209 protein-coding genes, 1 pseudogene and 1 riboswitch (2 of these 211 only partly in view) are annotated in these 224937 nt (G+C 67.5%); of the genes and pseudogenes, 105 read left to right on the forward strand and 105 right to left on the reverse strand.

Annotation, left to right across the window (positions count from 1 at the left end):
- From M6E97_RS00770 to M6E97_RS00790, 5 genes are all read right to left on the reverse strand, one after another.
- On the reverse strand, nt 1-329 hold the 5' portion of the coding sequence (locus M6E97_RS00770; RefSeq protein WP_003093450.1) for a 5-carboxymethyl-2-hydroxymuconate Delta-isomerase. Its footprint begins 64 nt before the window's first position; the window shows 329 of its 393 coding nt (coding positions 1-329); it begins with the start codon at nt 327-329; its stop codon lies off the left edge, out of view.
- A 10-nt stretch (nt 330-339) separates the two neighbouring features.
- Entirely contained in the window at nt 340-1263 is a 924-nt protein-coding gene (hpaD, locus tag M6E97_RS00775) for a 3,4-dihydroxyphenylacetate 2,3-dioxygenase (RefSeq protein ID WP_003093449.1), read from the reverse strand.
- Between the two features lie 131 nt (nt 1264-1394).
- A complete protein-coding gene (gene hpaE, locus M6E97_RS00780; RefSeq protein WP_003093448.1) occupies nt 1395-2855 on the reverse strand; it encodes a 5-carboxymethyl-2-hydroxymuconate semialdehyde dehydrogenase in 1461 nt (486 codons plus the stop codon).
- Nucleotides 2852-3631 (reverse strand): fumarylacetoacetate hydrolase family protein, encoded by a 780-nt coding sequence (locus M6E97_RS00785; RefSeq protein ID WP_003110132.1) that lies wholly within the window; start codon nt 3629-3631, stop codon nt 2852-2854. The genes hpaE and M6E97_RS00785 overlap by 4 nt, the downstream gene beginning before the upstream one ends.
- A 10-nt stretch (nt 3632-3641) precedes the next feature.
- On the reverse strand, nt 3642-4301 hold the full coding sequence (locus tag M6E97_RS00790) for a fumarylacetoacetate hydrolase family protein (RefSeq protein ID WP_003110133.1): 660 nt from the start codon (nt 4299-4301) through the stop codon (nt 3642-3644).
- 219 nt (nt 4302-4520) lie between these two features.
- On the opposite strand from M6E97_RS00790, the gene hpaA reads away from it, so the two are divergent.
- Nucleotides 4521-5432, forward strand: coding sequence for a 4-hydroxyphenylacetate catabolism regulatory protein HpaA (gene hpaA / locus M6E97_RS00795; protein ID WP_003093443.1), 912 nt, complete (start codon nt 4521-4523; stop codon nt 5430-5432).
- A 51-nt stretch (nt 5433-5483) separates the two neighbouring features.
- Nucleotides 5484-6290 carry an aminoglycoside O-phosphotransferase APH(3')-IIb gene (locus tag M6E97_RS00800; RefSeq protein ID WP_003113011.1) on the forward strand — a complete coding sequence of 269 codons (807 nt, stop codon included), beginning with the start codon at nt 5484-5486 and terminating at the stop codon, nt 6288-6290.
- A 110-nt stretch (nt 6291-6400) separates the two neighbouring features.
- Here the strand turns inward: M6E97_RS00800 and M6E97_RS00805 are convergent, their stop codons facing one another.
- From M6E97_RS00805 to ppnN, 4 genes are all read right to left on the reverse strand, one after another.
- Nucleotides 6401-6970 carry a hypothetical protein gene (locus tag M6E97_RS00805; protein WP_003093439.1) on the reverse strand — a complete coding sequence of 190 codons (570 nt, stop codon included), beginning with the start codon at nt 6968-6970 and terminating at the stop codon, nt 6401-6403.
- Between the two features lie 77 nt (nt 6971-7047).
- Nucleotides 7048-9234 (reverse strand): bacteriophytochrome BphP, encoded by a 2187-nt coding sequence (gene bphP / locus M6E97_RS00810; protein WP_003093437.1) that lies wholly within the window; start codon nt 9232-9234, stop codon nt 7048-7050.
- A gap of 27 nt (nt 9235-9261) precedes the next feature.
- Nucleotides 9262-9849, reverse strand: a complete 588-nt coding sequence (locus tag M6E97_RS00815) for a biliverdin-producing heme oxygenase (RefSeq protein WP_003132314.1) — start codon at nt 9847-9849, stop codon at nt 9262-9264.
- A gap of 117 nt (nt 9850-9966) precedes the next feature.
- Complete coding sequence (gene ppnN, locus M6E97_RS00820; RefSeq protein WP_003093432.1) at nt 9967-11352, reverse strand: nucleotide 5'-monophosphate nucleosidase PpnN; 1386 nt, start codon at nt 11350-11352, stop codon at nt 9967-9969.
- A gap of 419 nt (nt 11353-11771) precedes the next feature.
- Between ppnN and M6E97_RS00825 the strand changes: the two genes are divergently transcribed.
- From M6E97_RS00825 to M6E97_RS00835, 3 genes are all read left to right on the forward strand, one after another.
- Nucleotides 11772-12281, forward strand: coding sequence for a GNAT family N-acetyltransferase (locus tag M6E97_RS00825; protein WP_023097210.1), 510 nt, complete (start codon nt 11772-11774; stop codon nt 12279-12281).
- 153 nt (nt 12282-12434) lie between these two features.
- Nucleotides 12435-13625, forward strand: coding sequence for a sugar transporter (locus M6E97_RS00830; RefSeq protein WP_003093428.1), 1191 nt, complete (start codon nt 12435-12437; stop codon nt 13623-13625).
- A gap of 127 nt (nt 13626-13752) precedes the next feature.
- Nucleotides 13753-18006 carry a CHASE domain-containing protein gene (locus tag M6E97_RS00835; protein ID WP_034005653.1) on the forward strand — a complete coding sequence of 1418 codons (4254 nt, stop codon included), beginning with the start codon at nt 13753-13755 and terminating at the stop codon, nt 18004-18006.
- Nucleotides 18007-18169: 163 nt separating this feature from the next.
- Here M6E97_RS00835 and M6E97_RS00840 read toward each other — a convergent pair whose 3' ends face one another.
- Nucleotides 18170-18568, reverse strand: a complete 399-nt coding sequence (locus tag M6E97_RS00840; RefSeq protein ID WP_003093424.1) for a hypothetical protein — start codon at nt 18566-18568, stop codon at nt 18170-18172.
- A 64-nt stretch (nt 18569-18632) separates the two neighbouring features.
- Entirely contained in the window at nt 18633-19826 is a 1194-nt protein-coding gene (locus M6E97_RS00845) for a class C beta-lactamase PDC-59 (RefSeq protein ID WP_034005655.1), read from the reverse strand.
- A gap of 148 nt (nt 19827-19974) precedes the next feature.
- Here M6E97_RS00845 and ampR point away from each other — a divergent pair, with 148 nt between their 5' ends.
- On the forward strand, nt 19975-20865 hold the full coding sequence (gene ampR, locus M6E97_RS00850; RefSeq protein WP_003137572.1) for a LysR family transcriptional regulator AmpR: 891 nt from the start codon (nt 19975-19977) through the stop codon (nt 20863-20865).
- A 16-nt stretch (nt 20866-20881) separates the two neighbouring features.
- On the opposite strand, the gene M6E97_RS00855 is transcribed toward ampR, so the two are convergent.
- From M6E97_RS00855 to M6E97_RS00865, 3 genes are all read right to left on the reverse strand, one after another.
- Nucleotides 20882-21103, reverse strand: a complete 222-nt coding sequence (locus tag M6E97_RS00855) for a hypothetical protein (RefSeq protein WP_021265286.1) — start codon at nt 21101-21103, stop codon at nt 20882-20884.
- 320 nt (nt 21104-21423) lie between these two features.
- Nucleotides 21424-22668 (reverse strand): cyclic di-GMP phosphodiesterase, encoded by a 1245-nt coding sequence (locus M6E97_RS00860; protein ID WP_003137575.1) that lies wholly within the window; start codon nt 22666-22668, stop codon nt 21424-21426.
- A gap of 282 nt (nt 22669-22950) precedes the next feature.
- Nucleotides 22951-23826 carry a LysR family transcriptional regulator gene (locus tag M6E97_RS00865; protein ID WP_003093413.1) on the reverse strand — a complete coding sequence of 292 codons (876 nt, stop codon included), beginning with the start codon at nt 23824-23826 and terminating at the stop codon, nt 22951-22953.
- Nucleotides 23827-23984: 158 nt separating this feature from the next.
- Here M6E97_RS00865 and M6E97_RS00870 point away from each other — a divergent pair, with 158 nt between their 5' ends.
- Nucleotides 23985-24737, forward strand: coding sequence for an SDR family NAD(P)-dependent oxidoreductase (locus M6E97_RS00870; RefSeq protein ID WP_003093411.1), 753 nt, complete (start codon nt 23985-23987; stop codon nt 24735-24737).
- Between the two features lie 16 nt (nt 24738-24753).
- Here the strand turns inward: M6E97_RS00870 and M6E97_RS00875 are convergent, their stop codons facing one another.
- The 6 genes from M6E97_RS00875 to M6E97_RS00900 all read right to left on the reverse strand — a co-directional run bounded on the left by M6E97_RS00875 (nt 24754) and on the right by M6E97_RS00900 (nt 31635).
- On the reverse strand, nt 24754-26433 hold the full coding sequence (locus tag M6E97_RS00875) for a GMC family oxidoreductase (RefSeq protein WP_003110144.1): 1680 nt from the start codon (nt 26431-26433) through the stop codon (nt 24754-24756).
- 154 nt (nt 26434-26587) lie between these two features.
- The gene (locus M6E97_RS00880; protein WP_034005656.1) at nt 26588-27892 is read right to left on the reverse strand and encodes a carbohydrate porin; all 1305 of its coding nucleotides are present in this window, start codon (nt 27890-27892) and stop codon (nt 26588-26590) included.
- A gap of 84 nt (nt 27893-27976) precedes the next feature.
- Nucleotides 27977-28702, reverse strand: a complete 726-nt coding sequence (locus tag M6E97_RS00885) for an SDR family NAD(P)-dependent oxidoreductase (RefSeq protein ID WP_023874926.1) — start codon at nt 28700-28702, stop codon at nt 27977-27979.
- A gap of 14 nt (nt 28703-28716) precedes the next feature.
- A complete protein-coding gene (locus M6E97_RS00890) occupies nt 28717-29775 on the reverse strand; it encodes a 2,3-butanediol dehydrogenase (protein ID WP_023874927.1) in 1059 nt (352 codons plus the stop codon).
- A complete protein-coding gene (locus M6E97_RS00895; RefSeq protein WP_019484724.1) occupies nt 29772-31031 on the reverse strand; it encodes an MFS transporter in 1260 nt (419 codons plus the stop codon). Before M6E97_RS00895 ends, M6E97_RS00890 begins: the two co-directional genes overlap by 4 nt.
- A 70-nt stretch (nt 31032-31101) precedes the next feature.
- Nucleotides 31102-31635: a 2,4'-dihydroxyacetophenone dioxygenase family protein gene (locus M6E97_RS00900; RefSeq protein WP_003093399.1), complete on the reverse strand. Its 534-nt coding sequence runs from the start codon at nt 31633-31635 to the stop codon at nt 31102-31104.
- 318 nt (nt 31636-31953) lie between these two features.
- On the opposite strand from M6E97_RS00900, the gene M6E97_RS00905 reads away from it, so the two are divergent.
- Both M6E97_RS00905 and M6E97_RS00910 read left to right on the forward strand, forming a co-directional pair.
- On the forward strand, nt 31954-32913 hold the full coding sequence (locus M6E97_RS00905) for a helix-turn-helix domain-containing protein (RefSeq protein ID WP_003093398.1): 960 nt from the start codon (nt 31954-31956) through the stop codon (nt 32911-32913).
- A gap of 47 nt (nt 32914-32960) precedes the next feature.
- Nucleotides 32961-33377 carry a PaaI family thioesterase gene (locus M6E97_RS00910; protein ID WP_003104529.1) on the forward strand — a complete coding sequence of 139 codons (417 nt, stop codon included), beginning with the start codon at nt 32961-32963 and terminating at the stop codon, nt 33375-33377.
- 63 nt (nt 33378-33440) lie between these two features.
- On the opposite strand, the gene hpaC is transcribed toward M6E97_RS00910, so the two are convergent.
- From hpaC to M6E97_RS00940, 6 genes are all read right to left on the reverse strand, one after another.
- Nucleotides 33441-33953: a 4-hydroxyphenylacetate 3-monooxygenase, reductase component gene (gene hpaC, locus M6E97_RS00915; RefSeq protein ID WP_003104531.1), complete on the reverse strand. Its 513-nt coding sequence runs from the start codon at nt 33951-33953 to the stop codon at nt 33441-33443.
- Nucleotides 33954-33982: 29 nt separating this feature from the next.
- Nucleotides 33983-35545 carry a 4-hydroxyphenylacetate 3-monooxygenase, oxygenase component gene (gene hpaB / locus M6E97_RS00920; protein WP_023111358.1) on the reverse strand — a complete coding sequence of 521 codons (1563 nt, stop codon included), beginning with the start codon at nt 35543-35545 and terminating at the stop codon, nt 33983-33985.
- Nucleotides 35546-35710: 165 nt separating this feature from the next.
- On the reverse strand, nt 35711-36001 hold the full coding sequence (locus M6E97_RS00925) for a DUF2218 domain-containing protein (protein WP_003093387.1): 291 nt from the start codon (nt 35999-36001) through the stop codon (nt 35711-35713).
- 212 nt (nt 36002-36213) lie between these two features.
- On the reverse strand, nt 36214-36975 hold the full coding sequence (locus tag M6E97_RS00930; protein ID WP_003104535.1) for an SDR family oxidoreductase: 762 nt from the start codon (nt 36973-36975) through the stop codon (nt 36214-36216).
- On the reverse strand, nt 36972-38357 hold the full coding sequence (locus tag M6E97_RS00935; RefSeq protein WP_034005657.1) for an aspartate aminotransferase family protein: 1386 nt from the start codon (nt 38355-38357) through the stop codon (nt 36972-36974). The genes M6E97_RS00930 and M6E97_RS00935 overlap by 4 nt, the downstream gene beginning before the upstream one ends.
- A gap of 8 nt (nt 38358-38365) precedes the next feature.
- Nucleotides 38366-39190, reverse strand: a complete 825-nt coding sequence (locus M6E97_RS00940; RefSeq protein ID WP_003111033.1) for a molybdenum cofactor biosynthesis F family protein — start codon at nt 39188-39190, stop codon at nt 38366-38368.
- A gap of 469 nt (nt 39191-39659) precedes the next feature.
- On the opposite strand from M6E97_RS00940, the gene M6E97_RS00945 reads away from it, so the two are divergent.
- The 7 genes from M6E97_RS00945 (at nt 39660) to M6E97_RS00975 (ending at nt 50277) form a co-directional block, all read left to right on the forward strand.
- Nucleotides 39660-40229, forward strand: coding sequence for a fimbrial protein (locus M6E97_RS00945; protein WP_003111034.1), 570 nt, complete (start codon nt 39660-39662; stop codon nt 40227-40229).
- 30 nt (nt 40230-40259) lie between these two features.
- On the forward strand, nt 40260-41006 hold the full coding sequence (gene cupB2 / locus M6E97_RS00950) for a molecular chaperone CupB2 (protein WP_003093375.1): 747 nt from the start codon (nt 40260-40262) through the stop codon (nt 41004-41006).
- Nucleotides 41007-41327: 321 nt separating this feature from the next.
- Nucleotides 41328-43862 carry a fimbrial biogenesis outer membrane usher protein CupB3 gene (gene cupB3 / locus M6E97_RS00955; protein ID WP_034005658.1) on the forward strand — a complete coding sequence of 845 codons (2535 nt, stop codon included), beginning with the start codon at nt 41328-41330 and terminating at the stop codon, nt 43860-43862.
- Entirely contained in the window at nt 43859-44599 is a 741-nt protein-coding gene (locus M6E97_RS00960) for a molecular chaperone (RefSeq protein ID WP_003132349.1), read from the forward strand. Before cupB3 ends, M6E97_RS00960 begins: the two co-directional genes overlap by 4 nt.
- 87 nt (nt 44600-44686) lie before the next feature.
- Nucleotides 44687-47743 (forward strand): GLUG motif-containing protein, encoded by a 3057-nt coding sequence (locus M6E97_RS00965; RefSeq protein WP_034064663.1) that lies wholly within the window; start codon nt 44687-44689, stop codon nt 47741-47743.
- Nucleotides 47744-47842: 99 nt separating this feature from the next.
- Nucleotides 47843-48988 carry a fimbrial protein gene (locus M6E97_RS00970; RefSeq protein WP_033957037.1) on the forward strand — a complete coding sequence of 382 codons (1146 nt, stop codon included), beginning with the start codon at nt 47843-47845 and terminating at the stop codon, nt 48986-48988.
- 644 nt (nt 48989-49632) lie between these two features.
- On the forward strand, nt 49633-50277 hold the full coding sequence (locus M6E97_RS00975) for a response regulator transcription factor (protein WP_003093364.1): 645 nt from the start codon (nt 49633-49635) through the stop codon (nt 50275-50277).
- Nucleotides 50278-50291: 14 nt separating this feature from the next.
- Here the strand turns inward: M6E97_RS00975 and M6E97_RS00980 are convergent, their stop codons facing one another.
- From M6E97_RS00980 to M6E97_RS00995, 4 genes are all read right to left on the reverse strand, one after another.
- Entirely contained in the window at nt 50292-50981 is a 690-nt protein-coding gene (locus M6E97_RS00980) for an SDR family oxidoreductase (protein ID WP_003113039.1), read from the reverse strand.
- A gap of 89 nt (nt 50982-51070) precedes the next feature.
- Nucleotides 51071-54046, reverse strand: coding sequence for a non-ribosomal peptide synthetase (locus M6E97_RS00985; protein WP_034005661.1), 2976 nt, complete (start codon nt 54044-54046; stop codon nt 51071-51073).
- 210 nt (nt 54047-54256) lie between these two features.
- Complete coding sequence (locus tag M6E97_RS00990) at nt 54257-54463, reverse strand: helix-turn-helix transcriptional regulator (RefSeq protein ID WP_003093358.1); 207 nt, start codon at nt 54461-54463, stop codon at nt 54257-54259.
- The gene (locus M6E97_RS00995; RefSeq protein WP_009313341.1) at nt 54460-54834 is read right to left on the reverse strand and encodes a hypothetical protein; all 375 of its coding nucleotides are present in this window, start codon (nt 54832-54834) and stop codon (nt 54460-54462) included. Before M6E97_RS00995 ends, M6E97_RS00990 begins: the two co-directional genes overlap by 4 nt.
- Before the next feature lie 106 nt (nt 54835-54940).
- Here M6E97_RS00995 and M6E97_RS01000 point away from each other — a divergent pair, with 106 nt between their 5' ends.
- Nucleotides 54941-55777, forward strand: a complete 837-nt coding sequence (locus M6E97_RS01000; RefSeq protein ID WP_003093354.1) for a class I SAM-dependent methyltransferase — start codon at nt 54941-54943, stop codon at nt 55775-55777.
- On the opposite strand, the gene M6E97_RS01005 is transcribed toward M6E97_RS01000, so the two are convergent.
- A complete protein-coding gene (locus M6E97_RS01005; RefSeq protein WP_003113042.1) occupies nt 55774-56442 on the reverse strand; it encodes a helix-turn-helix transcriptional regulator in 669 nt (222 codons plus the stop codon). The genes M6E97_RS01000 and M6E97_RS01005 overlap by 4 nt on opposite strands.
- Nucleotides 56443-56670: 228 nt before the next feature.
- Here M6E97_RS01005 and M6E97_RS01010 point away from each other — a divergent pair, with 228 nt between their 5' ends.
- The 6 genes and pseudogenes from M6E97_RS01010 to M6E97_RS01035 all read left to right on the forward strand — a co-directional run bounded on the left by M6E97_RS01010 (nt 56671) and on the right by M6E97_RS01035 (nt 63579).
- On the forward strand, nt 56671-58158 hold the full coding sequence (locus tag M6E97_RS01010; protein ID WP_019484730.1) for an aldehyde dehydrogenase family protein: 1488 nt from the start codon (nt 56671-56673) through the stop codon (nt 58156-58158).
- A gap of 190 nt (nt 58159-58348) precedes the next feature.
- Nucleotides 58349-59839 carry an APC family permease gene (locus M6E97_RS01015; RefSeq protein ID WP_003093348.1) on the forward strand — a complete coding sequence of 497 codons (1491 nt, stop codon included), beginning with the start codon at nt 58349-58351 and terminating at the stop codon, nt 59837-59839.
- The gene (locus tag M6E97_RS01020) at nt 59814-60392 is read left to right on the forward strand and encodes a DUF3156 family protein (RefSeq protein WP_003132379.1); all 579 of its coding nucleotides are present in this window, start codon (nt 59814-59816) and stop codon (nt 60390-60392) included. Before M6E97_RS01015 ends, M6E97_RS01020 begins: the two co-directional genes overlap by 26 nt.
- Before the next feature lie 160 nt (nt 60393-60552).
- Nucleotides 60553-61504 (forward strand): annotated as a pseudogene (gene feaR / locus M6E97_RS01025) (transcriptional regulator FeaR).
- 268 nt (nt 61505-61772) lie between these two features.
- Entirely contained in the window at nt 61773-62657 is an 885-nt protein-coding gene (locus M6E97_RS01030) for a dTDP-4-dehydrorhamnose reductase (protein WP_003113045.1), read from the forward strand.
- Entirely contained in the window at nt 62650-63579 is a 930-nt protein-coding gene (locus M6E97_RS01035; protein ID WP_034005664.1) for an NAD-dependent epimerase/dehydratase family protein, read from the forward strand. Before M6E97_RS01030 ends, M6E97_RS01035 begins: the two co-directional genes overlap by 8 nt.
- Here M6E97_RS01035 and M6E97_RS01040 read toward each other — a convergent pair whose 3' ends face one another.
- The 6 genes from M6E97_RS01040 to M6E97_RS01065 all read right to left on the reverse strand — a co-directional run bounded on the left by M6E97_RS01040 (nt 63580) and on the right by M6E97_RS01065 (nt 68053).
- Nucleotides 63580-63936: a SirB2 family protein gene (locus tag M6E97_RS01040; protein ID WP_003159320.1), complete on the reverse strand. Its 357-nt coding sequence runs from the start codon at nt 63934-63936 to the stop codon at nt 63580-63582.
- An 83-nt stretch (nt 63937-64019) separates the two neighbouring features.
- Nucleotides 64020-64718: an outer membrane protein OprG gene (oprG, locus tag M6E97_RS01045; protein WP_174217696.1), complete on the reverse strand. Its 699-nt coding sequence runs from the start codon at nt 64716-64718 to the stop codon at nt 64020-64022.
- Nucleotides 64719-64865: 147 nt separating this feature from the next.
- The gene (locus M6E97_RS01050; RefSeq protein ID WP_003137628.1) at nt 64866-65384 is read right to left on the reverse strand and encodes a DUF3299 domain-containing protein; all 519 of its coding nucleotides are present in this window, start codon (nt 65382-65384) and stop codon (nt 64866-64868) included.
- A 17-nt stretch (nt 65385-65401) separates the two neighbouring features.
- A complete protein-coding gene (locus tag M6E97_RS01055; RefSeq protein WP_003118230.1) occupies nt 65402-66667 on the reverse strand; it encodes an ABC transporter permease in 1266 nt (421 codons plus the stop codon).
- Between the two features lie 2 nt (nt 66668-66669).
- Complete coding sequence (locus M6E97_RS01060) at nt 66670-67374, reverse strand: ABC transporter ATP-binding protein (RefSeq protein ID WP_003093325.1); 705 nt, start codon at nt 67372-67374, stop codon at nt 66670-66672.
- An 88-nt stretch (nt 67375-67462) separates the two neighbouring features.
- Nucleotides 67463-68053 carry a DUF2796 domain-containing protein gene (locus tag M6E97_RS01065; RefSeq protein WP_019484731.1) on the reverse strand — a complete coding sequence of 197 codons (591 nt, stop codon included), beginning with the start codon at nt 68051-68053 and terminating at the stop codon, nt 67463-67465.
- Between the two features lie 132 nt (nt 68054-68185).
- Between M6E97_RS01065 and M6E97_RS01070 the strand changes: the two genes are divergently transcribed.
- Nucleotides 68186-68542, forward strand: a complete 357-nt coding sequence (locus M6E97_RS01070; RefSeq protein WP_009877044.1) for a hypothetical protein — start codon at nt 68186-68188, stop codon at nt 68540-68542.
- A gap of 24 nt (nt 68543-68566) precedes the next feature.
- Here M6E97_RS01070 and trxA read toward each other — a convergent pair whose 3' ends face one another.
- From trxA to M6E97_RS01085, 3 genes are all read right to left on the reverse strand, one after another.
- Nucleotides 68567-69436: a thioredoxin gene (gene trxA, locus M6E97_RS01075; protein ID WP_023092435.1), complete on the reverse strand. Its 870-nt coding sequence runs from the start codon at nt 69434-69436 to the stop codon at nt 68567-68569.
- 71 nt (nt 69437-69507) lie between these two features.
- A complete protein-coding gene (locus tag M6E97_RS01080) occupies nt 69508-70170 on the reverse strand; it encodes a class I SAM-dependent methyltransferase (RefSeq protein WP_003119123.1) in 663 nt (220 codons plus the stop codon).
- Nucleotides 70167-70637: a YbaY family lipoprotein gene (locus M6E97_RS01085; protein ID WP_003132387.1), complete on the reverse strand. Its 471-nt coding sequence runs from the start codon at nt 70635-70637 to the stop codon at nt 70167-70169. Before M6E97_RS01085 ends, M6E97_RS01080 begins: the two co-directional genes overlap by 4 nt.
- 185 nt (nt 70638-70822) lie before the next feature.
- On the opposite strand from M6E97_RS01085, the gene nrdR reads away from it, so the two are divergent.
- The 13 genes from nrdR to M6E97_RS01150 all read left to right on the forward strand — a co-directional run bounded on the left by nrdR (nt 70823) and on the right by M6E97_RS01150 (nt 80544).
- Nucleotides 70823-71287, forward strand: a complete 465-nt coding sequence (gene nrdR, locus M6E97_RS01090; RefSeq protein ID WP_003107181.1) for a transcriptional regulator NrdR — start codon at nt 70823-70825, stop codon at nt 71285-71287.
- Nucleotides 71284-72405 (forward strand): bifunctional diaminohydroxyphosphoribosylaminopyrimidine deaminase/5-amino-6-(5-phosphoribosylamino)uracil reductase RibD, encoded by a 1122-nt coding sequence (ribD, locus tag M6E97_RS01095; RefSeq protein WP_009877465.1) that lies wholly within the window; start codon nt 71284-71286, stop codon nt 72403-72405. Before nrdR ends, ribD begins: the two co-directional genes overlap by 4 nt.
- 81 nt (nt 72406-72486) lie before the next feature.
- Nucleotides 72487-72649, forward strand: a riboswitch (FMN riboswitch).
- Nucleotides 72650-72832: 183 nt separating this feature from the next.
- A complete protein-coding gene (locus M6E97_RS01100; RefSeq protein WP_003093316.1) occupies nt 72833-73492 on the forward strand; it encodes a riboflavin synthase in 660 nt (219 codons plus the stop codon).
- Between the two features lie 26 nt (nt 73493-73518).
- The gene (gene ribBA / locus M6E97_RS01105) at nt 73519-74616 is read left to right on the forward strand and encodes a bifunctional 3,4-dihydroxy-2-butanone-4-phosphate synthase/GTP cyclohydrolase II (protein ID WP_003093313.1); all 1098 of its coding nucleotides are present in this window, start codon (nt 73519-73521) and stop codon (nt 74614-74616) included.
- Between the two features lie 117 nt (nt 74617-74733).
- A complete protein-coding gene (gene ribE / locus M6E97_RS01110; RefSeq protein ID WP_003093311.1) occupies nt 74734-75210 on the forward strand; it encodes a 6,7-dimethyl-8-ribityllumazine synthase in 477 nt (158 codons plus the stop codon).
- Nucleotides 75207-75686, forward strand: a complete 480-nt coding sequence (nusB, locus tag M6E97_RS01115) for a transcription antitermination factor NusB (protein ID WP_003093308.1) — start codon at nt 75207-75209, stop codon at nt 75684-75686. Before ribE ends, nusB begins: the two co-directional genes overlap by 4 nt.
- Before the next feature lie 18 nt (nt 75687-75704).
- The gene (thiL, locus tag M6E97_RS01120) at nt 75705-76673 is read left to right on the forward strand and encodes a thiamine-phosphate kinase (protein WP_023092438.1); all 969 of its coding nucleotides are present in this window, start codon (nt 75705-75707) and stop codon (nt 76671-76673) included.
- Nucleotides 76666-77181, forward strand: a complete 516-nt coding sequence (locus tag M6E97_RS01125) for a phosphatidylglycerophosphatase A (protein WP_034005667.1) — start codon at nt 76666-76668, stop codon at nt 77179-77181. The genes thiL and M6E97_RS01125 overlap by 8 nt, the downstream gene beginning before the upstream one ends.
- 8 nt (nt 77182-77189) lie before the next feature.
- The gene (locus M6E97_RS01130; RefSeq protein ID WP_003093303.1) at nt 77190-77936 is read left to right on the forward strand and encodes a substrate-binding periplasmic protein; all 747 of its coding nucleotides are present in this window, start codon (nt 77190-77192) and stop codon (nt 77934-77936) included.
- Between the two features lie 2 nt (nt 77937-77938).
- A complete protein-coding gene (locus M6E97_RS01135; protein WP_003093301.1) occupies nt 77939-78583 on the forward strand; it encodes a TIGR02281 family clan AA aspartic protease in 645 nt (214 codons plus the stop codon).
- Nucleotides 78584-78713: 130 nt separating this feature from the next.
- A complete protein-coding gene (gene ribA, locus M6E97_RS01140; RefSeq protein ID WP_003110510.1) occupies nt 78714-79331 on the forward strand; it encodes a GTP cyclohydrolase II in 618 nt (205 codons plus the stop codon).
- Nucleotides 79328-79747 carry a hypothetical protein gene (locus M6E97_RS01145; protein WP_003102818.1) on the forward strand — a complete coding sequence of 140 codons (420 nt, stop codon included), beginning with the start codon at nt 79328-79330 and terminating at the stop codon, nt 79745-79747. Before ribA ends, M6E97_RS01145 begins: the two co-directional genes overlap by 4 nt.
- Entirely contained in the window at nt 79747-80544 is a 798-nt protein-coding gene (locus tag M6E97_RS01150; RefSeq protein WP_003102817.1) for a cobalamin-binding protein, read from the forward strand. The genes M6E97_RS01145 and M6E97_RS01150 overlap by 1 nt, the downstream gene beginning before the upstream one ends.
- A 123-nt stretch (nt 80545-80667) precedes the next feature.
- Here the strand turns inward: M6E97_RS01150 and dxs are convergent, their stop codons facing one another.
- The 3 genes from dxs to M6E97_RS01165 all read right to left on the reverse strand — a co-directional run bounded on the left by dxs (nt 80668) and on the right by M6E97_RS01165 (nt 83786).
- The gene (gene dxs / locus M6E97_RS01155; protein ID WP_003102816.1) at nt 80668-82551 is read right to left on the reverse strand and encodes a 1-deoxy-D-xylulose-5-phosphate synthase; all 1884 of its coding nucleotides are present in this window, start codon (nt 82549-82551) and stop codon (nt 80668-80670) included.
- Nucleotides 82552-82659: 108 nt separating this feature from the next.
- A complete protein-coding gene (ispA, locus tag M6E97_RS01160; RefSeq protein WP_034005669.1) occupies nt 82660-83547 on the reverse strand; it encodes a (2E,6E)-farnesyl diphosphate synthase in 888 nt (295 codons plus the stop codon).
- Entirely contained in the window at nt 83544-83786 is a 243-nt protein-coding gene (locus tag M6E97_RS01165) for an exodeoxyribonuclease VII small subunit (protein ID WP_003093283.1), read from the reverse strand. The genes ispA and M6E97_RS01165 overlap by 4 nt, the downstream gene beginning before the upstream one ends.
- A 157-nt stretch (nt 83787-83943) precedes the next feature.
- On the opposite strand from M6E97_RS01165, the gene M6E97_RS01170 reads away from it, so the two are divergent.
- Complete coding sequence (locus M6E97_RS01170) at nt 83944-85113, forward strand: mandelate racemase/muconate lactonizing enzyme family protein (protein WP_003137638.1); 1170 nt, start codon at nt 83944-83946, stop codon at nt 85111-85113.
- Nucleotides 85114-85344: 231 nt separating this feature from the next.
- On the opposite strand, the gene M6E97_RS01175 is transcribed toward M6E97_RS01170, so the two are convergent.
- The 8 genes from M6E97_RS01175 to mucE form a co-directional block, all read right to left on the reverse strand.
- Complete coding sequence (locus M6E97_RS01175; RefSeq protein WP_019486000.1) at nt 85345-86352, reverse strand: DUF4340 domain-containing protein; 1008 nt, start codon at nt 86350-86352, stop codon at nt 85345-85347.
- 1 nt (nt 86353) lies between these two features.
- Nucleotides 86354-88156: a GldG family protein gene (locus M6E97_RS01180; protein ID WP_034005670.1), complete on the reverse strand. Its 1803-nt coding sequence runs from the start codon at nt 88154-88156 to the stop codon at nt 86354-86356.
- A 9-nt stretch (nt 88157-88165) separates the two neighbouring features.
- Nucleotides 88166-88900, reverse strand: a complete 735-nt coding sequence (locus tag M6E97_RS01185) for an ABC transporter permease subunit (protein ID WP_019485998.1) — start codon at nt 88898-88900, stop codon at nt 88166-88168.
- Nucleotides 88897-89823: an ABC transporter ATP-binding protein gene (locus M6E97_RS01190; RefSeq protein WP_003093264.1), complete on the reverse strand. Its 927-nt coding sequence runs from the start codon at nt 89821-89823 to the stop codon at nt 88897-88899. The genes M6E97_RS01185 and M6E97_RS01190 overlap by 4 nt, the downstream gene beginning before the upstream one ends.
- Nucleotides 89824-90213: 390 nt before the next feature.
- Nucleotides 90214-92514, reverse strand: coding sequence for a CHASE2 domain-containing protein (locus M6E97_RS01195; protein ID WP_033989950.1), 2301 nt, complete (start codon nt 92512-92514; stop codon nt 90214-90216).
- 18 nt (nt 92515-92532) lie between these two features.
- Entirely contained in the window at nt 92533-93534 is a 1002-nt protein-coding gene (locus M6E97_RS01200) for a FecR family protein (RefSeq protein ID WP_003110517.1), read from the reverse strand.
- A 165-nt stretch (nt 93535-93699) separates the two neighbouring features.
- Nucleotides 93700-94389 (reverse strand): aquaporin Z, encoded by a 690-nt coding sequence (aqpZ, locus tag M6E97_RS01205; RefSeq protein WP_003102790.1) that lies wholly within the window; start codon nt 94387-94389, stop codon nt 93700-93702.
- Nucleotides 94390-94735: 346 nt separating this feature from the next.
- Nucleotides 94736-95005 carry a mucoid induction factor MucE gene (gene mucE, locus M6E97_RS01210; protein WP_003110519.1) on the reverse strand — a complete coding sequence of 90 codons (270 nt, stop codon included), beginning with the start codon at nt 95003-95005 and terminating at the stop codon, nt 94736-94738.
- Nucleotides 95006-95199: 194 nt separating this feature from the next.
- Between mucE and M6E97_RS01215 the strand changes: the two genes are divergently transcribed.
- Nucleotides 95200-95916, forward strand: coding sequence for a response regulator transcription factor (locus M6E97_RS01215; RefSeq protein ID WP_003093250.1), 717 nt, complete (start codon nt 95200-95202; stop codon nt 95914-95916).
- A gap of 91 nt (nt 95917-96007) precedes the next feature.
- Here the strand turns inward: M6E97_RS01215 and ppa are convergent, their stop codons facing one another.
- The 3 genes from ppa to M6E97_RS01230 all read right to left on the reverse strand — a co-directional run bounded on the left by ppa (nt 96008) and on the right by M6E97_RS01230 (nt 98113).
- Entirely contained in the window at nt 96008-96535 is a 528-nt protein-coding gene (ppa, locus tag M6E97_RS01220; RefSeq protein WP_003093248.1) for an inorganic diphosphatase, read from the reverse strand.
- A 79-nt stretch (nt 96536-96614) separates the two neighbouring features.
- The gene (locus M6E97_RS01225) at nt 96615-97445 is read right to left on the reverse strand and encodes a zinc-dependent peptidase (protein ID WP_003093244.1); all 831 of its coding nucleotides are present in this window, start codon (nt 97443-97445) and stop codon (nt 96615-96617) included.
- 2 nt (nt 97446-97447) lie between these two features.
- Nucleotides 97448-98113: a DedA family protein gene (locus M6E97_RS01230; protein ID WP_003093241.1), complete on the reverse strand. Its 666-nt coding sequence runs from the start codon at nt 98111-98113 to the stop codon at nt 97448-97450.
- A gap of 193 nt (nt 98114-98306) precedes the next feature.
- Here M6E97_RS01230 and M6E97_RS01235 point away from each other — a divergent pair, with 193 nt between their 5' ends.
- Nucleotides 98307-99890, forward strand: a complete 1584-nt coding sequence (locus M6E97_RS01235) for a protein kinase (protein WP_033937789.1) — start codon at nt 98307-98309, stop codon at nt 99888-99890.
- On the opposite strand, the gene M6E97_RS01240 is transcribed toward M6E97_RS01235, so the two are convergent.
- The 6 genes from M6E97_RS01240 to M6E97_RS01265 all read right to left on the reverse strand — a co-directional run bounded on the left by M6E97_RS01240 (nt 99783) and on the right by M6E97_RS01265 (nt 106813).
- A complete protein-coding gene (locus M6E97_RS01240; protein WP_003093237.1) occupies nt 99783-100676 on the reverse strand; it encodes a substrate-binding periplasmic protein in 894 nt (297 codons plus the stop codon). The genes M6E97_RS01235 and M6E97_RS01240 overlap by 108 nt on opposite strands.
- Before the next feature lie 49 nt (nt 100677-100725).
- The gene (locus tag M6E97_RS01245) at nt 100726-101187 is read right to left on the reverse strand and encodes a GNAT family N-acetyltransferase (RefSeq protein ID WP_003093235.1); all 462 of its coding nucleotides are present in this window, start codon (nt 101185-101187) and stop codon (nt 100726-100728) included.
- Between the two features lie 162 nt (nt 101188-101349).
- On the reverse strand, nt 101350-102171 hold the full coding sequence (gene eutC / locus M6E97_RS01250; protein ID WP_003110520.1) for an ethanolamine ammonia-lyase subunit EutC: 822 nt from the start codon (nt 102169-102171) through the stop codon (nt 101350-101352).
- A 10-nt stretch (nt 102172-102181) separates the two neighbouring features.
- Complete coding sequence (locus M6E97_RS01255) at nt 102182-103576, reverse strand: ethanolamine ammonia-lyase subunit EutB (RefSeq protein WP_003093232.1); 1395 nt, start codon at nt 103574-103576, stop codon at nt 102182-102184.
- A 58-nt stretch (nt 103577-103634) separates the two neighbouring features.
- A complete protein-coding gene (gene eat, locus M6E97_RS01260; RefSeq protein WP_003093230.1) occupies nt 103635-105083 on the reverse strand; it encodes an ethanolamine permease in 1449 nt (482 codons plus the stop codon).
- Between the two features lie 209 nt (nt 105084-105292).
- Entirely contained in the window at nt 105293-106813 is a 1521-nt protein-coding gene (locus M6E97_RS01265) for an aldehyde dehydrogenase family protein (RefSeq protein ID WP_023124874.1), read from the reverse strand.
- 338 nt (nt 106814-107151) lie between these two features.
- Between M6E97_RS01265 and eatR the strand changes: the two genes are divergently transcribed.
- From eatR to M6E97_RS01285, 4 genes are all read left to right on the forward strand, one after another.
- Nucleotides 107152-109083, forward strand: coding sequence for a sigma-54-dependent transcriptional regulator EatR (eatR, locus tag M6E97_RS01270; protein WP_009877475.1), 1932 nt, complete (start codon nt 107152-107154; stop codon nt 109081-109083).
- A gap of 157 nt (nt 109084-109240) precedes the next feature.
- Nucleotides 109241-110596 (forward strand): UDP-N-acetylmuramate:L-alanyl-gamma-D-glutamyl-meso-diaminopimelate ligase, encoded by a 1356-nt coding sequence (gene mpl / locus M6E97_RS01275; RefSeq protein WP_003124067.1) that lies wholly within the window; start codon nt 109241-109243, stop codon nt 110594-110596.
- Nucleotides 110597-110604: 8 nt separating this feature from the next.
- Nucleotides 110605-111234 carry a flavin prenyltransferase UbiX gene (gene ubiX / locus M6E97_RS01280; protein ID WP_003093227.1) on the forward strand — a complete coding sequence of 210 codons (630 nt, stop codon included), beginning with the start codon at nt 110605-110607 and terminating at the stop codon, nt 111232-111234.
- Nucleotides 111218-111511 carry a YceK/YidQ family lipoprotein gene (locus tag M6E97_RS01285; RefSeq protein WP_023094415.1) on the forward strand — a complete coding sequence of 98 codons (294 nt, stop codon included), beginning with the start codon at nt 111218-111220 and terminating at the stop codon, nt 111509-111511. The genes ubiX and M6E97_RS01285 overlap by 17 nt, the downstream gene beginning before the upstream one ends.
- Before the next feature lie 19 nt (nt 111512-111530).
- Here the strand turns inward: M6E97_RS01285 and M6E97_RS01290 are convergent, their stop codons facing one another.
- The 3 genes from M6E97_RS01290 to M6E97_RS01300 form a co-directional block, all read right to left on the reverse strand.
- Entirely contained in the window at nt 111531-112172 is a 642-nt protein-coding gene (locus M6E97_RS01290) for an oxidoreductase (protein ID WP_003093223.1), read from the reverse strand.
- A gap of 46 nt (nt 112173-112218) precedes the next feature.
- The gene (locus tag M6E97_RS01295) at nt 112219-113958 is read right to left on the reverse strand and encodes a C13 family peptidase (RefSeq protein WP_003118249.1); all 1740 of its coding nucleotides are present in this window, start codon (nt 113956-113958) and stop codon (nt 112219-112221) included.
- A gap of 190 nt (nt 113959-114148) precedes the next feature.
- Nucleotides 114149-114604: a MaoC family dehydratase gene (locus M6E97_RS01300; protein ID WP_003093220.1), complete on the reverse strand. Its 456-nt coding sequence runs from the start codon at nt 114602-114604 to the stop codon at nt 114149-114151.
- 193 nt (nt 114605-114797) lie between these two features.
- Between M6E97_RS01300 and M6E97_RS01305 the strand changes: the two genes are divergently transcribed.
- From M6E97_RS01305 to M6E97_RS01315, 3 genes are read left to right on the forward strand one after another with little or no spacing between them, the layout of a single operon-like run.
- A complete protein-coding gene (locus M6E97_RS01305; RefSeq protein ID WP_003093216.1) occupies nt 114798-115160 on the forward strand; it encodes a CidA/LrgA family protein in 363 nt (120 codons plus the stop codon).
- Nucleotides 115160-115870, forward strand: a complete 711-nt coding sequence (locus M6E97_RS01310) for an LrgB family protein (RefSeq protein ID WP_003093214.1) — start codon at nt 115160-115162, stop codon at nt 115868-115870. The genes M6E97_RS01305 and M6E97_RS01310 overlap by 1 nt, the downstream gene beginning before the upstream one ends.
- 19 nt (nt 115871-115889) lie before the next feature.
- Nucleotides 115890-116483 carry an LON peptidase substrate-binding domain-containing protein gene (locus M6E97_RS01315; RefSeq protein WP_034005674.1) on the forward strand — a complete coding sequence of 198 codons (594 nt, stop codon included), beginning with the start codon at nt 115890-115892 and terminating at the stop codon, nt 116481-116483.
- Nucleotides 116484-116493: 10 nt separating this feature from the next.
- Here the strand turns inward: M6E97_RS01315 and M6E97_RS01320 are convergent, their stop codons facing one another.
- Together M6E97_RS01320 and M6E97_RS01325 are read right to left on the reverse strand one after the other, a co-directional pair.
- On the reverse strand, nt 116494-117807 hold the full coding sequence (locus tag M6E97_RS01320; RefSeq protein ID WP_019486571.1) for a bifunctional DedA family/phosphatase PAP2 family protein: 1314 nt from the start codon (nt 117805-117807) through the stop codon (nt 116494-116496).
- Entirely contained in the window at nt 117804-118523 is a 720-nt protein-coding gene (locus M6E97_RS01325; protein ID WP_003110373.1) for a DNA-3-methyladenine glycosylase, read from the reverse strand. Before M6E97_RS01325 ends, M6E97_RS01320 begins: the two co-directional genes overlap by 4 nt.
- A 63-nt stretch (nt 118524-118586) precedes the next feature.
- On the opposite strand from M6E97_RS01325, the gene M6E97_RS01330 reads away from it, so the two are divergent.
- Nucleotides 118587-119444 (forward strand): class I SAM-dependent methyltransferase, encoded by an 858-nt coding sequence (locus tag M6E97_RS01330; protein ID WP_003093206.1) that lies wholly within the window; start codon nt 118587-118589, stop codon nt 119442-119444.
- 7 nt (nt 119445-119451) lie between these two features.
- On the opposite strand, the gene M6E97_RS01335 is transcribed toward M6E97_RS01330, so the two are convergent.
- Nucleotides 119452-120675, reverse strand: a complete 1224-nt coding sequence (locus M6E97_RS01335; protein WP_023099216.1) for an alpha/beta fold hydrolase — start codon at nt 120673-120675, stop codon at nt 119452-119454.
- A 297-nt stretch (nt 120676-120972) separates the two neighbouring features.
- On the opposite strand from M6E97_RS01335, the gene M6E97_RS01340 reads away from it, so the two are divergent.
- The 12 genes from M6E97_RS01340 (at nt 120973) to lipA (ending at nt 132088) form a co-directional block, all read left to right on the forward strand.
- Nucleotides 120973-122238 carry a glutamate-5-semialdehyde dehydrogenase gene (locus tag M6E97_RS01340; protein WP_003119194.1) on the forward strand — a complete coding sequence of 422 codons (1266 nt, stop codon included), beginning with the start codon at nt 120973-120975 and terminating at the stop codon, nt 122236-122238.
- On the forward strand, nt 122238-122882 hold the full coding sequence (gene nadD, locus M6E97_RS01345; protein WP_003110376.1) for a nicotinate-nucleotide adenylyltransferase: 645 nt from the start codon (nt 122238-122240) through the stop codon (nt 122880-122882). Before M6E97_RS01340 ends, nadD begins: the two co-directional genes overlap by 1 nt.
- A gap of 22 nt (nt 122883-122904) precedes the next feature.
- Nucleotides 122905-123261, forward strand: coding sequence for a ribosome silencing factor (gene rsfS, locus M6E97_RS01350; RefSeq protein ID WP_003100305.1), 357 nt, complete (start codon nt 122905-122907; stop codon nt 123259-123261).
- 7 nt (nt 123262-123268) lie between these two features.
- Nucleotides 123269-123736: a 23S rRNA (pseudouridine(1915)-N(3))-methyltransferase RlmH gene (gene rlmH / locus M6E97_RS01355; protein ID WP_003093193.1), complete on the forward strand. Its 468-nt coding sequence runs from the start codon at nt 123269-123271 to the stop codon at nt 123734-123736.
- Between the two features lie 12 nt (nt 123737-123748).
- Entirely contained in the window at nt 123749-125689 is a 1941-nt protein-coding gene (gene mrdA / locus M6E97_RS01360) for a penicillin-binding protein 2 (protein ID WP_003093191.1), read from the forward strand.
- Nucleotides 125690-125720: 31 nt separating this feature from the next.
- Nucleotides 125721-126824, forward strand: a complete 1104-nt coding sequence (rodA, locus tag M6E97_RS01365) for a rod shape-determining protein RodA (RefSeq protein ID WP_003114090.1) — start codon at nt 125721-125723, stop codon at nt 126822-126824.
- 8 nt (nt 126825-126832) lie between these two features.
- A complete protein-coding gene (mltB, locus tag M6E97_RS01370) occupies nt 126833-127855 on the forward strand; it encodes a lytic murein transglycosylase B (RefSeq protein ID WP_003132500.1) in 1023 nt (340 codons plus the stop codon).
- Entirely contained in the window at nt 127852-128877 is a 1026-nt protein-coding gene (rlpA, locus tag M6E97_RS01375; RefSeq protein WP_003093184.1) for a septal ring lytic transglycosylase RlpA, read from the forward strand. Before mltB ends, rlpA begins: the two co-directional genes overlap by 4 nt.
- Nucleotides 128878-128942: 65 nt before the next feature.
- Nucleotides 128943-130103, forward strand: coding sequence for a D-alanyl-D-alanine carboxypeptidase family protein (locus M6E97_RS01380; protein ID WP_003093182.1), 1161 nt, complete (start codon nt 128943-128945; stop codon nt 130101-130103).
- A gap of 70 nt (nt 130104-130173) precedes the next feature.
- Nucleotides 130174-130455: a DUF493 domain-containing protein gene (locus tag M6E97_RS01385; protein WP_003093179.1), complete on the forward strand. Its 282-nt coding sequence runs from the start codon at nt 130174-130176 to the stop codon at nt 130453-130455.
- Complete coding sequence (gene lipB / locus M6E97_RS01390; RefSeq protein WP_003093177.1) at nt 130455-131108, forward strand: lipoyl(octanoyl) transferase LipB; 654 nt, start codon at nt 130455-130457, stop codon at nt 131106-131108. The genes M6E97_RS01385 and lipB overlap by 1 nt, the downstream gene beginning before the upstream one ends.
- Nucleotides 131105-132088 (forward strand): lipoyl synthase, encoded by a 984-nt coding sequence (gene lipA, locus M6E97_RS01395; RefSeq protein ID WP_003119196.1) that lies wholly within the window; start codon nt 131105-131107, stop codon nt 132086-132088. The genes lipB and lipA overlap by 4 nt, the downstream gene beginning before the upstream one ends.
- Nucleotides 132089-132232: 144 nt before the next feature.
- Here the strand turns inward: lipA and M6E97_RS01400 are convergent, their stop codons facing one another.
- Nucleotides 132233-133126 carry a LysR family transcriptional regulator gene (locus tag M6E97_RS01400; protein ID WP_003132503.1) on the reverse strand — a complete coding sequence of 298 codons (894 nt, stop codon included), beginning with the start codon at nt 133124-133126 and terminating at the stop codon, nt 132233-132235.
- 107 nt (nt 133127-133233) lie between these two features.
- Here M6E97_RS01400 and M6E97_RS01405 point away from each other — a divergent pair, with 107 nt between their 5' ends.
- Nucleotides 133234-134124, forward strand: a complete 891-nt coding sequence (locus M6E97_RS01405; protein WP_015502373.1) for an alpha/beta fold hydrolase — start codon at nt 133234-133236, stop codon at nt 134122-134124.
- Nucleotides 134125-134233: 109 nt separating this feature from the next.
- On the opposite strand, the gene M6E97_RS01410 is transcribed toward M6E97_RS01405, so the two are convergent.
- The 5 genes from M6E97_RS01410 to leuS all read right to left on the reverse strand — a co-directional run bounded on the left by M6E97_RS01410 (nt 134234) and on the right by leuS (nt 140784).
- A complete protein-coding gene (locus M6E97_RS01410; RefSeq protein ID WP_003093171.1) occupies nt 134234-135580 on the reverse strand; it encodes a lytic murein transglycosylase in 1347 nt (448 codons plus the stop codon).
- A 573-nt stretch (nt 135581-136153) separates the two neighbouring features.
- Nucleotides 136154-136306, reverse strand: a complete 153-nt coding sequence (arfA, locus tag M6E97_RS01415) for an alternative ribosome-rescue factor A (RefSeq protein WP_003093169.1) — start codon at nt 136304-136306, stop codon at nt 136154-136156.
- A 91-nt stretch (nt 136307-136397) separates the two neighbouring features.
- Nucleotides 136398-137435 (reverse strand): DNA polymerase III subunit delta, encoded by a 1038-nt coding sequence (holA, locus tag M6E97_RS01420; protein WP_003093168.1) that lies wholly within the window; start codon nt 137433-137435, stop codon nt 136398-136400.
- Nucleotides 137436-137472: 37 nt separating this feature from the next.
- Nucleotides 137473-138096 carry an LPS assembly lipoprotein LptE gene (lptE, locus tag M6E97_RS01425; RefSeq protein ID WP_003100322.1) on the reverse strand — a complete coding sequence of 208 codons (624 nt, stop codon included), beginning with the start codon at nt 138094-138096 and terminating at the stop codon, nt 137473-137475.
- A 66-nt stretch (nt 138097-138162) separates the two neighbouring features.
- Nucleotides 138163-140784 carry a leucine--tRNA ligase gene (gene leuS, locus M6E97_RS01430; RefSeq protein WP_019486576.1) on the reverse strand — a complete coding sequence of 874 codons (2622 nt, stop codon included), beginning with the start codon at nt 140782-140784 and terminating at the stop codon, nt 138163-138165.
- Between the two features lie 170 nt (nt 140785-140954).
- On the opposite strand from leuS, the gene M6E97_RS01435 reads away from it, so the two are divergent.
- Together M6E97_RS01435 and M6E97_RS01440 are read left to right on the forward strand one after the other, a co-directional pair.
- Entirely contained in the window at nt 140955-141386 is a 432-nt protein-coding gene (locus M6E97_RS01435; protein WP_003114329.1) for a hypothetical protein, read from the forward strand.
- A gap of 72 nt (nt 141387-141458) precedes the next feature.
- Nucleotides 141459-142220, forward strand: a complete 762-nt coding sequence (locus M6E97_RS01440) for a YdcF family protein (RefSeq protein ID WP_003093163.1) — start codon at nt 141459-141461, stop codon at nt 142218-142220.
- Nucleotides 142221-142269: 49 nt separating this feature from the next.
- Here M6E97_RS01440 and lnt read toward each other — a convergent pair whose 3' ends face one another.
- The 5 genes from lnt to miaB all read right to left on the reverse strand — a co-directional run bounded on the left by lnt (nt 142270) and on the right by miaB (nt 147830).
- Nucleotides 142270-143805: an apolipoprotein N-acyltransferase gene (gene lnt / locus M6E97_RS01445; RefSeq protein WP_023095215.1), complete on the reverse strand. Its 1536-nt coding sequence runs from the start codon at nt 143803-143805 to the stop codon at nt 142270-142272.
- Nucleotides 143806-143990: 185 nt separating this feature from the next.
- Entirely contained in the window at nt 143991-144830 is an 840-nt protein-coding gene (locus M6E97_RS01450; protein ID WP_003093161.1) for an HlyC/CorC family transporter, read from the reverse strand.
- Nucleotides 144827-145309, reverse strand: coding sequence for an rRNA maturation RNase YbeY (gene ybeY, locus M6E97_RS01455; protein ID WP_003093160.1), 483 nt, complete (start codon nt 145307-145309; stop codon nt 144827-144829). Before ybeY ends, M6E97_RS01450 begins: the two co-directional genes overlap by 4 nt.
- Nucleotides 145299-146321, reverse strand: a complete 1023-nt coding sequence (locus tag M6E97_RS01460) for a PhoH family protein (RefSeq protein ID WP_003111486.1) — start codon at nt 146319-146321, stop codon at nt 145299-145301. Before M6E97_RS01460 ends, ybeY begins: the two co-directional genes overlap by 11 nt.
- Nucleotides 146322-146489: 168 nt before the next feature.
- Entirely contained in the window at nt 146490-147830 is a 1341-nt protein-coding gene (gene miaB / locus M6E97_RS01465) for a tRNA (N6-isopentenyl adenosine(37)-C2)-methylthiotransferase MiaB (RefSeq protein ID WP_003093158.1), read from the reverse strand.
- 128 nt (nt 147831-147958) lie between these two features.
- On the opposite strand from miaB, the gene M6E97_RS01470 reads away from it, so the two are divergent.
- Entirely contained in the window at nt 147959-148291 is a 333-nt protein-coding gene (locus M6E97_RS01470) for a DUF1820 family protein (protein WP_003093157.1), read from the forward strand.
- A 15-nt stretch (nt 148292-148306) separates the two neighbouring features.
- Here M6E97_RS01470 and M6E97_RS01475 read toward each other — a convergent pair whose 3' ends face one another.
- The 4 genes from M6E97_RS01475 to M6E97_RS01490 all read right to left on the reverse strand — a co-directional run bounded on the left by M6E97_RS01475 (nt 148307) and on the right by M6E97_RS01490 (nt 151822).
- Entirely contained in the window at nt 148307-148855 is a 549-nt protein-coding gene (locus tag M6E97_RS01475; RefSeq protein ID WP_003093155.1) for a tetratricopeptide repeat protein, read from the reverse strand.
- A 208-nt stretch (nt 148856-149063) separates the two neighbouring features.
- On the reverse strand, nt 149064-150347 hold the full coding sequence (gene hemL, locus M6E97_RS01480; protein ID WP_003093150.1) for a glutamate-1-semialdehyde 2,1-aminomutase: 1284 nt from the start codon (nt 150345-150347) through the stop codon (nt 149064-149066).
- Nucleotides 150348-150384: 37 nt separating this feature from the next.
- Nucleotides 150385-151014, reverse strand: a complete 630-nt coding sequence (gene thiE, locus M6E97_RS01485; RefSeq protein WP_003132524.1) for a thiamine phosphate synthase — start codon at nt 151012-151014, stop codon at nt 150385-150387.
- Nucleotides 151015-151024: 10 nt separating this feature from the next.
- A complete protein-coding gene (locus M6E97_RS01490) occupies nt 151025-151822 on the reverse strand; it encodes a hydroxymethylpyrimidine/phosphomethylpyrimidine kinase (protein ID WP_023095217.1) in 798 nt (265 codons plus the stop codon).
- Nucleotides 151823-152032: 210 nt separating this feature from the next.
- Between M6E97_RS01490 and ladS the strand changes: the two genes are divergently transcribed.
- From ladS to M6E97_RS01520, 6 genes are all read left to right on the forward strand, one after another.
- A complete protein-coding gene (gene ladS, locus M6E97_RS01495; RefSeq protein WP_003093145.1) occupies nt 152033-154420 on the forward strand; it encodes a hybrid sensor histidine kinase/response regulator LadS in 2388 nt (795 codons plus the stop codon).
- A 105-nt stretch (nt 154421-154525) separates the two neighbouring features.
- Complete coding sequence (locus M6E97_RS01500) at nt 154526-155173, forward strand: TetR/AcrR family transcriptional regulator (protein WP_003093144.1); 648 nt, start codon at nt 154526-154528, stop codon at nt 155171-155173.
- The gene (locus tag M6E97_RS01505) at nt 155170-156819 is read left to right on the forward strand and encodes an acyl-CoA dehydrogenase family protein (protein ID WP_034005676.1); all 1650 of its coding nucleotides are present in this window, start codon (nt 155170-155172) and stop codon (nt 156817-156819) included. The genes M6E97_RS01500 and M6E97_RS01505 overlap by 4 nt, the downstream gene beginning before the upstream one ends.
- 11 nt (nt 156820-156830) lie before the next feature.
- Nucleotides 156831-157262 carry a PaaI family thioesterase gene (locus M6E97_RS01510; RefSeq protein WP_003118262.1) on the forward strand — a complete coding sequence of 144 codons (432 nt, stop codon included), beginning with the start codon at nt 156831-156833 and terminating at the stop codon, nt 157260-157262.
- Between the two features lie 54 nt (nt 157263-157316).
- Entirely contained in the window at nt 157317-158816 is a 1500-nt protein-coding gene (gene amn, locus M6E97_RS01515) for an AMP nucleosidase (RefSeq protein ID WP_003119204.1), read from the forward strand.
- Between the two features lie 150 nt (nt 158817-158966).
- A complete protein-coding gene (locus M6E97_RS01520) occupies nt 158967-159533 on the forward strand; it encodes an SEC-C metal-binding domain-containing protein (protein WP_016254302.1) in 567 nt (188 codons plus the stop codon).
- On the opposite strand, the gene M6E97_RS01525 is transcribed toward M6E97_RS01520, so the two are convergent.
- Entirely contained in the window at nt 159491-160576 is a 1086-nt protein-coding gene (locus M6E97_RS01525; RefSeq protein WP_003119208.1) for an MBL fold metallo-hydrolase, read from the reverse strand. The two genes, M6E97_RS01520 and M6E97_RS01525, sit on opposite strands and share 43 nt — an antisense overlap.
- A 138-nt stretch (nt 160577-160714) precedes the next feature.
- Between M6E97_RS01525 and M6E97_RS01530 the strand changes: the two genes are divergently transcribed.
- Entirely contained in the window at nt 160715-161284 is a 570-nt protein-coding gene (locus tag M6E97_RS01530; RefSeq protein WP_003114324.1) for a pseudouridine synthase, read from the forward strand.
- A 33-nt stretch (nt 161285-161317) separates the two neighbouring features.
- On the opposite strand, the gene M6E97_RS01535 is transcribed toward M6E97_RS01530, so the two are convergent.
- From M6E97_RS01535 to M6E97_RS01545, 3 genes are all read right to left on the reverse strand, one after another.
- Entirely contained in the window at nt 161318-161710 is a 393-nt protein-coding gene (locus M6E97_RS01535) for a globin (protein ID WP_003093127.1), read from the reverse strand.
- 100 nt (nt 161711-161810) lie between these two features.
- Entirely contained in the window at nt 161811-162020 is a 210-nt protein-coding gene (locus M6E97_RS01540; protein WP_003093125.1) for a DUF2788 domain-containing protein, read from the reverse strand.
- 201 nt (nt 162021-162221) lie between these two features.
- Nucleotides 162222-162731: an Lrp/AsnC family transcriptional regulator gene (locus tag M6E97_RS01545; RefSeq protein WP_003119210.1), complete on the reverse strand. Its 510-nt coding sequence runs from the start codon at nt 162729-162731 to the stop codon at nt 162222-162224.
- Between the two features lie 446 nt (nt 162732-163177).
- On the opposite strand from M6E97_RS01545, the gene M6E97_RS01550 reads away from it, so the two are divergent.
- Nucleotides 163178-163861 carry a DUF6515 family protein gene (locus M6E97_RS01550; protein WP_031656852.1) on the forward strand — a complete coding sequence of 228 codons (684 nt, stop codon included), beginning with the start codon at nt 163178-163180 and terminating at the stop codon, nt 163859-163861.
- Here M6E97_RS01550 and fieF read toward each other — a convergent pair.
- Nucleotides 163854-164750, reverse strand: coding sequence for a CDF family cation-efflux transporter FieF (gene fieF / locus M6E97_RS01555; RefSeq protein ID WP_003093118.1), 897 nt, complete (start codon nt 164748-164750; stop codon nt 163854-163856). The genes M6E97_RS01550 and fieF overlap by 8 nt on opposite strands.
- An 88-nt stretch (nt 164751-164838) precedes the next feature.
- A complete protein-coding gene (locus tag M6E97_RS01560) occupies nt 164839-165255 on the reverse strand; it encodes a hypothetical protein (RefSeq protein ID WP_003093116.1) in 417 nt (138 codons plus the stop codon).
- 141 nt (nt 165256-165396) lie between these two features.
- On the opposite strand from M6E97_RS01560, the gene hrpB reads away from it, so the two are divergent.
- Nucleotides 165397-167913, forward strand: a complete 2517-nt coding sequence (gene hrpB / locus M6E97_RS01565; protein ID WP_033938991.1) for an ATP-dependent helicase HrpB — start codon at nt 165397-165399, stop codon at nt 167911-167913.
- Between the two features lie 10 nt (nt 167914-167923).
- Here hrpB and M6E97_RS01570 read toward each other — a convergent pair whose 3' ends face one another.
- The 3 genes from M6E97_RS01570 to M6E97_RS01580 form a co-directional block, all read right to left on the reverse strand.
- Nucleotides 167924-168331 (reverse strand): hypothetical protein, encoded by a 408-nt coding sequence (locus M6E97_RS01570; protein ID WP_003093113.1) that lies wholly within the window; start codon nt 168329-168331, stop codon nt 167924-167926.
- Between the two features lie 23 nt (nt 168332-168354).
- Nucleotides 168355-169089: a substrate-binding periplasmic protein gene (locus M6E97_RS01575; RefSeq protein WP_033938990.1), complete on the reverse strand. Its 735-nt coding sequence runs from the start codon at nt 169087-169089 to the stop codon at nt 168355-168357.
- Nucleotides 169090-169178: 89 nt separating this feature from the next.
- A complete protein-coding gene (locus M6E97_RS01580; protein ID WP_009313390.1) occupies nt 169179-170318 on the reverse strand; it encodes an endonuclease/exonuclease/phosphatase family protein in 1140 nt (379 codons plus the stop codon).
- A gap of 61 nt (nt 170319-170379) precedes the next feature.
- On the opposite strand from M6E97_RS01580, the gene M6E97_RS01585 reads away from it, so the two are divergent.
- Nucleotides 170380-171216 carry an SDR family oxidoreductase gene (locus M6E97_RS01585; protein ID WP_003106828.1) on the forward strand — a complete coding sequence of 279 codons (837 nt, stop codon included), beginning with the start codon at nt 170380-170382 and terminating at the stop codon, nt 171214-171216.
- Nucleotides 171217-171222: 6 nt separating this feature from the next.
- Here the strand turns inward: M6E97_RS01585 and M6E97_RS01590 are convergent, their stop codons facing one another.
- The 4 genes from M6E97_RS01590 to M6E97_RS01605 all read right to left on the reverse strand — a co-directional run bounded on the left by M6E97_RS01590 (nt 171223) and on the right by M6E97_RS01605 (nt 174297).
- Complete coding sequence (locus tag M6E97_RS01590) at nt 171223-171657, reverse strand: VOC family protein (protein WP_033938989.1); 435 nt, start codon at nt 171655-171657, stop codon at nt 171223-171225.
- A 66-nt stretch (nt 171658-171723) separates the two neighbouring features.
- Nucleotides 171724-172380 carry a membrane protein gene (locus tag M6E97_RS01595; RefSeq protein WP_033938988.1) on the reverse strand — a complete coding sequence of 219 codons (657 nt, stop codon included), beginning with the start codon at nt 172378-172380 and terminating at the stop codon, nt 171724-171726.
- An 83-nt stretch (nt 172381-172463) separates the two neighbouring features.
- On the reverse strand, nt 172464-173558 hold the full coding sequence (gene sfnG, locus M6E97_RS01600; RefSeq protein ID WP_003093107.1) for a dimethylsulfone monooxygenase SfnG: 1095 nt from the start codon (nt 173556-173558) through the stop codon (nt 172464-172466).
- Between the two features lie 157 nt (nt 173559-173715).
- The gene (locus M6E97_RS01605; RefSeq protein ID WP_003110389.1) at nt 173716-174297 is read right to left on the reverse strand and encodes a cysteine hydrolase family protein; all 582 of its coding nucleotides are present in this window, start codon (nt 174295-174297) and stop codon (nt 173716-173718) included.
- Nucleotides 174298-174396: 99 nt separating this feature from the next.
- Here M6E97_RS01605 and M6E97_RS01610 point away from each other — a divergent pair, with 99 nt between their 5' ends.
- From M6E97_RS01610 to M6E97_RS01620, 3 genes are all read left to right on the forward strand, one after another.
- A complete protein-coding gene (locus tag M6E97_RS01610) occupies nt 174397-175113 on the forward strand; it encodes a DUF2076 domain-containing protein (RefSeq protein ID WP_023100826.1) in 717 nt (238 codons plus the stop codon).
- Between the two features lie 65 nt (nt 175114-175178).
- Complete coding sequence (locus M6E97_RS01615; protein ID WP_003093104.1) at nt 175179-175682, forward strand: NYN domain-containing protein; 504 nt, start codon at nt 175179-175181, stop codon at nt 175680-175682.
- A gap of 77 nt (nt 175683-175759) precedes the next feature.
- Entirely contained in the window at nt 175760-177109 is a 1350-nt protein-coding gene (locus tag M6E97_RS01620; protein ID WP_023099229.1) for a DEAD/DEAH box helicase, read from the forward strand.
- Nucleotides 177110-177131: 22 nt separating this feature from the next.
- On the opposite strand, the gene M6E97_RS01625 is transcribed toward M6E97_RS01620, so the two are convergent.
- Together M6E97_RS01625 and M6E97_RS01630 are read right to left on the reverse strand one after the other, a co-directional pair.
- On the reverse strand, nt 177132-178373 hold the full coding sequence (locus M6E97_RS01625; RefSeq protein ID WP_003110392.1) for a TIGR03862 family flavoprotein: 1242 nt from the start codon (nt 178371-178373) through the stop codon (nt 177132-177134).
- Nucleotides 178374-178666: 293 nt separating this feature from the next.
- Nucleotides 178667-179296: a response regulator transcription factor gene (locus M6E97_RS01630; protein ID WP_003093094.1), complete on the reverse strand. Its 630-nt coding sequence runs from the start codon at nt 179294-179296 to the stop codon at nt 178667-178669.
- Nucleotides 179297-179577: 281 nt separating this feature from the next.
- Here M6E97_RS01630 and rocR point away from each other — a divergent pair, with 281 nt between their 5' ends.
- The 7 genes from rocR (at nt 179578) to M6E97_RS01665 (ending at nt 189000) form a co-directional block, all read left to right on the forward strand.
- On the forward strand, nt 179578-180756 hold the full coding sequence (gene rocR / locus M6E97_RS01635; RefSeq protein WP_003106013.1) for a two-component system response regulator cyclic di-GMP-specific phosphodiesterase RocR: 1179 nt from the start codon (nt 179578-179580) through the stop codon (nt 180754-180756).
- Between the two features lie 101 nt (nt 180757-180857).
- On the forward strand, nt 180858-184496 hold the full coding sequence (locus tag M6E97_RS01640; protein WP_019485123.1) for a transporter substrate-binding domain-containing protein: 3639 nt from the start codon (nt 180858-180860) through the stop codon (nt 184494-184496).
- A 214-nt stretch (nt 184497-184710) separates the two neighbouring features.
- A complete protein-coding gene (locus M6E97_RS01645) occupies nt 184711-185301 on the forward strand; it encodes a GNAT family N-acetyltransferase (protein WP_003110394.1) in 591 nt (196 codons plus the stop codon).
- Between the two features lie 26 nt (nt 185302-185327).
- Nucleotides 185328-185906, forward strand: coding sequence for a GNAT family N-acetyltransferase (locus M6E97_RS01650; protein ID WP_003110395.1), 579 nt, complete (start codon nt 185328-185330; stop codon nt 185904-185906).
- Between the two features lie 2 nt (nt 185907-185908).
- A complete protein-coding gene (locus M6E97_RS01655; RefSeq protein WP_034005677.1) occupies nt 185909-187504 on the forward strand; it encodes a SagB/ThcOx family dehydrogenase in 1596 nt (531 codons plus the stop codon).
- Between the two features lie 33 nt (nt 187505-187537).
- On the forward strand, nt 187538-188407 hold the full coding sequence (gene tesB / locus M6E97_RS01660) for an acyl-CoA thioesterase II (RefSeq protein WP_003093084.1): 870 nt from the start codon (nt 187538-187540) through the stop codon (nt 188405-188407).
- Nucleotides 188404-189000 carry an HAD family hydrolase gene (locus M6E97_RS01665; RefSeq protein WP_003107576.1) on the forward strand — a complete coding sequence of 199 codons (597 nt, stop codon included), beginning with the start codon at nt 188404-188406 and terminating at the stop codon, nt 188998-189000. Before tesB ends, M6E97_RS01665 begins: the two co-directional genes overlap by 4 nt.
- Before the next feature lie 123 nt (nt 189001-189123).
- Here the strand turns inward: M6E97_RS01665 and M6E97_RS01670 are convergent, their stop codons facing one another.
- The gene (locus tag M6E97_RS01670; protein ID WP_223198316.1) at nt 189124-189450 is read right to left on the reverse strand and encodes an HU family DNA-binding protein; all 327 of its coding nucleotides are present in this window, start codon (nt 189448-189450) and stop codon (nt 189124-189126) included.
- Nucleotides 189451-189774: 324 nt separating this feature from the next.
- Between M6E97_RS01670 and M6E97_RS01675 the strand changes: the two genes are divergently transcribed.
- The 6 genes from M6E97_RS01675 to M6E97_RS01700 all read left to right on the forward strand — a co-directional run bounded on the left by M6E97_RS01675 (nt 189775) and on the right by M6E97_RS01700 (nt 196718).
- Nucleotides 189775-190695: an acyl-CoA dehydrogenase gene (locus M6E97_RS01675; RefSeq protein WP_079380882.1), complete on the forward strand. Its 921-nt coding sequence runs from the start codon at nt 189775-189777 to the stop codon at nt 190693-190695.
- A gap of 206 nt (nt 190696-190901) precedes the next feature.
- Nucleotides 190902-191915, forward strand: coding sequence for a taurine ABC transporter substrate-binding protein (tauA, locus tag M6E97_RS01680; RefSeq protein ID WP_003114314.1), 1014 nt, complete (start codon nt 190902-190904; stop codon nt 191913-191915).
- 64 nt (nt 191916-191979) lie between these two features.
- The gene (locus tag M6E97_RS01685; RefSeq protein ID WP_003093072.1) at nt 191980-192771 is read left to right on the forward strand and encodes a taurine ABC transporter ATP-binding protein; all 792 of its coding nucleotides are present in this window, start codon (nt 191980-191982) and stop codon (nt 192769-192771) included.
- The gene (locus M6E97_RS01690; RefSeq protein ID WP_003110400.1) at nt 192761-193579 is read left to right on the forward strand and encodes an ABC transporter permease subunit; all 819 of its coding nucleotides are present in this window, start codon (nt 192761-192763) and stop codon (nt 193577-193579) included. Before M6E97_RS01685 ends, M6E97_RS01690 begins: the two co-directional genes overlap by 11 nt.
- Before the next feature lie 106 nt (nt 193580-193685).
- Nucleotides 193686-194519: a taurine dioxygenase gene (gene tauD, locus M6E97_RS01695; RefSeq protein WP_003093068.1), complete on the forward strand. Its 834-nt coding sequence runs from the start codon at nt 193686-193688 to the stop codon at nt 194517-194519.
- 162 nt (nt 194520-194681) lie between these two features.
- The gene (locus M6E97_RS01700; protein WP_034005679.1) at nt 194682-196718 is read left to right on the forward strand and encodes an OPT family oligopeptide transporter; all 2037 of its coding nucleotides are present in this window, start codon (nt 194682-194684) and stop codon (nt 196716-196718) included.
- 107 nt (nt 196719-196825) lie between these two features.
- On the opposite strand, the gene betT is transcribed toward M6E97_RS01700, so the two are convergent.
- The 3 genes from betT to M6E97_RS01715 form a co-directional block, all read right to left on the reverse strand.
- Nucleotides 196826-198787, reverse strand: coding sequence for a choline BCCT transporter BetT (gene betT, locus M6E97_RS01705; RefSeq protein ID WP_003119234.1), 1962 nt, complete (start codon nt 198785-198787; stop codon nt 196826-196828).
- Nucleotides 198788-198976: 189 nt separating this feature from the next.
- Nucleotides 198977-199951, reverse strand: a complete 975-nt coding sequence (locus M6E97_RS01710; protein ID WP_034064885.1) for a sigma 54-interacting transcriptional regulator — start codon at nt 199949-199951, stop codon at nt 198977-198979.
- A gap of 175 nt (nt 199952-200126) precedes the next feature.
- Nucleotides 200127-200906 carry a MetQ/NlpA family ABC transporter substrate-binding protein gene (locus tag M6E97_RS01715; RefSeq protein ID WP_003093057.1) on the reverse strand — a complete coding sequence of 260 codons (780 nt, stop codon included), beginning with the start codon at nt 200904-200906 and terminating at the stop codon, nt 200127-200129.
- Between the two features lie 437 nt (nt 200907-201343).
- Between M6E97_RS01715 and cioA the strand changes: the two genes are divergently transcribed.
- From cioA to M6E97_RS01730, 3 genes are read left to right on the forward strand one after another with little or no spacing between them, the layout of a single operon-like run.
- A complete protein-coding gene (gene cioA, locus M6E97_RS01720; RefSeq protein WP_003093054.1) occupies nt 201344-202810 on the forward strand; it encodes a cyanide-insensitive cytochrome bd quinol oxidase subunit I in 1467 nt (488 codons plus the stop codon).
- Nucleotides 202811-202813: 3 nt separating this feature from the next.
- Nucleotides 202814-203821 (forward strand): cyanide-insensitive cytochrome bd quinol oxidase subunit II, encoded by a 1008-nt coding sequence (gene cioB, locus M6E97_RS01725; RefSeq protein ID WP_003093053.1) that lies wholly within the window; start codon nt 202814-202816, stop codon nt 203819-203821.
- 13 nt (nt 203822-203834) lie between these two features.
- Nucleotides 203835-204005, forward strand: a complete 171-nt coding sequence (locus tag M6E97_RS01730) for a DUF2474 domain-containing protein (RefSeq protein WP_003093052.1) — start codon at nt 203835-203837, stop codon at nt 204003-204005.
- Between the two features lie 274 nt (nt 204006-204279).
- On the opposite strand, the gene M6E97_RS01735 is transcribed toward M6E97_RS01730, so the two are convergent.
- Complete coding sequence (locus M6E97_RS01735; RefSeq protein WP_003137733.1) at nt 204280-205068, reverse strand: AraC family transcriptional regulator; 789 nt, start codon at nt 205066-205068, stop codon at nt 204280-204282.
- 101 nt (nt 205069-205169) lie between these two features.
- Between M6E97_RS01735 and M6E97_RS01740 the strand changes: the two genes are divergently transcribed.
- Nucleotides 205170-206351 carry an MFS transporter gene (locus M6E97_RS01740; protein ID WP_034004991.1) on the forward strand — a complete coding sequence of 394 codons (1182 nt, stop codon included), beginning with the start codon at nt 205170-205172 and terminating at the stop codon, nt 206349-206351.
- A gap of 56 nt (nt 206352-206407) precedes the next feature.
- On the opposite strand, the gene M6E97_RS01745 is transcribed toward M6E97_RS01740, so the two are convergent.
- Nucleotides 206408-207583: an acetyl-CoA C-acyltransferase gene (locus tag M6E97_RS01745; RefSeq protein WP_003118278.1), complete on the reverse strand. Its 1176-nt coding sequence runs from the start codon at nt 207581-207583 to the stop codon at nt 206408-206410.
- Between the two features lie 181 nt (nt 207584-207764).
- Between M6E97_RS01745 and M6E97_RS01750 the strand changes: the two genes are divergently transcribed.
- The 4 genes from M6E97_RS01750 (at nt 207765) to M6E97_RS01765 (ending at nt 216065) form a co-directional block, all read left to right on the forward strand.
- Complete coding sequence (locus tag M6E97_RS01750) at nt 207765-209447, forward strand: fatty acid--CoA ligase (protein WP_034004993.1); 1683 nt, start codon at nt 207765-207767, stop codon at nt 209445-209447.
- Nucleotides 209448-209658: 211 nt separating this feature from the next.
- Nucleotides 209659-211584, forward strand: coding sequence for a DUF1302 domain-containing protein (locus tag M6E97_RS01755; protein ID WP_015649519.1), 1926 nt, complete (start codon nt 209659-209661; stop codon nt 211582-211584).
- A gap of 60 nt (nt 211585-211644) precedes the next feature.
- Entirely contained in the window at nt 211645-213012 is a 1368-nt protein-coding gene (locus M6E97_RS01760; protein WP_003103009.1) for a DUF1329 domain-containing protein, read from the forward strand.
- Nucleotides 213013-213344: 332 nt separating this feature from the next.
- Nucleotides 213345-216065, forward strand: a complete 2721-nt coding sequence (locus tag M6E97_RS01765; protein ID WP_033938981.1) for a helix-turn-helix transcriptional regulator — start codon at nt 213345-213347, stop codon at nt 216063-216065.
- Nucleotides 216066-216096: 31 nt separating this feature from the next.
- Here the strand turns inward: M6E97_RS01765 and copA1 are convergent, their stop codons facing one another.
- Nucleotides 216097-218475: a copper-translocating P-type ATPase CopA1 gene (gene copA1, locus M6E97_RS01770; protein WP_003132619.1), complete on the reverse strand. Its 2379-nt coding sequence runs from the start codon at nt 218473-218475 to the stop codon at nt 216097-216099.
- Between the two features lie 503 nt (nt 218476-218978).
- Here copA1 and M6E97_RS01775 point away from each other — a divergent pair.
- Both M6E97_RS01775 and M6E97_RS01780 read left to right on the forward strand, forming a co-directional pair.
- Entirely contained in the window at nt 218979-220370 is a 1392-nt protein-coding gene (locus M6E97_RS01775) for a PhoH family protein (RefSeq protein WP_003093038.1), read from the forward strand.
- Between the two features lie 115 nt (nt 220371-220485).
- On the forward strand, nt 220486-221262 hold the full coding sequence (locus tag M6E97_RS01780) for a CHAD domain-containing protein (RefSeq protein WP_267262508.1): 777 nt from the start codon (nt 220486-220488) through the stop codon (nt 221260-221262).
- 9 nt (nt 221263-221271) lie between these two features.
- Here M6E97_RS01780 and M6E97_RS01785 read toward each other — a convergent pair whose 3' ends face one another.
- Both M6E97_RS01785 and M6E97_RS01790 read right to left on the reverse strand, forming a co-directional pair.
- The gene (locus tag M6E97_RS01785) at nt 221272-221454 is read right to left on the reverse strand and encodes a hypothetical protein (protein WP_003159363.1); all 183 of its coding nucleotides are present in this window, start codon (nt 221452-221454) and stop codon (nt 221272-221274) included.
- A gap of 162 nt (nt 221455-221616) precedes the next feature.
- Complete coding sequence (locus tag M6E97_RS01790) at nt 221617-222045, reverse strand: arsenate reductase ArsC (protein WP_003093032.1); 429 nt, start codon at nt 222043-222045, stop codon at nt 221617-221619.
- A 217-nt stretch (nt 222046-222262) separates the two neighbouring features.
- Between M6E97_RS01790 and moaC the strand changes: the two genes are divergently transcribed.
- From moaC to glp, 5 genes are all read left to right on the forward strand, one after another.
- Nucleotides 222263-222745: a cyclic pyranopterin monophosphate synthase MoaC gene (gene moaC / locus M6E97_RS01795; protein WP_003093030.1), complete on the forward strand. Its 483-nt coding sequence runs from the start codon at nt 222263-222265 to the stop codon at nt 222743-222745.
- Complete coding sequence (gene moaD, locus M6E97_RS01800; protein WP_003093027.1) at nt 222742-222993, forward strand: molybdopterin converting factor subunit 1; 252 nt, start codon at nt 222742-222744, stop codon at nt 222991-222993. Before moaC ends, moaD begins: the two co-directional genes overlap by 4 nt.
- A gap of 4 nt (nt 222994-222997) precedes the next feature.
- The gene (moaE, locus tag M6E97_RS01805) at nt 222998-223450 is read left to right on the forward strand and encodes a molybdopterin synthase catalytic subunit MoaE (RefSeq protein WP_003093025.1); all 453 of its coding nucleotides are present in this window, start codon (nt 222998-223000) and stop codon (nt 223448-223450) included.
- A 100-nt stretch (nt 223451-223550) separates the two neighbouring features.
- Nucleotides 223551-224108 carry a molybdenum cofactor biosynthesis protein B gene (gene moaB, locus M6E97_RS01810; protein ID WP_015502392.1) on the forward strand — a complete coding sequence of 186 codons (558 nt, stop codon included), beginning with the start codon at nt 223551-223553 and terminating at the stop codon, nt 224106-224108.
- Nucleotides 224105-224937 carry the 5' portion of a gephyrin-like molybdotransferase Glp gene (gene glp, locus M6E97_RS01815; RefSeq protein ID WP_003114306.1) on the forward strand. Its footprint extends 391 nt past the window's final position, so 833 of the gene's 1224 nt are visible here — the first part of the coding sequence; it begins with the start codon at nt 224105-224107; the stop codon falls past the right edge of the window. The genes moaB and glp overlap by 4 nt, the downstream gene beginning before the upstream one ends.

A 224937-nucleotide genomic window follows, 5' to 3' on the forward strand; every position in this document is an offset into this window, starting at 1 on the left:
AGTTCGGTGAGTTCGAAGGACAGCGCCAGCAGGCGTCGCGCCTGGAGCTCGGCGAAGTGCGCGGTGATCACCTCGAAAAGTGCCTCGGCGACTTGCCGGCGAGTCTCCAGGTCGCGACCGGCGCCGACTTTCAGGGTCATGTGGACGAAGGCGTAGTCGTGCTTGCCGTCGGCCATGCGCCAGGTGTCCAGGCGCACGCCGCGGCTGCGGATGCCGCCGAGCGGGAAAACGCCGCTGGCGCCAAGGCAGGCGTGGACCTTCTCGAACAGGCCGGGCAGGTCGGCTTCGGCTTCGATGTTGTCGGTGTATTCGGCGATGAAGTGCGGCATGGTGGCGTCCTCAGAGGCGGCTGGCGCAACTGGCGCCGGCCGGGTTGCCGGCTTGGGCGGCGGGGATCGCCGAGCCGTCCTGGGCGGTGACCGGGAATACCGCGTTGATCTGCCCGGTGCCGGAGGAGCCGAAGTAGGGCGTCACCACCTCCGCCTTGCCGTCGTAGGCCGACCAGCCGAGGGCGCCGAGGAGCATCGCGGTGTCGTGCATGAAGCCTTCGCCATGGCCCTTGGAGGCGTACTCCGGGAGCATCCCGCAGAATTCCGCCCAGCGGCCTTCCTGCCACATCTGCACGACTTCATGGTCGAGGACCTCGAGGAACGGGCTCCAGATGCGGTCGGAGAAGTCCGGCGCCTGGCCGTTCTGGGCGAAGCGGTGGGACAGCGAGCCGCTGGCGAGGAACGCCACCGTGCCGTCGTAGTGCTCTTCCACCGCCTTGCGCATGGCCCAGCCCAGGCGCGCGCTGTCGTTCAGGTAATGCACGGTGCACAGGGCGGAGACCGAGACCACCTTGAAGTGGCGGTCCTGGTTCATGTAGCGCATCGGTACCAGGGTGCCGTACTCCGGGCCGAGGGTGGTGGCGTCGTGGGCCAGGGTCTCCACGCCGAGCGCGTTGCAGCCCTCGGCGAGGATGCGGCCCAGCTCCGGGTTGCCGGGGAAGCCGTACTCCATGTTGGCGATGAAGTGCGGCAGCTCGTTGCTGGTGTAGAGCCCCTCGAAGTGCGGCGCGCAGTTGATGTGGTAGCCGGCGTTGACCAGCCAGTGGGTGTCGAACACCACGATGGTGTCGACCCCCAGTTCGCGGCAGCGCCGGCCGATCTCGCGGTGCCCGTCGATCGCCGGCTGGCGGCAGCCGTGGCGCGGGCCGGGCAGCTCGGACAGGTACAGCGAGGGTACGTGGGTGATCTTGGCAGCCAGAGCGACTTTGCCCATGACGATTCTCCTGGTGGCCCGTTGGGCCTGGCAGCGGGCGCGGCCGTTGGCGGCTGGCCCGGATTCTTCTGATTGTGTCTGCACGCCGGCGCTGCTGGCGGCCTCGGGCGGCCGCTCTGCACGAGCGCGCCCTACACGCCCCAGCGGGGGATGTGATGGCTGCCCATGGATATACACACGTTCTTGATCTCGGCGAATACCTCGAAGCTGTATTCCCCGCCTTCGCGTCCGGTGCCCGAGGCCTTCACCCCGCCGAACGGCTGGCGCAGGTCACGCACGTTCTGGCTGTTGATGAAGACCATCCCGGCCTCGATGCCGCGTGCCAGGCGATGGGCCTTGCCGATGTCCTGGGTCCAGATGTAGGAGGCCAGGCCGTATTCCACGTCGTTGGCCAGGCGCAGCGCCTCGGCTTCGTCCTTGAACGGGATCAGGCAGACCACCGGGCCGAAGATCTCCTCCTGGGCGATGCGCATGCGGTTGTCCACGTCGGCGAACACCGTGGGCTGGATGAACTGCCCCTTGCTCAGGTGCGCCGGCAGGCCGGTCGGACGCTCCAGGCCGCCGGCCACCAGGGTGGCGCCTTCCTCGAGGCCGATGCGGATGTAGCCGGTGACCTTGTCGTAGTGGGCCTGGGTGATCATCGAGCCGACCTGGGTCTTCGGGTCCTGCGGATCGCCGACGATCAGGCGCCTGGCGCGCGCGGCGAACTCGGCGACGAACTGCGGGTAGACGCTTTCCTGGACGAAGATGCGACTGCCGGCGGTGCAGCGCTCGCCGTTCAGCGAGAAGATGGTGAACAGCGCGGCGTCCAGCGCCCGCTCGAGGTCGGCGTCTTCGAAGACCAGCACCGGCGACTTGCCGCCCAGTTCCATCGAGTACTTCTTGATCCCGGCCGCCTCCATGATTCGTCGCCCCGTGGCGGTGCCGCCGGTGAAGGACACCGCGCGCACGTCGCGGTGGCGGACCAGCGCGTCACCGGCGCTGGCGCCGTAGCCCTGGACCACGTTGAACACCCCCGGCGGAATGCCCGCCTCGTGCACCAGGCGGCCCAGCTCGTTGGCGGTCAGCGGCGACAGCTCGGACATCTTCAGCACCGCCGTGTTGCCCAGCGCCAGGCACGGCGCGGTCTTCCAGGTGGCGGTCATGAACGGTACGTTCCACGGCGAGACCAGGCCACAGACGCCCACCGGCTGGTACAGGGTGTAGTTGAGCATCTGGTCGTCGACCGGATAGCTGTGCCCGTTCATCCGCGTGCAGACTTCGGCGAAGAACTCGAAGTTGTGCGAGGCGCGCGGGATCAGCACGTTCTTCGTCTGGTGGATCGGCAGGCCGGTGTCGAGGGTCTCAAGTTCCGCCAGGTGCGGCACGTTCCGGTCGATCAGCTCGCCGAGCCGGCGCATCAGGCGCGCGCGCTCCTTGGCCGGGGTATTGGCCCATTTCGGGAAGGCTTCCCGGGCCGCCGCCACCGCCGCGTCGATTTCCGCCGCGCCGCCGCTGGCGACCTCGCCGATCAGCTCGCCGGTGGCCGGGTTGTAGTTCTCGAAGACGTCCTTGCTTTCGACCTCGCGGCCATTGATCCAGTGTTTGATCATTCTGCGTGCTCCTGTGCGCGGGCGCGGAAGAATTCGGCCTCGCTGACGATTCGGTTGACCAGGCGACCGACGCCTTCCACCTCCACCACCACTTCGTCGCCGGGGACCACGTCGGACAGGCCTTCCGGGGTGCCGGTGGCGATCATGTCGCCCGGCTGCAGGGTCATGAAGCTGGAGAAGTATTCGATCAGGTAGGGGATGTCGAAGATCATGTCCGCGGTGCTGCCTTCCTGGCGCAGCTCGCCGTTGACCCAGGTGCGCAGGGTCAGCCGGTTCGGCTCGGGAACCTCGGCCGCGTCGACGATCCACGGCCCCACCGGGGTGGTGGCGTCGCGGTTCTTCACCCGCAGGTTGGGCCGGTAGTAGTTCTCCAGGTAGTCGCGGATCGCGTAGTCGTTGCACACCGTGTAGCCGGCCAGGTAGCCGAGGGCGTCCTCGCGGCGGACGTTGCGCGCCGGCTTGCCGATCACTGCCACCAGTTCGCACTCGTAGTGCATGTAGTCGACGTTGTCCGGACGCCAGCTGACCTGGCGGTGGCCGGTGTAGGTGCCCGGCGACTTGATGAACGCCAGCGGTTCGCTGGGCGCCTTGAACGACAGTTCGGCGGCATGGTCGGCGTAGTTCAGGCCGAGGGCGAACATGCTCCCGGTGGCCGGCGGCAGCCACTCCACCCGGTCCTCGGCGAGCAGGGTGCCGTCGGCCAGGCGGACGGCGTTGGCGTCTTCCACGGTGACCTGGTGAACCCGGCCCTGGTAGCGGATGCGTGCGTGTTTCATGGTCGGTTCCTCATTCCGCGACGATGCTGTTGGCGAGGCGGCCGAGGCCGTCGATCTCGACCTCGACGCGGTCGCCGGGATGCACGTCGACGCGCCCTTCGGGGGTGCCGGTGATCAGCACGTCGCCGGCGTGCAGGGTCATGAACTCGCTGATCTCGGCGATCAGCCGCGGGATGTCGCGCACCAGGTTGGCGGTGTTGTTGCGCTGGCGCAGTTCGCCGTTGACGTACAGCTTCAGCTCCAGCGCATGGGGATCGGCGATCTCCTGCGTCGGCACCAGTTGCGGACCGAACGGGCAGAAGCCGTCGCGGCACTTGGCTTTCACCGCCGGGCGGTAGTAGCTGTCTTCCGGCAGGCTGAACTCGTTGACGATCACGTAGCCGGCGACATGCGCCATGGCCTCTTCCTCCTTCACCCGGCTGGCGTCGCGAGCGATCACCACGCCCAGCGCCGGACCCGGTTGCAGGCGCTCGACGCCGCGCGGGAAGAGCACCGGGGCGTCGTGCTCGTTGCGGGTATTCGGTGTCTTGATGAACAACACCGGCTTCACCGGCGGCTTCTGGTAGGGCGGCTGCTGGAACTCCGGCAGGCGGCTGTCGAGCAGGCCCTTGTAGTTCAGCGCGACGCCGAACAGGGTGCCGGCGGCGACGTCATTCAGTGCGCGGCTCATTGTGGTGGTGTCTCCTGGCGCGATAAGCGAACGGCGAGGGGGCCGTCCTGGCGAAAACTCGTTAATGTGTTAACGTTATATTTAACATGTTAATGATCGTCAACCCCGGCTGCTGCGCCATTCGTCCCGGGGAGGTGGCAAGAGGCGCCGTCTGCGGTATACGGATGCCCGCGACGGCTTGCGTGCGCAGCCGGGAAGAACAACAAAGAGAAGATCGCCATGCCAGAGCGCCAGCCGATCCCCAACATCAACATTGGGCAGGTCTACGACCAGCGCTATGCCGACGCCGAGGTGCACTACGATGCGCTGGGCAACCTGGCCGGATTCTTCGGCCGTAACATGCCGGCGCACCGGCACGACCGTTTCTTCCAGGTGCACTACGTGAAGAACGGCGCGGTGCGGGTCTATCTCGACGAGCGCCAGTACCTGGAGTCGGGGCCGATGTTCTTCCTCACCCCGCCGACCGTGCCGCACGCCTTCGTCACCGAGGCGGACGCCGATGGCCATGTGCTGACCGTGCGCCAGCAACTGGTGTGGAGCCTCACCGAGGCCGAGCCGGGCCTGGCGCCCGGCCCGCAGGTGGCGCCGGCCTGCGTGGCGCTGGGCAACCTGGAGGGCGGCGCGGCCGAGGAGGCGGCGCGCCTGGCGCTGCTCTTCGAGCAGTTGCGCAGCGAGTCGATGGCCAGCCGTCCCGGCCGCCAGCAGACGCTGCTGGCGCTGACCCGCCTGGTCATGATCAGCCTGCTGCGTCTCTCGGCCAATTCGGTGGCTGCGCGGCCGATGCGCCACGAAGACCTGCAGATCTTCCAGCGCTTCAACGCGCTGATCGAGGAGCGCTATGCCGAGCACTGGCCGCTGTCGCTCTACGCCAGCCGGATCGGCGTCACCGAGGCGCGCCTCAACGACGTCTGCCGGCGCATCGCCGACCTGCCGTCGAAGCGCCTGGTGTACGAACGGCTTATGCAGGAGTCCAAGCGCCTGCTGCTGTTCACCGGCGGCTCGGTGAACGAGATCTGCTACCAGCTCGGCTTCAAGGACCCGGCCTACTTCAGTCGTTTCTTCGTGCGTTACGCGGGGCTCACCCCCAGCGCTTACCGCCAGCGACAGGCCGACGGGGAGTCCCGTCGCTGAGCGGGTGGGCGGGTATACTCGCGCTCCCACTCGAACAGGAAGCGTTTCTCCATGCATGATGCAGCCACCTCCATGCCGCCGCAGGCTCCCTCAACCTGGGCCGACTACCTTGCCGGCTACCGCTGGCGAGGGCAGGGCGAAGGATGTTCCGCGGCCACGGTCCACCGCCTGGAGGCTGCGCGGCGGCCGACCCTGTTCGTCAAGCAGGAAGTGCTGTCCGCACATGCCGAGCTGCCCGCCGAAATCGCCCGCCTGCGCTGGCTGCACGGTGCCGGCATCGATTGCCCGCAGGTGCTGAACGAAACCCAGAGCGACGGCCGGCAATGGCTGCTGATGAGCGCAGTGCCGGGGGACACGCTGTCCGCGCTGGCGCAGCGCGGCGAGCTGGAGCCCGAGCGCCTGGTGCGCCTGGTGGCCGCCGCCCTGCGCCGGCTGCACGATCTCGATCCGGCCGCCTGTCCCTTCGACCATCGCCTGGAACGGCGTCTGGACACCGTGCGCCAGCGGGTCGAGGCCGGGCTGGTGGACGAGGCGGACTTCGACGACGACCATCGCGGTCGCAGCGCCACGGAGCTGTACCGCCTGCTGCTCGACCGGCGTCCGGCGGTCGAAGACCTGGTGGTCGCCCATGGCGACGCCTGCCTGCCAAATCTGCTGGCGGAGGGGCGGCGCTTCAGCGGCTTCATCGATTGCGGGCGGCTCGGCGTCGCCGACCGGCACCAGGACCTGGCCCTGGCCGCGCGGGACATCGAGGCCGAACTCGGCGCGGCCTGGGCCGAGGCCTTCCTCGTCGAATACGGCGGCGATATCGACGGCGAACGGCTGGCGTACTTCAGGCTATTGGACGAGTTCTTCTAGAGTAGGGCCGGTTCGGATCCGGTGCGGATTCGGCCTGTCTTTGCACGGAAACGGGGTACGACGGCACCCGCCATCGCGTCTTTTCTTGACTGCTCCGTAGAGTCGCCGGCTCAGTTCAGCCGGTACTGCGCCAGTTCCTTCGCCGAAAGCACGCGCATCCGTTTGGGATCGGTGCTTTGCATGGCCTGTACCAAGGTGCTGGGGATATCCATTTCGCGGAAGTAGGCGGCGGAGTCGTAGCGCATGCCGTTGGCCGAGCGCGAGTGCAGCGAGTCGCCGTGGGCGTAGTAGGGACGGTGCAGGCCGACGTAGCCGCGTACGGTCTTGCGCTTGCCGGCCGCCAGCAGGTAGACGCAGGTGCCCTGGCAGACGCTGCTCGACGGCACCAGCGCGTCGAAGCCGGATTCGCGCAGCAGGCGGCCCATGCGGATCGCCTCCGGCACGCTGCCGCCGATGCTGTTCAGCAGGAGCAGCTTACGCGAATAGGTTCCCGGATTGTTGCGCAAACCCTTGAGCAGCGTCTCGTAGTCGCCCGGCGCGATCTCCTCCGAGACGCGGACCGTCAGCACCCGCCCCATGCTCTTGTGTTGCAGCGAATGCACTTCGACCCTGGCCAGTGCGGGAGTCGCGCAGAACACGGCGAGGCAGGCGAGGACGGTCCGGAGGCGGAGGCGGGGCATGGAACGGGGCGATCCTGTCAGACGGCGATGGCTGCCGAAGATACCTGCAAGCGTTGCATTGTGCACGGTCCTCGTCGTCAGGACGAGGAGCCGGTCTCCGCCTGGCGCACCGGCAGGCGCAGGCAGAAGGTGATGACGTCGTCGCGGCAGTCCACGTCGATACGTCCCTGGTGGGCCTGGGCGATGGCCTGGGAGATGTACAGGCCGATACCGAGGCCGTTGCGGTTGCGCTGGTTGTCCGCCGACTCGCGCTTGAACGGTTCGAACAGGTTGGCCAGCTGCGCTTCGGAGAGGCCGCTGGTTTCGTTGAGCACGCTCAGGCACACCTCGTCGCCCTGGCGGGTCAGGGTGACCAGCACCGGCCGGCCGGGCAGGCCGTGATGACGGGCGTTGCTCAGCAGGTTGGCGGCGACCTGGGCGTAGCGGTCCGGGTCGACCACGGCACGAACCTGCGGGTCGATGGCGATCTCGATCACCAGGCCGGGATAGGCGACGTCGGTTTCGCAGACGATCTGCTGCACCAGTTGCGAGACGTCGGTGTCGACCGGGTTCACGGTGAGGCCGATGCCCGATTGCAGGCGGCTCATGTCGAGGATCTGGCTGACCAGCCGTTCCATGCGGCTGCTGGACGCGGAAATGTGTTGGCGCAGTTCGGTGGTGCGGGTGTCGCTGGAGGACAGCAGGGCCGCCGCCATGGAGATCGACTGCAACGGGTTGCGCAGGTCGTGGCCGAGCACCGCGATCAGGCGCTGGCGCATGCGGTCGACCTCGGCCGCATGGTTGAGGCACAGTTCCATCAGGTCCAGGCGCAGCTTTTCGGCGATCGCCAGGTCGGTTTCGCTCCAGGGCGTGGAGTGGCCGCGGACCACTTCCTCCCAGGCCTCGAACGAGCCGCGCGGGGTCAGCCGCGGGCCGGAGGGGCCGATGGTCAACAGCTTTTCCGGCTTGCCGCCCCAGCGGATGCGGTGCACTTCCTCGTGGCGGAACCAGAAGATCCAGCCCGATTCCTGGCGGTGGAAACGGATCGCCAGCACACCGCAGCAGTCGCCGCCGTCCGGTGAGTCCTCGCTGGGCTGCGGCCAGTTGTCGGTGTGGTAGATGTCCCGTTCCGGGTCGCGCTGCAGGCGTTGCAGGACATTCCCGGCCTGGCGCTCGAAGTCGCCGCGGATGCTCAGGGTGCGGCCGCCGAGCATGACCAGGGCGCCGTCGCAGGGAATCAGTGCGGCGATGCCATCGTCCGGGTGGGCCAGTGCGCCGAACAGGTCGTCGGCGTCCCGCGCGCGGCGAGCCAGGGCCAGCCTGCGCTCGGTGGACACGCGCAGCAGTTCGGCGATACGCCCCTGCTCCAGGCGCTCGACGATGGCGCTGCAGACCTGGGAGAAGATCTGGAACGACATGCGCACCGGGTAGGGAATCAGTTTGGGCGACATGTGATGGCAGGAGAACAGTCCCCAGAGCTTGCCGCCGACCACGATGGAGATGCTCATCGAGGCGCGCACGCCCATGTTGGTCAGGTATTCGCAGTGGATCGGCGAAACGCTGCGCAGCACGCTGTAGCTGAGATCGAACGATTCGTTGGTCTCCGGGTTCAGCGCGGGAAACACGCGCATCGGCGTATAGGCCACGTCGGCGATCAGCCTGATCGGGTTCTGGATGTACAGGCGACGCGCCTGGGCCGGGATGTCCGAGGCCGGGTAGCGTTGCCCCAGGTAGCTTTCGAGGTCTTCGCGACGGCTCTCGGCGACCACCTCGCCGGAGTCGTCATGACGGAAACGGTAGGCCATCACCCGGTCGTAGCCGGTCATCCGGCGCAGTTCGTCGGTGACGTTGCTGAGCAGGCTGGCGGTGTCGTTGTGCAACTGGACCTGGGCGATGATGCGCTGGGCGTTGAGGGTGAAGGAGGTGATCGACAGCGTGTCCGCGGTGCGGATCTCGAACTCCAGGTAGAACACTTCCTTGTAGCTGTGGCCGATCACGTCGAACAGGTGTTCGCCGATCCGCGTCTCGACGCTGTTCGACCATGGGCCGTTGCCGGTCAGTCCCTCTTCGAGCATGCGCAGGACCTCCGGCCCCACCTGCTCCTGCGTCAGGTAGGAACCCGGCGAGGCGACGAAACCCAGTAGCGCCTGGATGTTCTCGCTTGCCGCGAGGACCATGCCGTCCGCGCGCAGGGCGATCAGCGCCCCGTGCGGCTGGATCGCGCCAGGCACGTGGATGGGTTCGTCCTCGCAGTTCGCCAGGGTAACCGGGGTGATGCTCGTCATCTATCGTCCAGCCTGGTCTCCAGGCAGTCAGGCTTCGTCGAGAACCCATCGACGAAACGAAAGGAATGTAGCCTGTGCCGCATCCTGCGCAAGGCCGATGGCTTCGGGGCTGTCGATCTGCCGGGCGAGCTGTTCGAGAAACTCCTGCCAGCGCACCCCGGTTGCCTGGCCGTAGCCCCGCAACCACTGTAGCGGCAGACCGGGCAGGCGTGGAGCTAGTCGTTTGTAGAGATACGCGCCGCCCAGCGTCGCGCCTTCCATCACGTAGGCCACCCCGAAGACCTCCGCGGCCCGTGTCGCATTCGGCAGGTCGGCGCAGCGCGGTAGCGCCTCCACCTGCGCGCGGCTCATGCCGCCGGCCAGCAGGTCGCTTTCCAGCCAGGCGCTCTTGACCAGCCGCGCGTCGGCCCGCAGCGCCGCCGGCCAGCCGCTGCGGTTGTCGCGCAGCGCGCGCTCCAGAGGCTCCAGCCAGCCAAGGATGCGTCCGGCATGGTCGAGGTAGGCGCGGTCGTCGAGATCGTCGTCGCCCAACGGCGAACGGCGGTCCAGTTCTGCGTGCAGGTCACGGGTGGCGTCGCGGAGTGCGGCGAGGGCTGGCGATGGAGATGGGGACATGAGGTCAGGGCCAGCGATTCGAGGCATGAACGGAAAAGAGTAGCAGGAAGCCGTACGCCCGGCTCGGAATAAATGGGCATCCCCGCGCGCGGCGCAGGGATGCCGGAGCGGGCGCGCTCAGGCCGCCTCGGTCTGCACCACCCGGTAGCAGGGGACGTAGGCCGCGCCGCCGGGCAGCTTCATCCGGTGCTGCTTGACGAAGGCCTGCAGCAGGCGGTCCAGCGGCAGCATCACCGCCGGGTCGCCGTGGATCTCGTAGGGCCCGTATTGCTCGATCATGCGGATGCCGTTGTCCTTGACGTTGCCGGCGACGATCCCGGAAAACGCGCGGCGCAGGTTGGCCGCCAACTCGTGGGGCGGCAGGCTGCGGCTGAGCTGGAGGCTGGCCATGTTCTCGTGGGTCGGCTCGAACGGGCGCTGGAAGCTTTCATCGATCTTCAGCATCCAGTTGAAGTGGAAGGCGTCGTTGCGCTCGCGGCGGAACTGCTTCACTTCCTTCAGGCCCTGGGCCATCTGCTTGGCCACCTCGGCCGGGTCGTCGATGACGATCCGGTAGTGGCGCTGCGCCGCATGGCCGAGGGTCGCCCCGACGAATTCATGGAGCTGCTGCAGGTAGGCTTCGGCGCTGCGGGGACCGGTGAGGATGACCGGGAAGGGCAGGTCCTGGTTGTCCGGGTGCATGAGGATGCCCAGCAGGTAGAGGAACTCCTCCGCGGTCCCGGCGCCGCCGGGGAAGATGATGACCCCGTGGCCGACGCGGACGAAGGCTTCCAGGCGCTTCTCGATGTCCGGCAGGATCACTAGTTCGTTGACGATCGGGTTCGGCGCCTCGGCGGCGATGATCCCCGGCTCGGTCAGGCCCAGGTAGCGGCCGCCGACGATGCGCTGCTTGGCGTGGCTGATGGTGGCGCCCTTCATCGGCCCCTTCATCACCCCCGGTCCGCAGCCGGTGCAGACATCCAGGCTGCGCAGGCCGAGTTCGTGGCCGACCCTCTTGGTGTACTTGTATTCCTCGCTGCTGATCGAGTGGCCGCCCCAGCACACGACGATCTTCGGCTCGACGCCGGGGCGCAGCGTACGGGCGTTGCGCAGCAGCTGGAAGACGTAGTCGGTGAGGCCCTGGGAGCTGTCCAGGTCGACGTGCTGGCTGTCCAGCCCGCTCTGGGTGTAGACGATGTCGCGCAGGGCGCTGAACAGCATCTCGCGGGTGCTGGCGATCATCTCGCCATCGACGAAGGCGTCGGCCGGCGCGTTGATCAGTTCCAGGCGCACGCCGCGGTCCTGCTGGTGGATACGCACCTCGAAGTCCTTGTAGGCGTCGAGGATGGTCTTGGCGTTGTCGCTGTGGGCGCCGGTATTGAGGATCGCCAGGGCGCACTGGCGGAACAGTTGGTAGGTCTTGCCGTTGGCGGTTTCGCTCAGTTGTTGCACTTCGCGTTGGGAGAGGGTTTCCAGCGTGCCTTTCGGACTGACCGAGGCGTTGATCACAGGGCGATGGGACATGTGCGATTCCATGCAGGGGACGCGGCGGCGTAGAAGAACCGCCGCATCCGGATAAGGGAGCGCCGGGCAGGTTGCGTGCCGGGGGAGAGGGCGATCAGCCGTCGGAGTGGGGCGACGAGGCAACCGTGCGCTGGGGCTTGGCTCCAGGGTCTTGGTTAAATGTAATAGCGAGAACCTGACTGATCTGACAAGGAAAATCTCGAATTTATCTGTCGCCGGCCTGGCACCGGGGAAATCCTGCCACTAGCCATGGGCGAAAAAATCCGGCATCGGCTGGGATAATCGACTCTTCTCCTGATATCGTTGCGTTTCCGCCGGATGCTCGGCCAGTCGAAGGGAGGAACGAAGCATGTCGTATGAACAGTCCAGCAGCGTACCTAGCGACTTTCTTTCCTCCTTTTTCCAAGAGCCTGTCATCCATGATCGAACTCAGAACCATCACCCGCGACGACTGGGAAACCTGCATTGACCTGAAGGTCGCCCGCCACCAGGCGCACTTCGTCGCTTCCAACCTCTATTCGCTGGCCCAGAGCCGCTTCCTGCCGGGGTTCCGCGCGGTCGGCATCCACCACGGCGGGCGCATGGTCGGCTTCGCCCTCTACGGCCCCGACGCCGACGACGGCCACTACTGGCTCTACCGCCTGATGATCGACCGCCGCTACCAGGGCAAGGGGCATGGCCGCGCCGCCCTGCAACGGATCATCGCCAGCGTGCGCCGGACGAGGCGGCGCAGCGATCGCCTGATGGTCGCCTACGCCGTCGACAACGACGTGGCTCGCCAGCTTTATCGGGACGCCGGCTTCGTCGAACAGGGCCTCGCGCCCTGGGGCGAGATGATGGCCTGCCTGATGCTGCCGGAGCCGTCCCATCGCTCCGGGAAGGTCGCCGGAGCGCCGGGCGGGCGTGCAGCGCACGGCGTCCCGGCGTAGAATCGCGGGATTCGGCAGTTCCCTCCAATACCTATAACGACCATCCAACGCACATCGCCGCCCCGGACCCTTGCGTCCGGGGCGTTTTCCGTCGTGCGTGGCGAGGGTCGCGGGACCTGCCCGTCCGCCCCCTGCTCCGGAACCGAACGCCCCATGGACAGCACCTCCGAAACCCGCAGCGGCAGCTGGCTGAGCGTGATCGCCCTGGCCCTGGCCGCCTTCATCTTCAACACCACGGAGTTTGTCCCGGTCGGCCTGCTCAGCGACATCGGCCACAGCTTCGAGATGCCCACCTCGCAGGTCGGCCTGATGTTGACCATCTATGCCTGGGTGGTGTCGCTGGCCTCGTTGCCGATGATGCTGCTGACCCGCAATATCGAGCGGCGCAAGCTGCTGGTCGGGGTATTCCTGCTGTTCATCGCTAGTCACGTGCTGTCCGGGCTGGCCTGGAGCTTCCAGGTGCTGATGCTCAGCCGGATCGGCATTGCCTTCGCCCACGCGGTGTTCTGGGCCATCACCGCTTCGCTGGCGGTGCGCGTGGCGCCGCCGGGACAGCAGGCCAAGGCGCTAGGGCTGCTGGCCACCGGCACCACCCTGGCGATGGTCCTGGGCATCCCGCTGGGGCGGGTGGTCGGCGAGGCCCTGGGCTGGCGTACCACCTTCATGGCCATCGCCGGACTCTCGGTGCTGACCCTGCTCTACCTGGCGCGCTCCCTGCCGCTGCTGCCAAGCCAGAACTCCGGTTCCCTGCGCAGCCTGCCGATGCTGTTCCGACGCCCGGCGCTGGTTTGCCTGTACGTGCTGACCGTGGTGGTGATCAGCGCCCAGTTCACCGCCTACAGCTACATCGAGCCCTTCGCCAAGCAGGTGGCGCAGATGAGCGGCGAGGCGACCACCCTGCTGCTGCTGTTGTTCGGCGGCGCCGGGATCTTCGGTTCGATCCTCTTCAGCCGCTACAGCGAGGCTTTCCCGCGAGGCTTCCTGCTGGCCGCGATCCTCGCCTTGGGCAGCAGCCTGGCGCTGCTGTTGCCGCTGTCCGCGCAGCCGACCTGGCTGATGGCGCTCAGCCTGCTCTGGGGCATGTCGATCATGTGCTTCGGCCTGGCCCAGCAGTCCCGCGTCCTGCGCCTCGCCTCGGACGCCACCGACGTGGCCATGGCGCTGTTCTCCGGCCTGTACAACGTCGGCATCGGCGCCGGCGCGCTGCTCGGCAGCGTGGTCAGCGAACGCATGGGCCTGGCCTCGATCGGCAACGTCGGCGCCGCGCTGGCGCTGGCCGGCCTGCTGCTCGCCCTGTTCGCCGCACTGCGCTACGCGGAGGCGCTGAAAAGCACGTCGTTGTGAGCGGTCATACCTGGGGTCGGATGATTCGGCGGAGGAATCCGCCCGCTTGATCTAGTCTTCTGTGACGAAAAGGCGCAGGGAGTGCGGGATTGCCCCGCGCCGGGCCGGCGCAGGGACGGAATATCGGGTGAACGTACAACAGAGCAAGTTCAGGCTGAGCCGCTGGGCGGGCGCGACACTGGCGCTCGGACTGCTGCTGTCCGGGCTGGGCGCCTGGGGGCTGGCGCTGGTCAACGAGCAACAGGCGCGGATGGCGCTGGAACGCGAGGCGGAACTGCTGGCCGAGGCGGTGACCCGCCGCGTGGAACTCTACCAGTATGGCTTGCGTGGGGTGCGCGGTGCCTTGCTGACGGCGGGCGAGGCGCACATCGACCGCGAACTGTTCCGCCGCTACAGCCTGACCCGCGACATCGATCGCGAGTTTCCCGGCGCCCGCGGCTTCGGCTTCATCCGCCGGGTGGCGGCCGCCGACGAGGCCGGGTTCCTGCGCCAGGCGCGGGCCGACGGCCAGCCGGAGTTCCGCATCCAGCAACTGACTCCGCACGATGGCGAGCGCTACGTCATTCAGTACATCGAGCCGGTGGCGCGCAACGGCCAGGCGCTGGGCCTGGACATCGCCTCGGAAGCCAATCGCCGGGAGGCCGCCCGCGCCGCCCTGGAGACCGGGCAGGTGCGCCTGACGGGGCCGATCACCCTGGTCCAGGCCAGCGGCTTGCGCCAGCAATCGTTCCTCATCCTGATGCCGATCTACCGCAGCGGCATCACTCCACCGCCGGGGCCCCAGCGCGAACTCGAAGGCTTCGGCTGGAGCTATGCGCCGCTGCTGACCGGCGAGGTGCTGGCCGGGTTGCCCATCGACAACGCGGCGATCCACCTCGAACTCAGCGACGTCACCGGCGACGGCGCTGCCGTGCCCTTCTTCGTCAACGGCGCCGCGGCGCCGGCTCAACGCCTGTTCGGCCACATGCTGCGGCGGGAGATCTACGGTCGGCACTGGCAGATGGCGTTCAGCGCACTGCCGCTGTTCGTCCAGCGCCTGCACCAGCCTTCGCCGCGCATCCTGTTCCTGGCCGGCAGCCTGGTCAGCCTGTTGCTGGCGGCGCTGGTCAACGCCAGCGCCCTCGGCCGCCAGCGCCGGCATCGGGAGGCGGCGACCCAGGCGCGGCTGGCGGCGATCGTCGGCAATTCGGCGGACGGCATCATCGGCGTCGGCCTCGACGGCGTCATCAGCGACTGGAATCGCGGGGCCGAGGCGTTGTTCGGCTACCGCGAGGAGCAGGCGGTCGGGCGGCGGGTGGTGGACCTGCTGGTGCCGCCATCCAAGGAGAACGAGGAACTCGACATCCTCGCCCGCATCGCCCGTAAAGAACAGGTGGTCAGCTTCGATACCGTGCGCCGGCACCAGGACGGCCACCTGCTCGACGTGGCGGTGACCGTCTCGCCGATCCTCGGTCCGGACGGCGGCGTGGTCGGCGCCTCGAAGACGGTACGCGACATCTCCGCGAAGAAGGCCGCCGAGGCCCGCATCCGCGAACTCAATACCGGCCTGGAGCACCAGATCGCCGAGCGTACCGCCGAACTGCGTCGGTTGAACGTACTGCTCGGCAGCGTGCTGCAGGCGGCGTCCGAGGTGTCGATCATCACCCTCGACCGCGACGGCATCATCAGCGGCTTCAATCTCGGTGCCGAGCGGATGCTCGGCTACCGCGCCGACGAGGTGGTCGGCAAGGCCTCGCCGACCCTGCTGCACAGCGAGCGGGAGTTGCTCGCCCGCGGCCAGGAGCTGGGCGAGGAGGGTTTCCGCGTGCTGGTGGCGCGGGCCGAGCAGGAGGGCGCCGAGACCCGCGAATGGACCTATCTGCGCAAGGACGGCTCGCCGCTCAGCGTGACGCTTTCGGTTACCGTCCTGCGCGACGAGGCTGGGGCGATCAACGGCTACCTGGGCATCGCCGTCGATGTCACCGAATGGCGCAACGCCGAGCGCGAGATGGCCGCGGCGCGCGACCAGTTGCAAATGGCCGCCGACGTGGCGCGCCTGGGCATCTGGCGCTGGAACCTGGCCGACGACAGCCTGCAGTGGAACGAGCGCATGTGCGAGCTGTATGGCCAGCCGCTGGCGTTGCGCGACGGCGGCCTGGTCTACGAGCATTGGCGCAGCCGCCTGCATCCGGAAGACCTCGAGCGCACCGAGGCCAGCCTGCGCGCGGCGGTGGAGGGGCGCGGCAACTACGATGTGATCTTCCGCGTGGTGCTGCCCGACGGCGGCATCCGCTTCATCCAGGCCGGCGCGCAGGTCGAGCGCGACGCCGACGGCAACCCGCTGCAGGTCACCGGGATCAATATCGATATCACCAGCGACCAGCAACTGCAGGCGCGCCTGCGCGAGGCCAAGGAGCAGGCGGACGCCGCCAGCGCGGCGAAGTCGTCGTTCCTGGCGAACATGAGCCACGAGATCCGCACGCCGATGAATGCCGTGCTGGGCATGCTGCAACTGGCCCGGCAGACCGATCTCAACGAACGCCAGCGCGACTACCTGGACAAGGCCAGCTCGGCGGCCACCTCGTTACTCGGCCTGCTCAACGACATCCTCGACTACTCGAAGATCGAGGCCGGCAAGCTGGTCCTGGAAATGCTCCCCTTCGAGCTGGAGCCGCTGATGCAGGACCTGGCCGTGGTGCTCTCCGGCAACCAGGGCGACAAGGACGTCGAGGTGATCTTCGACATCGATCCCGAGCTGCCCAGCGCGGTGGTCGGCGACCGCCTGCGCCTGCAGCAGATCCTCATCAACCTGGCCGGCAACGCACTGAAGTTCACCGCCCGCGGGCACGTCCTGGTGAGCTTGCGGCGTCTGGCGCACGACGCCCACCTGGTGCGCCTGCGGGTGCTGGTGGCGGACACCGGCATCGGCATCAGCGCGGAACAGCAGCAGCGCATCTTCGAAGGTTTCACCCAGGCCGAGGCGTCCACCTCGCGACGCTTCGGCGGCACCGGCCTCGGCCTGTTCATCTGCAAGCGCCTGGTCGACCTGATGGGCGGCGAGTTGCGGGTCGAGAGCGCGCCGGGCAGCGGTAGCCGGTTCTGGTTCGACCTGGACCTCGACGTCGCCCACGACCAACCGCTGCGTGCGGCCTGCCCCGGGGCCGGCGAACCGCTGCGGCTGCTGGTGGCGGACGACAACCTGGTGGCCGGCGAGCTGCTCGAACGCACGGTCGGCGCCCTCGGCTGGCGCGCCGACTGCGTCGGCAGCGGCAGCGAGGCGGTGGCACGGGTCCAGGCGGCGATGGCCGAAGGCCGTCGCTACGACGTGGTGCTGATGGATTGGCGCATGCCCGATCTCGACGGCCTCAGCGCGGCGCAACTGATCCGCCAGTTGCAGGGCGACCTGCCGCCGCCCATGGTGATCATGATCACCGCCTATGGCCGCGAGGTGCTGGCCGATGCGCGCGACCACAGCGCGCCGCCCTTCGTCGATTTTCTCACCAAGCCGGTCACGCCCAAGCAACTGGCCGACTCGGTGCTGCATGCCCTGCACGGTGAACAGGGCGCCCCGGCCAACCCGCCGCCGCGCCCGGTGGAGCGCACCCAGCGCTTGCGGGGCGTGCGTCTGCTGGTAGTGGAGGACAACGCGCTGAACCGCCAGGTCGCCGCCGAGCTGTTGAGCAGCGAGGGCGCCCGGGTGGCCCTCGCCGACGGTGGGCTGGCGGGCGTTCAGCAGGTGCTGGAGGCGAGCGTGCCGTTCGACGCGGTGCTGATGGACATGCAGATGCCGGATATCGATGGTCTCGAGGCGACCCGGCGAATCCGCGCCGACGGGCGCTTCGCCGGGCTGCCGATCCTGGCCATGACCGCCAACGCCTCGCTGGCCGACCGCGAAGCCTGCCTGGCGGCGGGCATGAACGACCATGTGGCGAAGCCGATCGACAAGGAGCGCCTGGTGCTTTGTCTGCTCGGTCATCTCGGCAGGAGCGGCGACAGGGGCGCGCCGGCAACGACAGCGGACGCGGGCGAACTGGTCGAGGCGCGGGGCGATATCGTCGGGCGTTTCGGCGGCAGCCTGGAGCTGATCGTCCAGGTGTTGCGGCGCTTCGTTCCGGATATGCAGGACCTCTTCGCCCAGCTCGAACGCCAGCTCGGCGAGGGCGATGTTCAGGGCAGCGCCGCGACCCTGCATACCATCAAGGGCAGCGCGTCCACCGTTGGCGCCAGCGCCCTGGCCGGCCGTGCCAGCGAGCTGGAGCAGGCCCTGCGCCGCGCCGATCCGCTGCGTGGCATGGAAATCCTCGCCGGCATCCGCCTCGACGAACTGCGCACCCTGTGCGATGCCTGCCTGCTCCGCCTGCAGGCGATGTTCGGCGACGTGCAGGCGGAGTCGGCGAGCTGAACCCCGGCGCGGTGGCCTGTCCCGCCAAGAATTCAGGCGGACCCGGGGCTCGCCTGCATCCGCTGCGGCCTGTAGGGCGAATAGCGCCATGGGCGTTATCCGCCGATACTCCTGAGGCCCGCCCAGGTCTTGAGCGACATCCTCTTCCTGTCGTTCAGTGCCTTCAGGCGTCGCGCAGCAGGTCGTGGGCGTTGAGCAGGGCGTAGGCGACTTCCGGGCGCTTCTCCAGGCCGCGGCGGATGGCGGCGGGAATCGCCTGGCGGGTCTTGCGGCAGAGCCCCGGCTGCTCCTCGAAGCGCATGCGGATGCCGCGCATGCTGCGCACCTCGCCGAAGGCCGGGGCGATCCGCAGGCGGATGCCCAGTTGTTCCTCCATGCGCCGCAGCAGGTGTTCCAGGTCTTCCAGGCTGCGCAGGGCTTCCAGGCGAGCGGCCAGGCGCTGCTCTTCCTGGCGGGTCAGGAGGAGGATGCGACGGTCCGCGCCGGGCGCCTCCAGGCGCTCGCGTTCGCAGACGCAGGCGCCGGGCGGGCAGGGCTGGCGGAGGGGCGGGGAAGCGCTCATGGCACCATCATAGCCAGGACCGGCGTCCCGCGCCGCTACGCTCCGTCGCCCTCGCGAGCGCGCCTCAGCGCTTCAGCGGCACCTTGGCCTGCTGCTCCAGGCCGCTGAGGATGGCGTAGGCGATCTTCACCCGCTCGGCATTGGGATAGTTGCGGTTGGCCAGGATCACCAGGCCCAGGTCGCGGCCCGGGACGAACGCCACGTAGGCGCCGAAGCCGTTGGTGGAGCCGGTCTTGTTCAGCAGGCGCTGGCCCTCCAGCGCCTGTGGCGCGGGCAGCCTGGCGATCCTGTGTGGTTGCAGCGCCATCGGCGTCGAGTTGCCGGCCTGCAGGCGCTTCAGGGTGATCGGCCAGTCGTAGGCTTCCCAGCCCAGGCCCTGGGTCATGTCGCCGACCTTGTAGTAACCGCGATGGGTGGCATCGAGCGCCTGCGCCCAGGGCCTGTCCAGGCGCTCCGGATGCAGGTTGGCATCGACGAAGCGCAGCAGGTCGGCGGCGCTGGTCTTCACCCCGTAGCCTTCGGCATCCAGCGGGCCGGGACCGACCCGTAGCGGGCGGTCGTCCTTGCCGTAGCCCTGGGCGTACTGCGCCAGCGCCGCCTCGGGCACGTCGAGGTGGGTCTGTTCGAGGCCCAGTGCCGGGAACAATTGCTGCTCCATAAGCCGTTCGAACGGCTGGCCCAGGCTGCGCGCGGCGAGATAGCCGAACAGGCCGATGCTCGGGTTGGAATAGAGGCGCTGACTGCCCGGCGCGTAGGTCGGCTGCCACTGGCGGTAGTAGTCGCGGATCTGTGCCTGGTCCTTCTGCACCGAGTCGGGGAACTGCAGCGGCAAGCCGCCGGCGGTATAGGTCGCGAGGTCGAGCAGGCTGATGCCGTCGAAGCGGCTGCCCTGCAGCGCCGGCCAGTGCTGGCTGGCGCGGTCGTCGAGGCGCATCTTGTCCTGGGCCAGGGCATAGCCGGCGAGGGTGGCGGTGAAGGTCTTGCTCACCGAGCCGATCTCGAACAGGGTCTCCGGCGTCACCCGGCGGCCGTCCTCTTTCGAGGCCAGCCCATAGCTGAAGTAATGCGGTTCTCCTTTCAGGCTGATGGCTACGGCCAGGCCCGGAATGTCATTGGCCTTCATCACCGGTTGTACGGCGGCGTCGACCAGTGCCTTCAGGCGATCCGCCGGGGCCTCATCGGCAATGGCCGGGGTGGTGGCGAACAGCAGTGTGGAAGCGGCGATGCCGCACAGGCAGGGGAATCTGGTATCGCGCATGAGGATTGGCGTCCTTTGTCGTTGGCTGCATGAGAAACCGCCCCGGGAGCGCTCCTTGATCGGCGGGCGGGGAAAATCTAGGCTTGCGCAGGATTTGCGGCAAACGACGAATACTCGCGGCAGCCATTAGAAAAATTTGGAGCAGAGATTGGTTCGACCCCATTTGCCGCTGAACGCCCTGCGCGCCTTCGAAGCTTCGGCCCGGCACCTGAGCTTCACCCGCGCGGCCATCGAGCTGTGCGTGACCCAGGCGGCGGTCAGCCACCAGGTGAAGAGCCTCGAGGAGCGTCTCGGCGTGGCCCTGTTCAAGCGTCTGCCGCGCGGCCTGATGCTGACCCACGAGGGCGAGAGCCTGCTGCCGGTGCTGTGTGACTCCTTCGACCGCATCGCCGGCCTGCTGGAACGCTTCGAGGGTGGCCACTACCGGGACGTGCTCACCGTCGGCGCGGTCGGAACCTTCACGGTCGGTTGGCTGCTGCCGCGGCTGGCGGACTTCCAGGCGCGCCATCCCTTCATCGACCTGCGCCTGTCCACCCACAACAACCGCGTCGACATCGCCGCCGAGGGGCTCGACTACGCGATCCGCTTCGGCGGCGGCGCCTGGCACGGCACCGAGGCGCTGGCGTTGTTCGAGGCGCCGCTGACGGTGCTCTGCTGCCCGGAGGTCGCCGCCCAGTTGCACAGTCCCGCCGACCTGCTGCAGCACACCCTGCTGCGCTCCTACCGCGCCGACGAGTGGCCGCTGTGGTTCCAGGCGGCCGGACTGCCGGCGCACGCGCCGCTGACCCGGAGCATCGTCTTCGACACCTCGCTGGCCATGCTCGAGGCGGCCCGCCAGGGTGTCGGCGTGGCCCTGGCGCCGGCGGCGATGTTCGCCCGGCAACTGGCCAGCGAGAGCATCCGGCGTCCGTTCGCCACCGAAGTGAGTACCGGCAGCTACTGGCTGACGCGCTTGCAGTCGCGGGGGGAGACCAGCGCGATGCTGGCGTTCAGGGAGTGGTTGCTGGAGAGGGCTGCCGTTGAGGCGCGGGGGAGATAACGGTTATGCAGGCGATTCAAGTGTCGATGAAGAAGTAATCACCTTCCTCGCGCCTTTCTTTATACGCTCGGGCTCTCCCAAGGTTGATACGGTTTGAGGCGTTGGGGTTGTGATTGGAATTGCTGACGGCGTGGTGGATATGGACCGGCTCGTCGGTGTTGCTGATCGCTCCGCTAAGCGTCACTCCCAGGCTGGCGGCATAGGCCCGGCGTGCCGCAACGATCTCGCTCTCGAGCATGCCTGCTTTCCCTGCTGCGGCAACGACGGCAAGTTCGCATAGGCGGCCAGCCTTCCTCGGGGAAACCCTCAGGTCGGCGCCTGCGGACCACAGGGCAAGCAGCGCTTTGGATGGAGCACAGCCATTTCTGCTGCGCTCTTCGATTGTCTCCAGGAGCGGACTCATATGGCCTCTTGAAAACTGTCGGTGGATTGCCAGCAGTATCGACGATGGTGCGCTTAAAGCAACCTGGAGCAGGTGCCGGTTGCGGCGAAACGGCGGATAACGCTTCGCGTTATGCGCCCTACGGGAGCGGTGCTCGGCTCGTCGGCGGAAGGCGTCTACGGCTTTCCGGTTCCCGCGTCGAAATACGATCCGCCGTTGCTCGGCAGTCCCGTCCACATCTCGTCGAGATTGCGGAAGTTCCAGGCCTCCGCCGGCTCGAAGCCGACGATTCGGTCGGTCTGTCCGGCCCTACCCAGGTCTATCACCTGCTGCGGGATCGGCACTTTCGAGCGGGCCGAGAAGAATACCTTGACCCGTGGCGTCAGCAGCGAGCGGCCGTGTTGCTCGAGGACCACGCCGAGGCGCCCGCTTTCCAGCCTGACCAGCGCGCCGACCGGGTAGATGCCCACTGCCTTGACGAAGGCGCGGAACACCTGCGGGTCGAAGTGCCCGTTCCATTCGGCCATGCGCCGGATCGCCTCGGCGGCGTTCCAGCCCTTCTTGTAGGGACGGTCGGAGGTGATCGCGTCGTAGACGTCGCACACCGTGCCCATCCGCGCCAGCAGGCTGATCTGCTCCTGCGCCAGGCCGAAGGGGTAGCCGGTGCCGTCGATGCGCTCGTGATGGTGCAGGCAGACATCCACCACCAGGGCGCTGACCTGGCGGCAATCGAGCAGCATCCGCGCGCCGTTCTGCGGATGCCGGCGGACCAGGCCGAATTCCTGCTCGGTGAGCTTGCCGGGCTTGTTCAGGATCGGATCGGGTACCGCCATCTTGCCGATGTCGTGCAGCAGTCCCGCCAACCCCGCCTCGTGCACCAGCGGGTCGGACAGTTCGAGCTGGCGGGCGAGGGCGATCATCAGCGCGCAGACCGCCACCGAATGCATGTAGGTGTATTCATCCGAGGTCTTCAGCCGTACCAGGCTGACCAGCGCGTTGGGATGGCGCAGCACCGAGGCGGAGATTTCGTCCACCAGGTCCGATGCATGCGCGGTGTCGATGGCCTGGCCCATGCGCGCGTCGTGGAACATGCTGACCACGGCGGCCTTGGCGCGGCCGCAGAGCAGGGCGGCGTGGCGGATTTCCTCCTCCAGGGCGACCCGCGCCGGCGAAGGGTCGGCCGGCATGGTGACCGGCAGGACCGCAGCGGCCGAGACCGCCGCTTCCTCCGGGAGGTCGAGGCCCTTGCCGGCGTCGATCCAGACCTCCTTCACGGCGCTTTCGCGCAGGCGCTGCAGGTCGGACTGGTTGTCGAGCAGGAAGCCGCCTCTTTTCCAGAACGGGTGGTCCAGCCACGAGCCGCAAAGGCTCTGGACGAACATACCGAGGCGAAGCTGGGTTACCGGAATGCGTTTCAGCACGATGGGCTCGACCTCGAGACTGGGCCAGGTGGCTGTCTCCTAACGGTAGCCGAGATGGGCCGGCGGGAGTGAGAGATGCCCGTCAGTTCGTCGGCGTGACCTTCGCTTGGCTGCGTATCGTTCTGTATCCGCGTACTCCCGGCATACAAATCCCTCCGCCGACGGTACAGCCCCGATACATCGCCCTGGCGAAGTGGCCCTATCCAAACCGGCGCCAGCCAGGTCCTCGCGCTGGCGGAGACGGCGGTGGAAACCTACGGCGGCGATAGCACGGGCCAAATCTCAGTCGCGGCGCTCGACGAGCGCGTCCTGGTGTACAGCCATCAAGCGTTGCGCGTTGGGCGTGAGATGGCCGCTGTGCCAGATGAAATGGATCTCGGTGGTGCCATAGTCGCGCAACGGATGCGCGCGGACCTGGTGGTTGCCAGGTAGCGTCGCAAGCACGGAGCGCAGCACCCAGGCGGCACCCATGCCTGCGCTGACGCAGGCGAGCATGGTGTGGTAGGACTCGATTTCCAGCACTGGCAGTTGTTGCAGGCAGTCGGCTTCCTCCAGCCAGCGATCCATGCGGAAGCGGAACGAGCAGTCGTGACGGAACCCATACAGTTCGGCGCAACGCAGGTCGCGCGGACTGGTGATCGGTGGATGATCCAGCTCGGTAACCAGCACCATTTCGTCGACGAAGGCCAGGCTACTTTCCAGGGTCTGAGAGCGCACGGGACCATCGCTCAGGGCCAGGTCTAGCACTCCATCCGAGACCTGCTGCACCAAGGCTTCCGAGGCTTCGCTGCGGATGTCCAGTTCGATCGCGCGGTGGCGTTGGCGGAACCGCCCGATCAGGCATGGCATGAAGGCGACCAGAACCACGTCGAGGGCACCTACCACCAGGCGGCCGCCGCTCTCTTCGTTGCGCATCATGGCCCGGGTACTGTCGCTGAGATCGAGGATTCGCCGGGCATGCTCCAGCAGACGCCGACCGTCCGGCGACAGGCGCAGACGCTGGTGCTCGCGCAGGAACAGCTGGCAGCCGAGGTCTTCCTCAAGCTGGCGGATGCGTACGGAGAGACTCGACGGGACACGGTTCAGCGCCTTCGCCGCGGCGTTGATCGAGCCGGTGTGGGCCACGGCGCAGAAGGCGCGGAGCTGAGACAATTGCACCTGGGTATTCTCGCTTTGCGAATCGTTGGCTGAATATTTTTCGATTTCCAGAATACCTTGTCGTTCGCTACCGTTCGCCCGTCCTTACGTCCGGTGATCGGATCCCGGCGTTCCTTCCCGGCTTGCGGGCCTATCGCGTCCGCTCATGGAGAGATTACATGGATCTGCAACTCGCACAGCGCAGGGTGCTGGTTAGTGGCGGTTCGCGCGGTATCGGCCGCGCCATCGTCGAACATTTTCTCGCCGAAGGGGCCGAGGTGGCCTTCTGCGCCCGTGGTGAGGCGGGCGTGGCCGAAGCAGCGGATTGCTTCGGCGAGCGTGCCTTTGGCATGTCTGTGGACATCACCGACCCGCAGCAGGTGCGCGGTTGGGTAACGCGCTCGGCGCTGCACTTGGGCGGCATCGACATCGTTGTGCCCAACGTCAGCGCGCTGGCCGGTGGCGGAGACCTGGACACCTGGCGGCGCGCTTTCGAGACCGACCTGCTGGGCAGCGTGGGCATGGTCGCTGCCGCCCTGCCGTGGTTGAAACGCTCCGAGGCTGCCTCGGTGGTGCTGATCTCCAGTGTTTCCGGCCGCGAGGTGGACATGTTCGCCGAGCCCTATGGCGTGCTCAAGGCGGCCCTGGTCCACTACGGGAAGACGCTTGCCAGCCGCCATGCGGAGGACGGCATTCGGGTCAATACGGTGTCGCCGGGCAACGTCTATTTCGAAGATGGCGTATGGGGCGCGATCGAACGGGATAGCCCGGAAACCTTCGCCCGTTGTCTCGCCGCCAATCCCATGGGGCGCATGGCGCGACCCGACGAGGTGGCGCGGGCGGTGCTGTTCCTGGCCAGCCCGGCGGCCAGCTTCACCACCGGAACCAACCTGCTGGTGGACGGCGGGTTGACCCGGGGCGTGCAGTTCTGAGCAGAGTGCCGGAGGCTCAGGCCTCTACCAGCTCCGGCGCATCCCGCCGCTGTTCCGTCGGCGCATGGGGCGCCGGCTTGCCGAGGATCAGGTCGGCGGCCTTCTCGCCGATCATGATCGCCGGGGCGTTGGTATTGCCGGTGATCAGCGTCGGCATGATCGACGCATCGGCCACCCGCAGGCCTTGCAGGCCGTGCACGCGCAACTGGTCGTCGACCACCGCGAGCTGGTCGTGGCCCATCTTGCAGGTGCCCACCGGATGGAACACGGTGCCCAGGTTGGCGCGGATCCAGGCCTCGATCTGGCCGCGGCTGGAAACCTGCGGGCCCGGTACCAGCTCGCCCTTGAGGTGACGGGCGAAGCTGCGGCTGGCGGCCAGTTTGCGGACCAGTTGGAAACCCTGGACCAGGGTATCGAGGTCGGCAGGGTGGCTGAGGAAGTTGGCTTCGATCAGCGGCCGGTCGTGCGGGTCCGGCGAGTTCAGGCGGACCCGCCCGCGGCTCTGCGGGTGCATCACCGCGACGTGCAGGCTGACCCCGTGGCCGAAGGGGACCAGGCGCTGCGGCTGGTTCTTCAGCGCGGGGGCGACGATCAGACCCAGCTCCGGGGTCTCTGCCTGCGGGTCGAGGCGGAGGAAGCCACCGGACTCGACGGTGTTCGAGGTCAGCGCCCCGCGCCGGCCGAACAGGTACTGCCAGGGCGAGCGCAGCAGCGGCAGCCAGCCCTTCGGCGAGAAACCCAGGCCGTAGCCGAGCTTAGCCTCGGTGCGGTACATCAGCACGATGTCCTGGTGGTCCTGCAGGTTCTCGCCGACCCCAGGCAACTCATGGCGCTGGACGATGCCGTGGCGCGCCAGTTCCGCCGCCGGGCCGATGCCGGAGAGCAACAGGAGCTGCGGCGAGTTGATCGAGCCGGCGCTGAGGATCACTTCGCGGCGTGCCTGCAATTGCACGACCTCGCCAGCCTGGCTGATCTCCACGCCGGTGGCGCGGGTACCTTCCAGCAGCACGCGCAGGGTCAGCGCCGAGCTGAGCACGGTGAGGTTGGGCCGCGCCAGGGCCGGGTGCAGGAAGGCGCGCGCCGCGCTACAGCGTTCGCCGTTGACCTGGGTGACGTGGAACGGGCCGATGCCTTCCTGGCGCTCGCCGTTGAAGTCGGCGTTGTACGGCCAGCCCATTTCCTCGGCGGCCTGGAAGAACACCTGGTTGATCGGCCCCGGGCTGCGCTGCGCGGCGACGTTCAACTCGCCGCCGCGGCCGTGCCAGGGCGATTCGCCCGGCTCGAAATGTTCCGAGCGGCGAAAGTAGGGGAGCAGCTCGTCGTAGCTCCAGCCACGGTTGCCGAGGGATGCCCAGCGGTCGTAGTCGTGGCGGTCGCCGCGGATGTAGATCATCCCGTTGATCGCGCTGGAGCCGCCCCAGACCTTGCCGCGCGGGCAGGCGATCGGCTGGTTGGCGGTGCCGGGCTGGGCGGCGAAGCGATGCATCCAGTTCCACTTCGGGTTGGCGATCAGGCGGATGATCCCGGCCGGCGTGCGGATGTAGGCGGCGGGGAGCGGCGTGCGGTCGCTGGGGCCGGCCTCGACCAGGCAGACCGAGACGGCGGGATCGGCGGAAAGACGGTTGGCCAGGACGCAACCGGCGGAGCCGGCGCCGACCACGATGTAGTCGAACGAGCGGCGGGCAGTGGAAGTCATGTCGGCACCTTTCTGGGTGTGCTGCCGGGCCTCGCCCGGCGTTCTTTTTCGCCCCGCGCCTATGGGCGCGACGCTACTCCATTGGACGGGGAAGCGCGCCCGGCCGCTTGTACCAGCCTGCCGGCGGGGTTGACCGAGGCTGCCAGGTGGCGCGCTAAAGCCCCAGCAGCGAGCCCATGTCGACCATCAGTTGCAGGCCGACGACGAAACCGTCTCCACTCAGTTCGCGAGCGCCGGGGTTGTAGTAGTTGTCCGGGTTGAAGATGTACTGCACCGACGGCTCCAGCGCGATGTGCGGGGTCAGTGCGATGTGCGCATTGGTTTCCAGGGCGTACACGTCGCGCTGGCCGAGTTTCGCATCGCCGCCAGCGGCGATCCGCGCCTGGCGCTGGAACTCCAACTGGTGATCGTTCAGGCGCAGGTAGCTGGCCTTGAGGTTGAGCTTGTCCCGCGTGCGGTCGAAGGGCGCATGGTAGGTCAGGCCCAGCTCGGCGAAATGACGGAACGGCTGCTTGTCGTCGGCCGAGACCGACAGCGAGCCGAACAGCCCCAGCGCCCTCGGCGAATCGAGGCGGCCGCCGTCGGCGCGCCAGAACAGCTGCTGGAACTTGAAGAAGCCGCCGGCGCTGCCGTGGTCGCTGGCGCCGGTGAGCGGGTCGACCTGGTTAGCGGTGTTCAGGTAGGCGTTGAGTTCATAGTGCGAGCGGTAGGGATCGAGGCTTTCCTCGCGCTTGTCGCCGATCCCCAGCAGCAGGCTGGTGCCGCTGGCGTCGTCGGTGCCGAAATCGAGGCCATGGCGCTTCTTCAGGTAATCCACCGGGTTGGACTCGAAGGCCCCGGCGTGCAGGTACAGGGTCGGGGTCGCCCGGTACTTCAGGTAGCCGCCCCAGGCGCCGTAGGGCGGCGGCAGGATGCCGGTGGAGGCGTCGATGATCGGGTCATTGCAGGTGACCACGGTCTCGCAGTTGTAGATCAGGAAATAGCGCCGCGCATTGGTGCGTCCGAGATGGCTGTCGAGGCGTCCGCCCAGCCACTGCTGCTGCCAGGTGAGCAGGCTCAGCTGGTTGGCGCCGATGTCGTTGTGCAGCGGCGCGCCGCCGAAGTAGCTGCCCACCGCGCCCTGCCAGCTCGGCCCGGTGGGCTGACCGGTGCCGCGGTCGAGGATGAACAGGGTTTCCTCGATGTGCAGCGAGGCGCCGTCCAGGCCGGCGAGGGTGGCGAGGTCGAGGTCGGCGCCGAGGAACAGGTCGCCGCTGTTGCCGAAGCTGTGCTGGCGCGGGCCGGTGTCGAGGTTCTTCAGCGACAGGCTCCAGAACTGCGCGTGGGTCTTCACGCCGTGGCGCTGGAGTCGTTCGCCGAACCCGGCCAGCGGGCCGCTGCGGCTGTCTTCGGCGGCCTGCGCGGAGAGACCGAGGAAACCGGCGCAGAGCATCGCCGGCAAGGTGCGGAGGGTTTTCATGGCAAGGCACTCGTCTTGTTGTTGTTCTGTCGTGCGAATCGCTGTCCGCCCCAAGCGGACAGGTGCATCCGGAGCGAAGGCGGCTCAGGCGCAGAGATAGCCGCCGTCCACCGCCAGCACGGCGCCGGTGACGAAGCTGGCGCCGGGACCGCAGAGGAAGGCCGCGGCGCTGGCCACCTCGGGCGCCTCGCCCCAGCGCGCCAGCGGCGTGCGCTGCATGATCCGGCGGGAGGCCTCGACGTCGGCCTTGAGCCCGGCGCCCAGCGGCGTGTCGATCCAGCCGGGGGCGATGGCGTTGACCCGGATGCGCTCGGCGGCATACTCGCAGGCCAGGGAACGGGTGAGCTGGACGATGGCGCCCTTGCTGGCGCTGTAGGCCGGGCGGTCGGCGGAACCGAAGGTGCTGTACATCGAGGCGATGTTGAGGATGCTGCCGCCGCGCTGCGCCAGCAGCGGACGGGCCAGTTGGCTGGCGAGCATGGCGGCGCTCAGGTTGAGGCGCAGCACCCGTTCGAAGGTCGCCAGGTCGTATTCCTCGCGGTCGCGGCTGATGCCGGCGTTGTTCACCAGCACATCCAGGCGCGGCAGCGCTTCGAACAGCCGTTGCAGGCGCTGGCTGTCGGTGATGTCCAGTTCTTCCCGGCGAATCCGCGGATGACGCGGTGCGTGCACGCCGTCGGCGTCCAGGCCGAGGGCGACGACTTCGGCGCCGAGTTCGGCGAACTGCATGGCGATGGCCGCGCCGATGCCGGAGCTGCCGCCAGTGACCAGTACCTGCTGGCCGGCGTAGATATCGTGTTGGAAAACCATCGGTGATCGTTCCTTCAGGCGTCGGCCAGGGCCGGGTTTGGATTGACCAGCACCTTGAGCTGCGACTTGTCGCGCAGCAGGGCCTCGAAACCGTGCTCGACGGCCTGCTCCAGGGGCACGCTGCGGGTCACTGCGCGGGCCAGGTCGAGGCGGCCATCGGCGAGCAGGGCAATCAGCTCTGGGAAGGCGTCGCGGTAGCCGACGCTGCCGAGCAGGCGCAGTTCGCGGTTGACCAGGTCGAAGGCGTCCAGCCTGACCTCGCCCATCAGGCTCACCAGCACCAGCTCGCCACCCTTGCGCAGGCTGGCCAGGGCGGCGTCGAGGCTGGCCTGGCTGCCGGCGGCCTCGAAGGCGCAATCGAGCGCGCCGCCTTCGCGCAGGCGCGCCGCCGTGTCGCCGTCACGGGCGTCGAGCGCCCGGCTGGCGCCGAATTCGCCGGCCAGGGCGAGGCGCTCGGGACTGACGTCGATCGCGACGATGTCCTCGATTCCGCGCAGGCGGGCGAGCATCACCAGCAGCAGGCCGATCGGGCCGAGCCCGAACACCGCGCAGCGCTGGCCCGGCGCCAGGCTGCTGCGGCGCAGCGCGTGCAGGGCCACGGCGGCCGGTTCGAGCACGGCGGCCTGGCGGAAGCCCACCGCGTCCGGCAGGCGGTGCAGCATGTAGGCCGGCACCCGCGCGCGCTCGGCGAAGCCGCCGTCGCCCATCAGGCCGATGAAGCCCATCGACTCGCAGAGGTTGTAGCGGCCTTCCCGGCAGTAGCGGCATTCGCCGCAGCGGTATTCCGGCTCCACCGCGACGCGGTCGCCGATGCGCAGTCCCTCCACGCCAGGGCCGAGCGCGGCGACCACGCCGCAGAACTCATGGCCGAGGGTCAGCGGCGCGCGGCAACCGGACAGCGGGTGCGCCTCGGCCTGGGGAATCGAGTGCGGGCCGCTCTGGTATTCGTGCAGGTCGCTGCCGCAGATGCCGCAGTAGGCGACTTCCAGTTCGACTTCGCCGGGCCGCGGCGCCTGGCGTTCCAGTTCGCTCAGGCGGAGGTCGCGGGCGGCGTGCCAGCGCAGTGCTTTCATGGTTGGTTTCCTTGCAGGACGGAAGTAGGCGCGCTGCGCTGGCGCGCCAGCACGGCGGGCGCGGTTTCGCGCAGGAACAACGAGAGGAACGCGGCGAGCAGGGCGCCGCCGCAGGACATCCACATGACGATGGACAGGCCGAAGCGGTCGGCGGCGAAGCCGGCCACGGTCGGCGCGAGGAAACCGCCGACCAGTTCGCCGAGGCCCATGATCAGGCCGAGGGCGGTGGCGATGACGCTGCGCGAGACGGTCTCCGCCGGGATGGTCGCCATGAACAGGGTGAAGCAGCCGAGCCCGGTGTAGGTCAGCAGCAACAGCAGGCCGAGGCTGGTCGCGTTCGGCGCATAGAGCAGCGCCAGCGGGCAACACGCGGCGAGCAGGGAGAACGCCACCAGGGTCGGCCGACGGCCGATGCGATCGGATATCGCCGGTACGGCGAAGCCCCAGACCACCCAGGCGACGCCCAGGCAGCTCATCAGCCTGCCCATGGTCGCCGGGCTGAAGCCGCGGGCGTTGACCAGGAAGGTCGGGGTAAAGGAAATCAGCACGATGAACCAGGTGACGAATACGCAACTGATCAGGGTGCAGAGCAGGATGTTGCGGCTCTTCAGCAGTGCCAGGCGCTTGCCTTTCGCTTCTTCTGCGCGCGGCGCCGGGCGCTGCGCGCGGGGCGGGTCGGGACGCACATGGCGCCAGATCAACCAGGCGATCAGCAGGCCCGGCAGCAACGAGACGATGAAGGCGTGACGCCAGCCGAGGGCTTCGGCCAGGGCCACCAGCAGCGGCGGGCCGACCACCGCGCCGAGCAGGCCGGCCGCCGAGCCCTGTAGCAGGCCCATGTTGAGGCCGCGGCGATGCGGCGAGGAGGCCTCGACCATCAGCGATTGCGAGAGCGGCAGGATCGGCCCCTCGGCCAGGCCCATGATGCCGCGGAACAGCAGCAGGCTGAGGAAGCCGCCGACCAGCCCGGACAGCGCCGAGCACAGCGAGAACAGGATCACCGCCACGATCAGCAGCGGCTTGCGCTGCCCGCGGCGGTCGGACCAGGCGCCGACCAGCGCGCCGGATACCGCCCAGGCCAGGGCCAGCACCGAGGAGAGCATGCCCAGGTGGCTGTTGCTCAGTTGCAGCTCCTGTTCCATGAAGGGAAACAGGAAGGACAGCGCCAGGCGGTCGAAGAAGACGAAGCCGAAGGTCAGGAACAGCACGCAGAGCAGGACGTTTTCGTAACTGGCGGAATTGTTGTTATGCGCCATGTCGGTCTCCAGGCCGGGCGGGCCGGCCGGCGGGGAGGCGCGCATCCGCCAGGGCGGCGCGCGCCCGGGGTCAGCGGAACAGGGAGTCGATGTAGGCGGCGCCGACGCCGATCTTGTCGTAGTGCGCGCGGCACATCGCGATGTAGTCGTGGACGTCGAAGATGCCGTCCGCGTTGCCCTTCTCGTCGAGCCAGACCAGCGGCCCCTTGACGATGAAGAACGCACGCATCGGCTGCTCGTGCTCGTAGGCCACCAGGGTGTGGCCCTCGCCGGGCGTCTCGTAGACGAAGTCGCCGGCGGTGGCGGTCCAGTCGTGTTCCAGGTAGCCCCACTTGCCGCTGATGGTGTAGGCGAACACCTCGTGCGGGTGGTAGTGGCGGTTGACCAGGCCGGCGCTCGTCGCCATCAGGATGTCGCACCAGCGGTTTTCGCTTGGCGAGATCCACAGCGGACGCGACTTCACGGTCTCGGTGAAGGGCACGTAGAGGCGCTCGTCCTCGGTCGGCGCGTTGCGCAGGTAGACCTCGGGCTTGGCGTCCGGCTTGAAGCAGTCGGGAATCGGTTGCAGGTCTTTCCAGAATTCACGGGTGGCGAGTTCGGGCATGGGGCGGCCTCTGTCGTTGTTATCGTCGGGCCGACTCTAGCCATGGGCGGGCCTCCGGGTTTGACCCTGGCGGCCAGGAAACTTGCGCTTTTCGGACATGGCCTGGCGTGACCCGCGGCGCGCCGCCAAGCTGGCCTGCCCAGCGTCGGAGCCGGCTGGGGGGCGATTGACGGAGGAAAGGATTCAGATGTTAATGACGGGGTGCCAGGCGCCTCGCCGACCGACCGCGACAGGTTGGCGGAGCGGCCCGGCGCCTGGCCCCGGAGGCCTTGCCTGAGGTCCGGGAGGTCCACGCAGCGTTCGACGAGAAGAATAAAAATGCCCGCACATGCCTTGCTCGAAACCCGGCGGGCCAGCACCCAGGACATTCCCCTGGAGCAGCGGCTGGCGTTCTGGGAGGACTACAACGCTTCCATCCTGGTTGGCCTGAAATGTTCGTCGTATTCCCAGGCCGGCTTCGCCGCGACCCAGGACAACCTCTGCCTCGAACGCCTGCGGCTGGCCCGCATCGGCGGCAACGAGCACGTGGTGGAGCGCGACCGCTCGATGATCCGCGCAGTGCCCAAGGAGTCGATCTTCGTCTCCCTGGTGCAGGGCAGCCAGTCGTTCTTCTACCAGGACAACGGCTGCAACCTCCTGCAACCGGGCGAGCTGGTGATCTACCGGACCGACAAGCCCTACCTGTTCGGTTTTTCCGGACCGATGCGGCAGTTCATCTTCGACATTCCCCAGGACGATTTCGCCGAGCGCTGCCTGCGCGACTTCAAGGGACCGCTGAAGATCGGCGCGGAAAGCCCGGTGCAGCGCCTGCTGGTGCGGACCCTCGGCGAGCGTACCCGGGATTTCCTCGACAGCCCCCATGGCGAGGATGCCGAGCGCTACCAGGAGGAAGCCTACGACCTGCTGGCGAGCATCATCAGCGACCATGCCGGCGAGCACCGTGCCAGCGCCCTGGGCGCGTCCTACCTGCTGGCGGCCAAGCAGTACATCCAGCAGCACCTCGACGAACCCGCCCTGAGCTGCGAGCGGGTGGCCGCCGCCACTGGCGTCTCCAGCCGGCACCTGGCGCGGCTGTTCGCCCAGGAAGGCAGCTCGCCCGGGCGCTACCTGCAGGAGCGGCGCCTGGAGCGGGCCCGCCAGTTGCTCGCTTCGCCCCAGGGCCGGCGCCTGGATGTCGCCGAGGTCGCCTATCGCCACGGCTTCTCCAGCCAGGCGCATTTCGCCCGGGCCTTCAAGGCGCGCTACGGGATGACGCCGAGCGAGGCGCGTGGCCGTTAGACCCGACTACCGTACCTTTCCTCCTCCTACTGCCAAGGACCCGTTCCGTGACCGACAAGAAAGAGCAGATCGCCCGTTTCATCCAGCGCGAATTTCCCCAGACCCGGGTCGTGGTCGAAGCCGTCGGCGAGCGTAGCGCCACGGTCTGGCAGGCGGTCGACGCCAGCGACCTGCGCCCCGGCGGCACGGTCTCCGGGCCGACCCTGATGGCCATCGCCGATGTCGCGCTGTACGTGGCGGTACTGGGCGAGATCGGCATCGTCCCGCTGGCGGTGACCACCAGCCTGACCATCAACTTCCTGCGGCGTCCGGCGGCGGACCGCCGGGTGGTCGCCGAGTGCCGCCTGATGAAGGTCGGCAAGACCCTGGCGATGGGCGAGGTCTCGCTGTTCTCCGAAGGCGACGCGGAACCGGTCGCCCATGTGGTCGGCACCTACTCGATCCCACCGGCGCACCGCCGCTGAGGGCCTGGCCGGGTTCTCGGCGGCGGCTGCGAAACGCTGGCGGAGGATTCCTGGAGGCGCCGTTCAGGCCGCCCGCCGGGGGCATTGCAGGCGATGGAAGCTGCGGCTGAAGTAGACCAGGCCGTCGCCCTGTTCGAGGACCTGGATGTCCTCCAGTTCCAGCAACAGCACCGAGTGGGTGCCGATCTCCTGGACCTCGGCGATGCGTCCCTGCAGGTTGGCCAGGGCGCCGTGCAGCACCGGCAACCCGGCGAGGCCCTCGCGCCAGTCATGGAGGGCGAAGCGGCGCTCCATCGGGACCTCGGTCATGCCGGCGAAGTGGCGGGCCACCTCTTCGTGCTCGCCGCTGAGGACGTTCACGCAGAGTCGACCGTTGGCCTTGAACACCGTGTTCATCTCGCTGTTGCGGTTGATGCAGAGCATCAGCGTCGGCGGGCTGTCGGTGACCGAGCAGACCGCGGTGGCGGTGATCCCGCAGCGTCCGGCCGGGCCGTTGCTGGTGATCACGTTGACCGCCGCCGAAAGATGCGCCATGGCGTTGCGGAAGGCTTGCTGCCTGGGTTCGAGCTGGGACATGGGAATAACCTCCGGACGCGACGCGGGCGTCATTGGCGGATGCGATCGAGTACGTTGATGTCGTCCGGGTTGTGCAGGTGCGGCACGGTCCAGCCGTTCTCGTCGTAGTCGCCCATGCACCGCTCGACCATGCCGAGCATGCCCTTCATCGCCCCGCTGCCAATCGCCTGGCGCAGGGCCTGCATGCGGATCTCGTCCTGGCTGCCGGCGTAGTTGATCTCGTACAGCTCGTGGCGGCCGCCGAACTCGCTGCCGATGGCGTCCCAGAGCAGCTTGAGGATCTTGATCCGCTCCCGGTGGCCCATGCCGCCGGAGCCGCGGCAATAGGTGGAGAGGTACTTGTCGAGTTGCGGATTGTGCAGGTCGCGAACGCCGGAGGGCAGGTAGATCAGGCCGCTGGCGACCACCTGCTCGATGGTCTTCTTGATCTCCGGGTAGGCCTGCGGCGCCAGCACACGGTAGGCCTGCAGGGCCTCGGCGCTGGGCAGGAAGGCGCCGCCGTGCCATTCGCTGGCGTTGCCGTACATGGCGTCGGTCAGCGACCAGAACAGGTTGCGCCAGGCCACCACTTCGCCGACCTGCGCCTGCACGCCGCGGAACTCCAGGGAGCCGGTGCATTGCAGGGCCTTGTAGAGGGCGCCGGTGATGAAGTCGAGCTTGACCGCCAGGCGGGTGCAGCCCTGCATCGGGAACAGCCGGCCGAAGCCACCCTGGGGGAACCACTGCTTGCAGCGCTCGAAGTCGCGGTAGATCAGTACGTTCTCCCAGGGGATGAACACCTTGTCCATCACCAGGATCGCGTCGTTCTCGTCGAAACGGCTGGACAGCGGGTAGTCGAACGGCGATCCGGCGATACCCGCCACCAGTTCGTAGGAGGGGCGGCAGATCAGCTTCATGCCGGGGGTGTTCATCGGCGCGATGAACATCAGGGCGAAGTCGGTGTTGTCGCCGAGCAGTTGCGCCGAACCCTGGCCGACGAAGTTGTAGTGGGTCAGCGCGGAATTCGTGGCGACCACCTTGGCGCCGCTGACGACGATGCCGCCGTCGACTTCCTCGTCCACCGAGATGAACACGTCCTTGACCTGGTCCACCGGCTTGTCGCGGTCGATCGGCGGGTTGACGATGGCATGGTTGAGGTACAGGCAGGCTTCCTGGATGCGCTTGTACCAGGTTTTCGCGTTGTCCTCGAAACGCCCGTAGAAGCCCGGGTTGGCGCCGAGGGCGCTGCCGAAGGCGGCCTTGTAGTCCGGGGTGCGGCCCATCCAGCCGTAGGTCAGCCGCGACCACTCGGCGATGGCGTCGCGCTGCTGGCGCAGTTCGTCGGCGCTGCGCGCGTAGCGGAAGAACTTGTGGGTATAGCCGCCGTTGCCGGTATCGGTCTCCCAGCAGAGCTTTTCCTTGCTCTGCGGATCGTGCAGGGCGTCGTAGAGCCGGGCCATGGAGGCAGCCGCGTTGCGGAAGGCGGGGTGGCTGGTGACGTCCTTGACGCGGTCGCCGTAGATGTAGATCTCACGGTCGTCGCGCAGGCTGGCGAGGTACTCCTCGCCGGTGAACGGACGGGTGGCAGAGGCACGGAAATCTTCGGGTTTCATCATCGTCTCCAGTCATTGTTGTTATCTGCGCGAGAGCGCCTGGAGGGGATGATGGGACGGGGGCGGAGCGAGCTGAATGGCTTTTCCGGGGAATGAATTGCACTTTCCATGGCCCCGCGTGACGCCCGGCGCCCGGCCGCGAAGGGCGGCCGGGTGGCGGCGCGTTCAGCTTTCGGCGGGCTGCCAGGCAATCTCCAGGCTTTCGCTGTTGGCCATGCGTTGCAGGTGATCGGCGACCACGTTCTGCATGTGGGCGAGGCTGTCCTCGTCGGGGCTGTTGAGAATCATCAGGACATGGTCGGGGTGGGCGAGCAGCTCGCAGTTGGAGTCGCCGAAGTCGATGAAGCCGCGCTCGGGAGTGAGTTCGACTTCGAACTTGTGGCCCCAGTGCTTGCACAGGCGATTGACGTAGCGTGCGGCCGATTCGGTACGGACATGGGAGGTGGAGCGGAACATGAAGCGAATCCTCTCGGTTGGGGATTTCCGATACTAACCTGCTGAGAGTCATTCTTATTCATCCATTTTGCAGGGGCTTTCGATAATCGCCCGGCAAATGGCCGGCCCTTGTCCGTGGGACAGGGCGAGCGCCCTACCGGAGCCGGCGGAAGGGTTTGCCGGATACGTCGGAAGGCGCTCTCTCTGGAGGGAGAGGGCGAACGCCAGCGGCTTCAGGCCAGCCCGCCGTTCTCCGGCAGCAACGCGCCGCCATCCACAACCAGGGTCTGCCCGGTGATGTAGCTCGCCTCGTCGGATGCGAGGAAGAGCATGGCGTGGGCGATGTCCAGCGGCTGGCCGACACGCCCGAGGGGGATGTGCGCGGCCAGCGCGGCGGCGTCGCCGAGGCTGCCCAGCGCCGGAGTCGCGACCAGGCCGGGCTCGACGCCGTTGACGGTGATGCCGTCGCCGGCCAGCTCCAGCGCGGCGGCGCGGATGAAACCGTTGACCCCGGCCTTGCTTGCCGCATAGTGCGAGAGTCCAGGGATCGCCGTGCGCGGGCCGGTCACCGAGGAGGTCACCAGGACGCGCCCGGCCACGCTGCGGCGCAGGGCGGGAAGGGCGGCCTGGGTCAGCCTGAAGCAGCTTTTCAGGTTCACCGCCAGGGTCCGTTCCAGGGTGCCTTCGTCCAGTTCCGCGAGGGCGCACTGGGGAAAGGCAGCGGCGTTGTGCAGGAGGATGTCCAACTGGCCGAAGCGCTCCAGGGTCGCGCTCACCGCTCGTCTCGCGGCGTCGTGCTCGCTCAGGTCGACGGCCAGCAGTTCGGCCGTGCCTCCGCCCAGGCGGATCGCCTCCAGGACGGCCTGGCCGCGGCTGGCGGTACGCGTCGCCAGCAGAACCCTGGCGCCTTCGGCGGCGAAGCATTCGGCGATGGCCCGGCCGATGCCCTGGCCGGCGCCGGTGACCAGTGCGACGCGGTTCTCCAAGCGCCTCACGATGGGCGCTCCAGCAGTTCGCCCAGGCAATCGCGGAGCAGGCGGTCGTGCAGTTCGACGTCCTCCGCGCGGGTCGCCGGGCAGGTCAGCGCCATGCTGTGGAATGGCGTCAAGAGCACGCCGCGGTTGAGCAGGTAGAGGTGCAGGCAGGCCTCGACCAGGCCGTTGCGTGCGTGGTGGGCCTCGCCGCCGTTGCGCGGGGCGTGGGTCATGAACAGGTACTCGACGCGCGCGCCGATGCGCGTCACGTGCCAGGGCAGGCGCAGTTCCTCTAGCGTCGCGCGGACGCCCGCCTCGAGCTGCGCGGCGAGCTGGAACATGTGCCGATAGGCGTCCTCCGTCATCACTTCGGCGAAGGTCGCGCGCATCGCCGCCAGTTGCAGCGCGTTGCCGGCCAGGGTGCCGCCAAAGCCGAAATGGTTGATCGCCTGCCCCGGTCGGAAGTGCGGCAGTACCGCCCAGATCCGCTCCGCCTGCGCCTGGCTGCATCCCCAGACGGCGCTGGGAATGCCGCCGGCGATGCATTTGCCGAGGACGAAGAAGTCCGGCTCGAGGCCATGCGCGCCGCTATAGCCGGCGGGACCGCAGGAGATGGTGTGGGTCTCGTCGATGATCAGCGCCACGTCGTGGCGGCGGGTCAGTTCGCGCAGGCCGGCGTGGAAGCCTTCGGCCGGCGGGACCATGCCGACGTTGGTCATGAAGGGTTCGGTGAGCACCGCGGCGACGTCGCCATGGGCGAGGGCGGCCTCCAGCGCGTCGAGGTCGTTGAACTCCACCAGGCGGGTGGTGGCGTCGTGGCGTACGCCATTGGGGTGAACGCCCGCGCGCGGAACCATGCGCCCGGCGGCGTCGAATTCCACCTGCGATTCGTCGACGCTGCCGTGGTAGTTGCAGTTGAACACCACCACCTTGTCACGTCCGCTGAGCATCCGGCACAGGCGCAGGACGAAACGGTTGGCGTCGGTGGCCGAGGTGGTCACCTGCCAATAGGGCAGGCCGAAGCGCCGCGCCAGTTCGGCGCCGACCCACAGGCTGTCCTCGGTCGGCAGCATCAGGGTCGAGCCGCGCCGCGCCTGGCGGGCGATGGCGTCGGCCACCGCCGGTTGGGCGTGGCCGAACATGGCGCCGCTATCGCCGAGGGCGAAGTCGACGTACTGCTGGCCGTCGATGTCGGTGACGCGCGCGCCCTGGGCCTCCTTCACCAGCAGCGGGCAGTTGCCCGGCCACTGTTGCATCCAGTGCAACGGTGCGCCGTACAGCCAGTGGCGGCGGTTTTCCCGGTAGGCCTGGGCGGAGCGCGGATGCAGTTCGTCGAAGCGTCGCAGCTCGCGCTTGAACAGCGCTTCGACGCGGGCCAGGTCGAGGCCGAAGGTGGTGTCCATGGGCGTCCTCACAGGTCGTGGCGGGTCTGGTTGAGCACCTGGGCCAGGGCGCCGACCGGGAAGTTAACCGGGGTGGCGAAGTCGTCGTCCTGGTAGCCGAAGATCTTGCCGTCGGTGCGCCCGGCTTCCAGGTCGATCAGCAGCACGCCGAGGGTCGGCACGATCTTCTCGCGCCAGACGAACAGGTACAGGCGTTCGGCCAGTCGGTAGCAGTGGCAGCGGTCGGTATCGGCCAGCCCTCGCTCGGCGCCGCGCAGGCATTGCCAGGTGTAGAAGTCGGGATTGAGGTAGACGTGTTCGTAGGCCTCGCTGGCGCTGTAGACGTAGCGGTTGCGCAGGCCGACCAACTCGTCGCTGGGGACGTGCGGGCAGGCGCCGGGCTGCCACGGGCGGTCGAGGCTGCCATGCAGGAACTCGGCCTCGACGCCGGTCAGTTCCCGGCCGGCCAGGGCCCGGGAGAACAGACCCTGTTCGCAGGCCGTGCGGTCGGGCAGATGGCCGAGCACCGCGGTGAACGCCTGGTTGTCGAAGTCCAGCACCAGGCTGACCGAGACCGGCCGGCCGTTTTCCTGCTTGAGGAAATCCACCAGGTAAAGGTTCTCCCGCAGTGAACTGGCGCGGTAGTCCGACTCGCCGCTGGCACTGCCGTCGGCCAGGCGCCAGCGCAGGCGCTGCGAGTCGAAGGCATGTTCGATGACCCAGCCGTTGGCGAAGTGCAGGACCCGTTCGAGCCCGGCGAGATCGCCGCAGGCGGGAAGGACGTGGTTGTCCGGAGCGAAGCCGTCGGCCAGGGCGCCGACGGTGATCCATCCGGAATGCGAGTGGGCGGACATAGGGTTCTCCTCGTCGTGGGAAACCCATGCTGGCCTGTCTTCGAGTATCCCGATATCGACCGGATGGTTGATAGGTCGATATGCCACGGAAATAGCACGGAGCGGCGAAGGGAAAGTTATCGAAGATGAAGTATTAGATGGGTTTTCGTTTCTTCTTTTTGGTTTTTTAGTTAATGGGTTCCTGTTCTTCTATAAGTATTTTCTGAATGTATTCTTATGTACCTATTGGCTGTTATCGGAAATGGACTACATATGTTTTCGTATGATTATTATTTTTAAATCCTGTCTTTCTTTCTAGTATTTGGGTCTGCGTTTATCAGGGCGCAATCTTCGGCTGTCGCGTAATGGTCGGAGGCGCTCTAGGCGGCCGTCCCGGTTGCGCGCAAAGGCTTGGCTACCTTGGCCGGTTCGTACTGCATCGGCTCTCCAGGGAGCAGCCAGGATGTTCCACAACTCCAAAGGAAATCAGATGAACAAGTTCAAACGTGCAATTCTTGCGCCCCTCGTTGCGTCGGGCACCCTTCTCGCGCTGATGTCCCCCGTGGCCCATGCGGTCGATGGGATCGTCAACTTCTCGGGCAACATCACCGACGTCGCGTGCGATATCAACGGCCAGGCGCCGGGTGCGGGCAACGTCACCAACGTCGACCTGGGTATCGTGGCGCCGACCCATTTCACCGCCGTCGGAACCAACTCCACTTTCCAGGAGTTCGATCTGGTCCTCTCCGGTGCCGGCTGCACCAATGACAAGAAGGTTTCCATCGCCTTCGATACGGTCACCAACGTCGACCGTATCAGCGGCAACCTGATGCTGATGGGGCCGTCGAAAGCCAAGGGCGTGCAGATCCAGATCTTCAACAATTCGGCGGCCAACACCACGAAGATCCCGCTGGGCTTGGTCGAGGCCGCCCCGCAGAAGGCAACCATCGACAAGAACACGGCGACCCTGAAGTACAAGGCCTCCTATGTGTCCACCGAGAAGACCGTGATCGCGGGTACCGGCCTGTCCCATATCCGCTACCTCCTGGCGTACGAGTAAGCGGCGGTCGACGGACGAAGAGGTGAGGCCATGGCGCCGCTAATGCATCGTTTTCATTCTTTCGTGGCGGCAAGCGCCGTGGCCATCGCCCTGTGCGCCGGAACGGCTCATGCCGGGCTGATCGCACAGGGCACTCGCGTCGTCTTTCCGGCCAGCGAGCGCGAGGTCACCTTGCGGGTCAGCAATACGTCCGGCACTCCCGTGCTGGCGCAAGCCTGGATCGACGATGGCCGGCAGGACGTTCCCCCCGAGGAACTGCAGGTCCCCTTCAGCGTCACGCCGGCCGTGACGCGAGTGGATCCCAATGGCGGCGCCGTATTGCGCATCGCCTACCTGAAGGCCCCGTTGCCGACGGATCGCGAATCGCTGTTCTGGCTGAATATCCTGGAAGTTCCGCCCAGGGACGAAGACGAAAACAATGCATTGCAGTTTTCCTTTCGTTCGCGCTTCAAACTCTTCTTTCGACCCAGCCAGTTGAAGAGTGTCGATTCGGCTGCCGGGAAACTTCAATGGAAGTTTCTGGAGTCAGGGGGAGCAGGAAAAAAGACCGTAGTACAGGTAAATAATCCGACGCCTTACTACGTTTCGTTCGCCAGCGTCGAATTGATTGTCGATGGCCGTGTCATGTCCGTGGGAAAGGGAATGGTCGCGCCATTCTCGACGAAGGAGTTCGACTGGCAGGGAAATCCGAAGAACATGGAAGCCGCTTCCGTCAGATACGAAGTCATCAACGATTACGGTGGCCGCAATACCCTCGATAGGGCACTCGGCAAATAACCCCTCCGTTTCCCCGCTTTTTACTTACGGCCCGACATATGAGTGGCGATTTTAAAATCGCTGCAGGGATTACATATGCCCAAAGTTTCTCTTCATAGGTGCTTGTCCGCTCCCGCTTACGGTGGGCAGGTCGCCCTGTTGCGAATGGCGATACAGGGAGGGATCGCCGTTCGTTCCCTGCGATTCGCCTGTCTGCTGGCACTGTTTCCTTCGCTGTCCTCCTGCCAGTCCTGGTCCTCCGTCGGCGCCGCCGGCGTAGCCGGGGCGAAAGCGAAGGAGGCCAGGGCGGGAGCACCGGCGAAACAGCCGCAGGCGCCCGCGGTGGCCGTTGCGTCACCGGCCGGCGGGTTGGACGCACCGTCGCGGCGGATCGTCTTCGACGCGCAGATGCTGGCCCTGGGGCCGGGCGGACGCTCGATCGATACGTCGCGTTTCGAGCGCGGCGACGTCATCGAGCCAGGCCGCTATCGCCTCGACCTGCTGCTCAACAGCCGATGGCGCGGTGTCGAGGAAGTCGAGCTGCGCCGCCAGCCGGGGCGGGAAAGCGCGGTCTTCTGCTACGACCGGGGCCTGCTGGAGCGGGCGGGCATCGACCTGGAGAAGAGCGCGCGTGGCCAGGATCGTTCCTCGGCTCGCGATCCTCTGCCCGAAGGTTTGCACTGCGACCCGCTCGAGCGCTATGTGCCGGGGGCCCGGGTCAAGCTCGATATCGCCGAGCAGTCGGTCTATGTCTCGGTGCCCAGCTATTACCTGAGCCTGGATTCGTCGAAGACCTATGTCGATCCGGCGAGCTGGGACAGCGGCATTTCCGCCGCCTTGCTCAACTACAACAGCAATCTCCACGTCAGGGAAAACCACGGCAGGAGCGCCACCAGCGGCTATGCCGGGATGAACGCCGGCTTCAATTTCGGGCGGGCGCGCCTGCGCCACAACGGCACGGCCACCTGGTCGCGCCGCATGGGCAGCCACTACCAGCGCAGCGCCACCTATGTGCAGACCGACCTGCCGGCCTGGCGTGCGCAGTTGTTGCTGGGAGAAAACTCCACCAGCAGCGAGTTCTTCGATGCGGTGTCCTTCCGTGGCGTGCAGCTTTCCAGCGATGACCGGATGCTGCCGGATTCGCTGCGCTACTACGCTCCGGTGGTCCGTGGGACCGCCAGTACCAATGCGCGGGTATCGGTCTACCAGCGCGGCTACCTCATCTACGAAACCACGGTGGCACCCGGGGCGTTCGCTCTCGACGAACTGCAGACCGCCAGCTATGGCGGGGACCTGGAAGTGCGGGTGACCGAAGCCAGCGGGGAAGTCCGCAGTTTCATCGTGCCGTTCGCCACCACCGTACAACTGCTGCGCCCCGGGACCACGCGCTACAGCCTGACGGCCGGGCGGCTCAACGATCCCAGCCTGGAGCGTCGGCCGAACATGCTGCAGGGCGTCTACCAGCGCGGCCTGGGCAACGACGTCACCGCATACGCGGGCGGGGCCTTCACCGGCAGCTACATGTCCGGGTTGATGGGCGCGGCGCTGAACACGCCGGTGGGCGGATTCTCCGGTGACGTGACGCTGGCGCGTACCGAGGTTCCCGGCGACGACCGCCTTAGCGGCTCCAGCTACCGTCTCGCCTACAGCAAGAACCTGCCGAACACCGGCACCAACTTTTCGCTGCTCGCCTATCGTTACTCCACCGGTGGCTATCTCGGCCTGCGCGACGCGGCCTTCATGCAGGACCGGGTAGAGCGAGGCGAGCCGCTGGAGTCGTTCTCGCGCTTGCGCAACCGTCTCGACGCCAACATCAGCCAGCAACTGGGCAACGGCGGCAACCTGTACCTGAACGGCTCCTCGCAGCGCTACTGGAGCGGCGGCGGGCGGGCGGTCAACTTCTCCGTCGGCTACAGCAACCAGTGGCGCGACGTCAGTTACTCCATTTCCGCGCAACGCCTGCGCAGCCACTACGAAGGCTTTTCCAGCGGTGACAGGCGCGGCGAGACCAGCACGCTGTTCAGCCTGAACCTGTCCATTCCGCTGGGCGGCGCGGGACGCGGGTCGCCGACCCTGAGCAGCTACCTGACCCGCGACAGCAACAGCGGAACCCAGCTCACCAGCGGGGTTTCCGGCATGCTGGGCAAGCGTGGCGAGGCCTCCTACTCGCTGTCGGCCTCCCATGACCGCGACAGCCGGCAGACCTCGAAGAGCGCCAGCCTCGACTATCGACTGCCGCAGGTCGAACTCGGCTCCAGCCTCTCGCAGGGACCGGGCTATCGGCAGTTGTCGGTCAAGGCCGCGGGGGGCCTGGTCGCGCACAGCGGCGGGATCACCGCGGCACAAACCCTGGGCGAGACGATCGGCCTGGTCCACGCGCCAAACGCCAGGGGCGCGGCTGCCGGCTACTCGGGAAGCCGGATCGACCGCCACGGCTATGCGGTGATTCCCAACCTGCTGCCCTACCAGTTGAACAGCGTCGACCTCGACCCCAACGGCATGGCCGACGAGATCGAACTGAGGTCCAGTTCGCGCAACGTGGCGCCCACCGCCGGAGCGGTGGTGCGCCTCGACTATCCGACGCGGGTGGCAAGGCCCTTGCTGGTGGATAGCCGGATGCCCAGCGGCGAGCCCCTGCCGTTCGCCGCGGAAGTGCTCGATGTCCACAGCGGGCAGCCGGTGGGCGCCGTCGGCCAGGGCAGCCGCCTGGTGCTGCGGGTCGAGCAGGATCGCGGCTCGGTTCGGGTGCGCTGGGGCAACGAGCCGCAGCAGCAGTGCCTGGTCGACTATGCGCTGGGCCCGCGCGAGACGACGCCTCCCGTCCTGCAACTGGCATGTCGCCCGGCGTCGGCCGCCGACCGGGAGCGCACGCTGTGACCGGCGTCGGCCTGGGACGATGCGGCACGGCCTGGGTCCTGCTGGTGGCGCTGGTGGCCGATGCCTCCGCCTCGCTGTCCGTGATCGGGACCCGTTTCATCTATCCGGCGGGCGTTTCCGCGCTGACGATTCGCGTCGGTAACGTCGGGACGCGCCCGGCCCTGGTCCAGGCCTGGCTCGATCGCGGCGACGAGACGGCGGACCCGAGCGCTGTCACGGTGCCGTTCATCCTGTCGCCGCCGCTGTTGCGTATGGACCCGCAGGAGACCCAGGCGCTCCAGCTTCGCCATACCGGCGAGCCGCTGCCGGACGACCGGGAATCGCTGTTCTGGGTCAACCTGCTGGAGGTGCCGGGGCGGGAGGACGGCAGCGGCAACCTGCTGCTGGTGAGCTACCGCCTGCGGATGAAGCTCCTGTTCCGTCCGCAGGGTCTGGCCGGCGATCCGCGAGCCGCCGCGCGCCAGGTCGTCTGGCGCCTGCGTCCGGCGGTACGGCCGGGGCAGCGGGCGCTGCTGGAGGCGGACAACCGCAGTCCCTATCACGTTTCCCTGGTGCGCCTGGAGCTGGGCGAGGGCGACCTCGCCATGTCCCTCGGCAGCGTCACCTTGCCGCCTTTCGCCGTTACCCCGTTGAGTCTGCCGGCCGTGCCCGGCGAGGCGGCGCGGGTCCATTTCGATGCGGTGGGGGATGACGGCCAGATCGAGCGCGGTGACGCGCCGGCAGAGAGATACCCGTAGGAGTTCGGCAGGGCCCGGGGAGTTGGGCTCCTGCCGTAGCACGGCCCTGCGAATAGGTCGCGGGGTTTCACTGGAGGAAGGAAGCACATGAACAAATGCTATGCACTGGTCTGGAACGTATCCCAGGGCTGCTGGAACGTCGTCAGCGAAGGCAGTCGCAGGCGCGGCAAGCCCGCCGGCGCCAAGGCGGCGATCGCCTCCGCCCTGGCCCTGCTGGGCGCCACGGCCCTGGCTCCGGCCTATGCGCTGCCAAGCGGGGGAACGGTGGTCGGCGGGAGCGCGAACGGGGAGATACACCTGTCGGGCGGCAACAGCCTGTCGGTCAACCAGAAGGTCGACAAGCTGATCGCCAACTGGGACTCCTTCAGCGTTGCCGCCGGCGAGCGGGTGATCTTCAACCAGCCGAGCAGTAGCTCGATTGCCCTGAATCGGGTGATCGGCACCAAGGCCAGCGATATCCAGGGCCGGATCGATGCCAACGGCCAGGTCTTCCTGGTCAACCCCAACGGCGTGCTCTTCGGTCGCGGCGCCCAGGTCAATGTCGGCGGCCTGGTGGCTTCCACGCTGGACATCACGGATGCCGAGTTCAACGGCAACTCCTCCAGATACCGTTTCACGGGTCCCTCTACCAACGGTGTCCTCAACCAGGGAGGCGCCATCACCGCGGCGGAAGGCGGCAGCATCGCCCTGCTGGGCGCGCAGGTCGACAACCGTGGGACGGTCCTGGCGCAGATGGGCGGTGTCGGGCTCGGTGCGGGCAGCGACCTGACGCTGAATTTCGACGGCAACAAGCTGCTCGACATCCGCGTCGACGCCGGGGTCGCCAATGCGCTGGCAAGCAACGGCGGTCTGCTCAAGGCCGACGGGGGGCGAGTCCTGATGGTGGCCAGGACCGCCAATGCGCTGCTCAACACGGTGGTGAACACCCAGGGTGCCATCGAGGCCCGCTCGCTGCGCGGCAAGAACGGGCGGATCGTGCTCGATGGCGGCCCGGACGGCAAGGTCATGGTGGGAGGCGCCTTGTCCGCCAATGCGTTGAACGGACCGGGGCACGGCGGGACGGTCGAGGTCCGGGGGCAGGCGGTGGAGGTGGCCCTGGGCACCCAGGTGAACACGCTCGCCAGCAATGGCCTCAACGGCACCTGGAAGATTGCTGCCGACAAGATCGACGTGCGCCCATCGGCGGTGTCGGATGGCGTCACCGTTCATGCCGACACCCTGTCGCGGAACCTGGCGAGCACCAATATCGAACTGGTTTCGACCAAGGGCGACCTGGACCTCGACGGCTCGGTGAGCTGGGCATCGGGCAACCGGCTGGGGCTGGGCTCCGCGGCCGACCTGACGCTGAATGGCAGGCTGAATGCCAGTGGCGCCAAGGCTGGGCTGGAGCTGAAGGCCGAAGGCGCTATCGATATCAATGACAAGATCGTTCTCGGCGGGGCTGGCAGCGCGCTGGCCATGGATGCCGGCGAAGGCCACCGGGTGAACGGCACGGCGTCGGTCTCCCTGGCCGGGGCCAACGCGACCTACGTCTCCGGCGGCTATTACTACACGGTGGTGCAGAACCTGGCGCAGTTGCAGGCGATCAACAAGAACCTGGACGGCCTGTACGTGCTCGGCGGCAATATCCTGGGCGGCAGCTATTACTGCACGGCACTGCAGTCCATCGGCGGGCCCGCCGGCGTCTTCAGCGGCACCCTGGACGGTCTCGGCAACAGCATCGGCAATCTCTCGATCAGCAACACCGGGCCGAATGTCGGGCTGTTCGCCCGCTCCTTGGGCACCCTGAGCAACCTGAAACTGAACAACCTGCGGGTATCCGATAACACCTACGGCTCCGGTCCGTCTTCGCTCGGCGCCTTGGTCGGGATCAACAGCGGGCGTATCGCCAACGTCAGCGCCAGCGGGGTCTCGGTCGTCGGCAGCCGACTGCGCTCCAACGCACTGGGCGGCCTGGTCGGGCGCAATATCAACGGGCAGATCACGAACGCATCCGTCAGCGGCGGCGTCACCGCTTATGCGGCGAGCACGGCGGTCGGCGGTCTGGTGGGGGAGAACTTCACCACCGCCTGGGGGCCGGAGGCGGTCATCGAGAACGCCCACAGCAACGTCCATGTGGCTGCACAGTCCACCGAGCGCAACAGCCTGGGCGGCGTCGGCGGCCTGGTCGGACTGAATGCGAAGGCCACGATCAGGGCGTCCGGCAGCCAGGGGAAGGTCGAGACCTACCGGCCCGGCCTGAACGTCGGCGGCCTGGTCGGCTACAACATGTTCGGCCACGTCTCCGATAGTAGCGCCAGCGGCCAGGTGGAGGCCGGCGGCGCGGGGTATACCGGCGGGCTGGTCGGCCTGAGTTCCGGCGGCGAGATATTCCGCTCGCAGGCGAGCGGGTCGGTGTACAGCAAGGGCGGCCTGGCGACCGGAGGGTTGATCGGCAAGGCAGAAGGCAACGGCATGCTCGGAAACCTGAAAGCCAGCGGCAGCGTCATGGACCAGGGGGGCGCGGATCTGGGCGGGCTGGTCGGCAACAACAGCCAGAGCGCCATCGAGACCGCCGAGGCGACGGGCAAGGTCAGCGGCGGCAGCAACAGTCGCGTCGGCGGGCTGATTGGACACAACCTCGGCGGTTCCGTCGCCCATGCGATCTCGCGCGGCGACGTGAGCGGCGGGTTCAACAGTCTGGTGGGCGGGCTCGTCGGCCACAACGGCGGCGAACTGGTCAACGTGGATGCCAGCGGCAGGGTCAGCGCCGCTGCGAGTGCGTCGGTTGGCGGCCTGGTCGGCAGCAACGCCGGTTCGATCCTGTCGGCGCGCAGCAGCAGTACCGTCAACGGCAGCGGGCGCAGCCGCATCGGCGGCCTGGTCGGCGAGAACCAGATCCAGGGACGCATCGTTTCGTCCATGTCGGAAGGCACCGTCAGTGGCGACTACTACGTCTCCATGGGCGGGCTGGCCGGCGTCAACCTGGGATCGATCGAGTACTCCGGCGTCAGCGGCAAGATCGACTTCAAGCCTCAGTCCCATTACGGCCAGATCTACGGTGCGCAGGTCGGCGAGAACCATGGGGTCCTGGGCGGCAACTACGTGATCGGCGAGGCGGCGCTCCTGCCGCCTGCCGGTATCGACTACGGCAACATCTGGTAAGGCCGGCAGGGGAGGTCCCAGGCGGACCTCCCTTCCCGGCCGGGGCCGCTCTCGCCTGGAGTGTGGCCCTCTTCCGCAGGCGCAATCTTGGAGAGTTTCATGAGCATGAGGTTATTTCCCGGCCGCGTTTCCCTGCGCCGCCGGCCTGGCGCGCAGGCTCGGCAGGCGCTCGTTCTCGGCCTCTGCTGCCTGACCGGCGGCCAGGCCTGGGCCCTGAACGAGGTCGCCCTGAACTGCTCGTTCGGCAATGGCAAAGGCTTGCCCTGGCGTGTGGTGAACGAGCTGACCAGCGGCACGGCGAAAGGCACGGTGCTGTTCGCCAGGCCGGTGAGCCTGTTCCTGAGCTACAAGCCCCAGGCTTCCCAGGAGGCGCATGAGCTGGTCCTCGGGGGGAACTGGTCCGGGGTGGGCTATCCGGGGCCCTACGGCACGGTGGCGTCCGACGTCAAAGGCATCGGCTATCGGATCTCGGTGGATGCCCAGGACGGCGTCAAGCGGGTGATTCCGGTCGACAACCAGCCCCATGCGCTGGACAAGCGAGTCACGAGCTTTTCCGGAAGCACGACCAGCGACTACCTACAGGAACTGGTCCTGACGGTCGACCCCGGCGAGTTGCCTGCCGGCGACCTGAAGGTAACCAGCGTATCCGGCAGCGCCACCCTGAATCTCTGGGCGGTGGACAGGCTGAAGGGCGAAGCGTCCATCGGCAGCGTCCTGGCGGTGCCTGCGGACAACTACCCCACCGGGGTTTGCCGAAAGCCCTATTCGCTGATCGGCCCGGCCTCCATCGGGATCGGCGGCGGTCCCCCGCCGCCGCCGATCCCGAAGAAATGCAAGGTCGAGGTGGGACGGGAAATCAACGTCAAACTGGGTAGCGTCGCGTTGAAGAACTTCCCGCGGGTCAACGACACCTCCACGGAGCGTTCCTTCGATATTTCTCTCAGCGAGTGTGCGGCGCTGGCCAAGCCGGAAATCGCTTTCCGCGACAAGTATGTCTCGGCGCAGCAAGCGGACCCGACGATCCTCAGCTTGAAGAGCGGCGGCGCGGCGGGGTTCGGCATCGTCGTGAAGAACGGCCTGGACCAGCAGCGGATACGTTTCGACGGCACGCCCTACCCGATGCGGCGTGTTGGCGACAGCGCCGACCTCCCGCTGAGTGCCGCCTACATCCGTATCGGCGCGGAGGGCGAATTGAAGGCCGGGGTCGCCGACGGCGCCGCCGAGTTCACGTTTACCTTCCCCTGAGCGGCGCCGCCGCTCTTTCCCCGGCGTTTCCCGCCCCGCCTCGGGAAGCGCCGTCGGCCGCTTTCGCGCCAGCCCTCGCGAAGGCTCGGCCCCTCACCTCCAGTGGTTGCAGATCGCCGAAGGCGCTCTGCATATCGCTCCGCTGCTCGTCCTGGGTCTCGTGCGCACATGCCATTCCCGCACGCGGAATACCGATATTGCGTATGGGCGAAGGCTTTCTGAGGGATATGCAAGTTTCCTCGGTAGGATTTCGCGCAAATAAACGAACGCTATTTTTCAGGCGATAGTTTCAGCTTGTCGCGGAACTCTTTTTTCAAACTTTTTGCTGCTCTGGCTTGTCCGTTTCGTATTTCATCGCTTTTCATAAGTGTCTACGTAGACGTTTTTCGGGGGCTGTTTCAAGTGTCTTTGTTGTTAGTTTGCGAGGCGAAAAAATAGTAGTTTTACTATATTAAATATCGTCGGTTTCACTAGAAAATACACATGTTCACTTTGAACCGGGGCAGTGGCGTCGGCGGATTCCGGACCGCGCTTTCCTCCTTGCCGGCCGAGCGGCGGCCGCCTGCCTGCGGCAGGCATGACCGAGACCACAGGTTTCCTGGTAACGCTTTCGCCTGCCGTGTACCGCTTAAGGAGACGCAAGGATGTCCCTACATCGCATTCGCGTAATGGTTGCGGATGATCATCCCGCCATTTCGCTGGGTATTTCCTACGAACTGAGTCAGTGCGGTTCTTTGGAGATGCTCGGTCAAGTTTCCAATTCTACCGAGTTGATCGGCCGGCTCGACGAAGGCGACTGCGATGTCGTTATCGTCGACTATACGATGCCGGGCGGGAAATATGGCGATGGACTGGCATTGTTGTCATTGCTGCGGCGACGTTATCCGCATCTGCAATTGGTTGTCTTTACCATGCTGAACAATCCGGGCCTTATCCGGGCCATTCTCAAGCAGGGTATCAATTGCATCCTCAGCAAGTCCGACTCGACCAGTCACCTGCTGGCGGCGGTGAGCGCGGCCTATTCGCGAAACCAGTATTTCTCGCCGTCGATCAGGGACATCTTCGTCAACCAGGTGCTTTCCTCGCACAACGAACGGCTGACGCCCCGGGAGGCGGAAATCGTCCGTCTGTTCGGCTCCGGACTGACCATCACCGAAATCGCCGAGCGCTCGCATCGCAGCGTGCAGACCATCAGTACGCAGAAGGTCAGTGCCATGAAGAAGCTCGGCATCAAGCGCGATGCCGACCTCATCAGGTATGCGGCCGAGGGCTATTGCCGGATGCCCTGACGGATCGGCCCGCTTCACCAGGGCAGCGGCTGGTTCCGATAATCGACGAAGCGACAGGCATTCACGCCCGCGGCATCCTCCACCGCCGCGACCAGTCCGGCGGCGCTTTCCTCGACGCTCAGCGGCGCGCTGTCGCCGCCCATTTCGGTACGCACCCAGCCGGGATGCAGGAGCAACAGGCTGAACGGCAACTCCTCGAACTCGCCCTCCCAGCTGCGTACCAGGCTGTTCAGCGCCGCCTTGCTGGCGCCGTAGAGCGGCATCGTGGCCGACAGGCCCAGCGCCAGGCTGGCCATCTGCGAACTCATGAACGCCACCACGCCACCCCGGCTAACCCGCCCGGACAGTGCCCTGGCCAGGCGCAGCGGCGCGATGGCGTTGGTCAGGAACAGCTGGGCGGTCTGCTCGGCGTCGATTTCCGCCACATCCTGTTGCTGCGGGCCGTAGATGCCGGCGTTGACGATCAGGCGATCGATCCGCCGCTCGCCCAGCATCTCGCCAATGCGTTCGGCGCAATCGTGTTGGTTGAGGTCGCCGGTCACCGCTTGCAAGCGCTCCCCGGCCCGCTCCGCCAGTGCCTGTAGCCCGGGAGAGCCTTGCGGTCGCCGGGCGACGGCGAATACCTGTGCGCCGCGTTGCAGGAAGGCATCCGCCAGTCCCAGGCCGATGCCGCGCGAGGCGCCGACGATCAGAACGTTGTGCATGAGGTTCTCCGGGCGATAAAGCGGACAGGATACCCAAGCGCGTCCCGCTGCGGTAACCGCCGCGGCGACCGGCCGCGGCGGCCTCGACCTTACCGCATGGCGCTGCCGCCCAGGCCGGCGAGGTACAGGTCGAGCAGGCGGTCGTCGAACTCCGGCTCGCGCACGGCGCTCCCGCGCAGGTGTTCCTCGACGTTGGTGCAGTCCCAGAGATAGGTATCCTGGTACAACTCGACGGTGCTGCGGCCGGCGTACATGTTGTCGCGGAACATACTCAGCAGGGGATAGAGCGGGGCGTCGCGATTGTCTTCCCAGAGACTTACCCAGTCGTCGAACGGCATCTGCCGGAGGGGACGCCCGGCGCGTCGCCCGAGACGGTCGAAGAACTCGTCCAGGGTCAGGCAGCGCGGAATGCTCGGCACCAGGTTGAATTTCTTGCCCAGCGCCGAAGGCTGGCGGGCGATGACGCTGATCGCCTCTACCATGTAGTCCACCGTGGTCAGGCCCTCGCGCAGCTCGCGCAGGAGCGGCACGGCCCGGTACTCCAGGCAGGTCCGCGCCAGCCGGCTCCACCACTGGTAGTCGGCATGGGCGCCGGTACGGCTGTGGCAGGTGGCGTAGCCGAGGCGGAAGGTCATCAGCGGCAGGCCGCGTTCGGCGGCGAGGTCGGCGATCTTTTCCATCACCCATTTGCTGCGCACGTAGCCCATGTCGGTGACCACCGCCGGCAGGTTCTGGTCGATGTCGTCGTCCTCGCGCATCAGGCGCTTGCCGGTATGCAGGTGGCCCCAGCTGTACACCGAGATGCTCGACAGCAGCATCAGCGGCTTGCAGCGGCCGCTGGCGCAGAAGCGCAGGACCTGGCCGAGCCCCTCGACGTTGTCGCGCTTCATGTAGCTGTATGGCTGGATGAAGTTCACCGCGCTGGCGGAATGGAAGACCTGGTCGACGCTGCCGGCCAGCTCGCGGTAGGTTTCCGCCGGTAGTCCGAAACCTGGTTCTGCGAGGTCGGCGGCGTAGGCCCTGACCCGTCGCCAGTCCGACTCGGCGAGTTCGATGCGGTGCTGCCGGGCGGCCTGGCGCAGGCGTTCGAGGGCGTGGGCGTCGTTTTGCGCACGGACCGGACAATGCAGGTCGGCCTCGCGGCTGGCCAGCAGCTCGGCGAGCAGGTGGGCGCCCATCAGCCCGCTGGCGCCGGTGAGCAGGATGTGCCGTGGCGCGAGCAATTGGGCGGTGTCCATGGGCCGGCTGAAATCCACGTCGGCGGGCAGGCGCACGTCCCGTTGCAGCTCCTGGGCCGGTTCGCTGTCCAGCGCCGGCGGCGCTTCGCCGGCGCGCCGCGCCAGGCTGGCCGCCAGTTGGCGCACGCTCGGGGTGCGGTAGATGTCGTGGATGTAGGCACGGTTGCCGAAGCGTCGGCTCAGTTCGCGCACCAGGGCGGCGGCCAGCAGGGAATGGCCGCCGACCTCGAAGAAGCTGTCGTCCAGGCCGAAGTCGGTATGCCCCAGCACTTCCTGCCAGGCCAGAGCCACTTGCAGTTCGCCGGGAGTGCCGAAGCGTTGCTCGTCGAGTCGTTCCTGGCATTGTTCCTCCAGGCGTCGACGCAGGGCCTGGCGGTCGATCTTGCCGTTGACCGTGGTCGGCAGGCTGTCCAGCGACAGATAGCGGCTGGGCAGCATGTAGTCGGGCAGTTCCTGGCGCAGGGCGGTCTTGATGGCGGCGAGCACGGCCCTGGCATCGCCGCCCCGCTGGCGGGGGACCACGAAGGCGCTCAATTGCTGGCTACCGCAGCGTGGGTCGGCATGCGCCAGCACCACCGCGCCATGGATCGCCGGCTGGCGCAGCAGCGCGGCTTCGACGTCGCCGAGTTCGACGCGGTGGCCGCGGATCTTCACCTGATCGTCCAGCCGACCGAGGAACTGCAGGCTGCCGTCGGCCAGCCAGCGGGCCTTGTCGCCGGTACGATAGAGCCGGCGCCGCAGTGCCTGCGAGTAGTGGAAGCGCCTGGCGGTCATGTCCGGGTCGCGCAGGTATTCGCGCGCCAGGCAGACGCCCGCCAGGTTCAGCTCGCCGGGCCGGTCGCCATGGCAAGGCCGGTCGTTGGCGTCGAGAATGAATGCCTCGCAACCGTCGATGGGCGTGCCGATCGAGGCGGGCCGCCGATGAGCTTCGGCGTCGACGATGCGGCAGGTGGCGAAGACCGTGGCTTCGGTCGGGCCGTAGTAATCCACCACGGTATAGGGCAGCCCGCCGGTTGCGACCGGCGGCAGTTTTTCCCCGGCGCAGAACAGGTAGCGCAGCGCCAGCGACGGCGGAGCGGGTTGCTCCACCAGCGCAGGGACCATCACGGTAGGCGCGAAGGCATGGCTGATCCGCTGCTCGGCGAAGAATGCCAGCAGCGCCGCCGGGTCCGGGCGCACCTCGTCGGGCACCAGGTGGAGACAGGCGCCTGCGCACAGGGTGGACCAGATTTCCCATTGGCAAACGTCGAAGCCGACGCCGGCCATCAGGGTGGTGCGGCTCCGTTGGTCCATCTCGAAGCGCCGGTTGTGCCAGTCCACGAGGTTGCTCAGGGAGCGGCTCTCGATCACCACGCCCTTGGGTTCGCCGGTGGTGCCCGAGGTGAAGATCACATACAGCGCTTCGGCGCCGTCGAGCGCCGGCCTCGGCGCGGCACCCGCCGCGCTCGTCGCGAGCACCTGTGCGATGACCTCCACCGGTTGCCCCGGGAGGTCCTCGGCCTGGGTGGCGAGGGCCACGGGGGCCTGGCACTGGCGGAGGATTTCCTGCTTGCGCCTGTCGGGTTGCCGACGGTCCACCGGTACGTAGGCCGCTGCGCACTTGGCGGCCGCCAGGATGGCGATGACCAGTTCGGCCGAGCGTTCGGCCAGCAGGGGCAGCCGCTCGCCGCGGGCGACGCCGCGCCTGGCCAGGTGGGCGGCCAGCCGGTCGCTGAGTCGGTCGAGTTCGCGGTAGCTGAACGAGCGCTCGTGATCGACGAGGGCGGGGCGTTCGGGATGGGTATCTGCGTGTTGCCTGAATAAGCCAAGAACAGAATCTTTCGACATGGCTGAGACTCCTGTCTTGCCGGTTGAAAAGACGTTATCCGTGGTTTTTCAGCGTATCGAGCGGGGACCAGGGGGAAGGCTGGCGATAGGCCTGGTCCAAGGCTAGCCCCGAGGGGAAATGCGGCAACTGCCATTTGGTACAGGGTAAGGGGGGCTCGCCGCCGGGGTCGCCAGGGGGCGCCCCGGACATTTTCGGCAGCGGGACCGGACTCAGTCCAGCTGGCCTTCCCGGTCGTCGAAGATCGCTTCTATCGCCAGTCCGAACACCCGGGCGAGCTTGAAGGCCAAGGGCAGGCTTGGGTCGTAGCGGCCGGTTTCGATGGCGTTCACCGTCTGCCGCGATACCTCCAGCTTTCCGGCCAGCTCCGCCTGTGACCAGCCGCGCTCCGCGCGCAACTCGCGAACCCGGTTCCTCATGCGTAGCGCCTCAGTCCCAGGACGCAGCCGATGGCCCAGAACGCGCCCATCAGGGGCCAGACGAAGAACATCGAGAGTTTCGGAAAGCCGGTGGTTTCGAGGAAACCGTAGGCGAAGGTGAGCAGGGCGGTGCCGACGAAGGCCAGGGCGAGGGCTTCGAGATGGATGCGCCGGGCCATTTCGTCGAGGCGCCGCAGGTAACGGATCACCACCAGCGCCAGGGCGACCATCGGTGGCACCGGCAGCAGGGCGAGGAAGACCCGGCCGGCGCCCGGTTCCGTGCCTGCCAGCAACTGGCCGCTGATCAGAACGGCAGCGGCATAGGCGACCAGCGCGAGAAGCAGTTCGAGGAAGAAACGTTTGTGGGTCATGGTTGAACCGTCCATGTAAAGGGGGCTTTACATTGGCCGGGATGCTCTTCTTTGTCAAGCAAGCTTTACATTCTCCATGGGCTTGCCTTGGCGAGGAGACTCGGGGATGGTAGCGGGCGGTCTCTGGGAGAACGGCGAAATGGCGACGGGCGACGAATTCGACGCGCTGCTGGTGGAAGCCGGCCGCACACCGATGCGCGGCTGGGAATACGACTATGGCGGACGCATCCGCCTGGAACCGCCGCCATGGGATTTCCCGGGGCGCATGCTGGAGCGCTGCCGGGCCGCCGCCAGCCTGCTGGACATGGGCACCGGCGGCGGCGAATGGTTGAGCCGGCTGCCGTATCGTCCGCCGCTCACCGTGGCTACCGAGGGCTGGGCGCCCAACCTGGAGATTGCCCGGGGGCGCCTGGAGCCCCTGGGCATCCGCGTGGTCGAGGTGGAGGGCGCGCCGGACAACCATCGCCAGGGCCGGGAGGGCGATGGCGGCGGGGCGTTGCCGTTCGCCGATGGCACCTTCGACCTGGTCGGCAACCGCCACGAGTCCTATCTGCCATCGGAGGTCCGGCGGGTGCTGGCGCCCGGCGGCTGTTTCCTCACCCAGCAGGTGGCCGGCGACTTCAACCGCGAGTTCTATGCGTTGCTCGGCGAACCGGCGCCGACGCCGGAGGCGCCGCACTGGAACCTGGGTTTCGCCCGGGCCCAGCTGGAGGCCGCGGAGTTGCCGCCGGTGGCAGGCGGCGAAGGTTGGGAGGTGTTGCACTTCGCCGATGTCGGCGCCCTGGCCTGGTACCTGTTGAACCTGCCCTGGGTATTTCCCGGTTTTTCCTTCAGGCGCCACCGCGAGCGCCTGCGCGGCCTGCACGAGAGCGGCGAGCCGCTGGCGGTGCGGCAGTTCCTCTTCTGGCTGGAGGCGCGCAGCCCCCAGGCCGCGCGCGGCTAGAGGAAGAGTCGCTTCACCAGCTCGGTGCGGCTGCGCGCGCCGGTCTTGCGGAACAGGTTGAGCAGGTGGGTCTTCACCGTCGGCAGGCCGAGTCCGAGGCACTGCGCCAGGCATTTGTTGCTGACGCCGTCGCGCAGCAGCAGGGCGATCTCCCGTTCCCTCGGTGTCAGGCCTTGCAGGCGCTCGGCGCTGGCCGTTGGCGTGGCGCATGCCTGCGCCGCCAGCTCCATCAGGCCATGCAGGGCGCGCAACTGTCGCAGCTCCTGGTCGGAGAAGGCCCCTAGGCGGGCGTCGCGCAGCAACGACAGGGCCGCGACCGGACGCTGATGCGCATGCGCCAGCACCTCGACCACGTCGCAGATCCCGTGGCGTCGCAGGAAGCCCTGGTATAGCGCGCTGTCCTCCGCGGGCTGGCGGGCGATGCCCTGGCGCAGCGGCACCACCGGCGAAGCGCTGGCCAGGCAGTGGCGCGGCTGCAGCGGATCGTAGTCGCGGTAGTGGCGCAGGTAGTCGCGGTGCATGCCGGCCGGCATCCGCAGGAGCTGGAAATCGTGTGCGCGGCAATCCTCGTCGATGCGATAGAACACGCACAGGCTGGCCGGCACCACCTGGGTGAAGGCCTGCATGCAGCGCGGGCCGAGGTCGGGCGACAGGGTCGAAGGCATGGCGCGGGACTCCCGTGGGACGAGGCGGCGGGACGTCCACTGTCCCGCCTGCCGGGCAGAATGTCCATGCCCCGGCGCGCCGTCTTGTCTCTCTCTGCCTGGCTTGGCAGGCAGCGGCAAGAAACCCGGCAGGCTGGAGCAAGCGAGCGGGGGAGCGGCGGGTCCAGAGTATTCCCGGGTAGTAGGCGCATGCATGACGCAGCGCCGTCGCCAAGCCGAGGAGCACACATGAGTATTGCCATCGACCCGTCCGTCAGCGCCTTCTTGCGCAGTCCCCATGGCCTGCTGATCGACGGCGAGTCCGGGCCGGCGCGTTCCGGCGCCGACATGCCGCTGTACGACCCGGCGACCGGTGCCGAGCTGGCGCGCGTGGCCCGCGCCGGCGCCGAAGACGTCGATCGGGCGGTCGCCGCCGCGCGGCGTGCGTTCGAAGGCAACTGGGCAGGCCAGCGCCCGGCCGATCGCGAGCGCCTGCTGCTGCGACTGGCGGAACGGATCGAGGCGCATGGCGAGCAACTGGCGCAGCTGGAGACCCTGAACAACGGTAAGTCGATCAACCTGTCGCGGGCCCTGGAGGTCGGCGCCTCGGTCGAGTTCATCCGCTACATGGCCGGCTGGGCGACCAAGATCGAGGGCCGCAGCCTAGACCTGTCGATCGCCGCGGTCCCAGGCGCGCGCTACCGGGCCTACACGGTGCCGGAGCCGGTGGGCGTGGTCGGAGCCATCGTGCCGTGGAATTTCCCCTTGCTGATGGCGATCTGGAAGATCGTCCCGGCCCTGGCCTGCGGCTGCACCGTAGTCCTCAAGCCGGCCGACGAAACCCCGCTGACCGCCTTGCGCCTCGGCCAGTTGTGCCTGGAGGCGGGGATTCCACCAGGGGTGGTGAACATCGTCACCGGCACGGGCGCCGAGGCCGGCGCGGCACTGGCGGCGCACCCGGGCATCGACAAGCTGGCGTTCACCGGCTCGACCCCGGTGGGCAAGCTGATCGGGCATGCGGCGGTGGAGAACATGACGCGTTTTTCCCTCGAACTCGGCGGCAAATCCCCGGTGATCATCCTCGATGACACCAGCCTGGACATGGCTGCCGCCGGTTCCGCCGGCGCGATCTTCTTCAACCAGGGGCAGGTCTGCACCGCTGGCTCGCGCCTCTATGTGCAGCGCAAGCGTTTCGACCAGGTGCTGGAGCGCCTGGCGGCCATCGCCGGCGACCTGAGCATCGGCCCCGGCCTGGATCCGACCACGCAGATCAACCCGCTGGTCTCGGCCAGGCAGCAGGAGCGGGTGCTGGGGATGATCGAAAGCGGGGTGGCTGAGGGCGCCAGCGTGGTCTGCGGCGGGGCGCGCCAGGGCGAGGCGGGGTTCTACGTGCAGCCGACGATCCTTGCCGACGTCACCCCGGGGATGCAGGTGGTGCGCGAGGAAATCTTCGGGCCGGTGCTGGTGGCGACGCCCTTCGACGATCTCGACGAAGCGGTGCGTCTGGCCAACGACAGCATCTACGGGCTCGGTGCGAGCATCTGGTCCAACGACCTGCGCCAGGTCATGGGCCTGGTGCCCAGGATCAAGGCCGGCACGGTATGGGTGAACGCCCACAACCTGCTCGACCCGTCGATGCCGTTCGGCGGCTTCAAGCAGTCCGGCATCGGTCGCGAGATGGGCCATGCGGCGATCGAGGCGTACACCGAGAACAAGTCGGTGTGCATCGCCTACTGATATCGATGAAATCGGGGTGAGCCGATTCGTTCGGCTCTTTCGCTGCCCTCCGCGGCAGCCTTTTGTTCGACACGCTTCGCCTGCCGGCGGAGCGTACGGGACGCCGGCGCGTCCCGCAGGGCGCCTGGCGCGCCCTGGCAGGGCCTGACGCAAGAACAACAACAGCAACGCTGCCGTCGAGGATACGTCGATGTCCAACTCCAGACTCACCCAGCACCTGCTCCGCGGGCGGGTTGGTTTCCCCACCGCCCTGGCCAGTTCGGTCGGGTTGATCATGGCCAGCCCGGTGATCCTCACCGCCACCACCGGCTTCGGCCTGGGCGGCGGAACCTTCGCCGTGGCGATGCTGGTGGCGCTGCTGCTGATGCTGGCGCAGTCCACCACCTTCGCCGAGGCCGCCTGCCTGCTGCCGACCCGTGGCTCGGTCTACGACTACCTGTCGTGCGGCCTCGGGCGCTTCTTCGCGATCACCGGCACGCTGTCGGCCTACCTGATCGTCCATGTGTTCGCCGGCACCGCCGAAACCATGCTCAGCGGCACCATGGCGCTGGTCAACTTCGAGTCGCTGAATACCCTCACCGAGCCGGGCGGCGGCGCCTGGCTGGTGGGTGTCGGCATGGTGCTCTGCTTCGGCCTGCTGAATGCGCTGGGGATCACCGCCTTCGGTCGCGCCGAAGTGATCCTCACCTTCGGCATGTGGAGCACCCTGATGATCTTCGCCGTGGCCGGTCTGCTGCGCCTGCCCGCGGTGGAGTTGCAGGGCTGGTTCGGGGCCTCGATGGTCGGCGACGACCTGCCGACCCTGCTGTCGCTGGTGGGCATGGCGATGTTCATGTTCGTCGGTTGCGAATTCGTCACGCCGCTGGCGCCGGAGGTGCGCCACGCTTCGCGGACCCTGCCGCGGGCGATGGCCCTGGGGTTGGTCGGGGTGGCCTGCTGCATGTTCCTCTATGGCGCGGCGATGCGCCGGCAGGTGGAAAACCTCGACCTCGGCGGCGGCCTGCACCTGCTGGAGACGCCGATGGCGATCCCGCGATTCGCCGAGCAGGTGATGGGACCGTTCGGACGCATCTGGCTGGGCGTGGGCCTGCTGTTCGCCGGGGCCGCCACCATCAACACCCTGATGGCCGGCCTGCCGCGGATTCTCTACGGGATGGCGCTGGATGGCGCCTTGCCGAAGGCCTTCACCTACCTGCACCCGCGCTTCAAGACACCGTTGCTGTGCATCGCCGTGGCAGCGGCGATTCCCTGCCTGCACGCCTGGTGGCTGGGCGGCGACAGCGAAGGGATCATCCACCTGGTCCTGGCGGCGGTCTGCGCCTGGGGCACCGCCTACCTGCTGGTGACCCTCTCCGTGGTGCTGCTGCGCATCCGTCGCCCGGACCTGCCGCGCGCCTACCGCTCGCCGCTGTTCCCGTTGCCGCAGCTGTTCTCCAGCGCCGGAATCCTGCTGGGGATGTTCTACATCACGCCGCCGGGTATGAACCCCGCCGACATCTACCTGCCGTTCGCCCTGATGCTCGGCCTGGCGGCCGCCTACGCCCTGTTCTGGACCCTGTGCGTACAGCGGGTGAATCCGTTCCGTCCGCTGGCGGTGGAAGAGGTGCTGGAGAAGGAATTCGCCGAAGAGGACCAGCAGCAGCGGGAGAAGGCGCATGTCCGCCTGGGCGCGCTGGTATGAGCGCCACTGGCGCGACTGGCGGCCAGCCGCCTATCGCCCCGGAGCCACCCTGGCCCTGGTGCGGCGCAACCTGGCTGCGTGCGACGGCGAGGCGCAGGACGGCAGGCTGTTGCTGCGTACGAAAGAGCTGAGCCTCGAGGTTCGCGAGCGGGTCCAGGCGCACCTGTTCATGCATATCGTCAGCACCGAGTTCAGCCTGTTCGTGGCGGCGCCCGGGGGGCCGCCGGCCAGCCTGGAGCTGCGTCACGCCGGTTGCTTGCGGCGTCGCGGCATCCTTTGCAAGGTGCGCAGCGGGAGCGGGCTCGAGCCGTTGCGGGAGGCCTTGCAGGGGGGCGACCGGGCCTTGCTGGAGCAACTCATGCCGCTGGACTTCCGGAGCTTGCGCCTCTGCCGCGACGACAGGGGCTGGACCGTGAGCCTGGAACACCTGGGGGCGTGCGAGGTGGTCAACCGCTTCCCCGCCTATCGCCGCTACATCCCTCTGGTCGCCGAGCAGCGCCTGGCCCTGCTGGGCGCCTTCGCCCAATTGCAACGCCTGCTTTCTCCCGCCTGAACGGCCCTTGCCGGCTCTCCCGGATGCGTATCCGCCGGTCCATTTGCGCTAGCTTGTGGGTATATCGATAACATGTTAATCATATCGGCAGCGCTGCGTGGCTCGGTAATTGCCGCGCCATACAACAATAACGATGGCCGTTGCCGTCAGGAGGTGCCCGGTGCATACCCTGTCTTCCGCACACAACAGCTTCGAAGCCTGGAACCAGACGTTGCGCCAGGTCTGCGGGCGCTTCGAGTCGCAGCCCGCGCTGAACCGGACGCTGTTCATCGGCGATATCTCGCGGCAGGACCTCGGCGGCCTGGAGCTGGCGCAGATCCGCACCAACGCAGGGCGCATCGCCCGCCAGGCCACCCATGCCGATCATGACGACGACCGCCACTGCTTCCTGGTCGTCCAGCGCAGCGGCCATGCGCAACTGCGCCAGGGTGGGGACAGCATAGAGCTGGCGCCAGGGGAAATGGCGCTGATGGACTCCGCGGGCGGCTGCGAGATCATTCCCCACGGACTCATCGAACACACCTCGTTCCATCTCTCCCGCGACCAGGTATGCCGGCACCTGCCGCCCAGCCAGCGGGCCTTCGGCAAACTCTCGCCGAACTGCGCCAGCGGTCGCCTGCTCGGCACTGCTGGTGCAGCAGGTGTGCGCCGGAGAACTGCAACCGTGGGCGGTGGCGGACGAAGGCGGGGCGTTGCAGGAGGCGCTGATCGCCCTGCTCGGGCCGGCGCTACAGCACGCCGGCGAGGAATTGGAGGGACCGCTGGCCGGGCTCTATGGCTACAGTCTGCGCCGGCACGCGGAGCGTCTGATCGAGCAATCCCTGCAGGAGCCGCGCCTGAGTCCGGACATGCTCGCCGGCCGCCTGCGCATCTCGGTGCGCCAGTTGTACCGGTTGTTCGAGGAGCAGGGCGACAGCGTCTGCCGCTACATTCTCCGCCAGCGCCTCAGTCGCAGCGCCGCCGACCTCGGCAACCCCCGGCTGCGCGGCGAATCGATCACCTCCATCGCCTTCAAGTGGGGTTTCAGCGACTCGGCGCATTTCAGCCGGGCGTTCAAGAAGCAGTTCGAGGTTTCGCCCAAGGACTATCGGGCCGGCGCGCTACCGGCCTGACGCCGCCGCGCGCTGCCATTCGTCCCGCCGATCCGCGCCGCAGGCGGAGCTGGCCCGGTGAATGCTTGACGCTTCACCGGAGGCACAGCAAGAATGCGGCGTGTCAGGTTGCATGAAAATAACGGCGGCGCTGTCCGGGGTACCTGCCGCGACAAGCAGCACCCGATGCCCGCACCTTTCATGTCGCCAGCGAGGCGCAGGATGTCATTGCCTTGGGGCGTGCGCCGCGTCGCTATTCACTATCAGATTTCGAGTGCCCCCCTACACCATGCGAATGCGCCTGATGCTTTTGGGCGGCGGTAATGCCCTTGGACAGGCGCTGATCCGCCTAGGGGCGGAGGAAGACATCGGTTTCCTCGCGCCCAGACCACCCGAGCAGGGCTGGGATGCAGCCAGCCTCACCACCCTGCTGGACGAAACGCGCCCCGACGCGGTGATCAACCTCGCCTTCTACCACGACTGGTTCCAGGCCGAGCAGGTCGAGGCGGAGCGCCTGGGCGCCCAGGAGCGCGCCGTCGAGCGCCTCGCGGAGCTCTGCCAGCACTACGAGATCCTGCTGGTCCAGCCGTCCAGCTACCGGGTCTTCGACGGCGCCCGCGCCACCGCCTACAGCGAGAAGGACGAGACCCTTCCGCTGGGCCTGCGTGGCCAGGCGCTCTGGCGCATGGAGCAGAGCGTGCGCGCGGCCTGCCCGCGACATGTGCTGATCCGCTTCGGCTGGCTGCTGGACGAAAGCCCGAACGGCTTGCTGGGACGTTTCCTCAGCCGCGCCGAACAACCGCAGCCGCTGTTCCTCGCCGACGACCGGCGCGGCAACCCGACGCCGGTGGACGACGCCGCGCGGGTGGTGCTCTCGGTGCTCAAGCAGCTCGACTGCCAGGCGCCGCTGTGGGGCACCTACCACTACGGCGGACTGGAAGCGACCACCACCCTGGCGCTGGGACAGGTGATCCTCAACGAGGCGCGTACCTATCGCTCCAACCTGATCCAGGAGCCTTCGGCGGAGGCCCATGCCGCGCGCCCGGACGCGCTCGACGAACCGCAGCACGCGGTGATGGTCTGCAAGAAGATCCTCCACACCTTCGGCATCAAGCCGCGCGCCTGGCGCGCAGGTTTGCCGGCTCTATTGGACAGGTACTACAGGCATGTTTGAACGCCCCATCCTGATCACCGGCGGCGCCGGTTTCATCGGCTCCCACCTGACCGACGCGCTGCTGGCGCGCGGCTACCGCGTGCGTGTGCTGGACAACCTGTCCACCGGCAAGCGCGACAACCTGCCCCTGGACGACGAGCGGGTCGAACTGGTCGAGGGCGACGCCGCCGACGCGGCGACCCTGGAGGCCGCCCTGAAGGGCTGCGCGGCGGTCGCCCACCTGGCCGCGGTCGCCTCGGTACAGGCCTCGGTGGACGACCCGGTCGCCACCCACCAGAGCAATTTCATCGCCACCCTGAACCTCTGCGAAGCGATGCGCGAGCAGGGCGTGAAGCGCGTGGTGTTCGCTTCCAGCGCAGCGGTCTACGGGCAGAACGGCGAAGGCACGGCGATCGACGAAGACACCCCGAAGTCGCCGCTGACGCCCTACGCGTCGGACAAGCTGGCCAGCGAGTACTACCTCGATTTCTATCGCCGCCAGCATGGGCTGGAGCCGGCGATCTTCCGCTTCTTCAACGTCTACGGGCCGCGCCAGGACCCGTCCTCGCCCTATTCCGGGGTGATCAGCATATTCACCGAGCGCGCCCTGAAGGGGACGCCGATCACCGTGTTCGGCGACGGCGAGCAGACCCGCGACTTCATCTACGTCGCCGACCTGGTCGATTTCCTGGTCCAGGCGCTGGAGGCGACGGCGGTGGAGCCCGGGGCGGTGAACGTCGGCCTGAATCGCAGCATCAGCCTGAAGCAGTTGCTGGCGGAGATCGGCCAGGTGCTCGGTGGCCTGCCGCCGGTGACCCACGCCGACGCGCGAGCCGGTGACATCAGGCATTCGCGGGCGAACAACGAGCGCCTGCTGCGGCGTTTCCGCTTCGACCAGCCGACGCCGATGGGCGTGGGCCTGGCGCGCCTGCTCGGCCGCTGATCACCACCAGGGCTTGTTCAGCGCCAGGTAGAAGATCCCGCCCAGCAGGGCAAGGCTGAGGACGCTGAGCAGGCCCTTGCCGGGGCCCCGCGCCATCCGCAGGGCGAACGCCGCGCAGACGATGTAGCCCAGCAACAGCCCCAGCTTCGCCAGCAGCCAGAGCGGCAGCGGCCAGGGCATCGCCAGGTGCACCAGGCCGAGCGCGCTGAGCAGCAGCAGGGTGTCCACCAGATGCGGTCCCCAGCGGCGGATGCCGCTGGCCTTGCGCCCCGACCAGTTCCAGGCCAGGCGCCAGACGAACAGGGCGGCGCTGCTGAGGGCGAAGGTGATGTGCAGGGTCTTCAACCAGAGGTACATGGGGTCCGTTTCCGCAGGATGAAAAAAGGCGCCCGAAGGCGCCTTTTTCCGTTGGGGGCGCAAGCCCCGCGACAGTCTACGACTCAGAACTTGTAGCCGAAACCGATCATGTAGACCCACGGATCGACGTCCACGTCGACCTTGGTCTTGTTCACGCCCAGGGCGCTCGGGCCGTTGATGCTGGCCTTGGTGTCGATGTCCATGTACCAGACGGCCATGTTGAACAGCGCGTGCTCGTTGAGCATGTAGTCGAAGCCCAGTTCGCCGGCCAGGCCCCAGGAGTCCTGCAGCTTCATGCTGCTGAAACCCTGCGCCTTGCGGTTGCTGGCGAGGTCTTCGTCGAAGAAGGTGGTGTAGTTCACGCCCAGGCCGCCGTAGGGCTGGAAGGCGCTGTTGGTACCGCCCATGGGGTAGTACTGGAGCAGCAGGGTCGGCGGCAGTTGCTTGATGTTGGCCAGCTTGCCGTCCAGGCCCGGGCCGAGGCCCTTGACGTCGACCTGGTGGTTGAACGGAGTGGCGGCGACCAGTTCCACGCCCCACTTGTCGGCGAACATGTAGGTGAAGGTCAGGCCGAGCTGGGTGTCGCTGTCGACGGTCGCCTTGGTACCGCGCTGCTTGGCGCCGTCCAGCTTGATGTCGGAACTGCTGTCGTCGGGATCGACGGTGGCGAAGCCGCCACGGATGATGAAGTCACCGGCCTTGTGTCCTTGAATATCCGCAGCGGCGAACGGGGAGGCGACGGTGAGGGCCAGCAGGGAAGCGGTAAGCCAGGACTTACGCATGATGAGCTCCATTCCTTGTATTAGAAAGTGTTGGTGCTGCTAATGGTCAGCCAGCTAACAGTTGCCTTCCTTGACACAGCTCAATCAATCCTAGGAGCAAATGTGACCGCCGCAACGTAAACGGCGCGGCGGATTGTCGCATGTCGTTCAGCTACCTTCGTATTCGTAGGGCGTCACCTTGCTCGCCTGCATGCGGTAGCCGGCCGCCGCCAGCTCGCTGCTGGCGTTCTCCACCTTGAAGGTGCCCTCGACCCAGAACGGCTGGTACAACTCGTCCATCTGCACGCCCTTGGCGGTCTTCACGTAGACGATCTGGTTCGACGGCGGCGGCGGTACGTGGATGCAGGCGCCGTAGTAGGGCACCAGGAGGAACTCGGTGACCAGCCCGGCCTCGCTGATTTCCAGCGGCACGATGTAGCCCGGCAGCTTGGCCTCGATGCCGTCCAGTGCCTTCACCACCGGGGCGTTGGGGCTCTGCTGGCTGGCCGCCGGGCCGGCTTCGCTGAGGGCGTTGGCGAGGTCGTGGATCGGCAGCGGCGCCGGGGCGGGCGGGGCGCCGGCCGGGATCAGTTGCGACCAGGTCAGTTCGCGCGGCGCGGCGCGCGCCACGGCACTGCCCAGGAGCAGGGCGAAAGCCAGCAGGAGGACGGTCAGGGAGCGCAGCATCGGGGAATATCTCCGGGTCATAGGCGGATCGACAGGCCATCGGCCAGGGACTGGCGGTAGGCGCGCCAGGCCGGCACGCAGCCGATCAGCACGGCGGCCGCCAGGATAGCCCCGAGCAGGCTCCACTCATAGTCGCTCGGCCAGGCCAGCGGCAGGTAGATGCCGTAGTTGGCCTGGACGTAGCCCTGGCTGGCGGCGATGCCGAGGTAGAGCAGGCCGAGGCCGAGGGCGACGCCGGCCAGCGCCAGGCTGAAGGCCTCGGCCAGCAGCAGGCCGAAGATGTGCCAGGGGCGCGCGCCCACCGAGCGCAGGATGGCCATCTCCCGGCGGCGCTCGTTGAGGCTGGTGAGGATCGCCGTGAGCATGCCGATCAGGCCGGTGAGAACGACGAACAGCGAGACCACGAACAGTGCCTTCTCGGCGGTGCCCATCAGGCCCCACAGTTCCTGCAGGGCGACACCGGGGAGGATCGCCATCAGCGGTTCGCCGGGATAGTCGTTGACCTCGCGTTGCAGGGCGAAGGTCGCCACCTTGCTCTTCAGGCCGACCAGGAACGCGGTGATCGCCTGTGGTTGCAGGTCCATGTGCCGCGCCTGTTCGGCGCTGACGCGCCCGGCACCCATCGCCGGCACCCCGTTGCGCCAGTCGACGTGCAGCGCCTCCATGCCGGCGAGGGATATGTGCAGGGTGCGGTCCACCGGGGTACCGGTGCGCTGGAGGATGCCGACCACGGTGAACGGCTTGTCGTCGTGCTTGACCAGGCTCACCGTGCTCACCCCATGGGCCAGCACGATCTTCTCGCCGAGCCTGTAGTGCAGGGCTTCGGCCACCTCGGCGCCGAGCACCACGTCGAACAGGTCCTGGCCGAAGGCGCGGCCCTCGGCCAGTTGCAGTTCCTGGCCGCGGCCGTAGCGGTAGTGCTCGAAATAGCCGGCATCGGTACCCATTACCCGGTAGCCGCGGTGCGAGTCGCCGAGGGAGATCGGGATCGCCCACTTCACCCGCGGGTTTTCGGCGAAGTGCCGGTAGCTGTCCCAGCGGATGTTGTTGGTCGCGTTGCCGATGCGGAATACCGAGTAGAGCAGCAGGTTCACCGAGCCGGAGCGCGCGCCGACGATCAGGTCGGTTCCGGAGATGGTACTGGCGAAGCTGGCCTTGGCCTCGGTGCGGACCCGCTCCACCGCCAGCAGCAGGCAGGCGGAGAGGGCGATGGCGAAGATCGTCAGCAGGGCGGTGAAGCGGCGGTTGGCCAGGCTGGCCAGTGCCAGTCGGAAGAGATACATGCTCAGAGTCCTGCCGGCCGGGCGGCGCGGTTGAGATCGGAAAGGGACAGGCTGCGGTCGAACAGCCCGGCCAGGCTCTGGTCGTGGCTGACGAACAGCAGGCTGGCGCCGGCCTCGCGGCATTCGGCGAAGAGCAACTGGAGAAACGCCTCGCGGCTGTCGGCGTCGAGCGCCGAGGTCGGCTCGTCGGCGATCACCAGCTCCGGCTGGCCGATCAGCGCGCGGGCGGCGGCGACCCGCTGCTGCTGGCCGATGGACAGGCTGTCGGCGCGGCGTTCGTGCAGTTCGCCGCCGAGGCCGAGCTGGCCGAGCAGATGGCTGGCGGCCTGCGCCGGGCTACCGTGGCGTTCGCGGGCGCGCTGACGGCGCAACGCGGAAAAGTGACAGGGCAGCTCGACGTTCTCGCGTACCGAGAGGAATGGCAGCAGGTTGAACTGCTGGAAGATGTAGCCGGTGTGGTCGACGCGGAAATGGTCGCGGCGCGCGGCGGACAGCTTTTCCAGGTCCTCGCCGAGCAGGCGGATGCTGCCGCGGCCGGGCTTCTGCACGCCGCCGAGGAGGCCGAGCAGGGTGGTCTTGCCGCTGCCGGAAGGCCCCTTGAGGAACAGGCTCTCGCCGCGTTCGAGATGGAAGCTGGGAATGTCCAGCAACTCCGCCTGGCCGGGCCAGGCGAAGCCGAGGTTGGTCAGGGTGATCAGTGCGCTCATGGGGGTAGGGGCGGAACGCTCCGCCGGAGCCTCGAGAATGGATGGAGGGGCGCCGCGCCGAATCCCTCGCGGCGCTTCCGGAACGATCCTACAGCTTCAGCTCGGCGCTGGCCGGGGCCAGGTCGGCGCCTTTCTGGCCGTCGGGACCGATCAGTTGTACCTGAATTTTCTGGGTGGCGGGGAAGCGCTTGAAGAACTCGGCGAGGGTCAGCAGCTTGAGCAGCTCGGGCTTCTCGCAACTGAGCTGGTAATGGGCGTGGATATCGGCATGACCGTGTTCGTGTTCGTGTTCGTGTTCATGTTCGTGGCCTGCCTTCTCCTTGTGCGCGTGGGCCGGCGCCTTGTCGCCGAACAGCGGACTCCGCAGTTCCTGGTTGGCCACCGAGCAGCCGGCGGTGACCGGCAGGGCGAACAGCTCCAGCGGTTTTTCCAGTTGCGCGCGGGCCTTGGCCACGGCGGCCTTGTCCGCGTCGGTGCTGGCGGCGTGTTCGAAACCGACCAGGTTCATCGCCGGGCTGTCCAGCTCCAGTTCGAGGGTCTTGCCGTCCAGCGCCACGTTCAACTGGGCGACGCCGTGCTCGTGCTTGCCCAGGCTGCCGTGGGCGTGGTCATGGTCGTGGTCGTCATGGGCCTGGGCGGCGAACGGCAGCAAGACGAGGGCTAACAGCAGTGGGCGCATGAACGGGACTCCGGCAAGGAAGGAAAAGAGTTTGTTACGTTATAACGAATTTTTCCGCCTGCCTAGCCTGGCCGATTTGGCCCCTACGCGCCGACGTGGGAGCATGGCGCGATTCGCTTGTGGAGAAACGAGATGGTGCGGATTCGCGGAAGCATCGGCGACTGGCCGGTGGACCTGACCCTGGAACTGGACGCCGAGGATTGGCGCCAGCTGGCGCAACACGTGCCCCCGCCGCCGCTGGGCGAGCCGCAGGCCGCGGCGGCCAGGGCGCCGGCGCCGGCAGCGCCGGTGGATCGCCTGTGGCAGACCGCCCAGGACCTGCTGCGCGGCAGCGGGCGGATCGAGGGGCCACAGTTGCTGGCGGAGTTGGAGGGGTTCAGCGGCAATGCCGGCGCCGCCAAGCAACTGCTGGTGCGCCTGCGGCACGACGCCCGGGTCAAGGTCGAGGTGGTCGACGGCACCCAGGTGTTCGTCTGGCTGGAGGACTGAGCCCCGCGGACGGGGCTCGGCGACTCAGTAGAGCGCCTGGTACAGCTTGCGGCGGTAGGCGGTGACCAGCGGGTGGTCGTTGCCAAGCAGGTCGAAGACCTGCACCAGGGTCTTGCGCGGCAGGTCGTCCTGGTAGTCTCGGTTGCGCAGGAACAGCTTGAGCAGTCCGTCCAGAGCCGCCTCGTACTGCTGCCGGGCGAGCTGCTGGACGGCCAACTGGTAGGCCGCCTCGTCGTCGCCGGCATCGGCGGCCAGACGGCTCTTCAGTTCTGCACTGTCGGGCAGGTCGGCAGCCTGGCGCAGGAAGGTCAGTTGCGCGCGGGCGCCGGCCAGGGCCTGCTTGTGCTCGTCGCTCTTCACCGCGTCGAGGATGGCCTGCGCCTCTTCCAGTTCGCCGCGCTCGGCCAGGCAGCGGGCGTAGAGGATCAGCGCCGCGGGGTTGTCGTTGTTCTCCGCCAGCAGGGCTTTCAGGGTCGCTTCGGCGTCGCCGATGCGGCCTTCGGCGAACAGCGCCTGGGCCACTTCCAGCGGGTCTTCGTCGGGCAGCGCCGGTGCTTTCACATGGGGTTCCAGCAGGGCGCGGATCTGCGATTCGGGCTGGGCGCCGGCGAAACCGTCGACCGGCTGGCCATCCTTGAACAGGACCACGGTCGGCAGGCTGCGGATGCCGAAGCGCATCACGATGTCCTGCTCGACGTCGCAGTTGACCTTGGCCAGCAGCAATTCGCCCTGGTAGGACTCGGCGATCTGCGCCAGCAGCGGCATCAGCGCCTTGCACGGGGCGCACCAGTCGGCCCAGAAGTCCACCAGGACCGGCTTGTGGAACGAGTTCTCGATGACCAACTGCTCGAAGTTGGCGCCGGTGACGTCGAAGATGTAGGGCGTATCGCTCATGTCGATTCTCGGAAACGCAAGGTGGTGACCACTATAAGTGGGGGCGCGCCGCGCGCAAACAAGCCCGTGCCTCAGGCTTGCCCGCGTTCGGCGTGATACAGGCTGACCAGGCGGAATTCGGCGGGCTCGGCGAGGTCCGGCCAGGTACAGGCGTCGAGCACGTCCAGGCGCCGGTACAGCGGATGACGGAAGTCACGGACCCGCGAGTCGGCGACCAGCGCCTGGCGGCCGCGGCTGAGGAACTGGTCGAGCAGCGGCAGGTTGGCGCGGTCGTAGAGCACGTCGGCCACCAGGATCAGGTCGAAGCGATCGTCCTCGGCGAAGAAGTCCGCCGAATAGCTCAGCTCCACTCCGTTCAGTTCGGCGTTCGCCCGGCTCGCTGCCAGCGCCAGGGGATCCAGGTCGCAAGCCACCACCTCGGCGGCGCCGGCTCGGGCCGCGGCGATCGCCGCCACCCCGGAGCCGCTACCGAAGTCCAGCACGCGCTTGTCGCGGACCCACTGCGGGCGCTCCGCCAGCCAGCGCGCCAGGACCAGCCCGCTGGCCCAGCAGAAGCACCAGTACGGCGGCTCTTCGAGGATGCGGCGGGTTTCCTCCGGGCTGAACTGGCGGTCCATGTTCTGCGCGTCGATCAGCCACAGGCGCAGGTCGGTGCCGGGCAGCGCGGTGGCGCTGAGCCGGGCGTCGCCGAGCAGCTCGCCCAGCGCCTGGGTCAGGGCTTGCGGTGCCGTCACGGCGCGCGTACCAGGCGCAGTTCGCCGAGGGACTGGGTGGTCGGCTGGGCGATCCGCAACGGATGCAGGCGCCAGGCCAACTGGCCGGACTGGATCACCCGCGCGTGCAGTTCGACGCGCAGAGCGCCACCGGCCGGCGGGAAGGATTCGGGGTTGAACGGCAGGCGGAAGGGCATGAGTTCGCCGGTGGCCAGCACCGTCTCGCTGGCCAGCAGCCGCTGTGGACGGTCGCGCTCGTCGATCACCAGCAGTGCCATCTGCACCTCGCTGCCGCGTGGCAGGCTGCCCTGGATGCTGCTCAGCGTTCCGCTCAGCTCGCGCAGGTGGGCCGGCAGCACCGGCTCGACCATGGTCACGCTGCGCGAAGCTTGCGGCGTTGGCGCAGGCTTCGGCTTGTCGCTGGAACAAGCGGCGAGGAGAAGGACGGCCAGCAGGGCGATCGAGCGCAGGGTCATGGGCTGCTCCATAGCGGTGGAATCCGGGCGGCGCTTGTATAGCGCAAAGTGTGATTCTTGTCGCGCTTCGCGTAGGCCGCAATGTCCGATTCTTCCCGCCTCTCCCATCGTGCCGGCGCCGGTCGATTCTGCGGGTGCTCGGTCGGGCGCGGATGCGCTACCATGCGGCTTCCTTCAGCTACGCCTGTATCAGCACCATGCATTGTCCCTTCTGCGGTGCCCATGACACCAAAGTGATTGACTCGCGACTGGTCGCCGAGGGCGATCAGGTGCGCCGGCGCCGCGAGTGCCTGGCCTGCGGCGAACGCTTCACCACCTTCGAGACCGCCGAGCTGGTCATGCCGCGCCTGATCAAGCAGGACGGCAGCCGCCAGCCGTTCGACGAGGACAAGCTGCGCGCCGGCATGCAGCGTGCCCTGGAGAAGCGTCCGGTCAGCGTCGAGCGCCTGGAAGCGGCCATCGGCCACATCAAGCATCAGTTGCGCGCCACCGGCGAGCGCGAGATCAAGTCGCGGGTGCTGGGCGAACTGGTGATGGCCGAGCTGCAGAAGCTCGACGAAGTCGCCTACATCCGCTTCGCCTCGGTCTACCGGCGCTTCCAGGACCTCAACGAATTCCGCGAGGAGATCGAACGCCTCGCCCGCGAGCCGGCCAAGGAATGAACGCCGCCGACCCGCTGTACATGGCCCGCGCCCTGGAACTGGCGCGCCAGGGGCTGTACTCCACCCATCCGAATCCGCGCGTCGGCTGCGTGCTGGTCAAGGACGGCCAGGTGGTCGGCGAGGGCTGGCACGTCCGCGCCGGCGAGCCGCACGCCGAGGTCCATGCCCTGCGCCAGGCCGGCGAGAATGCACGCGGCGCCACCGCCTACGTGACCCTCGAGCCCTGCAGTCATTTCGGCCGCACCCCGCCGTGCGCCGACGCGCTGGTGGGTGCCGGGGTGGCGCGGGTGGTCGCGGCGATGCAGGATCCCAACCCCGAGGTCGCCGGTCGCGGCCTGCTGCGTCTGATGCAGGCCGGTATCGCGGTGCAGAGCGGGGTCCTCGAGGCCGAGGCGCGGGAACTCAACATCGGTTTCATCAAGCGCATGGAGCATGGCCTGCCGTTCGTCCGGGTCAAGCTGGCGATGAGCCTGGACGGGCGCACCGCCATGGCCAGCGGGGAAAGCCAGTGGATCACCGGCCCCGCCGCGCGTTCGGCGGTGCAGCGCTTGCGCGCTCGCTCCAGCGTGGTGCTGTCCGGCGCCGATACGCTGCTGGCGGACGATGCGCGGCTCAACGTTCGCCCCGACGAACTGGGCCTGAACGCCGAGCTTACCGCGCTCGCCGCGGCTCGCCAGCCGTTGCGGGTGCTGGTCGACGGGCGCCTGCGGGTGCCGCTGGAATCGGCGTTCTACCAGGCCGGTCCGGCACTGGTGGCGACCTGCGCCGCCGCCTCGGCGCGCGAACGCTTCCAGGACGCCGGTCACGAACTGCTGGCGCTGCCCTCCGCCGAGGGGCATGTCGACCTGCACAAGCTGCTCGTGGAACTGGCGGCGCGCGGCGCCAACGAAGTGCTGGTGGAGGCCGGCCCCCGCCTGGCCGGCGCCTTCGCCCGGCTGGGGCTGGTAGATGAGTACCGGCTGTTCGTCGCGCCGAAGTTCCTCGGCTCCAGCGCCCGTCCTTTGCTCGATTGGCCGCTGGCGCGGATGGCCGATGCGGCGCAGTTGCGGATCGACGACATCCGCGCGGTGGGCGACGACTGGCTGGTCACCGCGCGGCCCCATCCGCGGGACGCCTGAACTTCGCTGCGCGGCGACGCGGCGGACGATGCACAAGCGGCGCAACTGTGGTAAAACGCCACACGGCCATCTTGGTGGCCGTAACGTTCTCAGGGCGGGGTGAAAGTCCCCACCGGCGGTAATGGCGCGCAAGGCGCCTAGCCCGCGAGCGCTTGCCGGACCGGCCACCGCCGGACGACAAGGTCAGCAGACCCGGTGCGATTCCGGGGCCGACGGTCATAGTCCGGATAAAGAGAGAACGGGATTGCCTGCCTGGGCGTACCCTGTGCGCCCGCAAGATCCCCTTCGATCCAAAAAGCCCTGTTTTTCACGAAACAGGAGTTCGTCATATGTCTTCATCTTGGAATACCCGCGCTATGGCACGCAGGCCGCTCGGCGTCGCGCCGGCCATGCTGCGCGCCTGTGCGGCGGAAAAACGGGAGGTCGCATGTTCACCGGCATAATCGAATCGATCGGCAGCGTCCGCGCGATGACGCCCAAGGGCGGCGACCTGCGGGTCTACATCGCCACCGGCAAGCTCGACCTGGGCGACGTCAAGCTCGGCGACAGCATCGCGGTCAACGGCGTCTGCCTGACCGCGGTGGAACTGCCCGGCGATGGCTTCTGGGCCGACGTCAGCCGCGAGAGCCTGGCGCGCACCGCCTTCCAGCACCTGAAGGTGGGCAGCCGGGTGAACCTGGAAAAGGCCCTGACGCCGACCACCCGCCTCGGCGGACACCTGGTGAGCGGCCACGTCGACGGCGTCGGCGAGGTGCTCAAGCGCGAGGAGAACGCCCGCGCCATCCAGTTCACCGTGCGTGCCCCGCGCGAACTGGCCAGGTACATCGCGCACAAGGGCTCGATCACCGTCGACGGCACCAGCCTCACGGTGAACGCGGTGAACGGCGCGGAGTTCGAGCTGACCATCGTCCCGCATACGCTCAGCGAAACCATCATGGCCGAGTACCAGCCCGGACGCCGGGTCAACCTCGAGGTCGACCTGCTGGCCCGTTACCTGGAGCGCCTGCTGCTTGGCGACAAGGCCGCCGAGCCCAGCGCCTCCGGCATCAGCGAAGCGTTTCTCGCCGAGAACGGTTTTCTCAAGTAACCCACGAATTGCATAAGGGGGTGCCCATGGCACTCAACACGATCGACGAACTGATCGAAGACATCCGCCAAGGCAAGATGGTCATCCTGATGGATGACGAGGACCGCGAGAACGAAGGCGACCTGATCATGGCCGCCGAATGCGTCCGCACCGAAGACATCAACTTCATGGTCAAGCATGCCCGCGGCCTGGTCTGCATGCCGATGACCCGCGAGCGTTGCGAGCGCCTCGGCCTGCCGCTGATGGTGCAGCGCAACGGCTCCGGCTTCGGCACCAAGTTCACTGTCTCCATCGAGGCCGCCGAGGGCGTCACCACCGGCATCTCCGCCGCGGACCGCGCCCGCACCGTGCAGGCTGCGGCGGCGAAGAACGCCGTGGCCGCCGACATCGTCAGCCCCGGCCACATCTTCCCGCTGATGGCCCAGCCAGGCGGTACCCTGGCTCGCGCCGGGCACACCGAGGCGGCCTGCGACCTGGCGCGGATGGCCGGGTTCGAACCGTCCGGGGTGATCTGCGAGGTGATGAACGACGACGGCAGCATGGCTCGCCGGCCCGAACTGGAGGCGTTCGCCGCCGAGCACGGGATCAAGATCGGCACCATCGCCGACCTGATCCACTACCGGCTGATCCACGAGCGCACCGTCGAGCGCATCGCCGAGCAGCCGCTGGACAGCGAACTGGGCCACTTCAACCTGATCACCTACCGCGACTCGGTGGAGGGCGACGTGCACCTGGCGCTGACCCTCGGCAAGGTCTGCGCGGAAGAGCCGACCCTGGTCCGCGTGCACAACATGGACCCGCTGCGCGACCTGCTGCAGGTCAACCAGCCGGGCCGCTGGAGCCTGCGCGCGGCGATGACCAAGGTCGCCGAGGCGGGCAGCGGCGTGGTGCTGCTGCTCGGCCACCAGATCGGCGGCGACGACCTGCTCGCCCATGTCCGCGAGATCGCTTCGGCGCCGGCCCCGGCGCCCAAGGCCACCACCACCTACAGCACCGTCGGTGCCGGCTCGCAGATCCTGCGTGACCTCGGCGTGCGCAAGATGCGCCTGCTGAGTGCGCCGATGCGCTTCAATGCGATATCCGGTTTCGACCTGGAAGTTGTAGAATACCTGCCCGCCGAATAAGGCCTGTCCCGCCCGCCGCGTGCAAGATCGCGGCGGGCGCTATGCTGGACCGACCTTTCGACCCTTTTCGCTCGGGGCGCAACGGCGCCCCGGCTCTTTAACAGATGAGACCTGCTCATGACCCTGAAGACCATCGAAGGTACCTTCATTGCTCCCAAAGGCCGCTACGCCCTGGTGGTCGGCCGCTTCAACAGCTTCGTCGTGGAAAGCCTGGTCAGCGGCGCCGTCGACGCCCTGGTCCGCCACGGCGTGGCTGAAAGCGAGATCACCATCATCCGCGCCCCGGGTGCCTTCGAGATCCCGCTGGTGACCCAGAAGGTCGCCCAGCAAGGCGGCTTCGACGCCATCATCGCCCTCGGCGCGGTGATCCGTGGCGGCACCCCGCACTTCGAATACGTGGCCGGCGAGTGCACCAAGGGCCTGGCCCAGGTGTCCCTGCAGTTCGGCATCCCGGTCGCCTTCGGCGTCCTCACCGTCGACTCCATCGAGCAGGCCATCGAGCGCTCCGGCACCAAGGCCGGCAACAAGGGCGCCGAAGCCGCGCTGTCGGCCCTGGAAATGGTCAGCCTGCTGGCGCAGTTGGAGGCCAAGTGAGCAATCAAGACAGCGGCAACCCGGCAGCCAAGCCGCCGAAAGGCAAGACCGCCGCTCGCCGCAAGGCCCGCAGCCTGGCCGTCCAGGCCCTGTACTCCTGGCAGATCGCCGGCCAGCCCCTGCACGAGATCGAGGCGCAGTTCCGCACCGACAACGACTTCTCCGAGGTCGACGGCGCCTACTTCCACGAGATCCTGCACGGCGTGCCGCGACAGAAGAGCGAGCTGGACTCCACCTTCGAGCCCTGCCTGGACCGCCCGCTGGCCGAGATCGACCCGGTCGAGCTGGCCATCCTGCGGCTGTCCACCTACGAGCTGCGCAACCGCATCGACGTGCCCTACAAGGTAGTGATCAACGAGGGCATCGAGCTGGCCAAGACCTTCGGCGCCACCGACGGCCACAAGTTCGTCAACGGCGTGCTCGACAAGCTGGCGCCGCGCCTGCGCGCCGCCGAGCTGCGCGGCGGCAAGCGCTGATCCCGCGCCGGCGGCGTCATGGGTGAGTTCGAGCTGATCCGCCGCTTCTTCGCCGCGGCCGCCTGCGCGGCGCCGGCGACGGAGGTGGCCCTCGGCATCGGCGACGACTGTGCCCTGCTGGCGCCGCCTGCCGGCGAACAGCTGGCGGTCTCCACCGACACCCTGGTGGAAGGTGTGCATTTTCCCGCCGGTTGCGACCCTTTCCTTCTTGCCCAGCGCGCCCTGGCGGTCTCCGCCAGCGACCTGGCGGCGATGGGCGCCGCGCCCCTGGCCTTCACCCTGGCCCTGACCTTGCCGCAGGCCGACGCCGAGTGGTTGCAGGGCTTCGCCCGCGGCCTCGACGCCATGGCCCGGCAGTGCGGCCTGGCCCTGGTCGGCGGCGACACCACGCGCGGCCCGCTGAGCATGACCCTGACCGTATTCGGCAGGGTGCCGGCCGGCCAGGCGCTGACCCGCGCCGGTGCGCGCCCGGGCGACCTGCTCTGCGTCGGGGGCCCGCTCGGCGAGGCTGGAGCGGCGCTGGAACTGGTGCTGGAGCGAAGATCGGCGCCCGCCGAGGTGGCCGAACCGCTGCTGGCGCGCTACTGGACGCCGGCCCCGCAATTCGGTCTGGGCCTCGCCCTGCGCGGCAAGGCCAGCGCCGCCCTGGACATCTCCGACGGGCTGCTCGCCGACTGCGGGCATATCGCCCGCGCTTCCGGCGTCGCCCTGCTGGTCGAATGCCAGCGCTTGCAGGCAAGCGCCGCGTTGAGCGGCCTGCTCGCCGGCGAGGAAGCCTTGCGCCAGCAACTGGCCGCCGGCGACGACTACGTGCTGGCCTTCACCCTGCCGTCTGCGTACCTTGGCGAGATTCGCGCCGCGTGGCCGGCCATGGCCGTCATCGGCCGGGTCGAGGCGGGGCAGGGGGTGCACCTGCTCGACGCCGACGGAAAGGAACTCATACCGGCCGTGGCCGGCTACCAACATTTCGGAACCCAACGTGACTGAGCATCCTGATCAGACGCCGGCGCAGCCGGTGCCGCCGTCGGTCTGGCGCAATCCCTGGCATTTCCTCGCCTTCGGCTTCGGCTCCGGCACCCTGCCCAAGGCGCCGGGCACCTGGGGGTCGCTGGTGGCCATCCCGTTCATCCCGCTGTGGCAGATGCTGCCGGACTGGGGCTACTGGCTGATGCTGGGAGTGACCATGCTGTTCGGCTTCTGGCTGTGCGGCAAGGTCGCCGACGACCTGCGCGTGCACGACCACGAAGGCATCGTCTGGGACGAGATGGTCGGCATGTGGATAACCCTCTGGCTGGTGCCGGAGGGCTGGTGGTGGCTGCTGATCGGCTTCGTCGTGTTCCGCATCGTGGATATTCTCAAACCCTGGCCGATCAGTTGGGTGGACCGCAACGTGCACGGCGGCGTCGGGATCATGCTCGACGACGTCCTGGCCGGGGTATTCGCCTGGCTGGTCATGCAGGGTCTAGTCTGGGGATGGGTACACTGGCTGGTCTGAGGCCTCCCATGCGTCTGCTCGTCCTGTTCTGCTGCCTGTGGCTGCTGCCCGGCGTCGCTTCCGCCGAACCCTCCGTGGGCGAGATCCGCGTGGTCAGCGAAACCTGGACGCGCTACACCCAGGAGGACGGTCGCGGGGTGGCCTGGGACCTGCTGCGGGCCGTCTACGAGCCGGCCGGGGTACGCCTGCGGATCGCCAACGAGCCCTATACCCGGGCGGTCGGCCTGGTCCTGCGCGGCGAGGCCGACGCCTGGGTCGGCGCCTACCGCGGGGAAATCGACGAAGCGCTTTACCCTCGCTGGCCCTATGACGTCGATCCGATCGCCGTGCTTTCCCTGAAGGACAATCCGCCGCCGCCGCTGGAGGGCCTGAGCCGGTTCCGCCTGTCATGGATGCGTGGCTACGCCTTCGCCCGCTATTTCCCTACCCTGACCCCGCACAGCGAGTTGCAGCGCCGCACCTCGGCGCTGCCGATGCTGCTCAACCACCGGGTCGACTATTTCATCGATTCGCGTCCGGAACTGGAGGAAATGCTCGCAGGGGCCGGAGCGCTGGCGGCTGAGTACCGCATCACCGACGTCACTCGGTTGCCGCTGTATCTTGGCTTCTCCGATTCCCCCAGGGGCCGTGAGCTGCTGGCGCTGTTCGACCGGCGCATGCGGCAGTTGCATGCCAGCGGCGAGCTGGAGCGGATCTTCGCCCGCTGGAACTGGCCCTATGCGCCGTTGAAGGCAATCCTGCCACCCAAGGAGTGATCATGCTGCGGCTGTGCGTCGCCCTGTTTTCCAGCGTTCTCGCGTTGTCCTCGCTGGCCGCGCCCCAGGTGTTCGTGGTCGGCCTGTTCCCCGGCGCGGCGGTACTCAACGTCGATGGCCAGCGCAAGCTGGTCAGGGTCGGCCAGACCGGCCCGCAGGGCGTCCAGGTGGTCAGCGCCGACAGCCGCAAGGCGGTGCTGCGGATCGACGGCGTCGAGCGCACCTACGAACTGAGCCGCGAATACAACGAGGCGGGCTATTCGGCGCCGCAGCGGCAAAGCTTCAGCATCGCCCGCGGTACGGGCGGGCACTATTGGGTGGCTGGCTCGGTGAACGGGCAGAACATGCAGTTCCTGGTGGATACCGGCGCCACCAGCATCGCCATGAACGAGAACGAGGCGCGCCGCCTGGGTATCGATTACCGGGTGGACGGCAAGCCGATGGTCGCCTCCACCGCCAGCGGCACCTCGCGCGGCTGGCGGGTGACCCTGGACCGGGTGAAGATCGGCGGTATCGAGTTGCTGGGTGTCGAGGCGGCGGTGATCGAGGGTGGCTATCCGACCGAAGCCCTGCTCGGCATGAGTTTCCTCAACCGGGTGCGTTGGCGCGAGGAACAGGGAATGCTGCTTATCGAGGCCAAGCATTGAATGTCGCTCGCTCATAACCCGGGGTTCTATTCATCGTCCATCTCGATAGGTATTTGCGGCATTTCGAGCTGACCGGGCGCCGGACGCTGCTGGTACAATGGCGGACTTCCGTTTCCCTAGGAGTTCCCCGGTGTCCGTCGTGTTCGTCGCCGCCTCCAAACTGCCGACTCCCTTCGGCGAATTCACCATGCATGGCTTCCTCGACGAGGAGAGCGGCAAGGAACATGTAGCCCTGAGCATGGGCGACATCGCCGATGGCGCGCCGGTGCTTGGCCGCCTGCATTCCGAATGCCTGACCGGCGACGCGCTGTTCAGCCTGCGCTGCGATTGCGGTTTCCAGCTGGAAGGCGCGCTTGCCGCCATCGCCGAGGAGGGCCGCGGCGTGCTCCTCTACCTGCGCCAGGAAGGTCGCGGTATCGGCCTGCTGAACAAGATCCGTGCCTATGAATTGCAGGATGGCGGTGCCGACACCGTCGAGGCGAACCTGCAACTGGGTTTTGGCGCCGACCAGCGCGACTACGCCATGTGCCAGCCGATGCTCGCGCACCTGGGCGTCTCCTCCCTGCGCCTGATGACCAACAATCCGCGCAAGGTCAAGGCGCTGGAAAGCTACGCCATCACCGTGGCGGAGCGCGTGCCGCTGCAAAAGGGCCTGAACAAGCACAACAGGCGCTACCTGGCGACCAAGGCCGGCAAGCTCGGGCACATGCTCGGCAGCCTGCACCAGGGCGAGGCGGAAACCACGTGAGTCGCCAGCAAGCCCGCGGCGCGCTGGGACGTGCCTGGTGGTTGCAACTGGCGTTGGCGCTGTTGCCGCTGATCCTGGTCGAGTTCTTCCTCGGCGAACTGCAACCCCTTCCCCATGGCCTGGCGATGCCGCTGTTCATCGCCGCGCTGCTGTCGATGTTCGTCAACCTGCCGCTGTTCGGTGCCTACAAGCGTGGTCTCATCGCCACCCAGAAAGCGCTGGATACGGCGGAGGAAGCCGCCGCCTGGACCCGTCTGGCGCAGGTGCGCCGCAAGGCCCTGTTCGGCGCCAGCCTGCCGGCCTGGATCGGCGTGCCGGGTGTGTTCGCTGGGCTCAACGGCGTTGCGCTGATCCTGCTCGGGGTCACCAGCCTGGTGCTGTTCTGGCTCTACCGTATTCCGCGTCAACTCGGTTGATGCGCTCGTTCTGGCTGCTCGCCTGCCTGCTCCTCAGCCTTTCCGCCGGGGCGGCGCAGCGGGTGGTCAGCCTGGCGCCTTCGCTGACCGACAGCGTCCTCGAACTCGGCGCCGCGCGCCGCCTGGTCGGCGTGCTGGATGGCGGCGAGCGTCCGGCGGCGATTGGCGACCTGCCTTCCGTCGGCCGCTACGGCCAGGTCAATCTCGAACGCCTGCTGGAACTGCAGCCCGATCTGATCCTGGTCTGGCCCGGCAGCGTGCCCGAGGCGCAGTTGCAGCGTCTGCGGGACTTCGGCATCGCCCTCTTCATCGCCGAACCGCACAGCCTCGACGAACTGGCCCTGCAACTGGCTGCGCTGGGCGAGGCATTGGGCGAGGCCGAGGCCGGCCAGCGGTTGTCGGCCAGGTTCCGCGAAGGCATGCGGCGCCTGGCCGAGCGCTACCGGCGGGACAAGCCGCTGAAGGTGTTCTACCAGGTCTGGGACCGGCCGCTGTACACCATTGGCGGACGCCAGGTGATCAGCGATGCGCTGCGCGTCTGCGGCGCCGAGAACCTGTTCGGCGACCTGCCGCAGCCGGCGCCGCAGGTCAGCGTCGAGGCGGTTCTGGCGCGCGACCCGGCGGTCATCGTCGCCGGCAGTCACGCCCAGCTCGAACTCTGGCGGCAATGGCCGGCGCTGGCGGCGACGCGGCGCGGACAGCTGTACCGGATCGAAGACAAGAACCTCGAGCGGCCGAGCTTCGCCATGCTGGCGGCGACCGAGAAACTCTGCCGCTCGCTCGCCGGGGCGCGCTGAATGCTTGCCGGTATCGCGCTGTATCGGCGGATAACGCCGGTGGCGTTATTCGTCCTACGGGCAATTGGGGGGTAGGGCGAATAACCGCAACGCGGTTATCCGCCGTTGTTGCTGGGTTTGGCGCTACTGCCGGTCGAGACGCTGGCGTACTGCCTTTTCGATGCCCGCGGCATCCAGGCCGCATTCGGCGAGCATCTCGCTGGGCTTGGCGTGTTCGACGTAGTAGTCGGGCAGGCCCAGTTGCAGCAGCGGGACTTCGAGGCCCTCGCTGGCGAGGAACTCGCCGACCGCCGAGCCGGCGCCGCCCATCACGGCGTTTTCCTCGATGGTCACCAGCAGTTCGTGGCTGCCCGCCAATTCGCGTACCAGGGCTTCGTCGAGGGGTTTGACGAAACGCATGTCGACGACCGTGGCGTCGAGGCTTTCGGCGACCTTCATCGCCTCCGCCAACTGCACGCCGAAGACCAGCAGTGCGACCCTGCCGCCGCGCCGACGGACCACGCCCTTGCCGATCTCCACCGGTTGCAGGTCCGGATCGATCGGATGGTTGGGGCCGCTGCCGCGTGGATAGCGCACCGCGGCCGGGCCATCGAACAGATAGCCGGTGGTGAGCAGCTTGCGCAGCTCGTCCTCGTCGCTGGGGGTCATCACCAGCATGCCGGGGATGCAGCGCAGGTAGGAGATGTCGAAGCTGCCGGCGTGGGTCGGGCCGTCCTCGCCGACCAGGCCGGCGCGGTCGATGGCGAACAGCACGTCGAGGTGCTGCACGGCGACGTCATGGATCAACTGGTCGTAGGCGCGCTGGAGGAAGGTCGAGTAGATCGCCACCACCGGCTTCATGCCCTCGCAGGCCATGCCGGCGGCCAGGGTCACGGCATGCTGTTCGGCGATGGCGACGTCGAAGTAGCGTTCCGGGTAGCGTTCGCTGAAGGCCACCAGGTCGGAACCTTCCTTCATCGCCGGGGTGATGCCGAGCAGGCGCGCGTCCTGGGCGGCCATGTCGCACAGCCACTGGCCGAAGACGCTGGAATACTTGGGTCCGCCGGTCTTCTTCGGCGCACTGCCGGGAGCTTCCAGTTTGGTGATCGCGTGGTAGCCGATCGGATCCAGTTCGGCCGGGGCGAAGCCCTTGCCTTTCTTGGTCACCACATGGAGGAACTGCGGGCCCTTCATGTCGCGCATGTTGCGCAGGGTAGCCACCAGGGTCGGCAGGTCGTGGCCGTCGATCGGGCCGATGTAGTTCCAGCCGAGTTCCTCGAACAGGGTGCCGGGGACCAGCATGCCCTTGGCGTATTCCTCGGTGCGCCGGGCGATCTCCCAGGCCCCGGGCAGGCGCGAGAGCACCTTCTTGCTGCCCTCGCGCATGCTGCTATAGGTGCGGCTGGAGAGGATCTTCGCCAGGTAGTTGGAGAGCCCGCCGACGTTGTGCGAGATCGACATGTCGTTGTCGTTGAGGATCACCAGCATGTCGGCGTCGACTTCCGAGGCGTGGTTGAGTGCCTCGAAGGCCATGCCGGCGGTCAACGCACCGTCGCCGATCACGGCCACCGACTTGCGCTCCTTGCCTTGCAGGCGGGCGGCGATGGCCATGCCCAGGGCGGCGCTGATGGAGGTGCTGGAGTGGCCGACGCCGAAGGTGTCGTACTCGCTCTCTGCGCGGCGCGGGAAGGCCGCCAGGCCGTTCTTCTGGCGCAGGGTGCCCATCAGCTCGCGGCGTTCGGTGAGGATCTTGTGCGGATAGGCCTGGTGGCCGACGTCCCAGACCAGGCGGTCGTCCGGAGTGTCGAAGACGTAATGCAGGGCGATGGTCAGCTCGACCACGCCGAGGCCGGCGCCGAAATGACCGCCGGTCTGGCCGACGGTATACAGCAGGTACTGGCGCAGCTCGTCGGCCAGGGTTTCCAGGTCCGCCTCGCCCAGCCGGCGCAGTTCGGCCGGCGAAGAGGCGCGGTCGAGCAGGGGCGTGGCGGGGCGCTCGCGGGGAATCTCATGGAGCGTCTTGGGCATCAGGCTGTCGTTATGCAATCCGGAGAGGCCAGCAGTTTACCTGATGCACCGGCCGCGCCCAAGCAAGGGAGCCCCTACCTTTGCCGGGGACTTCCGACGACCCGTCGGTCAGTTGCGTCGCTCGACGATGTAGCGGGCCAGTTGGCGCAGCGGGTCGGCGCTCGGCGGAAAACCGTCGAGGGCGGCCAGGGCCTGGTCGCGCAGCTCCAGGGCATAGCCTTTGGCGGCCTCCAGGCCGAGCAGGGCGGGATAGGTCGGCTTGTTGTGCGCCTGGTCCTTGCCCTGGGTCTTGCCGAGGGTGGCGGTGTCGCTTTCCACGTCGAGGATGTCGTCCTGCACCTGGAAGGCCAGGCCGATCGCCTCGGCGTAGCGCTCCAGGGCGGCCAGCGCGGCGGGCTCGGCGCGACCGCTGGCGAGGGCGCCGAGGCGCACGCTGGCTTCGATCAGCGCGCCGGTCTTGTGCCGGTGCATGACTTCCAGGGCCGCCTGGTCGAGGGCCACGCCGACCGAGCCGAGGTCGATCGCCTGGCCGCCGACCATGCCGGCGGAGCCTGCGGCGCGCGCCAGGCGGGTGAGCATTTCCAGACAGACGGCATGTTCCTGCGGATTGCGCCGGGTGTCGGCGAGCACTTCGAAGGCCAGCGCCTGCAAGCCGTCGGCGGCGAGGATCGCGGTGGCCTCGTCGAAGGCCCGGTGGGTGGTCGGCTGGCCACGGCGCAGGTCGTCGTCGTCCATTGCCGGCAGGTCGTCGTGGACCAGCGAGTAGGCATGGATCAGCTCCACCGCGCAGGCCGCGGCGTCGGCGCACTGCGGCGCACCGCCGAGGGCCTCGCAGGCGGCGTAGGCGAGCAGCGGGCGAACCCGCTTGCCACCGTTCATCACGCTGTAGCGCATGGCCTCGTAGAGGCGTTGCAGTTCTTCGCGGGGAGCGACGAACAGGGCGTCCAGGGCGGCATCGACGCGCGCCTGGCAGCGCGCCTGGTAGGCCGCGATCATGCCTCGTCGCCTTCCGCATCGAACGGCGCTTCGCTGAGTTCGCCGTCGCGTTCGAGGAGGATCTGTACCTTCTGTTCGGCCTGGCTCAGCGACGTCTGGCATTCGCGGGTCAGGCGGATGCCCTGCTCGAAGGCGCCCAGCGACTCTTCCAGCGACAGCTCGCCGCTTTCCAGGCGTTCCACCAGGGTTTGCAGCTCGGTGAGGGACTGTTCGAAATCGAGGGTTTTCTTGCGGGCCATCGGGGGAGTCTCGGCGAGGTGTACAAAACCCCGCGACACTAGCAGAGGGGCGGGGGCCGGGCAAATCGGCGGAAGGTCGCTACGACCGATCGGGACGACCATGGCGGCGGCCTTGGCTAAGGTGGAGAGAGGTCCAGCGAGGAGGAGCCGACAGGCGATGCGCATCCAGGAGGTCCGGGAACGCAGTATTCCCCTTTCCCGTTACGCCGGCGTGGCGGCTGCCACCGGTGGTTTGAGCACCAGCCTGGTGGCGGTGCTCACCGATGCCGTGCGTGACGGTCGGCGTGTGGTCGGCTACGGCCACGCCTCGGTAGGGCGCTACGCCCAGGGCGGGCTGATCCGCGAGCGTTTCGCCCCGCGCCTGCTGGGGGCTCCGGCGGACAGCCTGGCGAGCGACGACGGCAGTGGCATCGATCCGTTGCGTGCCTGGGACCTGATGATGCGCGACGAGAAGCCCGGCGGCCACGGCGAACGCTGCGTCGCGGTGGGCGCCCTGGACATGGCCCTGTGGGATGCCGCGGCCAAGGCCGCCGGCCTGCCGCTGCATCGCTTCCTGGCGCGACGCCTGGGGCTGGCGGAAGACTATCCGCAGCGCGTACCGGTCTACGCCGGCGGCGGCTACCCCTATCCGCACGACGACCTGGGACGCCTGGAAGAGGAACTGCGGCGCTTCGTCGATCTCGGCTACACCCACGCCAAGATCAAGATCGGCGCGGCCGGGCTGGACCAGGACCGGCGCCGTATCGACAGGGCGCTGCGGGTTCTCGGCGACGCTTCGCGGCTGGCGGTCGACGCGATGAACCGCTACGACGCGGGGGGCGCGGTCGACGCAGCGAAAGCCCTGGCGCCGCTGGGGTTGTGGTGGTTCGAGGACATCTGCGACCCCCACGATTTCCCTACCCAGGCCGAAGTGGCGGATATCTATCCGGGGCCCATCGGTGCCGGCGAGGCCTTGTTCTCCCTGGCCGAAGCTCGCTTGCTGGACCTCTATGGCGGCTTGCGGCGGGAGCGTGACGTGCTGGTCTTCGACCCCGTGCATTGCTATGGCCTGCCGGGCTACCTGGCGATACTCGACCACCTGTGCGCCCGGGGTTGGCCGCGCGCGGCCTTCCGCCCGCACGCCGGCTACCTGTTCAGCCTGCACCTGGTGGCGGCCCTGCGCCTGGGCTGGGCCGAGGCTACGCCGTCGGCTTTCCGGCCATTCGACGATTTCGCCGGTGCCCTGCCGTTTTCCTCGGGACTGGCGGGGTTGCCACAATCGCCTGGTATCGGCTTCGAGCGCCAGGCGACACTTGCCGGGCTGTTCCACAAGCTTCTGGAGGCCTAGAGAACGGTGATTGGCTGGGGTTGTGCGGAGGCATTAAAAAAGCCGGCTTGTGGCCGGCTTTTCTGGGGTGGGGTTGGCTTACTTCTGATAAGCCGCGCCTGCCTTAGGAATTCTGCATCGACGAGCCGAGGGCTCGTGAAGGAGGCGCTACTCTAGCAAACTCGGCCGGTCCTGCCCAGCATCCCGCGGGGCTCTATTTCGCCGGCTGCGAGCGGCGCCTGGCGAGAGCGCTCAGCACTTGGGCGACGAGGGCTTGGCCGGCTTGCTTTTCTTCACCGGCGATGCCTTGGGTAGCTGGGGCGCGGGAGCGGTATCCGGACTCAGACCCTCCACGCGGTAGCGCCAACCCTTGACGGCTGAGACCTGCCCGTCGGCGAAGCCCTTGCTGTCGGTCAGTTGCAACCAGTACTGGCGCTCCAGTTCCAGAAGCTGGCCCTGCAGCGTGCCGCCGGCGAAACTCTTGAGCGTGAAGGTCAGCAGCGGTTTTTGCCGCGAGGCCTTGGCCGGCGCGACCTCCAGCAGCCTGAGCGCAGCGAACAGGCGTGCGGCCTGCTCGGCTTCCGCCTCGCCCATCAACTGTGGCCTGGATGGGAACTGTCGCAGGCGGATGCCATCGTCCTTTTCGCTGGCTCGGGAAATGTTCAGCCGTACACCGTTGCCATAGGACAGGGTCAGCTCGCGCAACTGTTCGAATGGCAGGTCGGTCAACCGAGGGTCGAGCAGGGCCAGGTCGTTGACCGGCAGGCCGACCGTTCGGTCGATCAGCCAGGCCCGCTCATCGTCGGCCTGCCTGACCAACTGCCCGCCCTGCGAGGTGCGCTTGCCCAGCAACAGAACCAGCGGCGGCGCGTCGCCGCGCTCCAGGGTGATCCGGCTGGCCTGGCCCTTGCCCTGGTCGGAGAGTCCCATGCGCTCGCGGTTTTCCGGCGAGGCGCTCTTTTCCTCCAGCAGGCGCGCGTCGGCCAGGCTGCGCAACAGCTGCCGGATGGTTTCCCCCGAGGCGGGATAGCCGTCCTTGCTGGCGAGCGTCCAGTCCTTGCCATCGCGCCTGGCGCGGATCGTCGGTTGGCCGGGGGTGGCGATGCACAGCGCGATCACCTGGTGCGGTTTCAGCCCTGGCAGCCAGGCGCGGCTCGCAGGCGGTTGCGCGGGCGGTTGCTGCCGTTCGTGGAGCCAGCCCAAGGTTCCGGCGAACAGCGCCAGGGCGAGAGCGAGTCCCGCTATGCTACCCAGGCGCATGTCAGCCCCTCCTCCGGCGCATGCTGCGCCAGCTCCAATGCAGCAGGAGGAGCAGGGTGAGGAGCGCCGGCAGCAGGACCGTATTGGCCAGTTTCACCTGTTCCGCCAGGCGCTCGACATCGGCATTCAGTTGGAACTGCAATTGACGCAGTTGCTGGCGGATGCGCAATTTGTCATCGATGAAGCGGCGCAGCGTCGCTTCCATTTCCGGAGTCACCTCCTGGCCGCCGTCGTCCATCGATTGCTGCAGGGCCCGCAGGTTCTTGTCGGTATCGTTGAGGCTCTGCTGCAGCGCGTTGAGCTGTTCCTGGGCGCGCATCCCGGCCTCGCGGCGGAGCGCTTCCACGCGGGTGAACGGGCGCTTCGTATGGCCTCGCGAGCGTAGGTCGATCAGCGCGTCCGAACCGGAGAGGTAGTCGAGGGCATTGCCGACGAACAGGTCGTTGTCCGCCCATACCTGCGGCTCGTTGTGGCCGGGCTGTTCCTGGAGCCAGAGCGGATTGCTCAGCAGGTCCGTATCGGCGACCAACAGCACATGGATGTTCGCGCTGTCGCTCAGGCCTTCGCCTTGCTTCCCGCGGTCCGCAGGGAAGGCACTCGTCGCCGGCCCCTCGACCTTGGCGGCCAGCACGTAGCGTTCCCCGGTCGGGACCAGGGTGGCGTTGAGCTGCTCCGTCGAGGATTGGCGGAAGCGTTCCAGCGACAGCGGCATGCTGTGCGCCGAGCTGTGCAGCAACGGAATGAAGCGCGTCGAGGCTCCGCCGAGAGGTTCGAGCAGGCCGACGCTGGCGAGGTTGAGGCTTTCCAGGCCGGTGGTCAGCACGTTGTCGTGGGGGAACGTGTCGCCGGGGAGGTGTAGCCAGGTCGGATTGCGCTCCGGGCGACGTTCGGCGTTGGGCTTGATCATGGCGAACGAGGCATCCGCCAGCAGGGTATCTGGCCGCAACTGGACGCCCCAGGAGCGCAGCAACGGGGCCAGGTCGGAGCTTTTCCCGCCGTCCGCATCGGCGAGACTCAGAGGGTCGACGAAGGCCAGCAGCTTGCCGCCGCGCAGGACGAACTGGTCGATGGCGTATTGGGTCTGTTCGGACAATTGCTTGGGGTGCACCAGCATCAACACCGAGACTTCGGCGGGGATTTCCGTCGAAGCGAGCCCCAGGGTGCGGATGTCGAACTGTTGGTAGAGCTTGTCCATCATCGCCCAGGGCCTGCTGCCCGACTGCCCGTCGGTGGGCGCCTGCCCGGTCATCGGCAGCGAACTCATCAGGCCGACTACCGTGCGCTCCCGTTGCGCGAGCGCCTGGACCAGGCGGCTGAGATCGTATTCCAGAAGCGGCTCTTCTTCCGGCGAGAAGAACGGGATCACCTGGAGGCCGTCGGTCGGGTTGGTGGCCGCCAGGCCAAAGTAGATGGCTTCGCCATTCGGGCCGATGGGCGGCGCCTGCAGGCCGAAGCGCGCGGCACGGTCCTCGTCGTCGGAGAATGGCAGGGGATCGATCACGAACAATCGGACATTGCCATGGCTCCGCCGTGCATAGAGGTCCAGCACTTCCTCGACGCGGCGGGCGTAGTTGCGCAGGGCGGGTAGGTCACTGGCGCGGCTTTTCGAAAAGAACAGGTAGAGGTTGAGCGGTTCGTCGAGACTGTCGAGGACTTCCTGGGTGCCGGCGCTGAAGGTGTAGAGCTTCTGCTGGGTGAGGTCGAACTGCTGGTCGCGCAGCAGCAGGCTGGACAGCAGGTTGAAAGCGAGGAACAGCAGGCCGACCAGCAGCAGGCCGACGCCCGAGTACAGGGTTCGTTTCATGGGTGTTTCCTACGCCGCCTTTTTCAGGTCGATGATGATGGTGGTGGCGACCAGCCAGGCGACGATCAGGCTGAAGAAGTAGGCCAGGTCGCGGACGTCGAGCACGCCCCGGCCGAGCGCCTCGAAACGGACCAGCACGCTCAGCGAGGCAATGCCGTCCAGCAACCATTGCGGAAGCCAGCCGGAGAGCGCCTGTTGCACGTGGGGAGTGCCGGCGCCGACGAACAGCAGGCAGACGAGAACGGTCAGGGCAAAGGCGATGATCTGATTCTTCGCCAGCGCCGACATGCAGGATCCGATGGCCAGGTAGCCGCCGGACAGCAGCCAGCCGGCCAGGTAGCCGGCGATGATCGCGCCGTTGTCGGGCGAGCCGAGGTAGTTCACCGTCAGCGGCATCGGGAAGGTCAGCAGCAACGCCAGCCCGGCGCAGAACCAGGCCGCCAGGAACTTGCCGGTGACCAGGGTGGCGCGGGAGACGGGCAGGGTCATCAGCATCTCGATGGAGCCGGACTTGCGCTCCTCGGCCCACAGGCGCATGGCCAGCGCGGGGATCAGCAGGAGGTAGAGCCAGGGCAGGCTGGAAAAGAACGGCGCCAGGTCGGCCTGGCCGCGCTCGAAGAAATCGCCCAGGTAGAAGGTGGCCACGCCGGAGAGGACGAGGAATACCAGGGTGAACACATAGGCGAGCGGCGTGGCGAAGTAGCTGCCCAGCTCGCGTCTGAAAATGGTGCCGATGGCGGTCATGCGGGGGTTTCTCGGGTCAGTTGGCGGAACACTTCTTCCAGTTGGCCGTGTTCGGTACGCAACCCGGATACCCGCCAGCCGTTGCCGTGGATCAGGCGGTTGAGCGCGGGAAGGATCTGCGCGCCGGGGCGGGCCAGGATGGTCAGGGTGCCGGCCCGGTCGGGGCGTCCTTCGATACCGGCGACGCCGGGGAGCATGGCGATGGCCAGCGGGTCTACCGGTGCTTCGATGCTGAGGCTGACGGCATGGTGGTAGCGGCTGCGGGTCCTGAGTTCGCCAGGGGTGTTGTCGGCCAGCAGGCGGCCGCCGTTGATCACCAGGGCGCGGCTGCACATGAACGAGACTTCCTCGAGGATGTGCGTGGAAATCACCACGATCTTGCTTTCCGAGAGGTTCTTCACCAGTTGCCGGACCTGGTGCTTCTGGTTCGGGTCGAGGCCGTCGGTGGGCTCGTCGAGCAGGAGCAGCTCGGGATCGTGGAGGATCGCCTGGGCCAGCGCGACGCGACGCTTGAAGCCCTTGGACAGGGTTTCGATGATGCTCCTGCGCTCATCCCGCAGCTCCATGCAGTCCATGGCGCTGTCGATGCGCCGACGTTTTTCCCGTCCGCTGTAGTCGCGGATGGACGCGACGAAGGCGAGAAAGCCCTCGACCGTCATTTCTCCGTAGCTGGGAGCGTTCTCCGGCAGGTAGCCAATCAGCTTCTGCGCCTGGCGCGCCTTGTCCTGCATGTCGAAGCCGAAGATGCGTATGCTGCCGGCGCTCGGCGCGAGGAAGCCGGAAAGCATCTTCAGGGTGGTCGACTTGCCCGCTCCGTTTGGGCCGAGGAGACCGACGATCTCTCCCCGGTCGATGCGGAAGCTCAAGTCGTTTACCACCGTCCGGCCGGAAAAGCGTTTGCTCAGTCTGTCTATGTCGATCATGGTTTCACTGGAAGTTGAGCCGTTTGCTGTTATGCGTAGGGGATCGCATGAGCGCGGTAGATTACCGGGAGTTATTGGCTGGTTTTTCCAGTGGGCTCTTTTTGAGATTAGTTACTTATATTGTTGGGAAACTTCCTACGAACTATCGTTAAAAGATGGAAGTTATCGAGACTTCCAGGGCAGCCCTGTAGCTGGCGCAGCGCCTTGGTTCCGCTGCGGGAACGCGGATGGCACCTAGGTTGGGGACGCGTCGATTCCCCCTGCGGAGTTTCATGAGGGAAGGCAGTTGCCGTTTCGATAGACGGGAAGCGGAATAGCCCGGCCGCCTGGATCTTCCGGACTTCGAGACCAATGCAAGTTGGAGGAAGACCCGACTTCCGCCAGTAGCGGTTATTCCTCGCCTTTCAGCAGCGGAAGGCGAATCTCGAAAGTGGTGCCCTGGCCAACCTGGCTCTGGCAGCCGATCCTGCCGCCGTGCCGGTCGATCACCGTCTTGACCATGGCCAGCCCCAGGCCCAGGCCGGCGCTGCCTTCGGCGGAAGCGAAGCGCTGGTACTGGCTGAACAGGCGCGGTAGTTCGGCGACCGCGATACCTTTGCCCTGGTCGACGATCCGGCAGCTCAGCCAGTCGCCTTCGAGGCGGATGCTCAGGCTGACGACGGTCCCCGCCGGGCTGTACTTGACCGCATTCTCCAGCAGGTTGAACAGCGCGCGCGTGAGCAGGCCGGGGTCGGCCCAGACCATCGGTTCCTGCTCGTCGTCCCAGTCGCGCCGCAGGTCGATGTCCTTCTGTTGCGCGAGGGGCCAGAGCTGGTCGGCGGCGTCCATCGCCAACATGGTGAACATGCACGCTTCGAAGCGGTAGGCGTCGGATTCGGCCTTGGCCAGTTGCACGAAGGCGTCGGTCAGGCCCAGGGCGCGACGGACCTGCTGCTCTATCTGTCGGTAGACCTGCTGGCCGGCTTCGTCCTCGGCGGGGCGGACGTCGAGCAGGGCGAGGATCGCCGAGTGCGGCGCGCGCAGGTCATGGGAGAGGAAGCGCAGGAGGGTGGCGCGCTGGCGCTCGGCATCGCGTTCGGCGCTCAGGTCGATCAGGCTCACCAGCCAGCCGATGGCGGTTTCGCTTTCGACCGGCAGCAGGCGCGCCAGGTCGAGGCGCAGGTCGCGTTCCCGGTGGTCGCGGAACTCGATGGCTTCCAGGGTTTCCAGCGTTGGGCGGGCGCCACCGGCGAGGCTCGGATGGCCGAGTTCGGCCAGGCGCTGGCGCAGTTCGGCGCCGCGCAGCTCGCCGCCGAACAGGTCGCGTGCCTTGCGGTTGGCCAGCAGGATCTGCCCCTGCGGGTCGCAGATCAGGGTCGCCACCGGCAGGCCTTCCAGGCCGTCGGCCATGAACCGCCGGCTGTCGCGGGTGCGGCTGACCGCCTGCTCCAGGGCGGCGATGCGGTTCTGCAATGGATCGTTGCCGGCGCGCGGGGGGCTGGCCCGCTCGGGCAGCACCTTGGGCTCGCGGTCGAGGCGCGCCAGTTCCCAGCCGAAGTAGGCGAGCACCGCGTTCAGCCGGCGCCAGCTCCAGATCAGGTAGGCCAGCAGCAGGCCGACCAGGCTGGCCAGCGGCGACCACCACCAGCCGTTGAGCAGCAGCGCCCAGGAAAGACCCAGGGCCAGGACCGCGCAGGCCAGGGTGAGGAGCAAGGCGTGGCGCGAGCGGAACAGCATCAGGCCGAGCAGCAGCGCTACGCTGGCGGCGGAGAGCAGGGCGGCGAGCCAGGGTTGCAGGTCGACGGCGGTGCGCTGCTGCAACAGCCCGTTGAGGATGTTGGCCTGGATCTCCACCCCCGGCGTGGTGCCGAGGCTGGCCGACAGCGGGGTGACATAGCGGTCGCCGAGGCCCGGCGCGGTGGCGCCGACCAGGACCAGGCGGTCGCGCAGCAGGCTGTCTGGCACCTCGCCGCGCAACACGCTGACGTAGGGCACGCTGGGGAAGCCCGCGTCGGCACCGATGAAGGGAATGCGGATGGCGTGGTCACGCTGCCAGCCGGGCAGGTTGCGCATGTCGTCGAGGCCGGGCATGGGCATGGCGCCGGCATCGGCGAATGCTTGCCAGGCGAGCAGCGGGCGCGGCTGGCCGAGCGGTCCTTCGCGCAGGTAGACGCTGCGCACCGTGCCGTCGCTGTCCGCTTCGACGTTGATATGCCCGATGCCGGCGGCGCAGCCGGCCAGCGGCGCGGTCGGCGGTATCTCCCGTGGCGGTTCGCCGTAGCGCGGCACGCTTTCGCGCAGCAGTGGCAGGAGGACGTTGCCGGCCCGGCACAGCGATCTTGCCAACTGGCGGTCGCTGTCCGGATTGGAGGAGGGTTCGCTGAAGATCACGTCGAGCAGTACGCTGCGTGCGCCGGCGGCGGCCAGGCGATCCAGCAGCTCGGCGTGGACGCTGCGCGGCCAGGGCCAGCGACCGAGGCTTTCCAGGCTACGGTCGTCGATGGCGACGACGAGGATGCGCGGATCGACGGCCAGCGGGGCGAGGTTGCGCAGGCGGTCGTAGAGCAGGTTGTTCAGCGGCAGGCCGCTGCTCAGCGAAAGCAGGGCGGTGAGCGGAAGGAGCAGCAGGCTGACCAGCAGCCATTCGCGCACTAGGCCGCGGAACAGCCGCTGCGCCTGGCTGGGCTCGTCCTGGCGGTCGAGCGCTTTCATCGGCGAGGCCCCGGCGCCCTATCGGGCACTGCCGCCTCGCGGGTAGTAGAGAATGTCGTAGACGCTGGTCTCGCCCTCCAGGCCGTCGTTGTCGAAGGCCGAGAGACGGACGTGGTAGAAGGCCGCCTTGAGTCCGCTGAAACTGACTTCCGGAGTGCTCGAGAAACGCTCCTGCTGGATGCGCAGGAAGTCCGGATCGCTGGCCACCTGGGCACGGTAGCGCTTGGCGCCGTGCAGCGGGGCAAGATAGAGCTTCCAAACCGGCGACTCGCCGTGCTCGCCGCCCTGGCCGCGCAATTGCGGGGCGGGTAGCAGGTCCACCGGCGTCAGCTTGCCCTGCGGCTTGACCTTCAGGCCGCGGCGGGCGTCGACCAGCACGTCCTCGTCCGGCTCGGCCTGCGCCGCCTTGCGGGCCGGGCGCCTGCCGTTGAGCGGCAGGTCGTCGCTGGTCAGCTCGCGGTTCACCGCGACGCGCCCGTCGAGCACTTCGGTCAGCGCCTGGCCGTCTTCGGTGCGGGCGCGGAAGTGGGTACCGCGCACGCCCAGTACGCCGACCGGGGTCAGCACCTGGAAGCGGTCGTGATCGCTCTTTCTCTTCAGGACATAGGACTCGACCTGCCCCGCGCGCAGGGCGATCTGCGGAATGCCGGTGTCCTCGTCGAGGTGCAAGGTGACTTCCGAACTGGAGGGCAGGACGATGCGGCTGCCGTCGCCGAGCAGCAGGCTGACGAAGGCGGTCGGAGAGGTCTTGACGCCTTCCAGTTCGTCGATGTCCATGCCTTCTTCCAGGGGGGTCTGGTTGCCCTTGGCGTCGAGCTTCCAGGCGTCGCCGGCGAGATAGAGCACGCTGGCGGGGAGCGGCTGGGGCAGGCACGTTTCGCCCTGCTCGATGAACGGTGGCCGTTTCGTCTTGGCCGGCGCGGCCGCGACGGAGCCGGCGAGCAGCGTCAACAGTCCGCCCAGCGCCAGGGCGGCGCAAGCCGGAAAGAGGGATCGGGAAGTAAGGGCGAGGGCTGTCATAGGCTTCACTGGGCGGCGGGTCAGGTATCGCTGGCGGTCCGGTCAGGCTGCAATCTGCCTGATCGGGCGCCGGTTTCGCAATCCTTGCAACGACATCGGGAGCCCGCAGGCTCCCTTGTCGTTTCCTCGGCCGCAGCGCCTGGCGGTTGGGCCAGGCGCTTCGGTTCAGTCGTTCTTGTCGCCGATCAGGCGATAGGCCAGGGCGCCGAGTACCGCACCGAGAATCGGCGCGACCCAGAACAGCCACAGCTGGGAAACCGCCCAGTCGCCGACGTACAGGGCGACCGCGGTGCTGCGCGCCGGGTTCACCGAGGTGTTGGTGACCGGGATGCTGATCAGGTGGATCAGGGTCAGGGTCAGGCCGATGGCGATCGGCGCGAAGCCCTGCGGCGCGCGCTTGGAGGTGGCGCCGAGGATGATCAGCAGGAACATGCCGGTAAGTACCACTTCGCTGACCAGCGCGGCTTGCAACGAGTAGCCGCCCGGCGAGTGTTCGCCGTAGCCGTTGGAGGCGAAGCCGGCGGCCAGGTCGAAGCCGGCCTTGCCGCTGGCGATCAGGTACAGCACGCCGCCGGCGGCGAGGCCACCGAGGACCTGGGCGACGACATAGGGCAGCAGTTGGCTGGCCGGGAAGCGCCCGCCGACCCACAGGCCTACCGATACCGCGGGGTTCAGGTGGGCGCCGGAGATCGGGCCGATGGCATAGGCCATGGTCAGCACGCTGAGGCCGAACGCCAGGGCCACGCCGAGGTAGCCGATTCCCAGCTCCGGTACGCCGGCGGCGAGCACTGCGCTGCCGCAGCCGCCCAATACCAGCCAGAAGGTGCCGAAGAACTCTGCTCCGTATTGCTTCATGATGAGGTCCTTTTCAGATCCAGGATGGGACGCGGATCGAGGCGTCCGGATAGCGGGAGGGGATGATTCGAACAAGGAAGGGGAGATGACACATCCGTGTGTCGAAGCCAGCCCTGGGGGGATTGGCTCGGTTGCCTGGGGCGATCGTCCGTCACCGACCCCTGACTGTGGTTCGAGTGGTCTCGTCCCACGGCCCGCCGGAGCGGGTTTACACATCCCTGTGTCGGAGCAATCCATTTGCTCCTTGGCCTACTCAGCGGTTGGAAATCTACCAAGCGCGATTTGTCTGCTGTGAGATTTGCCATATTTCTTCAGATTCTTCCGCGCTATTTCAGATTCGTCGCGTTCAAAACACCCAGCGCAACTCGTCACGCACGCTGACGGCGCCGGACAGGCCGACGTTCCACATCTCGGCCCTGGCGCGGGCCGGGCCCTCGAGGCCGAGCGGAGTGGCGAAGGACGGGCTGGCGGTGCCCTGGCTGAACGACGGGGCCTGGACCGGGCCGGCCGGATGGCTTACCGATTCCAGGCCGAGGACCAGGGCAAGGCAGGAAAACTTGCCGAGGGCCTGCAGGTTGATGTCACGCAAACGTTGGCTAACTGGCCGGAAACCCATGGCTACGACTCCTTGATAGGTCAGGCTGGCGCTGGCTCGCGGGCTCTTCGTCCCGCTTAATGGCTATTTGGAATCAGGCTATCAAGGGCTGGTCGCGACCAGAGAGATTCGTCACAATTCTTCAGATTTGTACGTAATTCGCCGTTCCTGGAGCGAAAAAGGGGCGTTAGCCCGATTGAACAGGACCAGCTTTTATGCGTGTCGCGATACTGGACGACGAGTCGGCCGAACTGGACCGGGTCGAGCAGACCTTGCAGCAGATACCCGCGCAGGGCGAACAGGCCTGGACGGTGCACCGTTTCGCCCGTGGCGAGGACCTGCTCAAGCAGCTCAAGCGGGAAACCTTCGACCTGCTGATCCTCGACTGGCAGTTGCCGGACCTCAGCGGCCTGCAATTGCTGCGCTGGAGCCGCGAGCATCTGGATGCGCCGCCGCCGGCGATCATGCTGACCAGCCGTGACGCCGAACAGGACATCGTGCAGGCGTTGAACAGCGGCGCCGACGACTATGTCAGCAAGCCGTTCCGGCCCAACGAACTGAAGGCGCGGGTAGCCGCCGTGTTGCGTCGCCACGGGGGAACGCGTCCCGCGCAGCATGAGGTGCAGACTTTCAACGACCTCAGTTTCGACGATGCCGAGCTGACCGTGACCCGGGCCGGCGCGCCGATCAGCCTGACCGAGCGCGAATACCGCCTGGCCCGCTGCCTGTTCGCCAACCTGGGACGGCCGTTATCGCGGGAATATCTCTACGAGCGCTTCTGGCCCCACGAGGAAGTGTTGTCCTCGCGGCCGCTGGATACCCACATCTATCGCCTGCGCAACAAGCTTGGCCTGACCGCCGAGCGTGGTTGGCAGTTGCTGACCATCTACGGCTACGGATATCGGTTGGAGAGCGTGGCGACGGTCGACTGAGCGGAGCGGGGTGGCGAGACCGACCTTGGCGGTCGGCGAGGGAGAATGAAAAAGCCCCGCGGCTGCGGGGCTTCTTTTCGGCGAGGCGCGCTTACTTCTGGAACGCGGCCACGGCCTTGGTGATCTCGGCGCGGGCGGCGTCGGCGTTGCCCCAGCCTTCGACCTTGACCCACTTGCCTTTCTCGAGATCCTTGTAGTTCTCGAAGAAGTGCTTGATCTGCTCCAGCAGCAGGGCCGGCAGGTCGGTGTATTCCTTCACGTCCTTGTACAGGACGCTCAGCTTGTCGTGCGGCACGGCGATCAGCTTGGCGTCGCCGCCTGCCTCGTCGGTCATGTGCAGGACGCCAACCGGACGCGCGCGGATCACCGAACCGGGAGCGACCGGATAGGGGGTCACCACCAGCACGTCCAGCGGGTCACCGTCGTCGGCCAGGGTGTTCGGGATGAAGCCGTAGTTGGCCGGGTAGAACATCGGGGTGGCCATGAAACGGTCGACGAACAGGCAGTCGGTGTCCTTGTCGATCTCGTACTTGATCGGCGCATGGTTGGCCGGAATCTCGATAGCGACGTAGATGTCGTTCGGCAGGTCCTTGCCGGCCGGGATCTTGCTGTAGCTCATGGGTGACTCCAGAGGTTTCTGGCCAAAAAAGAGGCCGCGATTATAGGCATATTCGGTTGTCGATGCCATGTACCGGCATTCAGCCGTTAGTCGTGTCGCCCGCCGCCTCGCGGTAGTCCGGATGCTCGGCCTGCAGGCGGCGCAGGCGTTGCAGTGGGTCCTGGCGGTAGAACAACTGGAGCTGCCGGTATACCGCCGGATAGGCCTCGTGGAGGAGATCCGGAGCGGTGAAGAAATACTCGCTGGTAACGGCGAAGAACTCCGCCGGATCTTCCGCCGCATAGGGATCGATGGCGGTCTGCGCGTCGGGATCGCGGTCGAGCAGGGCGTTCATCTCGTCGTAGGCGGCCTGCATGGCGCTCGCCCAGTCGCCGATGCGCATGCCGGCGTGCAGCGGCGGCAGGCCGTTGGCGTCGCCGTTGAGCATGTCCAGCTTGTGCGCCAGTTCGTGGATCACCAGGTTGTAGGCATCCCAGCCACCCCCGCCGACGACGCCGGGCCAGGCCAGGACCACCGGCCCTTGCAGGGAGGTCTCGCCGCTGCGTTCGTCGTCGAACTCATGGACTACGCCGCTGGCGTCGCGGTGTTTCTGCGGGCTGACGAAATCGTCGGGATACAGCACCAGCTCGTGGAAGCCCTGGTACCAGTTCAGCTCCGGCAGGTGCAACAGCGGCAGTTGCGCCTGCGCCGCCAGCAGCAGGCGGCCGAAGTCGTCGAGATCGACGCCGGCGAGTGCGGTCAGGTGCTTGTCGGCGAGAAACAGCACGGCCCGCTCGCGCAGGCGGCGGTCCTCGTCGGCGTCCAGGCCGTCGAGGATCGGCAGGTGCCGGCGTACCCGCTGCCAGAGCTCTTCGGCCACCGGGTGGCGCGCCAGCAGGCGCCGGCGCCGCCAGGCGCGGAACGACCACATGCTCAGTCGCTCTGGGCCTTGGCCTGTTTGGCGGCGCTCGCCTGCAGGCGATGGCGAATGAAGCCGAGGATCATCGGCAGCAGCGACAGCAGGATGATGCCGATCACCAGCAGCGACAGGTTCTTCTTGATGAACGGCACGTTGCCGAAGAAGTAGCCCAGGGTCACCAGGCCGCCGACCCAGGCCACGGTGCCGACCACGCTGAACATGACGAAGCGCGGATAGTGCATCTTCGCCATGCCGGCGACGAAGGGCGCGAAGGTCCGCACGATGGGCAGGAAGCGCGCCAGGGTCACGGTCTTGCCGCCGTGGCGTTCGTAGAACTCATGGGTGCGGTCGAGGTAGTCGCGGCGGAATACCTTCGAGTCCGGGTTGCTGAACAGCCGCTTGCCGAGGGTCCGGCCGATCACGTAGTTGGTGCTGTCGCCGGTGATCGCCGCGACCATCAGCAGCCCGCCGAGCAGCCATGGGTCCATGCCGCCGGTGGCGCAGATGGCGCCGGCGATGAACAGCAGCGAGTCGCCGGGGAGGAACGGAGTCACTACCAGGCCGGTTTCACAGAAGATCACCAGGAACAGGATGGCGTAGATCCAGACGCCATAGTTGCTGACCAGCATGGCCAGGTAGGTATCCAGGTGGAGAATCAGATCGATTGGGTTGAAGTCCATTGAGCAACCTGCGGAGACAACGCGTTGAGCGGCAGAGGGCCGCCATTATAGGGGGGCGTCCGGATGGGTGGGGGGCTGTTTGTCGCGATCCCGGCAAAACCACTGATTGCAGGATGTTTCGGTAATTTTTCCGAAATTGGTCGGCATAAAGTCTGCAAGAACAGGAGAAATTTCTAGCAGGGAAGGGCGTGCGATGACACTCCAGCCTTTTGCCCAGCCACCGCTCAGTCTCGCCCTGGGCGCCGGGCGCGACTTGCCGGGGCAGGCCGCGCGGGTTCGCGCCGAATGGCTCGCGCCTCGCCCCGGACGGGCTCCGGCGTTTCTCCTGGCGCTGCTCTGGGGACGCGGTTGCGCCAACGTGGTGCAGGCCATCGAAGGCCATCTCGACGCACTGTTCGCCGACTACGCCTGTACCCCCGAGGGTTGGCCGGAAGCGCAGGCGGCGCGGCAGGTCCTGGCTTCGCTGAACATGCAGCTGTATCGCCGGCGCCGCGAAGGCGAGCCGGGCGTGCTCGAGCTGGCGGCGGGGTTGCTGCTGGTCCATGCCGGGGGCGTGCACTTTCTCCAGTGCGGCGCCGTCGGCCTGCTGCGTTATCGCCAGGGCAGCCTGCAGCGCATGGGAGGGAGCGGCCAGCCGCTGGGTAGCAGCGCGGAGCTGGCGCTGGTCCAGCACAACCTGACCCAGGTGGCCGGCGAGCCCTTGGTGCTGGCGCCCCAGCCGTTGCTCGAAGTGGCCGACCTGCGCGCCCTCGGAGAACGTTGTGCCGGGCTGACCACGGGGCGCCTGGAGGGCGTGCTGCAGCCGTTGCTGCATGCGCCGGGGGCGGTGGCGCTGGTCTTGCCGGGGGCGCTCGAGCGCGCCCCAGCGGCGCCACGGCATACCGGCTGGCCAGCGCTGGGCGCGGCGTGCCCCGGCGACTGCGTGGATGGCTGGACCTTGCAGGCGGCTTGCGCGTTCGGCCCGCCCGGGCGGCTGTTCCGCGCCTGCGACGAGCAAGGACGCGAGGCGTTGCTGCTGCTCGCGGCGGCCGATGCCGACGAAGCGTTCTGGCAGCGCGAATGGGCACTGCGGCGCTGCCGTGCGGAGAGCCTGCCGCGAGTATTGTCGTCGCCCCGGTTGCGTCGTCATGCCTTCCAGTTGTTCGCTCCGCCGCGCTGGCCGATGCGCAGCCTGCTGGATTGGGCGCCAGCGCACCTGCCGCTGGAACCGCAATGCGCGCTGGTCCTCCTGGAACAACTTATCGATGCGGTTCGCGCCTTGCAGCGGCGCGGTGTACAGGGCTTGTGGCTGGCGCCGCGGCAGATCCTGCTGGACGAGGGCGGGCGCCTGCTGTTCCTCCCCGAGGCAGCGGCGATCCTGCCGGGCGTGGCGCGCCAGGCGCTGCCTGCGGACAGCGTGCCGCTGGCGCCGGAGTTGCGTCGCGGCGAGGCGCTCAATGGCCGGGCCGACCAGTTTGCCCTGGCGGCGCTGTTCTATTGGCTGCTCTGCGGTCGCTGGCCGTCGATCGCTTGCCCGGAGAGCGACGGCGGATGCCGCTACGAGCCGCTGGGCGAGCGTCAGGCGGACCTGCCGGTCGGCTGGGACGGGGTATTGGCGCGGGCCCTGGCGCCGCGTCCGGAGGCGCGCTTCGAAGCGTTGTCGGAATTCTGGCTGGCCTTGCAGAAGCCGCTAGCGCATCCCCAGCGGGTCTTTGCGCCACGCCGGTTGCAACGGGGCGTGCTGGCCCTGGTCCTGCTCCTGGCCGGGGCTGCGCTGCTGGTCGGCCTGGCCGGTTAACGGATCGACGGCCAGCGTGCGGGTCTGTCCGCTGCGTTCGAGGTGCGCTTCGGCGATCAGTTGTTCCAGCCGGCCGCTGCGACGCATCAGGCGCAGGTTGCGGTCGAGGCTGGCGGCAAGGGCGGCGCCGCGGGCGTGTCTTTTCGGCACCAGTACATAGAGCGGCTTGACCTCCAGCGGCGGTTCGATGAACACCAGGCGATCCTTCAGCGCCGGCACGTTGCGCGCCAGCAGGTGGTAGCCGGTGTAGCGATCGACCACGGCCAGGTCGATACGCCCGCGCAGGAGCTTCTCGAGGTTCTGCCAGTCGTTGGTTACCGCGTCCTTGGTCAGGCTGCGGTCGGCGTCGAAATCCTCTCGGTTGACGTAGCCGCGGACCACGCCGATGCGGTACGGACGCAGGCTTTCCAGATGCGCGGGATTGACCGGCAGCAGGCGCTCGCGCTGGCGGAAGAAGCCCAGTTGCGAGTCGAGCAGGGGGATGGTGGCGTGGAACAGTTCGCGCCGCTCGGGCGACAGGTAGGCCGGCATGAGGGCGTCGAAGCGCCCTTCGGCGGCTTCTTTCAGGGCACGTTGCCAGGGCAGGAACACCAGTTCGGCGCGGTGCCCGTCGAGGGCCAGGGCTTCGTCGAGGATGCGGCTGGCGAGGCCCTTGCCCGGCAGGTCGGGGCCGACGTAGGGCGCCCAGTCGAGGGTCGCCACGCGCAGGGTGTCGGCCTGCGCGCCGGCCGTGGCGAGGAGCAGGCCGAGCAGGACGCCGGGCCAGTGCCAGGTGCGCGAACCCATGGATGCCTCTGCTCTGAGCGATCGGTTGGGAAGTGCCGTGCCTTTGTCTTCAGCTTAGTTCGTCGCTGATCGGCAGGGTGTAGTTCTTGAACTCCTGGTCTTCGCGGAAGCCGATCGACTCGTAGACTTTCTGCGCTACCTCGTTGTCGACGCTGGTAGAGACACGCATGCGCACCGCATGGGTTTCCCGGGCCATCTGCTTGGCGTGTTGCAGCAGGTGGTCGGCGACCAGTTGCCGGCGCGCCTCTTCGGCGACGTAGATGTCGTTGAGGATCCAGACGCGCTTGAGCGACAGCGAGGAGAAGCTCGGATAGAGCTGGCAGAAACCGAGCAGCCGGTCTTCTTCGTCGGCCAGCGCCAGGTAGATCACCGACTCCTTGCGGCGCAGGCGTTTCTCGAGGAATTTCCGCGAGGACTCGGGGTAGGAGAGCATGCCGTAGAATTCGCGGTACTTGACGAACAGCGGCGCCAGCAGGTCGAGGTGTTCGAGGGTGGCTTGCACGATTCGCATGACGGGCCTCGCATTGCGGGAAGGGGCTGCCGGGACGATGCAGGCTGCATGCCAGCAACGCTTCGATGCTGCCCAATCTCCCTGGAAAGCGCAATCCAAGCGAACGTTTGAATCGGTCGAAGGAGGGGCGTCGCGCGCCGGCCCATCCTTCGGCCGGGAGGCTCAGTCCCTCGCCAGGAGGAAGTTGCCGGTGCGCGGAGCCTCGCCTTCCAGAGCCTGGACCTCCGCCTCGTCCTTCAGGTTGACCCCGGAAAGCTGCCGCCGGCAGGCCTCGCGCATCAGGTAGAGCAGGCGGTGCGCGGCCATGCCGTAGCTGAGGCCTTCCAGGCGGACGTTGGAGATGCAGTTGCGATAGGCGTCGGTGAGGCCGACCCGCGGGGCCCAGGTGAAGTACAGGCCGAGGCTGTCCGGCGAGCTGAGGCCGGGACGCTCGCCGATCAGGATCACGCTCATCTTCGCCCGCAGCAATTCACCGATCTCGTCGGCCACCGCCACCCGTCCCTGTTCCACCAGGACCACCGGCGACAGCGACCAGCCTTCGGCCAGCGCCTGTTCCTCCAGGCGTTCGAGGAAGGGCAGGGTGTGACGCTGCACGGCCAGCGCGGAGAGGCCGTCGGCGACCACGATGGCCAGGTCGATCTGCCCGTCGTAGCCGGCGGCGTGTTCGCGCAGGCGTTGCACCGAGGCCTCGTCGAGGCGCCGGCCGAGGTCCGGGCGTTGCAGGTAGACGTGGCGGTCGGCGGCGGCGCTGTGCAGCAGCAGGCTGTCGCGGCCGCGCTGGCGCAGGCCGTCGCTGATGGCCGCATGGTCGAAGGGCAGGTGCACGGCGTCGCGCGCCTGGGCGTGGGCGTACTGGAAGTCCAGTTGCGGGCGGGTCGGCAGGCTGGTGCCGGTGCGGCCCAGGGCGATCCGCGCGGGGGTCAGCTGGCGCAGCGGCAGCCAGGGGTTCTCGGCGCTGGCGTCGGGCAGGTGCTTGTCGTTCATCGGCATCTCCTCAGGCCAGTTGCGCCAGGGCCTGGCGGAACGCCGGCGGTAGCTCGTCGCCGAAGCGGATGCGCCCGTCGGCCTGGGTGAAGATTCCCATCCGCTGCAACCAGTCCTCGAATTCCGGCGCCGGCTTCAGGCCCAGCGTCTGGCGCGCATAGAGGGCGTCGTGGAAGGAGGTGGTCTGGTAGTTGAGCATCACGTCGTCGGAGCCGGGAATGCCCATGATGAAGTTGATCCCGGCGACGCCCAGCAGGGTCAGGAGCATGTCCATGTCGTCCTGGTCGGCCTCGGCATGGTTGGTGTAGCAGATGTCGCAACCCATCGGCACGCCGAGCAGCTTGCCGCAGAAGTGGTCTTCCAGGCCGGCGCGGATGATCTGCTTGCCGTTGTATAGGTACTCGGGACCGATGAAGCCGACCACGGTGTTCACCAGGAACGGCTTGAAGTGACGAGCCACCGCATAGGCGCGGGTCTCGCAGGTCTGCTGGTCGACGCCGTGATGGGCGTTGGCCGAGAGCGCGCTGCCCTGGCCGGTCTCGAAGTACATCAGGTTGTTGCCGAGGGTGCCGCGCTTCTGGCTGAGCCCGGCCTCGTAGCCTTCCTGGAGGATCTTCAGGCTGATGCCGAAGCTGGCATTGGCCGCCTCGGTGCCGGCGATCGACTGGAACACCAGGTCCAGCGGCACGCCGCGGTTGATCGCCTCGATGGAGCTGGTGACGTGGGTCAGCACGCAGGCCTGGGTGGGAATCTCGTAGCGCTGGATGATCGCGTCGAGCATCTCCAGCAGGGCGCAGATCGAGGCCATGCTGTCGGTGGCAGGATTGATCCCGAGCATCGCGTCGCCATTGCCGAACAGCAGGCCGTCGAGGATGCTCGCGGCGATTCCGGCCGGGTCGTCGGTCGGGTGGTTCGGTTGCAGGCGGGTGGAGAGTCGGCCGCGAAGGCCGAGGGTGTTGCGGAAGCGGGTGACCACGCGGATCTTCTGCGCCACCAGGACCAGGTCCTGGACACGCATGATCTTCGATACCGCCGCTGCCATTTCCGGCGTCAGGCCCGGAGCCAGGGCGCGCAGGCTGGCCTCGTCGGCGGCGTCGCCGAGCAGCCAGTCGCGGAAGCCGCCGACGGTGAGATGGGACACCGGGGCGAAGGCGTCGCGCTGGTGGGTGTCGATGATCAGGCGGGTGACCTCGTCGTCCTCGTAGGGAATCAGCGCCTCGTCGAGGAAGTGTTTGAGCGGGATGTCGGCCAGGGCCATCTGCGCGGCGACCCGCTCGCCGTCGTTGCTCGCCGCGACGCCGGCGAGGAAATCGCCGGAGCGCGCGGGGCTGGCCTTGGCCATCACGTCCTTGAGGCTGTCGAAGCGGTAGGTCTCGCCGCCGACGCTATGGGTGAAACGTGCCATGTGTGTCTCCAGTGCCCGGCCTCGCCATGCGGCGGGCCGGGCTTTGTCGTTGTCGCTCTCAGCGCAGGTCCTGTTCCGCCGCCTGGATCGCGGCGAACTCCTCTTCCGGGGTGCCGGACACCAGGTGATGCCGACTGTACAGGGCGAAGTAGCCGATCAGTACAGCGTAGATCGCCACCGCGCCGACCACGACCCGCGGGTCGACCAGGAAGCCGGCGACCACCGCGACGCAGGCCAGCGCCAGGGCTACGCCGGAGGTGAGGATGCCGCCAGGGGTGCGGTAGGGGCGCTGCATGTCCGGGCGGCGGATGCGCAGGGTGATGTGCGCGGCCATCATCAGCACGTAGGAGATGGTCGCGCCGAACACCGCGACCAGGATCAGCAGGTCGCCCTGGCCGGTCAGCGACAGGCCGAAGCCGATCACCCCCGGCACCACCAGGGCCAGTACCGGCGCCTTCTTGCGGTTGGTCAGCGAGAGGCTGCGCGGCAGGTAGCCGGCGCGGGAGAGGGCGAAGATCTGCCGCGAGTAGGCATAGATGATCGAGAAGAAGCTGGCGATCAGCCCGGCCAGGCCGACCAGGTTGACGAACTGGCTCATCCAGGTCGAACCCTTGTAGGCCGACTCCAGCGCTTCCACCAGGGGATTGCCCGAGCCCATCAGCTCCTTGGCTCCGGCAGCCCCGGGACCGACGACCAGAATCAGTGCGGCGAAGGCGAGAAGCACCAACATGGCGCCGATCAGTCCGCGCGGCAGGTCGCGCTTGGGGTTCTTGGTTTCCTCGGCGGCCAGCGGCACGCCTTCGACGGCGAGGAAGAACCAGATCGCGTAGGGGATCGCCGCCCAGACCCCGACATAGCCGAACGGCAGGAAGCTGCTGGCGCCGGTCGCCGCGGTCTGCGGGATGTTGAACAGGTTGGCCGAGTCGAAGTGCGGAACCATCGCGACAATGAACACGCCAAGGGCGATGGCCGCCACCGCGGTGATGACGAACATCAGCTTCAGCGCCTCGCCGGCGCCGAGGATGTGGATGCCGATGAACACGATGTAGAACACCAGGTAGATCAGCCAGCCGCCGACGCCGAACAGCGACTCGCAGTAGGCGCCGATGAAGCAGGCGATGGCCGCCGGGGCGATGGCGTATTCGATGAGGATCGCGGTGCCGGTGAGGAAGCCGCCCCAGGGCCCGAAGGCGCTGCGGGCGAAGCCGTAGCCGCCGCCGGCGGTAGGGATCATCGAAGACAGCTCGGCGAGCGAGAAGCACATGCACAGGTACATGGTGGCCATCAGCAGGGTGGCGAGGAACATCCCGCCCCAGCCGCCCTGGGCCAGGCCGAAGTTCCAGCCGGCGTAGTCGCCGGAGATCACGTAGGCGACGCCGAGCCCGACCAGCAGGACCCAGCCGGCGGCGCCTTTCTTCAGTTGACGGTGTTGGAAGTAGTCAGCGTCGACGCTTTCGAAGTCGACCCCGGAAGTTGCGGGCGCATGGCCGGTTTGTTCGAGGGACATGGGTTTTTCACCTCAATCTTGTTGTTATCGACCCCGGTTTTCCCGGTGGTGTGCTGTACGTGGTGAACGCAGGCAATAGCTATGCCAGCCGCTCTGCAATCGGCCTGGCGAGGAGGTGGAAGGGGCGCCGCCGTCAGCCTCGGCGGCGTGTTTCACGAGCCGGCGCGACCGCTCCGGGAAAGAGCGGTCGCGGCCGCTCCGGGGTCCTACTAGAAGAAGCCCAGCGGGTTGATGTCGTAACTCACCAGCAGGTTCTTGGTCTGCTGGTAGTGGTCGAGCATCATCTTGTGCGTCTCGCGACCGACGCCGGACTTCTTGTAGCCGCCGAACGCGGCGTGGGCCGGGTACAGGTGGTAGCAGTTGGTCCACACGCGACCGGCCTTGATCCCGCGGCCCATGCGGTAGGCGCGGTTGATGTCGCGGGTCCAGAGGCCGGCGCCGAGGCCGTACTCGGTGTCGTTGGCGATGGCCAGGGCCTCGGCTTCGTCCTTGAAGGTGGTGACGCCGACCACCGGGCCGAAGATTTCCTCCTGGAACACGCGCATGCCGTTGTGCCCCTTGAGCAGGGTCGGCTGGATGTAGTAGCCGCTGGCCAGGTTGCCTTCGAGCTTCTCGACGCTGCCGCCGGTGAGCACTTCGGCGCCTTCCTGCTGGGCGATGTCGAGGTAGGAGAGGATCTTCTCGTACTGCTGCTGGGAGGCCTGGGCGCCGACCATGGTCTCGGTGTCCAGCGGGTCGCCGCGCTTGATCGCCCTGACCTTTTTCAGCACCTCCTCCATGAACGCCGGGTAGATCGACTCCTGGACCAGCGCGCGGGACGGGCAGGTGCACACCTCGCCCTGGTTGAAGAAGGCCAGCACCAGGCCCTCGGCGGCCTTCTCGATGAACGCCGGCTCGGCCTGCATGATGTCTTCGAAATAGATGTTCGGGCTCTTGCCGCCCAGCTCGACGGTGGAGGGAATGATGTTCTCCGCCGCACACTTGAGGATGTGCGAGCCGACCGGGGTGGAACCGGTGAAGGCGATCTTGGCGATGCGCTTGCTGGTGGCCAGGGCCTCGCCGGCCTCCCTGCCGAAGCCCTGGACGACGTTGAGCACGCCCGGCGGCAGCAGGTCGCCGATGAGTTCCAGCAGCACGCAGATGCCCAGCGGGGTCTGCTCGGCCGGCTTGAGCACCACGCAGTTGCCGGCGGCCAGTGCCGGGGCCAGCTTCCAGGCGGCCATCAGCAGCGGGAAGTTCCACGGGATGATCTGCCCGACCACGCCCAGCGGCTCATGGATGTGGTAGGCCACGGTGCTGTCGTTGATCTCGGCGGCGGAGCCTTCCTGGGCGCGAATGCAGCCGGCGAAGTAGCGGAAGTGGTCGGCGGCCAGGGGGATGTCGGCGTTGAGGGTCTCGCGCACGGCCTTGCCGTTGTCCCAGGTCTCGGTGACGGCGAGCAGTTCCAGGTTCTGCTCGATGCGGTCGGCGATCTTCAGCAGGATGTTCGAACGCTCCTGCACCGAGGTGCGGCCCCAGGCGTCGGCGGCGGCGTGGGCGGCGTCGAGGGCCTTGTCGATGTCCTCGGCGGTGGAACGGGGGAACTCGGCGATCGGCTGGCCGTTCACCGGCGAGGTGTTGGTGAAGTACTGGCCCTTGACCGGAGGCACGAACTCGCCGCCGATGTAGTTGCCGTAGCGGGCCTTGAAGGAAACGATGGCGCCTTCGCTACCGGGATGAGCGTAACGCATGATGGTATCTCCTGGCTCTTGTGCTTATTAGGGGAGGACGCGCTGTCGCGCTTGTCGTAAGCCTGGAGCAAGGGCCGGGCCAGAGTGGCGAAAGGCCCGAAGTAGAGCGTCCTGGAGGTTTCGCAGGGGGGCTTGCGAACGCTCCCTGTCACGCGGGCGGGACGCTCGTGAGTGACACTCTGTACCGTTTTCGGCGCAGCGCATGACTCATCGGTCAGTCCGTCGTTGCATTGCGCCCCGGCCTGTTGGATGCTGCACCGATAGCCGTCCGGAGAGTCGCGGACCGATCCACCGCGCCCAGGCAAGAGACGGCCCGTCCCTCGCGGAGAACCATAACAATGCCTGCCAGTTCCATGAGCCGCCACGCGCGGCAAGTGCTGACCGTCGCCCAGGGCAAGATCCCGCCGGGCGGCCCTGCGACCGATCCGTCCATCGCCCGCTCCTGGCTGCGCTGCCTGGAACAGCACCATCTCGATCCCGGCCAGCCGATGGCGCCGATGGTGCTGGAGCACGCGCGCATGCTCGAACGCCGCGAGCGCCTGCAACAGGTGCTGGAGATCGCCGATGGCGAGATGCACAGCCTCTACCAGCAGCTTTCCGGCAACGACCATGCGGTACTGCTCACCGATGCCCGCGGGGTGATCCTCAATTGCGTCAACGCCGACGCCCAGCGCCAGACCTTCGAACACGCCGGCCTCTGGCTCGGCGCCGACTGGAGCGAGCCCTGCGAAGGCACCAACGGCATCGGCACCTGCGTGGTCGAGCGGCAGGCCCTGACCATCCAGCAGGAAGAGCACTTCCGTAGCCGCCACACCGGCCTGACCTGCTCGGCGAGCCCGGTGTTCGATCCGCAGGGCGAGCTGATGGCGGTGCTCGACGTGTCTTCGGCGCGCCAGGAAGTCTCGCGGCAGAGCCAGTTCCACACCATGGCGCTGGTCAACCTGTCGGCGAAGATCATCGAGGGCTGCTATTTCCTCCGTCGCTTCGAGGGCTCCTGGCTGCTGCGCTTCCATGTCCAGGGCGACTATGTCGGCCTGTTCAGCGAAGGGCTGCTGGCCTTCGAGGAAGACGGGCGGATCCGCGCGGTGAACCAGAGCGCGCTGAACCTGCTCGGTTGTCCGCGCCAGCGCCTGCTCGGCCAGCCGGTGGAGACCTTCTTCGATTGCCGTCTCGACGACCTGCTCGGTCGCGCCTCGCCGCAACCCAGCGCCAGCTGGCCGCTGCGCACCCGCGAGGGACGGACCCTGTACGCCATGCTGCGCGGCGCGCCGCGGGCGATACCCCAGGGCCTGGCGGTGCCCACGGCAGCGAAGCCGGCGCCTGCCGCGCCCGGCCTGTGCCTGGGCGACGCCGAGCTGGCCGCCGATTTCCGCCGGGCGCTGAAGGTCTACGCGCGCGACGTGCCGCTGCTGCTCAACGGCGAGACCGGTTCCGGCAAGGAGGCCTTCGCCAAGGCCGTGCACCTGGCCGGCCCACGCGCGGAACAGGCGTTCGTCGCGCTGAACTGCGCGGCGATCCCGGAAACCTTGATCGAGAGCGAACTGTTCGGTTATCGCGGCGGCAGCTTCACCGGCGCGCGCAAGGAGGGCATGCGCGGCAAGTTGCAGCAGGCCGACGGCGGCACCCTGTTCCTCGACGAGATCGGCGACATGCCGCTGGCCTTGCAGACCCGCCTGCTGCGGGTGCTGGAAGAGCGCCGGGTAGTACCGCTGGGCGGCGAGCCGGAGGATGTCGACGTGCGCCTGATCAGCGCTACCCACCGCGACCTGGCCGAGCTGGTCGCCGATGGACGCTTCCGCGAGGATCTCTACTACCGCCTCAATGGCATGGTCGTGAGCCTGCCGCCGCTGCGCGAGCGCAGCGACCGCGAGGAGCTGCTGGACTACCTGCTGGCCGAGGAAGCCAGGGGCCAGCGCATCCAGCTCGACGGCGAGGTTCGCCAGGGCCTGCTGGCCTACCGCTGGCCGGGCAACGTCCGGCAGATGCGCACGGTGCTACGGACCCTGGTGGCACTCTGCGAGGACGGCCGGGTCGGCCTGCGCGACCTGCCCGCGGATATCCGCCAGGCCCTGGCGGCGCTGCCGCCCGCCGCAGCGGCGCCCGCCCCGGCCGCGGGCAACAGCCTGGACGACGCCGAGCGAGCCGCGTTGCTGGCGGCGCTGGACGGCCAGCGCTGGCACGTGAGCCGGGTGGCCGAGCAACTGGGGATCAGCCGCAACACCCTGTATCGCAAGCTGCGCCGGCACGGCCTGGTGCGCGGCCAGGCCTGACGGGCGGGACGTCTCCAGGCGGGCCGCCGCGAGGCCGGCGGGAACCCCGCCGACGCCGCGTCGTCTGATGCCGCGACGCCGGGCGGCCGGCGCCTCCGCTGTGCTAATCTGCCGCCCATTCACAGCGCCTTCGACGGCTTGATCTGCAGGAGTCTGCATGCACATCCACGTACTCGGCATCTGCGGGACCTTCATGGGCTCGCTGGCCGTGCTGGCCAAGGAACTGGGCCACCGGGTGACCGGTTCCGACGCCAACGTCTACCCCCCCATGAGCACCCAGCTGCAAGCCCAGGGCATCGAGCTGATGCAGGGCTACGATCCGGCCCACCTGGAGCCGGCGCCGGACCTGGTAGTGATCGGCAACGCCCTGTCGCGCGGCAATCCGGCGGTGGAGCATGTCCTGAACAAGGGCCTGCCCTACGTTTCCGGCCCGCAGTGGCTGGCCGACCACGTGCTGCAAGGACGCTGGGTGCTGGCGGTGGCCGGTACCCACGGTAAGACCACCACCACCAGCATGCTCGCCTGGGTCCTGGAGCACGCCGGCATGAGCCCGGGCTTCCTGATCGGCGGGGTGCCGCAGAACTTCGGGGTTTCGGCGCGCCTGGGCGGTACGCCGTTCTTCGTGGTCGAGGCCGACGAGTACGACAGCGCCTTCTTCGACAAGCGCTCGAAGTTCGTTCATTACCGCCCGCGCACGGCGATCCTGAACAACCTGGAATTCGACCACGCGGATATCTTCCCCGACCTCGCGGCCATCGAGCGGCAGTTCCACCATCTGGTGCGCACCGTGCCGGGCGAGGGCCTGATCATTCGCCCGAGCGCCGAGAAAGCCCTGGAGCGCGTACTCGGGATGGGCTGCTGGACCCCGGTGCAGACCACCGGCGAAGGCGGCCAGTGGCAGGCGCGCCTGCTCGCCGAGGACGGCTCGCGCTTCGAGGTGCTGTTCGACGGCATCGTCCAGGGCGAGGTGGACTGGCCGCTGACCGGCCTGCACAACGTCGCCAACGCCCTCGCCAGCCTGGCGGCGGCGCGCCATGTCGGCGTGGTGCCCAGCCAGGGCGCGGCGGCACTCAGCGAGTTCCGCAACGTCAAGCGGCGCATGGAGAAGGTCGCGGAGGTCCGGGGCGTGACCCTCTACGACGACTTCGCCCACCATCCGACCGCCATCGCCACCACCCTCGACGGCCTGCGCAAGCAGGTTGGCGCCGATACCCAGGTGATCGCCATCGTCGAGCCGCGTTCCAACTCGATGAAGCTCGGCGCTCATCGCGACGGCCTGCCGGACAGTGTGCGCCAGGCCGACCAGGTGCTCTGGTACGCGCCGCCGAACCTGGGCTGGGACCTGGCCGCCACCGCCGCGCAATGCGCGATACCGTCGCAGGTCTGCGATACCCTGGAGGCGATCATAGAGCAGGTGCGCCAGCAGGCCAGGCCCGGCGCGCAAGTGGTGATCATGAGCAACGGCGGCTTCGGCGGCTTGCACGGCAAGCTGGCCGCGGCGCTGGCCGAGTGAGGGGCGCAATGAGCGGTCCGGAACGCATTACCCTGGCGATGACCGGCGCCTCCGGCGCCCAGTACGGCCTGCGCTTGCTCGATTGCCTGGTGCAGGAAGAGCGCGAGGTGCACTTCCTGATCTCCAAGGCCGCGCAACTGGTGATGGCCACCGAGACCGACGTGGCCCTGCCGGCCAAGCCGCAGGCGATGCAGGCCTTCCTCACCGAATATTGCGGTGCCGCCGCCGGACAGATCCGCGTGTTCGGCCAGAACGACTGGATGGCGCCGCCGGCCTCCGGCTCCAGCGCGCCCAATGCCATGGTGATCTGCCCGTGTTCCACCGGCACCCTGTCGGCGGTCGCCACGGGGGCCTGCAACAACCTCATCGAGCGCGCCGCCGATGTCGCCCTGAAGGAGCGCCGGCCGCTGGTGCTGGTGCCGCGCGAGGCGCCGTTCTCCAGTATCCACCTGGAAAACATGCTCAAGCTGTCCAACCTCGGCGCGGTGATCCTGCCGGCGGCGCCGGGCTTCTACCACCAGCCGCAATCGGTGGAGGACCTGGTGGACTTCGTCGTCGCGCGAATCCTCAACACCCTGGGGATTCCCCAGGACATGCTGCCGCGCTGGGGGGAACAGCACCTTGTCAGCGACGAGTAGGGTGCTGCTACTGGTCCTGGCGGTGCAGTTGGGCGGTTGCGCCACCGTGCGCACCCTGGATGCGGCCAAGCCAGGGGCGCCGGTGGTCTACGCCGGCACCCGGCTGGACTGGTACAGCCTGCACGGCGGCTGCTGCCCAATGGAACGCTTCGGCGCGGAGGCGCCGGCCCATCCGGGGCTCGACCTGCCGGGCAGCGCGCTGCTGGACACCCTGTTGCTGCCGTTCTCGCTGGCCACCGCCATCGGCCTCAACCTCGGCGTCAGCGGCGGCATGTAGGGCGGGACCCGCCCGCGGCTCATTTCCCCAGCTTGCGCAGTTCGTCGGACTCGACGATGCGCACGCCCTTGCCTTCCTCCAGCGCCAGGCGCCAGAGCGCGCGGGCCAGGTCGCAGGCCTCGATGCCGTGGTACTTGCCGGGAAGGATGCGGGCGATCGGCGCGGCGAGGATCTCGGCCAGGCGGAATTCCTCGCGCGGGCCGAACAGCAGCGATGGCCGGGCGATGGTCAGCTGTGGCCAGCCCTGTTCCTGCAGGGCCTGCTCCAGTTCGCCCTTGACCCGGTTGTAGAAGATCGACGACTTGGCGTCGGCGCCCAGGGCGCTGACCACCAGGTAATGCCGGGCGCCCATCTCCAGCGCGCGCTTGCCCACCGCCAGCGGCAGGTCGAAATCGACCGCGCGGAAGGCCTCCTCCGAGCCGGCTTCCTTGATCGTGGTGCCGAGGCAGCAGAAGGCGGTATCGATGCTGCCGTTGAGTTGCGGCAGCAGCTCGGCCAGCGGGCCGACCGGGTTGTCCAGCCGCGGATGCTCGGCCAGCGCCTTGCGGGCAGGGGCGATGACCTTGGCCAGGGTCGGCTCGCTCAATATCCGATCCAACAGGTGCTCGCCGGTAAGACCGGTCGCGCCGGCGAGCAGAACGCGCTTGGGCGTCGAGTGCATGTGTGTTTCTCCCCTTCCACACCAATGAGCGTAGTGCGCGGCGTATCTATTTGCCCGCCGCGCCCTCGCCGGTTTTTCCTTCCCGGGACGCGAGCGCGCGCTCGGCTTGCTGCCCCCGCAGCGTCCGCCAGTGCGCGAGCACGCGTTCCGGTAACCAGGCTTGCGGTTCCGAAGCTTCGAAACCTTCCTCCTTCTCCCTTTGACGCACTTCCTCTTTCGCCAGTTCGAACGCTTTGGACAGATCGTCGGTGCGGTTCAGCGCATTGGCCAGCAAGGCGCGGCCGAAATAGGTGAAGTCGGCGTCGTCGGAACAGCCGAACGATACCCGGTCGGCACGCGCGGCGGTCAGGATCAGGGTACGTTCGTCCTTCAGCGGCGGGATGAAGCCTCCGCTGTAGCAGGCCGATACCACCAGCACCTTGTCGCGCTGGCGCAGCGGCGCGAGCAGTTCGGCCAGTTCCGCGGCCGGCAGGTCGCCGAGGTTCAGGCCGGGCATGTCCAGGGCCAACTGGTGGTCGCTGGAGCCGTGGCTGGTCAGGTAGATGAAGACCAGGTCTTCCGGCCCGCTGCGTTCGGCCAGGGTGCGCACGGCGCGGGACAGGCTTTCCCGGGTAGCCAGCGGGCGGTCGCCGAAGTGGTCGCGGTGGTTGACCAGGCGAATCACGCCACGAGCGGCGAAACGCTGGCCGAGCAGGTCGCCGGCGTAATCGGCCTCGCGCAGGAACACGCCCTGGCGGCCATCGCCGCCCAGGCTCAGGGCATAGAGTTCGCTGGCCGGCGTCGAGGCCGGGATCTTGCGCAGTTCTTCGTCGAGCAGGCGACCCTGGGCCAACAGGCCGATTTCCAGAGTGTCGGGCAGGGCCTTGCCGGCGGCGTCGCGGATGCGCTTGCCGTCGGCCCAGAGTCCCTGCTCACGGCTGCCGTCGGCGCGGTCCAGGGTGCCTTGGCCGGCATAGGCGCCGGCGGCGAAGCCGCCTTCGTAGCGGGTGCCGTCCAGTTGTTCGAGCAGGCCCTGGCCATGGAAGCGCCAGAACTGGAAACCGCCGCGGTAGCGGCTGCCGTCGGCGCCGAGAAGCTCGCCGGGGCCGTTCAGCGCGCCTTCGCTGAAGCGGCCGATCCAGACATCGCCGCTGGCGCTTTCGTAGCGCCCCTGGCCATGGAACTGGTTGTCCTTGAACTGGCCGACGTAGCGGTCGCCATCGGGCCCGCTCCAGCGCCCCTTGCCGTTCAGTTGCCCGTCGCGGAAGGTACCGGCGTACTGGTTGCCCTGGCTGTCGCTGAAGCTGCCTTCGCCTTCCAGGCGGCCCTGGCGGAAGCTGCCCTGGTAGCGGCTGCCATCGCTGCCGTCCAGCGTGCCCTGGCCGCTGTACAGGCCCTTGCGGAAACCGCCGCGGTAGCGAGTGCCCTGTTGTTCCAGGCTGCCTTCGCCATCGAACAGGCCCTGGCGGAAGCCGCCCTGGTAGACGCTGCCATCGGCCATCGCCAGGCGTCCCTGACCGTCGAACAGGCCGGCCGCGAAGCCACCGCTGTAGCGGCTGCCGTCGGCGCCCTGCCAGGTGCCATGGCCGTGCAGCAGGCCATGCTCGAAGCGGCCGGCGTACCAGGCGCCGTTGTCGTAGTCCAGCCGGCCCTGGCCTTCCAGGCGCCCGTCCACCAGCTCGCCGCGATAGCGCGCGCCGTCCGGCAGGCGCGCATCGGCCGGGAGCAGCGGTTCGCCCTCGCCGCAGGCGGCGAGCAGGATGACCAGGGCGGAGCAGAGCGAGAGAGACCTGGCGGGGCGAAGCATGCGGCGTTCCCGATGAGTGGTTCGGTCCGAGGGTGAAGGGGAGACAGTGTGGCGGAAAAATCGTTGCCTGGCAGTAGGGTATTTCCCTGCCGGCCCAGAGCGCCCCCGCGAGCGGGGGCTTTTGGAAGGGGGGAGAGGGGCGCGAAGGCGCCTGGCCGTCAAGCGAACGGCAGCGCTCGCTGGGGCGGGCTCAGACGAAGCAGAGGCTGAGGGTCTCGGCGATGTAGGCGGGTTTCTCCTGGCCTTCGATCTCCAGGGTGGCGCGCGCCTTGATCAGCCACTGGCCGGGATTCTTCTCGTTGACGTCGAGCAGGGTCAGGCCCAGGCGGACCCGCGAGCCGACCCGCACCGGCTGGATGAAGCGCACCGTATCGAGGCCGTAGTTGACCGCCATCTTCAGTCCTTCGGGAAGCACCAGCAGGCCTTCCATCAGCTTCGGGATCAGCGACAGGGACAGGAAACCGTGGGCGATGGTGCCGCCGAAGGGCGTCTTCGCCGCCTTCTCCGGATCGACGTGGATGAACTGGTGGTCGCCGGTGCATTCGGCGAACTGGTCGACCCGCTCCTGGTCGATGGTGAGCCATTCGGAATGGCCGAGATCCTTGCCGACATAGTCCTTGAGCGCTGCTACGGGTACGAATGGCATAAGTCCTCCGGGAGGATGGCTGTTGTTCTCATGGTGCAGGAAGATCAGCACGCGTTGGCGACCGGGTCAAGAAACCATCGGCCTGGCGAATATCGCGTCATGCGGTGCCGCGACTGCGACTGATGGATAGGCGAGGAGCGTGCCAATGTCCCGGCGGGCTGGGCATAATGGTCGGCCCTTGCTGGAGGTGCCCATGTTGCTTCGTGGTCTGACCTGGCTGGTGCTGTTCCAGTTGCTCGGCACAGGTCTGAACGTTCTGTTGTTGCCCATGCTGCCCGGTCCGATCATCGGCCTGGTGCTGCTGTTCGGTTATTTCCTGGCGCGTGGCGAGGTCGGCAAGCCGGTCAACGAGGCGGCCGGCTCGTTGCTGCGCTACCTGCCGCTGCTGCTGGTGCCGGCGGCGGTCGGGGTGATGGCCTATGCGCGGGAGATCGCCGCCGACTTCTGGGCCATCGTCGGCGCGCTGGTACTGTCGCTGCTGCTGTCGTTCCTGTTCGCCGGCTGGATGATGCAGAAGCTCATCGATCGCCAGCAACGTCGCCGGGAGGAGTCCTGATGGCCTGGCAGGCCGCCCTCGAGGCGGTGATCCACCATCCGCTGTTCGGCGTCGGCGTGACCCTGGGCGCCTACCAGTTGGCCCTGGCCGCCTATGAACGGACCCGCTGGGTGTTCCTGCAGCCGGTGCTGGTGTCGATGCTGGTGGTGATCGGCGTACTGCTGCTTTGCGGCATCGACTACGACGAATACAGTGCCAGCGCCAAGGTCCTGACCATTCTCCTCGGCCCCGCCACGGTGGCCCTGGCGGTGCCGCTGTTCCTCAACCTGCGGCGTATCCGCCAATTGTTCTGGCCGACCCTGCTGACCCTGGTGGTCGCCGGTACGCTGGCGACGGTGCTGGGCATCGCATTCGGCTGGTTGTTCGGTGCCGAGCCGCGGATGCTGATGAGCATGGCGCCGAAGTCGGTGACCTCGCCGATCGCCATGCTGGTGGCCAGCCAGATCGGCGGCGTGGCGGCGCTGGCCGCCGTGTTCGTACTGATCACCGGGGTGCTCGGGGCGATCCTCGGGCCGGAGCTGCTGCGCGCCATCGGCGTCCGGCACCCCGCCGCGCAGGGCATGGCGCTGGGCATGACGGCCCACGCGGTGGGCACGTCGCGGGCCTTGCAGGAAGGCGAGGAGTGTGGTGCCTTCGCCGCCCTGGCGATGAGCCTGATGGGCGTTGCCACCGCAGTGCTGCTACCGTTGGCGGTAGCGCTGGTTGCCTGACGATGCCCGAGGAGTCGCGATGAAGTTGCCGTTGTTTCCCCTCAACGCCGTGCTGTTCCCCGGTTGCCGCCTGGACCTGCAGATCTTCGAGGCGCGCTACCTGGACATGATCAGCCGCTGCATGAAGCAGGGCACCGGTTTCGGCGTGGTGACCATCGGCGAAGGGCGGGAGGTCGGCGAAGCGCCGAGCCGCCTGGCGATGGTCGGCTGCGAGGCCTCGGTCCGCGACTGGCAGCAGCGCCCGAACGGCCTGCTGGGCATCCGCGTGGAGGGCGGTCGGCGTTTCCAGGTGCTGTCGGTGGAGGTCCAGGCCGACCAGCTCAGCATCGGCGAGATCGAGTGGTTCGAAGACCTGCCGGAGCAACCCCTGACCTACGAACACAACGATCTCGCCGCGTTGCTCAGCGTGCTGGCCGAGCATCCGATGGTGGCCGCGCTGGAGATGGGCGGCGAGCCCGGCGGCCAGCAGGACCTGGCCAACCAGTTGGCCTACCTGCTGCCGTTCGATACCGAACGCAAGCTCGAACTGCTCGCCCTGCCCGACGCGCAGATGCAACTGGCGCGGATCCAGGTGCTGCTGGAGCACCTGCAGGGCGAGTTGGGTATCGACTGAGCGCCAACCCTCACAGCGGCCGGTAGCGCGCAATGGCTTCCGGCAGGGCCCAGCCGGCGGCGATCGCCAGGGTCGCCACGCAGACCGGCAACAGCAGCCACCAGACCCGTTGCGGCAGCGCCGGCAGCGACTCGCGGCGCTGGCTCAGCCACAGGCTGGCGGCGCAGACCGTAGTGGCGAGCAGGGCGCCGGCGACGATGTCCGACGGCCAGTGCACGCCAAGGTAGACCCGCGACAGGGCGATGCTCAGCGACGGGATCACCGCCAGCAGTACCCAGGTCAGGCGCCAGCGCGGCGGTTGCTGGCGGCTGGCGAGGACGCCCAGGGTGAGGAAGAAGGCGAAGGACGCCGAGCTGTGTCCGCTGGGGAAGCTGAAGCTGCTCAGCGGTTCGGCCAGCACTTCCGGGCGGGCGCGGGCGAACAGGGTCTTCAGGGTCTGGTTGGCCAGCGCGGTACCCACCAGGGTGCCGATGGCGAAGATGGCCGGACGCCATTGCCGGGTCAGCAGGAGGATACCGCCGAGCAGCGCGCCGGCGATGAACTGGGTGCGGAAATCGCCGAGCCGGGTGACCACCACCATCACCGGGTTCAGGTCGGCGTTGCGGTGCTCCTGGACCAGCGTCATCAGGCCCTGGTCGAGGTCCTGGAGGTACGGCCAGGCGACGGTCATCGCCAGCAGCAGGACCAGGCTCAGCGCGGCCGCCACAGCGGTTGCCCAGCGTTTGCGTCGCAGGCTGGCCTGGACTACCACGCCGACCAGCACCGCCAGGCAGGCCGCGACGATCCCGGCTTCGCTCCAGAAGCCTTCCGGCAACGGCAGGCGCAGGGCTGCGCCGGTGGCCCAGCCGGGCAACAGGTAGGCGACCGCCCAGCCGGCGGCGGCAATCAGCGAAACGCCGAGAAAACGGCCGAACGGCATGTCGAGCATGCCGGCGACCATCGGCAGCATCGGTCGCAGGGCGCCGATGAAGCGGCCGACCAGCAGGCTGGCGATACCGTAGCGCTCGAAGTACACCTCGGCGGCGGTGATCCACTGCGGATGGCTGCGCAGGCCGGGCAGGCGGCGGATGTTCTGGTGGAAGCGGCGGCCGATCCAGTACGAGCTGAGGTCGCCCAGCACCCCGCCGGCGTAGGCCAGCATCAGGGTTTCGCCGAGGCTGAGGGCGCCGCTGCCGGCGATCACCGCGACGCCGAACAGCAGCACCACGCCGGGCAGGACGATGCCGACGATGGCCGCGCATTCGAGGAAGGCGATGAGGAAGATGGCCAGCCCCAGCCACTCGGGGTTGGCGGCCATCCAGGCGTTGAAGCTGTCGAGACTCATTGCAGGTGCGGGTCCTGGTGTCCGAGTAGATGATAGTCGCGCCCGGCGACCTGGCCGCGGCGCAGTGGGTTGCGGGTGCAGAAGGCGGCGAAGGCGGCATCGACGAAACGGTACGGCAGGTGTTCGTCGCGCCCCTTCGGAATGCCCAGCCGAGCGGCCTGGATCACCTGGCTGGGGCGCTCGCCGACATCGTCGACGAACAGTCGCTGCGGATCGAAGCGCTGTGCGTCCCACTCCGGCACCTTCAGCCCCATGGCCTTGCACAGCAGGGTCTGGCCGGCGCACAGGCGGCCGATCTCGCGGGGCCGGCCCTGGCTGTCCGGGTTCAGGCTCTGCATCCGCTCCAGCGCCGCGTGGTCGCTGATGCGATCCAGCCAGGGATGGCCGGACTTGATCAGCACCGCATTGCCCGGCCCGCCGGCGCTGAAGTTCAGCGAGTCGCCGCCGCGCGCGTAATACATATAGATGTGCCCGCCGTCGAGGAACAGTGCCTTGCGCTTCTCGGTGTAGCCGAGCGAGGCATGGCTGCCTTTCTCCTCCAGGTAGTAGGCCTCGGTCTCGATGATTCGCGCCGCCAGCCAGAGATTGCCCTGGCGATGGCGGATCACCTTGCCCAGCAGCTCGCGGGCGACCAGCAACGCATCGCGGTCGAAGAAGGTGTCGGGGAGTGGCCGGGCGTCGGGCCAGGGCAAACTAAGGATGGGATCGCGGGACATGGGATTGTCGCTGGGACCATGGCAGTCATAGGCTGGCGAATGATAACAACAAGAGCCTGAATCATGGTTGAACGAGAGCGTGTCGACAGTGCCCACATCACGCCCAGCGCCCATTACACCGGCTACGTCTGGTTCCGCCATCGACTCGCCGAACCGGCCTTCGCCACCGTCTTCGGCCGCTGGGTACACGGCTTCGTCGCGCCGATCAACTGGGGCGCGCAGCTCGGTTTCGGGCTGAACATCGAGGATTTCCTGTTACAAAGACACCTCATGATCGACGCGCGCCTGACCCAGGCCGTCGAACGCGAGGGAGTGGTCCAGGTGGTGGAAATGGCCTGCGGGCTCTCGCCGCGCGGGCGACGCTTCCGGCAACGCTATCCACAGTTGCGCTACCTGGAGGCCGACCTGCCGCCGATGGCCGCGCGCAAGGCGGCGCTGCTCCGCGAGCAGGGTTGGCTGGGCCCGGAGCACGCGGTGGCGGCTGTGGATATCCTCGCCGAGGACGGCGAGCGCAGCCTCGCCGCGCTGTTCGCCGGGCTCGACCGCGAGCGCCCGCTGGTGGTGATCACCGAGGGGCTGGTGAACTATTTCCAGCGTCCGGTGATCGAGGCCTTCTGGAGTCGCCTGGCGACCGAACTTAAACGCTTTCCCCAGGGCACCTACCTGACCGACCTCTATCCCGATCTCCGCGAGCACCCGCGCTACCGGCAGATCCGCTGGGGAGTGGGGATCATCGGGCGGCTGACGCGGGGAAGCTATCCGTTGCACTACCGCAATGCCGCGGAAATCGAGGCGGCCTTCGCCCGCTGCGGCTTTGCCTCCACCCTGGTGCTCGACCCGCAGCGCGAAGGCGCCGCCCTGGGCTTGCCGCAGGGACGCCTGCCGAGCCTGGTGCGGGTGATCGAAAGCCGCACGGCATAGCCGCCTCTCAGGCGACCTCCGCTCGCTGCCAGGCGGCGAGGAGGTCGGCCAGTCCGGCGCTGGCCGCCGGATCGGAGTGCGGGAAGATGAAGGCGAAGCCGCCGGCGGTCGAACGCAGGGGCAGGATGTCCAAGTCCGCCAGGCCGTCGTAGCACAACCGCCAGCCGCGTTGCGGGCGGGATTCGGGCAGCTCGGCGTGCAGCCGCCCGCCGAAATAGCCGAGTTCCACCAGTTCCGCCGCATAGACGCCGAGCTGCGGATGTTCCAGCCGAGCGTGCCCCTGGGCTGGCCGATGGCGGACCTCGAAGCGTCGCTCCAGGCCGAGCAGGCGCGTGCGCGGGATCCGCGTGCTGCCCTCGGCGCGCTCCGGCAGCGCCTCGTCGCGCAGGAACGGGCCGTAGAGCCGGGCGCAGGCCTCGCGTCGTTCGAACTGGGCAAGATGGTCGGCGTCGTGGATCAGGGCGAACTCGGCGTTCCCGCAGGCATGGGCGAACACCGCATGTTCCCAGGGCTGGGTGAAATGGTCGTACTCGCCGGCGAGCACCAGGGTCGGGCAGGTCGGGTGCCGCTCGAAGCCGCCGAAGGCCAGCAGGCGCCGGCTATTCTGCCGGTAGCGTTCGATCTCCGCCGCGGTCAGGCGTTGCAACTGGCGCAGCATGGCCTTGCGAAACACCGGGGAGACGCCGGTACGTTCCAGCTGTAGCGGGTTGATCAGGCCGGTCAGTACGCCGTGGGCGAAGGCGCTCTGGTCGCCCTCGTCGAGCCGGGCCAGGGCTTCTTCCAGCAGCAGCCGCGCACCGGGGCGGCCGAATGCGGTGATGCCGGCCAGTAGCAGGCGCGCGCAGCGGCGCGGATGGCGGGCGGCGAACAGCGCGGCCAGGGCCGAGCCGTAGGACAGGCCGATGGGCATCAACGGCGGCAGGCCGAGCCGTTCGGCGAAGGCCGCGATCAGGTCGGCGAGGTCTTCCAGGCTCAGTTCCGCCGCCAGTTGCAGGTTGCCGCCCTGGCTCGGCAGGTCGAGCAGGATCACCGGGTGCTCGGCGAGCAGTTCGCTGACCTCGCCGGCGAACGAGCGGAAGCTCTGGAAGGCGCCGCCCAGCAGGAGCACCGGCGGGCGCGGGTCGTCGGCGCGGGCGGCGAAGGCCTGGTAGCGCAGTTGCCAGCCGTCTAGAAAGAGGATATCCGGTTCGCTGCTCAGCGACTGTGCGCAGTAGTCGGTACGGTAGCGCATGGTGAGGCCCCGCGGTGTGTGCGTCGTTATTGTTGTTCTGCCGAGCGGGTGCCGGTGGGTGGCAGCGGCCAGGCTCGCTTCGAAGGTAAACAGAGGTAGCAATTTTGTTTACCTATCCTTCGGCCGGCGCCTGCGCCCGGGTGTCACCGTCTCGCGCATAGGCCCAGGCGCAGCGGGGCCGCCGCGTTACCGCCGGGGGCCGCGGAACGCACTGTCTACCGACCGGCTGTTGCGGCTGGGCGCGCCGGGGCTGGCTCGCTATAATCGCGCATTTCCCTGACGCCAGATGCCGAGACCATGACCGAGTCCGTCCTCGACTATATGAGCCGCCTGGGCCGCGATGCCCGCGCCGCCTCGCGGTTGCTCGCGCGCGCCGCCACCGCGCAGAAGAACCGCGCCCTGCTGGCCGCGGCCGATGCGCTGGACGCCGCCCGCGCGGAGTTGTCCCACGCCAACGAGCAGGACCTCGCCGCCGGCCGCGCCAATGGCCTGGAGCCGGCGATGCTGGACCGCCTGGCGCTGACCCCGGCGCGCATCGACGACATGATCGAGGGCCTGCGCCAGGTCGCCACGCTGCCCGACCCGATCGGCGAGATCCGCGACATGCGCTATGTGCCCTCGGGCATCCAGATCGGCAAGATGCGCGTGCCGCTGGGCGTGGTCGGGATCATCTACGAGTCGCGGCCGAACGTGACCATCGACGCCGCCAGCCTGTGCCTGAAGTCCGGCAACGCGACCATCCTGCGCGGCGGCTCCGAGGCGATCCACTCCAACCAGGCGATCGCCCGCTGCATCCAGCAGGGCCTGGCCGAGGCCGGCCTGCCGGCCGCCGCCGTGCAGGTGGTGGAAACCACCGACCGCGCCGCGGTCGGCGCGCTGATCAGCATGCCCGAATACGTCGACGTGATCGTCCCGCGCGGCGGCAAGGGCCTGATCGAGCGCATCAGCCGCGAGGCCAAGGTGCCGGTGATCAAGCACCTGGACGGCATCTGCCACGTCTACATCGATGTCGCCGCCGACCTGGACAAGGCGATTCGCGTCGCCGACAACGCCAAGACCCAGCGCTATGCACCGTGCAACACCATGGAGACGCTGCTGGTGCATGCCGGCATCGCCGAGCAGGTGCTGCCGCCGCTGGCCACGATCTACCGCGAGAAGGGCGTGGAACTGCGCGGCGACGCCGCGACCCGCGCGCTGCTCGGCGCAGACGTGCTGGAGGCTACCGAGGAGGACTGGCGTACCGAGTACAACGCGCCGATCCTGTCGATCCGCATCGTTGACGGGCTGGACGCGGCGATCGAGCACATCAACACCTACGGCTCGCAGCACACCGACGCGATCATTACCGAGAACTTCAGCGATGCGCGGCGTTTCCTCGCCGAAGTGGATTCCGCTTCGGTGATGGTCAACGCCTCGACCCGCTTCGCCGACGGCTTCGAGTACGGCCTCGGCGCCGAGATCGGGATTTCCACCGACAAGCTGCACGCCCGCGGCCCGGTCGGCCTGGAAGGCCTGACCAGCGAGAAGTACGTCGTCTTCGGCGACGGTCACGTGCGCACCTGATGGGCAAACGTATCGGCCTGTTCGGCGGCACTTTCGACCCCGTGCATATCGGACATATGCGCAGCGCCGTGGAAATGGCCGAGCAGTTCGCCCTCGACGAACTGCGCCTGCTGCCCAATGCGCGGCCGCCGCACCGGGAAACCCCGCAGGTGTCGGCCGCGCAGCGGTTGGCGATGGTCGAGCGGGCGGTGGCGGGAGTCGAGCGATTGACGGTCGATCCCCGCGAACTGAAGCGCGACAAGCCGTCCTACACCATCGACACCCTGGAGTCGGTGCGGGCGGAGCTGGCGGCCGACGACCAGTTGTTCATGCTGATCGGCTGGGATGCCTTCTGCGGCTTGCCGACGTGGCACCGCTGGGAGGCGTTGCTGGATCACTGCCACATCGTCGTGTTGCAGCGTCCGGATGCCGACAGCGAGCCGCCGGAGTCGCTGCGCGACCTGCTGGCGGCGCGGAGCGTGGCCGACCCGCAGGCCCTGAAAGGGCCGGGCGGGCAGATCACCTTCGTTTGGCAGACGCCGCTGGCGGTGTCCGCCACCCAGATCCGTGCGCTGCTGGGTGCCGGGCGCTCCGTGCGTTTCCTGGTGCCGGACGCAGTATTGAACTACATCGAGGCGCACCACCTGTATCGTGCGCCACACTGATAAAGAAACAGAGACCGACTCAATGCAAACCGAACAACTCGTCCAAGTGGCCATCGATGCCCTGGAAGATCTCAAGGCCCAGGACATCGTGACCCTCGATGTGCGGGACAAGACCAGCGTCACCGACTACATGGTGATCGCCTGCGGCAGTTCCAGCCGCCAGGTCAAGTCGCTGGCCGACAACGTCCTGACCAAGGCCAAGGAAAACGGCGTCAAGCCCCTGGGCAGCGAAGGCCTGGAGTCCGGCGAATGGGCGCTGCTCGACCTGGGCGACGTGGTGGTCCACGTGATGCTCCCGGCGACCCGCCAGTTCTACGACCTGGAGCGCCTGTGGCAGGGCGCCGAGCAGAGCCGCGCCCAGCACCAGCCGGAAGAGTGACGCCGGCATGCGGTTGCGCCTGATCGCGGTTGGCTCGCGCATGCCTCGCTGGGTCGAGGAAGGCTGGCAGGAATACGTCAAGCGCCTGCCGGCCGAGCTGTCCCTCGAACTGGTGGAGATCCCGCTCAACACCCGCGGCAAGAACGCCGACGTGGCGCGCCTGATCCGTCAGGAAGGCGAGGCCATGCTGGCGCGCGTGCAGCCGGGGGAACGGGTAGTGACCCTGGAGGTCGAAGGTCGGCCCTGGAGCACCGAGCAACTGGCTCGCGAACTGGATCGCTGGCGTCTCGACGCACGCACCGTGAATCTCATGGTCGGCGGCCCGGAAGGGCTGGCGCCGGAGGTCTGCGCGCGCAGCGAGCAGCGCTGGTCGCTGTCGCCGTTGACGCTGCCGCACCCGTTGGTGCGGATCCTGGTCGGCGAGCAGATCTACCGGGCCTGGACCGTATTGTCCGGGCACCCCTACCACAAATAGTCCCCAGTCCCGATGCCGCAGCCGATCCACCTGAAAGACCACGAGAAAGACGCCCGCCTGGTGCGTCGGCGCGTCATCGTCGGGGCGGTGGCGGTGGTCTTGCTGACCCTGGTGCTGGTGGCGCGCATGTACCACCTGCAGGTGACCCAGTACGAGTACCATTCGACGCTGTCGGAGAACAACCGGGTCCATGTGCAGCCGATCCCGCCGACCCGCGGGATCATCTTCGACCGCAACGGCGTGATCATCGCCGACAACCGGCCGAGCTTCAGCCTGACCATCACCCGCGAACGCACCGAGGACCTGCAGAAGACCCTCGACACGCTGGTGGAGATCCTCGGCCTGACCGAGGACGACCGGGCCATCTTCGAGAAGCGCATGAAGCAGGGGCGGCGTCCGTTCGAGCCGGTTCCCATCATGTTCGAACTCAACGAGGAACAGATCGCCCGCATCGCGGTGAACCAGTTCCGCCTGCCGGGCGTCGACGTGGCGACCCAGTTCGTCCGCCACTACCCGCTGAAGGAGCACTTCGCCCATTCGGTCGGGTACGTCGGGCGGATCAACGAGCAGGAACTGAAGAACCTCGACCCGATCAACTACAGCGGCACCCACCATATCGGCAAGACCGGCATCGAGCGCTTCTATGAGAGCGAGCTGCATGGCACGGTTGGCTACGAGGAAGTCGAGACCAACGCCCGCGGGCGGGTGCTGCGGGTGCTCAAGCGCACCGACCCGATTCCCGGCAAGGACATCGTCCTGAGCATCGACAGCCGCCTGCAGGAGGCCGCCGAGAACGCCCTGGCCGGGCGGCGGGGCGCCATCGTGGCGATCCAGCCGTCCACCGGCGACGTGCTGGCGATGGTCAGCCAGCCGAGCTACGACCCCAACCTGTTCGTCACCGGCATCAGCTTCAAGGCCTATGCCGAGCTGCGCGACTCCATCGACCGACCGCTGTACAACCGCGTCCTGCGCGGGCTCTATCCGCCGGGCTCGACGGTGAAGCCGGCGGTGGCACTGGCCGGCCTCGACGCCGGGGTGGTCACGCCGACCTCGCGGGTCTTCGACCCCGGCTACTACCAGTTGCCCAACTACGACCACAAGTACCGTAACTGGAACCGCTACGGCGATGGCTGGGTGAGCCTGGAGTCGGCGATCTACCGGTCCAACGACACCTATTTCTACGACCTCGCGCACAAGCTGGGGATCGACCGCCTGCACGCCTTCATGAGTCGCTTCGGTTTCGGCCAGAAAGTCGCCCTGGACATGTTCGGCGAAGCCGACGGGCTGATGCCCTCGCGCGAATGGAAGCGCAAGACCCGCCGCCAGGTCTGGTACCCGGGGGAGACCCTGATCCTCGGCATCGGCCAGGGCTACATGCAGGCGACGCCGATCCAGTTGGCGCAGATGACCGCGCTGCTGGCCAACAAGGGCCACTGGATCCGCCCGCACCTGGCCAAGACCATCGACGGCCAGCCGCCGGTCGACCCCGACCCGATGCCCGACATCGTGCTGCGCGACCCGGCCAACTGGGACCGCGTCGACTACGGCATGCAGCAGGTGGTGCATGGCGCCCGCGGCACGGCGCGCAAGGTCGGCGCCACCTCGGCCTACCTGATCGCCGGCAAGAGCGGTACCGCCCAGGTGGTGGCGATCAAGCAGAACGAGCGCTACGACCGCTCCAAGCTGCTCGAGCGGCACCGCGACCACGCCCTGTTCGTCGGCTTCGCGCCGGCCAACAACCCGCAGATCGCGGTGGCGGTGATGGTGGAGAACGGCGAGTCCGGCTCCGGCGTCGCCGCCCCGGTGGTCAAGCAGGTGATGGACGCCTGGCTGCTCGACGAGCACGGCAAGCTCAAGGCCGAATACGCGGAACCCGTCGCGCCGCTCGCGGCGGCGGTGGCCAAGCCCGAACCCACGGCAGCCGAGCCGGAGGCGCCCGCCCTTGAACAGTAACTTCGACCGCACCCTGTCCAACGAAGACGTGATGCGCCGGCGCGCCAGCCTGTTGCAGCGCCTGCACATCGACGGGATTCTCCTGCTGCTGTTGCTGATCCTCGGCGCCACCGGCCTGTTCGTCCTCTATTCGGCGAGCGGCAAGAGCTGGGACATGCTGATGAAGCAGGCCACCTCGTTCGGCCTGGGACTGGGCATGATGGTGGTCATCGCCCAGATCGAGCCGCGCTTCATGGCCCGCTGGGTGCCGCTGGGCTACCTGGTGGGGGTCGCGCTGCTGGTGGTGGTCGACGTGATCGGCCACGACGCCAAGGGGGCGACGCGCTGGATCAACATCCCCGGGGTGATCCGCTTCCAGCCCTCGGAGTTCATGAAGCTGCTGATGCCGATGACGGTGGCCTGGTACCTGTCCAAGCGCAACCTGCCGCCGGGGCTCAAGCACATGGTGATCAGCCTGGCGATCATCATCACCCCGTTCGTGCTGATCCTGAAACAGCCCGACCTCGGCACCGCCATGCTGATCCTCGCTTCCGGCGGCTTCGTGCTGTTCGTCGGCGGCCTGCGCTGGCGCTGGATCGTCGGCGCGGTGTCGGCGGCGGTGCCGATCGCAGTGGCGATGTGGTTCTTCATCATGCACGACTACCAGAAACAGCGGGTGCTGACCTTCCTCGACCCGGAAAGCGACCCGCTGGGCACCGGCTGGAACATCATCCAGTCTAAGGCGGCCATCGGTTCCGGCGGGGTATTCGGCAAGGGCTGGCTGCTGGGCACCCAGTCGCACCTGGATTTTTTGCCGGAAAGCCACACCGACTTTATCATTGCGGTCCTCGGCGAGGAGTTCGGCCTGGTCGGCGTCTGCCTGCTGCTGGTGCTCTACCTGCTGCTGATCAGTCGTGGCCTGGTGATCACCGCCCAGGCGCAGACGCTCTACGGCAAACTGCTGGCCGGTGGCATCACCATGACGTTTTTCGTTTATGTCTTCGTGAATATCGGTATGGTGAGCGGGTTGTTGCCGGTGGTGGGGGTACCGCTGCCTTTCATTAGTTATGGCGGAACTTCGCTGGTTACCCTGTTGTCAGGGTTCGGGGTTCTGATGTCGATCCATACCCATCGGAAGTGGATCGCCCAGGTTTGAGACCAAGAGTGAAGAACGCAATGCAAGTACTGCGTACATGGGCGGCCAGGGGCGTCCAATGGGTCGGCGTAGCCGGCGTCATTGGCCTGTCCGGGGCGGCCCAGGCGGGGGACTACGACGGCTCGCCGCAAGTGGCCGAGTTCGTCAGCGAAATGACCCGCGACTACGGCTTCGCCGGAGAGCAGCTGATGGGGCTGTTCCGCGACGTGAACCGCAAGCAGTCGATCCTCGATGCGATCTCGCGCCCGGCCGAGCGGGTCAAGCAGTGGAAGGAATACCGGCCGATCTTCATCAGCGACGCGCGCATCAGTCGTGGTGTCGACTTCTGGAACAAGCATGCCGAAGACCTGGCGCGGGCGGAGAAGGAATACGGCGTGCCGGCCGAGATCATCGTCTCGATCATCGGCGTGGAAACCTTCTTCGGCCGCAACACCGGCAGCTACCGGGTGATGGACGCGCTGTCCACCCTCGGCTTCGACTACCCGCCGCGGGCCGACTTCTTCCGCAAGGAGTTGCGCGAGTTCCTCCTGCTCGCCCGCGAACAGCAGGTCGACCCGCTCAGCCTGACCGGCTCCTACGCCGGCGCCATGGGCCTGCCGCAATTTATGCCGAGCAGCTTCCGCGCCTACGCGGTGGACTTCGACGGCGATGGCCACATCAATATCTGGAGCGACCCGACCGACGCCATCGGTAGCGTCGCCAGTTACTTCAAGCAGCACGGCTGGGTCACCGGCGAGCCGGTGGTCTCGGTGGCCGAGATCAACGACGAGAGCGCCGAGAGCGCGGTGACCAGGGGCGTCGACCCGACCATGAGCCTGGGCGAGCTGCGTGCCCGCGGCTGGCGCACCCACGATGCGCTGCGCGACGACCAGAAGGTCACGGCGATGCGTTTCGTCGGCGACAAGGGCATCGAGTATTGGGTCGGTTTGCCGAACTTCTACGTGATCACCCGCTATAATCGCAGCGCCATGTATGCCATGGCGGTTTATCAGCTGGCGGGCGAGATTGCCCGCGCGCGAGGTGCCCATTGAGCAAGCGTGTCCGCTCCTCCCTGATCCTGCCCGCCGTCTGCGGCCTCGGGCTGGCGGCCGTGCTGTTGAGCAGTTGCTCCAGCAAGGCGCCCCAGCAGCCGGCCAGGCAGGCGGGCATTTCCGGGCCGGGCGACTATTCCCGTCCGCATCGCGACGGCGCCCCCTGGTGGGACGTCGACGTGTCGCGGATCCCCGATGCGGTGCCGATGCCGCACAACGGTTCGGTGAAGGCCAACCCCTACACCGTGCTGGGCAAGACCTACTACCCGATGAACGATGCGCGGGCCTACCGGATGGTCGGCACCGCGTCCTGGTACGGCACCAAGTTCCACGGCCAGGCCACCGCCAACGGCGAGACCTACGACCTCTACGGCATGACCGCCGCGCACAAGACCCTGCCGTTGCCGAGCTACGTGCGGGTGACCAACCTGGACAACGGCAAGAGCGTGATCGTCCGCGTCAACGACCGCGGCCCGTTCTATTCCGACCGGGTCATCGACCTGTCCTTCGCCGCGGCGAAGAAGCTCGGCTATGCCGAGACCGGCACCGCGCGGGTCAAGGTCGAAGGCATCGACCCGGTGCAGTGGTGGGCCCAGCGTGGCCGGCCGGCGCCGATGGTCCTGGCGCAGCCCAAGCAGGCGGTGGCCCAGGCCCCCGCTGCGACGCAAACTCAGGCGGTGGCGATGGCCCAGCCGATCGAGACCTACACCCCGCCGCCGGCGCAGCACGCGGCCGCCGTGCTGCCGGTGCAGATCGACTCAAAAAAAAACGCTTCATTACCAGCCGATGGCCTGTATCTCCAGGTGGGCGCCTTCGCCAACCCGGATGCAGCGGAGCTGCTGAAGGCCAAGCTGAGCGGCGTGACGGCTGCGCCGGTGTTTATCAGCTCGGTCGTACGCAACCAGCAGATTCTGCACCGGGTGCGGCTGGGACCGATCGGTTCGGCGGACGAGGTTAGCCGCACCCAGGACAGCATCCGCGTGGCCAACCTTGGCCAGCCGACGCTGGTACGCCCCGACTGAGCGCCTACTCACGCAGGGAATTCCCGCAAGGGATTGTTTGACCATTGGTAGAACCAGAGAGACGGATGAACATCACCACTATCGCGAAACGCTTGTCACTGCTTGTCCTGTTCATCGCCCCTACGGCTGGCTGGGCTGCTGAATCCATGGTTCCGGCGCCGCCGCAACTGGCCGCCAAGTCGTACGTCCTGATGGACGGCGAGAGCGGCCAGGTTCTGGTCGAGAACAACGGCGACCAGCGCCTGCCGCCGGCCAGCCTGACCAAACTGATGACCGCCTACATCGCCACCAAGGAGATCGAGGCCGGCCGCATCGGCGAGAACGACCTGGTCACCGTCAGCGAACATGCCTGGCGCACCGGCGGTTCGCGGATGTTCATCAAGGTCGGCAGCCAGGTATCGGTGAGCGACCTGCTGCATGGCATCATCATCCAGTCCGGCAACGACGCCAGCGTCGCCCTGGCCGAGCATATCGCCGGCAGCGAAGACGCCTTCGCCGACATGATGAACACCACCGCGCAGAAGCTGGGCCTGACCAACTCCCACTTCATGGACGCCACCGGCCTGCCCAACCCGGACCACTATTCCTCCGCCCGCGACATGGCGGTGCTGGCCCGCGCGATCATCTACGGCGAGCCGAGCCACTACGCGATCTACGCGCAGAAGGAATTCCTCTGGAACAACATCAAGCAGCCGAACCGCAACCTGCTGCTGTGGCGCGACAAGACCGTCGACGGCCTGAAGACCGGCCACACCGACGAAGCCGGCTACTGCCTGGTGGCTTCCGCGGTACGCGACGGCCAGCGCATGATCGCCGTGGTGTTCGGCACCAACAGCGAGCAGGCCCGCGCCGCCGAGACCCAGAAGCTGCTGACCTATGGCTTCCGCTTCTTCGAAAGCCGCAACTTCTACAAGAAGGGCACCGAGCTGACCAAGGGCCTGGTCTGGAAGGGTTCCGAGCATGAAGTGAAAGCCGGCCTCGCCGAAGACCTGACCATGACCCTGCCGCGCGGCCAGATGCAGAAGCTGCAGGCCAGCATGGTCCTGGAGCCGCAGCTGATGGCGCCGATCCAGCAGGGCCAGGTGATCGGCAAGGTGGAAGTGAAGCTGGACGACAAGGTCATCCGCAGCGCCGACCTGGTCGCCCTCAACGCCGTCGAGGAGGGTGGTTTCTTCCGCCGCCTGTGGGATAGCATCCGCCTGTTCTTCTACGGTTTGTTCAACTGACCGACCGGCGCCCGCCCGCTCACGAGGCCAGCGGGCGCCCGTCCCCGCGGACCACGGGTCCGCCGCCGCCATGACCGATACCCCTGACGTTCAACCCCCGAAAATCGAATTCCCCTGCGAGCGCTATCCGATCAAGGTGATCGGCGACGCTGGCGAAGGTTTCTCCGACCTGGTCGTGGAAATCATCCGGCGCCACGCGCCGGATCTCGACGTCGAGACCCTGGTGGTCCGCGACAGCAGCAAGGGGCGCTTCCTCTCGGTGCAGGTGCTGATCACCGCCACCGATGTCGACCAACTGCAAGCCATCCATAACGACCTGCGCGCGACCGGACGCGTGCACATGGTGCTCTGATGGGACTCGAGCTGGGCTTCCGTGAGCTCGGCGAGGTTCCCTACGAACCGACCTGGCATGCCATGCAGCGCTTCGTTGCCGAACGCGACAAATCGGTAATGGACGAAGCCTGGCTGTTGCAGCACCCTGCGGTCTTCACCCAGGGGCAGGCCGGCAAGGCCGAGCATGTGCTGTTCCCCGGCGACATCCCGGTGATCCAGGTGGATCGCGGCGGCCAGGTGACCTACCACGGCCCCGGCCAGTTGGTCACCTACCTGCTGCTCGATGTCCGCCGCCTGGGACTGGGCGTGCGCGAGCTGGTCAGCCGGATCGAGCAGAGCCTGATCGGCCTGCTGGCGTCCTATGACGTGCAGGCCGTGGCCAAGCCGGACGCGCCGGGTGTCTACGTCGACGGGGCGAAGATCGCCTCCCTCGGCCTGCGCATCCGTAACGGCTGTTCCTTCCATGGCCTGGCGCTGAACCTGGACATGGACCTGCGACCGTTCCAACGAATCAATCCCTGCGGCTACGCCGGGATGCCCATGACCCAACTGCGCGACCTGGTTGGGCCGGTGGATTTTGCCGAGGTGTGTACCCGATTGCGCGCTGAGCTCGTCTCACGCCTTGGCTACGCTGAACAGAAGACCCTTACGGGCGGGATCGAACTGACATGAGCACTGTTGTGGAGAAGTCCGGAGAAGCCAAGCCGGGCAAGGTGGAAGTCGGCGTGAAGCTGCGCGGCGCGGAAAAGGTCGCGCGGATTCCGGTGAAGATCATTCCCACCGAGGAACTGCCGAAGAAACCCGACTGGATCCGCGTGCGCATCCCGGTTTCCCCCGAGGTCGACCGCATCAAGCAACTGCTGCGCAAGCACAAGCTGCACAGCGTCTGCGAAGAGGCGTCCTGCCCGAACCTGGGCGAGTGCTTCTCCGGCGGCACCGCGACCTTCATGATCATGGGTGACATCTGCACCCGGCGCTGCCCGTTCTGCGACGTCGGCCATGGCCGGCCGAAGCCGCTGGACGTCGACGAGCCGACCAACCTGGCCATCGCCATCGCCGACCTGCGGCTGAAGTACGTGGTGATCACCTCGGTGGACCGCGACGACCTGCGCGACGGCGGTGCCCAGCACTTCGCCGACTGCCTGCGCGAGATCCGCAAGCTGTCGCCGGGGATCCAGCTGGAAACCCTGGTGCCCGACTATCGCGGTCGCATGGACATCGCCCTGGAGATCACCGCCAACGAGCCGCCGGACGTGTTCAACCACAACCTGGAGACGGTGCCGCGCCTGTACCGCTCCTCGCGGCCGGGCTCGGACTTCGAGTGGTCGCTGGACCTGCTGCAGAAGTTCAAGCAGATGGTTCCGCACGTACCGACCAAGTCCGGTCTGATGCTCGGCCTGGGCGAGACCGACGACGAGGTCATCGAGGTCATGCAGCGGATGCGCGAGCACGACATCGACATGCTGACCCTCGGCCAGTACCTGCAGCCGTCGCGCAACCACCTGCCGGTGCAGCGCTTCGTGCATCCGGACACCTTCGCCTGGTTCGCCGAGGAAGGCGAGAAGATGGGCTTCAAGAACGTCGCGTCCGGTCCGCTGGTGCGTTCGTCCTACCATGCCGACCAGCAGGCGCACGGCAACAAGATCGGCTGATCGACGCCGCGCCAATGCCTCCGACGCCGCGTCCCTGCACAGGGACGCGGCGTTTTTCTTTGGGCAGCCACCAAGCCTCTTCGGACGTAGGACGAATAACCGCTTGCGGTTATCCGCCGGCGCGTAGGTGAATGCCGTTTGCTCTCATCCCTGTGCGGTAACGAAGCGACTGCGCTGGCCGAGCTGCCGCACCGCCTCGATCAGTGCCTCGGCCGCCAGGCTGGGTTGGCGCGAGAAGGCGTAGAAACGCGCCTCCGGCAGCGTCGGAAAACCCTGTTCCGGGCCCAGTTCGCGCAGCCCCTCGCGCATCTGGCTGCGCGCCACCACCGTCACGGCGAAACCGGCCAGCGCGGCGGACAGGCAGCCGGCCATGCTGGCGCTCTCGAACACCAGGCGCCAGGGACGCGCAGCGGCGCCGAGGGCTGTAATCGCCGCTTCGCGGTAGACGCAGGGTTCGGGGAACAGCGCCAGCGGCAGCGGTTCGCCCACGGGCAGCTCGATCGCGGTCGCCGCGGCCCAGACCAGCGGTTCCTCCCAGAGCAGTTCGCCGTCGTCTCCGACCCGCCGGCACTGCTTGCCGAACACCACGTCGGTGCGCCCCTGGGCCTGCTGGCGGAGCAGGTCGGTGGTGATACCGACCTTGAGTTCGATGGATGCTTCGGGGTGCCAGCGGCGAAAGCGTTGCAGGACGCGTGGCAGCCAGGCGCTGGCGAAGTCCTCCGAAGCGCCGATGCGCAGGCGGTCGCGGATCGGCGTGCCGTGCAGCCTGGCGCGGGCCTCGCGCTCCAGCTCGACGATGTTGCGGGCATAGGCGTAGAGCGTCTCGCCCGCCTGGGTCAGCTCCAGGCGGCGGGTGGTGCGGCTGAGCAGGCTGACGCCGGCTGTCTGTTCCAGGCGCTTGATATGCCCGCTGACTGCGGAGGGAGTGAGCGCGAGATTGTCCGCGGCGAGGGCGAAGCCGCCACTGTCGACCACTTCGAGAAAGGTACGCAACAACACGATATCCAGGGATTGGGAGGTGGGGACGGCAAGCTCCATGAGGTCTTCCATTCATCTCGTTTCATGAATAGTAGACGCTAACTATTCATGAATCACCCTTGGCAAGCGTCCTAGGATGTCCCTTCGCTTTCTCTTGGAGAGGTCCGATGAGCCGCTATGCCTTCGTTTCCACCGATGTCCTGGATATCGCCTACCTGGAGTGGAATCCGCAGGGGGCGCGCAGCGCCGTCTTGTTGCACGGTTGGCCGGACAGCCCGCATGCCTGGAAAGACCTGGCGGAGTCCCTGGCGGACGCCGGCTATCGGGTGCTGGCACCAGCCCTCCGGGGATTCGCCCCGACCCGCTTCCGCGATGCGTCTACTCCGCGCAGCGGGCAACTGGCGGCTCTGGCTTGCGATCTGCTGGCATTCGTCGACGGCCTGGCATTGCAACGTCCCCTGCTGGTCGGCCATGACTGGGGTGCCCGCGCGGTGGCCAGTGCCTGCGGACTGCGCGAGGGCTTCGCCTCGCACCTGGTGATGCTCTCGGTGGGGTACGCCAGTAACGATCCGCAGCAAGTTCTTTCCCTGCCGCAGGCTCGTAGCTTCTGGTACCAGTGGTTCATGGCCACGCCACGCGGCGAGCGTGCGCTGCGCGAGGAGGGCGAGGCGTTCGCCCGGCAGATGTGGGACACCTGGTCGCCGCCGGGATGGTATGCCGAGCGCGATTTCCAGGAGGCCGCCCAGGCCTTCTCCGGGCCGGACTGGGTCGCCGTGGTGCTGCACTATTACCGGCATCGCTGGGGTTTCGTCGCGGGGGAGCCGCGCTACGGGTCGGCGGAACAGCGCTTGCTCCCGGCACCGCGCCTGGCGCTGCCGACCCTGGTGCTGCACGGCGGCGCGGATGCCTGTACCCACCCCGACGGCTCCCGCGGACGCGAGCACTACTTCAGCGGGCGTTACCAGCGGCTGGTGCTGGAGGGCGTCGGCCATTTTCCGCAGCGTGAGGCGGCCAATCAGGTGGCGGACGCGATCCTGCGGTTCTGCGCGGATGACTAGGTCCTGGACGCCGCAGCGGCGGATAACGCCCATGGCGTTATCCGCCCTACGAACCGGTGTGCCGCGAGCGGTCGCGGCGGACGTGGGGTCGTAAGCTCCGCCGGCGGCCCTATGGCGTCCGCAGGCGGTCGAGCAGCGCCGGGGTCGGATAGCCGTCCGCCGGCCAGCCGAACTCCTGCTGGCAGGCGCGGATCGCCTTGCGCGTATTGGCGCCGATGATGCCGTCCACCGCGCCCGGATCGTGTCCGCGGGCGGCCAGTTGCCGTTGCAGCTCGATGCGCTGCGAGCGGCTCAGCGGAACATCCTCCAGCGGCCAGGCGCCGACTATCCGGCCGCCGCCCTTGAAGCTGTCGGCGAGCAGGCCGACGGCCAGGGCATAGGCACTGGAGTTGTTGTACTTGAGGATGGCGCGGAAGTTGTGCAGCACCAGGAAGGCCGGGCCGCGGTGCCCGGCCGGCAGCAGCAGCGAGGCCTGTTCGCCGGAGAGCCCGGAGGGCAGGGGGCCGCCGTTGACACCTTGTACGCCCATCCCTTGCCACTCGCCCAGGGGCTTGCGGATGGTGAGTTCCGCCAGGGAATAGTCGAAGCCTGCCGGCAGGCGGACTTCGAACCCCCAGGGTTGTCCGGCGATCCAGCCGGAGGCTTTCAGGTAGTTGGCGGTGGAGGCCAGGGCGTCGCCGGGCGAGCCCCAGATGTCACGCTTGCCGTCGCCGTCGAAGTCCACGGCATACTGGTTGTAGGTGGTCGGGATGAACTGGGTCTGGCCCATGGCGCCGGCCCAGGAGCCGATCATGAAGGAGGCCGGAACGTCGCCGTGCTGGAGGATCTTCAGGGCGGCGAGCAACTGGGCGTGGGCGAATTCCGGGCGGCGTCCTTCATAGGCGAGGGTCGCCAGGGAGCGGATCACGTTCTTGTTGCCCATGTGCGAGCCGTAGTTGCTCTCCATGCCCCAGATCGCCACCACCGCATCCGCATCCACCGCATAGCGCGCGTCGACTTCGCCGAGGATGCGCGCGTGCTGCGCCAGGCGCGCCTGGCCCTGGCGAACGCGCAGCGGATCGAGGGCGCCTTCCAGGTATTTCCATACCGGCCGGGTGAATTCCGGCTGGCTGCGGTCGGCTTCGACCACGGCGGGATCGGGCTCGACCCCGGCGAAGGCGCGATCGAAGGTCTGCGCATCGATTCCACCGGCCAGCGCCTGTTGACGGAAGGCGTCGCGCCACTGTTCGAAGCTCTGCCCAGGCTGGGCCTCGCTCGGCGCGCCAGCGGACACCGAGGCGGCCGGGCCGGCGCCGGTGAAGGGCGCCTTGGTCTGCAGGGGAGCGGAAGGCTGGTTGTATTCGATTATCGGGTTCTTCTGCGCGCAGGCACTGGAGAGGCCAAGCCCCATGGCGACGACGGTGCTGCCCAGCAGCCCGCTCACCTTCAGCAGGGCGGATCGTTCGGGGTTACGCATTGCTCTCCTCAGCAGGGTCCTCGGGACGGGCCACCTTAGCACGCCGGCCAGAACGCGTCTGCCGTCGTTGGACGCGCCGGCGGGGCCCCGGGTTCGCCAATGTGGTTCCATCGGCGCGGTGGATATCGTTCGCCATATGTTCGGTCACTGTCGGGCGGCCAATGGTTTCGTCCGTACCGCTCCGCCGCCTGTCGAAGCCTCGCGGCGCCCCGGTCCGGGATCGGAGGCGGGACGCAGGGCATGCCCGAGGCATTCGACTTCTGCTTCCTGGCCTTCGTTCTGCACGACATCGCTATCCGCTTCGGCGCCGGCATCGAATACCCGAACCTGGCTCTCGCGCTGCCGTGGCCAGGGGACTGCCAGTCGGCCGCGCGGGTTGTCGAGGCCGCGGATCATGATGGAGGAACCATTGGTTTTTCGCCCAACCCGATGGGCCAGGGCTTGCGCGCCGACGATAGTGTGCCCATGGGCGGCAGGCTGGCGGTGGGGTTGGTCTTGTCGACGGGCTTCGGGCGGGGTAGGCGGGGCGCGTGGGTGAGGAGGGCGTTGCGGGAGGATGGACCAGCGGCTGTTTCAGGCCGCCATAACGAAAGAAGCCTCCCAGTTACGGGAGGCTTCGCGGCGGTAGCTGCCTTTGCCTTTCTTCGCCTGTTCCTGGCGGCTGCGGAACAGTGGCTGGGCGACCAGGGATTTGGCCTTGTTCGGCCGCTTGCTTTTCTTTGCCATGGCAGAGGTCCTCGAAGGTGATCGGGCTGGCGCTCGCCAGCGCGCGCATCATCTGCCTGTCGCCGCGGATTGTCCAGTGCCGGTTGCGCCTTCAGGCTGCCGGCAGGCCGAGACGCTGGCCGGCGAGGCTCAGGGCGAGAAGCGAGAGACCGCTCCAGGGGCTGCCGGGTGCCTGTCCCTTGATCTGCGCGTCGATCAACTGGGCATCCCGCAGCATCTGGTTCCAGCGGCTGCTGGAGTGGCGTTGCAGGGCACGGGTCAGCAGCGGACGGCGCTTGTCCCAGACCGGCGGACGCGCCTGGGCGAAGGCTTTCTCCAGCGGGATGCCCTGGCCGTATTGCTGGGACAGACCAGCCAGCAGGCGGATCTCGCGGGCCAGGCCCCAGAGGATCACCGGCGGCTCGATGCCTTCGCCGCGCAGTCCTTCCAGGATGCGCAGAGCGTGGGCCGCTTCACCGCCAAGGGCCGCGTCGATCAGGCCGAAGACATCGAAGCGTGCGCTGTCGGCGACCGCGGCCTGTACGGTGGCGGCGTCGATCTGGTTGCCCTCGGCGAGCAGCTTGAGCTTTTCGATTTCCTGGGCGGCGGCGAGCAGGTTGCCTTCCACGCGCGCGGCGATCAGCTCCAGGGCTTCGGGGCTGGCGGACAGGCCGGCCTGGGACAGGCGCTGGCGAATCCACTGCGGCAACTGGTGGACGTCGACCGGCCAGACCTGGATGAACTGCGCGGCGTTGCCATCGATCAGGGCCTTGGCCCACTTGGTCTTCTGCGTGCTGCCATCGAGCTTGGGCAGGCTGAGCAGGAGCACGGTGTCTTCCGGCGGCCGTTGCAGGTATTCCTGGAGAATCGCCGCGCCTTTGTCGCCGGGCTTGCCGGAGGGCAGGCGCAGTTCGATCAGGCGCTTCTCGGCGAACAGCGACAGGCTGGCGCCGGCCTCCAGCAGCAGGCCCCAATCGAAGTTGGCTTCGGCATTGAATACCTGGCGCTCGCCGAAGTCGCGCTCGCGGCAGGCCTGGCGAATGGCATCGCAGGCTTCCTGGCAGAGCAGCGGTTCATCGCCGCTGACGACATAGACGGGCGCCAGGGGGCCCTGGAGGTGCTTGGCGAGTTGCGCGGGAGTCAGCTTCATAGGAGAAGACGGGGCCGGCGAAACCGGCCCCGGGGCATCACGGGGTGGGGAACTCGATCGGCGACTGCTGCGGCTCGGCGGCGCGGCGCTGGCGCTCCGCCTCGTCGGCGGCGCGCAGGGCTTCGGCTTCCGCCTTGGCCTTGGCTTCTGCCTGGCGCTGGGCTTCGTCGAGTTGCGCCGGGGTCAGCGCCTGGAGGCGCATGGACAACTGCTGGATCAGGTCCCGCCGCATCTCGCTGCGCAGCTGCGCGGCTTCCTGGTCGGAACCGATCAGGTTGTTTTCGTCGTGCACGTAGACCTTCTGCACCTGTACCTGGTTGCTCATCAGGACCAGGTCGTTGGCGCCGACGATCTCGTAGTTGATCGTGTTGGTCAGCTCGAACTCCGCGCCGCGCGCGGAACCGGTGTAGCTGACGGTGCGCTGCTGGTTGTCCTCGCGGACCAGCACCAGGTGGTAGGGCGCGTTGCTGGTGACCTTCACGCCGCTGTTTTCCAGGGTTTCCTTCAGTTCGCGCACGGTCGGGCCGTAGGCGTTGCGCGCGGACACGTCGATTTCCTTGAGCGCGAATTGCGCATCGCCCAGGCCGCGCAGTTGGAAGCCGCAGGCGGCCAGCAGGGTGGTCATACCGATCAGCGCGGCGCTGGTCAGGATACGTTTCATCAAGCTTCCCTCACTCCTGTTGATCAGCGCCCCCGGATGGCCGGGGGCGTCCAATGGAATCGCGTATCAGTTGGCGACGATGTTGACCAGTTTGCCCGGTACCACGATGACCTTGCGGATGCTCAGGCCTTCGGTGAAACGCAGCACGTTCTCGTTGGCGCGCGCGGCGGCCTCGACATCCTCGCGGCTGGCGCTGGCGGCCACGTCGATGTGCCCGCGCAGCTTGCCGTTGACCTGCACCACCAGTTGCAGGGTGTCCTGCACCAGTGCGCTCTCGTCGACGCTCGGCCAGCGCGCATCGATCACCGCTTCGGCATGGCCGAGCTGGCCCCAGAGCACGTGGCAGATGTGCGGAGTGATGGGCGCCAGCAGCAGGACCACGGTTTCCAGGCCTTCCTGGATCAGGGCGCGGTCCTGGGCGTCCTGGTTCGGCGCCTTCTCCAGCACGTTCATCAGGGTCATCACCGCGGCGATGGCGGTGTTGAACTTGTGGTGCTGGCCGACATCCTGGCTGGCCTGCCTGATCGCCAGGTGGATGGCGCGGCGGACCTGCTTCTGCGCGTCGCTCAGGGCGGCGACGTCCAGCGCGCCGGGGAGGCCGGCGCTGACATGGGCGTGAGCCAGGCGCCAGACGCGGCGGAGGAAGCGGTTGGCGCCCTCGACGCCGGCGTCCGACCACTCCAGGCTCATGTCCGGCGGCGAGGCGAACATCATGAACAGGCGGCAGGTATCGGCACCGTACTGGTCGATCATCGATTGCGGGTCGACGCCGTTGTTCTTCGACTTCGACATCTTCTCGGTGCCGCCGATCTCGACCGGCTGGCCGTCGCTCTTCAGGCGCGCGCCGACGACCTTGGCCTTGGCGTCACGCTCGACCTCGACGTCGGCCGGGTTGAACCAGTCCTTGCCGCCGTTGGCGGTGGTCCGGTAGTAGGTATCGGCGACCACCATGCCCTGGGTCAGCAGGTTCTTGAACGGCTCGTCGCTGCCGACCAGGCCCTCGTCGCGCATCAGCTTGTGGAAGAAGCGCGCATAGAGCAGGTGCAGGATGGCGTGCTCGATGCCGCCGATGTACTGGTCGACCGGCAGCCAGTAGTCGGCCGCCTTCTTGTCCAGCATGCCGCCTTCGAACTGCGGGCAGGCGTAGCGGGCGAAATACCAGGACGACTCGACGAAGGTGTCCATGGTGTCGGTTTCGCGCTTGGCCGGCTGGCCGCATTTCGGGCAGCTGCATTCGTAGAATTCCGGCATCTTCGCCAGCGGCGAACCGGAGCCGTCCGGTACCACGTCTTCCGGCAGCACCACCGGCAACTGGTCGGCTGGCACCGGGACGTCGCCGCAAGCCTCGCAGTGGATGATCGGGATCGGGCAGCCCCAGTAGCGCTGGCGGCTGATGCCCCAGTCGCGCAGGCGGAACTGGGTGCGCGCCTGGCCCAGGCCCTTGGCCTCGAGGTCGGCGCCGATGGCGTCGAAGGCGGCCTGGTAGCCGAGGTTGTCGTACTTGCCGGAGTTGACGGTGAGCACGGACTCGTCCTTGGCGCCGTACCACTCCTTCCAGACGCTGGACTCGAAGTCGTCGTCGCCCTCGACCTTGGCGATCACCTGGCGGATCGGCAGGCCGTACTTGTTGGCGAACTCGAAGTCGCGCTCGTCATGGCCGGGCACCGCCATCACCGCGCCTTCGCCGTAGTTCATCAGCACGTAGTTGGCGACCCATACCGGCAGCTTGTCGCCGGTCAGCGGGTGTTCGACGAACAGGGAAGTGGCCATGCCTTTCTTCTCCTGGGTGGCGATGTCGGCCTCGGCGACGCCGCCGCGCTTGCATTCGTCGATGAACGCCTGCAACTGCGGGTCGTTCTGCGCTGCCTGGGTGGCCAGCGGGTGTTCGGCGGCGACGGCGACGTAGGTGGCGCCCATCAGGGTGTCCGGACGGGTGGTGAACACCTTCAGTTGGCCGGCGTGGCCGATGGAGGCCTGGTCGTAGGGGAAGCCGATCTCCATCCCGCGCGACTTGCCGATCCAGTTGCGCTGCATGGTCTTCACCTGCTCCGGCCAGCCGGGCAGGTTGTCGAGGCTCTCCAGCAGTTCCTCGGCGTAGGCGGTGATCTTGAAGTAGTACATCGGGATCTCGCGCTTCTCGATCAGCGCGCCGGAGCGCCAGCCGCGCCCGTCGATCACCTGCTCGTTGGCGAGTACGGTTTGGTCGACCGGGTCCCAGTTGACCGTGCCGTTCTTGCGGTAGATCACCCCTTTTTCGAACAGGCGGGTGAACAGCCACTGCTCCCAGCGGTAGTAGTCCGGCTTGCAGGTGGTGACCTCGCGGCTCCAGTCGATCGCCAGGCCGAGGCTGTCCAGCTGCGACTTCATGTAGGCGATGTTGTCGTAGGTCCAGGCCGCCGGGGCGACGTTGTTCTTCATCGCGGCGTTTTCCGCCGGCATGCCGAACGCGTCCCAGCCCATCGGCTGCAGCACGTTGCGGCCCTGCATGCGGTGGTAGCGGCTGATCACGTCGCCGATGGTGTAGTTGCGCACGTGGCCCATGTGCAGCTTGCCGCTCGGATACGGGAACATCGACAGGCAGTAGAACTTCTCCTTGTCGGGTAGCTCCCTGACGAGGAAGGACTGGTGTTCTTTCCAGTAGTTCTGGGCCTGGGTTTCGATCTCGAGTGGCTGATATTGCTCGTGCATGGCGCTACTTAGACGTGACTGTTCGAAAGCCTCGTAGCATACATGACCCCCACTCCTGTCGATAGCCCGCGCCGTTTGTCGCCGGGGGCGGTTCAGCCGAACGGGAACGCTAAGCTTGCCCTATGGACGGTCGATGGCTGGCTGCCCAGTGGTACCTTCAGAGGTGTTCGATGGCTGAGCTGCAACGCGCGAGTGTGACGGGAGGTGGGCTGTACGAGAGGCTGCTGCAGCGTCTCGCCCTGGCTCTGGATGAAGCGGATACGGCCGAGCGCCTGCGTGACGAGCATCCCACGGAGCTTGAGTTGCGTGGTTTGAGCGAAGCGGAGATGGGGCTGATACGCGCCTATCTCGACCAGGACCTGCACTGGTTGCGCGGCTGGCATGCGGCCGCCGAGGAGCTGGCGCTGCTCGAGCGCCAGCCCGGCAGGACACCCCGGCCGCCCCGGCCGCAACCGCCGGCGCCGCGTCGGCACGTCTCGTTGAAACAGCGGCAACTGCTCTGTGCGCTCTGCGGTGCGCCGGTGCAGTGGAGCAAGGGGCATGGCGTGTTGCCGTGCGGCCATTGCGGCTCGCAACTGTTCCGTTCGGGCAACGGCCGCTAGGGTCTCCTTCCGGGAAGTTTCGCCAGGCGTCGCGCAATCCTTTAGATTGCCTCTTCCGACAGGGAGGGGGCGATGCCGATCCGTTATTTCTTCAAGCAACTGCTGCTGCCGCCGGGCGGCCTGTTGCTGCTGCTGTTTTTCGCTTTCTGGTGGCGCACCAGCCGACCGAGGCTGGCGCGGCTGTGCGGTGTCTGCGGGTTCTTCGGTCTGTGGCTGATGAGCATGCCGCTCAGCGTGGAGTGGATGGGGCGCTGGCTCGAAAGCGAACCGGCCTTGCTGGCGGAGGATCTACCGGGCCTGGCGCAGCGCGCCGACGCCATCGTCATCCTCGGTGCCGGCCGGCAGACCAACGACCCGGCCTGGGGCGACGATGCGCCGAGCCTGCTGGCGGCCGAGCGGCTGCGCTATGCCGCGCGGCTGGCCAAGACCTCGGCGCTGCCGGTACTGATCAGCGGCGGGTTGCATTACGGACGCCCGCCCAGCGAGGCGGCGCTGATGGCCAATGCCCTGCTGCAGGACTTCGGCGTGCCGACGCGCTGGCAGGAAGGTCTCAGCCGTACCACCTGGGAAAACGCCACCCTGAGCGCCCCGCAGTTGCGCGAGGCCGGCGTGCGCCGGGTGGTGCTGGTGACCCAGGCCTGGCACATGCAGCGGGCACGCTGGAGCTTCGAGCGCCAGGGGTTCGAGGTGATCCCGGCGCCGGTCGGCTTCCTCGGCGGGGCCAACCTGCGGCCCTTCGGCGGCTGGCTGCCGGAAGCGCAGGCCTTCTGGCAGAGCGGCATGCTGCTGAACGAGGCGATCGGCCTGGTCGGCTATCGCCTGTTCTACCGCTGAGACGCAACCGGCGCCGCGGGGGCGCCGGTCTTTCCAGGAGGGGCTGGTTTCAGCCGAACAGGCGTCGCTCCTGCGGACGCAACTGGCGGCCGAGCAGAGCCCATAGCAGCAGCACGCCGGCCAACCCGGCCAGCGGCCAGACGCGGTATTGCAGATAGGGCGTCAGGCCCTGCATGGGAATCACCTCGCCGCGCAGGATGCCCTGCTGGAACTGCGGGATCTGCCGGACGATCCGGCCATAGGGATCGATCAGGCCGGTGACGCCGTTGTTGGTCGCGCGGATCATCCAGCGACCGCTTTCCAGGGCGCGCATCTGCGCCATCTGCAGGTGCTGCAACGGGCCTATGGAAGTGCCGAACCAGGTGTCGTTGCTCACTGTCAGCAACACCTGGCTCTGCGCCGCGAGCGCGGCGGCGAACTCCGGGTAGACCACTTCGTAGCAGATGTACGGGGCGATCTCGTAGCCCTTGGCCTTGAGCAGCGGCTGGTCGGCCGGGCCGCGAGCGAAGTCGGACATCGGCAGGTCGAAGAAGGCGATCAGGCCGCGCAGCAGGTCCTGCAGCGGCACGTACTCGCCGAACGGCACCAGCTTCTGCTTGAGGTAGGTGCCTGCGCCTTCGCCGACCACGGTGATGCCGTTGAAGTAGCGACTCTTGCCGTCGGCGAGACGTTCGCGCACCGGGACCCCGGTGATCAGCGCGGCGTTCTTCTCGTCGGCGACCTGGCCCATGGCGCCGAGGTAGCCGCTGGCCATGTCCTGGAGAATCGGCACCGCGGTTTCCGGCCAGACGATCAGGTCGACGTCCTGCTGCGGCAGGCTCAGGTCGCGGTAGAGGTCGAGTTGCGCGCGGACCTGATTCGGGTCCCATTTCAGCTCCTGGGCGATGTTGCCCTGGATCGCCACGACCTTCAGCGGTTCGCCGGCCGAATGGGTCCAGGCGTGGCCCTTGAGATAGAGGCCGGCCGCCCACGGGCCGAGCAGCAGGACCAGCCCCAGAAGCAGGCTGGCACCGTGCGGGAAGAGGCGCGGCAGGTTCACCAGCAGGGCCGCGCTGAGGGCGATGACGAAGGAGGACAGCCATACGCCGCCCACCGGCACCAGCCCGGCCAGCGGTCCCTGCAACTGGCTATAGCCGGCGTAGAGCCAGGGGAAACCGGTAAGGAACCAACTGCGGAACAGCTCCAGTGCCAGCCACAGGGCGGCGAACGCCAGGGCGTCGCCCAGCGGCGCGTTGTCGCGGCGCAGGCAGCGCGCCCACAGCCAGGCCGGCAGGGCGAAGAAGAAGGCGACGCCGGCGGTGAAGCCGAGCATGAGGAAGCTTGCTAGCGGCACCGAGGCGGCGCCGTAGTCATGGATACTGACGTAGATCCAGCTGGTGCCGGCGCCGAACGCGCCGAAACCGTACCACCAGCCGCGCCACAGGGCGGACTTGCCGGGAAGGCCGCGCAAGCCGAGATAGAGCAGGGCGATCGAGAGGATCGCCAGCGGCCAGTAGTCGAAGGGCGCCAGGGCCAGGGGTGTGAGCGCGCCTGCGGCGAGTGCCAGCAGGTGTCCGGGCCAGCCGGGACGAGAAATCCAACGCATCGAATGTCCTTAGAGCCTGTTCAATGTCCGACTGCGCAGACCGGGGCCGCCTTCGGCTGCCGGACGGCAACGTCCGCGGCGACAGGGGAGTCTGGCGCAAGGCGCAAGAGTAAAGGAGGGGCTGGCGAGACGCCAGAAGGACGGCGCGGGAAGATGCCCCCTCCGCCGCGGCGGAGGGGGCGCGCTCAGTTCTGCAGGGGAGACAGGCGCAGCAGATGGACGCGGCGGCTGTCGGCGTTGAGTACGCGGAAACGGAACTCGCCCAGCTCGACCACTTCGTTGCGCTTGGGCAGGTGGCCGAAGGCGCTCATCACCAGGCCGCCCACGGTATCGAATTCCTCGTCGGAGAATTCCGAGCCGAAGAAGTCGTTGAAGGCGTCCACGGGGGTCAGCGCCTTGACGATGAAATCGCCGCTGGGCAGCGGCTTGATGTAGCTGTCCTCCTCGACGTCGTGCTCGTCCTCGATATCACCGACGATCTGTTCCAGCACGTCCTCGATGGTCACCAGGCCGGCCACGCCGCCGTATTCGTCGATGACGATGGCCATGTGGTTGCGGTTGGCGCGGAATTCGCGGAGCAGCACGTTGAGGCGCTTGGATTCGGGGACGAAGGTGGCCGGACGCAGCAGTTCCTTGATGTCGAAGGGACGCTCGTCGTTGTGCAGGATCAGTGGCAGGAGGTCCTTGGCCAGCAGTACGCCCATGACGTCGTCGAGGCTTTCGCCGACCACCGGGTAGCGCGAGTGGGCGGCTTCGATGATGGCCGGAAGGAATTCCTTCGGCGTCTGGGTCGAGCGGATGCTCATCATCTGCGAGCGCGGCACCATGATGTCGCGCACCTGCAGGTCGGCGACCTGGATCGCCCCCTCGACGATGGACAGCGCCTCGCTGTCCAGCAGCTTGTTGTCGTGGGCATCGCGCAGCAGCTCGAGTAGCTCCTGGCGGTTTCTCGGCTCGTGGGCAAAAGCCTGGGTGATCTTGTCCAGCCAGGACTTGTGCCCGTTGCTCGATCGGTCTTCGCTCATTTTTCCTTGCTCGGTGGCTCTTCGTCGTCGCAGGCGTACGGATCGGGATGACCCAGTTCCGCCAGCAATTCACGTTCCAGTGTTTCCATTTCTTCCGCTTCGGCGTCGTCGATGTGGTCGTAGCCGAGCAGGTGCAGGCAGCCGTGGATCACCAGGTGGGCCCAGTGGGCCTGCAACGGCTTGCGCTGTTCCAGGGCTTCGCGGGCGACCACCGGGGCGCAGATCACCAGGTCGCCGAGCAGCGGGATATCGAGAAGCTCGTCCGGGACATCGGCGGGGAAGGACAGCACGTTGGTCGCGTAGTCCTTGTGCCGGTAGGTGCTGTTCAGTTCCAGGCCTTCGGCCTCGTCCACCAGGCGGATGGTCAGCTCCGACTCCGGACGCTGGCGCAGGGCCAGTTCGCACCAGGCGCGGAACTGTGCTTCGGAGGGCAGGTCCGGGGCGGCGCTGGCGACCTGCAGGTCGAGCTCAAGCGGCATCGTGACCGCCCTTGCCCGTTCCCTCGACCGGCCGCACCTGGCCTTGCTGGCGGTTCTCATGGCGCTCGTAGGCTTCGACGATACGCTGCACCAGCGGGTGGCGGACCACATCCTTGGGCTTGAAATGGGTGAAGCTGATGCCGGGGACGTCCTGCAGGACCTCGATCACGTGCTTGAGGCCGGAGCGGGTGCCGCGGGGCAGGTCGACCTGGGTGACGTCGCCGGTGATCACCGCGGTGGAGCCGAAGCCGATCCGGGTGAGGAACATCTTCATCTGCTCGACTGTGGTGTTCTGGCTCTCGTCGAGGATGATGAAGCTGTTGTTCAGCGTGCGCCCGCGCATGTAGGCCAGCGGCGCGACCTCGATGACGTTGCGCTCGATCAGCTTGGCCACGTGTTCGAAGCCGAGCATCTCGTAGAGCGCGTCGTAGAGCGGGCGCAGGTAGGGGTCGATCTTCTGCGACAGGTCGCCGGGAAGAAAACCGAGCTTCTCGCCGGCCTCGACCGCCGGGCGCACCAGCAGGATGCGGCGGATCTGCTCGCGCTCCAGGGCGTCGACGGCGCAGGCCACGGCGAGGTAGGTCTTGCCGGTGCCAGCCGGACCGATGCCGAAGTTGATGTCGTGGTCGAGGATCGCCTTGACGTAGCGCTGCTGGTTGGCGCCGCGCGGGCGGATGTGCGCCTTGCGCGACTTCAGGGTGACCTGCGGCGCGCTCTGCAATTCCTCGAGGTCTTCCAGGCCGGACTCCTGCAGGTACAGGTGCACGGTGTCGGGAGTGAGATCGGTGCCGTTCTGCGCCTCGCGGTAGAGACGCTGCAGCAGGCGTTCGGCGACCTTGGTCCGGCGCGGTTCGCCGGCCAGTTCGAACTGGTTGCCGCGGTTGCGGATCTCGATGTCGAGGCGTTTCTCGATCTGGTGGAGATGCTCGTCGAACTGCCCGCAAAGTGTCGCGAAGCTGCGGGCGTCGAACGGCTCGAGGATAAAGCGATGAAGTTCCTGGGGGGCGTTCAAGGTGTTCTGTCGTACTCGCCAGTGGCTGATTGATAGGGAAGAGAATAACCGCTGGATATCGTCGCGCAAAGTTGCCGTATCGCGGCGGCGCTTTCCCGGTTCCCGCTGAAACGTTGGTGCACCGTGGCGGCGGGAAGGTTCAGCGAGCCCGCCGTACGGTCGTCGGCCTCAATGCAGGGTGCTGTCGATCAGGGTGCCGCGCAGCGAGTGCGGCAGCGCGTCGTCGATGTGCACCTGGGCGAACTGGCCGATCAGGCGTGGATTGTCGCAGCGGAAGTTGACGATCCGGTTGTTCTCGGTACGCCCCTGGAGCATGCCCGGGTCCTTCTTCGAGAAGTCGGTGACCAGGATCCGCTGGGTGCTGCCGACCATGCGCCGGCTGATCTCGTAGCCTTGCTGGTGGATGCGGCTCTGGAGGATCTGCAGGCGCTGTTTCTTCACTTCTTCCGGCAGGTCGTCGGCGAGGTCGGCGGCGGGCGTGCCGGGCCGCGCGCTGTAGATGAAGGAGAAGGAGAAGTCGAAGCCGACGTCCTCCACCAGCTTCATGGTCTGCTCGAAGTCCTTCTCGGTTTCGCCGGGGAAACCGACGATGAAGTCGGAGCTGATGCAGATGTCCGGTACCGCGGCCTTCAGCTTGCGGATACGCGACTTGTATTCCAGCACGGTATGGTTGCGCTTCATCGCCGCCAGCACGCGGTCGGAGCCCGACTGCACCGGCAGGTGGATGAATTTCACCAGCTCCGGCACCTCGGCGTGGGCCTGGATCAGCGCGTCGGAGAATTCCAGCGGGTGCGAGGTGGTATAGCGGATGCGTTCGATACCGTCGACGGCGGCGACCACCCGCAGCAGTTCGGCGAAGTCGGCCAGGCGGCCATCGTGGGTCAGGCCGCGGAAGCCGTTGACGTTCTGTCCCAGCAGGGTGACTTCGCGGACGCCGTTCTCGGCCAGGTGGATCACTTCGGCGATCACGTCGTCGAATGGTCGGCTGACTTCCTCGCCGCGGGTGTAGGGCACCACGCAGAAGCTGCAGTACTTGCTGCAGCCTTCCATCACCGAGACGAAGGCGGTGGGGCCATCGACCCGCGGTTCCGGCAGGCGGTCGAATTTCTCGATTTCCGGGAAGGACACGTCGACCTGCGGCTTGCGCGTGCTGCGCGCGGCGTCGATCATTTCCGGCAGGCGGTGCAGGGTCTGCGGGCCGAAGACCACGTCGACATAGGGCGCGCGCTCACGGATCGCGGCGCCTTCCTGGCTGGCCACGCAGCCGCCGACGCCGATCACCAGGTCGGGATTCTGCTGCTTCAGCTCGCGCCACATGCCGAGCTTGGAAAACACCTTTTCCTGGGCCTTCTCGCGGATCGAGCAGGTATTGAGCAGGATGACGTCGGCCTCGGCGGCGTTTTCGGTCACCTCGAGGGCTTGGTGTTCACCGAGCAGGTCCGCCATTCGCGACGAGTCGTACTCGTTCATCTGGCAGCCGTGGGTTTCGATGAAAAGCTTCTTGGCCATGCGCTTCGTCGGACAGTTCGAAAAGGACCGCGCATTATAGAGGGCGGGGCCCCCGGTTCCTAGCGTTGCTGGCCGAAAGGCTGTGCTATGATTCGCGCCCTTCATTTTCCGGCATTGCTTTCCCCGCCATGAACAAGCGCGAAAACCCCATCTACAAGGTGATTTTCCTCAACCAGGGCCAGGTCTTCGAGATGTATGCCAAGCAGATCTACCAGAGCGATCTGTGGGGCTTCCTGGAAATCGAGGAGTTCGTCTTCGGCGAGCGCACCCAGGTGGTGGTGGACCCCAGCGAGGAGAAGCTCAAGGCGCAGTTCGAAGGCGTTCTGCGCAGCTTCGTGCCGATGCACGCGATCGTCCGCATCGACGAGGTCGAGCGCCTGGGTACGCCGAAGATCAGCGAGGCCAAGGGCGCGGGCAACGTCATGCCGTTCCCCATGCCGATGCCCGGCAAGAGCGACTGATTCGCGAAAGGGACGTCAGGGCAGCGGCGCGAAGGGCGTGACGCCGCCGGCAGTCTGCAGTTCGATCAGGTAGTTGCGGAAGATCTGCCCCAGCACCCGGGTGGCGATGTCCAGTTCGTCGCGGTTCATCTGCTCGGCTACCAGGTCGGCGCTGTCCAGGGCGTCCTCGGCGCCGTTCACCGCTGCCATCTTCAGCACGATGTAGGCCTGTACGTTGTTCGCCGGAACCCCTTCGCCACGGAAGAACATGGTGCCGAGGTGGTACTGGGCCTGGGCATGGCCCTGTAGAGAAGCTTTCTCGAACCAGTTGAGGGCGGCCTGGAGGTCGCGCGGGATGCGCTCGCCGTCGTAGAAGAATTCGCCCAGTTCGTATTGCGCCTCGGCGTCGCCGCCATTGGCGACCTGCTGGCAGGCGGCGAGCGCCTGTTGCAATTCTTCGGGAACGGTGTTCAGCGCGCAGCGGCCGGTCGCTGGAATCAGCAACGAGTTGCCTCCCGCCTGCGCGAGCAGCGGCTGGAGGATCAACAGGCAACCCAGGGCGAGGGTGCGGCCGGTACGGAACATGAGGGGAAGACACCTCCTGGATCGGGGCGGGCAAGGGCTGCCCGGCCAACGAAATGCGCTGACCCTCACATTATGAAATAAGCCGACGTCTCCTTACAAAGTCTTTACTGTCTTTTCGGGAACTTTGTCGGCGCGTTTATGCATTTCGGCTAGGAAGGCGTTCCGGCGGGGTGGAGGGCGGCGCCCGGGAAGGGCGCCGCGAAGAGGGTCATTTCAGCGCGGCGAAGGCTTTTTCGGCGGCGTTCAGCGTGATTTCCAGCTCCTTGTCGCCATGGGCGATGGAGGTGAAGCCGGCCTCGAAGGCGCTAGGCGCAAGGTACACGCCGCCGTCGAGCATCAGGTGGAAGAAGCGCTTGAAGCGTTCGACGTCGCTGGCCATCACGTCCTCGAAGGTGACGATGGCGTCGGCGCCGCTGAAGTACAGGCCGAACATGCCGCCCGCCTGGGTGGTGACGAAGGGGATGCCGGCGGCGTCCGCGCGCTGTTGCAGGCCGTCGAGCATGCGCGTGGTGTAGGCGGTCAGTTCGTCGTGGAAACCGGGGCGGCTGATCAGGCGCAGGGTGGTCAGCCCGGCGGCCATCGCCAGCGGGTTGCCCGAGAGCGTGCCGGCCTGGTAGACCGGGCCCAGCGGGGAAATCTGCTGCATGATCTCGCGCTTGCCGCCGAAGGCGCCCACCGGCATGCCGCCGCCGATGATCTTGCCGAAGGTCGACAGGTCCGGGGTGACCCCGTAGTAGGCCTGAGCGCCGCCGAGGGCGACACGGAAGCCGGTCATCACTTCGTCGAAGATCAGCACCACGCCGTGTTCGTCGCAGGCTTCGCGCAGGCCTTCGAGGAAGCCCGGCGCCGGCGGCACGCAGTTCATGTTGCCGGCAACCGGCTCGACGATGATGCAGGCGACCTCCTTGCCGACTTCGCCCAGGGTCTTGCGCACCGCCTCGATGTCGTTGAACGGCAGGGTCAGGGTGTGCTTGGCGAAGGCCGCCGGAACGCCCGGGGAGTTCGGCACGCCGAAGGTCAGGGCGCCGGAGCCGGCCTTCACCAGCAGGCTGTCGGAGTGGCCGTGGTAGCAGCCTTCGAACTTGATGATGCTGTCGCGCCCGGTGTAGCCGCGGGCCAGACGGATGGCGCTCATGGTCGCCTCGGTGCCGGAGCTGACCATGCGCACCATCTCCATCGACGGCACCATGGAGCAGACCAGGTCGGCCATTTCCACTTCCAGCGCGGTCGGCGCGCCATAGGACAGACCGTGGTCGAGCTGCCGGCGCACCGCGTCGAGCACGTCCGGATGGCTGTGGCCGAGGATCATCGGGCCCCAGGAGCCGACATAGTCCACGTAGCGCTTGTCGTCCTCGTCCAGTACATAGGCGCCTTCGGCGTGCTTGAAGAACAGTGGGGTGCCGCCGACGCTCTTGAAGGCGCGCACCGGGGAGTTGACCCCGCCGGGAATGTGTTTCTGGGCGTTGTTGAACAGCGTTTCGGAACGGGACATGGCTAGCTCTCTATCTCTCGGGCGAGGCGCGGAGGCGTCAGGCAGGTTCGAACAGGGCGCTGAAGGCGCGGGCGCGGCGTTCCACCTCGGCGGCGGACGCGGCGGCGAACAGCGCATGGATCACGGCGACCAGATCGACGCCGCGGGCGATCAGGCCGGGCGCGGTGTCGAGGCTGATGCCGCCGATGGCGGTGATCGGCAGGTGCAGGCGCGGCCGGGCCTGGTCGAGCAGTTCGACGCTGGCGGCGGGGGCGCCGGGTTTGGTGCTGGAATTGAAGAAGCGGCCGAAGGCGACGTAGCTGGCGCCCTCGGCCACCGCCTGCTCGGCCAGCTCCAGCCGGGCGTGGCAGGTGGCGCCGATGATCGCCTGGCGGCCGAGCAGGGCGCGCGCCGCCGACAGCGAACCGTCGGTCTGGCCGAGGTGCAGGCCGACGCCCAGGCGCGCGGCGAGTTCGGCGTCGTCGTTGACGATCAGCTGCGCGCCGTAGCGTTCGCAGAGTTCGCGCAGGCTTTCCGCCTCGCGCAGGCGCCGCGCCTGGTCGCTGGATTTGTCGCGGTATTGCAGCAGGCGCGCGCCGCCGCGTAGCGCGGCTTCGACGTAGGGCAGCAGGCGGCCGTCGTCCAGTAGCTGGCTATCGGTGATGGCGTACAGGCCGCGCAGTTTCATCGGCTGGCTCTCAGTGACAGAAGTCGGTGGGCAGGCGGCGCGGCACGTATTGGCCGTGGCCCGGACTCTCGGCGTCGCGCAGGGTCCGCCAGGTGTAGTCGAGGGCGCTCTGTACGGCGCCGTGCAGCGCTTCGCCGAGGGCGATGCGACCGGCCAGGGCGCTGGCCAGGGTGCAGCCGGAGCCATGGTAGCTGCCGGGCAGGCGCTGGCAGGTGAAGGTGCGGTGGCTGCCGTCGCGGCTGTACAGGCGATTGTGCACTTCGCTTTCGTCGCCGTGTCCGCCGGTGATCAATAGGTGCTCGCAGTGTTCCAGCAGGCGCTCGGCGCACTGGTCGGCGCTGCCCTCGGGCAGGTCGGCGAGCAGGCGCGCTTCCGGCAGGTTCGGCGTGGCGATGGTGGCGCGCGGCAGCAGCCGCTCGCGCATGGCGAAGCCGACGTCGCCCTTGCCCAGCGCACCGCCGCCGCCGGCGCGCAGCACCGGATCGCAGACCACCGGCAGGTGCGAGTGGGCGGCGAGGATCTCGGCCACCGTGTCGACCATCTCCAGCGAACCGAGCATACCCAGCTTGACCGCCGCGACGGGCAGGTCGGCGAGTACGGCGTTGGCCTGGGCCAGCACCCACTCGCGGTCGAGGACGCGGAAGTCGCTGACGTTGACGGTGTCCTGCACGGTCAGCGCGGTGACTGCCGGGGCGGCGTGGCAGCCCTGGGCGAGCAGGGCTTCGATGTCGGCTTGCAGTCCGGCGCCACCACTGGGGTCGTGACCGGACAGGCAGAGCACTACGGGGCGGGAAGTCGGTGTTTTCATGGCGCGTGAGCTTACCACTAAAAGCGCTCCGTGGCGGCTGCGCGGACGACCTTTCGGGCGCCGCGCCCGGGCCCTGCGTGACACGTCCCGGGCCTGACGTGACGTGGCGTGTGCTAAAGTTCGGCGAATATTCATACAACGCTCGCCAAGGGCGGACCATGACGAGGGAGGTGGGGCTCCCGGTCCGTTCGAGGAGCACTGCGGGGCATCATGCGGCACTGGCTGATTCTCTTTCTTCTTGCGTTGCCGTGCCTGGCGGGTGCGGTGAGCTTCAACGAGCAGGTCGAGCGCCTGCCGCTGGGGCAGTCCATCGACGTGTTCGAGGACGTGCGCGGTAGCGCCGATATCAACGACATCACCTCGCGGGCCATCGACAGCAGCTTCCGCCGCCATGACAAGGACGTGCTCAATGCCGGCTATTCGCGCTCGGTGTTCTGGTTGCGCCTGGACCTGGACTACCGGCCGGTCGCCTCCAGCGATCCGCGCACCTGGCTGCTGGAGCTGGCTTATCCGCCGCTGGACAAGCTCGACCTCTACCTGCCCGATGGCCAGGGCGGCTACCGCCTTGCCCAGCGCACCGGCGACACATTGCCGTTCGCCAGTCGGCCGATCCGGCAGAACAACTACCTGTTCGAACTCGGCCTCGAGCCGAACAAGCCGCAGCGTGTCTACCTGCGGCTGGAAAGCCAGGGATCGATCCAGGCGCCGCTGACCCTGTGGTCGCCCAAGGCCTACCTGGAGGAGCAGCCCGAACGCATCTATGTGCTCGGCATCATCTATGGCGTGCTGCTGGTGATGCTGATCTACAACCTGTTCATCTTCCTCAGCGTCCGCGATACCAGCTATCTCTACTACATCCTCTATATCGCTTCCTTCGGGCTGTACCAGGTCTCGGTGAACGGCGCCGGCATCGAGTACTTCTGGCCCGACAGCCCCTGGTGGGCGAACGCCGCCACGCCATTCCTGATCGGTTCGGCGGCGCTGTTCGGCTGCCAGTTCGCGCGCAGCTTCCTGCATACCCGCGACCACAGCGTGTGGGTCGACCGCGGCCTGCTGGCGCTGATGGCGGTCGGCGCGCTGGTCATGCTGATGGCGCTGACCATGAGCTACGCCGTGGCTCTACGCCTGGCCACCTACCTGGCGCTGGCCTTCACCGGCCTGATCTTCGCCGCCGGCATCCTCGCCTGGCTGCGCGGCATGCGCGTGGCGCGCTATTTCATCATCGCCTGGACCGCCTTCCTTCTCGGCGGCATCGTCAATACCCTGATGGTCCTCGGCTACCTGCCGAACATGTTCCTCACCATGTATGCCAGCCAGATCGGTTCGGCGCTGGAGGTGGGCTTGCTGTCGCTGGCGCTGGCCGACCGGATCAACGCGATGAAGGAGGAGCGCGCGCGAATCCTCCAGGAGTCCAGCCGCAAGCTGGAAGCGCTGAACCAGGAACTGGCCAACAGCAACCGCCTGAAGGACGAGTTCCTCGCCACCGTCACCCACGAACTGCGCACCCCGATGAGCGGGGTGATCGGTTCGCTGGAGCTGATGCAGACGGTGCCGATGGACGTCGAACTCGCCGAGTACCAGCGCACCGCCGCCGGTTCGGCGCGGGACATGATGCGGATGGTCAACGACATCCTCGCCCTCATCGAACTGCAGGCCGGCAAGCTCTACCCGCGCCGCGAGCCGTTCAGCCTGCGCGGCCTGTTCGACAGCCTGCGCGCGCAGTACGCGCCGCGCGCCGAGGAGAAGGGCCTGCGCTTCGCCCTGCAACTGGACGACAGCCTGCCGGACACCCTCGAAGGCGATGCCGGCAAGCTGGCCCAGGCGCTGGGCTACCTGGTCGACAACGCGATCAAGTTCACCGCCAGGGGCAGCGTGACCCTGCGCGTCGCCGCCGGGCGTACCCATGACGGGGTGGCGCTGCGGGTGGAAGTGATCGACACCGGCATCGGTTTCGACATGGCCGCCGGCAGCGACCTCTACCAGCGTTTCGTCCAGGCCGACAGCTCGTTGACCCGTGGCTACGGAGGCCTCGGCATCGGCCTGGCGCTGTGCCGCAAGCTGGTGGAACTGCTTGGCGGCGAGCTGACCCACGAGTCCCGGCCGGGACAGGGCAGCCGCTTCCTCCTGCGCCTGCAACTGACCCAGCCGGCCCAGGGCCTGGCGCCGCCGCCGCGGCGCGCCGGCGGGCAGGCGGTGCGGCGTCCCGAGGAGTGCACGGTGCTGGTGGTGGAGGACAACGCCATCAACCAGTTGGTGACTCGCGGCATGCTGCTCAAGCTCGGCTACCGGGTGCGCACCGCCGACAACGGCAGCGAGGCCCTGGAGTTGCTGGCGCGCGAGCGGCCGGACGGCGTACTGCTCGACTGCCAGATGCCGGTGATGGACGGCTTCGCCACCTGTCGGGCGATCCGCGCGCTGCCCGGCTGCGCGGAACTGCCGGTGCTGGCGTTGACCGCCCACAGCCACAGCGGCGATCGCGAGCGCTGCCTGGCGGCGGGCATGAGCGACTACATGGCCAAGCCGGTCAAGTTCGAAGAGTTGCAGACCCTGCTGCACGATTGGCTGCTGTGCCAGCCGATCGTCACCAAGTCCGCCTGAAGCCTTTCCGCGGCTGGCTGAAATGCCGGCTTGCGCGACCTGTATGTCTCTTTAGGCAAAGCCTGAAGCGTGATTCACTGGGAAAAAGTGAATCCGGATTCAGTCATGGTCTATCGTGTCACCGAACGCCGCCTGCAACGCGATTCCGCGCTGCGCGAGCGCATCCTCCAGCTAGGCCTGCGGCGTGTCGCGGAGGGCGGTTTCGCCGCGCTGACCATGCAGGCCCTGGCCGACGACGCGGGGATCGCCACCGGCAGCCTGTACCGCCACTTCCGGGGCAAGGGCGAGCTGGCGGCGGAAATCTTCCGCCGCGCCAGCCAGCGTGAGGTCGATGCCCTGGCCGTCGTCCTGCGCGGTCCCGGCGCGCCCGCCTGGCGCCTGGCCGAGGGCTTGCGGCGCTTTGCCGCGCGCGCCTGGAGCAGCCAGCGGCTGGCCTTCGCCCTGATCGCCGAGCCGGTGGATCCTGAAGTCGACGAGCAGCGCCTGCGCTATCGCGAGGCCTACGCCGCGCTGTTCGTCGAACTGCTCGAGGAGGGCCGGCGCAGTGGCGCATTCCAGCTTTCCCTGGTGCCGCTTGCCGCGGCCTGCCTGGTCGGGGCCATCGCCGAGGCGCTGGTCGGCCCCTTGTCTCCCCCGGCGCGCGCCGCTCGCGACAGCGGCCAGCCGGAACCGAGTCTGGAGCCGGTGAGTACGGCTCTGGTGAACTTCTGCCTGCGCGCGGTGGGCGCGCCTGTCTGCGAGGAACCCTCATGAACCTGCACCAGTACGCCGAAACCCACGAAGTGACCAACCAGGTACCGTCGCTGGATGGCGCCAACCTCTACCGCCTCGACCTGCCTCTCCAGGAGTGGGTGCGTCGCTACCAGGGCGGCTGGGCCGAGGAGCGCCTGCAGCGCTACGGCGAGCTGGCCGGCGGCCCGCTGATGGCGGCCGGCTTCCTGGCCAACCAGCACAAGCCGGAGTTCCATAGCCACGACCGCTACGGCAACCGCGTCGACCTGGTGGAGTTCCACCCCGCCTACCACGAGCTGATGCGCGCCGCCATCGAACACGAACTGCCCTCGCTGCCCTGGACCGACCCGCGCCCCGGCGCCCAGGTGGCGCGGGCCGGGCTGTCCTACCTGCACAGCCAGGCGGAGGCCGGCACCGGTTGCCCGTTGACCATGACCTACGCCAGCGTGCCGGCGATTCGCCTGCAGGCGGATCTGGCCGAGAAATGGCTGCCGAAGATCCTCTCCCGCGAGTACGACCCGCGCAACGTGCCGATGGAGCAGAAGGCGGGCGTCACCATCGGCATGGCGATGACCGAGAAGCAGGGCGGCACCGACGTCCGCGCCAATACCACGCGGGCCTACCCGGTGGGGATTCCCGGGCCGGGGCAGGCCTACGAACTGGTCGGGCACAAGTGGTTCTGCTCGGCGCCGATGTGCGACGCCTTCCTCACCCTGGCCTACACCGACAAGGGCCTGACCTGCTTCCTGCTGCCGCGCCACCGGCCGGACGGCAGCCGCAACCAGTTCTACATCCAGCGCCTGAAGGACAAGCTGGGCAACTGGTCGAACGCCTCCAGCGAAATCGAGTATCGCGGCGCCCTGGCCTGGATGGTCGGCGAGGAGGGCCGTGGTGTGCCGACCATCATCGAGATGGTCGCCATGACCCGCTTCGACTGCATGATCGGCTCCAGCGCACTGATGCGTCAGGCGTTGACCCAGGCTGCCCACCACTGTACCTACCGCAAGGTCGGCGGGCGGGTGCTGGCCGAGCAACCGCTGATGCAGAACGTGCTCGCCGACCTGGCCCTGGAAAGCGAGGCGGCGCTGGCCCTGACCCTGCGCATGGGGCATGCCCTGGACCGTGCCCACGACGAGCAGGAGGAGAAGTTCGCCCGCCTGGTCACCGCGGTGGGCAAGTACTGGATCTGCAAGCGTGCCCCGGCGATGATCAACGAAGCCTCCGAATGCATGGGCGGTGCCGGCTACGTCGAGGAAACCATCCTGCCGCGGCTGTACCGCGAGGCCCCGGTGAACTCGATCTGGGAAGGTTCCGGCAACGTGCAGTGCCTGGACGTGCTGCGTGCCCTGTCGAAGGAGCCGGGGGTGCTCGACGCGTTGTTCGCCGAACTGGGCGACGGCCATGGCGACGCCCGTCTCGCCGCGCACATCGGCAACCTCAAGGCGGCCTTCTCCGACACCGCCGACATCCAGTACCGCGCCCGCCAGCTCACCGAGGACGTGGCGATCGCCCTGCAGGCCAAGCTGTTGCTGGAAGCCGGCAACTCCGCGGTGTCCGACGCCTTCATCGGCAGTCGCCTGGGGGACGGCGGGCGGGTCTACGGTACCCTCCCGCGCGGCGTCGAGGTCGAGGCGCTGTTGGCTCGCGCCACCCCGCACCTGGCCTGAGGCGCGCCGCGGTGCAGGCGCATCCGCGCTACCGGGAGCTGGTCGAGCAGGGCTTCGCCGCGGCCAGTTTCGTCGGCGACCTCGGCATCCGTCCGCTTGACTGCGGGCCGGGTTGGGTCGAAGCGGGGCTGGACATCCTGCCCCGCCACGCCCAGCAGAACGGCTTCATCCATGCCGGGGTCCAGGCGACCCTGGCCGACCATGCCGCCGGGGCCGCCGCCGCGACCCTGGTGGAGGAGGGGCAGACGGTACTGACCCTGGAGTTCAAGCTCAACCTGTTGCGCCCGGCGCTTTGCCAGCGCCTGTTGTGTCGCGCCGAGGTGCTCAAGGCCGGGCGCCAGGTGACGGTGGTCGAGGCCGAGGTGTTCGCCGAGCGGGACGGTCGGCGGCGCCTGTTCAGCAAGGCCACCGTGACCATGGCGGTGGTGGCGCTGGCCGAATGAGGTAACGGGAGAAAAGCGCTGTGTTTTCCTGTCGGTACAGGCAAGATGTTTTCCATGCGAACCGACAGGAAGCCCACCATGAGTATCGATTCCGACGACGGATTCGTCGTCGCCCGCACGGCCGAGGAGGCCGTCGACCGTCTTGCCGAGCTGCACCGCCAGGCCACCGCGGCGCTGAGCCAGGCGCTCAAGCGCTACATCAAGGAGCGCATCGAGCCGAGCGAGGCCGAGCGGCAGAACTTCCACTACCCGCAACTGCGCATCGGCTACCGCTGCCAGGGCGAGGTGCCGTCCACCACCCGCGCCTACGCCAAGGTCCAGGTGCCGGGCGAATACAGCGTCACCGTCACCCACCCCGACGCCTTCCGCAAGTACCTGCTGGAACAGTTGCGTCCGCTGATGGACGATTTCACCGTGCAGGTGCAGGTCGGCCCGAGCCAACAGGACATCCCCTATCCCTACGTGGTCGAGCAGGGCGATGAGCTGGCCGGCTCCGGGGTGACCGCCGCCGAGCTGGCGCGGGTGTTCCCCAGCACCGACCTGTCCGCCGCTTCCGACGACATCGCCGACGGCCTCTACGAATGGGAACGCGCCGACCAGTTGCCGCTGGCGCTGTTCGACGCCGCGCGGGTGGACTTCTCCCTGCGCCGCCTGGTGCACTACACCGGCAGCGACTGGCGCCACGTGCAGCCGTGGATCCTGCTGACCAACTACCACCGCTACGTCGACCAGTTCATCCGCCTCGGCCTGACCCGCCTGCGCGAGGACCCGCGCTTCGTGCGCATGGTCCTGCCGGGCAACGTGATCATCGAGCGCGGGATGGACGAAGGCGAGGCCAACGCCATCGTCGCCGGGGTGGTCTGGCACCGCTACCAGATGCCGGCCTACCACCTGATCGCCGCCGATGGCGACGGCATCACCCTGGTCAACATCGGGGTCGGCCCGTCCAACGCGAAGAACATCACCGACCACCTGGCGGTGCTGCGTCCGCATTGCTGGCTGATGATCGGCCACTGCGGCGGCCTGCGGCAGTCGCAGACCATCGGCGACTACGTGCTGGCGCACGCCTACATGCGCCGCGACGGCATCCTCGACCGCGCGCTGCCGCCGCACATCCCGATCCCGGCGCTGGCCGAGGTCCAGGTCGCCTTGCAGGAAGCCGCCGCCGAAGTCACCGGCGAGCGCGGCGAGTCGCTCAAGCGACGCCTGCGCACCGGCACCGTGCTCACCTACGACGACCGCAACTGGGAGCTGCGCTGGGCCCAGGAGCGGCCGCTGATCAACCTGGCGCGGGCCATCGCGGTGGACATGGAGAGCGGCACCATCGCCGCCCAGGGCTATCGCCTGCGGGTGCCCTACGGCACGCTGCTGTGCGTCTCGGACAAGCCGCTGCACAGCGAGATCAAGCTGCCCGGCTCGGCCAACGCCTTCTACGAGCGCGCGGTGAACCAGCACCTGCGGATCGGCATCGCCGCCCTCGACCTGTTGCGCAGCCAGCTCAACTCGCTGCACTCGCGCAAGCTGCGGAGTTTCGACGAGCCGCCGTTCCGTTGATCGGACGCGCCCCGGTTTCCGCGCGGAAACCGGGGTTCGCTTCTACGCCTCGCGGCGCCGAGGCCCTACAATGACGGCCCTTCGCCCTGCGTGGAACCGCGGCGCCTTCTGCCAGTCGGAACGACCACGCCTGCCATCGATGTGAGCCCCATGCCGTTCAGCGCCCCCACTCATCTCAGCAACCCGCTCCGTCGCTTCGCCCGCCGCCTGGTGCCCGATGCCGCGCCGGAAGTGGCAGCGCCGTTGCCGATGCCGGAAAGCCTGGCCGGCGAACCGTGGTTCTCGGTCGGTCGGGCGGTCGACGCCCTCGGCGGCGAGCGGGTCGACGGCTGGATCCTGGAAGAATGGCGCGGCCTGGCCCTGCGCGCGCGTTTCAGCGCTTGCTGGCGCGATCCGCGCGGCAACCTGTGGAATGTCCTGCCGCAGGCGGGCGCCATCGCTTTCCTGGCCGACCCGCAGCGGCGCTACGAAGGCGTGCCGCTGGCCGACCAGTACCAGGCGCTCAGCCGCGATGTCCTGCTGGAAGACTACCTCGGCCTGCGGCGCCAACTGGCCCGCGCCGGCCTGGACGACGAGGCCCGCGAGCGCCTGGCCGGGATGGCCGCGCGCCTGGAAAGCTGGCTGGCCCTGGGCGGCCGGGGCGACCAGGCTTGTCCGTGCGGCAGCGGCAAGCGCTACCGCAACTGCTGCTCCCGCCTGGTGGCCTCGGCCTCCTGAGCGACGTTGCGCGGTGCGACGCGCCACTGCTCGCCGGGTTTCGGCGTGCCGAAGGTCGCCGGGTCCACGCCTTGGCTGCGCAGCGCCGCCTGGAGCGCCTTGGGCGGGTCGTCCTGCTGTTCGTCGGTGAGATTGAAGGTACCGAAGTGGATGGCCATGCTGGTCTGCGCCTGCAGCGTGCGATGGGCCTGCACCGCGTCGTCGGGATTCATGTGGTGGTCGCGCATGAACCAGCGCGGCTCGTAGGCGCCGATCGGCAGGGCGGCGAAACGCATCGCCCCGAAGCGCTGGTGGATCAGCCCGAACTCCGGGCCGAGCCCGGTATCGCCGGGAAACAGCAGCGGGCCGTCCGGCGAGTCGATGACGAAGCCGAGCCAGAGCGTGCGGTTGGTGTCGCTGCGGGTGCGCGACGACCAGTGCTGCACCGGTACGCCATGCAGCGTCAGGCCAGCGCCCAGCGGCACGGCCTGCCACCAGTCGATCTCCACGACGTCGGCGAAACCTGTCTGGCGGATCAGCCCGGCGTTGCCCAGGCCGCTGACCACCTTGGCCGTCGGCCAGCGCCGGTGGAGCTGGCGCAGGGTTTCCAGGTCGAGGTGGTCGTAGTGGTTGTGGCTCACAAGCACCAGGTCGATCGGTGGCAACTGGTCGAGCGTCAACCCGGGCGGATGGTGGCGCTTCGGGCCGATGAAGGCGAGCGGGCTGACCCGTTGCGACCAGACCGGGTCGGTGAGGATGTTCAGGCCGCGGTGCTGGATCAGCAGGGTGGCGTGGTTGATGTAGGTGACCCGCAGTTCTTCGCCGCGGGCGCGCTCGTTCACCCTTGGCGGCGTTGCCGTCGGCGGCAGGGCGACCCACGGGCGTTGCGGCGGGCGGTTCCACTGCCACTTGAGCAGGTCGCGCAGGCTCTTGTGCGCGGTCGGCTGGATATTGCGGAAACGTTCGCCGTCGAAATGGTCCGAAGGCGGACCCTGATAGGCGCTGCCAGCGCAGCCGGCCAGGGTCAGCAGGCTGATCAGCCAGGTGGGACGCAGGGAGGGCATGAGGGGATGCTCTTGCGGTCAGGCTCTCGGACAACCTAGCATGCCGCCCGGTACCCCGATCAAGCCAACTCGTTTCCAGTCATGTCCCGTCCCCCGCGTCCTTCCCCGCGTCATCCCGTCCGCCCTGCGCCACGCCGGGTGGCCAAGGCGCCGCCGAGCGAGCCGAAGCTGCTGCTGTTCAACAAGCCGTTCGACGTACTGACCCAGTTCAACGACGAGCAAGGGCGTTCGACCCTCAAGGACTTCATCCCGGTGCCGGGCGTGTATCCGGCCGGGCGCCTGGACCGCGACAGCGAGGGCCTGTTGCTGCTGACCAACGACGGTCGCCTGCAGGCGCGCATCGCCGACCCCCGGCACAAGCTGCCGAAGACCTACTGGGTGCAGGTCGAAGGCACGCCGGACGAGGAGCAATTGCGGCGCCTGCGCGAGGGCGTGACGCTCAACGACGGCCCGACGCTGCCCGCCGAGGCGCGTCTGCTGGATGAGCCGACGTTGTGGGAGCGGGTGCCGCCGGTGCGTTTTCGCAAGTCGGTGCCGACCCACTGGCTGGAACTGGTGATTCGCGAGGGGCGCAATCGCCAGGTACGGCGGATGACGGCGGCGGTGGGCTTGCCGACGCTGCGGCTGGTGCGGGTGCGGATCGGCCCCTGGAGCCTGGACGGCCTGGGCCTCGGGGAATGGCGGGAAGTGCCGGCGCGGCTGGACTGACGAGAGGGGCGTCGTCCAGCGGGCGCGGAACGATCAGTAGTACGACTTGATCACGGCGATGCCGCGACCCATCACGTCGCGCCAGGCGTCGCGGGTCTCGGCGTCGCAGTCGCGGTCGTGCTCGGCGACCGCCATCAGCAGGGCGTCCAGCCACAGGTCGTAGAGTTCCGGGCGGATATCCAGCGCGGCGCGCGAATGGCTGGCGCCGAGTGCGCGCAGCTTGCTGTCGGACATGCCGCGGGCGTACATCACCAGGTTCATGATCCCGGCACGCAGCAGGTGTTTCTGCGCAGTCATGTCGGTGGTGGCGAACTTGGCGCGAATCTGCGGGGAACTGGCAAGGAAATGCCGGTAGAAATCATCGAAGAATCCGGTGCTGGCACAGCAGCGTCCATAACTCTGCATGACGCGGTCGGCGGCGTTCATGGCGACTCCCTTGTTCTAGGCAATGGCAAGGCGAGCCGGCCCCGTTGGCCGGGGCCGGCGGATGATTACGAGTGGTTGGATGACGCGCGTGGCGCCGGGGTTACATGCCCGCGCCTTCGAGGCTGCCGATGACCAGGCCCTTGATGATGAAGCCCAGTACGCCCAGGCCGAGGGCGAAGAACAGGATCAGGGTTCCGAACTTGCCGGCTTTCGACTTCTTCGCCAGGTCCCACACGATGAAAGCCATGAACAGGATAAGCACGGTCACCAGACCGGTCATCATCCACTCTTCGAACAGTTCGGGATCCATTGGCAACCTCCGGATTTTCAAGCAAACGAAGTCCGGCTCGCGGTCGGACGGAGCGTGCCATGGGGGGCGGGCAAGGCGTTTATCGTTCTACGAGCAGGCTGCTCTTTATATGCGGGGGCCACGCGGGCATGACAACTGAAACAGGTTGCCGATTATACGGCATGCCGCCTGTTCCGTGTCATGTCCCAGGTCTCGCTACGATCAATCGCGCAGGTGCTCCAGCGGCAGTTCGGTACTCGCCAGCACCTGGTTGAGGACGAAGCTGGAGCGCACGCTGGAGACCCCCTCGATGCGCGTCAGGGTACCCAGCAGGAGCTTCTGGTAATGGTCCATGTCCGGCACCACGACCTTCAACTGGTAGTCCGCGTCCATCCCGGTGACCAGGCTGCACTCCAGCACTTCCGGGCATTTGCCGATGACTTCCTGGAAATGTTCGAAGCGTTCCGGGGTGTGTCGGTCCATGCCTATGAGGACGAAGGCGGTGAGGCTCAGGCCGAGCTTCTTGCGGTCCAGCAAGGCTACCTGGCGGACGATGTAGCCGTCGTCCTCGAGCTGCTTGACCCGTCGCGAACAGGGCGATGGCGACAGGCCTATCCGTTCTGCCAGTTCCTGGTTGGAGATGCGTGCGTCGCGCTGGAGTTCTTCGAGGATACGCAGGTCGTAGCGATCGAGTTTGTTCATGGCGAGGATTTCTTTCAGGTTGATTGCCATTGGCAAGGTGAATTTGAGTGATTTATTGCGCAATCAAGGTTATGGTGAGCAATATTAGCAATCATTGGTCGCGCCTGGCGACGTATTCTTTTACCCAGATTCACGACCCGGACATCTCGTCCATCACGGCTCGCCCAATCAGGCCAGCCGTGGCCGCCGACCTACAAGGTTGCGCCGGCCTCCGGGTTGCACACCGCCCAGAAGGTGGAGTGAGGTGAGCCGTCGCCAACAGCGCCGAGCCAGGACAGTTACCCCAGAAGGGAGGTCGACGGGCCTCCCTTTTTCTTTGCCCGCGATCCGGCCCGTGCCGCGCTTTTACCCATTCTTTACCCGGCGTTTACCCACCCTTGGCGGAAAACGGCGGAAAGTCGTTCCCGGGATCATTCGAACGTGGCCGGGCGACCAGGCCCGGGGCGAGGCAGACGATGAACGGTGGATGGTGGCGAATGCTCGGGGTGGGCGCTCTCTCGCTGAGCCTGTGCGTCCAGGCGCAGGCCGACGACGGCCGAGGGGGGCGCGGCGGACCCGGCGGCGAGCGCAGTGTTGCCCACGGACAACCGGGACCTGGCCGCGGCGAAGCGCATGGCGGCAGTTGGGGACCGCATCCCGACTGGCGTCCGGGCCGGGTGGTGGAGGCCTTGCCGCGCGGACACCTGCGGGTGCCCTATCGCGGCGGCGAGTATTTCTTCGACGACGGCTACTGGTACCGACCCGACGGCCCGCGCTATGTGCTGGTCGTGCCGCCCCGCGGGGTGCGCGTCCGCAGCCTGCCGCCCTATGCGGAGCAGGTCTGGCTGGGCAGCGTGCTGTACTTCCTTGCCGCCGGCACTTACTACCTGTGGCATGCCGACACCCGCGAGTACGAAGTGGTCAGCCCGCCGCCGCGGGCAGCGGGACCCGTTTATCCGGTCAGCGGGCCGGCCGCCGGCTACGACGTGGTGGCCTACCCCGCGCGCGGCCAGGGGCCCGACCAGCAGAGCCGCGACCGCTACGAGTGCCACCGCTGGGCGGTGGTCGAGAGCGGCTTCGACCCGGCGGGGGCGACCTACGCGCCGGCCGCCGAGGTCGCCAACGGCTACCGCCGGGCCATGGCCGCCTGCCTGAGCGGGCGCGGCTACAGCGTCAACTGACGGTTTCCTTGCCGACCACTTCCTGCGGGTCGGCATGGATCAGCACCTCGGCCTTCGGGTATTCGCGCTTGATCGCCAGCACTGCGCGGTCGGTCAGGGCGTGGGCCACCGACAGGCTCAGCTCGCCGGGCAGTTCGAGGTGCAACTGGACGAACCAGTGGTTGCCGGAAATCCGCGTGCGCACATCGTGCGCGCCGAGCACTCCCGGCACGCTGCAGGCGAGTTCGCGCATGCGCTCGCTGATGTCGGTGGGCAGTTCCCGGTCCATCAGGATCGACACCGACTCGCGAGCGATCTGCAGGGCGCTCCAGAGGATGTACAGGGCGATGCCCAGGCCGAACAGGCCGTCGCTCTGTGGCCAGCCGTAGCGGGCCAGGAGCAGTGCCACGAGGATGCTGGCGTTGAGCAGCAGGTCCGAGCGGTAGTGCAGCGAGTCGGCGCGTATCGCGGTGGAACCGGTGCGGCGGATGACGTGGGTCTGGAAGGCCAGGAGAAGGGCCGTGAGCAGCAGCGACAGCAGCATCACCGCGATGCCCCAGGTGGCCGCGCCGAGGGGCTGCGGGTCGCGCAATTGCTCGACCGCCTGGATAGCCACCAGCACCGCGCTGGCACCGATGAACATGGCCTGGGCCAGGCCGGCCAGGGCCTCGGCCTTGCCGTGGCCGTAGCGGTGGTCGTCGTCGGCCGGGCGTAGCGAATAGTGCACCGCCAGCAGGTTGAGCAGCGAGGCGGCACTGTCCAGCAGGGAGTCGGTGAGGCCGGCGAGCAGGCTCACCGAACCGCTCAGCCACCAGGCAATGGCCTTGCCGATGACCAGGGTGACGGCGACACCGAGCGAGGCCAGGGTGGCCAGGCGCAGCAGGCGGGCGTGGGGGGAATCGGGACTCATGGGGCGCTTCTGTCAGGAGGGACGGCGCCACTGTAAACCAACCGGGCGGCGACCGGGCACTGACGCACGGTCGCGCTCGGAGGGCGGATCAGGCGGCCGGCTTCAGGCCATAGGCCGCCAGTTGCTCGACGCTGCCGCTGTGGCGGATCAGGCGCGGGTCGTCGAGCGGCAGTTCACGGCCGATCTCGCGTTCGAGGATGGCCTTGAGCTTGCGGTTGTCGACCTTGCCGTCCGCGCCGACGGCATCCTTGAGCACTTCCGGGGCGACCGAGTACTTGGCGTCGGGCAGGTAGATGGCGCCGGTGGCGAAGTCGACGCCGAAGGCGATCAGGCCGGGGATGATATAGAACAGCAGGCCGATGGCGTCGAAGGCGACGATGGCCGGATCGATGCGACCGTCGATCTGGCCGCGTCGCTCGGGGTAGAACAGCGTACCGCAGGCCGACAACTGGCTCAGCAGGGCTGCACTGAGAACGGCACAGGAAACGCGGGTGGCAAGGCGCATGTATGACCTCCGGGTGAACATGACGGCGAACTATAGCAATCGACCAGCGTTCGGCAATCTTCTGCCGCGACGATGACGATAAGACCGTCGAAAGCGCCTGCCGGTTCGCCGGTATACTTCGTCGGTCAGTCCGGAGCCAGCATGATTTCCCTACCCATCGACGCCGTTGTTCCCGCCCTGCGCCAGGCCCTTGGCGCACAACACCAGGCCGTCCTGGAAGCCCCGCCGGGTGCCGGCAAGACCACCCGGGTGCCGCTGGCCCTGCTCGACGAGCCCTGGCTCGCCGGCCAACGCATCCTCATGCTCGAACCGCGACGCCTGGCGGCGCGGGCCGCGGCCGAGCGGCTGGCCGCCGAGCTGGGCGAAAAGGTCGGCGAGACCGTCGGCTACCGGATCCGCCTGGAGAGCAGGGTCGGCCCGAAGACCCGCATCGAAGTGGTCACCGAGGGTATCCTTGCCCGTCGCCTGCAAGACGACCCGGCGCTGGACGGTGTCGGCCTGGTGATCTTCGACGAATTCCACGAGCGCAGCCTGGATGCCGACCTGGCCCTGGCGCTGACTCTCAATGGCCGCGAACTGTTGCGCGACGAGCCGCCGCTGAAAGTGCTGGTGATGTCGGCGACCCTGGAGGGCGAGCGTCTTGCGGCGCTGCTCGGCGAAGCGCCGGTGGTGCGCAGCGAGGGCCGCATGTTCCCGGTGGATATCCGCTGGGGACGGCCGGCGCAACCCGGCGAGTTCATCGAGCCGCGGGTGCAGCAGGCGGTGCTCCAGGCGCTGGCGGAGGAAAGCGGCAGCGTGCTGGTCTTTCTTCCCGGCCAGGCCGAGATCCGCCGCGTTCACGAAGGCTTGCGCGAGGCCCTTGGCGGTCGCCCCGAGGTGCTGCTCTGCCCGCTGCATGGCGAGCTCGACCTCGCCGCCCAGCGCGCCGCCATCGAGCCGGCGTCGCGGGGCACGCGCAAGGTGGTGCTGGCGACCAACATCGCCGAGACCAGCCTGACCATCGACGGCGTACGGGTGGTGATCGACGCCGGCCTGGCGCGGGTGCCGCGCTTCGATCCGGGTAGCGGCATGACCCGCCTGGAGACCCAGCGCATCTCCCGCGCCTCCGCTACCCAGCGTGCCGGCCGCGCAGGGCGCCTGGAACCGGGCGTATGCTACCGCTTGTGGTCGGAGAGCCAGCATGAGCAGTTGCCTGCCTACGGCACGGCGGAAATCCTCCAGGCCGATCTGGCCGGGCTGGCCCTGCAACTGGCGCGCTGGGGCGTGGCGCCGGAGGAGCTGGCCTGGCTCGACGCGCCGCCCGCGGCGGCCTACGCCCAGGCCCGCGAGCTGCTCGGGCGGCTGGGGGCGCTGAACGCCAGCGGCGCGTTGAGTGCCCATGGCCAGGCGATGGCCGCATTGCCGACCCATCCGCGCATTGCCCACCTGCTGCTGCGCGGCCAGGCCCTCGGCCTTGGCGAACTGGCTTGCGACGTAGCGGCGCTGCTCGGCGAACGTGACATACAGCGTGGCGGCGGCGCCGACCTGCACAGCCGTCTCTCTCTGCTCGCCGGCGAGGCCCGCGCCGGCGCTTCGCGCGGCGCGGTACAGCGCGCCCGGCAACTGGCCCGGCAGTTCCGCGGCTATCTGCGCGGCGCCGCCAGCGAGGCGGTCGTCGATCCCGGCCATCCGCGCTGGCTGGGTTGCCTGCTGGCCTTCGCCTATCCCGACCGCATCGCTCGCCAGCGCCGCGCCGGCGGCGGCGACTACCGGCTAGCCAATGGACGCGCTGCGCAGTTCGGCGAACCGGACAGCCTGATGAAGCAGCCCTGGCTGGTGATCGCCGATCTGGGCAGCCGCCAGGGCCAGCGCGAAGAGCGGATCTACCTGGCCGCCGAACTTGATCCGAGGTTGTTCGATACGGTCCTGGCGGAGCAGGTCAGCCAGCGCGACGAACTGCAGTGGGACGAGCGCGAAGGCGTGCTGCGCGCCGAGCGCCAGCGCCGGGTCGGCGAACTGGTGCTGTCCAGCGAGGCGCTACCCGGCCTCGACGAAGCGGCGCGCAGCCAGGCGCTGCTCGGCCTGGTCCGGCGCAAGGGCCTGGAGTTGTTGCCCTGGACCCCGGAACTGCGCCAGTGGCAGGCGCGTATCGGCTTGCTGCGCCGGCTGGACCTGGAAGACAAGGGTGAGAGCGAGTGGCCGGACGTCAGCGACGCGGCGTTGCTGGAACGGCTGGAGGAATGGTTGCCGGCCTACCTCGGCAAGGTCACCCGCCTGGCTCACTTCGCCAACCTCGACCTGGCTTCGATCCTCGCCGGGCTGTTGCCCTGGCCATTACCGCAGCGTCTCGAGGAGTGGGCACCGAAAACCCTGGAAGTCCCCTCCGGCTCGCGCATCCGCCTGGACTACAGCGAAACCCCGCCGATCCTCGCGGTGCGCCTGCAGGAACTGTTCGGCCTCGGCGACACTCCGCGCATCGCCCAGGGCCGCCTGGCAGTGAAGCTGCACCTGCTGTCTCCCGCGCATCGCCCGGTGCAGGTGACCCAGGACCTGGCGAACTTCTGGCGCAGCACCTATGCGGAAGTCAGGAAGGATCTGAAGGGGCGCTATCCGAAGCACTATTGGCCGGACGACCCGCTGGTGGCCGAGGCCACTGCCCGGGCCAAGCCACGCAAGTAGTCGACGGCGCTCAGAGCACCCGGGTCAGGTCGTCGTCGAGGAAGTGCCGGAAACTCAGGCGCTGGCCGTCGGCGAAGTCGAAGTGGCTATCCAGGGTCGGGCCGTTGAGGACGAACTCCAGGGCCAGCAGGCGCACGCCGACCAGGCCGCGCTGCCGGCCGAGGTCGTGCAGGCGGTACTCGCCCGGGCCTTCGTCGTTCTCGCAGGGCCGCGGCGCTTCGCCGCTGCGCCAGAACACCGTCTCGCCCTCGAAGTAGAGGCGATACCAGCGTTGCTCGAACTGCAGGTAGACCACGTTCACCGGATCGGCCGGACGGCCTTCCCACCACCATTCCTGGATCAGCAGCGACTGGCAGACCTGTCCGCGCAGGGCGGGCTGTTCGCCGTTGATCGTGCAGCAGGGGATGGCGGTATGCATCGGGCTCCTCCTCCGGGGTCGGTTCACAGCAGGGACAGGTCGGCGCCGTCGCTCCGCAACTGGTCGTAGGCCTGGTCCAGGCGGTCGCGCAGCGCTTCGGCGCCGGGAATGTGGCGCGAGACGATCATCCGCAGCGGCAGGCGGTACAGTTCCTGGCTTGCCAACGCCTGGCGGCTGGCCGCTTCCACCGGCGCCTGGTAGTCGAGCAGGTAGTCGCCGCGCCCGAGTTCGAGCATGCGCAAGGCGGCGTGGTGGGTGCCGGTGCGGTACAGGCGCAGGTGCAGGTTGGGGTCCTGGATGAAGTCGGTGACCGGTTTCCAGTAGCTGTAGCCGCTGATCAGGATCAGCCGGCGTCCGGCCAGGTCCTGGGGAACCCGCGGTGCCGGCTGGTGCGCCGGGTAGTACAGGTTCAGGCTGACGTGGCCGAGCACGCGCCGCGCCTGGAGGGTGTCGGCGGCCAGCTCCGGCTTGGCCGCGCCGGCCCACAGCGCCACGCTGCCATCCTGCAGCCCCAGGTACAGGCGCGCGCTGGGCAGGGCGCGGAACGCCGGACGATAGCCGGCCCGCTCCAGCAGCAGGCGGACCAGGCGGGCGCCGGAACCGGCGGCGTGGCCATCCCGGGCGGTATAGATGTAGGGGGGGAATTCGTAGTAGCCGACGTTCAACGACGGCCTTGCGTCCTGCGCATGGAGCTGCGGGGCGGCCAGCAGGGCGAACGCCAGCAGCGCGAGCAGGGGCGTTATGGTGCGTAGGGGCATGGTGTGCGGCCTTGCCGTTTTTTGTTGTTATGAATGGGGGCGAAGCATGCGGCGCGCCGGGCCGCTTGTCCAGCCCGGCGCGCGCCCGGTCAATGGGGCAGCAGGAAGCGCGCGGCGAGCGGCAGGTGGTTGGAGATCTGCAGCGTATCGCTGCGCCGGACCCGGGCATCGAGACGGGTCAGCGAGGGGCTGTGGAACAGGTAGTCGAGGGTCCGATCCGGCCCCTGGACCCGTGGGTCGTTGGGGAAGTGCGTGTACCAGCGAACCTGGTCGACGCCACTGGCCTCTTCCAGCGACGGCACCATCGGAAAGCGCCCGCTCAGGATGGCCAGTTCGCTGTCTTCCCGGTAGGGCGCGCGCAGCGGCGCCAGCAGGTAGGGATACTGGCCGGGCGGCAGCAGGTTGAGGTCGCCGCCGAGCAGCCAGGGCGTGCGCCTGGCCTGCAGTTCGTCGAGCAGCGTACGGGTGGTCCCGACCTGGCGCTCGAGGGTGTCGTCGTTCGCCTGCGGGCGGTCGAAACGGGCGTTGAGTACGGCCAGCTCGCCGCCGCCGTCGATCGGCAGGTGGCTGACCAGGATCGCCGGGCGCGGCCCGAACAGGCGGTCGAACAGCCCGCCGTCGCGTGGCGGCAACTGGCGCCGCTCGGCGCTATCGATGCGATAGCGGCTCAGGGTGGCCTGCTTGCGGCCGACGCTGCCGAAGATGTGCGGCGTCGGCACGAAGGCCGACTTCCACTCGTAGGCCTGGGCGCTGCAATGGTAGAGATCGTTGATGCGCTCCTGGATCAGCGCCAGTTGGTCCTGATCGTCGGTGGCGCTGGAGCCGTCGTCGATCTCCTGGAGCAGGACCAGGTCCGGCTGCTCGTCGCGGATCACCCGGACCACCTCGTCGAGGGTGAACGCCAGGTCTTCGGCGGTGGGACGCTGGTCCGGGCCGGTGGCATCCGGCAGGTCGTCCCAGAAGACGTAGCGCTTGCCGGCCAGGTACTGGATGTTCCAGGTCATCACCTTCAGGGCCTGCCCCGGCTTCAGCGCCGGCGCGGCGCCCTGGCAATGCAGGGGCGCGGCTTCGCGATCGGCGGGTTGCCAGCTCAGCAGGTAGCTGGCGAGCAGGGCACCGCCGACCAGCAGGAGCAGGCCGACGAACAGCAGGTTGCGTAGACGGGGCAGTGACATCGCAATCGAGACTATGCTGGAAAGGACCAGAGCATAGAGCTTGCCGCCGCGCATTTCACCCTTGCCGGTCGAATTGACGCAAGGGTTCGCGTTTTTTCGAGCGGGAGGGTATCGCATGCCGCGCAAGGTATTCAGCAGCCAGGCCTACCGCCACAAGGTGGTGCTGGTCAGTGGTGGTTGTTCCGGCATCGGTCGCGCGCTGGCGCTGCGTTTCGCCCGGGCCGGTGCGCGACTGGCGATCCTCGACCTCGACCAGGCGGCGCTGGACAGCCTGGTCCAGCACCTGCGCGACCACCTCGGCGGCGAGGCGCTCGGCCTGCGCTGCGACGTCGCCGACGCCGATGCGGTGGAGCGTGCCGTGGCGCTGGCGGTGGAGCGCTTCGGCGGCATCGACGTGCTGGTCAACAACGCCGGCATCACCCACCGCGGTACCTTCGCCGAAACCGGCCTGGGGGTTTTCCGCAAGGTCATGGCGGTGAACTTCTTCGGCGCCGTGCATTGCACCCGCGCGGCGCTGCCGAGCCTGCTCGAACGGCGCGGGCAGATCGTCGTGCTCGGTTCGCTGACCGGTTTCGCCCCGTTGCTCTACCGCAGCGCCTACAACGCCAGCAAGCATGCCTTGCACGGTCTGTTCGACACCCTGCGGATGGAGCTGGAAGGCACCGGCGTCAGCGTGACCCTGGCCTGCCCGGGATTCACCGCCACCGACCTGCGCAAGAATGCGCTGGTTGGCGATGGCTCGGTGACTCGCCAGCCGGTGCAAGTGCTGGGCAGCCAGGTGGCATCGCCGGTGGAGGTCGCCGAGGCGATCTTCCAGGGCGCCGCGCGGCGCCGGCGCCTGCTGGTGCTGTCCAACGTCAACTGGCGGGCGCGGCTGCTGGCGCGCTTCTTTCCGCGTCTCTTCGAAAAGCTGCTGGTGCCGCGCCTGTCGGGACTCAAGCCGCAACCCTGACGGTGCTCAGTGGGCGTGGTCGTGGGCGTCGAAGCCCTGGCTCATGTCCCAGTAGGAGGCCTCGACCTTGTGCCCGTCGAGGTCGCGGATGAAACACCCGTAGTAGGGCTCGCCGTACAGCGGACGCGGGCCCGGCGCGCCCTCGTCGCGTGCGCCGGCGGCCAGGGCCGCGGCGTGGAAGGCGTCGACCTGGGCCTTGCTGTCGGCGAAGAAGCCGACGTGGCTGCCGTTGCCGACGCTGGCGGGACGGCCGTCGATTGGCGCCTGCACCCAGAACTCCGGATAGAGCTTGCCGTAGGCTACGGCGCCGGGGTATTCGAGGATCACCTTGCAGCCGAGGGCGGCCATCACCGTGTCGTAGAAGGCTCGGGCACGGGGAAAGTCGTTGGTGCCGATGGACAGGTGGGAAATGCAGCTGGGGTTGGCCGATTCGTCGCTCATGGTCCGTTCCTCGAGGCAGGGCTCGTCAAGCATAGGCCAGCGCGGCGAATCGGCGCGCGGCGCCGTTCACATCCCGTTGCGTGGCGCCGGACCGAGGCTGTAGATGCGGAAGGCGACGATGGTCAACAGCAGCTGGAAGAACCCGCTGAGCGTATGCAGGGCGACCCGCAGCACGACGGCGTCGCCGGCCGAATCGGCGAGCCAGGCTTCCAGGCTCCAGACCGGCAGCAGGATCACCAGCGAACAGGCGAGGATCAGGAAGAATCGTCCACGGGTGAACTCGAAGCTTTCCCGCAGCGCCTGCAGCGGACTACGGCCGCGCAGCACCAGACAGAATTCGGCGAAGGACAGCTTCACCATGACGAAGATGCCCGGCAGGATCAGCAGCGACAGGCCGAGCACGATCAGCAGCGAAGTCAGCGCCGCGAGTAGCGCGAAGGCTGGCCACAGGCGCAGCGCGGCGCTCCACAGCTGGCCGACGCGAGGCCGCTCGTCGCGCCCGCGCGCGTCCATGAACAGGATCAGGGCTGCGGTGTAGAGCGGGTAGAAGAGCAGTCCGGCGACCAGGCTCCAGGCGCCCATCTGCTGGGGGCCGACGGCCTCGTCGATCTGCTGCTGGAGCAGGCTTTCGAGGAATATCCAGGGCAGGCAGAGCGGCACCAGGGTGGGCAGGTGGCGGGTGAAGAAGAACCAGGCGTCACGCAGCGGCAGCAGAGGATTCATCGCGGGTCGGCAGATCGGATACGAGCCCGCGACTCTAACCCAGCCGGCCGCCGAGGCCAACGCCTGGCGGCCGCCGTTGCCGTTCAGGCCGCTTCGCGAGCCTGGGCCTGCTCCAGTTCGCGGACCAGCGGCAACACGTGCTTGCCGAAATACTCCACTTCTTCGTGGAAGTGCAGGAAGGCCGACAGCACCAGGTCGACCCCGGCCGCCTTCAGCGCGACGATGCGCTCGGCGATCTGCCGTGGCGTGCCGATCAGGTTGGTCTTGAAGCCGTCGTTGTACTGCACCAGGTCTTCGAAGGTGGATTTGGCCCAGTTGCCATCGCCCTCCGGCGAGGCCTTGCCGGCCTGTTTCACCGCGTCGCCGAAGGCGTTCACCGCCTCGTAGTCGGCCTTGGCGATGATCTCGTCGAGCACCGCCCGCGCTTCCTCCTCGGTGTCGCGGGCAATGATGAAGGCGTTCACTCCGACCTTGACCGAATGGCCGTTGGCCGCCGCCTTGGCGCGGATGTCCTCGACCTGGGCGCGGATGCCGTCGATGCTGTTGCCGTTGGTGAAGTACCAGTCGGACACGCGCGAGGCCATGTCCCGCGCCGCCCGCGAGCTGCCGCCCTGGAAGATTTCCGGGTGCGGCTGCTGGATCGGCTTGGGTTTCAGGGTGTAGTCGTGGAAACGATAGAAATCGCCCTTGAAGGTGAAGTTTTCCTCGGTCCAGATGCCTTTCAGCACGCGGATGAACTCTTCGGAGCGCCGATAGCGTTCGTCGTGCTCCAGCCAGGGTTCGCCGATGCCGGTGAACTCTCCCTTGAACCAGCCGCTGACGATGTTCACCGCGACCCGGCCATTGGTCAGTTGGTCGATCGTTGCCAGTTGCTTGGCCACCACCGCCGGATGCCAGGGGCCAGGCAGGATCGCCGCGATCACCTTGAGCTTCTCGGTGGCCGCCAGCAGGGCGTGGCTGATGGCCACCGACTCGTGCTGGTACTCGGCGCCGTAGCCGGCGGTGAAGCGGATCTGCGAGAGGGCGTAGTCGAAGCCGTTGCGTTCCGCCAACTGGGCCAGCTTGCGGTTGTAGTCGATGTCCCAGCTGGTGCGTTGCTCGATCTTGCTCACCACCAGGCCGCCGCTGACGTTGGGGACCCAGTAGGCGAAGCGGATCGGCTGTTGCTCTTGGCTCATCGGGGGTATCTCCGGGTAGGGGCGTGGTCCGGTGTCTATGAAGGAACCGTGCCATCCCGGATTCATGTTTTCGAATCAATGGCTTATGGGGGATATGGCGGAACCGGCATGTCTTCTGCCGGACAGCCCTGTTGTCCCGCTGTTGCCCGGCAGACAGTCAGGCCGGCAAGCGCTGCAACAGTTCGGCGGCGCGCAGTACCACGGCGTACTCGCCGTGCAGGTTGGCCAACGCCATCGCATGTACCTCGTCGGCGCTGCGCGGGGTGCCATGGAAATCGGGCTTGGCGAAGGTGAAGCAGGCGTCGGCCACTACCCAGGTCTGGAAGCCGAGGTTGCCGGCGCTGCGTGCGCTGGCTTCCACCGAGTTCTCCGTGGCTACCCCGACGAGCGCCACCTGGCGGATGTCGCGGACATGGAGCCAGCGTTGCAGGCCGCTGTTGATGAAGGCGTCGGGAACGTTCTTCTCGAACACCGCCTCGTCGTCGCGCGGCGCCAGCGCTGGCTGGAACTCCACGCCGGGCTGGCCGGGCGCGAAGGGCGAGCCGGGCTGCCGGGAAATGTGCCGGACGTGCACCACCGGCCAGCCGGCGGCGCGCCAGGCGGCAAGCAGTTCGACGATGCGCGCCTCGGCGCCGGGATTGTTGCGCGGCGGCAGGTCGTCGCGCTGCATGCCGCGTTGCAGGTCGACGATCAGCAGGGCGACCTGGGGCCGTGCGGAGCGCTGGGCGTGGTCATTCATCGGGAATTCACCGGAGGAACTTGAGATCGTGCAGGGTGCTCCAATATTTCCCTTTGGTGCAATCCATCCTTCCTTCTCGAAATGCAGTCGAGGCGTGCGATGAAATCCGATGAGAAAACCCTGATCGACGGCCTGTTCAGCCGCCTGCGCGAGGCCGAGGGGCAGTCCGCTCCGCGTGACGCCGAGGCCGAGGCGCAGATCAACCAGCACCTGGTGCGGCAGCCGGCGGCGCCGTACTACATGGCGCAGGTGGTGCTGATCCAGGAAGCCGCGCTGAAGCGCCTCGACCAACGGGTGAAGGAACTCGAGGCGCAGGTCGCCCAGTTGCAGCAGAGCCGTCCGAGCAGCGGCGGCTTCCTCTCCGGCCTGTTCGGTGGCGGCGCGCGCGACGAGCCGGCGCCGAGCCAACCGGGGCGCCCGGCGGGCTGGGGCGAGACGCGTTTCTCCAATCCGGCGGCGGGGGCCGGCGACATGCGTCCGGGTATGGCGCCCGCCGCGGCGGCCGCGCCTTCGCGGGCCAGCGGTTTTCTCGGCGGCGCGTTGCAGACGGCCGCCGGGGTCGCTGGCGGGATGCTGGTGGCCGACCTGCTCACCGGCATGTTCCGCCACAGCCAACCGCAGGAAATCGTCGAGGTGATCCAGGACGTCCCGGTGGATAACCTCGACGCCAGTCAGTTTGCCGATCCCGAGCCGGCGACCGAGCGTTTCGCCGATAGCGACTATCCCACCGACGGCGGTTTCGCCGATGGCGATTTCAGCGATAGCGACTTCAACGACGACTCCAGCTTCCTCGGCGACGACGATTTGTTCACCTGACCGTTAGGGTTGCGGGCCGTGGGCTGCGATAATAGTGGCCCACTGCCGTCGTTCCGGAGTTCCCCTTGAGTCGTCCCGAGTCGCCCGCGGCGAAGAAGATCGCTGTCTTCGCCGATGTGCAGAACCTCTACTACACCGTGCGCCAGGCCTACGGCTGCCATCTCAACTACGCCGCCCTGTGGGCAGACATCGCTCGCGGCGGGAGCATCGTCGAGGCCTATGCCTACGCCATCGACCGCGGCGACCCGCGTCAGCAGCAGTTCCAGCAGATTCTGCGCAACCTCGGTTTCACGGTGAAGCTGAAGCCCTACATCCAGCGTGCCGACGGCTCGGCCAAGGGTGACTGGGATGTCGGCATCACCATCGACGTACTGGATGCCGCGCCGCGGGTGGACGAAGTGGTGCTGCTGTCCGGTGACGGCGACTTCGATCTGCTGCTGGAGAAGGTCATCCGCGCCCACGGCGTCGTGGCTACGGCCTACGGGGTGCCTGGCCTGACCGCCAACGCGCTGATCCGCGCAGCGTCGCGCTACGTGCCGATCGAGGGCGGACTGCTGCTCAAGGGCTGACCGGCCGCGCGCCAGAGGACGATGGGAGACGGCGAATCCGCTAGAATGCCGTCCGTTTCCTTTTTTCCGAGCCGCTCATGACGTTCGCTTCCCTCGGTCTGCTCGACCCCCTGCTCAAGGCCCTCGAAGGGCTCGGCCACGGCACGCCTACGCCGATCCAGGCCCAGGCCATACCTCCGGCGCTCAAGGGCCGCGACCTGCTCGCCGCAGCACAGACTGGCACCGGCAAGACCGCCGGTTTCGCCCTGCCGTTGCTGCAGCGGCTGACCCTGGAGGGGCCGCAGGTCGCTGCCAACTCGGTGCGCGCACTGGTCCTGGTTCCGACCCGCGAACTGGCCGAGCAGGTCCACGCCAGTATTCGCGACTACGGCCAGCACCTGCCGCTGCGTACCGCGGTGGCCTACGGTGGGGTCAGCATCAACCCGCAGATGATGAAGCTGCGCAAGGGGGTGGATATCCTCGTCGCCACTCCCGGGCGGCTGCTCGACCTGTATCGGCAGAACGCGGTGAAGTTCGCCCAGCTCCAGGCGCTGGTGCTGGACGAAGCCGATCGCATGCTCGACCTCGGTTTCGCCCGCGAGCTGGACGAGCTGTTCGCCGCGCTGCCGCGCAAGCGCCAGACCCTGCTGTTTTCCGCGACCTTCTCCGACGCCATCCGCACGCTGGCCCGTGAACTGCTGCGCGACCCGCTGTCCATCGAGGTCAGTCCGCGCAATACCGCGGCGAAGAGCGTCAGGCAATGGCTGGTGCCGGTGGACAAGAAGCGCAAGGCCGAGCTGTTCTGCCACCTGTTGCAGGCCAATCGCTGGCGCCAGGCGCTGGTCTTCGCCAAGACCCGCAAGAGCGTCGAGGAACTGGTCGGACTGTTGCAGCGGCAGGGTATCGCCGCCGACTCGATCCATGGCGACAAGCCGCAGCCGGCGCGGCTGCGCGCCTTGCAGCGGTTCAAGGCCGGCGAGGTAGACCTGCTGGTAGCCACCGACGTGGCCGCGCGTGGCCTGGATATCGAGGAAATGCCGCTGGTGGTCAACTTCGACCTGCCGATCGTCGCCGAGGACTACGTGCATCGCATCGGCCGTACCGGCCGTGCCGGTGCCTCCGGCCAGGCGGTGTCGCTGGTCTGCGCCGACGAAGTGGAGCTGCTGGCGGCGATCGAGACACTGATCGGGCAGACCCTGCAGCGCCGCGAGGAGCCCGACTTCGCGCCGGAACACCGGGTGCCGCAGACCGCACCGGGCGGCGTGGTGCTGAAGAAACCGAAGAAGCCGAAGAAACCCAAGGCCGCGGAGAGCGTCGGCAAGCCCGGCAAGATCCACTTGGGCAGTTGGTTCGACAGCAGCGCGCCGACGGTCAAGGCGGTGCGCAAGGCGCCGGGCTTCGGCGCGGGCGCGGCGGGCAAGCCGAAGAAGCGGCCGTCCGGCAAATAGCGAGGCGCTGGCGTACCGGTCTCTAGCGCCTGCCGCGCAACCAGGCCAGCGCGCCGAGTCCGGCCACGCGTCCGCTGGCGAAGCAGGCGGTCAACAGGTAGCCGCCGGTGGGCGCCTCCCAGTCGAGCATTTCCCCGGCGCAGAACACGCCGGGCAAGCCAGCGAGCATCAGGTTGCGGTCGAGCGCCTCGAAGCGCACGCCGCCGGCGCTGCTGATCGCCTCGTCCAGCGGACGCGGGCGCAGCAGCGTCAGCGGCAGGCGCTTGATCGCCGCCGCCAGGCGGGCCGGCTCGGCATAGGTGGCGGCGGGGGTGAGTTCACGCAGTAGGCCGGCCCGAACCCCATCGATGCCCAACTGGCTGCGCAGGTGATTGGCCATCGACCTGGAGCCGCGCGGGCGAGCCAGGGCTGCCTCGATCTGCTCGCGACGCCTGTTCGGCAACAGGTCCAGCCATACTTCGGCCGATCCCTGTGCCTCGATCCGTTCGCGGATGGCGGCGGAGAGGGCATAGACCAGGCTGCCCTCGATACCGTCGCGGGTCACGACGAATTCGCCCTGGCGCGGCGTTTCGCCCGCCAGTCCCATGGCCACCGGTTTGACCGGAGCGCCGGAGAACTTGTCGCGAAACAGCTCGCTCCAGCCGCCGATCTCGAAACCGCAATTGCTTGGCCGCAGGGGCTCGACCTCGACGCCGCGGGCCCGCAGCAGGGGCACCCAGGCGCCGTCGGAGCCCAGGCGCTGCCAACTGCCGCCACCGAGCGCCAGGATCACGGCGTCGGCCCGTATCGACAGGCGCTCGGCGGCGCTCTGGATGTCCAGCGTACCGTCCGCGTTCCAGCCCAGCCAACGGCAGCGGGTGTGGATGAGCACGCCTTGCTCGCGCAGGCGCTTGAGCCAGGCACGGAGCAACGGCGCGGCCTTCATGTCGGAGGGGAACACCCGGCCGGAACTGCCGACGAAGGTGTCGATACCCAGGCCGTGGATCCAGGCGCGCAACGCATCCGCGTCGAATTCGCCGAGCAGTGCGGCGATTTCCTTCTGGCGCCTGCCATAGCGGCCGAGGAATTGTTCCCTGGCCTCGGCATGGGTGATGTTCATGCCGCCGACGCCCGCGAGGAGGAATTTCCGGCCGACCGAGGGCATGGCGTCGAACACTTCCGTACGTACGCCCGCCTGGCTCAGGACCTCTGCGGCCATCAGGCCTGCGGGACCGCCGCCGACGATGGCGACCTGGGGGGAAGGGGAGGATGCTTGACTGGGCATGTGGACGACGAGCGAGACCTGGGGAAACCGGCGTGCAGTGTAACCGAGGCGAAGACCGCCTCCGAGCCTTGTCGATGCCACCTGGTCCGCTCGCCGTGCGCCTGGTCAGGAACTGATCAACCGTCGCAAGGCCAGGCACGATGCGCTGCGCGAAGCGTTTTTCGCACCTTATCCACAGGCGGTTCCACATGCTTTGTGGAAATCCGCTGACGCTCGTCGCGTGGCAGGAGCGGCTTCCGGTCGCGCTTGCCCGAAGGTGCCCTGGGCCTGGGCTTCGACAGCGAAGCGCCAGGTCAGTGGATCAGCGAATTGCGCTTGGCGAACTCCGCGAGGTCGACCAGCGAACCCAGGCCGAGCTTCTGCAGCAGGCGGGTCTTGTAGGTGCTGACGGTCTTGTTGCTGAGGAACAGCTTCTCGCCGATGGCCTTGTTCGAATAGCCCATGGCGAGATGCTGGAGGACGATCATCTCGCGGTCGGAGAGCAGGCCGATAAGCTCGCTTTCGGAAATGCGCTCCGGCGGGGTGCCGAGGGTATCGAACGTGAGCGAAGGAAAGAACGTGTAGCCAGCGATCACGGCGTTCAGGGCGTTGATCAGGTTGTTCAGGTCTTCTTCCTTGTTGACGAACCCACGGGCGCCGACCTGGATGCAGCGCTTGCAGAACGCCTCTGCGGATTGTGAAGTGAGTACCAGCACCTGGGTGCGCAGTTCCAGGGACTTGATCCGCGAGATCACGGTCAGGCCGTCGAGCTTGGGAATGCCGATGTCGAGAATCACCACGTCCGGTTCGTGCTCCCGGACCAACTGTATGGCATCCACGCCATTGTCCGTCTCGGCCACCACCTGCAAACCATGCTTTTCCAGCAGGACGCGCACGGCGAGGCGGATGACGGGGTGGTCGTCGACGATCAGGACGGTATGCATAAATTCGATTTACCTTGAGGGACCGGGGCAGGGTCGGGATTCGATTTCCCGGGCGCTGCCGCCGGTGGTCATCCATGTTGGGCGCTAGACCGAGATCGCCGTCCAGAATAGCCTGTTGAGGCGGGGCGATTCGGTTTTTCATGTGGAACCATGCTAATCCAACCGAACCTCCAAATCAGTAGGAAAATTCCCACAAAACATGGGGACTTGTCCCATAGGTCTAGTAAGGGAAACACAGCAGTATATCGCCGGTATTTCCTGGAAACCCTGTGTGGACCGTGATGAATGATTTGAATGTTCTGGTGTTGGAGGATGAGCCTTTTCAGCGCCTGGTAGCCGTCACAGCCCTGAAGAAAGTGGTGCCCGGATCGATCCTCGAAGCGGCGGACGGCAAGGAGGCGGTGGCGATCCTGGAGTCCTGCGGACACGTCGACATCGCCATCTGCGACCTGCAGATGAGCGGCATGGACGGCCTGGCGTTCCTTCGCCACGCAAGCCTGAGCGGCAAGGTTCATTCGGTGATCCTCAGCAGCGAGGTGGATCCCATCCTGCGCCAGGCCACCATTTCGATGATCGAGTGCCTGGGCCTCAATTTTCTCGGCGACCTCGGCAAGCCATTCAGCCTGGAGCGGATCACCGCCCTGTTGACCCGCTACAACGCTCGTCGCCAGGACCTGCCGCGACAGATCGAAGTCGCCGAGCTGCCCTCCGTGGCGGACGTGGTGCGCGGCCTCGACAACGGCGAGTTCGAAGCCTACTACCAGCCCAAGGTGGCCCTGGATGGCGGCGGCCTGATCGGCGCCGAGGTCCTGGCACGCTGGAACCACCCGCATCTCGGCGTACTGCCGCCGTCGCATTTCCTCTATGTGATGGAAACCTACAACCTGGTCGACAAACTGTTCTGGCAACTGTTCAGCCAGGGTCTGGCGACGCGCAGGAAGCTGGCGCAGTTGGGGCAGCCGATCAACCTGGCGTTCAACGTCCATCCTTCGCAACTGGGTTCGCGTGCGCTGGCCGAGAACATCTCGGCGTTGCTGACCGAGTTCCACCTGCCGCCCAGTTCGGTGATGTTCGAGATCACCGAGACCGGGTTGATCAGCGCTCCTGCCAGCAGCCTGGAGAACCTCGTGCGTCTGCGGATCATGGGCTGCGGCCTGGCGATGGACGATTTCGGCGCCGGCTATTCGTCCCTCGACCGGCTCTGCGAGTTTCCCTTCAGCCAGATCAAGCTGGACAGAACCTTCGTCCAGAAGATGAAGACCCAGCCCAGGAGTTGCGCCGTCATCAGCAGTGTCGTGGCGTTGGCGCAGGCGCTGGGAATTTCCCTGGTGGTGGAAGGGGTGGAGAGCGACGAACAACGGGTACGCCTGATCGAACTCGGTTGCTCCATAGCCCAGGGCTACCTGTTCGCCCGGCCGATGCCGGAACAGCACTTTCTCGACTATTGCTCCGGATCCTGACGCCGCCGCCCTGGCCTCGGCTGCCGCTAGCCGAACGCCGGGCCTCGCGCCGGACGCGTTTCCTTTCCATACAACTGCCGGCCCTGCCGCACAGACCTTTCATGCGATCAAAACTATTCCTGCTGTTCTTCTGCCTGCTGCTGTCGGGCGGACGCCTGTTCGCCGTCGAAGCGCATCCGTCCCTGACGCTGTTCAGCCAGTTGCGCATCGAGCACGAGGACATGGCGATCGCCGAGGACGACTGGGCCTGGCTGCGCCACAAGGGTCACCTGAGGCTCGGCGCGGCGCTGGACGAGACCTCGCCCTTCAACGTCCGGCTCGACGACGAGAACTACGAAGGCATAACGGCGGACGTCGCCACGCTGGTCGGGCAGTTGCTCGGCATGCGCATCAAGGTCGTGAGCTTCGATACCCATGCGGATGCCGTGGCGGCGCTCGCTGCCGGAAAGATCGACCTGCTTGGCAGCCATTACAGCTCGGCGGGCGATTCTTCCCTGGTGCTCAGCCAACCCTACGCCCGTGACCGATTGGCGGTGTTCAAGCGGATGGGGGAAAAGCGCAACTCGCCGGAGGATCTCGCCGGACTCAGCGTGGCGGTGGCCCGGGAGCATGTCGGGGAATTGCGCCAGCGTTTCCCGCGGGCGCGTTTCGTGGTCTTCGGCAGCCATGACGAGGCCGTTGCCGCGGTGGCTTTCGGACATACCGACCTGTATCTCGACGATGTGCTCAGCGCCTACCACCGGATCAATCGGTCCTATTACGGCTACGTGAGGTTCGAGCGGTTTGCCGATGCCCGCCTGGAAGGGGGCTACGGCTTCCTCCTTCGTCGCGGCGATACGAACCTGTTGCGCGTCGTCAACTCGGCCATCGGCGCGATCAACCAGGACCGTCTCGAAAGCATCGCCAGGCGCTGGGTCGGCAGCGGTTCCCTGCCAACGGGCCAGCGTATCGCGCTGACGCCGCAGGAGAGTCGCTGGATCGCTCGCCACCCGGTGGTGCGGTTGGTCATCAACGACGACCTGGCGCCGCTGGCCTTCTTCAATTCCGACGAGACCTTCTCGGGCATCGCCTCCGACCTGCTGGACATGATTTCCCGCCGCACCGGCCTGCATTTCCAGGTCACGCCTCGCAGTGGCGGCTTCCCCGAGCAGATCGGCGTATTGGCCAGGAAGGAGGCGGACCTGGCGATCATGAGCCGCAGCAGCAAGCGCGAGGAAATGCTGCGTTTCACCCGCTCGTTCCTGTCCACCTCGTACGTCCTCGTCACCCGGGCGGACGACAAGGGACGCGCGGAGAGCCCCGGAAGCCTCGACGGCAAGCGCATAGCGATTCCCGCCGGCCATGTGGGCATGCAACAGGTGCGCGAGCGCTATCCGCAGGCCTCGATGGTGGAGGTCGGCGTCGCGCTGGATGCCATGAACCTGGTCTACGAAGGGCGGGCCGACGCGGCGGTGGTGCCGCTGGTCACCGCTCGCTACTACATCGTCCGGTTGTTCCGCGAGAGGCTGGGGATCGCCGATTTGGTCCCCATCGGCGCGGCCACCGCCCACTTTGCCGTTCGCCGTGGCGACGCCGAACTCCAGTCGATTCTCGACAAGGCCTTGCTGAGCATCTCGCCGGACGACCTGAGCGATATCGTCAATCGCTGGCGCTCGCCGCCGGGGATGAGTGGCCAGACCTGGGTCGACTACATTCTGGTGATCACCGAGATCCTGGCGATCGCAGCGGCCTTGCTGCTGTTCTGCCTGGGCTGGGTCACTTATCAGCGCCGGCAGATCAGGGCGCGCGCGCGGGTCGAACAGGCGCTCAGCGACCAGTTGCGGTTCGTCGAGGCCCTGACCGACTGCATGCCCCCGCCGCTGTATGTGCGCGATGTCAACGGACGGATGCTGTCTTGCAACCGCAGCTACTTGCAGAGCGTCGGCCTGAGTTCCGATGAGGTGATGAACCGCACCGTGCTCGAGCTGCCCATGGAAAACTTCGAGACCGCTCCGGAGTTCCATCGCAGCTACCTGATGGCCATGCGCGAGGGCAGGACCATCGAGGCGGTCTACCCGGTGGCGCTGGGCGGCCGGGAGCGCTGGATCGACCACTGGATCCAGCCGTTCCGCGATTCCAGCGGGACCATCCGCGGTGTCATCTGTGGCTGGCTGGACATCACCGAGCACCGCCAGTTGATCGATGAGCTGGAAGAGGCGAAGAACCTGGCCGACGAAGCGAGCCGGGCCAAGACCACCTTCCTGGCGACCATGAGCCACGAGATACGCACGCCGATGAATGCGGTGATCGGCATCCTCGAACTGGCGCTCAAGCGTGCCGAGACCGGTCGGGTGGACCGTTCCAGCATCGAGATCGCCTATGCCTCGGCGAAGAGCCTGCTGGAGCTGATCGGCGATATTCTCGACATCGCCCGCATCGAGTCCGGTCGCCTCAGCCTGTCGCCGAAACGGGCCAACCTGCGCGAGCTGGTGGAATCGGTGGCACGGGTGTTCGAAGGCCTGGCCCGGCAAAAGCGCCTGAGCCTGGTGCTGGAGATCGATTCGAGTATCAACGGCGACGTACTGCTGGATGCCATGCGCTTCAAGCAGATCCTCTCCAACCTGGTCAGCAACGCGATCAAGTTCACCGACGAGGGCTCGATCCGCATCCGCATCGATGGCCGCCAGGTGGAGCCGTCGCTGTTGCAGGTCAATCTCTGTGTGGAAGACACCGGCATCGGTATTTCCCTGGGCGACCAGCAGCAATTGTTCCGGCCTTTCGCCCAGGTCAACCGCAACCTGCAGAACACCGAGGGCACCGGGCTCGGCCTGGTGATCTCGCGCTCGCTGTGCGAAATGATGGGAGGGCGCCTGGTGATGAGCAGCGAGCTGGGGCAGGGGACGCGGATCGACGTCGAGCTGCGCCTGCAGGTGCTGGAACCGATCGTCGAGAACGTGCGGGCGATCCCGCTCGGCAGTCGCCAGGCGCGGCGGTTGCAGGTGCTGGTGGTGGACGACCATGCGGTCAACCGGCAGATCCTCCATCAACAGCTGAGCTTCCTCGGCCACGACGTAGAGGAGGCGGAAAACGGCCTGAGCGCTCTCAACCTGTGGCATGGGCAACCGTTCGACATGGTCATCACCGACTGTCACATGCCGCTGATGAGCGGCTCCGACCTCGCCCGCTCGATCCGCCAGGAGGAGCGCGAGAATGGCGAGGAACCGGTGGTCATCATCGGCCTCACCGCGGACGCCCAGCCGGAGGAGATCGAGCGCTGCATCCAGGCTGGAATGAACGAATGCCTGATCAAGCCCATCGGTCTCGATGTTCTCGAGGAGCGTCTTCTGGCCCTGGGCTTTGCCGACGACGACCTGCCCGTCACCATCGACGCCGAACCCGTCGCGATACCGTCGGACCCCCGTCTCTACGACCTGGATTCTCTGCATGCGCTGACCGGCGGCGAGCCGACGATGCTCAGGCGGCTGCTCGATGAACTGCTGACCAGCAACCGCAAGGACCTGGAGACCCTCGAGGGACTGGTGCAACGCCAGGAGACCGGCGAACTGGCCGAGCTGGCGCATCGGATCAAGGGCGCGGCGAGGGTGGTGCGTGGCGAGCAACTGGTGGAAAGCTGCCGGCGCCTCGAGGATGCCTGCCTCAGCCCGAACGCCTCGTTCGCCTGGGTGGAGGAGTGCGCCGTTGGGGTGAAACTGGCGATCCTCGCCCTGGACGAGAGTCTGGTGGAAGAGTGCACGGATTGACGTGGCTTGCGCCCTTTGCCCGGGCGGTAAACCAATCGTCATCGCTTTGCCCGAGGATCGGGCATGTCCAGGCGCGGAAAAGACTACACTCCGGTTGGGTAGCCTTTTCCGCGAAGCCTGACCAAAGATCGGAATACCGCCCTCGCGGGCACCCCAGCCGATTCCTGCGGTCAGATAGTCCTTCTGGAGTGCGTTGAACGAAAGGAACCAAGCGATGGCCGACCTGACCAGCCTGAGCATCGAGCATCTGCGCTCGCCACGGCTGTATACCCACCGTCTGATCCTGCGGCCCTGGCTGGTGCAGGACCGAGCCAGGTTCGCCGAGCTGAATGCCGACCCGCGGGTGATGGAGTTCTTTCCGTCCTGCCTGGATCGCGCCCAGAGCGACGCGTTGCTGCGCCGCATCGACGCGCACTTCGCCGAGCACGGTTTTGGCTGGTGGGCGCTGCAGGTCAAGGGCGGCGATCCTTTCATCGGCTACGTGGGGCTGGAGGTCGTGGACTTCGATGCGCCCTTCGTACCCGCGGTGGCCATCGGCTGGCGTCTCGCCGCCGAGCATTGGGCGGAGGGCTTCGCCCACGAGGCGGCCGAGGCGGCGCTGAGCTACGCCTTCGATACCCTTGGCCTGGACCAGGTGGTGGCTTTCACCGTACCGGCCAACGAGAACTCCCTGGGACTGATGGAGCGCCTGGGGATGCATCGCGATCCCACCGACGACTTCGAGCATCCCGACCTGCCCCCCGGCCACCGCTTGCGGCATCATGTGCTGTACCGGTTGACGCGCGAGGACTGGCTTCGCAGATGAGTCGGCCGTTTCCGAAAAGGCCTCCCATGAACGCGAACCTTCCCCCTTCCGCCATTTCCGAACTGCATGGCCCGCGCCTGCTGCTGCGCGCCTGGCGCGACAGCGACCGCGAGGCGTTCGCCGAGATGTGCGCCGACCCGCAGGTAATGGAGTTCTTCCCCAGTGTGCTCGACCGCGCGCAGAGCGACGCCTTGGTCGATCGCGTCCAGGCGCATTTTGCCGAGCGTGGCTACGGGCCCTGGGCCCTGGAGCTACCGGGTGAGGCGGCGTTCATCGGATTCACCGGCCTGTTCGACGTGACCATGGACGTGCACTTCGCCCCGACCGTGGAGATCGGCTGGCGCCTGGCGCCCGCCTACTGGGGCCGTGGATTCGCCCGCGAAGCGGCGGAAACCGCCTTGGACTTCGCCTTCGAGCGGCTGCGCCTGCCCGAGGTGGTGGCCTTCACCACACCGCCCAACCGCCGCTCCTGGGGCTTGATGGAGCGCCTGGGCATGCGTCGCGATCCGGCCGAGGATTTCGACCACCCACTCCTGGCAGCGGATCACCCGATGCGCCGGCATATCCTCTATCGCGTCGACGCGGCCCGCTGGGCGGAGCGGTGAACATGGGCGACGGCGGCGGCGAGGTACTCTCCTACCATCGCCTCAGCATGCATCGCCCGGAGCGCTACGCACCCGGTCCCGGCGGACTGGACTGGGCGACCCAGCCGGCGCCGTTCCGCCAGTACCGGGGCTGCCGGCAAATCGAACTGCTGCATCGGCCGCTGGAGGAGTCGCCACCCTACGACGGGGTGTTTTCCGGGCCGGCGGCCGCGCCCTCTCGGCTCGATCGCCGCAGCCTCTCGCAGATGCTCTACGACGGATTGGCGCTGTCGGCCTGGAAGGAGGCCGGCGGCACTCGCTGGGCGCTGCGGGTCAATCCGTCGAGCGGCAACCTGCATCCCACCGAAGCCTACCTGCTGCTTCCCGGCGGTACCCTGGAGCCGGCGCCGCTGCTCGCCCATTACCGTCCCGACAAGCATGCCCTGGAGGTGCGCGGCGAACTGCCGGCGCCGCTGGCTTCGCTGCTGGATGACTGCTTGCCGGCCGGCGGCTGCCTCCTGGCATTGACCAGCGTGCCCTGGCGCGAGGCCTGGAAATACGGTGAGCGAGCCTATCGCTACTGCCAGCATGACCTCGGCCACGCGCTGGCCTGCCTCTCGATCGCCGCGGCGATCCAGGGCTGGGAGATGCGCCTGCTGCGCGGCGTCGCCGAAAGCGCACTGGACGGCCTGTTCGGCCTTGACCGGGACGGCTTCGCCGAGGGCGAGAGCGTCGACGCACTGTTCTGGATCGGGCCGGCGCTCACGCAGGAGCCTTCCCTTTCGCCGCGCCTGTGCAAAGGGCTGGCGGCCCTGCCGTTGGTCGGCGCACCGAACCGGCTGTCGCGGGAGTACCGGGACTGGCCGGAGTTGCAGCGGATACATGGGCTATGCCGGGCGCCGCGCCTGCCGGCACGCCCGTGGAGGGTCGCACCGGGCGAGCCCGGCAACGACAACCCCGGCCTGCCGCTGCGACCGCTGCTGCATCGGCGGCGTAGCGCGCAGCGCATGGACGGGCGCGCCGGCATCGATGTCGAACTGCTGCGGGCCTGGCTGCGCAGGCTGCTGCCGGAGCGCTCGCCGGTGCCTTTCGCGGTCACCGGCGAGGCCGCGCGGGTCGATCTACTGCTGTTCGTCCATCGCGTCCGGGGCCTGGTGCCGGGGTTGTACTGGCTGGATCGCAGCGGCCTGCGGCGGCCGCCGATGCGCGAGGACTTCCTCTGGCAGCGCGTCGATCCGGAGTTGCCGCTGTACCTGTTGCAGGAAGGCGATGCGCGCGCGCTGTCGGCGTATCTCTCCTGCCAGCAGGACATCGCCGGCGACGGCTGCGTCGCGCTCGCCATGCTCGCCCATCTCGGCGCGGCGCTCGAAGAAGGCCCCTGGTGCTATCCGCGGCTGTACTGGGAATGCGGGCAGCTCGGCCAGTTGCTCTACCTCGAGGCGGAGGCCGCTGGGCTGTCTGGGACGGGTATCGGCTGCTACTACGACCCCCTGGTGCATGAGCTGCTTGGACTAACGGATGAGTCCATGGCCAGTCTCTACCATTTCACCCTCGGCCGCGCGGTGTGGGACACTCGTCTTTGCAACATGCCCGCGTACCCGGCCTTGCGCCGCGACTAGCCCGTCGACAGCCCGAATTCGAGGAAACACCCCATGACCCAGATACTGGACAACCTGGTGGCTTTGCTGAGCCTGGAACCCATCGAGGAGAACCTGTTCCGGGGCATGAGCCAGGATCTCGGCTTCCGCCAGCTCTATGGCGGCCAGGTCCTGGGCCAGGCACTGTCGGCGGCCAGCCAGACGGTGGAGGACGATCGCCACGTACACTCCATGCACGGCTACTTCCTGCGTCCCGGTGACGCCAGCATGCCGGTGGTCTACCAGGTGGACCGGGTGCGCGACGGCGGCAGCTTCAGCACCCGCCGGGTCACCGCGATCCAGAAAGGCCAGCCGATCTTCACCCTGAGCAGCTCCTTCCAGTACGACGAGGAAGGTTTCCACCACCAGATCGAGATGCCCGAGGTGGTCGGCCCGGATAACTTGCCTTCGGAGCTGGAGCTGACCCGCCAGCGCGCCGAGCGGATTCCCGAGCGCATCCGCGACAAGCTGCTGTATCCGAAGCCCATCGAGATTCGTCCGGTCACCCAGCACGACCCCTACGACCCGCAGCCCGACGAACCGGTGAAGTACCTCTGGTTCCGTGCCGACGGCAAGCTGCCGGACGTCCCGGCGCTGCACAAGTACCTGCTGGCCTACGCCTCGGATTTCGGTTTCCTTACCACCTCGATGCAGCCCCATGCCGTTTCGGTGTGGCAGAAGACCATGCAGGTCGCCAGCCTCGACCACGCCCTGTGGTTCCACCGCGACCTGCGCGCGGACGAGTGGCTGCTCTACGCCATCGACAGCCCCTGGGCCGGCAACGCACGCGGTTTCGTGCGCGGCAGCATCTTCAACCAGAGCGGCCAGCTGGTCGCCTCGTCGAGCCAGGAAGGCCTGATCCGCAAGCGTGAGGACTGGGCGTGAGGCTGGCCGACATCCGCCACTGGGTGTTCGACATGGACGGCACCCTGACCCGGGCCGTGCACGACTTCCCGGCGATCCGCCGAGCGCTGGACATCCCCGAGCAGGACGACATCCTGCTGCACCTCGCCGCCCTGCCCGAGGCCGAGGCGGCGGCCAAGCACGCCTGGCTGCTCGAACACGAGCGCGCCCTGGCCGAGGCCGCGCGGCCGGCGCCGGGCGCACTGGAACTGGTGCGCGAGTTGCAGCGGCGCGGCGTGCGCCTGGGCATCCTGACCCGCAACGACCACCAGTTGGCGCTGATCACCCTCGAAGCGATCGGCCTGGGCGGCTGCTTCCCCACCGAGCACATCCTCGGGCGCGGCGAGGCGCGGCCCAAGCCGGACCCTGATGGCTTGCTGCGCATCGCCCGACGCTGGAACGTGACGCCGGCGGAGCTGGTGATGGTCGGCGACTACCGTTTCGACCTCGACTGCGGACGCGCCGCGGGTAGTCGCACGGTGCTGGTCAACCTGCCGGAAAACCCCTGGCCGGAGCTGGCCGACTGGCACGCTGCCGATTGCCATGCGTTGCTCGAGCAACTGCAAACGCCGTAGGAATATCCGGCGGAAAACCTCGAGGGCGGCAGCGCCAGCGGCTCCCCGAAAACGAAAAAAGCGCAGGAGGCCAGGCTCCTGCGCTTTTTTCCTGCGCATCCGTGCGGGATGCGGCGGCCGTTATCAGCCGTTGATCGCGTCGGTCAGCGCCTTGGCCGGAACGAACTTGGCTACACGCTTGGCAGCGATCTCGATCGCCTTGCCGGTCTGCGGGTTGCGGCCGGTGCGCGCGGGACGCTCGGAGACCTTCAGCTTGCCGATACCCGGCAGGGTGATTTCGCCATCGTTCTCCAGGGCGTCCTTGACGATCTCGGCGAGCTGGTCGAGCGCGCTGCGAACGGTGGTCTTCTGCGCGTCGATGGCTTCGGCGATGTCCTGGATCAGTTGGTCTTTGGTCAGTGCCATGGTGGTGTAGCTCCTTGGTAAAAGACTGCGCGAGGGGCCTCGCACAGAAACGGGCGTGATTTTAAACAGCTTGGCGCGAATAAGGTTCCCTTTTCTCCGCTTATTTGTTTCCTCGCACGACGCGCATGACAGAGCCGTTACAGAGGTTTTCGCGGCTGTCCGGAATGATGCCGGCGTCGGTTGCCCGACGCATCCTCATGGTTCTGCCAGGGGCGCATGCCTCCGGTTCTTAGTTAAGGATTATTGGTTATTTATGAGTTAGGGTTTCATCCATTAGGGTTATAAGCAGGACATCCCGTCCCTTTCCATCACCAGAGCCTGCTTACCTCGCGCCAACGCCTGGCCCTCGCTCCCCGTTCGAGGTGCCGCATGAGCGAAGCCCGGCTCCACTCGCCCGACCCCAGGACACCGCGACCCATGGCCGGTTGGGCGGCAAGCCTGCGCGACAGTGGACTGCTGGCGCTGGCAGTGCCGCGCGTGTTCGCCGGCATGGAGCGGGACTGGGGGGAAATCTTCGCTGGCGTCCGCCACCTGGCCGAGCAGGAACTCGAGCTGGCACGGCGCCTGGCCCTGCATCATCTGCAGATCGCTTCCATTCGCCTGCTGGGTAGTCCTGAACAGCAGTGCCGCCTGTTGCCGGCCAGCGTCGAGCGCCGCTGGCTGTGGAGCGAGGCGGTCGATCTGCGGCGCGCCCAGCCCGAAGCGCAGGAGCACTGGCGGGGCGGTTTCCTGGTGGGTGGACGGGGTAGCGATTGCTTCGCCGTGGAAGACGTGGATCGCTTGCTGATCTCAGCCTGGCACGCGCCCTCCCGCGCTCACCTGATCGCTGTCGCCGAAACGGGGCGGGCAGGCATCGACATCTCCGGCCTCGCCGATGGCTCGGGGCTGTTCCTGCCCGCCGGGCAGCGGCTGCATTACCAGCGGCTGCGGCTGCATCCCGAGGACATCCTGGTGCCGCCCGGCCTGCCGCCGACCCCGTGCGGGCAACTGCGCGAAGGCTTGACCCGATTGGCACAGGCCAACCTCGACCTGGGCCAGGCTGCGCGGGTGCCGGGCGACGTGGCGGGGCAGGGAGAGGCGCCGCGTCTCCTCGCCCTCGCGCTGCGTCTTGTCGAACTGGCGGCGGAGTCCTTCCAGGCGGCATTCGCCCGCGGCGGCGCGCTGACATTCCGCGAAAGCGCGGCGGCGTCGCTGCTGGCGAGCGAGGCGGAGGCGGTGGCCCGCGCCGGGCTGCTCGCCTGCCTGCGCCGACAGGCCCTGGAAGCCCGTCTGCTGGGCGCTGCCCTGTAGGGACGGGGTTGCATGGAGCAAGGGCGGAAGGGCATCCGGGTGCGCATTCGCGCTCATAAACTAATTCCAAAATATTATTTATATCGAGTTTTTTATATCTGTAATCTGCATCGCACCGGACCACCGGACTCGCTGTCGCCACCCATTGCCCGTCCCTGGTCCGTTCTCCTCCGGAGCGCGGCACCGTTGCCTCCGAGGTTCGCCCGATGAAACGCCCGAATTCCCTGCACCGCCTGGTGGCAGCCCTGGCCTTTGCCAGCCTTTCCGTCGCCGCCCAGGCCGCCGACATCACGGTCGGCTACCAGACCGGCATCGACCCGACCAAGGTGCCCCAGGCCGATGGCCTGTACGAGAAAGCCATCGGCGAGAAGATCGACTGGCGCCGCTTCAACAGCGGTCCGGAAGTGATCGCCGCGCTCGCCTCCGGAGACCTGCAACTCGGCAACATCGGGTCCAGCCCGCTGGCAGCGGCGACCTCGCGGAAGCTGCCGATCGTCGCCTTCATCGTTTCCGCGCAGATCAACGCCGCCGAGGCGCTGGTGGTGCGCAATGGAAGCGGGATCGGGAAACCCGAGGACCTGGTCGGCAAGACCATCGCTACCCCGTTCGTTTCAACCTCCCACTACAGCCTGCTCGGCGCCCTCAAGCACTGGCAGATCGATCCGTCCAAGGTGAAGATCGTCAACCTCAACCCGGCCGAGATCGCTGCCGCCTGGCGTCGCGGCGACATCGACGGGGCCTTCGTCTGGTCGCCGGCGCTGGGCGAGATCAAGAAAAGCGGCAAGGTCCTCACCGACGCCGCCGAAGTCGGCCAGTGGGGTGCGCCGACCTTCGAGGTGTGGGTGGCGCGCAAGGACTTCGCCGAGAAGCATCCTGAAATCGTCGCCCGCTTCGCCCGCGTCAGCCTCGATTCCTTCGCCGACTACAACGCGCACAAGGCCGAATGGACCGCCGACTCCGAGCCGGTGAAGAAGATCGCCCGGCTGACCGGCGCCGATCCCAGGGACGTCCCCGAACTGCTGGCCGGCTCGACCTTCCCGGAAAGCCAGGCGCAACTGTCCGCCGACCTGCTCGGCGGCGGCACCGCCAAGGCTATCGCCGGCACTGCCGAATTCCTCAAGGAACAGAAGCGCGTGCCGGCCGTCCTCGGCGACTACTCGCCCTACGTCAGCGCCGACTTCGTGCGCCAGGCGGAGCAGGTCCAGGTCGGCCAGCGCTGAATTCCGCGACTCCGCTCCGGCCTGTCGAAGCGGAGGCTTTCTTACCCTACGGAGGGCAGAACACATGAGCCGTCTGACGGCCGAGGCGATCAGCCTCTCATTCGAACAGCGCGGCCAGCGCCGCGCCATCCTCCGCGATCTCAGCCTGGGCCTGGCCAAGGGCGAGTCGCTGGTGGTGCTGGGCCCGTCGGGCTGCGGCAAGTCGACACTGTTGAACATCCTCGCCGGTTTCCAGACGCCGGACCAGGGACGCGTGCAGATCGACGGCCGGACACTCGAAGGGCCTGGCGGCGAGCGCGGCGTGGTGTTCCAGGACGACGCCCTGATGCCCTGGCTCAACGCCCTCGACAACGTCGCCCTGGGCCTGCGCATTCGTGGCCTGGGCAAGGCCGAGCGCACCGCGCGGGCGCGCCAGGTCCTGCAACTGGTGGGCCTCCAGGAGTACGCCGAGCAGTCCGTCGCCCAGCTCTCCGGCGGCCAGCGGCAACGCCTCGGGCTGGCACGCGCGCTGGCGGTCGAGCCGGACTTCCTGCTGCTCGACGAGCCGTTCGGCGCGCTCGACGCGCTGACCCGCGAACGCATGCAGGTGCTCCTGCTGGACCTGTGGAAGCAGACCGGCAAGGGCCTCTTCCTGATCACCCACAGCGTCGACGAGGCCCTGTTCCTGGCTACCGACCTGGTGGTGATGGACGGCCCGCCGGCGCGCATCGTCAAGCGCCTGCCGGTGGACTTCGCGCGGCGCTACGCCGCCGGTGAAACGGTGCGCTCGATCAAGGCCGATCCCGAGTTCGGCCGTTTGCGCCAGGCGTTGCTGGACGAATTCCTCGATGTCGCGGAGGCCGAACATGCCCACTGATACCCTCGAACTCGCCGCCGCCAAGCCTGTCCCGCGCAAGCGGCGCCTGCCCGGCGACCGTCGGCGCTGGGCCGCCGGCGCCAGTGTGCTGGCCCTGGCCCTGCTGTGGTGGGCGGCGACCCGTTTCGGCTGGGTCGACGTGCTGTTCCTGCCGGCGCCCGAACAGCTCTTCGAAGCCCTGCAACGGCTATGGCAGGAGGGCTACCTCGATGCCAGCCTGCTGCAACACGTCGGCACCAGCCTGCTGCGGGTGCTCCTGGCGCTCGGCGCCGCGGTGCTGACGGCGATCCCGCTGGGCGTGCTGATGGGCCTCAATCCCCTGGCCGGCGCCGCCCTCGATCCGCTGGTGGAGTTCTACCGGCCGATCCCGCCGCTGGCCTACCTGCCGCTGATCGTCATCTGGTTCGGCATCGGCGAGCTGAGCAAGGTGCTGCTGATCTACCTGGCGCTGTTCGCGCCGCTGCTCATCGCTACCGCCGCCGGCGTGCGTCGCGTCGACCGATCGCGGGTGCAGGCGGTGCGCTGCCTGGGAGCCAGCCGCTGGCAGGTGGTGCGCTACGTGATCCTGCCGAGCGCCTTGCCGGAGGTCCTCACCGGCCTGCGCATCGCCCTCGGCGTCGGCTGGTCGACCCTGGTCGCTGCCGAACTGATCGCGGCCAATCGCGGCCTCGGCTTCATGGTCCAGTCCGCCGCGCAATTCCTCGCCACTGACGTGGTGGTGGTCGGCATCCTGCTGATCGCCGCCATCGCCCTGGCCTTCGAACTGGGGCTGCGCTGGGTCCAGCGGCGCTTCGCCGCCTGGGGCTGAACGCGAGAGTCCCGAGTCATTCCCGAACCGGCCTTCACCCTCGCGGCGAAGGCCGGAGCGAGGGCGCATAGGACGCGCCCGCAACCTGCCCGACGAGTAGCACGACATGAGCCTGACCATCCAACCCATCAGCCCGGCCCTGGGCGCCATCGTTTCCGGCATCGACCTCGGCGCGCCGCTGGACGACACCGGCCAGCGGGCCATCGAGCAGGCCCTGCTCGAACACCAGGTGCTGTTCTTCCGCGACCAGTCGCTGGAACCCAGGAGCCAGGCGCGCTTCGCCGCCCGCTTCGGCGACCTGCACATCCATCCGATCTACCCCAGCGTGCCGGAGCAGCCGGAGGTCATCGTCCTCGACACCGCGGTCACCGACGTGCGCGACAATGCCATCTGGCACACCGACGTGACCTTCCTCGAGACCCCGGCGCTGGGAGCCGTGCTCGCCGCCAAGCAATTGCCGCCGTACGGCGGCGACACCCTCTGGGCGAGCAGCACGGCGGCCTACGAGGCGCTGTCGGCGCCGCTGCGGCGTCTGCTGGACGGCCTCACGGCGACCCACGACATCGGCAAGTCCTTCCCCCGCGAGCGCTTCGGCGTCACCGAGGCTGACCTGGCGCGCCTGGAGGAGGCCCGCCTGAAGAATCCGCCGCGCTCGCATCCGGTGGTGCGCACCCATCCGCTCACCGGGCGCAAGGGCCTGTTCGTCAGCGATGGCTTCACCACCCGCATCAACGAACTGGAGCCGGCCGAGAGCGATGCGCTGCTGACGTTCCTCTTCGCCCATGCCACGCGACCTGAATTCACCGTGCGCTGGCGCTGGCAGGAAAACGACGTGGCGTTCTGGGACAACCGCGTGACGCAGCACTACGCGGTGGACGACTACCGGCCCCAGCGGCGGGTCATGCATCGCGCCACCATCCTCGGCGACAAGCCCGTCTGACGCCACCGCGCGCGGGCTTGCTCCGGCGGCCCGCGCCGGCAACTGTCCGTTCCGCCAGCTTTTCCTCTCGAAAAGGTCGCCTCTGCGACATTCGCTGTCGTGTCCCGGCGTGCCGCTCTCGCCTAAGCTTGGCGGGTCCAATTGTTTCGAGAGTTTTCATCCATGCAAGAACGCATCCCGGATGAGCTGACCCTGCCAGAGCTCACCCTGCGTGGCCTGATCCTCGGTGCGCTGATCACCGTGGTCTTCACCGCCTCCAACGTCTACCTCGGTCTGAAGGTCGGCCTGACCTTCGCCTCGTCGATCCCGGCGGCGGTGATCTCGATGGCCGTCCTGCGCTACTTCTCCGGCGCCAACATCCTCGAGAACAACATGGTGCAGACCCAGGCCTCGGCGGCCGGCACCCTGTCCTCGATCATCTTCATCCTTCCCGGCCTGCTGATGATCGGCTACTGGAGTGGCTTCCCGTTCTGGCAGACCGCGGCGATCTGCTCCATCGGCGGCATTCTCGGGGTGCTCTATACCATTCCGCTGCGCCGGGTGATGGTGGTGCAGAGCGAACTGCCGTATCCGGAAGGGGTGGCGGCGGCGGAAATCCTCCGGGTCGGCAGCGACGGCGCCGAGGACGAGGAAGACGCCCGCGCGCCGCGTGCCGCCGGTAACGCGCCGGGGCTCTACGACATCCTCGGCGGCGGCCTGGTGGCGGCGCTGTTCAGCCTCTGGAGCAGCGGCTTCAAGGTTCTCGCCGAAGGCTTCAGCGTCTGGCTCAGTGCCGGGCAGGCGGCGTTCCGCCTTTCCACCGGTTTTTCCCTGGCGCTGGTCGGTGCCGGCTACCTGATGGGCATCACCGCCGGCATCGCGATCCTCATCGGCGTGCTGATCTCCTGGGGCGTCGCGGTGCCGCTGCTGACCGTCAACAGCGTGCCGGCCGACGGCCAGAGCCTGTCGGACCTGGCCACCCAACTGTGGAGTTCGCAGGTGCGCTTCCTCGGCGCCGGCACCATCGGCGTGGCCGCGCTGTGGACCCTGGCGACCCTGTTCAAGCCGATGGTACGGGGCGTCTGGGCCTCCCTCGGGGCAGTGCGCGGCAATAGCCAGGCGAACAGCCTGCGCACCGAGCTGGACATGCCGGCCAAGTGGATCCTGCTGATCGCCGGGATACTGCTGGTCTCGCTGTTCGTGGTCTTCAGCCACTTCCTCGGTGCCGCCGCGCCGGACATGGCCAGCCCGCAGTTCTGGAGTCTGGTGGCGGTATGCGTGGTGTTCGCCTTCTTCTTCGGCTTCCTGATCGCCGCCGCCTGCGGCTACATGGCCGGCCTGGTCGGTTCGTCGAGCAGTCCGATCTCGGGGATCGGAATCATCGCGGTCATCCTGGTGTCGTTGCTGATACTCGGCTTCGGCAGCATCGAGGGCGGCCTGCTGGACCGCGAGAACGGCAAGCTGGCGATCGCCCTGGCGCTGTTTACCACCTCGGTGGTGCTGGCCATCGCGGCGATCTCCAACGACAACCTGCAGGACCTCAAGACCGGCTACCTGGTCGGCGCCACGCCCTGGCGCCAGCAGGTCGCGCTGATCGTCGGCTGCATCGTCGGCGCGCTGGTGATCCCCCCGGTGCTGGAACTGCTCTACAGCGCCTACGGCTTCACCGGGGCCCTGCCGCGCGAGGGAATGGACCCCGGCCAGGCCCTGGCCGCGCCGCAGGCGACCCTGATGACGGCGATCGCCAGCGGGATTTTCCACGACGCGCTGAACTGGAACATGATTCTCATCGGCGTCGCCCTGGGCATCGCCCTGATCCTCGTCGACCTGCTCCTGCGCCGTACCGGCAAGGCCTGCCTGCCGGTGCTGGCGGTGGGCCTGGGGATCTACCTGCCGCCGACCATCGGCATGACCCTGGTGGTCGGCGCGCTGATTTCCTGGCTACTGGAAAATGCCCTGAAGAAGCGCGCGGCGGCAGCCGGGGTCGACGAAGAGACCTATGCCGAAGAGCCGAAGCGACGCGGCGTGCTGCTGGCCTCGGGGCTGATCGTCGGCGAGAGCCTGATGGGCATCCTGCTCGCCGGGGTGATCGGCGCCACCGGCGAGGACGCGCCGCTGGCGCTGGCCGGCGCCGGCTTCGCGGGCATCGCCCAATGGCTGGGACTGGTGGTATTCGTCGCGATCTGCGTGCTGTTCTACCGGCGAGTGCTGGCGCGCTGAGGGATTCGCAGCTGCACGGGGATGGGATGTTGCCGCTAGCGTCATTCCCCGCGGTCAGGGACGGAAGATGAGGGAAGGGGCGCCCTGCGCGCCCCCTTTTCCTGCGCTCAACGCACCAGGTGCAGGAACTGCAGGTGCCGCTCGTACTGGTCGAGCATGTCGTTGATGATCTGCTCCTTGGTGTAGCCCATCAGATCGTAGTCCTGGCTACCTTCGGCGAGATGCACCTCGGCACGGAAGTAGCGGCGATTCTTCAGGTGCAGGCCGCCCATGCCGGCACGCGCGAAGGACGGCGTGAAGTAGCCGCGCATCAGCACCTGATAGAGGAACCGATGCTGCTCGCCATGACCGATCTCCAGGCTCAGCGAGGCGTTGCCCGGGTCGAGCTGGGCGTCCACCGCCAGGCCCTTCTCGCGGAACACCTCGGAAACCTCGCTGATCGCCGGGCGCACCACGTCGTTCATGAAGCGGTACACCTCGTCCCGCGAGGGGAAGTGCACGGCCTGCGACAGGCGTCGCTTCCAGCCGCCGGAGCGCTTGCCGTTGCCGCTCATCAGCGGCGCCAGGGAGTGGCTCCGCGCCCGCTGGCGCTGCGACTCCATGTAGAAGGCCTTGTGCAGGCCCCACATCATCAATAGCAGGATCAGCGAGAAGGGCAGGGAGGTCAGCACCACCGCCGACTTCAGCGCGTCGATGCTGCCGGCGAACAGCAGCCCGCCGGTGACCAGCGCGGTGACCGAGCCCCAGAACACCCGCAGCCACTTCGGTCCGTCGTCGTCGGCGCTGCCGCCGTGGGCGGAGAGGGTGGAGAGGACCACGGTGCCGGAGTCCGCCGAGGTGACGAAGAAGACGAAGCTGACCAGCACAGTGACGGTGATCACCGCGCGGCTCCAGGGGTAGTTCTGGAGCATCTGGTAGAGGGCCATCGACGGCTGCTCGATGGCCACCCGGCCGAGTTCGCTGGCGCCGCCGAGGGCCTGCTCCAGGGCGCTGTTGCCGAAGATCGACATCCACGCCAGGGTGAAGCCGAGCGGGATGAACAGCACGCCGAAGACGAATTCGCGGATCGTCCGGCCGCGCGAGATGCGCGCGATGAACAGGCCAACGAAGGGCGCCCAGGCGATCCACCAGGCCCAGTAGAACACCGTCCACGAGCCCAGCCAGTCGCTGGGACCGCCGTAGGCGTAGAGGTCGAAGCTCTTGCCCGGCAGGTGGCCGAGGTAGTCGCCGACGTTCTGCACCAGGGTGTTGAGCAGGTGCTGGGTCGGACCGGCGAACAGCACGAACAGCAGCAGGCTGCAGGCCAGCAGCATGTTGATGTCGGAGAGGATGCGGATGCCCTTGTCGACCCCGGAGACCGCCACCGAGATCGCCGCGCCCATCATCAGCACGATGAGCGCCATCTGCACCGGGTGGGTATGCGGGATGGCGTACAGGTAGTCCAGCCCGGAGTTGAGCTGGAGCACGCCGAAGCCCATGTCGGCGCCGAGGCCGAACACCGTGGCGATGATGCCGAAGCAGTCCACCGTGTAGCCGATCGGCCCGTTGATGCGCTTGCCGATCAACGGGTAGAGCGCCGAGCGCAGGGCCAGTGGCAGGTTGTGGCGGTAGGCGAAGTAGGCCAGGGCCATCGCCACCAGGGCGAACACGCCCCAGCCGTGCAGGCCCCAGTGCAGGAACAGCAGTTCCATGGCCTGCCGCGCGGCTTCCTGGGTACCGGCCTCGCCTTGCGGCGGCTGGAGGAAGTGGGTCAACGGCTCGGATACGCAGAAGAAGAACAGGGTGATGCTGATGCCGGCGGCGAACAGCATGCCGGCCCAGGACAGGTAGCTGAATTCCGGCTCGTCGTGGTCGGCACCGAGCTTGATCTTGCCGTAGCCGGAAAGCGCGGTGACCACCACGAAGATCAGGTACAGCGTCATCGCCAGCAGGTAGTACCAACCGACGGTCTGCGAGGCCCAGGTCTGTGCGGCCAGCAGCCATTCGCCGGCGCGCTGGGGGAAGCCGATGACCACCGCGGCGAACAGCAGGATCAGGATCGCCGCACCGTAGAACACCGGGGGATTCATGCGGATGGGCGTGGGGGTGGAGGGGGTGGCGGAGGGCGATTGTGCGTCAGTCAAAACAGGCTGGTCTCCTCGTCCTTAATTTGATCAAGCGTTCAATATAAACACGATCAAGGGCTCGGGAGCCAATCCTTCGGACGTATGGAAGCCTTCGGCGCCGCGCTTTTCCCGCACGTTCGCCGAAGGATTCCTTCAGTTCGCCGCCAGTCCCAGGCGCCGCCTTCCCGCCTCCTCGTCGCCGCCTGCCTGCTCGGTGGCCAGTTGCAGGAGCAGGGCCTGTACCTGCTCCAGCGACGGCGCTCCGGCTTGGCCGAGCAGGCGCCGCAGACCGGCCAGCGATGGGTCTGGCGTTGCCCCGCCAAAATTCAGATGCTGCGGCAGGATTTCTTCCTTGTCGCTGACCAGCAGGGCGAAGTGGACGACGTTTTCCAGCTCGCGGATGTTGCCTGGCCAGGGATAGCTCTCGAGGACCCGCTGGGTTTCCACGCCGATGGCCGGCACCGGCAGGTCCAGGCGCTGGGCATAGACGCCGATGAAGTATTCCGCCAGCGGCAGGATGTCTCCCGGACGTTCGCGCAATGGCGGCAGGCTCAGGCGGCCGTCGTGCAGGTACTGCTGCAGGCCGGCCAGGAACTTGCCGGCGCGCACCGCCTGGTCCAGGTCGACGCTGGTGGCGGTGACCAGGCGCACGTCATGGGGAATCGGCTGCTGCGCGCCGACCCGCAGCACCTCGCGTTCCTCCAGCGTCTGTAGCAGCCTGGCCTGCAACGTCAGCGGCAGGTCGCCGATCTCGTCCAGGTACAGGGTGCCGCCATTGGCCGAACCGAACCAGCCGGCGCGGCTGCCGACCGGGCCGTTGTGGGCGCCGGGGGCGTAGCCGAACAGCTCGGCTTCGGCGTGGTTGCGACTGAGGGCGCTGCAACTGACCGCGACGAACAGACCGGCGCGTTCGCTGTGGCGGTGGATCTGCCGGGCGAGCAGCTCCTTGCCGGTGCCGGTCTCGCCTTCGATCAGCACCGGCTGGCCCTGCGGCGCGAGGCGCTCGAGTTCTTCGCGGACCCGGTGCGAGCGTGGGTCGAAGAACACCAGGGCCTTGGCGCGGATGCTCAGCGGACTGCGGTCGGCGTCGGGGAAGGTCAACGGCGCGGGGCGTGGTTTCTCGCTCATGGGTAACTCCTTGACGGCACGGGGCGCCTCCAGCGCCTGCGCCGCGACGACGGACCGGGACGGCTGCGGGCGGGGGCCGTTGCGGAAAAAGAAACGCCGGTGCAAGCCATGCGACACCGGCGTGAACAAGGGGCGCTGCAACGGCGCCCAGCGTGGGAGTCGGGACGGGCTGGGGTCAGAAGGCCGGGACCACCGCGCCGGCATATTTCTTCTCGATGAAGGCTTTCACTTCCGGGCTGGTCAGCGCGGCGGAAAGCTTCTTCAGGGCGTCGCTGTCCTTGTTGTCCGGACGCGCCACCAGGTAGTTCACATAGGGCGAGTCGCGGTCTTCCAGGACCAGCGCGTCCTTGGCCGGGTTGAGCTTGGCCTCCAGCGCGTAGTTGGTGTTGATAAGGTCCAGGTCGACCTGGTCCAGCACGCGCGGCAACAGGGCCGATTCGAGTTCCTTGAACTTCAGGTTCTTCGGGTTCTCGGCGATGTCCTTGGGCGTGGCCAGGGCGTTGTTCGGGTCCTTCAGCTTGAGCAGGCCGGCCTTCTGCAACAGCAGCAGGGCGCGCCCGCTGTTGCTGCCTTCGTTGGGGATGGCGACGGTGGCGCCGTCGGGCAGCTCGGCCAGCGACTTGTATTTCCTCGAATAGCCACCGAAGGGTTCGACGTGTACGCCGACCACGGTGACCAGGTTGGTGCCCTTGCCTTTGTTGAAGTTCTCCAGGTACGGCAGGGTCTGGAAGTAGTTGGCGTCCAGGCGCTTCTCGGCGACCTGCACGTTGGGCTGCACGTAGTCGGTGAACACCTTGATCTGCAGGTCGACGCCTTCCTTCGCCAGGGTCGGCTTGATCAGCTCAAGGATTTCCGCATGGGGGATCGGCGTGGCGGCGACGATGAGCTTTTCCGCGGCGCTGGCGGAAACGCTGATGACGGAGGCCAGGGCAGTCAGCAGGAGCAGTTTTTTCATTCTTCGATCCTTGTAGGGCGATGTCCGCCGCTGCGCGCAGGGCGGTGAAGGAGGGGCGCCAACACGCGAGGGGCGGCTTGAAGGGGAGAGTAGCGACTCTTTTTATTCCATAAAAATATTATTTATTTATTTTTATATTCTATTAATGAATATGCGAGAGCTGAGGCAATTTGTCTCGCGACAACCGACCACAGCAGGACGGTCTAGGCTAACGGGTAAGATTTTCGTACCGAATTGCTCTGCATCAAGGCGGGTGGTCCGGGAATCTGCTTGCGACCCTTCCCGCATTCCTGCCATCCAGGGCTGCGGTCGCTTTCCAATGACAAGAACGATAGCTGAAGGATGTGTTCCAAAACCTTGCGTAGCGTTGCGCGTGAGGAAGCACGGCCGAATCCGCACGTAAGCCGGAAGGGCCGAGAACCTGAAGAGGAGTTGCCATGTTCGGATTGGAGGCTATCGACCTTGCCCGCATCCAGTTCGCGTTCACCGTGTCCTTCCACATCATCTTCCCGGCGATCACCATCGGGTTGGCCAGCTACCTGGCCGTACTGGAAGGCCTCTGGCTGAAAACGAACGAAGAGGTCTACCGCGACCTCTATCATTTCTGGTCGAAGATTTTCGCGGTCAACTTCGGCATGGGCGTGGTGTCCGGGCTGGTCATGGCGTACCAGTTCGGCACCAACTGGAGCCATTTCTCCGACTTCGCCGGGTCCATCACCGGTCCGCTGCTGACCTACGAGGTGCTCACCGCGTTCTTCCTCGAGGCCGGTTTCCTCGGCGTCATGCTGTTCGGCTGGAACCGCGTGGGACCGGGCCTGCATTTCTTCGCCACGGTGATGGTGGCGATCGGCACGCTGATCTCGACGTTCTGGATCCTCGCTTCCAACAGCTGGATGCAGACCCCGCAGGGCTTCGAGATCGTCGACGGCCGGGTGATCCCGGTGGACTGGGTGGCGGTGATCTTCAACCCGTCGTTCCCCTACCGCCTGCTGCACATGTCGGTCGCCGCGTTCCTCGCCACCGCCTTCTTCGTCGGCGCCTCGGCCGCCTGGCACCTGCTGCGCGGGCGCGACAACCCGGCGATCCGCAAGATGCTCTCGATGGCCATGTGGATGGCGCTGATCGTCGCCCCGGTACAGGCGCTGATCGGCGACGCCCATGGCCTCAACACCCTGGAGCACCAGCCGGCGAAGATCGCCGCGATGGAAGGCCACTGGGACAACAGCAGCGGCGAGCCGACCCCGCTGATCCTGTTCGGCTGGCCGGACATGCAGCGCGAGGAAACCCGCTTCAAGGTGGAGATCCCGGTGCTCGGCAGCCTCATCCTCAAGCACAGCCTGACCGAGCCGATCCCGGCGCTGAAGGACTTCCCGCCGGAAGACCGGCCGAACTCCACCGTGGTGTTCTGGTCGTTCCGGATCATGGCCGGCCTCGGCATGCTGATGATCCTGGTCGGCGTCTGGAGCCTGTGGCTGCGCTGGCGCGGCCAGGACAAGCTGTTCAACTCGAAGGCCTTCCTGCGCCTGACCCTGCTGATGGGACCGTCCGGCCTGATCGCGATCCTCGCCGGCTGGTTCACCACCGAGATGGGCCGCCAGCCCTGGGTGGTCTACGGGCTGATGCGCACCGCCGACGCCTCCTCGGCACAGAGCGTGACGCAGATGAGCCTGACCCTGCTGACCTTCGTGGTGGTGTACTTCTCGCTGTTCGGCGTCGGCATCGGCTACATGATGCGCCTGGTGCGCAAGGGCCCGGTCACCCATGAGGGACGCGAGACCAACCCGGGAGGCGCCGGGCAGAAGCGCACGCCGGCGCGGCCGTTGTCGGCCGCCGGCGAAGGTTTCGACGAAGAGCACGACGGCCACGCGCAAGCGGCCGACCGCGACCAGGACAAGAGGAACTGAGACATGGGTATCGATCTTCCCCTCATCTGGGCGGTCATCATCATCTTCGGCATCATGATGTACGTGGTGATGGACGGCTTCGACCTGGGCATCGGCATGCTCTATCCGTTCTTCAAGGACAGCGGCGACCGCGATGTGATGATGAACACCGTGGCGCCAGTCTGGGACGGCAACGAGACCTGGCTGGTGCTGGGCGGCGCGGCGCTGTTCGGGGCCTTCCCGCTGGCCTACGCGGTGGTCCTGTCGGCGCTCTACCTGCCGTTGATCTTCATGCTCGTCGGGCTGATCTTCCGCGGCGTCGCCTTCGAGTTCCGCTTCAAGGCCAAGCCGGCCAAGCAGCACATCTGGGACAAGGCGTTCATCGGCGGTTCGCTGGTGGCGACCTTCTTCCAGGGCGTGGCGCTGGGCGCCTTCATCGAAGGCATCCCGGTGGAGAACCGCAGCTTCGCCGGCGGTTCGCTGGACTGGATCGCGCCGTTCCCGCTGTTCTGCGGCCTGGCCCTGATCGTCGCCTACACCCTGCTCGGCTGCACCTGGCTGATCATGAAGACCGAAGGCCGCCTGCAGGAGCGCATGCACGACCTGGCGCGCCCGCTGGCGCTGGTGCTGCTGGCGATCATCGGGGTGGTCAGCCTGTGGACGCCGCTGGCCCATGCCGAGATCGCCGCACGCTGGTTCAGCCTGCCGAACCTGTTCTGGTTCCTGCCGGTGCCGATCCTGGTCCTGGTGACCTTCTATGCGCTGCTGCGCTCGGTGGCCAACAACGACCACGTGAAGCCGTTCGTGCTCACCCTGGTGTTGATCTTCCTCGGCTACAGCGGCCTGGGGATCAGCCTGTGGCCGAACATCATCCCGCCGGCGGTGAGCATCTGGGAGGCCTCGGCGCCGCCGCAGAGCCAGGGCTTCATGCTGGTCGGCGCGCTGTTCATCATTCCCTTCATCCTCGGCTACACCGCCTGGAGCTACTACGTGTTCCGCGGCAAGGTGAAGCACGGCGATGGCTATCACTGAGGAGGCGCCGCATATGGTCCGTACGCCGAGTCATCCCGAACGAGATAGCGCGGCCAAGCCACCGCTCTGGCGACGCCTGGCCTGGCTGGCGGGTATCTGGACCGCCAGCGTGCTGGCCCTGGGCGTCGCCGCCTGGCTGATGCGCCTGTTCATGAGCGCGGCGGGGCTGGGCGTCCCGCACTGATCGACGATCCCATCCGGGCGCTCCGGCGCCCTTTTCCGAGAGCCCTCCGCTGGAGGGCTTCTTTTTGTCCGCCGATCCGCCAGTGCTCGGTGTTGCGCCGTAGGGCGTCAATCCTCGCGTTCCCGCCTTGCACCATGGCGGATAACCGCGCTGCGGTTATGCGCCCTACGGGAGCCTTGGCGGCGGATGCGCCCTAGCGGCGCCTTGGTAGGGCGGATAACGACGCAGGCGTTATCCGCCGAATTGCCATGGCTTGGCGTTGCGCCGTGGGGCATCAGTCCTCGCGGCCCCTGACCCGTGCCAGTTGCTCCAGTCGCCCCAGGTAGTCGCGCGGGGTTTCGCCGAGCAGGCGGCGGAACATGCTGCTGAAGGCCCGCGTACTGCCATAGCCGAGGTCGCGGGCGACCACCTGCACGCTGTCGCCGGCCAGCAGGCGCGGCAGGGCTTCGGTCAGGCGCAGTTGCTGGCGCCACTCATGGAAGCTCATCTGCAATTCCTGGGCGAACAGCCGCGCCAGGGTGCGCGAGCTGGCGCCGACCCGCAGGCCCCAGTCATCGAGGGTCAGCCCCAGTTCCGGCTGTTTCAGCAATGCCTGGCAGATCGCCTGCAAGCGGCGGTCGCGGGGCATCGGCAGGTACAGCGGCATCCGTTCGAGGTTGGCGATCTCGCTGAGGATCAGCCCTTGCAGGCGCTGGCGGAAGTCGTCCAGGCGCGGCTGGCTCTCGAGGTGGATGGCGCGCAGGATCATTTCCCGCAGCAGCGGCGTCACCGCCAGTACGCAACAGTCGCTTAGCGGTGTCGGCGTTTCGGGTTGCTCGATGAACAGGGTGCGCATGTGCACCTCGCCGGACATGAATATCTCGTGCTCCACCCGGGGCGGAATCCATACCGCGCGGGTCGGCGGGATCACCCAGGCGCCGTGGTGGGTGGCCAGGCGCATCAGGCCGCGAGCGGCGTAGAGGAACTGCGCCTGCGGGTGGAAATGCCGCCCCAGGTGATGGCTGTCGGGGAAGTCGAGGGAGATGGCGGCCAGCAGGCCGTCCGGGCGGTGCTCGATCAGCATGTCCGTTTCGATGACCTCGCTGTCCTGTCTGCGCTTTTCGGTCAACCTATCATGCCCGGGTCATGACGCCCATTCCTCACCGACCATTCAGACCGCACGCCATGAACCGACCTCGAACCGTTATCCGCTTCATCAACGCCGCGCATGTCATCGACCACATGTTCATGCTGATCTTCCCCGCCGCCGTGCTCGGCATGGCCGGCAGCTTCGACCTCGACTACGCCGGTCTGATCGGCCTGTCGCTGGGCGGTTTCATCGCCTTCGGCGCCTGTTCGCTGCCGGCCGGCTGGCTGGGCGATACCTGGAGCCGGCGGCGGATGATGCTGCTGTTCTTCTTCGGCATCGGCGCCGCCGCGCTGCTCACCGGGCTGGCCGGCAGCGTACCGATGCTGGTGACCGGGCTGACCCTGATCGGGGTATTCGCCGCGATCTACCACCCGGTCGGCACCGCGATGCTGGTGGCACACGCGGAGAACCGCGGCCGCGAGATCGGCATCAACGGCATGTGGGGTAACCTCGGGGTCGCCTTCGCCGCGCTGCTTACCGGCTTTCTCACCGCGCACTTCGGCTGGCGCGCGGCGTTCATCCTGCCCGGCGGGGTGGCCATCCTGCTCGGCATCGGATTTTTCTTCTGCGTGCGCGAGGAGCCATCGCCGCACCTGTCGGCCAAGGCCGCGGCGCGTGGCGAGGACAGCGAGGGTCTGTCGATGCGCCGGGTGTTCGGCGTGCTGGCGCTGGTCACCGCCACCGGCGGGGTGGTGTTCAACGCCAGCACCGTGACCTACCCGAAGCTGTTCCAGGAGCGCCTGAGCGACTTGCTGGCGTCGCTGCAGACCCTCGGCGTGGTGGTCAGCCTGGCCTATGCCTTCGGCGCGGTGGCGCAACTGATCATGGGCCGCCTGATCGATCGCCTGAACCTGAAGTTGCCGTTCGTCTTCCTCACCTTCTGCCAGGTGCCGCTGCTGCTGGCCCTGGCCTACGGCCACGGCAGCGCGGTGGTGCTGTTCGGCGCGCTGTTCATGTTCGCGGTGTTCGGCCAGGTGACGGTGAACGACGCGATGGTCGCCCACTTCGTCGCGCCGCAGTGGCAGGCGCGGGTCTTCGCCCTGCGCTATTTCCTGTCGTTCGGCGCCAGCGCGGCGGCGATCCCGATGATCGCCTACCTGGAGCCACGGCAGGGGCTGCTGGGGTTGTACCTGGTGCTGGCGGGCTTCGCCGCGCTGACCTTCGCCGCGGCGCTGGTGTTTCCGCGTCCGGCGCGCAGCGCCGCGGTGGGCACCTGAGGAAGAGGGCGCCCGGACAGTGCGAGCCGGCCGGGCGCCGATGGCTCAACGCCGTATCAGAGCAGTTCGAGCGCCACGGCGGTGGCTTCGCCGCCGCCGATGCACAGCGAGGCGACGCCGCGCTTGCCGCCTTTCTGGCGCAGGGCGTTGATCAGGGTGAGGATGATCCGCGAGCCGGTGGAACCGACCGGATGGCCCTGGGCGCAGGCGCCGCCATAGACATTGACCTTGGCATGATCGAGGCCGTGTTCGCGCATGGCGAGCATGGTGACCATGGCGAAGGCTTCGTTGATCTCGAACAGGTCGACGTCGTCCTTGCTCCAGCCGGTCCTGGCGAACAGGTTGGTCATCGCGCCGATCGGCGCCAGGGTGAACTCGCTCGGGTCCTGGCTCTGGGTGGCATGGCCGACGATTCGCGCCAGCGGCTTCAGGCCACGGCGCTGGGCTTCCTCGGCGGTCATCAGGACCAGCGCGGAGGCGCCGTCGGAGATCGAGCTGGCATTGGCGGCGGTGATGGTACCGTCCTTGCGGAACGCCGGCCTGAGGCTGGGGATCTTCTCCAGGTTGGCGGTCAGCGGTTGCTCGTCGTCCTTCACCACGCTCTCGCCCTTGCGGCTGGTGACGGTGACCGGGACGATTTCCGCCGCCAGCGAGCCATCGGCGATGGCGGCCTGGGCGCGCTTGAGCGATTCGATGGCATAGGCGTCCATCTCCTCGCGGGTCACGCCGTACTTGTCGGCGGTCTCCTGGGCGAACGAACCCATCAAACGGCCGGTACGGGCGTCCTCCAGGCCGTCGAGGAACATGTGGTCCTTGATCTCGCCGTGGCCCATGCGCAGGCCGCTGCGGGCTTTCTCCAGGACATAGGGCGCGTTGGACATGCTTTCCATGCCACCGGCGACCATCACCTGGTTGGTGCCAGCCTTGAGCAGGTCGTGGGCCAGCATCACCGCCTTCATCCCCGAGCCGCACAGCTTGTTGATGGTGGTGCAGCCGGTGGCGGCGGGCAGGCCGGCCGCCAGCGCGGCCTGGCGGGCCGGGCCCTGCTTCAGGCCGGCGGGCAGGACGCAACCCATGATCACTTCCTGTACGTCCTCGGCGGCGATGCCGGCGCGCTGCACCGCTTCGCGGATCACGACGGCACCCAGGTCGACCGCGGAAACGCCGGCCAGGCTGCCCTGGAAGCCGCCCATGGGAGTACGGGCGCCGGCGACGATGACGATATCGGACATGGAACGTTACCTCTTGTTCTGGATAGGGTCTGAACGATTCAGTGGGCGGATTCTATCTTGTGACCGGGAGGCTCCGAAAGGTCACGGGGCAAATCACTCTTTTGACTGATGAACAAAGCCCGCCGACGGCTCTAGAGTCGGCCTCATCCTGACAACGAACCCGCTCCCAGGTGTACGCCCCATGCTGAAGACCCGTCTCATCCCGGCCGCCGCCGGCGCTTATCAGTATCCGTTGCTGATCAAGAGCCTGATGCTTTCCGGCCGTCGTTACGAAAAGAGTCATGAAATCGTCTACCGCGACCAGGTGCGCTACAGCTACGCCACCTTCAACGAGCGCGTCGCGCGCCTGGCCAACGTACTCAGCGAGGCCGGGGTGAAGGCCGGCGACACGGTGGCGGTGATGGACTGGGACAGCCATCGCTACCTGGAATGCATGTTCGCCATCCCGATGATCGGGGCGGTGCTGCATACCATCAATATCCGCCTCTCCCCGGAGCAGATCCTCTACACCATGAACCACGCCGAGGATCGCTTCGTGCTGGTGAACAGCGAGTTCGTCCCGCTCTACCAGGCGGTGGCGGGGCAACTGGCCACGGTGGAGCGGACCATCCTGCTCACCGACGGCACGGAGAAGAGCGCGGAACTGCCCGGCCTGGTCGGCGAATACGAGTCGCTGCTGGCCGCGGCCAGCCCGCGCTACGACTTCCCCGATTTCGACGAGAACTCCATCGCCACCACCTTCTACACCACCGGCACCACCGGCAATCCGAAAGGTGTGTATTTCAGCCACCGGCAACTGGTCCTGCACACCCTGGCGATGGCTTCGACCATCGGCAGCCTGGACAGCATCCGCCTGCTCGGTACCAGCGACGTGTACATGCCGATCACCCCGATGTTCCATGTCCACGCCTGGGGCACTCCGTACGTGGCGACCATGCTCGGGGTCAAGCAGGTCTATCCCGGGCGTTACGATCCGGAACTGCTGGTCGAACTGTGGAAGCGCGAGAAGGTCACCTTCTCCCACTGCGTGCCGACCATCCTGCAGATGGTGATGAACGCCAGGGCCGCCCAGGGCGTGGACTTCAAGGGCTGGAAGGTGATCATCGGCGGGAGCGCGCTGAACCGCTCGCTCTACGAGGCGGCCAAGGCGCGCGGCATCCAGCTGACCGCCGCCTACGGCATGTCGGAGACCTGTCCGCTGATTTCCTGCGCCTACCTCAACGACGAACTGCTGGCCGGAAGCGAGGACGAGCGCACCACCTACCGGATCAAGGCCGGCGTGCCGGTGCCGCTGGTGGATGCGGCGATCATGGACGAACAGGGCCGCTTCCTCCCGGCTGACGGCGAGTCCCAGGGCGAGCTGGTGTTGCGCGCGCCATGGCTGACCCAGGGGTATTTCCGCGAACCCGAGCGCGGCGAGGAGTTGTGGCGCGGCGGCTGGATGCATACCGGCGACGTGGCGACCCTGGACGGCATGGGCTTCATCGAGATCCGCGACCGCATCAAGGACGTGATCAAGACCGGCGGCGAGTGGCTGTCCTCCCTGGAGCTGGAAGACCTGATCAGCCGCCATCCGGCGGTACGCGAAGTGGCGGTGGTCGGGGTGCCCGATCCGCAATGGGGCGAGCGCCCGTTCGCCCTGCTGGTGGTGCGCGAGGGCCAGCAACTGGACGCCCGTGGCCTGAAGGAGCACCTCAAGCCTTTCGTCGAGCAGGGCAACATCAACAAGTGGGCGATCCCCTCGCAGATCGCGGTTGTTACCGATATTCCCAAGACCAGCGTCGGCAAGCTGGACAAGAAGCGCATCCGTATCGAGATCGCCCAGTGGCAGGAAGCCGGCAGCGCCTTCCTGTCGACCGTCTGACGGGGCTTTCCTACACCGCTGAAACGCCCGGAGGCCAAGCAAACGCTTGGTCTCCGCGTTTTCGCGACCGCCCGGTCATTCTCCATCCGCCGCAAAGGCGCGAGCCAGAGTGGTTGCGCCGCGCAAATCACACTTTCGAGGGATCAAGCGGCAGGCAGCGCTAGCTATAGTCCACGCACTCATAACAAAAAACACACATGGAGTAGCGTCGATGACAACCCGTAATCCGTTCTCGCGTCGGGCCCGGTTGCCGTTGGCCGTCAGCCTGGCTTCCTCGCTGGCGGCTCCGGCCTTTGGGGTGACCTTCAACATCGGGGAAATCGAAGGTTCCTTCGACTCGGCGTTGTCGGTCGGGGCCAGCTGGTCGACCGCCAAGCCGAACAAGAACCTGATCGGTGTGAACAACGGCGGCAAGGGACTTTCCCAGACCTCCGACGACAGCCACTTGAACTTCAAGCGTGGGGAAACGTTCTCGAAGGTCTTCAAGGGCATCCATGACCTCGAGCTGAAGTACGGCGATACCGGTGTGTTCCTGCGCGGCAAGTACTGGTACGACTTCGAACTGAAGGACGAGCACCGCGAGTTCAAGGACATCGACGACAGCGGCCGCAAGACCCTGGCCAAGTCCTCCGGCGCCGAACTGCTCGACGCCTTCATCTACCACAACTATGCCATCGGTGACCTGCCGGGCAGCGTGCGCCTGGGCAAGCAGGTGGTGAACTGGGGCGAGAGCACCTTCATCCAGAACGGCATCAGCGCCATCAACCCGATCGACGTCACCGCCTTCCGCCGGCCCGGCTCGGAGATCAAGGAAGGCCTGATCCCGGTGAACATGTTCTACCTGTCGCAGAACCTCACCGACAACCTGTCCGCCGAAGGCTTCTACCAGATCGAGTGGGACCAGACGGTGGTCGACAACTGCGGCACCTTCTTCTCCCAGCCAGACGTGGTGGCCGATGGCTGCGACCAGAACCTGGCGGTGCTGACCAACAACAAGGCGTCCATCAATCTGCTCAACAGCCTGTTGTCCGGAGCAGGTCTGGGAATCACTCCGTCTCCCTGGAACGAAGGGATCGTAGTGCAGCGTGGTCCGGATCGTGACGCTCGTGACAGTGGCCAGTACGGCTTCGCCCTGCGCTACTTCGCCGACGAACTGAACACCGAGTTCGGCGCCTACTACATGAATTACCACAGCCGCCTGCCGATCTTTAGTGGTCAGGGACCGTCCGCCGCGAAGATGGCGGCCATCAACAACTTTGCGACCAATATCGCTGCTATCAGTCCCAGCCTGGCTGCTCAGGCAGCGGCGGCAGCCACTGCGGGCAACTCCAATTACTTCATCGAGTATCCAGAAGACATTCGCATGTTCGGGCTGAGTTTCTCAACCACGCTGCCCAATGGTACCGCCTGGAGCGGTGAGGTCAGCTATCGTCCGAATGCTCCCGTACAACTGAACACCACCGATATTCTCTACTCCGCTCTGGACCCCGTGAATATCGGTGGTAGCCGGCCTTATGAGAACGCATCGCTGCTGAACGGTCGGCCGGGTGAGGACATGCATGGCTATCGGCGCAAGGAAATCACCCAACTGCAGACCACCCTGACGCACTTCTTTGACCAGGTCATGGGTGCCGAGCGCTTGACAGTGGTAGGTGAGATCGGCTGGACCCATGTCGGCGGGCTGGAAAGCAGTTCCGTCGTTCGTTACGGGCGTGATCCGTCATTTGGCTCCGGCCCGATGGAGGGAACGTTAAATGGCCTGAGCACTTGTTCAGGCTTAGCCGCAAGTGTGACGGGAAATCCGAACGCCAATAACGTCACTCGCTATTGTGAAAAAGACGGCTACACCACGACCGACGCCTGGGGTTATCGCGCCCGTGCGATCTGGGACTACAACGACGTGTTCATGGGCGTGAACCTCAAGCCCAGTGTGGCCTGGTCGCACGACGTCGATGGCTATTCGCCCGGCCCCGGCGCCAACTTCGAGGAAGGCCGCAAGGCGGTCAGCCTGGGGGTGGACGCGGAGTACCAGAACACCTACACCGCGAGCCTCTCCTACACCAACTTCTTCGACGGCAAGTACACCACCGTGGACGATCGCGACTTCGTCGCGCTCAGCTTCGGCATGAACTTCTGATGTACGCCGGCCCGGTGCGAACCGGGCCGGCGAGCAGGACTTAACGAGGACGACGAGCGAATGAAAACAACGAAGATTCTTCTGCATACCGGTGTACTGGCCCTGAGCCTGCTGGCCACCCAGGTGATGGCGGCGGTATCCGCCGACGAGGCGGCCAAGCTCGGCACCAGCCTGACTCCGTTGGGGGCGGAGAAGGCCGGCAACGCCGACGGCAGCATCCCCGCCTGGGACGGCGGCCTGGCGACCAACGCCGGCAGCGTCGACAGCCGTGGCTTCCTCGCCAACCCCTATGCCAGCGAGCAACCGCTGTTCACCATCACCGCGCAGAACGTCGACCAGTACAAGGACAAGCTGACTCCCGGCCAACTGGCCATGTTCAAGCGCTACCCGGATACCTACAAGATCCCGGTATACAAGACCCACCGCAGCGCCACCGTCCCGGCGGCGGTGCAGGAGGCGGCCAAGCGCAACGCCACCACCACCAAGCTGGTGGAAGGCGGCAACGGCCTGGAGAACTTCGATACCGCCAACCCGTTCCCGATCCCGCAGAACGGCCTGGAGGTGATCTGGAACCACATCACCCGCTATCGCGGCGGCAGCGTCCGGCGCCTGGTGACCCAGGCCACTCCGCAGGTCAACGGCTCCTACCAGCTGGTCTACTTCCAGGATGCCTTCACCTTCCGTACCAACCTGAAGGACTACAACCCGAACAAGCCGAGCAACGTGCTGTTCTACTTCAAGCAGCGGGTCACCGCGCCCTCGCGCCTGGCCGGTAACGTGCTGCTGGTCCACGAAACCCTCAACCAGGTCAAGGAGCCGCGCCTGGCGTGGCTCTACAACGCCGGCCAGCGCCGCGTGCGGCGGGCTCCGCAGGTGTCCTACGACGGTCCCGGCACCGCCGCCGACGGCCTGCGCACCTCGGACAACTTCGACATGTACAACGGTGCGCCGGACCGCTACGACTGGAAGCTGGAAGGCAAGAAGGAAATCTACATTCCCTACAACAGCTACAAGCTCGACGATCCGAAGATCAAGTACAGCGAAATCGTCAAGGCCGGCCACATCAACCAGGACCTGACCCGCTACGAGCTGCACCGCGTCTGGCATGTGGTCGCGACCCTGAAGCCGGGCGAGCGGCACATCTACGCCAAGCGTGACTTCTACATCGACGAGGACACCTGGCAGGCCGCCGAGATCGACCATTACGACGGTCGCGGCACCCTGTGGCGCGTGGCCGAGGCGCATGCCGAGCAGTACTACGACAAGCAGGTGCCCTGGTACGCGGTGGAAACCCTCTACGACCTGCTCTCCGGCCGCTATCTGGCGCTGGGCATGAAGAACGAGGAGAAACAGGCCTACGACTTCAACTACAGCGCTTCGGAAAGCGACTACACCCCGGCGGCGTTGCGCCAGGAAGGGGTGCGCTGAGAAACGGCGTTCCTAGCCACGAAGAAACCGGCCTTGTGCCGGTTTCTTCGTTTTCGCGGGCGGCGTGCCGCTCCGGCCGTCAATTCATTACAAAGTGTTTTACCGCCTCGCCCGCGGATTCCGTCGTCGCCATCCTCCCGGCGGGCACCTGTGTGGCCGGGAAACGTTTGCCGCGCCTGGACCGCGCCGGGAAACCGGTCTTTCCTTGGTTATCGAGCTGAAGCGCCGGTGCGCTATTTCGTCCGAGCCGATGGATAGTGCTTCAAATAGCCATCACTTGTGGTTAGTCTCCGGAGCGTTCACGCCCCATACATAAACCAAGAAACCGGGTGATGACTGACTTCTCGCGTACCTTCTCGGGCACTCCATCCGCCGTCCTGCCGACGGCCAACCGCTTTTTCCGCCCCCCGCTGCCGTCGGCCCATGTGGCGCGCCCGCGTCTTTGCCGTCGACTGCGCGACGGACTGGACGGTCGCCTGCTGCTGATCGCCGCGCCCGCCGGATTCGGCAAGAGTTCCCTGGCCATCGAGTTCTGCGAAAGCCTCGACCCGCGCTGGCAGAGCCTCTGGCTGGGACTGAGCAGCCGCGAGAGCGATCCCGGACGTTTCCTCGAACGCCTGCTCGATGGCTTGCGACAGTACCACCCGACCCTGGGCGAAGAGGCCCTTGGCCTGCTGAAGATGCGCCAGCGCCACCAGCCGTTCGCCTTCGAGACCTGGCTCGACGACCTGCTCGACGAACTCGGCCCCTGCCTGGACCCGCAGCGTCCCCTGCTGCTGGTGCTGGACGACTACCACCTGGCCCAGGGCGCGGTGCTCGACCGCTGCCTGCAATTCCTCCTCAACCACCTGCCCGAAGGCCTGGTGCTGCTGGTCACCAGCCGGCAGCGGCCGGACTGGCACCTGGCGCGCCTGCGCCTGTCGCGGCAATTGCTCGAACTCAGCGAACAGGACCTGCGCCTGACCGCCGAGGAGAGCGGGGCGCTGATGGCCGCCAGCGGCCTCGAACTCGACGAGGACGCGCTGGACGCGCTGCTCGAGCGCAGCGAAGGCTGGGTCGCCGGGCTGCGCCTCTGGCTGCTGGCGCGCGGCGATCCAGAGGCGCAGGTCAGCCCCGGGGTACACGGCGCCGACGAGCTGATCCGCGACTACCTGCTGGAGGAGGTGATCGAGCGGCAGCCGTCCGAGGTCCAGGCGTTCCTCGCCCAGACCGCACGCTTCGAGCGCTTCTGCGCCGAACTCTGCGATACCGTGCGCGAGGCCGGCGACAGCGCGGCGATCCTCGACCACCTGCAGCAGCACCAGGTCTTCCTCGTGCCGCTGGACGAAAACGGCCAGTGGTTCCGCTACCACCACCTGTTCTCCGACCTGCTGCTGGCGCGTCCCTTGCCCGACTTCGGTCCGTCCGCCGGCTCCCTGCACCTGCGCGCCTGCGGCTGGTTCAGCCGCCATGGCCTGCTCGACCAGGCGGTGGAGCAGGCGCTGCGCGCCGGCCAGCCGGACGTGGCGGCGAGCCTGGTGCAGAACCTGTCGGAAGAGCAACTGCTGGCGGAGCAGAACATCGCCACCCTGCTGCGCTGGAAGATGGACCTGCCGGACAGTCTCCTGGCGAGCACGCCGCGCCTGATCCTGCTGTACGGCTGGGCGCTGGCGCTGGCCTGCCAGCTGGATGCCGCGGAAGAGCTGGCTGGCCAACTGGCGCGTTTCCTGCCGGCGCCGGACGAGTCTGCGCAGCGCGACCTGCTGGCCCAGTGGCAGGCCCTGAGCGGGGTGATCGCGCGCGGCCGCGGCGACATCGACAAGGCCGAGGCGCACTGCCGCGAGGCCTTGCAGGACCTCGCCGGGGAGCGCTACGGCACTCGCCTGCAATGCCTGTCGACGCTGAGCAACCTGGCGGTGACCCGTGGCGACTTCTGGCAGGCGCGCAACTACAACCGCGACGCCCTGGAGTTCGCCCAGCGCTACGGCAACCCGCTGTTCGAGGCGCTGGTCCATTACGACCGCGCCCGCGTCCTCCAGGCGCGCGGCGAGGTGGCGCGCGCCGAGGAGGAGGTGCGCCAGGGCCTGGAACGCCTCCAGCACCTGCCGGCGCAACGCCGCTACGCGGTGCGCGGGCGGCTCCTGCTGTACCGCGGCTACCTGCGCAGCCTGGCGCTGCAGCCGGACGAAGCGCGCAAATGGATCAAGCAGGGAATCGAGGAAACCCGCAGTTGCCGGGATGTCAGCCTGGTGATCGGCTATTGCGTCCTGGCCAGCCTGGAAGGGCGCCTGGGCAACTACGCGGCGGCGTTCGCCCGGCTTGGCGACGTCGAGCGGCTGATGCATGCCTGGGATATCCCGCCGATCTACTACCTGGCGGCGATCACCCTGATCAAGTGCGAACTCTGGCTGGCCCAGGGCCAGACCGAACTGGCCGGCGTCTGGCTACAGCGCCTGGGCGGCACCTACGGCGGGCAGGCGGCCACGCCGCCGGAATGCAGTCCGCTGCTGCCGCTGCATGTGGAGTTGCTCCAGGCCGGCCTGGAGCGCCGCGAAGGACGCCCGGAGGAGGCCGCCCGGCGTCTGGATCGGCTGGCCCGCTCGACGCGGGAGAACGGCGCATTGCTGCCGGCTCGCCTGGCCCTCGGCCAACTGGCCGCGCTGCACCTGGAGCAGGGCCGCGAGCGCGAGGCGCTGGCGACCCTGCAACAAGCCATGGAGGGCGCAGTCGGCGGAGCCTTGCTGCCGCTCCACGAATTGCTCGTGCAGCAGCCGGAATGGTTGCGCGAACAGTTGCAGCGCTTCCCTGCCTGTCCCGGCGCCCAGCGCATGCGCGCGCTGTTGCCGGAGCCGCCCGCCGAGCCCGCGGGCAGTGCGGGCGAGGTGCTCAGCGGGCGCGAACTGGCGGTGCTGGAGCTGATCGCCCAGGGGTTGTCCAACCAGGAGATCAGCGAGCGGCTGTTCATCTCGCTGCATACGGTGAAGAGCCACGCCCGCCATATCAACGACAAGCTCGGCGTCGAGCGTCGCACCCAGGCGGTGGCGCGGGCCAAGCACATGGGGTTGTTGCGCTAGGCGCGCCACCCCATGTGCCTGGCGTGCTGGCTCAGGGCTTCCAGCGTCGCAGGAGCAGGGCGTTGCCGACTACGCTGACGCTGGAGAAGGCCATCGCCGCGCCCGCCACCATCGGGTTGAGCAGGCCGAAGGCCGCCAGCGGGATGCCGATCACGTTGTAGATGAAGGCCCAGAACAGGTTCTGGCGGATCTTCGCGTAGGTCCGCCGCGAGATGTCCAGCGCCGCCGGCACCAGGCGCGGGTCGCCGCGCATCAGGGTGATGCCGGCGGCGTGCATGGCCACGTCGGTGCCGCCACCCATGGCGATGCCGACGTCGGCGGCGGCCAGCGCCGGGGCGTCGTTGATGCCGTCGCCGACCATCGCCACCACCCGGCCCCGGCCTTTCAGCTCGGCGACCGTGGCGGCCTTGTCCGCCGGCAGCACTTCCGCGTGTACGTCGTCGATGCCCAGGGCCTTGGCCACCACCGCCGCGCTGCCGCGGTTGTCGCCGGTGATCAGGTGGCTGTGGATATCCCGTTCGCGCAGGGCCTCCACCGCTTCGGCGGCGCCGTCCTTGAGGCTGTCGCCGAAGGCGAACAGGCCGAGCACGCGTTTCTCCGGAGCCAGTTCCAGCAGCCAGGACAGGGTGCGGCCCTCGGCCTCCCAGTCCGCGGCGGCACTCGCCAGCGCGCCGGGCTTGAGTTCCTGCTCGTCGAGCAGGCGGCGGTTGCCCAGGGCCAGCCGGCGACCCTCGACCTCGCCCTGGATGCCGCGACCGCTGAGGGCCTGGCTGGCGTTCACCGGCGGAACCTCCAGGTCGCGCTCGGCGCAGCGCTCGAGCACGGCCTTGGCCAGCGGGTGCTCGCTGCCGCGTTGCAGGGCGCCGGCGAGCCTGAGCAACTGCTCCTGATCGTCGCCGCCGAGGTGGATGATCTGCGGTCGCCCGGAGGTCAGGGTGCCGGTCTTGTCGAAGGCCACGCTGGTGACCGCATGGGCGACTTCCAGGGACTCGGCGTCCTTGATCAGGATGCCGTGGCGTGCGGCCACGCCGGTGCCGGCCATGATCGCGGTCGGGGTAGCCAGGCCGAGGGCGCAGGGGCAGGCGATCACCAGCACCGCCACGGCGTTCACCAGGGCCTGCTCCAGGCCGACCCCGGCGACCAGCCAGGCGCCGAGGGTGACCAGCGCGATGAGGATCACCACCGGGACGAAGACCTGGCTGACCTTGTCCACCAGCTTCTGGATCGGCGCCTTGGCGGCCTGGGCGTCTTCCACCAGGCGGATGATCTTCGCCAGCACCGTTTCCCCGCCGAGCGCGGTGGTGCGTAGGAGCAGGCGGCCTTCGCCGTTGATCGCGCCGCCGGTGACCTTGTCGCCGGGAGCCTTGGGCACCGGCAGGCTCTCGCCGGTGATCAGCGCCTCGTCGGCGTGGCTGCTGCCGTCGAGCACCTCGCCGTCCACCGGGAAGCGTTCGCCGGGACGCACCACCACCTCGTCGCCGAGGCGCAACTCGGCGATCGCCACCTCTTCCTCGCGACCGTCGCGCAGGCGCACCGCGCGCTCCGGGCGCAACGCCTCGAGGGCGCGGATGGCGCTGGCGGTCTGGCGCTTGGCGCGGCTTTCCAGGTACTTGCCGAGGAGGATCAGGGCGATCACCACGGTCGAGGCTTCGAAGTAGAGGTGCGGCATGTGGCCGGGCGGGGCGGTCAGCCAGAGGTAGACGCTGAGGCCGTAGCCGGCGCTGGTGCCGAGGGCGACCAGCAGGTCCATGTTGCCGGCGCCGGCTTTCACCGCGCGCCAGGCGGAGACATAGAAGCGCGCGCCGATGACGAACTGCACCGGGGTCGCCAGGAGGAACTGCGCCCACGGCGGCAGCATCCAGTGCAGGCCGGCCCATTCCACCAGCATCGGCAGCACCAGCGGCAACGCCAGCAACAGCGCGGCGATCACCCACCAGCGTTCGCGGCGCAGGCGGCGCTCGGCATCGTCCTGGCGTGGTTGCCCCGCGTCGAGCAGGCGGGCCTTGTAGCCGGCCTGTTCCACCGCCTGCAGCAAGGCCTGGCTGTCCACGGCGCCGAGCAGCTCGAGGTGGGCGCGCTCGCTGGCCAGGTTGACGCTGACCTCGCGTACGCCGGGCACCTTCTTCAGCGCCCGCTCGACCCGGCCGACGCAACTGGCGCAGGTCATGCCCTCGATGGACAGTTCCAGGCTGCGCGCCGGAACCTGGTAGCCGGCCTGCTCGACCGCCGCCACCAGGGCCGGCAGGCTGTCCGCCGGGGCCTGCACGCGGGCCTGCTCGCTGGCCAGGTTGACCGAGGCGGCCGCGACCCCGGGCACTTTCTTCAGGGCTCGTTCGACACGGCCGGCGCAGGACGCGCAAGTCATGCCGCTGACCGGCAGATCGAGCTCGGTTAGCGTGGCGCTGTTCATGAGTCCTCCTTGGAATGGACAGAAGTGGCACCGCAGACGCCCTGGGAGGCGCCGGTGAGATCTGTCGCCAGGTTCAGCCTTGACATCGTGTCAAGGTCAAGCCCCGGATTCATACAGGAAGGCGGCGCAGGGCGCAGTGGCGGCTTTATGTCGCAGGAGCAGGGGGGAGGGGGAATGGCGCTGGAAAACCGTTGCGGCACGGAAAAGCGCAGGGTTTTCACAGGGGTGGGACCGATAACACTAGACCTCGCGAAGGGCTGCGCCAAGGTATTTCGTCGCTTGCGGAAAAAAAACCTGCTGATGACGAAAAGTACTTTTTACCGTCATATTTTTTGCGGTATTTGTGGAACCGTAGACCGCCGAACCCTGCAGCACAGGTGGCGGCCCCGGCCCTCACCTCTGCTGTCAGGCTCTCCCCACCGGAAGAGAGAAGGCGGCTCGCCCCCCGGCGGAGCGCCGACCCGGCATTCCGTCGCCAGGCCCTTAGCAGAAGGTGATCGCGTATGGATGACCACGGACGTTCCCGCCCCACCCAGCCCACCCTGTACGTCCTCGATACCAATGTCCTGATCCACGATCCGAATGCCCTGTTGAACTTCCAGGAACACCGCGTCGCGATCCCGATGACGGTGCTTGAAGAGCTGGACAAGCTGAAGACCGGAAAGCACACCATCGCCGCCGAGTGCCGCCAGGCCATCCGCCTGATCGACCAGGTACTCGGCGAGGCCACGCCCGAGCAGGTCGAGGGAGGGGTACCGATCCAGCGTGGCAAGAACGGCCCCAGCGGCAGCCTGTCGATCCTCATGAGCAAGCGTGCCGAGCCCATCACCTGGCTGCCGGAGCACCTCAACGACAACAAGATCATCAACCAGTTGGTCGAGCTGAAGAGCCGCCACAGCGGCGTGCGCGTGGTGCTGGTGACCAAGGACATCAACATGCGCCTGAAGGCGCGCGCCTGCGGGGTGGACGCGGAGGACTACCACACCGACCAGCTGATCGACGACGTGGCCCTGCTGTCGCGCGGCTACCATTCCCTCGCCGGCTCTTTCTGGGACCGCGTGAGCAAGGTCGAGACCCGCCAGGACCACGGCCGTACCTGGCATCGCGTGCAGCTCACCGACAACCTGCCGGCGGTGCACATCAACGAGTTCATCGTCGACGAACAGGGCTTCGTCGGCTGGATCAAGGGCATCCAGCAGGACGAGCTGACCATCCTCGACCTGCACCAGGAGCCGCTCCTGCACCAGGAAGCCTGGGGCCTGCGGCCACGCGACGTGTACCAGTCGCTGGCGTTGTACGCGCTGCTCGACCCGGACATCCACCTGGTCAACCTGTCCGGTGCCGCCGGTTCCGGCAAGACCATCCTGGCGCTCGCCGCGGCCATCGAGCAGACCATGGTCAGCAAGCGCTACCGGCGCATCATCGCCACCCGCAGCGTGCAGGGCCTGGACGAGGACATTGGCTTCCTGCCCGGCACCGAGGCGGAAAAGATGGAGCCCTGGCTCGGCGCCATCACCGACAACCTCGAAGCGCTGCACATGGACGACGAATGCACCCATGGCAGCGTCGACTACATCCTCAGCAAGGTGCCGTTGCAGTTCAAGTCGCTGAACTACATCCGCGGGCGCAGCTTCCAGCAGAGCCTGATCCTCATCGACGAATGCCAGAACCTCACGCCGCACCAGATGAAGACCATCATCACCCGCGCCGGCAGCGGTTCGAAGGTGATCTGCCTGGGCAACCTGGCGCAGATCGACACGCCCTACCTGTCCGCCACCAGCTCCGGCCTGACCTACCTCACCGAACGCTTCAAGGACTTCCCCCACGGCGTGCACGTGACCCTGCAAGGGGTGCCGCGCTCGGTGCTGGCGGAGTACGCCGAGGCGCATATGTAACCACGCGGCGTCGCAGGCGTTGCGCTGCGCCCGGCCGCGAGCCGGGCGCAGCGGCTGGCGTTCACGGATCTGCACATGTCCTAGACTTCGGGCCCCAGTTCCGGGAGTCCGCCGCATGGCTTTCGCCGCATCCGTGATTCGCACCGTTTCCGGCCTCGAAGTCGAGGTCATGCATGCCTATGCCAGGATCGTCGAGGGCACCGACCCGGAAGCGTTGCACGATCTGCGCGTCGCCGCCAGGCGCCTGCGCAGCCTGTTGAAACCGTTGCGCCTGGGGGCTCTGGCCGAGGACCTGGATCGCGCGGCGAAAGCCCTCGGGCAGGCCACCAATCCGATCCGCGACATGGAAGTGATGGCGGCCGAGCTGGAGCGCCATGGCCTGCTGATTCCGGCTTCGCTGCGCAGGCAGGCGGTGCTCCGCTGGTATCGGCAGGCAGGGAGCAGTCCACAGATCAAGGATTTGCTGGACGCGCTGGACGCCTGGCCGGAAGGTGTCCGGCGGGCGATGACGGAAGGTCGCCTCGACGATCTCGAGGCGGAGGCGAGCAAGCGAATCAGGCACCAGTTGCGCAAGCTGCTGGCGGCGCTCGACGATCCCGGACACGATCTTCACGACATCCGCCTGTTGGTGAAGCGCGCACGTTATTCGCAGGAGGCCTACCCGGACCTCTGCCCCCTGCCGGGAAAGGTGCTCGACACGCTGAAAACGCTACAGACCATGCTGGGGGATTGGCACGACCACCAGCAATGGTGCCTCAGGGCCGATGAGCAGGCCGACCTGCGCCCCCTGAGCGCGGAATGGCGCAGGTCCGAGGCCGCCGCCCTGGACCGGGCCGAGGAATCCGTTCGGCGCCTTGCCAGGTTGCTGGGGAAAGCCATCGGCCGCACCTGAGCGGGTCGGCTACCTGGCCTGGCGGATTATCCGGGGCTTGGGCGAACCGGGCAGCGCGTGGGGGGCTTCGATCCGCTCGCGCAGTTTGCGCAGATATTCCCGACCTTCCCGTTCGGTATGGAAGGGGATGCGATAGGCGCCGACCTGGACGATCCATCCGCCCTTGGTCGAAGGGGGCATTCGCAGTTGCATGGGGCACCTCCCTGTGGGCCCTGTCCAGCGCTCCCGGCGCGGTATAGGTATTGACCAACGCTAGTCGAGCTTTCTCGACGTCGTCATCAAACCTTCATCTACCTGTCAGGACTGGCAGGTCGCCGGGAGGCACGGCGACTGGGGCGTCGCTGGTGGCGCGGCTCAGGAGCGTTCCCCATGGGGGCGGTTCTTCACTGCCAGGAACAGCCGGACCCGGTCGTTCAGCTCCTGCAGGACATGGCTGAATCCTTCCAGGCCTTCCTGGAGGGTCGGGTCGCTGCAGCTCCAGGCGAGGGTCTGGGCGGAGTGCGGCAACTGTGCGAGTTCGTCGGTGTCTTTGTCGCAGAGGTCGATGAGATAGTCGAAGGACTCCCCGGCGAAGGTCTCCAGCGGCTTGCTACTCAACCCTTGGGTCGGGATGCCGGCGTGTTCGAGCACGCTCAGGGTGCGCGGGTCGACGCCAGCGGGGCGCACGCCGGCGCTGAACGCGGCGAAATGTTCGCCGTCGGTGTGCCGCAGGATGGCCTCGGCGATCAGGGAGCGGGCGTCATTGGCGATACAGACGAAGAGTACGCGCAGTCGGTCCGTCATCTTTCCGTTCTCCGGAGCGGGAAGCCTGTTGCGATCTTAGTCCGATCGTCACGGACCGGCAGGGCTGTCAGGAAAATTTCACCGGGTGGTCATTCGCCAACGAGGGCATACCTCTTTCTGTATACAATCATTCCCCTTCAGAATCCGGCCAAACCATCCCCGCTCGCGTCCCAGGGCTTACAATGACTGGCCAGTACCTTCCATCAGGAGCACCCACGTGCTGACCCATCTCGATTCCCAGGGCCGCGCCAACATGGTCGACGTCACGGAAAAGGCCGTGACCTCCCGTGAAGCCACGGCCGAGGCCGTGGTGCGCATGCGCCCGGAAACCCTGCAACTGATCCAGGACGGCGGCCATCCCAAGGGCGACGTCTTCGCCGTGGCGCGGATCGCCGGCATCCAGGCGGCCAAGCGCACCCACGAACTGATCCCGCTGTGCCATCCGCTGCTGCTCACCAGCGTCAAGCTCGAACTGCAGGCCGAGGCGCCGGACGCCGTGCGCATCCGCGCGCGTTGCCGGCTGGCCGGGCAGACCGGCGTGGAGATGGAGGCGCTCACCGCCGCCAGCGTCGCGGCCCTGACCATCTACGACATGTGCAAGGCGGTGGACCGCGGGATGGTCATCGAGCAGGTCCAGTTGCTGGAGAAGCTCGGCGGCAAGAGCGGCCACTACCGCAAAGAGGAGGAAGGGCAGGCATGATCCGCGTGCAGTATTTCGCCCGTTACCGCGAAGCCCTCGGCATCGACGGCGAGCAGTTGAACTGGGACGCCGGGCTGGCGACCCTCGGCGCCTTGCGCCAGCTCCTGGTGGAGCGCGGCGGGGCCTGGGAGCGTACCCTCGGCGAGCAGAACCTGATGTGCGCGCGCAATCAGGAACTGTGCGGCCTCGACGAGCCGTTGCAGGACGGCGACGAAGTCGCCTTCTTCCCCACCGTCACCGGAGGTTGAACCCATGGCCATCCGCGTCCAGCAGGCCGCTTTCGATCCGGGGCAGGAGCTTAACGCCCTGCATGCGCAGAACGTCGGCATCGGCGCGGTGGTCGGCTTCGTCGGCTACGTGCGCGACTTCAACGACGGTCGCGAGGTCGGCGGGATGTTCCTCGAACATTATCCGGGCATGACCGAGAAGGCCCTCGGCAAGATCGCCGCCGAGGCCGGGCAGCGCTGGCCGCTGCTGCGCCTGGAGATCCTCCACCGCATCGGCCGCCTGGAGCCGGGCGAGCCGATCGTCTTCGTCGGTTGCGCCAGCGCCCACCGGCAGGCGGCGTTCGACGCCTGCAACTTCGTCATGGACTACCTGAAGACCCGCGCGCCGTTCTGGAAGAAGGAAGACACCGCCGAAGGCCCGCGCTGGGTCGAAGGCCGCTGCAGCGACCAGGCCGCCGCGCAGCGCTGGGAGGAGTGACGTCTACCTCCTCGCGCCGCCGGCTTACCTCTTCGGAGGAATAGCCAGCCGGGGGCCCGCGGTTCAGGCTGAGGCATCGCCCGTTCCTAGGACCCCTTCCATGAGCCACCTGGCCACCTCCACCTTCCAGCCGCTGAACATCGCCATCCTCACCGTCAGCGACACCCGTACCCTGGAAACCGATACTTCCGGCCAGACCCTCGCCGACGCGCTGCTGGCCGCCGGTCATCGCCTGCACCAGCGGAGCCTGAAGTCCGATGACATCTACCAGATCCGCGCGGTGGTCTCGGCCTGGATCGCCGACCCCGAGGTACAGGTCGGCCTGATCACCGGCGGCACCGGTTTCACCGCGCGGGACAACACCCCGCAGGCGGTCGGGCCGCTGTTCGAGCGCGAGGTCGAGGGCTTCGGCGAACTGTTCCGGCAGGTCTCGCAGCGCGAGATCGGCACTTCCACCATCCAGTCGCGGGCGCTGGCCGGGCTCAGCAACGGTACCCTGGTGTGCTGCCTGCCCGGCTCGCCGGGCGCCTGTCGCACCGCCTGGAACGAGATTCTCCTGGCGCAACTGGACAGCCGCACCCGCCCGTGCAATTTCGTCCCGCACCTGAAGACCCCGCCAGCCGTGGCGCCGGTGGCCGGCTGCGGGTGCCGCTCGTGAGCGCTTGCGCCTGCGATGGCGGCCAACTGCGCCCGCTTGACGAGGCGCTGGCCGAACTGCTGGCGCGCGCGCCGCGCCCGCCAGCCTGCGAGAGCCTGGCCCTGGAGCGGGCGCTGGGACGAGTGCTCGGCGAGGACCTGCTGGCGCCGATGGACCTGCCGCATTGGGACAACAGTGCGATGGACGGCTACGCCTTGTGCTCCGCCGACCTGCCGCGCAGCGGCGGCAGCCTGACGGTCGGCGCGCGGATCGCCGCCGGCGACACCCGCGGCATGAGCCTGCCGCTGGGCCAGGCGGCGCGGATCTTCACCGGCGCGCCGCTGCCGACCGGCGCCGACTGCGTGGTGCCGCAGGAACTCTGCGTGGTCGACGGCGAGCGCGTGCAGTTGCCGCCGGTGAGCGCCGGCCAGCATGTGCGCCGGCGCGGCGAGGAGTTGCGCCGCGGCGCGCCGGTGCTGCGTGCCGGACAGCGCTTGCGCCCGCAGGAACTCGGCCTGCTGGCGAGTCTCGGCGTCGCCACGGTCTCGGTGCGTCGGCGCTTGCGCATCGGCCTGCTGAGCAGCGGCGACGAATTGCGCGAGCCCGGCCAGACACTGTTGGCCGGGCAGATCTACAACGCCAACCGTTACTGCATCGGCGCCTTGCTGCGCGGTCTCGGCTTCGAGGTGCACGACGAGGAAGTGCTCGCCGACGAACTGGTGGCCAGCCGCGATGCGCTCAGCCTGGCGGCCTCCGAATGGGACGCGCTGGTCACCAGCGGCGGTGTCTCGGTAGGCGAGGAAGACCACCTCAAGCGCGCCATCGCCGAGCTTGGCGAGGTCAACCTGTG

Origin of the sequence: Pseudomonas sp. B111, assembly GCF_026428275.1 — a bacterium.
Taxonomy (GTDB): Bacteria; Pseudomonadota; Gammaproteobacteria; order Pseudomonadales; family Pseudomonadaceae; genus Pseudomonas; species Pseudomonas aeruginosa.

Coding starts and splice junctions, on each gene's coding strand:
- hpaD (WP_003093449.1), bottom strand. CDS start 1,263: ATGGGCAAAGTCGCTCTGGCTGCCAAGATCACCCACGTACCCTCGCTG.
- hpaE (WP_003093448.1), bottom strand. CDS start 2,855: ATGATCAAACACTGGATCAATGGCCGCGAGGTCGAAAGCAAGGACGTC.
- M6E97_RS00785 (WP_003110132.1), bottom strand. CDS start 3,631: ATGAAACACGCACGCATCCGCTACCAGGGCCGGGTTCACCAGGTCACC.
- M6E97_RS00790 (WP_003110133.1), bottom strand. CDS start 4,301: ATGAGCCGCGCACTGAATGACGTCGCCGCCGGCACCCTGTTCGGCGTC.
- hpaA (WP_003093443.1), top strand. CDS start 4,521: ATGCCAGAGCGCCAGCCGATCCCCAACATCAACATTGGGCAGGTCTAC.
- M6E97_RS00800 (WP_003113011.1), top strand. CDS start 5,484: ATGCATGATGCAGCCACCTCCATGCCGCCGCAGGCTCCCTCAACCTGG.
- M6E97_RS00805 (WP_003093439.1), bottom strand. CDS start 6,970: ATGCCCCGCCTCCGCCTCCGGACCGTCCTCGCCTGCCTCGCCGTGTTC.
- bphP (WP_003093437.1), bottom strand. CDS start 9,234: ATGACGAGCATCACCCCGGTTACCCTGGCGAACTGCGAGGACGAACCC.
- M6E97_RS00815 (WP_003132314.1), bottom strand. CDS start 9,849: ATGTCCCCATCTCCATCGCCAGCCCTCGCCGCACTCCGCGACGCCACC.
- ppnN (WP_003093432.1), bottom strand. CDS start 11,352: ATGTCCCATCGCCCTGTGATCAACGCCTCGGTCAGTCCGAAAGGCACG.
- M6E97_RS00825 (WP_023097210.1), top strand. CDS start 11,772: ATGATCGAACTCAGAACCATCACCCGCGACGACTGGGAAACCTGCATT.
- M6E97_RS00830 (WP_003093428.1), top strand. CDS start 12,435: ATGGACAGCACCTCCGAAACCCGCAGCGGCAGCTGGCTGAGCGTGATC.
- M6E97_RS00840 (WP_003093424.1), bottom strand. CDS start 18,568: ATGAGCGCTTCCCCGCCCCTCCGCCAGCCCTGCCCGCCCGGCGCCTGC.
- M6E97_RS00845 (WP_034005655.1), bottom strand. CDS start 19,826: ATGCGCGATACCAGATTCCCCTGCCTGTGCGGCATCGCCGCTTCCACA.
- M6E97_RS00855 (WP_021265286.1), bottom strand. CDS start 21,103: ATGCTCGAGAGCGAGATCGTTGCGGCACGCCGGGCCTATGCCGCCAGC.
- M6E97_RS00870 (WP_003093411.1), top strand. CDS start 23,985: ATGGATCTGCAACTCGCACAGCGCAGGGTGCTGGTTAGTGGCGGTTCG.
- M6E97_RS00875 (WP_003110144.1), bottom strand. CDS start 26,433: ATGACTTCCACTGCCCGCCGCTCGTTCGACTACATCGTGGTCGGCGCC.
- M6E97_RS00880 (WP_034005656.1), bottom strand. CDS start 27,892: ATGAAAACCCTCCGCACCTTGCCGGCGATGCTCTGCGCCGGTTTCCTC.
- M6E97_RS00885 (WP_023874926.1), bottom strand. CDS start 28,702: ATGGTTTTCCAACACGATATCTACGCCGGCCAGCAGGTACTGGTCACT.
- M6E97_RS00890 (WP_023874927.1), bottom strand. CDS start 29,775: ATGAAAGCACTGCGCTGGCACGCCGCCCGCGACCTCCGCCTGAGCGAA.
- M6E97_RS00895 (WP_019484724.1), bottom strand. CDS start 31,031: ATGGCGCATAACAACAATTCCGCCAGTTACGAAAACGTCCTGCTCTGC.
- M6E97_RS00900 (WP_003093399.1), bottom strand. CDS start 31,635: ATGCCCGAACTCGCCACCCGTGAATTCTGGAAAGACCTGCAACCGATT.
- M6E97_RS00905 (WP_003093398.1), top strand. CDS start 31,954: ATGCCCGCACATGCCTTGCTCGAAACCCGGCGGGCCAGCACCCAGGAC.
- hpaC (WP_003104531.1), bottom strand. CDS start 33,953: ATGTCCCAGCTCGAACCCAGGCAGCAAGCCTTCCGCAACGCCATGGCG.
- hpaB (WP_023111358.1), bottom strand. CDS start 35,545: ATGAAACCCGAAGATTTCCGTGCCTCTGCCACCCGTCCGTTCACCGGC.
- M6E97_RS00925 (WP_003093387.1), bottom strand. CDS start 36,001: ATGTTCCGCTCCACCTCCCATGTCCGTACCGAATCGGCCGCACGCTAC.
- M6E97_RS00935 (WP_034005657.1), bottom strand. CDS start 38,357: ATGGACACCACCTTCGGCCTCGACCTGGCCCGCGTCGAAGCGCTGTTC.
- M6E97_RS00940 (WP_003111033.1), bottom strand. CDS start 39,190: ATGTCCGCCCACTCGCATTCCGGATGGATCACCGTCGGCGCCCTGGCC.
- M6E97_RS00945 (WP_003111034.1), top strand. CDS start 39,660: ATGAACAAGTTCAAACGTGCAATTCTTGCGCCCCTCGTTGCGTCGGGC.
- cupB2 (WP_003093375.1), top strand. CDS start 40,260: ATGGCGCCGCTAATGCATCGTTTTCATTCTTTCGTGGCGGCAAGCGCC.
- M6E97_RS00965 (WP_034064663.1), top strand. CDS start 44,687: ATGAACAAATGCTATGCACTGGTCTGGAACGTATCCCAGGGCTGCTGG.
- M6E97_RS00970 (WP_033957037.1), top strand. CDS start 47,843: ATGAGCATGAGGTTATTTCCCGGCCGCGTTTCCCTGCGCCGCCGGCCT.
- M6E97_RS00975 (WP_003093364.1), top strand. CDS start 49,633: ATGTCCCTACATCGCATTCGCGTAATGGTTGCGGATGATCATCCCGCC.
- M6E97_RS00980 (WP_003113039.1), bottom strand. CDS start 50,981: ATGCACAACGTTCTGATCGTCGGCGCCTCGCGCGGCATCGGCCTGGGA.
- M6E97_RS00985 (WP_034005661.1), bottom strand. CDS start 54,046: ATGTCGAAAGATTCTGTTCTTGGCTTATTCAGGCAACACGCAGATACC.
- M6E97_RS00990 (WP_003093358.1), bottom strand. CDS start 54,463: ATGAGGAACCGGGTTCGCGAGTTGCGCGCGGAGCGCGGCTGGTCACAG.
- M6E97_RS00995 (WP_009313341.1), bottom strand. CDS start 54,834: ATGACCCACAAACGTTTCTTCCTCGAACTGCTTCTCGCGCTGGTCGCC.
- M6E97_RS01000 (WP_003093354.1), top strand. CDS start 54,941: ATGGTAGCGGGCGGTCTCTGGGAGAACGGCGAAATGGCGACGGGCGAC.
- M6E97_RS01005 (WP_003113042.1), bottom strand. CDS start 56,442: ATGCCTTCGACCCTGTCGCCCGACCTCGGCCCGCGCTGCATGCAGGCC.
- M6E97_RS01010 (WP_019484730.1), top strand. CDS start 56,671: ATGAGTATTGCCATCGACCCGTCCGTCAGCGCCTTCTTGCGCAGTCCC.
- M6E97_RS01015 (WP_003093348.1), top strand. CDS start 58,349: ATGTCCAACTCCAGACTCACCCAGCACCTGCTCCGCGGGCGGGTTGGT.
- M6E97_RS01020 (WP_003132379.1), top strand. CDS start 59,814: ATGTCCGCCTGGGCGCGCTGGTATGAGCGCCACTGGCGCGACTGGCGG.
- M6E97_RS01030 (WP_003113045.1), top strand. CDS start 61,773: ATGCGAATGCGCCTGATGCTTTTGGGCGGCGGTAATGCCCTTGGACAG.
- M6E97_RS01035 (WP_034005664.1), top strand. CDS start 62,650: ATGTTTGAACGCCCCATCCTGATCACCGGCGGCGCCGGTTTCATCGGC.
- M6E97_RS01040 (WP_003159320.1), bottom strand. CDS start 63,936: ATGTACCTCTGGTTGAAGACCCTGCACATCACCTTCGCCCTCAGCAGC.
- oprG (WP_174217696.1), bottom strand. CDS start 64,718: ATGCGTAAGTCCTGGCTTACCGCTTCCCTGCTGGCCCTCACCGTCGCC.
- M6E97_RS01050 (WP_003137628.1), bottom strand. CDS start 65,384: ATGCTGCGCTCCCTGACCGTCCTCCTGCTGGCTTTCGCCCTGCTCCTG.
- M6E97_RS01055 (WP_003118230.1), bottom strand. CDS start 66,667: ATGTATCTCTTCCGACTGGCACTGGCCAGCCTGGCCAACCGCCGCTTC.
- M6E97_RS01060 (WP_003093325.1), bottom strand. CDS start 67,374: ATGAGCGCACTGATCACCCTGACCAACCTCGGCTTCGCCTGGCCCGGC.
- M6E97_RS01065 (WP_019484731.1), bottom strand. CDS start 68,053: ATGCGCCCACTGCTGTTAGCCCTCGTCTTGCTGCCGTTCGCCGCCCAG.
- M6E97_RS01070 (WP_009877044.1), top strand. CDS start 68,186: ATGGTGCGGATTCGCGGAAGCATCGGCGACTGGCCGGTGGACCTGACC.
- trxA (WP_023092435.1), bottom strand. CDS start 69,436: ATGAGCGATACGCCCTACATCTTCGACGTCACCGGCGCCAACTTCGAG.
- M6E97_RS01085 (WP_003132387.1), bottom strand. CDS start 70,637: ATGGAGCAGCCCATGACCCTGCGCTCGATCGCCCTGCTGGCCGTCCTT.
- nrdR (WP_003107181.1), top strand. CDS start 70,823: ATGCATTGTCCCTTCTGCGGTGCCCATGACACCAAAGTGATTGACTCG.
- ribD (WP_009877465.1), top strand. CDS start 71,284: ATGAACGCCGCCGACCCGCTGTACATGGCCCGCGCCCTGGAACTGGCG.
- M6E97_RS01100 (WP_003093316.1), top strand. CDS start 72,833: ATGTTCACCGGCATAATCGAATCGATCGGCAGCGTCCGCGCGATGACG.
- ribBA (WP_003093313.1), top strand. CDS start 73,519: ATGGCACTCAACACGATCGACGAACTGATCGAAGACATCCGCCAAGGC.
- ribE (WP_003093311.1), top strand. CDS start 74,734: ATGACCCTGAAGACCATCGAAGGTACCTTCATTGCTCCCAAAGGCCGC.
- thiL (WP_023092438.1), top strand. CDS start 75,705: ATGGGTGAGTTCGAGCTGATCCGCCGCTTCTTCGCCGCGGCCGCCTGC.
- M6E97_RS01130 (WP_003093303.1), top strand. CDS start 77,190: ATGCGTCTGCTCGTCCTGTTCTGCTGCCTGTGGCTGCTGCCCGGCGTC.
- M6E97_RS01135 (WP_003093301.1), top strand. CDS start 77,939: ATGCTGCGGCTGTGCGTCGCCCTGTTTTCCAGCGTTCTCGCGTTGTCC.
- M6E97_RS01150 (WP_003102817.1), top strand. CDS start 79,747: ATGCGCTCGTTCTGGCTGCTCGCCTGCCTGCTCCTCAGCCTTTCCGCC.
- dxs (WP_003102816.1), bottom strand. CDS start 82,551: ATGCCCAAGACGCTCCATGAGATTCCCCGCGAGCGCCCCGCCACGCCC.
- ispA (WP_034005669.1), bottom strand. CDS start 83,547: ATGATCGCGGCCTACCAGGCGCGCTGCCAGGCGCGCGTCGATGCCGCC.
- M6E97_RS01165 (WP_003093283.1), bottom strand. CDS start 83,786: ATGGCCCGCAAGAAAACCCTCGATTTCGAACAGTCCCTCACCGAGCTG.
- M6E97_RS01170 (WP_003137638.1), top strand. CDS start 83,944: ATGCGCATCCAGGAGGTCCGGGAACGCAGTATTCCCCTTTCCCGTTAC.
- M6E97_RS01175 (WP_019486000.1), bottom strand. CDS start 86,352: ATGCGCCTGGGTAGCATAGCGGGACTCGCTCTCGCCCTGGCGCTGTTC.
- M6E97_RS01180 (WP_034005670.1), bottom strand. CDS start 88,156: ATGAAACGAACCCTGTACTCGGGCGTCGGCCTGCTGCTGGTCGGCCTG.
- M6E97_RS01185 (WP_019485998.1), bottom strand. CDS start 88,900: ATGACCGCCATCGGCACCATTTTCAGACGCGAGCTGGGCAGCTACTTC.
- M6E97_RS01190 (WP_003093264.1), bottom strand. CDS start 89,823: ATGATCGACATAGACAGACTGAGCAAACGCTTTTCCGGCCGGACGGTG.
- M6E97_RS01195 (WP_033989950.1), bottom strand. CDS start 92,514: ATGAAAGCGCTCGACCGCCAGGACGAGCCCAGCCAGGCGCAGCGGCTG.
- M6E97_RS01200 (WP_003110517.1), bottom strand. CDS start 93,534: ATGACAGCCCTCGCCCTTACTTCCCGATCCCTCTTTCCGGCTTGCGCC.
- aqpZ (WP_003102790.1), bottom strand. CDS start 94,389: ATGAAGCAATACGGAGCAGAGTTCTTCGGCACCTTCTGGCTGGTATTG.
- mucE (WP_003110519.1), bottom strand. CDS start 95,005: ATGGGTTTCCGGCCAGTTAGCCAACGTTTGCGTGACATCAACCTGCAG.
- M6E97_RS01215 (WP_003093250.1), top strand. CDS start 95,200: ATGCGTGTCGCGATACTGGACGACGAGTCGGCCGAACTGGACCGGGTC.
- ppa (WP_003093248.1), bottom strand. CDS start 96,535: ATGAGCTACAGCAAGATCCCGGCCGGCAAGGACCTGCCGAACGACATC.
- M6E97_RS01225 (WP_003093244.1), bottom strand. CDS start 97,445: ATGTGGTCGTTCCGCGCCTGGCGGCGCCGGCGCCTGCTGGCGCGCCAC.
- M6E97_RS01230 (WP_003093241.1), bottom strand. CDS start 98,113: ATGGACTTCAACCCAATCGATCTGATTCTCCACCTGGATACCTACCTG.
- M6E97_RS01235 (WP_033937789.1), top strand. CDS start 98,307: ATGACACTCCAGCCTTTTGCCCAGCCACCGCTCAGTCTCGCCCTGGGC.
- M6E97_RS01240 (WP_003093237.1), bottom strand. CDS start 100,676: ATGGGTTCGCGCACCTGGCACTGGCCCGGCGTCCTGCTCGGCCTGCTC.
- M6E97_RS01245 (WP_003093235.1), bottom strand. CDS start 101,187: ATGCGAATCGTGCAAGCCACCCTCGAACACCTCGACCTGCTGGCGCCG.
- eutC (WP_003110520.1), bottom strand. CDS start 102,171: ATGAACGACAAGCACCTGCCCGACGCCAGCGCCGAGAACCCCTGGCTG.
- M6E97_RS01255 (WP_003093232.1), bottom strand. CDS start 103,576: ATGGCACGTTTCACCCATAGCGTCGGCGGCGAGACCTACCGCTTCGAC.
- eat (WP_003093230.1), bottom strand. CDS start 105,083: ATGTCCCTCGAACAAACCGGCCATGCGCCCGCAACTTCCGGGGTCGAC.
- M6E97_RS01265 (WP_023124874.1), bottom strand. CDS start 106,813: ATGCGTTACGCTCATCCCGGTAGCGAAGGCGCCATCGTTTCCTTCAAG.
- eatR (WP_009877475.1), top strand. CDS start 107,152: ATGCCTGCCAGTTCCATGAGCCGCCACGCGCGGCAAGTGCTGACCGTC.
- mpl (WP_003124067.1), top strand. CDS start 109,241: ATGCACATCCACGTACTCGGCATCTGCGGGACCTTCATGGGCTCGCTG.
- ubiX (WP_003093227.1), top strand. CDS start 110,605: ATGAGCGGTCCGGAACGCATTACCCTGGCGATGACCGGCGCCTCCGGC.
- M6E97_RS01290 (WP_003093223.1), bottom strand. CDS start 112,172: ATGCACTCGACGCCCAAGCGCGTTCTGCTCGCCGGCGCGACCGGTCTT.
- M6E97_RS01295 (WP_003118249.1), bottom strand. CDS start 113,958: ATGCTTCGCCCCGCCAGGTCTCTCTCGCTCTGCTCCGCCCTGGTCATC.
- M6E97_RS01300 (WP_003093220.1), bottom strand. CDS start 114,604: ATGCCATTCGTACCCGTAGCAGCGCTCAAGGACTATGTCGGCAAGGAT.
- M6E97_RS01305 (WP_003093216.1), top strand. CDS start 114,798: ATGTTGCTTCGTGGTCTGACCTGGCTGGTGCTGTTCCAGTTGCTCGGC.
- M6E97_RS01310 (WP_003093214.1), top strand. CDS start 115,160: ATGGCCTGGCAGGCCGCCCTCGAGGCGGTGATCCACCATCCGCTGTTC.
- M6E97_RS01315 (WP_034005674.1), top strand. CDS start 115,890: ATGAAGTTGCCGTTGTTTCCCCTCAACGCCGTGCTGTTCCCCGGTTGC.
- M6E97_RS01320 (WP_019486571.1), bottom strand. CDS start 117,807: ATGAGTCTCGACAGCTTCAACGCCTGGATGGCCGCCAACCCCGAGTGG.
- M6E97_RS01325 (WP_003110373.1), bottom strand. CDS start 118,523: ATGTCCCGCGATCCCATCCTTAGTTTGCCCTGGCCCGACGCCCGGCCA.
- M6E97_RS01330 (WP_003093206.1), top strand. CDS start 118,587: ATGGTTGAACGAGAGCGTGTCGACAGTGCCCACATCACGCCCAGCGCC.
- M6E97_RS01335 (WP_023099216.1), bottom strand. CDS start 120,675: ATGCGCTACCGTACCGACTACTGCGCACAGTCGCTGAGCAGCGAACCG.
- M6E97_RS01340 (WP_003119194.1), top strand. CDS start 120,973: ATGACCGAGTCCGTCCTCGACTATATGAGCCGCCTGGGCCGCGATGCC.
- nadD (WP_003110376.1), top strand. CDS start 122,238: ATGGGCAAACGTATCGGCCTGTTCGGCGGCACTTTCGACCCCGTGCAT.
- rsfS (WP_003100305.1), top strand. CDS start 122,905: ATGCAAACCGAACAACTCGTCCAAGTGGCCATCGATGCCCTGGAAGAT.
- rlmH (WP_003093193.1), top strand. CDS start 123,269: ATGCGGTTGCGCCTGATCGCGGTTGGCTCGCGCATGCCTCGCTGGGTC.
- mrdA (WP_003093191.1), top strand. CDS start 123,749: ATGCCGCAGCCGATCCACCTGAAAGACCACGAGAAAGACGCCCGCCTG.
- rodA (WP_003114090.1), top strand. CDS start 125,721: ATGCGCCGGCGCGCCAGCCTGTTGCAGCGCCTGCACATCGACGGGATT.
- M6E97_RS01380 (WP_003093182.1), top strand. CDS start 128,943: ATGAACATCACCACTATCGCGAAACGCTTGTCACTGCTTGTCCTGTTC.
- M6E97_RS01385 (WP_003093179.1), top strand. CDS start 130,174: ATGACCGATACCCCTGACGTTCAACCCCCGAAAATCGAATTCCCCTGC.
- lipB (WP_003093177.1), top strand. CDS start 130,455: ATGGGACTCGAGCTGGGCTTCCGTGAGCTCGGCGAGGTTCCCTACGAA.
- lipA (WP_003119196.1), top strand. CDS start 131,105: ATGAGCACTGTTGTGGAGAAGTCCGGAGAAGCCAAGCCGGGCAAGGTG.
- M6E97_RS01400 (WP_003132503.1), bottom strand. CDS start 133,126: ATGGAGCTTGCCGTCCCCACCTCCCAATCCCTGGATATCGTGTTGTTG.
- M6E97_RS01405 (WP_015502373.1), top strand. CDS start 133,234: ATGAGCCGCTATGCCTTCGTTTCCACCGATGTCCTGGATATCGCCTAC.
- M6E97_RS01410 (WP_003093171.1), bottom strand. CDS start 135,580: ATGCGTAACCCCGAACGATCCGCCCTGCTGAAGGTGAGCGGGCTGCTG.
- arfA (WP_003093169.1), bottom strand. CDS start 136,306: ATGGCAAAGAAAAGCAAGCGGCCGAACAAGGCCAAATCCCTGGTCGCC.
- holA (WP_003093168.1), bottom strand. CDS start 137,435: ATGAAGCTGACTCCCGCGCAACTCGCCAAGCACCTCCAGGGCCCCCTG.
- lptE (WP_003100322.1), bottom strand. CDS start 138,096: ATGAAACGTATCCTGACCAGCGCCGCGCTGATCGGTATGACCACCCTG.
- leuS (WP_019486576.1), bottom strand. CDS start 140,784: ATGCACGAGCAATATCAGCCACTCGAGATCGAAACCCAGGCCCAGAAC.
- M6E97_RS01435 (WP_003114329.1), top strand. CDS start 140,955: ATGGCTGAGCTGCAACGCGCGAGTGTGACGGGAGGTGGGCTGTACGAG.
- M6E97_RS01440 (WP_003093163.1), top strand. CDS start 141,459: ATGCCGATCCGTTATTTCTTCAAGCAACTGCTGCTGCCGCCGGGCGGC.
- lnt (WP_023095215.1), bottom strand. CDS start 143,805: ATGCGTTGGATTTCTCGTCCCGGCTGGCCCGGACACCTGCTGGCACTC.
- M6E97_RS01450 (WP_003093161.1), bottom strand. CDS start 144,830: ATGAGCGAAGACCGATCGAGCAACGGGCACAAGTCCTGGCTGGACAAG.
- ybeY (WP_003093160.1), bottom strand. CDS start 145,309: ATGCCGCTTGAGCTCGACCTGCAGGTCGCCAGCGCCGCCCCGGACCTG.
- miaB (WP_003093158.1), bottom strand. CDS start 147,830: ATGGCCAAGAAGCTTTTCATCGAAACCCACGGCTGCCAGATGAACGAG.
- M6E97_RS01470 (WP_003093157.1), top strand. CDS start 147,959: ATGAACAAGCGCGAAAACCCCATCTACAAGGTGATTTTCCTCAACCAG.
- M6E97_RS01475 (WP_003093155.1), bottom strand. CDS start 148,855: ATGTTCCGTACCGGCCGCACCCTCGCCCTGGGTTGCCTGTTGATCCTC.
- hemL (WP_003093150.1), bottom strand. CDS start 150,347: ATGTCCCGTTCCGAAACGCTGTTCAACAACGCCCAGAAACACATTCCC.
- thiE (WP_003132524.1), bottom strand. CDS start 151,014: ATGAAACTGCGCGGCCTGTACGCCATCACCGATAGCCAGCTACTGGAC.
- M6E97_RS01490 (WP_023095217.1), bottom strand. CDS start 151,822: ATGAAAACACCGACTTCCCGCCCCGTAGTGCTCTGCCTGTCCGGTCAC.
- ladS (WP_003093145.1), top strand. CDS start 152,033: ATGCGGCACTGGCTGATTCTCTTTCTTCTTGCGTTGCCGTGCCTGGCG.
- M6E97_RS01500 (WP_003093144.1), top strand. CDS start 154,526: ATGGTCTATCGTGTCACCGAACGCCGCCTGCAACGCGATTCCGCGCTG.
- M6E97_RS01505 (WP_034005676.1), top strand. CDS start 155,170: ATGAACCTGCACCAGTACGCCGAAACCCACGAAGTGACCAACCAGGTA.
- amn (WP_003119204.1), top strand. CDS start 157,317: ATGCGAACCGACAGGAAGCCCACCATGAGTATCGATTCCGACGACGGA.
- M6E97_RS01520 (WP_016254302.1), top strand. CDS start 158,967: ATGCCGTTCAGCGCCCCCACTCATCTCAGCAACCCGCTCCGTCGCTTC.
- M6E97_RS01525 (WP_003119208.1), bottom strand. CDS start 160,576: ATGCCCTCCCTGCGTCCCACCTGGCTGATCAGCCTGCTGACCCTGGCC.
- M6E97_RS01535 (WP_003093127.1), bottom strand. CDS start 161,710: ATGAACGCCGCCGACCGCGTCATGCAGAGTTATGGACGCTGCTGTGCC.
- M6E97_RS01540 (WP_003093125.1), bottom strand. CDS start 162,020: ATGGATCCCGAACTGTTCGAAGAGTGGATGATGACCGGTCTGGTGACC.
- M6E97_RS01545 (WP_003119210.1), bottom strand. CDS start 162,731: ATGGCAATCAACCTGAAAGAAATCCTCGCCATGAACAAACTCGATCGC.
- M6E97_RS01550 (WP_031656852.1), top strand. CDS start 163,178: ATGCTCGGGGTGGGCGCTCTCTCGCTGAGCCTGTGCGTCCAGGCGCAG.
- fieF (WP_003093118.1), bottom strand. CDS start 164,750: ATGAGTCCCGATTCCCCCCACGCCCGCCTGCTGCGCCTGGCCACCCTG.
- M6E97_RS01560 (WP_003093116.1), bottom strand. CDS start 165,255: ATGCGCCTTGCCACCCGCGTTTCCTGTGCCGTTCTCAGTGCAGCCCTG.
- hrpB (WP_033938991.1), top strand. CDS start 165,397: ATGATTTCCCTACCCATCGACGCCGTTGTTCCCGCCCTGCGCCAGGCC.
- M6E97_RS01570 (WP_003093113.1), bottom strand. CDS start 168,331: ATGCATACCGCCATCCCCTGCTGCACGATCAACGGCGAACAGCCCGCC.
- M6E97_RS01575 (WP_033938990.1), bottom strand. CDS start 169,089: ATGCCCCTACGCACCATAACGCCCCTGCTCGCGCTGCTGGCGTTCGCC.
- M6E97_RS01580 (WP_009313390.1), bottom strand. CDS start 170,318: ATGCGCGGCGGCAAGCTCTATGCTCTGGTCCTTTCCAGCATAGTCTCG.
- M6E97_RS01585 (WP_003106828.1), top strand. CDS start 170,380: ATGCCGCGCAAGGTATTCAGCAGCCAGGCCTACCGCCACAAGGTGGTG.
- M6E97_RS01590 (WP_033938989.1), bottom strand. CDS start 171,657: ATGAGCGACGAATCGGCCAACCCCAGCTGCATTTCCCACCTGTCCATC.
- M6E97_RS01595 (WP_033938988.1), bottom strand. CDS start 172,380: ATGAATCCTCTGCTGCCGCTGCGTGACGCCTGGTTCTTCTTCACCCGC.
- sfnG (WP_003093107.1), bottom strand. CDS start 173,558: ATGAGCCAAGAGCAACAGCCGATCCGCTTCGCCTACTGGGTCCCCAAC.
- M6E97_RS01605 (WP_003110389.1), bottom strand. CDS start 174,297: ATGAATGACCACGCCCAGCGCTCCGCACGGCCCCAGGTCGCCCTGCTG.
- M6E97_RS01610 (WP_023100826.1), top strand. CDS start 174,397: ATGAAATCCGATGAGAAAACCCTGATCGACGGCCTGTTCAGCCGCCTG.
- M6E97_RS01620 (WP_023099229.1), top strand. CDS start 175,760: ATGACGTTCGCTTCCCTCGGTCTGCTCGACCCCCTGCTCAAGGCCCTC.
- M6E97_RS01625 (WP_003110392.1), bottom strand. CDS start 178,373: ATGCCCAGTCAAGCATCCTCCCCTTCCCCCCAGGTCGCCATCGTCGGC.
- M6E97_RS01630 (WP_003093094.1), bottom strand. CDS start 179,296: ATGCATACCGTCCTGATCGTCGACGACCACCCCGTCATCCGCCTCGCC.
- rocR (WP_003106013.1), top strand. CDS start 179,578: ATGAATGATTTGAATGTTCTGGTGTTGGAGGATGAGCCTTTTCAGCGC.
- M6E97_RS01640 (WP_019485123.1), top strand. CDS start 180,858: ATGCGATCAAAACTATTCCTGCTGTTCTTCTGCCTGCTGCTGTCGGGC.
- M6E97_RS01645 (WP_003110394.1), top strand. CDS start 184,711: ATGGCCGACCTGACCAGCCTGAGCATCGAGCATCTGCGCTCGCCACGG.
- M6E97_RS01650 (WP_003110395.1), top strand. CDS start 185,328: ATGAACGCGAACCTTCCCCCTTCCGCCATTTCCGAACTGCATGGCCCG.
- M6E97_RS01655 (WP_034005677.1), top strand. CDS start 185,909: ATGGGCGACGGCGGCGGCGAGGTACTCTCCTACCATCGCCTCAGCATG.
- tesB (WP_003093084.1), top strand. CDS start 187,538: ATGACCCAGATACTGGACAACCTGGTGGCTTTGCTGAGCCTGGAACCC.
- M6E97_RS01675 (WP_079380882.1), top strand. CDS start 189,775: ATGAGCGAAGCCCGGCTCCACTCGCCCGACCCCAGGACACCGCGACCC.
- tauA (WP_003114314.1), top strand. CDS start 190,902: ATGAAACGCCCGAATTCCCTGCACCGCCTGGTGGCAGCCCTGGCCTTT.
- M6E97_RS01685 (WP_003093072.1), top strand. CDS start 191,980: ATGAGCCGTCTGACGGCCGAGGCGATCAGCCTCTCATTCGAACAGCGC.
- M6E97_RS01690 (WP_003110400.1), top strand. CDS start 192,761: ATGCCCACTGATACCCTCGAACTCGCCGCCGCCAAGCCTGTCCCGCGC.
- tauD (WP_003093068.1), top strand. CDS start 193,686: ATGAGCCTGACCATCCAACCCATCAGCCCGGCCCTGGGCGCCATCGTT.
- M6E97_RS01700 (WP_034005679.1), top strand. CDS start 194,682: ATGCAAGAACGCATCCCGGATGAGCTGACCCTGCCAGAGCTCACCCTG.
- betT (WP_003119234.1), bottom strand. CDS start 198,787: ATGAATCCCCCGGTGTTCTACGGTGCGGCGATCCTGATCCTGCTGTTC.
- M6E97_RS01710 (WP_034064885.1), bottom strand. CDS start 199,951: ATGAGCGAGAAACCACGCCCCGCGCCGTTGACCTTCCCCGACGCCGAC.
- M6E97_RS01715 (WP_003093057.1), bottom strand. CDS start 200,906: ATGAAAAAACTGCTCCTGCTGACTGCCCTGGCCTCCGTCATCAGCGTT.
- cioA (WP_003093054.1), top strand. CDS start 201,344: ATGTTCGGATTGGAGGCTATCGACCTTGCCCGCATCCAGTTCGCGTTC.
- cioB (WP_003093053.1), top strand. CDS start 202,814: ATGGGTATCGATCTTCCCCTCATCTGGGCGGTCATCATCATCTTCGGC.
- M6E97_RS01730 (WP_003093052.1), top strand. CDS start 203,835: ATGGTCCGTACGCCGAGTCATCCCGAACGAGATAGCGCGGCCAAGCCA.
- M6E97_RS01735 (WP_003137733.1), bottom strand. CDS start 205,068: ATGCTGATCGAGCACCGCCCGGACGGCCTGCTGGCCGCCATCTCCCTC.
- M6E97_RS01740 (WP_034004991.1), top strand. CDS start 205,170: ATGAACCGACCTCGAACCGTTATCCGCTTCATCAACGCCGCGCATGTC.
- M6E97_RS01745 (WP_003118278.1), bottom strand. CDS start 207,583: ATGTCCGATATCGTCATCGTCGCCGGCGCCCGTACTCCCATGGGCGGC.
- M6E97_RS01750 (WP_034004993.1), top strand. CDS start 207,765: ATGCTGAAGACCCGTCTCATCCCGGCCGCCGCCGGCGCTTATCAGTAT.
- M6E97_RS01755 (WP_015649519.1), top strand. CDS start 209,659: ATGACAACCCGTAATCCGTTCTCGCGTCGGGCCCGGTTGCCGTTGGCC.
- M6E97_RS01760 (WP_003103009.1), top strand. CDS start 211,645: ATGAAAACAACGAAGATTCTTCTGCATACCGGTGTACTGGCCCTGAGC.
- M6E97_RS01765 (WP_033938981.1), top strand. CDS start 213,345: ATGACTGACTTCTCGCGTACCTTCTCGGGCACTCCATCCGCCGTCCTG.
- copA1 (WP_003132619.1), bottom strand. CDS start 218,475: ATGAACAGCGCCACGCTAACCGAGCTCGATCTGCCGGTCAGCGGCATG.
- M6E97_RS01775 (WP_003093038.1), top strand. CDS start 218,979: ATGGATGACCACGGACGTTCCCGCCCCACCCAGCCCACCCTGTACGTC.
- M6E97_RS01780 (WP_267262508.1), top strand. CDS start 220,486: ATGGCTTTCGCCGCATCCGTGATTCGCACCGTTTCCGGCCTCGAAGTC.
- M6E97_RS01785 (WP_003159363.1), bottom strand. CDS start 221,454: ATGCAACTGCGAATGCCCCCTTCGACCAAGGGCGGATGGATCGTCCAG.
- M6E97_RS01790 (WP_003093032.1), bottom strand. CDS start 222,045: ATGACGGACCGACTGCGCGTACTCTTCGTCTGTATCGCCAATGACGCC.
- moaD (WP_003093027.1), top strand. CDS start 222,742: ATGATCCGCGTGCAGTATTTCGCCCGTTACCGCGAAGCCCTCGGCATC.
- moaE (WP_003093025.1), top strand. CDS start 222,998: ATGGCCATCCGCGTCCAGCAGGCCGCTTTCGATCCGGGGCAGGAGCTT.
- moaB (WP_015502392.1), top strand. CDS start 223,551: ATGAGCCACCTGGCCACCTCCACCTTCCAGCCGCTGAACATCGCCATC.